The following is a 222,570-nucleotide window of genomic DNA, read 5'->3' as shown; positions in this document are numbered from 1 at the left end:
TGTAGTGCATGGCGCTGGTGCGCGCCGCGTGCAGCTCGCCCTCCTTGCGCCTGCGCGGCCTGAGCGACGGCTTGCGGCGCACCAGGTGCATCAGCGACTGCACGGCCACGAAGGCGTCGTCGGTGGCGTCGCGCACCGCGGCAAGGGCCAGCTCCAGGTCGATGTCCCGCTGCAGCATCGCCTGCTCGACGAGGCCCGGCTTGTGCTTGCTGTTGTGGTTGTTCTTGGCTGCAACGCGCGTGCCTGCTGCGGGCGGCATTTTTTCTTTGAACATCAAGGCGCTGGCTCCTGACCCCATCCGTTTCACCGCCGGGCAGGTTAAGCCGAAAGACAACGTCGAAACTGAGCGTTTCTGAGCGCCCTGTCGCGTGCGGGCCTGCGGGGCGCGCTCTCAGGGACGGATCAGCGCCCTGGCGTGAAAGCAGTAGCCGGCATTGCGCGCGGTGTTCAGCGGCAGCGTGAGCCCGGTGGCCTCGCTGACCTTGCGCCGCAGCCGGCGTATCTGCGTGTCGAGGCGGCGCTGGTCGTAGCTGAGAAAGTGCTCGCCCAGCGCCGTCACGATCTGCTGGCGGCTGGCGATGTCGCCAGCATCGCGCATCAGCTCGTGCAGCACCGTGAGGTCTTGCTGCGACAGCGCGATGGGCGAGAAGCCCGGCGCCGACAGCCGGCGCGCGCCCAGCTCCAGCACCCAGGTGCCGGCCGGCACTGCGGCGGCCGTGTCGCCGAACTCCCCGGGCTCGCCGAGCCGGCGCGACAGCGCGGCCAGCGTGGCCGCGAGCTCGTCGAGGTCGGCGGTCTTGGGCAGGTAGTAGTCGGCGCCGATGTCCAGCCCCGCGACGCGGTCGCGCGCGCCGCCGCGCGCGGTGAGCACCACGATGCCCAGGCGCTCGCCGCGTTCGCGCAGCTCGCGGATCAGCACCAGCCCGTCGCCGTCGGGCAGGCCCAGGTCGACCAGCGCGATGCCGTGGCGGCGCGGGTCGTAGCGGCGCCTGAAGCCCTCGAGCGAGCCCTCGGCGTCCACACGGTAGCCGTTGCCCGCGAGGAACTCGCTCAACTCTTCGCGAAGCACGGCTTCGTCCTCCAGCAGGATCACATCACGCATGGGTGCAGGGTAGGGACAGGTGGCAATGTGAATCTGAGAATTTCTGAGCGCGCGGATTCTAGGCGGGCCACACCGATAATCCGCGCCGATGAAATGGCTCGCCTGGTGTCTTCGCGTGTGCGGCTTGATGGCCGCGGTGGCTCTCCATGCGGCGCACGCCGCGCCCCTGCAACTGGACCCGCGCGCCAGTGTCGACAGCCGCGGCCACCTGCGTGTGCTGCGCGATCCCGAGGGCCGCCTCGATGCCGACGAGGCCGCCGCCGCCACAGGCTGGCAGGCGATGTCCGGCGCGGTGAACGCGGGCTTCACCACCGACACGCTGTGGGTCCGGCTGGAGGTGCAGCGCCCCGCCGACGCGCCGGACCGGTGGCTGCTGCAGTTCAACAACGCGCTGCTCGACGACGTGCGGCTGTACCGCCGGGAGCCCGCTGGCGCACCCGGACATTGGCAGTTGATGCAGCGCGCGGGCGAAGACGCCGGCCGCGCCAGCTGGCCCGTGGACGCGCGCAACGTGCAGCTGCCCTTGCTGCTGGAGAACGCGGAGCCGACGGCGTTGCTGGTGCGCCTGCAGACCAAGAACGCCATGTCGACCACCATCGGCTTCGCGACGCCCGAGGTCTATGGGCGCGCGGCGCGGCACGAGTACTTCTGGTACGGGCTGGGGTTCGGCTTCGGCTTTCTGCTGATCGCGTTCCACTCGCTGTTCTGGCAGATGACGCGCGACCGGCTCAGCGGCTGGTACCTGCTGTACGTGAGCATCGCGCTGATGGTCGAGCTGCTCACCGCCGGCATCGCGCAGCAGATGCTCGCGATGCCGGTGTGGCTGTCGGACACGGCGCTGGGCCTGTGCATCTGCTGCGCGGTGGCGATCGGCATTCGCTTCTCCGCCATGCAGCTCGGCGCGGACGTGCGCTGGCCTGTCGCCACCCGCCGCGTGCAGCACGCGGTGACGATGCTGTGCGTGGTGGCCGCAGCCCTGGTGCTGAGCGGCCACAACGGCCCGGCCATGTTCGCGGTGCAGTCGACCGCCATGCTGAGCATCGTGTGCCTCCTGGCCGCGGCGCTGTGGCTGCTGCGCCGCGACCAAGGGCAGGCGCGCGCGTTCCTGCTGATCTTCGGCATCTACTACGCGGGCGTGCTGGTGAGCTTCCTGCGCAACATGGGCTGGCTGCCGGCCAACGCGTGGACCAACAGCGCCGCCGCCCTGGGCACCCTGCTCCACATGCTGCTGATGAGCACGCGCCTGAGCCGGCGCTACGACCAGCTGCGCCGCGACAAGGAGGCCGCGCAGGCGCGCGTGATGCAGATGGTCGGCAGGCACAACGACCAGCTCGAGGAAGAAGTGCGCCGGCGCACGGTCGACCTGCGCGAGGAGATCGCGCGGCGTGAAAGGCTCGAGGTCGACCTGCGCGCCGCGCTGGAAACCGAGCGTCGCGCCAAGCAGTCGCAGCTCGACTTCGTGGCGATGGTGTCGCACGAATTCCGCACGCCGCTGGCCATCATCAGCACCACCGCGCAGCAGATTGCCCGCAACCTCGACGCCGCGCGCGAGAAGACGCTGGCGCGCTGCATGAACCTGCGCGGCGCGGTGCAGCGCATGTCGGCGCTGGTGGAGGAATACCTCACGGCCGACCGCATGGACGCGGGGCACGCGCACTTTCAGCCGCGCCACTGCGAGCGCGACGAGTTGATGGAGCTGTTCGAAGACCTCGCCGCCGACTGGCCCGACGGGCGCATCGCGCTGCGCACGCACGCGCTCCCGGCGCGGCTGATGTGCGACCCCGGCTTGCTGCGGGTGGCATTGCGCAACCTGCTGGTGAATGCGGACCGGCATACGCCCGAGGGCGGCGTGATCGGGCTGGACGTGGTGGCGGATTTTGCAGGGCATGTGTCGGGGGACGCGTCGAAGGATGTGGGCGGCACCTTGCGCATCGGCGTGCACAACCCGGGCGACGCGATTCCCGCGGACGAGGTGACGCGGGTGTTCGAAAAGTACTTTCGCGGCCGCAAGGCGGCGCAGTCGCCCGGTGCCGGACTGGGGCTGTACCTGGTGCACCGGATCGCGCAACTGCATGGCGGCGATGTGCGGCTGGACAGCGCGGGGGAAGACGGACGGGTTCGTTTCAGCGTGGCATTGCCGGCGGGGCGGGACTGATTCGGGGCGACGTGCTTCTTTGATGGGGCACGACATTCGTGCCCTTCGATGGCTGGCGCTGGACCACCTTCGTAAATACACTAACGGGAGGCGCTGGCGCTATTGCAAGACAAACCCGTGGCCGATTTCTGCCATCTAGAATCCAGAACGCAGGCCGTTAGTGTATTTTCCGATATGGACACCCTCCCCCTCTTCGCCCGGCACACCGACGAAACCCATCGACTCGCGTTCGATCGCTGGCTTGCGGACCAGCGGTCCGCCGGTTCGCTACGGCAAACGGGCTCGATCGCGGTATACCGCGACATGTGGGGCAGCTTTGTCGCCTGGTGCCTGGGCCAGTCGCCGGCCGTCGACCTCGACACGCTGGACATGCGCGACCTCGAGGCCTTCCAGGCCGCGCGCTACGGCATGAAGGCCGCCGACCAGTCGCTGTCGCCGCGCCATGCATTGCGGCTGCTGCGGCTCATCGACCGGGTGCTGCGCCACCACGCGGCGGAGACCGGCGAGCCGCCGAACACCGCGGCGGCCGACTGGATCGCGGCGCACCCGGACATCCGCTACGCCGAATCGGCCCAGTCCGACCCGCTGCCCGACTTTCTGTCGGTGACCGAGGCGCGTCGGCTCATCAGTTTTCTTTCCGAAGCGCGGCCGCGGCCCGGCCTGTCGGGCCCACGGCGCGACGCGCACCGCGCCTTCAGCTGGCAACAACTGCGCAACCGCACGGCCGTGGCGCTGCAACTCGGCGGCGGGCTGGCACCCGGCGACGTGCGCGCACTGACCCTGTTCGCGCCGGTGTCGGCGGGCGGCCGGGTGCGCGACCGGCCCTGGAAGCTCTCGGTGCCGGGCAACGGCAACCTGCCGCCGCGCGAAACGCCCATTGCGCCCTGGGCCGGCGAGCTGCTGCAGCACTGGCTGCAGGTGCGCGCCGAGGCCCGCATCGCCGGCGACCACCTGCTGCCCTCGACCCTCAGCGGCAAGCCCTGGAGCAAGGAGGCGCACTACAAGGCGGCGCGCGCGGTGCTCGAGGAGGCCGGGGTGGAAGCCGCCGACGGCGGCTCGTTCCGGCTGCGCCACACCTTCGCGCTGCGCCAGCTGCGCCGCGGCACGCCGACGGAGCAAGTGGCGCGCTGGTTGGGCATCGACCCGGAGGCGATGAACAAGTACAGCCGCGTGGTGGTCGGGCCGGCCGATGTGATCTGAAGCGCGGGAAGCGTGGGAAGGGCAAGGAGGAAAAATCGAAGCGGCTCAGTGCATTCAGCGGCGCGGGCGACGGCCCTTTGAGTGCTCCTCCTACGGCTTCGGCCGCGGGCGCCGGTAGGGTTGAATGCTTCGAAACCGCAAGCTTGCCAACGGCACAGACCCATGAAATTTTCCGCTTCCAGCTCCCTCGTTTCCCGCACCTTGTTGCTCGCCGGCGTTGTCGCACTCGGTGCATGCGCCAGCAATGCACCCACCGCGAGCACCGCATCGGGGATCGACAACCAGCCCGACCCGACCATCCTGCTGGTGCCCGTGCGCATCCAGGACCCGGCGCTCGCCTCGGGTTGCTGGGCGCAGTTCTATTCCAAGCGCGACTTCCAGGGCGACTTCGTCACGCTGGTCGGCCCCGCCCAGGTGCAGAGCATGGACAAGGGAACCGCCAAGCAGCTCAAGCGCGACATCGACAGCGTGAGCGTCGGCCCGCGCGCCACCCTGGAGGTGTACGAGCACGCGATGTTCAAGGACCGCACCGTGAGCTTCGCCCCCAACAGCCGCGAAGGCGGCCTGGTGCGCAAGCTGGGCTTCGGCGGCCGCATCGAGGCGATGAAGCTGTCCTGCAGCTGACCGCGCAGGTCGCAGGCCAAACTGGAAAAGCTGGCATGAAGATCGCAATGCCTTCTTCATGCTTACATCCATCCAGAAAGCCAGCATCCTGCGAAAGAACGGCTTCGCGGTGCCGGATGCTCCCGCTGAACCAGAGCCGCTCGTGACGCCGGCGCCCGCCGTTTCGGAACCGGGCCCTGCCATGCAGGCTTGGCACCGGGTGATCGAGGCGCTGTTCGCGAGCTACGCGGCGGCACGCGCCGCGAAGAGCCTGCGCGACGCGCAGGAGAAAAGCCAGCTCGAGTGGTTGCGCCAGATGGCCAACGGCGGCGCGCCCCGGCTTCGAACCCATCGCGCCTGATCGAGCGCCTGTTCAAGCGATCAAGGCTTGCCGCGCCGCCAGGTGCGGGGTTCAACTCTTTTTCAGCGCCCCAACTCCATGGCCGCCTGCACCACTGGTCGCGCCCAGCCCGGCGTCGCGGCCAGCGCCGCCACATCGTCCGGCATCGGGAAAATCACCTTTCCCGCTTGCATCTCCAGCACCAGCACCGGATCGTCGATGTCGCCGCCGGGCGGGGCCTCCGCGCTGTTGTCGAACACCTGCAGCTGCGCCAGCTTCGGCAGCAGCTGGATCAGGTTGGCCCGCGACGCCACCCAGCGCTCGCGGATCTTGGTCTCCGGAATGTCATGGCCGCCGCGTGCCACCCTGGCGCGCACGCGGGCGATGTGCTGCTCGGGCGAAGACAGCCCGCAGAAGATCATCAGCACGTCGTGCGTGGCCGACGCACCGGCGAGCAGCGCGGGAATGGTGTTGGCGCCCAGCGTGGTCTCGAAGGCGTAGTTGGTGCCTTGCGCAATGGCCGCCTCCAGCCGTTCGCGGCCCAGGTTCCATGCGCGGGCGTTCGCGTCTTCGGGCGTGAGGCCGAGCTGCGCGATGAGTTCGCGGGCAAACGTGTCGGGGTTGAACCAGCTCAGGCCGTGGTCGGCGAGCAAGGCGCCGCCGACCGAGCTCTTGCCCGCCCCGTTGACGCCGGCCAGCACGAGGATGAAGGGACGGGGCTTGGGCGCCGTGCGACTGGCGCGAGGTGCTCGATCAGTGCGCGAGGTGCGCGGGGTGCGCGCGACACGTGCCGGGGCCGTCGCCATCAGAAGCTGTCACCCGCCTTGGGACGGCGCCCCAGCTTGCCCTTGGCCGCGAACAGGTTGCCCACCTGCTGCGCCGCGGCCGGTTCCTGGAGCGCGCCCAACCGCGCGTCGAAGCGGCGGCCGAGCTCGTCGAGCACCGACTGTTCGCGCGCCTTCACCGCCTGCGCGTCTTCCACCAGCTGGTTGTAGGTGGCCGCGGTGAGCAGCACCATTTCGACCGTCGAATGGTTGGTGACCGCCACGCTGCCGGATTCCTGCACCTGGCGCACAACCTCGCCCCAGCGGTTCTTCACGTGGGAGGCGTTCTGACGCGGCAGTTCTTCAAGGTTGCGCAAGATGGCTGACATGGGGTGCTCCTTTTGAAGCCATTATGGCAAAAATAGCCAGAATGGACAATTTGGGGCGCAGCACCCGATTCCACCCGGTTCCAAGACGGCGGCACGGCTGTTCGCGCGGCCCGATCTCCCACGCCACGTCGCGGCCTCGGCGCACGCCAGCAGCACCCGCCTGGCGCCAAGGTTTTCCCAGAACCAGAGAGGGCTACATGCGAGCGAAATGCCTATCGAATACCTGCTGGAAATCGAGAATGCGCCATTTCCCTTTCGCGTCGACGAACCGGCCGCGATCAGGTACATCGCAGTGTTGAAGGCGGTCGGGCTTGTGGAGGCCGAGATCTATCCGCCGCTCGACCTGTGCGCGCGTTTCGGCGACTACAAGCTGGCCGTGGTCTCGGGCATCACCGCGCAAGGGCGGGAAGAGCTGGGCCGGGAATGGGCGATGGCCTGACGCGCAACGGTCCCCGGTTCAGCTCAACCGGTCGGAGCGCAAGCGCTGGCGCTCGTCGGTCATCGAGCGCGCCGCCATGTACACCGCGCCCGCAGCCGCCAGCCCACCCGCGCCAGTCAGCAAGAACAGCAACAGGATCTGGTACTTGGCCGCCTCGATCGGGTCCATGCCCGCCAGCAGCTGCCCGGTCATGATGCCCGGCAGCGTGATGATGCCGGCGGCCGACATCTGGTTGACGAAGGGGATCATCCCGCGGCGAATCGACGAGCGCACCAGCTCCGCCAGCGCCTGGTGAATGGTTGCGCCGAGCGACAGTTGCGCCTCGATGCGCGCACGCCCCGTGGTCACGCCGTCGAAGAAGCTGTCCAGGCCCAGGCTGGCCGAGTTCAGCACGCTGCCCAGCACGATGCCCATCAGGGGAATGGCATAGCGCGGATCGAACCAGGGGTGCGGCTGGATGGCCGTCATCAGCGCCAGCACCACCGTCGCCACGCTCGACACCCCCACAGCCGCCGCGCCGATCGCAAAGTTACGCCCGCCCTTCAGCCGGTGCGAAGGCCGCACCGCCACCTCGCGCGCCGCAGCCAAGATCATCAGCACCACGATGGTTAGCGTCGCGGCCGGCGAGGCCGCGGCGAACACGAAGCGCAGCACCAGGCCCACCAGCAGCAGCTGCACCACCATGCGCGCCGCCGCCCACAGCACCTGGCGGTGCAAGCCCAGGTGCAGCACCAGCGAGGCGCCTGCGTTCAGCAGCACCAGCAAGGTGGCGAGCACCAGGTCGGTGGCGTCGAGGTGAATGGTGTTCATGCGGCGTTCACCTGTGGGTTCGGTTGAAGTTGCTGTACCAGCCGGCCCTCGACCATGTCGAACCGGCGGTGCCCGATGCGCTGCGCCTGTTCCACCGAGTGCGTGACCATCAGCACCGCCAACCCTGCCGCAAGCTGGCGCCCCAGGAGCGCCTCGACCGCCAGCGTGGTGGCCTGGTCGAGCGAGGCGGTGGGCTCGTCGAGCAGCAGCACGGCGGGCTTGCGCGCGAGCGACCGCAACAGCGCCAGCCGCTGGCGCTCGCCGGTCGAAAGGCGCGCGATGTCCGCTTGCAGGATGTCGCCAGTCAGCCCCACGTCGACCAGCCAGCCCGCGAGCACGTCGCGCATGTCGTCGGGGAAATGCCCGGCGACGGTGGGGCCCCACCACGCGGGCTCGGCCGCCTGGTAGATCACCCGCCGGCGCCATGCGGGGCCGGAACCGGCGTTGCGGTCGATGCCGTCGAGCAGCACGGTGCCCTCGCCGGGGTCGAGGTCGGCCACCAGCCGCAACAGCACGCTCTTGCCCGACCCCGATTTGCCGAGGATGCAGATGCACTCGCCGCGTTGCGCCTGCAGGTCGATGGCCGGGCGGCCCCGCGTGCTGAGCTGGCGAACCTCGAGAAAGGGTGCCGAGGCAGCGGGCGATCGGTCGAGCGATCGGTCAGGAGCTCCGTCGGGCAAGGGAACGGATGAAGCAAGGGGCCGCGGTTCGGTCATCGAGAGGAGCGCCTGGCGGCTGCGGCGGGATGGGCTGCGGATGCTACCCGCCCCGGCCCGGCCCAGTGGGGCACTCCAGTACCTTCGCGACTAGTACACGTCCCGGCGGTAGCGCCCCTCGGCGATCAGGTCGTCGAGCGCCGCGCGACCCAGCATGTGCGCGAGCGCGGCATCGACGCCGCCGGCCATGCCGCCCAGGCTGCCGCACACGAAGACCACGGCCCCATCGCCGATCCAGCGGCCCACGTCGTCCGACGCGGCGCGCAGCAGGTCTTGCACGTAGATGCGTTCGGGCTGGTCGCGCGAGAACGCGAGGTCCGCGCGCTCGATGCGCCCTTCGGCCTGCCAGTGCGCCACCTCGTCCATGAAGAACGCATCGTGCGCGCGCTGGCGCTCGCCGAAGAACAGCCAGTTGCGGCGGTGCCCCCGCTCCACGCGCGCGCGCAGGTGCCCGCGCAGGCCGGCATAGCCCGAGCCGTTGCCGATGAAGATGCAGGGCCGGTCGTCCGTCACCAGCTCGAAGCCGGGGTTGGCCAGCAGCCGCAGGTCGACTTGCGCCCCCAACGGCGCCTGCGCGGTGAGCCAGCCAGAAGCCACGCCGAGCCCGCCCGCATGGCGCGCCTGCCGCACCAGCAGCCGCAGATGCCCCTCGGTGCGCACCGATGCGACCGAGTAACGCCGCGGCGCCACGCCGGGCGCGGTGCGCACCTCGACCAGCGCACCGGGTTGCCAGTTCGGCATGCCGTCAGCCGTGGCCTTCAGTTCGATCTCGTAGAGCGGATGGCCCAGGCTGCCCGCGTTGAGCAGGCGGCGCGACGAGAGCGTCCATGCCGCGAACGGTTCGGCCTCGGGCGCGTCGCCGAACGCGAGGCCATCGGCATCGCCCAAACCCTCATGCGCACCGGCATATGCACCGGCATGCGATCCGTCATGCGCACTGGCCCGCGCGCCGCGCAACGCGCCCAGTTGCCGCCGCCACAAGGCCAGCGCACCGGCATCGCCGTTGTCCACCTCGACCATCTGGAACAGCGACTGCGCGCCGGCCGCGACCAGCGCATGGTCGAGCGTGTGGCCGAAGCCGCAGAAGCGCTCGTAGTGCCGGTCGCCCAGCGCCAGCAGGCCGTAGCGCAGGTGCGCCAGCGTCTGGTTGCCGGCCTGCGCGAGCCGCTGCGCAAAGCGCCGCGCCGCGTCGGGCGGGCCACCCTCGCCGAAGCTGCTGGCCACGATCAGCAGGCGCTGGTGGCTGCGCAGCTGCTCCGGGTCCAGCCGAGCCATCGATGCCACGGTGACCGGCAGCCCGGCCGATTCGAGCGCGGCGGCGCTGCGCATCGCGATGCCCTCGGCGGTGCCCGACTGGCTGGCGAAGGCGATGAGCACGCGCTCGGGGCCCGCGCCAGCTCCCGCTCCCGCGCTTGTGTCTGCGTCCGGCCGCGTGGTCAGCGCCAGCGCCGCCCGCTCGGCGCGCACCGTGCGCTTCTTGCGCCGGCGGCCCAGGTACAGCAGCCAGCCGGTCACCGAGAACACCGGCAGCATCAAGGCGGCCAGCGTCATCACGATGCGCCCCGGCAGGCCGAAGTAGGTGCCCATGTGCAGCGGGTAGATGGCGGCCAGGAAGCGCCCGCCGGCCGACTTGGCGTCGTGCCGTTCGTCTTGCGCCACCTCGCCGCCCGGCAGCTTCACCGTCATGCGGTTGCGCGCGCGCTCGTGCGCGGGCGCCATGTCGAGCCAGGTGAACAGCACCGACGGCGCCGCGCCCGAGGGCACGCGCAGGATGACCTCGCTCCAGCCGCCCGTCTGGCGTGTGCGCTGCTCGAAGGCGGCCCAGGCGGGCGCGACGTCCACCGCCGCGGCGTCATCGCGCGCCGTGTTCCTCGACATGTCGCGCGCCGCGTTGCGCACGCCGGGCGCCGGGCGTGCCTGCTGCGCGGCCACGCGCGGGTAGCCCGCCCATGCATCCACGCGGTCGCGCAGCCCGTCGAAGGCCCAGTACAAGCCGCTGGTGGTGAACACCACGTACATCAGCAGCGCGACGGTGCCCATCACCGAATGCAGGCCCCACAGGAACGAGCGCCCCTTCAGCGCGGGGTCGAAGGTGAGCCAGGCGCGCCAGTCGCCCACGCGGCGCGGCCAGCGCAGATACAACCCCGACAGCGACAACAGCAGCAACCCGCTGGCCAGCACGCCGGCGGCCACGCGCCCAGGTTCGCGCGGCAGCAGCAGCCAGCGGTGCAGCGACTCGACCCATTCGAAGAACGCCGCGCCCGCCAGCGGCGGCAGCGCCGCGCCCGTGTACGGGTCGACATACACCGCCTCGCCGCGCCGCTCGCCCTTGGGCGGCGCGAAGATCACGCGCGCCGCCGCGCCGGGCTCGGCGAACAGCGCGAGCGTGCCGACCTGCCGCTCGGGCCAGGCCTGCCGCACGGCGGCGAGCAGCTGCGGCGGCGCCAGCACCTGCCGTGCCTCCTGCACCGCCACATGGCGCCCGTGGGGGTTGAGCGCGTCGATGATTTCCTCGCGAAACGACAGCACCGCGCCGCTCAGGCCGATGACGATCAGCACCGTGCCGGCCGTGATGCCGATGAACCAGTGCAGTTGGAACCAGAGCTGGCGCAGCGAGGGAAATTTCATCTGATTGTTTTCAGCGGATGCCGACGGCCCAGTCGACCGCCGCGTCGAACAGCAGCCGGCCCGCGGGCGAAAGGTTGGTGAAGGTCTCGTTGCCGAGGAAGAACATCACGCGCCGCGCGGGCGCGAGCGACTCGTAGTCCATGGTGGCGCCCTTCTCGTAGCCGAAGATCGCCGCCTTGTCCGGCTGGCCGTACAGCGTGGCGATGGTGGTGGCCCCGAGGCCGGGCTTGCCCCAGCTCATGCCGGCCTGCTTGGTGTACACGTTGGTCACGCTGGCGGGCAGCCCCGCGGCCATCGGGTGCGGCGCGTTGACGAGCCACACGTAGCGCTCTTTCGCGGCCTCGCCGAAGTCGGTGTCGTGGCGCTTGCCGGTCATGGCAAGGTCGTCGAGCAGGTCGTTTTCCCAGGTGAGCAAGGGCACCGGGAGCTGCCGCCACGCCGGGCTCACGTCTTTCGCGGCGACGGTGGACGAAATGACGACCAGGTCGGCGTCGCTCGCCACCGCCGGCGCGGCCGCCTGGTCCTGCAACGCGACGGCGAAGCCGCGCGACTCGAGGTGGGCCTTGACCTTCTCGTCGACCGGCAGGTTCGGGCCGTCGCGCTGCACGAGCAGCACGACCTTACGGCTCTGGTTCGCGGGCTCGGCCGCGTGCGCAGTGCCGAGGCCGGGCTCAAGCGCAGCCACGAGGCCGCTCGCGGCCAGCAGGACCGCGGCGCGCCGGGTGAAAAGGAGCGCGCTGATGGAGCGGATGCGTCGCGTCATCTCAGAACTCGAAGGTCGTCAGCAACGACACCTGACGCGCATCGCCCATCGAGATGAAGTACGTGTTGGCCGCCGACGGGTAGTAGGTCTTGTCGAACAGGTTCTTCACGTTCAGCTGGAACTTCACCTTCTTGCCGTACAGCCGCGTGTCGTAGGTGGCGAAGGCATCGACCGTGGTGTACCCGGGCAGCTCGAAGCTGTTGGCCGAATCGCCCGCGCGCTTGCCCACGTGGTGCGCGCCCGCGCCCACGCGCAGCCGCCCTTCGCTGCCGAGCACCTGCCCGAAGTCGTACACCGCCGAGACCGACGCCGTCTGCCGCGCCACGTTCCACAGCCGGTTGCCGGCGTACAGCGGGTCTTCGGTGGTCTTGGCGTCGATGTAGGCGTAGCTGGCGATGGCGCTCCAGTTCTTGCCCAGCTGGCCCGCCACGTCCACTTCCAGGCCGCGCGAGCGGGCGGCGCCCGAGGTGCGCCAGTCGGTCAGCTTGGTCACGTCGTTGAACTGCGAGACCAGCACGTTGCGCTTGCGAATGTCGAACAGCGCCACCGTTCCGGTCAGCCCGCCGGGCATGTCGATCTTGGCGCCCATCTCCCACGACTTGGCCTCCTCGGGCTTCACCGAGGCGTCGAGCACATAGCCGCTGGAGAGCGGCGCGATGGTCGAGGCCGGCTTCAGCGACTGCGTGTAGCTGCCGTACAGCGACACCGTGTCGCTCCACTTGTAGATCAGCCCCACGCGCGGCAGCACCTTGGAGCCGTCGGTGTCGGTGTTCACCTTGAATGGGCGCCCGCGCCCCGCCAGCTGGCTCCAGGCCTGGTAGCGCAGCGCGGCCACGGCGATCCAGCGGTCGCTCAGGTGAATCGAGTCCTGCAGGAACAGCGACTGGTTGTGCAGCCGGTCGGTCTGGTCGCTGTCGCTGGCGGACACGGTGCTCGACGGCGCCTCCAGCCCGTACACCGGAAAGATGTAGTTGAAGGTGCGCGTGGTGGCCTGGCGCAGCAGGTCGGCGCGGTAGATGCGGCGGTACTCGGCGTCCCAGCCGAACTGCAGGTCGTGGCGCATGCCGCCCAGCTCGACCGTGCCGTCGACGTAGGCGGTGGCGTAGCTGTCGGTGCTGAGCGCGCCGTGCGTGGCGTCGTTGCTGCGCGCCAGCGTGCCGCGCGTGGTGTTGATGCCGTTCACGCGCAGCTGGTTGGCGTCGTACGCCTCGCGGTTGTAGCTGAGGTTCACGTGCCCGGCCCAGCCGCCGCCGAACTGGTGGTCGACCGACAGCTGCGCCAGGTGCGTCTCGCCGGTCATCTCGTTGAAGGGCTCGTCCAGCCGCTGGGTCTTGGGCAGCGCGAGCGGGCGCTGGGTGCGCGGGTCGAGCGCGGTGCCGCGGTCGAACGGGGTCACGTACTTGCGGTACTCGTACCAGAACACGGCCTGCGTGTCGTCGCCGTACCAGGCCAGCGAAGGCGCCACCAGCGTCTCGCGGTGCTTGCCGAAGTTGCGCCAGTAGTCTTCGTCCACGTGGTCGACCACGAGCCGGTACGCCAACCCGTTCTCGCCGATGGGGCCGGTGGTGTCCAGCGTGGCGCCGCTGCCGTCGCGCCCGCCCGCGTAGCCCGAGCCCAGCAGCGACAGCGCGGTGCGCTGGCGCAGTTGCGGCTTCTTGCTGACCACGTTGACAACGCCGCCCGGGTCCATCAGCCCGTACAGCAGCGACGACGGGCCCTTGAGCACCTCGACGCTCTCGGCCGCCGCGTTCATGCCGCGGCCCTGCACCAGCGGCATGCCGTTGTGCATGATGGAACCGTCGCGGTTGCCGCCGAAGCCGCGCTTCATGATCGTGTCCTGCGTGCTGGCCAGGGTGTTGCCCTGGTTGATGCCGCTCACGTTGGCCAGCGCGTCGTCGATGTTGCGCGGGCGCTGGTCGCGAATGACCTGCGCGGGCACCACGTTGACCACCTGCGGAATCTCCAGCACCGGCGCGGTGGTGCGCAGGGTCGATGCATCGGGCGTGGGCTGGTAGCGGTCGTCGGCGTCGGTGGGCACCGGCGCCGCGCGCGCCACCACGCGCACGGCGGGCAACGTGCCGTCGGCGTCTTCGCTGTCGGGGGCCGCGGCGGTGCCGACGAGCGGCACGGGCATGGCCTTGCGCAGCGTGAACTCGCTGGCGCCGCCCTCCACCGCCTCGAGCCCGGAGCCCGACAGCAGCGCGGCGAAACCGGCGCGCACCGTGTAGCTGCCCTGCAGGCCGCCGGACTTCAGGTCCCGCGTGCTGGTCGGGTCGAACGACAGCGCCACGCCCGAGGCGGCGGCGAAGCGGCCGAGCACCGAGGCCAGCGGGCCGGCGTCGATGCGGTAGGCCCTGGCGGCGGCAGCACCCACGGCGGCGCCCGTGGCTCCGGTGGCACCGGTGGCCGGCTCCGCGGCGTGCGCCGCGAGCGGCACCGCCAGCGCGGCCGCCAGCAGGCACAGCGCCTTTCGTACAGGGGTGGGAGACAGGTTCAGCTTCGGCACGGGCATTCGGGTTTCCTTCGGCAGGGAGGGCGGGCCCATGGCGCACGCGCCATGGTTCTGAGAGGTAGGCCGAACGAAACCGGAAAAGATGAAAGGTGCTGGAGAAAAAATTCGCAAATCAATCGAAACGGTGGCGCGATCAGGCCGGCACCAGCGACACCCAGTAGCGCGTGACGCTGCTCGCGCGCACCGGAAACGCGCGCGTGAGCACGGCCAGCGCCTTGTCGGTGTCGTCCAGCGGAAAGGCGCCCGACACCTTGATGTCGGCCACCGCCGGGTCGCACACCAGGCGACCGCGCCGGTAGCGCGACAGCTCGGCCACCACGTCTTCCAGCCGCCAGTCGTTGACCACCAGGCTGCCCTGCGTCCAGTCGGCGGCCGCGGCATCGGCGGCGCGCGGCGCGTCGATGCCGCTCGCGCCGAAGCTGGCTTGCTCGCCGGCGCGCAGCGTCACGACCTGACCCGGCCGCTGCACGGCGCGCAGTTCCACCGCGTCTTCCAGCACCGTGACCGTCGTGCGCTCGCCCTGCGTGCGCACCGTGAAGCGCGTGCCCAGCGCCAGGATGCGGCCCTGCGCGGTTTCCACCATGAAGGGGCGCGCGTCCTTGCTTGCGCGGGCGCGGGGTTTCGCGGTCTCGACGAGGATCTCGCCATCGCGCAGCGTCACGAGCCGGCGCGATGCGTCCATGGCCACGTCGGCGGCCGAGCGCGTGTTAAGCATCAGCCGCGAGCCGTCGGCCAGCAGCACCGAACGCTGCTCGCCGGTGCCGGTGTGGTAGTCGGCGAGCCACGCGCGCCAGCCGCCTTGCATGCCCTGCACACCCACGGTGTCGGCCACCTGCCAAGACAGGTACGCCAGCGACCCGCCCGAGGCCAGCACCGCCAGCCCACGCAGCACGCGGCGCCGGTCGATGCGCTCCGGCCGCACGGCGCGCATCGTTGGCGCGGCGATGTGCGCAGGCACGCGCTGCAGCGTCGTCTGCATCGCCGTGAAGCGCTGCCACGCGCGCTGGTGGTCGGGGTGCGCGCGATGCCAGCGCTGCCAGGCCTCGCGGTCGGCCTCGGTCGCCTCGCCGGAGCACAGGCGCGCGTACCAGGCGATCGCCTGCCGGCGGACCTCGGCATCGGCATCGGCATCAACGTCGGCCAGCGGGCGCAGGGCGATGTCGCCGTGGATGCCGCCATCGATGCCGCCGTGTTCGAAGGAGGCCTTCACGGCGCCAGCAGGTAGCAATGCTCCAGCGCCTTGAGCATGTAGTTGTTCACCGTGCGCACCGTCACGTTCAGCCGCCCGGCGATCTCGCGGTAGGTCAGCCCGTCGAGCTGCGACAGGATGAAGGCCTGGCGAATCGGCGGCTTCATGCCGTCGAGCATCGCGTCGATGGCGGTCAGCGCTTCCAGCACCAGGGCGCGCTCTTCGGGTGACGGCGCCTGCGGTTCGGGCAGCGCGGCCAGGGTCTGCAGGTAGGCGCGTTCGAGCGCGCGGCGGCGGTGAAAGTCGACCACCAGGCCGTGCGCGATGGTCGCGAGGTAGGCGCGCGGTTCGGTCGCGGCCACGGGCTCGGCCTTGCTCAGCACGCGAACGAAGGTGTCGTGCGCCAGGTCGGCCGCGTTGTGCGAGCAGCCGAGTTTCTTGCGCAGCCAGCCATGCAGCCACCCGTGGTGGTTGCTGTAAAGCGATTGCACTTCGTGCTGCAACACGAACTCGGCGGCCGGCATGGGTTCTGCACGCAGCGGGCACTGCGCCTTAATAAGAATGGTTCTCATTGTAGCGAACCGGAGCGCCGAGCCGTCGGCTTTGCCTCACACCCGCATTTGCCCATTTCACGGGCGCCGGATGTAGCTTCATGTAATTTCTTCGCACGCGCGCACGACCGTTGCGCCTACAAGAACGCCCGTGCCTCCGTGGAAAACTCGCGCCCATGCCGGAGACACACAACCTGGACCAGAACGGCCTCGCAGCCTTGGCCGCCGAATGGCGCCGACGCGCGCTGCGGGGCGATCACACCGCCCGCGGCATCGCGCATGCGCTGGAGGTCGAAGTGCGGCGCCTCACCGGGTCGCGTGCCGCACCCGCACACGACCTCGACACGCGCCACCTGGAGTTGCGCCAGGCGCGCGGCCCATGGTGGAAGCGCTGGTAAGCGTCGCCCTCCCCCCAATCCCCGCCAAAGAATTTCAGTCGTCGACGCCTTCTAGCGCACGTGCGTAGGAGGCTGCTTCGGCCGGCGTCATCGCGTCTTCGAGTGCCGCGAGTTCGAGCCGCTCGAAGTCGTGCGCGATCCACTCGAACATGTGCGAGCGCGGCATGTGCTCCAGGTCTTCCCCATCGCACCAGGGCTGCAACCGAGACGGCGCGCTGCTCAGCAGAAAGCGCAGGTACAACGCACGCGCGATGCGAACCGCAGCCGCCCGATCAGGGTCTTGCAGCGCATGCCGGCAAGCGGCCAGCTGCTGCTCGCAAGCCGCCAGTCGCGCCTGTGCCTGCGCGCACCCATGCGTGCCCACGTCGAGCGCGCGACATCGCGTGTCCTGCATGCGATGAAATTCGCACAGCACGCGCGCGTAGGCATGCTGTTGAAGGAGAAGAAGCGTGCGGTCCAGAAAACTCTCTTGCATGGTCAAAAGATATGAAGGTTTGCCGGCCGCCGCAGGCGTAGGACTTGGCGCAAAAAAAGCGCGCGACGATCCCCACGGCGCAAGGTCCGAGGGCAAACTCGCGACACGACCGCCCTCTTCCTAGCCTTCCTTGCCACTCCAGAAGCCCTCGATGCGCATCCGCGAACTCGCCACCGGCCTGCAATTTCCCGAAGGCCCGATCGCCATGGACGACGGCTCCGTGCTGCTCGTCGAAATCGCGCGTGGCACCCTCACGCGCGTGCGCGCCGACGGGCTGGTGCAGGTGGTGGCCGACCTGGGCGGCGGCCCCAACGGCGCGGCCATCGGCCCCGACGGTGCCGTCTACGTGTGCAACAACGGCGGCTTTCGCTGGCACACCGAGGCCGACGGCTGCCTGCGCCCGGTCGGCCAGGCCGACGACTACTCGGGCGGCCGCATCGAGCGCGTCGACCTTTCCACCGGCCATGCCGAGCGGCTGTACGACACGGTCGAAGGCGGCGCCCTCTGCGGGCCCAACGACATCGTGTTCGACGCGCATGGCGGCTTCTACTTCACCGACCTGGGCAAGACACGCGAGCGCGACATGGACCGCGGCAGCCTGTTCTACGGCCATGCCGGCGGCGGGGCCGCCCACGCCATCGCGCGGCCGGTGATGACGCCCAACGGCATCGCCCTATCACCCGACGGCCAGACGCTGTACTACGCCGAGACCGAAGGCGCGCGCCTCTGGGCCTTCGACATCACCGCGCCCGGCCGCGTGCGCAAGGACGGCTGGCCGTCGCCGCACGGCGGCCGCATGCTGTGCGCCTCGCCGGGCGGGCACTACCAGCGCTTCGATTCGATGGCGGTCGACGCCCTGGGCAACCTGTGCGTGGCCACGCTGCTGCACGGCGGCATCAGCATCGTGTCGCCCGACGGCGGCAGCGTCGAGCACGTGCCGCTGCCCGACCGCTACACCACCAACATCTGCTTCGGCGGGCGCGACCGGCGCACGGCCTACGTCACGCTGTCGGGCGGCGGCAGGCTCATCGCCATCGACGACTGGCCGACGCCGGGGCTGGCGCTGAACTTTGCGACCTGAGTGCGTCGGCCCGCACTGCACGCTCAGCCCGCGTCCACCCCTTTGCCACCCAGGTAGTGCTTGGGCGTCTTGCCCATCACGCGGCGGAACATCGCGGTGAAAGCGCTCGGGCTCTCGTAGCCCAGGTCCATCGCCACCGTGGTCACGGGCCTGCCCATGGCAAGCCAGCGCAGCGCCTCCATCAGCTGCAGCTGCTGGCGCCACAGCGTGAAGGTGATGCCGGTCTCGTCGCGAAAGAGCCGCGTCAGCGTGCGCCGGCCGAGCGCGCCGTAGCGGGCCCAGTACGCCAGGTCGCCCTCGCTGCCGGGCTCTTCGAGCAGCTTGCGGCAGATGCGCAGCAGCCGCACGTCGCGCGGCATCGGCACGTGCAGCGGCGCGCGCGGGGCGGCACAGATTTCATCGAGGATGAGCCGCATCACGCGCCCGTCGCGCCCCGCCTCGTCGTAGAGCAGCGGAATCTCGGTGGCGTCGATCACCAGCTGCCGCAGCAGCGGCGACACCTCGATCACGCAGCACTCGCCCGGCAGGTCGGGCGAGGCGTCGGGCTGGATGTACAGCGACCGGTTCGACACCGGCTGCCCGCGCGCATGCATCTCGTGCTCCACCCCGCCGGGCACCCACACCGCGCGGTTCGGCGGCACCAGCCAGGCCCCGGTGGCCGTGTGCAGCGTGAAGGTGCCCCTGACCGCGTACGCCAGCTGCGCGCGCGGGTGCGAATGCAGGGGCACGATCAGCGAAGGCTCCGGCTCGTGCTCGATCACGATCATCGACACCGGCCGCGGAATGGACTGGTACGCGTGGAAGGTGTTGGTGCGCATCATGTTGTTCGGCCTTTGCATCGTGGAAACCTGAACCAGAGCATCAACGCACCGCCGCCAGGGAAGGCGTTCAGGCCGTGGCCTTGCCGCGCAGCGCTCCGAGCAGCGCCACCGCGCGGTCGGTGCGTACGTCGTGCTCGGCCGCGAGTTGCTTGGCCACTGCATCGATCTCGTCGCCCGTGGCGCCCGCCACCAGCGCGATGTTGCGGGCGTGCAGCGCCATGTGGCCACGCTGGATGCCTTCGGTGGCCAGCGCGCGCAGCGCGCCCAGGTTCTGCGCCAGCCCGACGGCCACGGCGACTTCACCCAGCTCCTGCGCCGTCTTCACGCCGAGGATCTTCAACGACAGCTGCGCGAGCGGGTGCGTCTTGGTCGCGCCGCCGACCAGGCCCACGGGCATCGGCATCTCGATGGTGCCGACCAGTGCGCCGGTCTTGTCCTTCTCCCACGTGGTGAGCGACGTATAGCGCCCGCTGCGGCAGGCATACGCATGCGCGCCGGCTTCCACCGCGCGCCAGTCGTTGCCGGTCGCGACGATCACCGGGTCGATGCCGTTCATGATTCCCTTGTTGTGCGTCGCCGCGCGGTAGGGGTCCACGGCCGCGAAGGTGTAGGCGTCGAGCACGCCCTCGACGATTTCCTCGCCGCTGCGCTCCTTGGTCTTCAGCACCTCGGGCGTCAGCCGCACGCGGGCGCGTGCCAGCCGCAGGTCCGCCAGGTTCGACAGGATGCGCAGGCGCACCGTGCCGCCGGTGAGTTTTTCAACGAGCGGGGAAACAGCCTCCGCCATGGTGTTGACGGTGTTGGCGCCCATGGCGTCGCGCACGTCGACGATCAGGTGCATCACCACCATCGCGCCGCGCGGGGTATCGGGGAACACGTGCACCTCGATGTCGCGGCAACCGCCGCCCAGGCCGATCAGCACCTTGTCGCGGCTGTTCGCCACTTCCAGGATCTGGTCGCGTGCGCGCAGCAGCGCCTGCCGCGCACCGTAGGGGTCGCCCACGCCGAGTACCTGAACCTGCGCCCGCATGATCGGCCCGGTGCTCGAGGCCTCGAAGCCGCCGCCTTCGCGCGCCAGCTTGGCCATGAACGAAGCGGCGGCTACCACCGAGGGCTCCTCGACCACCATCGGCACGAGGTAGTCGCGCCCATTGACCTGGAAGTTGCCGCCGATGCCGAACGGCAGCTCGAAGGTGCCGATGACGTTTTCGATCATGCCGTCCGCGCGCGACAGCGCCAGCGCGCCGGGCGTCTTCAGCAGCGTGATGTCGTCGGCGGTGAGGCTAGCCGCGGTCGCCAGATGGTCGAGGCGCTGCGCCGGCGTGAGGGCGCGAAAGTTGGGAAGGCGGGAGTCTTGAACCATGTGATGTCCTGAATCAACGGGTGGATGAAGGGGTATCCGGAGACGAACCTGAATGAGCAGCTGCCGCGGAGCGGTCGCGCGACATGAAGCGGCGCAGCCCGTCGCGCGCTTCCTCGCTGGTGAAGGCGCGCTGGCCGAGCACGGCCTCGCGGCGGAAGGCTTCGTCGAACGGCAGGTGGCCGAGCGTGAGCGCCGCCTCCTTGATGACCGACACGGCCACCCGCCCCTTCTTCGCGATGCCGCGCGCATACGCGAGCGCCACCGCCTCCAGCTCGCCGGGCGGCACCACGCGGTTCAGCAGGCCCATCTCGGCCAGCCGGCGCGCGGGAAAGCGCTCGGCCGTCAGCATCAGCTCCATGGCCAGCGCGTACGGAATCTGCCGCACCAGCCGCACCAGCGTGCCGCCGGCCGGGGTGAAGCCCATCGAGGCCTCGGGCAGCGCGAACACCGCGGTTTCGGACGCCACGCGAATGTCGGCGGCCAGCATGATCTCGAAGCCGCCGCCCATGCACAGCCCGTTGATGGCGGCCACCACCGGCTTGTGGAAGCCCGCCTGCTTGATGTGCGCGCCGTCCCATTCCGAAATGTCGAAGCGGCCCTCGGCCAGCGCGGGAATCGATTCGCCCAGGTCGGCGCCCACGCAGAAGGCGCGCTCCCCGTTGCCGCCGAGCAGCACCACGCGCACCCGCGGGTCGTCGTTGGCGCGCACGAAGGCCTGCGCCAGCGCGTCGTACATGGCGAGCGTGAGCGCATTGAGTTTGTCGGGCCGGTCGAAGCGCACGTGCGCGATGCCTTCGTCGTCCACCGCGTAGGTGATGCCCATCAGATGACCCCCTCGGCCACATAGCGGTCGTAGTCGGCTTCTGCAACCTGCAGCCAGCCCTTCAGCACGACCTCGTTGTGCTCGCCGAAACCCGGCGCGCTGCCGACCGCGCGCGCCGGCGTGGCCGACAGCTTCATCGGGCTGCCGAAGGCCTGCACCTGCGCGCCGTCGACCTGCGTGGGCACGAACATCTCGCGCGCCTTCAGGTGCGGGTCGGCCACCACCTCGGCGATGGTCTTGATGGGGGTCACCGGAATGGTGTCGCCCGCCATGGCCTCCAGCTCGGCCTTGGTGTGGCGCGCGCACCAGCCCTGCACGATGGGTTGCACGCGGCGCGCGTAGGTGTGCGCGTCGAAGCGCTTTTCCATGCTGTCGATCTCGGGGTCGTCCAGCAGCGCGGGCTCGCCGAAGATGCGGCACGCCTCGCGCCAGAACTTGTCGGTGTAGGCACCGAAGAACACGAAGCCGTCCTTGCACGCGTACTGGCCGTAGGGCCGCACGAACGGGTGGTCGTTGCCCAGCGGCTCGCCGACCACGCCGTCGACCGTGTAGTTGACGACGGCGTGCTCGGTCAGCGTGACCACCGCGTCCTGCTGGGCCACGTCGACCCACTGCCCTTCGCCCGTGCTGCGCGCGTGGATCACCGCCGACAGCGCGGCAATGGCCGCATAGAACGAGGCCGACAGGTCGCCGATGATGGTGCCCACCCGCAACGGCGCCTTGCCCTTCTCGCCGTTGATCGACCACAGCCCGCCGGTGGCCTGCGCGCTGTTGTCGTAGGCCGGGCGGCGCGAGTTGGGCCCGGTCTGCCCGAAGCCGCTGATCGACACGTACACCAGCCGCGGGTTGACGGGCTTAAGCGCCTCGTAGCCCAGCCCCATGCGCTCCATGGTGCCGGGGCGGAAGTTTTCCACCAGCAGGTCGGCCTTGGCCACCAGCTCGCGCAGCAGCGCGCGGCCCTGCTCCGACTTCAGGTCCAGGCTCACGCCCAGCTTGTGGCGGTTGTATTGCGCGAAGAAGGCGCTGGCCTTGCCGCTGTCGCCCTGCACGAAGGGCGGAAAGGTGCGCACGTAGTCGGGCTCGGCGGGGTTCTCGACCTTGATCACCGTGGCGCCCAGGTCGGCCAGCATCATGGTGCAGTAGGGCCCGGCCACCACGCGGGTCACGTCGATCACCACCAGGCCGCGCAACGGCCCCTCGCCGAGCGGCAGCGCCATCGTTTCAGTACTCACTTGTGTGTTCTCCATGGGATGCGGGTGCGGTCTCTCGGTGATGTGCGGCGTGGGCGGCATGGGTCTCAGCTTCGGATACCGCGCCGCGCTCGATGTACAGCGTGCGGCTTTGCACCGCGTCGAGCAGCGACGCGTTCGACTCGGTCACCACCACGCACAGCCGCGGGTGCGATGCGCGCAGGGCGCGCAGGGCGTCGCCGTACTGGCGCGCCAGCGCGGGCGCCAGCCCCTGGAAGGGCTCGTCCAGCAGCACGAAGCGCTCGCCCACCATCAGGGCGCGCGCCAGCGCGACGATCTTTCCCTGGCCGCCGGACAGCGCCGCGCCCGAGCGCGCGAGCATGGGCTCCAGCTGCGGCACGCTGGCCAGCACGGCGTCGATGCGCTTGCGAATCTCGGCACTCGGCAGCCGCAGCACCTCGCACGGCAGGCAGATGTTCTGCTGCACGCTCAGCGTCGGCAGAATGACGCGGTCTTCCGGCGCGTAGCCGAAGCCGGCCGCGGCGCGCCGCGACGCGGGGCTGCGCGTGATGTCTTCTCCGTCGAGCAGCAGCCGGCCCGAGCGTGGCGCCACCAGGCCCATCACTGCGCGCAGCAGCGTGGTCTTGCCCGCGCCGTTGCGCCCCACCACGGCCACCGTCTGGCCGGGCGCGAGTTCGAGCTGCACCCCGCGCAGCACCGCGTGGCCCGCCAGGTCGATGTTCATGGATTCGATGCGCAGCATCAGCGCTCTCCCAGTACTTCGCGACGCACCAGCGCGTCGGCGAACACCTGCGCGGGCGGCCCGTCGGCCGCGATGCGCCCGTCGATCCACGCGGCCACGCGCGTGGCGTAGCGGCGCACGATGTCCACGTCGTGCTCCACGAACCAGCTGGTCACCTGGCGCTGCTGCAGTGCATGCATCAGCGTGCGCATGACGCCGTGCTTGTCTTCGGAAGACACGCCGCTGGTGGGCTCGTCCATGATGACCAGCTTGGGCTCCAGCATCAGCGCGATGCCCACGTCGAGCAGCTTGCGCCGGCCCTCGGGCAGCACCAGGGTCGGGTCGTCCGCATGGTCCGCGAGCTCGACCAGCTCCAGCATCTCCGACACGGCGCGCTGGTCGGCCGCGCGCGACAGCGAGGTCCAGCGTGACAGCCGCCCCTGCCGGCTGACCGACGCCAGCTCCAGGCACTGGCGCACCGTGTGGTCGAGGAACAGCTGCGGCAGCTGGAACGAGCGGCCCACGCCCAGCCGCGCGATCTGCCGTGGCCCCTTGCGCGTGATGTCCTGCCCCTCGAACAGCACCCGGCCGCTGCTGGGCTTGATGTAGCCGGTGCAGATGTTGATGAAGGTGGTCTTGCCGGCACCGTTCGCGCCGATCACGGCCAGGTGCTCGCCGCGCGCCAGTGAAAAGTCGATGCCGTCGGCCGCGGCGATGCCGCCGAAGCGCAGCGTGAGCGCCTCGGTGCGCAACAGCTCGGGGGTGTGCGTGGCGCTCATCGGGCCTCCTTCATCGTTGTCCGGGTCAAGGCCGATGTCGACGAAGCTGTCTTGTGCGCGGACGACGTCGGCGTCGCGGCCTTGCGGCCCCGCCGGCGCCAGCCGACGATGCCCTGCGGCGCGAAGAAGATCACGGCGATCAGCGTCACGCCCAGCAGGCTCTGCCACGCGTCGGTGAACCAGGCCGCGGCGGCCAGCTTGATAAGCTCGAACACCGCCGCGCCCAGGAAGGCGCCCACCGCATGGCCCGAGCCGCCCAGGATGGCGATGAACACGTACTCGCCCGAGCGTATCCAGTAGCCGCTCTCGGGCGTGACCAGGCTCTGCACCAGCGCCAGCAGCGCGCCGGCCAGGCCGACCAGCCCGGCGGACAGCACATAGCCCTGCGCGAGCACCGAGCGCGCCGACAGGCCGATGTATTCGAGCCGCGTCTCGTTGGTGCGCATGGCCACCATCACCTGGCCCGCGCAGGAGTCGAAGTAGCGCTGCACCAGCCACGCGACGCCGACCGCCAGCACCAGTGCCAGCACCAGCATCGCCAGCTCGAACTGGCCGCGCTCCAGGGCCATGCCCAGCAGCGCGGGCCGCTCGAAGCGCAGGCCGTCGGTGCCGCCGGTCCATGCGTAGAGCTTGCCGGCCAGCGAGAACAGCACCATCGACAGCCCGAGGTTCAGCATGCCGAAGAAGATGCCGCGGTAGCGCGACACAAAGGCCGCCACCAGCGCCCCGACCACCACGCTGGCAAGCACGCCCGCCGCCACCGCGAGCAGCCCGTCGACGCCCGGAAAGGCGCGCACGGTAAAGGCCGCCGCATAGCCGCCGATGGCCGCGTACATGGCATGCCCGAAAGACACCTGGCCCGCGCGCATGAGCACCGTGAGCCCGAGCGCCGCCAGGCCGAAGCACAGGAAAGTGATGATCGGCATGCGCGACCAGGGCCACGCCCAGCCGGCGCCGAGCAGCAGCAGCACGGCGAGCGCCACGCCCGCCACGGCGGTGAAGGAGGATGAAGCGCGCATCAGATCCTCCGCGCCACGGTGGCCGAGAACAGCCCGTGCGGGCGCACCAGCAGCACCGCCACCATCATCAGGTAGGACATCACCACTTCCAGCTCGGGCAGCGTGTACACCGCGAGCGAACGCGCCATGCCGATGAGCACGGCGGCCACCAGCGCACCGGTGATCTGACCCAGCCCGGCGGTCGCGATGACGGCGAACGAGGTCACGATCATCTCGGCCCCCAGCCCCGGCACGAACGAGGTCATGGGCAGCGACAGCGCACCGCCCAGCGCGCCGAGCACGCCCGCCAGCGCGAAGGTCAGCGTGCCCACGCGCGCCGCGTTGATGCCCAGCGCCGTCGCCACTTCGCGGTGGTGGATGACCGCCACGATCTGCCGGCCCGCCACCGAATGCTTCAGCAGGAACTGCAGCCCCGCGTAGGCGAGAAGCGCCACGCCGGGAATGAACAGCAGCTGGTAGTTCATGAAGGTCACGCCCAGCAGCTCGGTGGTGCCCAGGCGCGTCGCCAGGTCGCCCGCGTTGACGGGCGTGGCGCCCCACAGCATGCGCTGCACGTCCTCCAGCACCATGAAGGCCGCGAAGGTCACGAGCAGTTGCAGCACCGGGTCGCGGTCCTGAAAGTGGCGCAGCAGGCCGCGCTCCAGCAACGCGCCCAGGCACCCGCCCACCACGGCGGCGGCGACGAACAGCGCGGCCACCAGCACGAAGGTCGACGCCGTGTGCGGCAGCAGCCAGCCCAGCAGGCTGGCCGCGCTGTAGCCGCCGAAGGCATAGAGGCTGCCGTGCGCCACGTTGATGACGCCGAAGACGCCGCATATCAGGGTCAGGCCCAGCGAGATGAGAAACAGCAGGCCCGCGTACGACAGGCCGTCGACGGTGGCGAGCAGGAAAAGAGTCGGGTCCATGAACGGTCGGCGTCTCGTGTGCCCGGGCTCAGTCGCCCACGCGCCGGATCTGGCTGTGGTTGATCAGCGCGGGCTTCAGCGTCTTCACCCATTCGGCGGACTTCTGCCCCACCGGCGGCGCCACGATGTCGGCCGGGTAGAAGGTCAGTTGCTTGGCCACCGGGAAGGGCTGCGACGCGTCCTTGGCCGTCACGCCGTACAGCTGGCCCTGCAGCGCCTGCCCGTCCTCGCGCAGGCGGATGGGGCGCGAGAGCCCGCGGTATTCCAGCTTGCGCAGCGTGGCCGCGAGCTGGTCGGTGCCGGGCCACTGGCCCTTGTTGTCGGCCAGCGCCCGCTTGTAGGCGCCGGTGGCGGCCTTCAGCGCCTGCACCATGTGGTACACGGCGAAGTTGGGGTAGGCACCCGTGCGCTGCTTGAACTTCTGCACGAAGGCGCGCGCCTCGGGGTCGTTCATGAACTCGGGGTCGGCGAAGTAGCCGTCGCCCACGAAGCCGACGATCACGCCCGGGGGCACCGCGTCGCCCAGCCGCTCGAGCGACGAATCGGCCAGCGGCAGCACGAACTGCGAGCTCTTCAGCAGGCCGCGCTGCGAGGCCTGGCGCAGGAACGTGTCCAGGTCGCCGCCCCAGGCGGTGGACAGCACCACGTCGGGCCGCAGCGCCTGCAGGCGCGTGACCTCGGTGGAAAAGTCGGACGCGCCGAACTTGGGGAACAGCTCGGCCACGATCTTCACGTCGGGCTTGAGCGCCAGCAGCGTGTTGCGAAAGATTTCCCACGAGTCGCGGCCCCAGGCGTAGTCCTGGTTCACCACGGCCAGGGTCTTGAAGTCGGGCCTGGTCTTCAGCAGGTGCAGCACCGCCGCCACCATTTCCATGGTGCCGTTCGGGCCGGTGCGAAACACGTACTTGTAGCGGCGCTCTTCCAGCACCTTCTCGGTGGAGCATTCCCACAGGATGTTGATGACCTTCAGGTCTTCGGCCACCGGTGCCAGCGCATTGCAGTAGCCGCTGGAAATGGCGGAGAGCATCAGCTTTTCGCCCGGCTCCTGGGCCAGGCGGCGGTATTCGGAAAGGAACTTGTCGGCGCCCTGCCCTTCGTCGATCCAGGTCGGGCTGAGCCTGGTGCCGTTGATGCCGCCGGCGGCGTTGAACTCTTCGATCCACATGTCGGCCGCGGCCTTGGCGGGCGCGCCCAGCACCGAGGCCGGGCCGGTCATGAAGGTGCTCATGCCGAGCTTGATCTCGGCCGGGCGCTGCGGCGCGGGCTGGGCGGTGGCCGTCGTAGCCGTGACAGGCAAGGTGGCGAGGGCGAGCAAGGCTGTCCCCCACGCAATGAGTGTGGCAAGCGATTTCACTGGGTTGTCTCCTGTGGTCTCCCACTGTTAATGTGCGAGTGCATGAATCATGTCGGTCGCGTTGCCGATCGCCTATGGCGCATCCACACACTTGTTTCACTGCCTTATGGGCAGTTCGCACATCACCGGTGCAGCCCGGCTTTCAGCGTCAGGGTTTGCACCGAGCTTTGGTGCCCACGGGGCACATCGGGAGAAGTCTTTGAACACATCGGAACCTGTCGCGCACCTGGGGCGCGACCTTGCGCCGGGCGAGCTCCAGTCGGAGCTGCTCGCCATGCTCCAGCGCAACGCCAGCGCGCGCGAGTTCGACGAGATGCTCGAGCGAGTCGAGGCCACGGTGAGCGACCCCGCGCAGCGTTCGCTGCTGGCCGGCAGCATCCGCGCGGCCGTGGCCGTGTTCGAGCAGCAGGCGCTGCAGCAGCGCCGCGAGCGCGGGCTGCTGGTGGTGCTCGAAAGCGCGCACGACCTCACGGCCATTCGCGACCTGGAGCTGGTGCTGCAGGCCATCGTGCGGCGCGCGCGGCAGATTTTTTCGGCCGACATCGGCTACCTCACCAACTTCGACCGCGTGCGCAACGACTTCTACATTCGCGCGACCGAGGGCGCGATTTCAGAGCGCTTCAAGAACGTGCGCGTGCCGCCCGAGCACGGCATCTGCGGCCATGTGCTCAAGCACAAGACGCCGTACCACAGCAGCGACTACCTCACCGACCACGGCTTCGCGCACGAACAGGGCATCGACCTGGCCATCAAGGACGAAGGCGTGCAGTCGCTGCTCGGCGCGCCGCTGATGGTGGGCAACCACTGCATCGGCGTGCTGTGCATCTGCGACCGCCAGCCGCGACGCCATGCGCCGTGGGAGGTCGCGATGCTGTCGACGCTGGCCGCGCAGGCCGCCGTGGCCATCGAGAACGCCCGCCTGTTCCAGGAGGCCCAGGTGGCGCTGCAGCGCGCCAGCGACGCCAACGCCTCGCTGCACCGCCAGGCCGAAGAGATACAGACCGCCGCCGAGGCACACGAGCAGATGACGCGGCTGGTGGCACGCGGCTGCAGCGTGGTCGACATCCTGAACATGGCCGCGTCGATGCTCGGCGTGCACATCGAACTGCTCGACGAGGCCGAGCGGCCCACGCACCGCGCCAGCGTGGCGCCCGCCCACCTGGCCAGCGGGCTGGTCGCGCTGCTGGAGCGCACGCAGGTGCAGGACGCGGTGCACGGCACGCTGACCGAGGGGCGGCGCAGCGGGCGTTCGCACGAGATCGAAGGGGCTGACAGCATCGACGACGGCGCCGAGCGCCATCTGCGCGTGGCCGCGCTGATGGGGGCCGACCGGCTGCTGGGCGCGATGCTGATGCTGTCAGACCGCGCCATGAGCGCCACCGAAATCCGCACCTTCGAGCGCGCCGCGCTGGTCGCGGGCGTGGTGCTGCTGTCGCAGGAGCGCAGCGAGCGGGTGGTGAGCGGCGAATCGGCCGCGGCCATCCGCGCGCTGGTGAGCTGGCAGCAGGAGTCGCTGGCCGCGCTGCAGCTGCGCACGCAACCGCTGGGGCTGGACCTGGGGCTGCCGCTGCGCATGGTGGTGCTGGGCGTGGAAGACCGGCACATCGAGTACGCGCTGCGCCGCATGCGACCGGGCGTGGCGCGCGGCACGCTGCTGGAAGAGTGCGAAGGCTTCATCGTCGCCATCTGCCCCGAGACCGCCTACGAGGCGCTGCGCGCGGCGCTCCAGGCCACGCTGCTGGCCGACGCGCGGCTGGACGCGGTGGGCGTCGGCTCGGCCACGCTGTCGCAGGTCGACGGGCTGCCCGACTGCTTTCGCGCGCTCAAGCGCGGCATCGACATCCTGCGGGCGCTGGGGCGCTCGCACGAGCTGGTGCCGGAGGCGACGCTGTCGATGTATTCACTGCTGTTCGAGCACCGCCGCGCGGCGGATGTCGCGGGCTTCATCGAGGCCACCGTCGGCGACCTGGTGCAGCACGACCAGCGCCGCGGCACCGACCTGGCCGGCACCCTGCTCGCCTACCTGGAGCACGCGCAGAACGCCAAGGCCACGGCCGACTCGCTGCAGATCCATGTGAACACCTTGCGCCAGCGGCTGGAGTCCATCGACAACCTGCTGAGCGACTGGCGCCAGGGCGGGCGCTTTCTGGAGCTGCACGTGGCGCTGCGCATGCACATGCTGCGCCGGACGGTGCATTCGCCGGCGCGGCCGGCGAGCGTGGGCGCGGACCACTGAGGGCGCCCGCGGCAAGCCGCTGGTGCCCTGGCGGGCGCAGCGCACTGAACAGGCGCCGCCCGTTCAGCCCGTGTGCAGCACCCGCGACGTATGCCGGGCGATCACGGCTTCTTCATCGGTGCGCAGCACCCACGCGCTCACCGGGCTTTCGGCGGTGGTGAGCCGCAGGGCGCCGCCGGTGCTGTGCTTGCTGTTCGCCGCCGCATCGACGTTCACGCCCAGCCACTCGCAGTCTTCGAGCACGCGCTCGCGCAAGGCCGCGTCGTTCTCGCCGATGCCGCCGGTGAACACGATGGCGTCCACGCCGCGCAGCGCGCCGGCCAGCAGGCCCATGTGCTGCACCACCTGCTCCGCGAAATGCGCGATGGCCTCGGCCGCGGCGGGTTCGGCCGAGGCCTGCAGCGCGCGCATGTCGCTGGACACGCCCGACAGGCCGAGCAGGCCAGACTCGCGGAACAGCAGCTTCTCGACCGCGTCGGCCGACAGGCCGCGCGCGCGCAGCAGGTACAGCACCACGGCCGCGTCGATGCTGCCGCATCGCGTGCCCATGGTCAGCCCGTCGAGTGGCGAGAACGTCATCGTCGTCGCGACCGAGCGGCCGTGCGCCATGCCGCACATCGACGCCCCGTTGCCCAGGTGCGCGACGATCACGCGCTTGTCGGCCAGCGCGGGCGCAAGGCTGGCGAACTGCGCCACGATCGATTCGTAGGAAAGGCCATGAAAGCCGTAGCGCCGCACGCCCGCGTCGTGCAGCTCGCGGGGCAATGCGAAGCGGCGGTTGACCTCGGGCTGCACCGCATGAAATGCCGTGTCGAAGCAGGCCACCTGCGGCACGCCGCCGAAGGCCTTCATCGCCGCGCGCACGCCGGCCAGGTTGTGCGGCTGGTGCAGCGGCGCGAGCGGCTCCAGCTTGGCGAGCGCGTCGAGCAGCGGCCCGTCGATGCGCACCGGCGCCACGAAGTCGGTGCCGCCGTGCACGATGCGGTGCCCCACCGCTGCGATGCGTTCGCTGGCCGCCTCGTGCGCATGCCATTCGAGCAACGCAGCCAGCGCGCCCTGGTGCGAGGCCTGCGCACCGGCCAGCGGCTCGTCGAGCAGCGATTGCCCTTGCGCGTCGTGCACGCGCAAGCGCGCCTGCAGCCCCGCGCCCAGTCCGTCGGCCTGGCCCGACCAGCGCGCCGAGGGCAATGCGCCGTCGTCACCGGGGTGGGCCGCATCGAACAAGGCGACCTTGATGGACGAGGAGCCCGCGTTGAGCGTCAGCAGCGAATCGGTCATGGGTTCAGGCGTAGTGCGTGTCGAGGCATCGTAGCGGCTCGAAAGCCCGTGGCGATGACGGCGCCCGCTTCATTCCCGCGCCCGCTTCATCCCGGGCTCGCCTCGCACACCAGCTGCGCCAGCAGCCGCGCCGCCGGGCCCATGCTGCGGTTGCCGCGGTGCACCAGCCCGACCTCGCGGTGGAAGGTGTGCGGCCCCAGGTCGATGGCGCGCACCCCCGCCGGCCAGCGGCGGTGGGTCGCGGTCTGCGGCACCAGCGCCACGCCCAGGCCCCGGGCGACCAGGCCCACGATGGCCTCCAGCTCGTCGACCTCGCACACGTCGCGCACGCTGAGGTGCGACGCCCGCAGGAAGCGATCGACCTGCCGCCCGCCGAAAGACACGCGGTCGTAGCGCACGAAGGGCTGGCTCGACAAGATCTCCGCCCAGTCGTCGCCCGCCACATGCCGCGGCACCAGCAGCCTGAACGGCTCGCGCAGCAGCGTGGTCCAGCGCAGGTCGCCGTGCATGGAAAACGGCGGCCTGATGATCAGCGCCATGTCGAGCTCTCCCGCATCGACCTGGTCGGCCAGCCCCATCGACACGCCCGGCACCACGCGCGTGCGCGCGCCCTCGCACTGCTTGTGGAAACGCGCCAGCACGTCGGGCAGCATCGAGCGCTGCACCGACGCGATGGCGCCGATGCCGATGACGCGCGCATCGGGCGCATGCGCCGCCGCGTCCGCGCCCAGGTTGCCATACAACCGCACCAGCTCCTCGGCCTGCGCCAGCGTGTGGCGGCCCGCGTCGTTCAGCTGCGCGGAACGACCGGTGCGGTCGAACAGCGCAAAGCCCAGCTCGGCCTCCAGCCGCTGCATCTGCGCGCTGACCGCCGCCTGCGTGAGGCCGATCTTGTCGCCCGCGGCGGAGAAGGTGCCCTCGCGCGCCACGGCGATCAGGGTCTTGAGCTCCCGAATCATTCATCAACCCTTTCGATGCTCGAGACAAATATATATTGATTTTGTTTTTGCTCTGGGGCTCCTACGATCCGGGCCGAGCCAGTCGTTTCACCTGGTTCTTCCGATTCATCCACAAGAAAGCCCACGCCCATGAAGGCCCCCGCCTCGAACCCCGACATGCTGTCCCCCTTCCATCTCGCGTTCCCGGTGCACGACCTGGCGCTGGCGCGCAAGTTCTACGGCGAGACGCTGGGCTGCCCCGAAGGCCGCAGCTCGCCCGAGTGGATCGACTTCAACTTCTACGGCCACCAGATCGTGGCGCACCTCGCGCCCGAGGCCGCGGGCACGGCGCAGCTCAACGCGGTGGACGGCCACGGCGTGCCGGTGCGGCACTTCGGCATCGTGCTGCCGATGGCCGAGTGGGAGGCCGCCGCCGCGCGGCTGGAGGCCCACGGCACCGAGTTCGTCATCGCGCCCTACATCCGCTTCAAGGGCGAGCCGGGCGAGCAGGCGACCATGTTCTTTCTCGATCCGTCGGGCAATGCGCTGGAGCTGAAGGCGTTCTCGGACATCGGAAGGCTGTTCGCGAAGTAGCAGCTCCGTGGAGCGGAGGCCACGGGTCGGCCAAGCGGGCCGGACCGGCCAGGCGGGCGCGCGGGAGGGGGGTGCCGGGGGCGACGACAATCTGTCGCTCCTACCCACCACTCGCTGCACATCCGGATGATGTTCCGCCTCCCCCGCCACGCGGGCCTTGCGCTCGCATGGCGCCTGTTCCAGGCACCTGCATTTGCTGCATTTGCATGGGCACTTGCCTTTGCACTGACCCTGGCCCTGTCGCTGTTCCTGCCGACCCAGGCCTCCGCCCAGCCGGCCGGCGCATCCGGTGCGCAGGCCACACCCACACCTACCCCCACGCTGCAAGCCCCGCTGGAACCGCTGCGCGTCTCGCGCCAGCCCCAGGGCCTGCCGGCCGTGCGGCACCTGCAGTTCTTCGAGGACACCACCCGCGCCCTCGGCATCGAGCAGGTGCGCACCCCGCCGCAAGAGGCGCGCTTCACGCTGCCCGACGATCCGCTGCGGGGCAAGGAGTCGGACCGGGTGCTGTGGTTCAAGCTGCAGATGCAGCTGGCCGACCCCGGCGACGCCGCCGACGCGCAGCGCGACTGGCTGATGCTGGTGCCCACCGTGTCCACCCACGACCTGCGCTTCTACGGCCCCTTCGACGCCGACGGCCATGCGCTGGCCGAGCCCGTGGTCACCGGCATGCGCCACCCGTGGGCGACCCGGCCTGCGGCCTCCGAGCAGATGGCGTGGCGCTTTCGCCTGCCAGGGCCGGGCACGTACACGGCCTACTTCCGGGTGGAATCGACCTTCGCGCGCATCTACGACGTCAGCATCTGGGAGCCGGCCGACTACCTGCAGTCGACGCAAGACAAGCGCATGTTCGACGGCGTGAGCTACGGCCTGCTCATCGGCCTGATGGTGTACGGGCTGGTGCTGTTCCTGGTGTTCGGCGAAGGGCTGTACGCCTACTACATGCTGTCTTGCGCCTGCGGCCTGCTGGCGCTGGGCAGCATCAACGGCCACGCCCTGCGCTACCCCTTCGCGCACTGGCCCGAGGCCGCCGGCATCGCCTACACCGCGGGGCCGGCGCTGTGGGCCATCTGCAAGCTGCAGTTCGGCCGGCGCCTGCTGCGGCTGCGCCACTTCGCGCCGCCGCTGGACCGGCTGGTGCAGGCCTTCACGCTGACGCTGGCGCTCGCCATTCCGTACGCGCACTGGGGTTCCCACCCGCTGCTGACCTTCAGGCTGGTGCAGCTGTCGGTGGTGGCCTCCACGGTGGTGATGGTGGTGGGCGCGCTGGCCGCGATGCGGCGGCGCTACTGGCCGGCGGTGCTCTACTTCTTCGGCGTGGCGCTGCTGCTGGCCGGCGTGGGCACCATCGTGCTGCCGAGCTGGGGCTGGACCACCTGGGCGCCCAACCAGATGAACGTGTCGCAGGGCGCGCTGGTGGCCGAGCTGGTGGTGTTCGCGGTGGCCATGGCCTCGCGCCTGCGGCTGGTGCTGCGCTCCGAACAGGCGCTGACCGCGCGCACGCAGCAGCTGGTGGAAGCGCTGGGCACCGACGCGCTCACCGGCGCCACCAGCCGCACCGGCCTGGAGAGCCGCGGCGAGGAATGGCTGCGCGAAGGCCGGCCGTTCGCGCTGATGCTGCTCGACCTGGACGGTTTCAAGGGCGTGAACGACGCGCACGGCCACGCGGCCGGCGACGCCGTGCTGCTGGCCACCGCGCAGCGGCTGCGCCAGCAGCTGCGCGCGGACGACGTGGTGGCGCGCCTGGGCGGCGACGAGTTCGCGGTGCTGGTGCTGGGCAGCCCGTCGCGCGACACCCTGGCGGCGATGGCCCAGCGCATGGTCGATGCCTGCGCGATGCCGGTGGACTTCGAAGGGCGCCCGGTGTCGGTCGGCATGAGCCTGGGCATCGCCCGCCAGCCGGAAGACCGCGCCGGCCAGGACGGCACGCCGGGCGACACCCTGGCCGCCCTGCTGCGCGCGGCCGACCGAGCGATGTACCACACCAAGCAGCAGCGCACAGGCCCGGCCTTCACTTTCGCGGCCGACCTGGCCAACCTTGCCGGCACGCAGGCGCAGCGGCCGGTGCAAGAATCGCTTCATGAGCGACACGCCACGCAGTGACCCGGCCGGCCCGACGCAACGCCCCCCGCGCCCGTACAGGCCCGGCTGGCTCCCCGACGTGGCCACCGCGCGCTGCACGGGCTGCGGCTGGTGCGTGGCCGCCTGCGACCTTCATCTGCTGAGCCTGGAGGTCACGCAAGGGCGCAAGGCCTCGGTGCTGCACGATGCCGAGCGGTGCACCGGCTGCAGCGACTGCGCCGTGACCTGCCCGTTCCACGTGATCACGATGCGCAAGAGCCACGCGGCCTGAAGCGAGCCCGCGGGCTCGGGTTCACCGTGAGGCTCAGGCCCCGATGGCCTTGGCGTCGTAGGCCTCGCTGTATGCCTTCCAGTCCTTCTCGACCTCGGCGGCGCATTGGTGGGCCGCCGCCAGCAGGTCGCCGCGCCACGACGCGGCCGAGCCCCCGAAGTCGATCAGCGCATCCGCGATGGCCGAGCCTTGCCGGCCCGCGCTGCGCAACTGCGCCCACGCCATGAGCTGCCCCATCTGGCCGATGACGCCGCCGATCTGCGCCAGGCTGCTGCGGCGCACGTCGAGGTTCACGCGGTCTTCGCTGGGCTGCAGGCCGCGCAGCACGTAAGACGCATCGCCCTTGACTCCCACGTCGGCCGCCACGACCGGTTGCAGAAACGCCATCGACACCGCCTGCATCCGCCGCTGCAAGGCCACCACCCGGTGCGCCTGCGACGGCCATGCCGGCTGCTTCAGCGCAAGGTGCGGCGCAAGCGACGACGGCAGCGCCTGCTTCAGGTCGAGCAGGTAGTTGGCGTCGGGCGAGCCCTTGCCTTCCACCAGCACGATGTAGCGCTCCACCCCCAGGCTGCCGGTGCCCGCGATGCGCCGCGCCACGTCGAGCACCTTGAAGAAGCCCGACTTGTCCTGTGCGGCGGCGAAGCTGTCGACGAGCTTCACGACCTTGGCGCGCGCCTCGTCGCTCGCGGCCAGCGCGTGCTTGCCGTCGCAGCGAATGACGCGACCGTGCGCCTTCTTGTCGGTGCGCTTGTCCAGGAAGGCCGGGCGGCTGCGCGCCTTCAGCGTGTCGAGCAGGTCGCGCACCAGGCCGTCCGCCGTGTCGCGCTCCACCCAGCGCGCCTTGCCGAGCACCAGCGCGGCCGCGTAGGCATCGAGAAAGGTGCCGCACAGCGCCTGCGCGTCGGCGGGCGTGGCGCGCAGGGCGTCGCCCGCCACAAGAATGCTCGACAAGAAGCGCACCAGCTCCCACGTGACCGGCGCGAGCGCGGCTTCGTCGAAGTCGTTCAGGTCGAAGTACACCAGCCGGTTGTCGCCCTTGTAGCTGCCGAAGTTCTCCAGGTGCGCGTCGCCGCACAGCCAGCCCGCGGGCGCCTTGGAAAACAGCGCGTCCGGCGGCAGGCGGTCGTAGAACAGGTGGCAGGTGCCGCGCAGGAAGACGAAGGCGTTGCTGCGCAGGTTGGCGTACTTCATCGCCAGGCGCTCGGGGTCCCGGCCGGCGTTGAAGTTGCGGATGGTGTCGACGACGTTGGGCATGGGGGGCTCTCGCTTCGGGCACGCGCGGCGCGCGGTGCATGTCGCGTCGATTCTGCGGCAGGACCGGCGGCTGGAGTACGGCGCATCCGGCGCGCGATGGCGGTGCAGACCTACAAACGGCCGGGGGGCGAGGCCCGATAACTCTGGTCGCCCCCACCCCTTCTATCCTGACCGTTCAGACACACCATGCCCGAAGAACGCGACCCTGCCCTCGCCGCCTGGATGGCCGCCGAAAGCGCCGCCTACACCGCCATCCACGCGCTCTACCAGCGAACGCAGGGAGGCCGCTTCAGCGCCCCCGACGCCCGCATCGAGCAGATTGCCCGGCTGCGCAAGGAGGCGGACGTGCGCTTCGCCAGCTTGTGGGGCGCGCTCGGCACCGCGGCCCAGCCGCGCGTCGCTGTCGCCGTTGCCGGTGCTGTTGCCGTCTCGCCCGAGCCGGTGCGCGCGGTGGCGATGGGCCAGCTCATCGAACTGCGCTCGCGCGCAGCCGCGGAGCCGGTGGAAAAGCGCCGAAGCCTGGGCTGAAGCCCGCGGTCGCTCAGAACGGCCAGACGGGGTTCGGGCTGGTCATGTCGATGCGCACGACCGTGCCGTGGTCGTTGGTGACGCGGTTGGCATAGAAGCGCGGCGTTTCCTTCGCGAACCCGTAGCTGTCGACCTGGGCCGCCGCCGCGGCGGTATAGCGAACACCCCACAGGTCGAACATCGCGCGCTGGTCTCTCTGGGTGATGAACGACAGCGTGATCAGCAGGTTGTCGTTGCCGTCGACCGAAGGGCGGTCGGCATAAGTGCTGTAGCCCAGGCGGTTCTTGTAGGTGGCCCAGTCGCTTTTCTCGAACTGGCGCTGGTGCAGATACAGCAGCGTGAAAAGCTCCCACCCGCGCGCGGGGTCGCCGGTGCGTTCTTCCCAGTAATGCACCCACTGCACGTAGAAGGCCATGCGCTCCCCGTTCTGCACGGCATAGGCGTCCGAGCCCCAGATTCGCTGGTAGGCGCCGTCGACCTTGTCGCTCTCGGCGCTCGCGGCCTTGATCATGTCGAAGGCCGAGCGGTAGTTGACCCGGGCGTCCTCGTCGTTCCCGCCCAGCTCCCTGTAGATGCGCCACTTCTTGTGCAGCGGGAACATGTTGTTCGACACCTCGCCACTGCGCCCGGCGTACACGTTCAGCATGCCTTTCTGCAGGTTGTGCCCCAGCTCGTGGCTCTCGCCCCAGCCGCGCGGCCCCACGCCCCAGCTCTGGTCGTAGGGGTTGCCCGAGCAGCCGGCGCCGCAGGCCGCATACGCATCGGCGTTGATGTGCTGCACGCCCGGGCCCTTGTGCCAGGCGTCGCTGGTGCAGTCCCACTGCTGGCCGGTGCAGAAGGCCTGCACCGCGGCGGGCAGGCTCTTGCCCGCGAGGCGGAAGCCCGCGAGCGCGTAGGCGTCTTCGAAAAACAGGGTGCGCAGCTCCGAGATGTAGCGGACCAGGTCGCTGCTGTAGCCGCCGGCCTTCAGCGCCTCTTTCATCTTGTCGACCCGCGTGTGGATCTCCACGCCGGCCAGCTTGATCTCGGCCCAGTCGAACGCCCCCTGGTTCAACGCGGCGACGAACGCCTGCGTATCGGCGCTGCGCGTCAGGTCCAGGAACGGGTGCTGCGCCACGCCCCGCAGGCGCAGGCGCACCACCGCGCCGGCCTGCGCACCGCTGTACGACAGCTGCAGCGTGCCGCCGTACGGGCTGGTCACCTGCAGCGGCCGGTTCACGGTGAGCGCCATGGCCGGGCTCGCCAGAAAGCGCGGGCGGTCGTACGAAGTCCACATGCGCGTGGAACCGCCGCGCTGGGTGTTCAGGCGCAAGGCGACGCGGGCCCCGCCGGCGTCCAGCACCTCGGCGGTGAGTGCCTTGCCCGGCACGGCGAAGCGGCCGACGGCGGTGAAGCCGCTTTCCGCCGGCAGGGTCAGCTCGACGACCTCGTCGGCCGATGACACCGCGAGCCCGGCCGACCCGCTGCCCATGAAGCTGCCCAGGTCCGGCTGCGCCGTGCCCGCGGGGCGCGCGTACGCGACCAGGCTGTCGGCCACCGCCGCCTGCTGGAACGCCTGCGGCTGGCGGGCCCTGTCGAGCGGGTACTTGATCTGCTGCCGAACGACGTCGGCCCACAGCGCGGCGAGGCGCAGCACCAGCGTGTTCGGCGTGGCGAACAGGCTGCGGCCGTTGCCGCTCAGCGTGTCGAGCTGCGAGCGCAGGCTGTTCGCCGGGTCCAGCAGTTCGGCGTTCAGGCCGGGCACACCGTTGCAGTCATCGCCCGCGCATGCGCTCCAGTCGTAGTCGGTGCGCCATGTGTTCGCGGCCATCTTGCCGAGCAGCGGCAGCACGGCGTCGAACGGGTCCAGCAGCTTCTGGTTCACCGAGGCGCCGCGGCCCGCGGCCACCGAGTCTTCCGAAAAGTAGTTGCCCGAATAGCCGTCCGACCTCAGGCCCATGCCGGCCAGCATCTGCTGCCCCGACTCGCTCACGGCCCATCCGTTGGTGTGAAGGTAGAGCACGGGCTTGCCGGCCGCGAGCATGGCGCCGACGCGCGCTTCGAGATCGGGCGCCGGCGCCACGCCGGAGCCGACGATGAGCAACTGCGCGCCCTGCACGCACCCCGGCGTGGCCATGAAGTCGCAGGCCGCGCTGCTGGCGCGCACGCCCGCCTTGGCGAGGCCCGCGGCCGCGCGGCGCGTGTCGATGCCGGCCAGCCCGACCACCAGCGGCTCGGGCAGCGCGGCATCGGCGTCTCCTAGCACCAGCCAGCTCAGCAGGCGCTTGAACACGGGCGCATGGGCCAGGTTGCTGCCGCCGTCGAACTGCGCCAGCACATCGGTGCCGTAGCCCGCCGCGCGCCCCGCGGCTGGCGTGGCCAGACTGGCGAGCATCTGCCCCTTGTCTCCGACCACCAGCGGCTGCGCCGCCTCGCCCGAGATCGGCATGACGAGCTGGCTGCTGCGGCCGACCTGGTATTCGCTGCTCGCGTTGCCGTAGATGCTGGCGGCCCGATCGCGCTGCGCGTCGGCGATTTGCCGGGCGGTCTTGCGGGCGCAGAGCGCCAGCGGCGCGGGATCGGTCAAGCCCGTGGCATCGCCCGTCTGCACGGCCTTGTCGATCTCGGGCGCGCAGAAAGAAGGAACGATCACCGGGGCCACCACCGCGTCATCGGGCGGGAGCGGAACGGGGTCCGCCACGTGGGCAGCGTCCGGCGGCGCGTCGGTGCCGGCGGCCGTGCCCGGCGGAACGAAAGCGACCCCGCCCTGCCCGCCCCCACCGCCTCCTCCTCCGCCACCTCCTCCACCGCCACATCCCGCCGCAAGAAAAGCACACAGCGCCAGCGCGCTCCAATACCGAAGACCGAGTCTCATCGTTCGAAAATTCCAGTGGGCGAACGAGGCAGGCGTGGCAGTGCCAGGCGGGCGAAAACGCCGCTGGGCACCACCGATGGATTTCCTCCAGTCCCTCGCTCTTCAAGACCTGGCACCGGTGCCTGTCGCGTCTCCGCCCGGTGCTTTTTTGTTGGCTCTGCGCGGCTTTGCGCCATCGAATGGCGGTCGGCGTTTTTGTGCAGATTTGTGAAGATATGTCAAAAATTGCAGATGGCCAACGGCATTTGCTTCGGCGTCGCCGATGCCCCGCGCCGATGGAAATGAAAGTACGCAGCAGCGCGCAGTGGCTGTTGCGAAATTGCCGACGGAGCGACCCTACGCGCTGAACACGCGCGCCAGTTCGTACGGCGGCGCCACCTCGAGCTGTGCGTAGGTGCATTCGGCGGGCGGCTTGTCCGCGCGCCAGCGCAGGAAAGTCGTGCCGTGGCGAAAGCGCCGCCCCTGCAGGTGGTCGTACTTCACCTCGCACACGCGCTCCGTGCGCAGCGGCACCCACGACAGGTCCTTGCCCGAACTCCAGCGGCTTTGCGCTCCGGGCATGCGGTGCGCATCGTCGTTGGCATCGCTCGCCCAGCCTGCCCACGGATGGCCTGGCAGCGCGCGCTTGCGCAGCGGCGCCAGTTCCTTCGCCAGGTCCTGGCGCGCCTGCATGCCGAACGACGACGTCATGCCCACGTGCTGCAGCACGCCCGCGTCGTCGTACAGCCCCAGCAGCAGCGAGCCGACCGCCTCGGGCCCGCCCTCGACCGTGCTCTTGTGCCAGCGCAGCCCCGCCACCACGCAGTCCGCCGCGCGCACATGCTTGACCTTGAACATCGCCCGCTTGCCCGGCTGGTACGTCGCATCGGCGGGCTTGACCATCACGCCGTCGAGCCCGGCGCCCTCGAAGTGCCGCAGCCAGCGCGCGGCGAGCGCGCGGTCGGTGGTCATGGGCGTGAGCCGCAAGGGCGGCCGCGCCTCGGCCAGCAGGGCCTCCAGCAGCATCCGGCGCTCGGCCTGCGGCCGCGCCATGCAGTCGACGCCATCGAGCCGCAGCAGGTCGAAGGCCACGAAGGCGGCCGGCGTCTCGGCGGCCAGCCGCGCGACGCGCGATGCGGCGGGATGCACGCGCTGCTGCAGCGCGTCGAAGTCCAGGCCCCGCGGCGTGGCGACGACGATCTCGCCGTCGAGCACGCAACCGGCCGGCAGCCATTCGGCCAACACCGCGTGCAGGTCCGGAAAGTAGCGGTCCAGCGGCTTGGCATCGCGGCTCTGGATGCGCACGCCGCCCGCGTCGTGGAACACGATGGCCCTGAAGCCGTCCCACTTCGGCTCAAACAGGAAGTCGCCGCTGTCGGGCAGCCGCTCGGCCACCTTGGCCAGCATCGGCAGGATCGTCCGGGGGGTTTTCATCGGCCAAGAAGATGCGTTGTCCGACGCGCGGCGGGAAGGCGAAGGCCGGAAGATGGCGACATCCTTTTTCCACTGCTGCCGGCCCAGGCCTAGCTTCCGGTTCCGGTCCCTGCATTGCGCATGTGATGAAGATCGCCACCTTCAACATCAACGGCATCAACAGCCGGCTGGAGCGCCTGCTCGAATGGCTCGCCGAGTCGAAGCCCGACGTCGCCTGCCTGCAGGAGCTGAAGTCGCCGAACGACAAGCTCCCCATCGACGCGATCCACTCGGCCGGCTACGGCATCGTCGCGCACGGGCAGCGGTCGTGGAACGGCGTCGCCATCCTGGCGCGCGGGCGCGAGCCCATAGAAACCGGCCGCGGCCTGCCCGGCATGGAAGCCGACCCGCAGAGCCGCTACCTCGAGGCGACGGTCGGCGGCGTGCTGGTCGGCTGCCTCTACCTGCCCAACGGCAACCCGCAGCCGGGCCCCAAGTTCGACTACAAGCTGCAGTGGTTCGAGGCCTTCAACAAGCATGCGAAGAAGCTCTTCGCCTGCGGCCTGCCCGTGGTGCTGGCCGGCGACTACAACGTGGTGCCCACCGACGCCGACATCTACAACCCTGCGTCGTGGCGCGACGACGCGCTGCTGCAACCCGAGAGCCGCGCGGCCTTCGCGCAACTGTCGAAACAGGGCTGGACCGACGCCGTGCGCGCCTGCCACCCCGGCCGCGTGCCCTTCACCTTCTGGACCTACTGGCGCAACCGCTTTCCGCGCGACGCCGGGCTGCGCATCGACCACCTGATGCTGAACGCCGAGCTCGCGCCCATGCTGCGCAATGCCGGCGTGGACCGCGACGTGCGCGGGCGTACCGGTGCGAGCGACCACGCGCCGACGTGGGTGGAACTGGACGTGCCGACGGCCTGAAGCTTGAAGGGAAAGCTCGAGTGGAAAGTCGCTGCCGGCGCTGCGCGCCAACACGCGGTCAGCGAAAAGTTTTCACCCTTTTCACCCTTCGCACGCTTGTATATTCGCCCGGCCGACAAGGCACGAGGGCGCCGTCTTCCGCGTGAAAACCGTGGCAGTCCGCGGCGCCGCATCCAGAAAAATCCAGGGCGAATCCCATGCATCCCATCCAGAAAAAAGCCGGCAGCCTCGCTGCCTTCCTTCCCGCGTTTCCGCTGCTGGTCGCAGCCGCCTTTTGGCACGCCGGCGCACAGGCCGACGAGGCCGCGCCGGTGCAGAGCTACAACGCGATCGTCGCGGCCTACAAGGCCGACCCGCAGCAGGCCGCGAGCACGTACACGCAAAAGCGCCTGGCGTTCAGCGGCCGCGTGATGCGCATGGGCAGCGACGCGGGCACCACCTATTTCGGCGCGATGACCGACGACGGCGCGCAGTTCGACACCCACTTCGCGGTGAGCGACCAGGAGGCCTTGAAACCGAAGTTCACCGGCCAGAAGATGACGCCGTTCCAGCTCTCGTCGAGCCTGGTGTTCGATTGCCTGAACGAAGGCTTCCAGGCCAGCGCGCTGGTGCCCTCGCCCAAGCTCGTGCAGTGCCGGCTGGTGAAGTGAAGCGGGGTCACGGTGAAGCGGGCGCGGGGCCGAGCGCGCGCACCTGCCGCACCACGGACAACACGGCATCGACCACCGCATCGGGCTCGTCGAACTGAATGTCGTGGCCCGCGTTCGGCAGCAGCCGGTGCGTGCCGCGCGTCGACCATGTGGCGATGTCGTCGTGCATCTGCTTCCACAGGGCCTGCACCTCCTTGCCCTGCGCCGGCGTGATCTTCATGCCGTGCAGTTCGCTCTCGGTGTAGGGCGCCATCGCGGTGAGCACCACCAGCGGGCGGTCGCCCAGTTCTCGAAATGCGCCGGCTTCGGCCAGCGTGCGTTCGGTGGCGTCGCTTTCGGCCAGCTCCGCGCGAAACGACAGCGGCGCGAAGGCGCGGATGGCGGCCACCTCCTGCTCGGACTGGTGCGGCATCCGCGGCAGTAGCCGGGGCGCAGCCACCCGCAGCAGGCCCGTCCAGCCCAGCCGCAGGAACAGGCGCGACAGCGGCGATCGCTTTTCCACCATGTACTGCGCCACGCGCGCCGCCTGGTCGGGATGCGAAGGGTCGACCAGCACCAGCCCCGCCACCTGCGCACCGTAGTAGCGCGTGAAGCTCACCACGTACGGCCCGCCGATGGACTGGCCCACCATCACGAAAGGCCCGCGCTCGCCGGCGGCGGTCAACGCGGCGTGAAGGTCTTGCGCCACCTGCTTGGCGCTGGAGGGTTCGCTCGACGCGTCGCTCCACATCAGGCCCGCGCGGCTGTAGGCGCAGGCCCGCGTGTGCGCCGCCACCTTCGGCTGCACGGCCGCCCAGTCGAGCGCGCCGGCCACGCTCTGCCCCGCTTCGAACACCACGGTGGGCGAGCCGCTGCCGCGGCAGTCGAGCTGGGTGCGGCGCCCGCCGATGTCGACCATGCGCCCCGGCGGTGGAAAGTCGCGCGCGGCGCGAAAGCGCCCGACCTGTTCATAGACCACACCCACCAAGCCCGCGAGCACAGCCAGCCCGACGATCACCGCTGCGCCCGGGCCGATGCGCATGGCCACCGCCGCGTCAGACGGGCGGAAACTGGAAGATCAGCTCCTGCAGCATCGAATGCACCACCGGCGGCGACCAGAACGGGTCGAGCGTCTTGTCGCCCAGCGCGGGAATGCCGTTGCGCCAGCAGCGCCAGGTGGCGTGCACCTCGCCGGTCTCGATGTTGCCGGTGAACACCACCTCGTTGAGCCGCCCGCCCTGCGCGCCCCATCTAAAACCCACGTGGGGCGGCGCGTCGCGGTTCAGGCCGCCCAGGCCCTCCTCGCGGTCGACGTAGCACTCGGCCGCGTCGCCCAGCTTGGCGTCGATGTACGCGGCGAACTCGCAGAACACCGGGTAGGCCAGTTCGTTGAGCCGCTGCGCCATGCGCCGCGCCCGCCGGGTGCGGTCGGCCACGTCGGTGTCTTGCCGGGGCTCCAGCAGCCTTGCGTCGAAGTAGCTGTCGAGCAACTGGAATTTCGAACCGTTCATCGCTTCCCTTTCGGCAGTGCAGGTATGCAGGTCATTGCTTATAGGCAGAACAGCTGAATGCAGCCTGTCTCCAACGGCAGGCGCAGCGCTTTACATGGCCGGAACCATGAAATATTTCACAAAGCAATAACTATGCAAAACAAATGCAAGCCGTTGGCTACTTGAGCCGATAACTGAGCTTTCGGTTCCCGCCCACCGTCGAGTCCAGCCCCAGCCATTCGCCCTGCGCGGAATACCAGACGTCGATGGGCTGGGCGTCGGTGGCAATGCGCCAGCGCGTGGCGGCCACCGGCTGGCCGCGCACCTCGACGGTGCCGCTGCCCGCGCGGCTGACCTGCACCGCCTCGAACTTGCCGCTCTGCGCGTTGAGCAGCTTGTCTTGCGTGCGGATGGCGGGGTTCCAGTACGCGAAGCTCATCACGCAGCCTTCGAGCGACTGCGTGCCCTTGGGCGTGGTGACGGCCAATGCGTTGTCGCCGGCGGCCTCGGCGTTCACCTTCTCGGGCGTGCCGTCGTCGTCGGTCTTGGAGCTCAGGCGCTTCAGGCAGTCGCCGCGCCAGGTCTCGGTGGCGTTGTGCTGGTAGCGGTAAACCGTCACGCCCAGCAGCTTGACCGCGAAGCGCGCCTCGCTCGTGAGCTTGCGCTCGTCGCCCGCGGTGGCCAGCGCGAAGCGGTGCTCGCCGATGGGCGAATCGTCGAGCAGCACCCGGAAATTCCATTCGCCGCCGGCCGGTCCGGCGGCCGAGGCGGTGGCCGCGCCGTTCGAGAGCGCGGCCAGCGCCGCCAATGCCAGCGCCGATGCCAGCCGCCGGTGCTTGTTCGTTCTCATGACGTCTTGCGGTTGCTGCGCACCGGTCCTGGCAGAAAGGCGTTGGTGCGCGCGATGTAGTCCCGGTACGCCGGGCGCCGCTCGCCGATGTCGCCTTCGAGCATGTGCACGCCCGACACCTTCAGCAGCAGCCAGGTCATGAGCAGCGGCGACACCACGCTCCACGCCCCACCCCACCCCGCGCCGCCGACGGCGACGAGCCACAGCCCCCACCACACGCAGCATTCGCCGAAGTAGTTGGGGTGCCGCGTGTAGCGCCACAGGCCGCGGTCCATCACCCGGCCCTTGCTCGACGGATCGGCCTTGAAGCGCGCCATTTGCGCGTCGCCCACCGCCTCGAAGAAGGTGCCGAACAGTGCCAGCGCGATGCCCAGCGCGTCGAGCACGCCCAGCGGCCGCAGGGCCGCCATGCCCGGCAGGAACGGCGCCGACACCACCCAGGCCAGCACCGCCTGCAGCGCGAACACCAGGTACAGGCTCTTAAACCCGAAATTCGGCTGGTTGCGCGCGCGAATCGCCTGGTAGCGCCGGTCTTCGCCGTGGCCCCAGTTGCGCCAGGTGATGTACAGGCACAGCCGCACCGCCCAGGCCGCGCCGATCACCGCCATGCACAGGCCGCGCACCGTCTGCACCGGCAAGAGCGCGAAATAGACGATGCCCGCGCCCACGATGCACACCGGCCACATGCGGTCGATGAGGCTCGCATCGTTCCTCACCAGGCTGGCCACCCAGGTCAGCAGCGCCAGCGACGCGGTCAGGGCCAGGCCTGCAAGTGCGACCCCCGTCATGCCGCGCGGCGCTCGAACAGGTAGTGGCTCACCCACCAGCGCTGGCCCTGGTCGAACCCGAACAGCTCCGCCACCGACATGAAGAACAGCCGCCAGCGCGTCCACCAGATGTTGGCCTCCGCCCCGTAGGTGGCTTGGAACAGCGGGCGCAGCGTGTCGCGGCGCTCGTCCATGTTGCGCAGCCAGGCCTCGGCCGTGCGCTGGTAGTGGCTGCCTTCCCAGCGCCAGCGGCGCAGCAGCCGCAGGTCGTCCTGGCAGTGCAGGGCCAAGTCGTCGCTGGGCATCATGCCGCCGGAGAAGAAGTACTTGCTCATCCAGTCGCTGGGGTCGCGCACCTCGAAGGGGTACGGCGCCTCCTTGTGCGCGAACACGTGCATGAAGAACCTGCCGCCCGGCTTCAGCCAGCGCGCCACGTTGGCGAAGGCCTGCGGCCAGTTGCGCAGGTGCTCGAACATCTCGACCGACACCACGCGGTCGAAGCGCTCGTCGGTGTCGAACACGTTGATGTCGCGCGTCAGCACGCGCACGTTGCGCAGGCCCCGCAGCGCCGCCTGCGCCTCGATGTATTCGCGCTGCGAATTGGAGTTGGACAGCGCCGTGATCCGGCTGCGGGGGTAGTGCGCGGCCATCCACAGCGTGAGCGAGCCCCAGCCGCAGCCCAGCTCCATCACGTCCTGCCCGTCGAGCAGACCGGCGCGCTCGCAGGTCGCGGCCAGCGCGGCGGACTCGGCCTCTTCCAGCGTCTTGGTGCCTTCGGGCCAGTAGCAGCTGCTGTATTTGCGGTGGTTGCCCAGCACTTCGCCGAAGAAGGCGGCCGGCACCTCGTAATGCTGCTCGTTGGCCTTCTCGGGGAGCGGCGCCAGGTTGGCCTTGCCCATGCGGGCGACGAAATCCTGCGTCAGGTCGGCCACGGCCAGCGCGTTGCCGGCCTGCAGCTCGTGGAGGCGGTCTTTCAGCAGGCGTCGGATGCCGCTGCGCACGACCGTGTCGGGCACCAGGCCTTTCTCGACCCAGCGAATGGCAAAAGAAATGTCTTGCGGCATGTCGGTTTTCCTCGTTGGGGCACGTCGATGCGCGTGCCACAGGCACCTGTACGCGGCGGGATGGGTTTTGGATGAGCCCGGGCCATTGTGGACGCCCGGCCCCGGTTGCGGAATGCCCCGTTCCGGCCGAATTCAGGGGTTTGTCAGGGCTTTGGCGCCCGCTTCGCGCCCCCGGCGGCGCTCTGCGCCTATGCTGACGTCCCGCAATTTCACTCATGCCCGCTCATGCGCAATCTGGTGGTGGTGCTGGGCGACCAGCTGAGCCTTGCCAGCGTCGCCTTCGAAGGCTTCGACGCCGCGCAAGACTGCGTGTGGATGGCCGAGGTGCCGCAGGAATCCACGCACGTGCCCAGCACCAAGATGCGCACGGCCCTGTTCCTCTCGGCGATGCGCCACTTTGCCGAGGCGCTCACCGCGCGCGGCATGCCCCTGGACTACCTGAAGCTGGGCACCCACGGCTTCGACTCGCTCGCGGACGCCCTGACCGACGCACTGCAGCGCCATCGCCCCCGAGCGGTCGTGATGGTCGAGGCCGGCGATTGGCGCCTGGAGCAGGCCATCGCCCAAGCCTGCCAGGCATGCACCGCCGCCGGCGTGCGGCTCGCCGTGCGGGACGACCTGCACTTCATGGCCTCCCGCGCCGAATTCGCCGAGCACGCGCAGGGCAAGCGCCGCCTGGTCATGGAGGCTTTCTACCGGCAGATGCGCGTGAAGCACCGCGTGCTGCTGGACGACGGCGGCCAGCCCGAAGGCGGGCAGTGGAACTTCGACCACGACAACCGCGGCGCCTTCGGCCGCGAGGGGCCGGGCATGCTGCCTGCGCCGCCCTCGTTCCCGCCCGACGCCCTCACGCGCGAGGTGCTGGCCGACGTGGAGGCGCACTTCGGCGAGCACTACGGCAGCGCCGCCGCGTTCGACTGGCCGGTGACGCGCGAGCAGGCGCTGGTCGCGCTGAACGACTTCGTCGCCTTCCGGCTGCAGGACTTCGGCCGCTTCCAGGACGCCATGTGGACCGACGAGCCCTTCCTGTACCACGGGCTGCTGTCGTCGTCGCTGAACCTCAAGCTGCTCGACCCGCGCGAGGTGATCGACGCGGCCGTGGCGCAGTGGCGCGCCGGCGCCGTGCCGATCGAATCGGTGGAAGGCTTTGTGCGGCAGATTGTCGGGTGGCGCGAGTTCATGCGCGGCGTGTACTGGTGGCGCATGCCGAAGCTGCTCGAAGCCAACGCACTGAAGCACCACGAGAAGCTGCCCGACTGGTACTGGACCGGCCAGGTCGGCATGAACTGCATGCGCCAGGCCATCGGCCAGACCTTGCGAACGGGCTACGCGCACCACATCCAGCGGCTGATGGTCACCGGCAACTTCGCGCTCACCTTCGGCGTTGCGCCGGCGCAGGTGCATGCGTGGTACCTGTCGGTGTATGTCGACGCGGTGGAATGGGTCGAGCTGCCGAACACCGTGGGCATGTCGCTGTACGCGGACGGCGCTCGCTTCGTGACCAAGCCTTATGCCGCGGGCGGCGCCTACATACGGCGCATGAGCAACTACTGCGACGGCTGCCGGTACAAGCCCGGCACGCGCAGCGGCGAAGGCGCTTGCCCGATGACGGTGATGTACTGGGACTTCGTGGCGCGGCACGAAGCCATGCTGGAGAACAACCCGCGCACGGTGATGATGACGCGGAACCTGCGGCGGTTCGGCGCGGACGAACTGGCGGCGATCAAGGGCACCGCGGCTGCGATGCGCGAGCGGCCGGAATTGCTCTAGGGGGCTGTCGATGAGCGCTGACGTGCCTGTGCCTGTGCCCGTGACGGATGAAGAAATCGAGCGGATGGTTTTTGGCTTGCTGGGCCAGCGGGACGCGGACTCTTCCGTTTGCCCCTCGGTGGTTGCGCGCGCGCTGGCCGGTGATGAGCACGCCTGGCGCAAGCTGATGCCCGAAGTGCGCCGCGTGGCCGCGGCGTTGGCGGCCAAGGGCGCGTTGCGGGTGACGCGGGGTGCGGAAGAAGTCGACGCGACTTCTCGAGGTGGGCCGGTTCGTCTGCGTCGGGCGAAGTAGCGTGTGGTTCACGGCGCTCTTTTGCGGATCAGGCACCGAGTTGCCGGATGGATGGACCGCCACATCGTTCCAAAGTTACTCACCTGAGCGCAGATAGATCGGTGGCGCGAACCACTGTCTCACTCAAGCCGGAATTCGTTCGTTTCCGTCTGGTCCGCTTGGAAAGTAAACAGCTAAAGTGCGGCACCCCGAGCCGAGACCGGCGTCAGCTGATGGCCAGGCGATAACCAAGGGCAGCAACCCGCCATGAGCGGACCCCGTGACAACGTGAAGGACGACGACGAATGGCGGCGAAGCAAGCCTTCTTGATGGCATTTGGCTGTGCAGTGGCCGTGCTCGCACTGCTTGCAGTGCTGGCGATCGTTGGGTCGCTGTTGGTCGCCGCGATTCTTCCAAGGGGACATCCGTTGGGAGACCAATTGAGAACGTTTGCCTCCCAGGTCCCGAGCCTGGCTGCTCATGGCGCCATGTGGGTCCGAATGCTCATTGTTGTAGGCGGGATAGGTCTGCTGGTGGTATCGGTTCTGCTGACCGATCCGGCTTTTCACTTCTAGGGAGGCGTTCTTGCGGGCGAGTGCGGGCGAGTGCGGGCGTGTTGGCAAGCAGGCACAGCCCAGTTCCCCGCAAGCGCGGCGTTCACCCCTTGGCGCCTTGCGCTATCGCGGCGGCAGGTTCGCGCGCCAGTTCGATGAAAGCCCGCACGTAGTCGATGGCGGTGTCCGTTTCGCGCGCCCCAAGAAAGATCTGCTTCGCGATGCCGCGCATGCCCAGCCGCACAGGCACCACGTCCATCCTGGCCGCGTACTCTTCGACCAGCCAGCGCGGCAGGGCCGCCACGCCGCGTCCGCTGGCCACCATCTGCAACATGATGTCGGTGGTCTCGATGGCTTTGTGGCGCTTGGGCGTGACACCGGCCGGCAACAGGAACTGGTTGTAGATGTCCAGGCGCTCGACGTCCACGGGGTAGCTGATGAGCACTTCCTGGGTCAGCTGCTGCGGCTTCACGTACGCCGCCGCAGCCAGCGGATGGCCCTTGGCCACCACCAGCACCTGCTCGTAGTCGAACACCGGCTCGAACTTCAGGCCCGGCTTGTAGAGCGGATCGGGCGTGACCAGCAGGTCGATCTCGTAGCCGAAGAGCGCGCCGATGCCGCCGAACTGAAATTTCTGCTTCACGTCCACATCCACGTCGGGCCACGCGGCCAGGTAGGGTGAAACCACCTTGAGCAGCCACTGGTAGCACGGGTGGCATTCCATGCCGATGCGCAGCGCGCCGCGCTCGCCCTGCGCGAACTGGCCCAGGCGCTCTTCGGCCAGGTCCAGCTGCGGCAGCACGCGGTTCGCCACCGCCAGCAGGTACTGGCCGGCCTGCGCCAGGCGCAGGCTTCGGCCTTCGCGCAGCCAGATGTCGGTGCCCAGCTGCAGCTCCAGCTTCTTCATGCTGTGGCTCAGGGCCGACTGGGTCAGGTTCAGCACGCCCGCGGCGGCCGTCAGCGACCCTTGCTTCTCGACCTGCTGGACGATGCTGAGGTGGATGCGCTCAAGCATTCGAATGAATTCCGCTCATGGATTAGTGAAATAAGACCATTTTACTTCATCGACCCCCATCCATACCATCCGTCTCCATTGGTCGTTTGCCTTCCCGGGAGCGACCCTGGAACAGATGAAAGAAAAAATGACACGTCCCCTCCGTCTCGTCGCAGTTTCCGGCGGGCTGCAACGCCCTTCCAGGTCAGCAGCCCTGGCTGAACACCTGATGGACCTGATCGCCGACGAAGTGCCGTGCGAACAGCGCCTGGTCGAACTGGGCCAGCTCGCGCCGCGGCTTGCCGATGCGGTCTGGCGCAGCCAACTGCCCGACGCGGTGGAACGCGAACTTGCGGCGGTCGAGCAAGCCGACGTCTTGGTGGTGGCAACGCCGGTTTTCCGCGGCTCCTACACGGGGCTGTTCAAGCACTTCTTCGACTTCATCCATCAGGACGCCCTGATCGACAAGCCCGTGCTGCTGGCTGCCACCGGTGGCAGCGAGCGCCATGCCCTGGTCATCGACCACCAGCTGCGGCCGCTGTTCAGCTTCTTCCAGGCACGCACGTTGCCGCTGGGCGTCTACGCGACCGACACGGATTTCGTCGACCACCGCCTGCAGAACCAGGCCCTTACCGCGCGGGCCCGACTGGCGGTGCAACGGGCACTGCCGTTGATCGAACTGGCGCGCCACGCCAGGCCCGCCTTGGCCGCGGAAGTGGTCGAGAAAGCGGTCAAGGACGTGGTCGAGGCCTGAAACAACAACCGCCTTCTCTCTTAAAAAAATCAGGTCACCAGATCGCAATGAACAAAGAACTCAGCTTCAACCTCAAGAGCATTCTTTTCGATGAGAACTACCAACCATCGGACAGCACGCGCATCACCACCAACTTCGCGAACCTGGCCCGGGGACAGAGCCGGCAACAGAACCTGCGCAACACGTTGAAGATGATCGACAACCGCTTCAATGACCTGGCGTATTGGGACAACCCGGCGGGAGACCGCTATGCCGTCGAGCTCGAAATCATCTCCGTCGAGATGAGCATCGATGCCGAGAACAGCAATGCGAAAACCAGCAACACCGCGTTCCCGCTGATCGAGATACTGAAAACCTGCATCCTCGACAAGAAGACGAACAAGCGCATCGACGGCATTGCGGGGAACAATTTCTCGTCTTACGTGCGCGACTACGACTTCAGCGTGCTGCTCCCGGAATACAACGCCCATCGCGCGGAATTCAGCACCCCGGACGACTTCGGCGACCTGCATGGAAAGCTCTTCCAGCAATTCGCCAATTCGAGCGTCTACAAGGAGCGTTTCGGCAAGCCGCCGGTCATCTGCATCAGCGCCTCGACCAGCAAGACCTATCAGCGAACCGGAAACCGGCACCCGGTCCTGGGTGTCGAGTACCAGCAGAACGAACTGTCCTCGACCGACCAGTACTTCGCGAAGATGGGCATGCAGGTGCGGTTCTTCATGCCTCCGAACGGCGTTGCGCCATTGGCCTTCTACTTTCGCGGCGACCTGCTGGGCGACTACACCAACCTGGAGTTGATCGGCACCATCAGCACGATGGAAACCTTTCAGCGCATTTACCGCCCCGAGATCTACAACGCCAATTCAGCGGCGGGAAACCTCTATCGACCGAACCTGAAGAATCAGGACTACTCGCTGACGCAGATCGTCTATGACCGGGAAGAGCGCGGCCAGCTGGCCGTGAAGCAAGGCAAGTTCGCGGAGGAGCACTTCATCAAGCCCTACAAGAACGTTCTTGAACGGTGGGTTGCCGATTTCGCGATCTGAGCTTTCCTCCGAATACTTCTCTGCAACGGCGCGTCAGGCAGTGGCTGATCGCCATACCGATTTTTTTATCTTCGATTGAACAGGAAACTCCAGATGTTTGAAACCTCCATTGCCGGCAGCCTGCCGAAGCCCGCCTGGCTGGCTGAAACCAACAAGCTCTGGCCTCAGTGGATGGCCGAAGGCGATGCCCTTCGCCAGGCCAAGGCCGACGCGACCCTGCTGTGGATCAAGGCCCAGGAAGACGCGGGCCTGGACATCGTGTGCGACGGCGAACAGTCGCGCCAGCACTTCGTGCACGGCTTTCTCGAGCAGGTCGAGGGCATCGACTTCGAGCACAAGGTGAAGATGGGCATCCGCGACAACCGCTACGACGCGATGGTGCCGCAGGTGGTGTCGGCCTTGCGCCTGAAAGGCCGCGTGCATGCCTTCGAAGCACAGCTGGCGCGCGCGCACACGAAGAAGAAGCTGAAGTTCACCCTGCCCGGCCCCATGACCATCGTCGACACCGTGGCGGACCGCTTCTACGGCAGCGATGCCGAAGGCAGGGTGAAGATGGCCTTCGCCTTCGCCGAGCTGCTCAACCAGGAAGCGCTGGCGCTCCAGGCCGATGGCGTGGACATCATCCAGTTCGACGAGCCCGCCTTCAATGTCTACATGAAGGATGCCGCCGACTGGGGCGTGCGCGCGCTGGAGCGCGCGGCGCAGGGCTTGACCTGCACGACAGCGGTGCACATCTGCTACGGCTACGGCATCAAGGCCAACACCGACTGGAAGAGCACCCTGGGCGACGAATGGCGCCAGTACGAGGCGGTGTTCCCCGCGCTTGCCCGCAGCAGCATCGACCAGGTGAGCCTGGAATGCATCCACTCCCATGTGCCGCCCGACCTCATGAAGCTGCTGGCCGGCAAGGACGTCATGGTCGGCGTGATCGACGTGGCCAGCGACGTGATCGAGACGCCCGAGGAAGTGGCCGACACCATCGGCCGGGCGCTGGAGTTCGTGCCGAAGGAGCGGCTTTTCCCCTGCACGAATTGCGGCCTGGCGCCGATGGCGCGCGACGTGGCGTGGCGCAAGCTGAAGGCGCTGGCGGAAGGCACGAAGCTGGCGAAGGAGCGGCTCGCTGCGGCTTGACGCCCACGCGGTCGCCGCGCCCGGTCAATCGCCTCGCAAGGCGATGGCCGCATGCCTACCGCCCCCCGGCGTGCTTGGCGATAGCGCTTTAGCGGCATGTCCTTTGGCACAGGCGCAAGGGAAAATTCCTGTCAGAGTAGGTCTCACAAGGAGCTGCGATGACCACCCGTGTCCTGATCGTCGAGGACGAGCCCGAGTTCTTGCGGCGGTTTTCGGACGCGGTGCTGCGCGACCCTGCGCTGCAGCTCGTGGCCGCGGTTTCCACCGGCATGGACGGCAAGGCAATGCTCGACCTGCACGCGCCCAACGTGCTGCTGGTCGACCTGGGGCTGCCCGACATCGGCGGCGTCGAGGTGATCCGCCACGCCGCCGCGCACCAGCCGGACTGCGACGTGCTGGTGGTCACCATGTTCGGCGACGACGCCCATGTGGTCGAGTCGATCGAGGCGGGTGCCACCGGCTACCTGCTGAAAGACGCATCGCCCGAGCGCGTGGCCACCAGCATCCACGAGATCCGGGCCGGCGGCGCGCCCATCAGCCCGGGCATTGCCCGGCGCATCCTCACCCGGTTCAGGCTCACGGTACGGCTCGAGCCGGCGCCGGCCGCACCGCTGCAGCAAGCGCCCCCAGAGCCGCTGCCGGACGCGCGGGCATCCCCGCTGACGCCGCGTGAAACCGAACTGCTGCGCCTGACCGCCAAGGGGCTGACATTCGATTCGATTGGCGAGCTGCTCGAAATTTCGCCGCACACCGTGGTCTCTCACGTCAAGAAAATCTACCGCAAGCTGGCCGTGCACTCGCGCAGCGAGGCGGTCTACGAAGCCAGCCAGCTGGGCCTGCTGTGAAGTCTGAAGGGGCCGCCAGCGCATGGGCGAACACGCGGTTTGGCCGCCCCTGGATGCTGCAGCTCGCCATGCTGCTGGTCGCGGCCCTGCTCATGGCACCCGGGCCGCCGGCACTGGCGCTCGACCTGGCACGCATGCAGGCCCTGGCCTCCAGCGAGGCGAGCCCGCCCGCACCCGACAGCGCCTGGACCGAAGTCGCGCTGCCCGGACCCGTGGCCCCTGCGCCCGGCCTTTCGCGCGGCGGCGCCGTCTGGTATCGCGCCACCTTTGAGGCGCCCGCGCTCGGCGAGCGCGACGGCAGCTGGGCGGTGTACCTGCCCTACCTCTACGAAGGCGGCCAGGTCTGGCTCAACGGCACGCAGGTCGGCGAGGTCGAGGAAGACAGCAGCACCGTGCATGTGCGCTGGGAGCGGCCCCACCTGATCTCGCTGCCGCGCCAGGTGCTCCGCGCGGGCGACAACGTGCTCGCGATTCGCGCGGCCGCCGCGACCGCCTCCGGGTCGCAGCGCTTTCCGGTCGTTTCGGTGGCGCCGCGTGCCGAACTGCTGCCGGTGCACGACCGGCGGCTCTTCTGGGTGCGCACGCTGCCCGAGATCACGGTGGTGGTCTGCCTGCTGATGGCGGTCATCGTGCTGTGCATCTGGTGGCGCCGGCGCAGCGAGGTGCTGTACGGGCTCTTCGGGCTTGCGTCAGCGCTGTGGGGCGTGCGCACCCTGACCTTCGTGATCGAACGCATGCCGTCGCACTACTGGCACCTGTGGCGCACCGTGTACCTCGGCGCCACGGGCGGCTTCGTGGTGGTGCTGGCGCTGTTCTCGATGCGGCTCGCCGGCATCGAGCGCCCCTGGCTGCGCCGCGTGCTGCTCGGCTACTGGTTGCTCGGGCCGGTCTGGCTGCTGCTGGCCGGGCCGCGGGGCGAGCCGCTGGTCAACCGGTGGTGGAGCGCGGGGTTGATTCCCATCGGGCTGGCGATTCTCGCGGTGTCTATCCGCACGGTGGCCAGGCAGCGCACGCTGGCCGCCGCGCTGATGCCGATGGCGCTGATGATCGCCGTGCTCGCGGGTGTGCACGACTACCTGATCGCCTGGGACGACGGCGCACTCGCCCAACTGCTGCCGCACTGGGTCGGCAAGCGCATCTTCCTGCTGCACCACGCGGCCAACCTGCTGCTGCTTTGCATGGGCGGGCTGCTGACCGCCCGCTTCATCCACACGATGGACTCGCTCGAGGAGCTCAACCGCACGCTCGAAAGCCGCGTGGCCGACCGCGAAAGGCACCTGGCCGAGAGCTTCGCGCGCGTGGCGCAACTGCAGCGCCAGCATGCCGTGTCGCAGGAGCGCCAATCGATCATGCGGGAGATCCACGATGGGCTCGGCTCGCGCCTGTTCACCTCGCTGTCGCGGGTCGAGCGCGGCGACATGAGCGAGCGGCAGATTGCCGACGTGCTGCGCGACTGCATCGCCGACATGCGCATCGCGCTCGATGCGCTGGCGCCCGATGCGGGCGACTTCCGCACCGCGCTGGGCAACTTCCTGTTTCGGTGGCAGGCGCAGCTGGAAGAGGCGCGCGTCCAGCCTTCGTGGACCATCGATGTGCCCGACAGCGCCGCGGAGCTGTCCGCGCAGGCGTCCCTGCAGCTCTTGCGCATCGCGCAGGAGGCGCTGACCAACGTGCTGAAGCACGCGCGCGCTCATCGCGTGCGCGTGCAGCTGCGCCAACATGGCGAGCTGCTCGAACTCGAGATCGTCGACGACGGCGAGCCGGCCCGTACCGCGACCGATCCCGCGCCCGATGCCGGCGGTCGCGGCATCGCCAACATGCATGCCCGCGCGCGGCAGCTCGGGGCTTCGCTCGAGGTGGTCCACGGCGCGACGGGCACCCGCGTGCTGCTGCGGGTGCCGTACGCAGCCCATCGGGCATGAAAACCAAGGTGGGCAACGCCGCGCCTACGGCATAGGTCGTAGGGCGTTCGGCGTAGCGCCGACACGGCATTCCCGGCACGCCACGCCTTGCCTAGAGTCGGCGCACGCGTTCAGCAGGCGCGCAACACTCCAGGGACCGCAGTCGATGCAATTTCACGCTTTCGCCACCGCCGACGGGCAATTGCTGGCCTTGATCGGCTGGCTCTACCTGTTGACCAACGCGGCCCGCGTGCTGACCTACATTCCGCAGATCGTGGTGGTCTGGCGCTGCACCGACGGCGCCGTCTCGGTCTCGCTGCTGACCTGGGGTTCGTGGGTGCTGTCGAACGTGACGGCGACGATCTACGCGGTGCTGGTGGTGCGCGATGCGTTCTTCGTGGCGATTTCCCTGGTCAACCTGCTCGGCTGCGCAGCGGTGGCGGTGATTGCCGCGCGCCGCCGGGCGCAGTGGCGCGCCGTCAGGCGATGAGCGGTTCGCGCTGCCCCACAGCTGCTCGCAGCGACTGCACCGCCGCATCGGCCGTTTCAATGCGCCGGTGCAGTTCGTCGTTGACCAACCCGAACAGCGCGCTGAGTTCGCTGCGGCTCGGGCTGAGGTCTTCGCTGTCGTTCACGCGTTGCGGGTCGATGAGTTTTTCGAGGCACGCGTAGGCGCGCTGCACCACGTGCAGGCTGTCGACGTCGTCGCAGGCCTGCAGTGCGAGCGCCTCGGCGCGGGCGGTTGCCGAAGAAGATTCGGGGGTCGGGGGAACATGAGCCATGAATGGCCTCCGAGGGTTTCGGTTTGCTGAAACCGTCGCACCCGAGTCCAAACGGAGGCGGCGGCTCGACGAGTTGGACTACCGGGAAACCACTTGCGTGAAACCGGCCGAGCTTGCGCCCGCCCATCGAGCCGCCAAAACTGGAGGCACGAACGACGAAGCCGCAGACCTTGCGGGTGACTGCGGCTTGCGTCGCAGTGATTTCAACGGGAGTCCAATCCCGGTCGCGCCTTTTTTTGACACGACGGCGGCAGTATAGCCACGCACCCCCGCCGCTTCGCGCGCCGAAAACCACCCATTCCCCGACTAAAGACCCCAGCGCCGGAAGCTGGAACAATCCGCCCACTTATGGACGGCCTCGACCTCATCAAAACCTTCCGCGAAGTCGCGTTCCGGCGCAGCTTCTCCCGCGCGGCGATCTCGCTGGGCATGTCGAAAGCCACGGTCAGCCGCTACGTGGCCGAGCTTGAAACGCGCAGCGGCGTGCGCCTGCTGAACCGCTCCACCCGCTCCCTGAGCCTCACCGACGCCGGCCAGGTGCTGCTGGAGCGCAGCACCGAGCTGGTGGCCATGGCCGAAAGCACGCTGAACGACCTGCAGGCCCACGGCTCGCACCCGCAAGGCCGCCTGCGCATGAGCGCGCCGCACGGGCTCATCGCGGGCTGGCTGTCGGACGTGATCGCCGAGTTCATCAAGCGCTACCCCGAGGTGTACGTGAGCCTGGTGTTCACCAACGACAACCTCGACCTGATCGAGGAAGGCATCGACATCCACCTGACGGGCGGGCGCATCGACGACATGAACCTCATCGTGCGCCGGCTGGTGCAGTTCGACATGGTGGTATGCGCGTCGCCCGCGTACTGGGCGCAGCGCGGCATGCCGCAGGTGCCCGAGGACATGGGCAAGCACGAGGTGCTGAGCTACTCGTCGATGCCCACCACGCACCTGCCCTTCGAGACGGACGGCAAGCCGCACGACGTGGCGGTGCACAGCCGCATGGAGGCCAACGACGCGGTGGCGCTCATCGAGCTGGCGCTGCGCGGCGTGGGCGTGGCCTATGTGCCGGAGCCGCTGGCGCAGTCGCACCTGGAGCGCGGCGCGCTGGTGCCGGTGCTGCGCGACCACATGCCGCACGAACACTGGCTGTACGCGGCTTACTCGCAGCGCCGCCACAACAGCGCGGCCATGCGCGCGATGCTCGACTTTCTGGAGCAGTCGATGGGGCCCGACGGCGACAACCCGGTGCTGCCGCCGCTGCCGGCATCCACGCGCGTGCAGCCGCCTGCGTGCGCGCTTTCAAAAGTGCAAGACGTCGCGAAGGCCACTGCGGCGGCGGCACGAACGGGCACACGCTGAGGCACGCGCATGACGACTTCCACCCTCTCGATTCGCCCTCCCGTGCCGGCCGACCTTGCGGCATGGAAACCGCTATGGGCCGGCTACAACGCCTTCTACGGCCGCGAAGGCGCCACCGCGCTGCCGGATGAAATCACACAGGTCACCTGGCAGCGCTTCTTCGATGCCTACGAGCCGGTGCATGCGCTGGTCGCCGAGCGCGACGGCCAGCTGGTCGGGCTCACGCACTACCTGTTCCACCGCAGTACCACGCGCATCGAGCCGACGTGCTACCTGCAGGACCTGTTCACGCTGCCGTCGGAGCGCGGGCGCGGCGTGGGGCGCCAGTTGATCGAGGGTGTGTACGCGCACGTGAAGCGCGCGGGCGGGCACCGCGTGTACTGGCAAACGCACGAGAGCAACACGGCCGGGCGCACGCTGTACGACAAGATGGCCACGCACGACGGGTTCATCGTGTACGGCACGCTGGTCTGAACGACCAGCTAGATCAGGCCGTTCAGCTCGATCAGTACTTGATGGTGACCCCGGCCTTCACGCCGTTGTTGGCCTTGCCGTCGGACGACACACCGCCCGTGAGCGACACGTTGCCGCCTGTGCTAGCACCCAGCGAATACGTGGGCCGCGGCGTGGAGGTGTCGGTGCCGATGTAGGTGCCGCTGCCGTCTGGGCGCTGCACGCCGACGGTCGCGCCGTTGACGGTGGCAGCCTGCTCGGTGGGGTTCACGTTGGGCGCCACGTACACGGTGCCCTTGTCGTCGCTGTCGACCGGAAGCTTGATCGGCTCGGCCTGCACGAATGCGCTGGCCGCAGTCAAACCCAGCGAAGTCACAAGAATCAATTTACGCATCGCTCGATGCTTTCGCAGGGGCCGCGCGAACCGCGTAGGACGCAAGGAGATTCGGGCGGGGAACTGCAACTGCAAATGTCAAAGACTATGCTTTGAAAAATTGCAAAGGATGCCGCTGATGGACACGCCTTCTCCCGACATTGTTCCCACTCCCCCTGCCCCGCCGCCCGGTCCCTCGCCCGAAGCCCTCGAACGCATGCTCGCCGCCGGCCGCGACGGCGCCCTGCTTCGCATGAGCCTCGCGCTCGCGTACCACCGCCGCGAAGACCCGCGCACCGCGCTGCTGCATCTGGAAAAAGCACTGGCCTTCGACGCCGACTTCACCGCCGCGCACCGCTTGCAAGGCCTGGTCGCGCTGGAACTCGGCGACTCGGCGCTGTCCGAGGCGGCTTTCACCAAAGGGCTGGAAGTGGCGCAGCGGCGCGGCGAGATGCAGTTGGTCAAGGAGCTGACCGTGCGTTTGCGTCGTGTTGCCAAAAGGCTTAACGCCTCAGATAATTGAGAGCAATTCTTATTTAGACAGCCGAGCCATCGCCCGGCCCTGCGCGGATCGTGAACCCCCCGTCCCTTGCGTCTTCCCTTCCAGCCGAGTACCCGGTCGAGTCCCTGTATGCCGAGCACCATGGCTGGCTGCAGGGCTGGTTGCGCCGCAAGCTGGGCAACACTTTCGACGCGGCCGACCTGGCGCACGACACCTTCGTTCGCGTGCTGGGCAAGAACGCCGGCGAGCACATTCGCGAGCCCCGCGCCTATCTCACGACGATTGCCGGCGGGCTGCTCGCCACGCACTGGCGCCGCCATGCGCTCGAGCAGGCCTGGCTGGCCACGCTCGCCGCGCGCCCGATGGCGATGGCGCCCTCGCCCGAAGAGCGCTTGCTGATCCTGGAAACGCTCGAGGAAATCGCCCGCCTGCTCGACGGCCTGCCCGCCCAGGTGCGCGAGGCCTTCCTGCTCTCGCAGCTCGACGGGCTGAGCTATGCGCAGATCGCCGAGCGGCTGGGCATCACCGTCAACGTGGTGCAGAAGGCCATGACGCGCGCGCTGGCCCATTGCTACAAGGCGATGTACCTGCCGGCAGCGAGCTGACGCGCATCAAGCGGAATTGCTTCGGATGAGCGCACGATTTCCCTCGCCGGCCAATGGCGGCAACGCGGCCAACACAGCCAACACGAGCGATACCTTGCCAGACGCCATCGTCGAGCAGGCCATCGGCTGGTACGTGCGCCTGGCCTCGGGCCTGCGCGATCCGCAGGAGCAGTCCGCCTTCGCGCGCTGGCACGACCAGCACCCCGACCATGCGCGCGCCTGGCAGCGGCTGCAGTCCATGGGCCAGCAGTTGCGCGGCACCTCGGGCACCGTCGAGCCGGCGGTCACGCGCGCCACGCTGGGCCATGCGGCTTCGTTGTCGGCGCGCCGGCGCACCTTGAAAACGCTGATGTGGATCGGCGCCGGCGGCACCGCCATCTACCTCGTGCAAGACCAGCTCCCCTGGCGCAGCCAGCTCGCAGGCGCATGGGCCGACGTGCGCACCGCCACCGGCGAGCGCCGCAGCATGGTGCTGGCCGACGGCAGCACGCTGCTGATGAACACCGGCACCGCGCTCGATGTGCGCTTCGACGCGGGCGAGCGCCGGCTGGTGCTGTACCGCGGAGAAATCATGGTCGCGACCGCGCACGACGCGGCCCGCCGCCCTTTCGTGGTCGCCACACGCGACGGCACGCTCACGCCGGTGGGCACGCGCTTCACCGTGCGACGCGACGAGCCCGCGGACGCGGCCGCCGGCTTCACGGCACTGGGCGTAAGCGAAGGCGCGGTCGAGGTCCGCACCGCCAACAGCACCGGCTCGGGTTCCGCCGCGACCCTGGTGCGCGCCGGGCAGCAGGCCCGCTTCACCCGCGAGCGCGTCGACGCACCCGAGGCACTGCGGGAGGCCAGCCAGTCCTGGACCGACGGCACGCTCACCGCCGAAGGGATGCCGCTGGCCGAGTTCATTGCCGAACTCGACCGCTACCGCCCCGGCCGCCTGCGCTGCGACCCCGAGGTGGCCGGCCTGCGCATCACCGGCGCCTGGCCGCTGGACGGCAACGACCCGACCGAGCGCATTCTCGAATCGCTGGCGCGGCGGCTGCCGGTGAAGGTGACGCGGCTCACGCGCTACTGGGTCACGGTGTCGGCGCGCTGAAGCGCGGATGCGCTGAAACGTCTTTACAAATAAACCGGCAGATAGACCGGCAGATTTTTCGGTCTCGTGCGGCTTTGCATGCAGAAGCCAGGCGGGACGACTCTTTTTGCGTGCTTGCCAAGCCACTGTCCAACACAAGCACCAGCAAAAGGAATCTGCAACATGGCGGTCGTTCGCAACCGGTTTTTCTCCCCCCTAATGGCCACCCGCGGGCGGCACCGGCTGTCGCCCGTGGCGCTGGCTCTGCTGTGCGCCACGCTGGGCACCGCAGCCGGCCTGGCCAGCGCACCTGCCTTCGCGCAGGGCGCGGCCGGTGAGGCGCGCCGCAGCTTCGACATTCCGGCCGGCACGCTCGACCAGGCGCTGAGCCGCTTCGGCCGGCAGGCCGGCGCGCAGATCGCCGTCAACGCCGAGTTGACGAGCGGGCTGCGCAGCCCCGGCGCGAGCGGCACGCTGAGCGTGAACGACGCGCTGCGCTCGCTGCTGGCCGGCACCGGCCTGGAAGCGGTGCGCGACGCGAGCGGCGAGTACACCCTGCGCAAGAACACCGCCACGCCGGCCCCATCCGCAAGCAGCACAGGCAATGCCGGCGACGCCGCGCTGCCGCCCGTCACGGTCACCGCGAACTCGGCCGTGCCCGGCGACCTGCCGCAGCCCTATGCCGGCGGGCAGGTCGCGCGCGGCGGCCGCGTGGGCCTGCTGGGCGACCGCGACTTCATGGACACGCCGTTCAACCTCATCACCTACACGGCGCAGGTCATGCAAGACCAGCAGACGCGCACGGTGGCCGACATTGCGGACAACAACCCGTCGTTTCGCGCGATCTACCCGGGCAACGACGCCATGACCGACTTCGTGGTGCGAGGCAACAAGGTGAAGGCGCTCGACGCGGCCTATGGCGGGCTCTACGGGCTCATGTCGCCCGGCGTGGAGTCGCTGGAGCGCATCGAGCTGCTGTCGGGCGCCAACGCGCTGCTCAACGGGCTGGGGCCCATCGGCGGCGTGGGTGGCAGCATCAACTAGGTGCCCAAGCGCGCGGGAGACGCGCCGCTCACGCGGCTGACCACGGGCTACGTGTCCGACGCGCAGTTCGGCGTGCAGGCCGACGTGGGGCGCCGCTTTGGCCAGGACAACCGCTGGGGCGTTCGCTTCAACGGCGTGTACAGCGACGGCGACACCGCGACCGACCGCCAGAAAAAGAAGGTGGCCATGGGCGCGCTGGCGCTCGACTACCGCAGCGACCGGCTGCGCCTGTCGGCCGACCTGGGCGCGCGGCGCAACGACAGCGACTCGCCCTCGCGCACCACCTTCCTGGCGGCCGGCTTCGTGCTGCCCGCGCCGCCGCGCTCGGGGCGCAACTGGCAGCAGCCCTGGTCCTACGACAACACCAACTCGCGCAACGTGGCGCTGCGCGGCGAGTTCGACATCACGCCCGACCTCACCGCGTTCGCCGCGGCCGGCGGCTCGCGCTTCGAGGAGTCGCAGTTGTTCTCCAACTCGCAGCTGCAGTCTTCGGCCGGCAGGCTGCTGCAGAACCAGGTGTACTGGCCGCTCTACCGCGACAGCTCGACGGCCGAGGCCGGCATGCGCGGGCGCTTCGACACGGGCCCGGTGCAGCACCGCTGGACGCTCACCGCCTCCACGCTGCGCGTGCGCAACGGCATCCTGCTGAACACGCTGGCGCAGACCAGCACCAACATCTACACGCCGGTGTTCATCGGCCAGCCGAGCATCGCGGGCCTGCGCGGGCCCGACGCGGTGCCGCAAACGGGCTCGGCAGACATCTCCGGCGTGGCCGTGGCCGACACGCTGTCGATGCTCGACGACCGCGTGCAGCTCACGCTGGGCGTGCGCCAGCAGAAGGTCAAGTCGGCCAACTTCAGCGCCACCACCGGCGCCACGTCGTCGAGCTACGACAAGTCGGCAACCACGCCCGGCGTGGGCCTGGTCCTGAAGGCGAGCCGCAACGTGTCGGTGTACGCCAACTACATCGAGGGGCTGCAACAGGGGCCCACGGCCACGGCGGGCTCCATCAACGTGGGGCAGATCTTTGCGCCCTACGTTTCCAAGCAGTACGAGGCGGGCGTGAAGCTCGACTTCGGCGGCATCGCCACCACGCTGGGCGTGTACCAGCTGAAAACGCCCAACGGCCTGACCAATGCGAGTACCCGCATCTACTCGGTGGACGGCGAGCAGCGCACGCGCGGCGTGGAGCTGAACACCTTCGGCGAGGTCGTGCCCGGCGTGCGGCTGCTGGGCGGCCTGGCGCTGGTCGATGCCAAGCAGACCCGCACGGCGGGCGGCACCAACGACGGCCGGCAGGTCACGGGCGCGCCCAAGGTGCAGCTGAACCTTGGCGCCGAGTGGGACGTGCCTTCGGTCGCCGGGCTCACGCTGTCGGGCCGCGCGATTCACACCGCATCGCAGTACGCCGATACCCTCAACGCGCAGTCCATTCCGCGCTGGACGCGCTACGACGTCGGCGCGCGCTACCGCACGACCTGGGCCGGCACGCCGACCACGCTGCGGCTGAACATCCAGAACCTGCGGAACAAGAGCTACTGGGCCTCGGCCATCGACGGCTACCTGGTGCAGAGCACGCCGCGCAGCATCCAGCTGTCCGCCGCCTTCGACTTCTGAGCGGGCGCGCCATGTCCGCCCTGCGCCTTCGGCGCTGGCAGTGGGTGCACCGGTGGAGCAGCCTGGCCTGCACGGTGTTCCTGCTGGTGCTGTGCCTGACCGGGCTGCCGCTGGTGTTCCGCGACGAGCTGGCCGACTGGGCTCGCGGCGACACGGCGGCGGCCGCGGAGGCGCGGAGTTCGGTCGGTCCGGTCGGCTCGGCCATTGCAGACCTGGACGCGATGGTCGACACCGCACGCGGGCCCGCGGGTCTCTTCCCCGGCCACACAGTGCGCTGGATCAGCCTGGAAGACGACCGGCCCGAAGTGTGGATCGCGCTCGCGCCCTCCTACGCCGCGGACCGCAAGCTCAACCGGGTGCTGAAGTTCGATGCGCGCACGGGACGCGTGCTGCTGCCTGCGGCGCAGAGCGCGCCCGGGCGCATCACGCTCACCGGCGTGCTGCTGCGGCTGCACAAGGATCTGCTGCTCGGCCTGCCGGGCGAACTGTTCCTCGGTGCCATGGCCTTGCTGGTGCTGGCGGCCACTGTGTCGGGCGCGGTGCTGTACGCCCCGTACATGCGCAGCCTGGCCTTCGGTACGGTGCGAAGGCAGCGCGGCGCGCGCATCCGCTGGCTCGACGTGCACAACCTGCTCGGGGTATCGACGCTGGCGTGGGTGGTGGTGGTCGGCGCCACGGGGGCGATGAACGAGCTTGCCGATCCGCTGTACGACCGGTGGCGCGAGCACGCGCTGGCCGATGCGCTGCGGCCCTACAAGGGGCAAGAGATGCCCACGCAGCTCGCCTCCGTGCAGGCGGCGGTGAACGCGGTGTCGCAGGCCATGCCGAACACGCGCATCCGCAGCGTGCGATACCCCGACGAAGCGCTGGGCAGCCCGCACCACTACCTGGTGTGGGCCATCGGCCAGACGCCTGTCACCTCGCGGCTGTTCACGCCCGCGCTGGTCGACGCGCGCACCGGCGCGCTGGTGCTGCTGCCGCCCGCGCCCTGGTACCTGACGGCGCTGCAGCTGTCGCGCCCGCTGCATTTCGGCGACTACGGCGGACTGCCGCTGAAGATCATCTGGGCGCTGCTGGACGTGGTCGCCATCGTGGTGCTGGGCAGCGGGGTGTACCTGTGGTGGGCGCGGCGGCGGCAGCGGAGCCGCACCGCACCGCACCGCACAACCTCATCGGGATGTGACCTGACCTGACCCGGCGTGGAAGCTCAGGCAGCCACCGTCGCCATGTCGATCACGAACCGGTACTTCACGTCGCTCTTGAGCATGCGCTCGTAGGCGTCGTTGATCTGCGGCATCGCGATGGTCTCGATGTCCGACACGATGCCGTGCGCGGCGCAGAAGTCGAGCATTTCCTGTGTCTCGGCAATGCCGCCGATCATCGAGCCCGCGATGCGGCGGCGCTTCGTGATGAGGCCGAACACGCCCGGGGACGGGTGCGGCGTGCTGGGCGCGCCCACCAGCACCAGCGTGCCGTCGAGCTTGAGCAGCTGCACGAAGGGGTCGAGGCTGTGCGAGACGGCCACGGTGTTGATGATGAGGTCGAAGCTGTTGAGGTGCGCGGCCATTTCGCTTTCGTTGCGCGACACCACGACCTCCTTGGCGCCCAGGCGCCTGGCGTCTTCGGTCTTGCCGGGCGAGGTGGTGAACAGCACCACGTGCGCGCCCATGGCCGCGGCAATCTTCACGCCCATGTGGCCCAGCCCGCCGAGCCCCACCACGCCCACCTTGGAGCCAGGGCCCGCCTTCCACTGCCGCAGCGGCGAATAGGTGGTGATGCCCGCGCACAGCAGCGGCGCCACGGCGGCCAGCGACTTCTCGTCGTGCGAGATCTTGAGCACGAACTTCTCGAACACCACGATGTGGTCCGAGTAGCCGCCCAGCGTGTTGGCGCGCGACACCTGCTCCTGGCTGTCGTAGGTGCCGGTCATGCCGTTGTCGCAGTACTGCTCCAGCCCGTCGTTGCAGGGCTGGCAATGCTGGCAGCTGTCGACCATGCAGCCGACGCCGACGAGGTCGCCGACCTTGAACTTCGACACGTCGGCACCGACGGCGCGCACGCGCCCGACGATTTCGTGCCCCGGCACGCAGGGATAGGCGGCGGGGCCCCACTCGCTGCGCACCGTGTGCAGGTCGGAGTGGCACACGCCGCAGTAAAGGATGTCGATGGCCACGTTGCGCGCGGCGGGCGCGCGGCGCTCGAAGGTGAATGGCGCCAGTGGCGTGGTGGCGGACTGGGCCGCGTAGGCATGGGCAAGCGTCATGGGGGTGCTCTCTTCAGAAGGGAAATGAACGGTGAATGAACCAGTGAGCCAGAGGGACGAGAGCCTGAGGCGGCCCGTGGATGCGGTGTCCCTGCATGGTTCATTCTGACGACACGCGACGCCCCTGACCAGCTGGCCGGATGCGCATTCGCTGACAAGACGTGCGCATGAATGCGCGCGGGCGCCCGACAGGGCGCCCGCACGATGGATTCCGCCCTCAGACTTCCGTCACGAACTGGTCACGCGGACGGCGCACCTTGGTGAGGTTCACCAGCCAGTCTTCGTCGGCCACGCGGTAGCCCACGGGCAGGATGGCAACGCTGCGCAGGCCGCGCGCGCGCAGGCCCAGGATGTCGTCGAGCGCGGCGGGGTCGAAGCCTTCCATCGGGGTGCTATCGACTTCTTCATGCGCGGCGGCGATCAGCGCCGCGGCCCGGCCGATGTACGCCTGGCGCGCCGCATGCGCGAAGTTGACCTCGCTGCCGCGTTGCGGATAGCTGCCCAGCAGCATGGCGCGGTAGTTTTCCCAGCCTTCGTTCTTGATGCCGCGCACGGTGTTCGTCAGGTCGAACATGTGGTTGATGCGCTCGGCCGTGTAGTCGTCCCACGCCGCGAAGACGAGCAGGTGCGAGCAGTCGACGACCTGGCCCTGGTTCCACGCGATCGGCTTGATGCGTTCGCGAACCGCCGGGTCGGTCACCACGAAGATCTCGAAGGGCTGGAGGCCGCTGGAGGTGGGCGCCAGGCGCGCGGCCTCGAGGATGCGCTCGATCTTTTCCTTCGGAACCTTGCGCGTGGCATCCATTTTCTTGGTCGCGTAGCGCCACTGCAGGGTGTCGAGCAGCTTGGCTGCGCTGGGTTCGTCGATGCCGGGGTTGGTAGAAGTGTTGGACATGGATCGTTCAGTGTTTGAGTGGAAGGTCGGGCGCGCAATGCGCCCGCCCCGGATTCTCAAAGCCTTTGAACGGGGCGATGGGGCCTCCGCGGCGTTACTGGGTTTCCGCGGTGGAAACAATCGGGGGTGCAACCCGCGGCGCCTGCAGCCGCAAGCGCCGGTGCCCGCTCAGTCCATCTTCACCTTCGCCTCCTTGATCACCTTGCCCCACATGGCCCGGTCGGCATTGATGAACGCGGTGAACTCGGCCGGCGTGTTGCAGCGCAGCTCGCCGCCGTAGTCGCGCCACTTCTTCGCCAGTTCGGGCGATTGGCAGGCCTTGTGCATGGCGGCGCTGAGCTTTTCGAGCACCGGCTTGGGCGTGCCCGCGGGCGCGAGCACGCCCTGCCAGGCGATGGGCGCGTAGTCGGGCAGGCCCACTTCGGCGAAGGTGGGCACGTCGGGAAAGCTGGGCGCGCGCTCCTTGCCGGTGATGGCCAGCAGCTTGAGCTTGCCCGTGTGGATGTTGCCCGCCGCGGCCGGCAGGCCATCGAACATGAGCTGCACCTGCCCCGCGATCAGGTCGGTGTAGGGGCTGCTGCTGTTGTAGGGGACGAGGTTGGTCTTCACGCCCGCGGCGTTGTTGAACCACACGCCCGACAGGTGCGAGTAGCTGCCGATGCCCGCGGTGGCCACCGCCATCGAGTCGGGCTTGGCCTTGAGCGCGGCGATGAGCGCGCGCGCGTCTTTTGCCTCCACGCCCGGCGTGGCGATGAGGCCGGTGTTCAGCACGCCCAGCAGGCTGACCGGGGCGAAGTCTTTCTCGGCGTTGAACGGGAGCTTGGAGTACAGGTGCGGCACCACCGACAGCGAACTGGTCGTGCCGATGTACAGCGAATAGCCGTCGGCCGGCGCCTTGGCGGCGACCTCGGTGCCGATGATGTTCGACGCCCCCGGGCGGTTCTCCACATAGAAAGTCTGGCCCAGGATCTTCGTGAGCTCGGCGGCGATTTCTCGCGCGTTCGCGTCGGGGCCGCTGCCCGCGGGGAACGGCGCAATGATGCGCACGGCCTTGCTGGGGTAGTCGGCCTGCGCCGCCGCGCTGGTCGCCACGGCGCCTGCCGCCGCCAGCACACCCAGGGCCCGCCAGCGGCGGGCCGGCATCTTCTTCAGAACGTTCATCGGTTTGTCTCCTGTTGATCTTGCGTGCCGTTTGCACGAGCCCGAATGATAGTTAAACGCGCCGTATTGTCAAAATACGATAATCTGAATATCATTTCTTCAATGCGAGGCCGATGGACGGCACGCTTTATCGCCAGGAGACATTCAAATGACCGACAGCAGCCCGTCGAACCTGCAGTTCAGCCACATCGGCCTGTACGTGACCGACCTGCCGCGCATGGCGCGCTTCTACAAGCAGGCGCTGCGCTTCACGCAGACCGACGCGGGCGACCTGGGCACGGTGCAGCTGGTGTTCCTGAGCCGCGATCCGCGCGAGCACCACCAACTGGTGCTGGCCACCGGCAGGCCGGCGGACCTGGGCTTCAACGTGGTCAACCAGGTGTCGTTCCGGGTGCCCGACATCGCCACGCTGCGCGGCTTTCACGACCGGCTGCTGGCCGAGGGCGCGAGCGACATGCACGCGGTGACGCACGGCAACGCGGTGTCGGTGTATTGCCGCGACCCCGAGGGCAACCGGCTGGAGCTGTTCATGGACACGCCCTGGTACTGCGAGCAGCCGCTGCGCGAGCCGGTGGACCTGTCGCAGCCCGACGAGGTGATCCTTGCGCGCGCCGAAGCCATCGCCAAGCGCTTTCCAAGATTCATGAGCCGCGCGCAGTGGCAGGCCGAGGTGGCGCGCCGCATGCAGGAGGACCAGCGTGGCTGAGCCGCGGCGCATGGACGGCATGTACGGCACGGACGGCATTCACGGCATGCACGACGTGGCGATCGTCGGGCTGGGCCCCACGGGCGCCACGCTGGCCAACCTGCTGGGCGCGGCGGGCCTGTCGGTGGTGGTGCTCGAGAAGGAAGGCGCCGTGTTCCCGCTGCCGCGCGCCATTCATTTCGACGGCGAGGTGCTGCGCATCTTGCAGGCGGCGGGGCTGCGCGAGCAGGCGCTGGCCATCGCGCGCCCCGGCGAGCAGGGCATGCACTTCGTGAACGGCGCGGGCGAGACCATGCTCATTCGCGGCGGCAGCGCGGCGCTGGGCCCGCACGGCGGCGCAAACAACTACTACTTTCACCAGCCCGAACTCGAGGCGGTGCTGCGCGAAGGCCTGGCGCGCTTCGCCAACGTGGACGTGCGGCTGCGCAGCGAAGTGACCGCCGTGGCGCAGGACGCGGACGGCGCCACGCTCGAAGTGCGCGACACCGGCCACAACCTTGCATCGACCGTGCGCGCCCGCTACGTCGTCGGCTGCGACGGCGCCCGCTCGCCGGTGCGCCAGCACATGGGCAGCCCGATGATCGACCTGGGCCTGCGCCAGCCATGGCTGGTGTTCGACGTGGTGCTGCAAGAGCCGGTCGACCTGCCCACGCACACGGTTCAGCACTGCGACCCGGCGCGGCCCATGACGTACTGCAACGTGGTCGGCGACCGGCGGCGCTGGGAAATCATGGTGCTGCCCGGCGACGACCGCGAGGCGCTGGTGCAGCCCGAATCGCTCTGGCGGCTGGTCGCGCCGTGGGTGCGGCCCGAGCAGGCGCGGCTGGAGCGCGCGGCCATCTACACCTTTCACTCCGTCATCGCGAGCGGCTGGCGCCAGGGCCGGCTGCTGCTGGCGGGCGACGCCTGCCACCAGACACCACCGTTTCTCGGCCAGGGCATGTGCGCGGGCATTCGCGACGCGGCCAACCTCGCCTGGAAGCTCGAAGCCGTGCTCGCGCGCCAGGCCCCCGACGCGCTGCTGGACACCTACGAGTCGGAGCGCGCGCCGCACGTGCGCGCGCTGGTCGAGCTGGCGGTGCGGCTGGGCAACATCATCCAGACCACCGACCCCGCGCTGGCGGCCGAACGCGACGCGAAGTTCCGCGCGGGCCGGCCCGAGATATTCGAGCTGCCGCCGCAGGTGCTGGGCGCGGGCGCGTTCGATGCGTGGGGCGCCTCCGACGCGCCTGGCACGCAACCCGGCTCGCCGGCCGGCCGCCCCTTTCCGCAACCGCGCCTGCGCGACGGGCGCTTGCTCGACGAACTGTTGGGCCGCCGCAGCGCGGTCATCGGGCGCCCCGACACGCTGGCGGCAGCGGCACCCGCGACCATGGCGCGCTGGCACCGCGCCGGCGCGCTGGTCATCGACCGGCCCGAAGAAGCGCTGGGCGACTGGCTCGGGGAGTGGCTCGACGCGCACGCGGCGCAAGCGGTGATACTGCGGCCCGACCGATATATCGTCGGCGTCGCGCGCACGGGGCACGATCTGGATCGCATCTCGCAACACCTCCCCGTCGCGCCATGACATCCTGGAGGAATTGGCGTGCCGGAAAAATCAATGTCCAGCCTGGGCCGCATGCTGGGCGTTCTCGACCTGTTCGACGACACGCACCTGACACGCACGGCGGACGACATCTCGGCCGCGCTCGAGGTCTCGCTGCCTACCGGCTACCGCTATGTGCGCCTGCTGCTGGAGGCGGGCCTGCTGCAGCGGGTGGAAGACTCGCACTACGCGCTGGGGCCGCGCATCATCCTGCTCGACCACTACATCCGCAAGGCCGACCCGGTACTGCGCGAAGGCATTCCGGTGATGCGCGAGCTGGTGGCCGCCACCGGCTTCGACTGCGTGGCCTCGGGCCTCTTCGGCATGCAGGTGCTGGACACGCACCGCGAGATGGGCGGCGCGCCGGCGGCGCTGGCCTACGGGCGCGGCCGGCCGCGCCCGCTGTTCGAGGGCGGCGCGCCCAAGGTGCTGCTGGCCACCTTCGCGCCGGCGCAGCTGCGCAAGGTTTTCGATGCCCGCCACGACGAGCTCGTGCGCTGCGGGCTGCCCGCCGAATGGAGCGAGTTCCGCCGCCACTACGCGGCGATCCGCAAGGCGGGCCACTACGTGTCGATCGGCGAGCTGGAACCGCAGCTCGCGGCGGTTGCCGCCCCCATCCTGAAGGCCGACGGGGGCGCATGGGGCGCCGTCTCGCTGGTCTTCGACACCGCGCGCCTGTCCATCGTCGATCTCGACAAGATGGTTCAGCTGATCACCGAGGGCGCCTCGCGCATTGGGGGTCGGCTGGCGTAGATTTTTCTCGACCACCCTTCTCCTCCATTTCCTCCTCCCTCTCTTCCTTCACGGACACCAGGCACAGACCATGAAACTCATCAGCTACCAACACAACGGCACCGACAGCTACGGCGCGCTCATCGGCGACCGCATCGTCGACCTGCGCGCGGTCTTCGGCACGCGCGCGGTCGACCTGAAGGCGCTCATCGCCGCGGGCCTGTTGGGCGAAGCGGCCGCCGCGGTGCAGAAGGCCGACGCAACTGCCACGGCCTCCACGCTCGCGCTGGGCGACGTGCAGCTGCTGCCCGTGATTCCCAACCCCGGCAAGATCGTGTGCGTGGGCCTGAACTACGGCGAGCACGTGCGCGAGACCGGCCGCGAGATCACCGAGCAGCCCACGCTCTTCCTGCGCGTGGCCGAGTCGCAGGTGGCGCACGGCGAGCCCATCGTCCTGCCGCCCGAATCGAGCAAGCTCGACTACGAGGGCGAGATCGCCATCGTCATCGGCCAGGGCGGCCGGCGCATCGCCGAGGCCGACGCGTGGAAGCACATTGCCGGCTACGCCTGCTACAACGACGCCACCTTGCGCGACTGGCAAAGCGCCACCCCGCAATGGACCGCGGGCAAGAACTTCTGGCGCACCGGCGGCTTCGGCCCGTGGCTGGTCACGCGCGACGAGATCGCCGACGGCCAGGTCATGACGCTGGTCACGCGCCTGAACGGCCAGGAAATGCAGCGCACCACCACCGACAAGCTGATCCACAGCATTCCGCGGCAGATCGCGCACATCTCGGCCTTCATGCCGTTGGCCCCAGGCGACGTGATCGTCACCGGCACGCCCGGCGGCGTGGGCGCCAAGCGCACGCCGCCCGTGTGGATGAAGGCGGGCGATGTGGTGGAGATCGAGGTCGATGCCATCGGGATCCTGCGCAACGGCATCCGCGCGGAATAGGGATTCGCGCTGCGCGGAGGGAAACGGCCCCTCTTTTCGACTGAGAACTTGCGTACTCCCCGCGTCGCTTCGGTGGCACGTTCGCGTGCCTCGCCCTACGATGCAGCATCGGCGCGCCCTTTTCTGGCGCGCCACGCCCACGCAATCAGGTCAGGAGAAGAGCCCATGTCCCCCATCGAAGTCGTCATGCCGGAACAGCTGCTGCGCGCCATCGAAGCCCAGAGCCGCATGCCGATCGCCCGCATCGGGGAGGCGCTGACCTCCCTGGGCATGGTCAGCCAGGAACAGCTGCGCGCCGGGCTCGCGCAGCAGCAACGCCAACCCAATGTGCCGCTGGGCGAGACGCTGGTGCGCATGGGCATCGTCACCCAGGGCCAGCTGCAGACCGCGCTGGTGCGCAAGATGGGCTATCCGCTGGTGAACCTGCAGGCGTTTCCCGCGGGCGCCGAGGCGCTGCGCAAGGTGAGCCACAGCGTGGCGCGGCGCCTGCAGGTGATGCCGCTCATGCTGCACGAAGGCCGCCTCATCGTGGCCATCGACGACCCCATCAGCCGGCATTCGGCGCTCGACGAGGTGGAGTTCATCGCGCAGGCGAAGGTCATTCCCGTCATCGGCCAGTGCCTGGACCTGGACAGCGTGCTGCACGCGGCCTACGAAAAAATCGGCGATGCCGCCGGCGGCGCGGGCGGCGTGTTTGCCGCCAACCTCGACCCGAGCCGCCCCATCGAGTTCGACATGGCCGGCACCACCGAGCTGCTGCAGACGCTGGAACGCGAAGGCCCCGCCGCCCCCACGGCCGAAGCGCCCATCGAGCAGTCGGACAACTCGCTGGTGCGCATGATCAACAGCATGATCATCGAGGCCCACCGCGAGGGCGCCTCCGACATCCACATCGAGAGCTACCCCGGCCAGGAAAAGACGCGCATCCGCTTTCGGCGCGACGGCCTGCTCTACACCTACCTGGAGCTGCCGCCCAGCTACCGCAACGCCATCGTCGCGCGCGTGAAGATCATGTGCGACCTGGACATCAGCGAAAAGCGCATGCCGCAGGACGGCAAGATCAACTTCGCCAAGTACTCGCCGCAGCACCGCATCGAACTGCGCGTGGCCACCATTCCGACCGCCAACGGGCTCGAAGACGTGGTGATGCGCATACTGGCCTCGGCCAAGCCCATTCCCATGGCGCAGCTGGGCCTGTCGCCGAACAACCTCGCGCAGCTGACGAAGGCGGTCGAGCGGCCCTACGGCATGGTGCTGTGCGTGGGCCCCACGGGCTCGGGCAAGACGACCACCTTGCACTCGGCGCTGATGCAGATCAACACGCCCGAGCGAAAGATCTGGACCGCCGAAGACCCGGTCGAAATCACCCAGACCGGCCTGCGCCAGGTGCAGATCAACCCGCGCATCGACTGGACCTTTGCCAAGGCGCTGCGCGCCTTCGTGCGCGCCGATCCCGACGTGATCATGGTGGGCGAAATTCGCGACGAGGAAACCGCCAAGACCGCCATCGAGGCCTCGCTGACGGGCCACCTGGTGCTGTCGACCCTGCACACCAACAGCGCCCCCGAAACCGTGACCCGCCTGCTGGACATGGGCATGGACCCGTTCAACTTCGCGGACTCGCTGCTCGCCGTGCTGGCCCAGCGGCTGGTGCGCCGCCTGTGCACCCGCTGCACCACGCCCAGCCCCGCGAGCGCGGAAACGGTGGAGGTGCTGCTGGACGACTACATGCACGCCTTTGCCGCCGAAGAAAAAACGCCGGCCCACCGCCACGCCGTGCACGCCGACTGGCTGCGCCGCTACGGCCACGACGGCAAGCTGCACAGCCACGCCAGCACCGGCTGCAAGCACTGCGGCAACACCGGCTTCAAGGGCCGCGTGGGCGTGCACGAGCTGATGGTCATGTCGAAGACGCTGCGCCGCCTGGTGCAGACCGGCGCCCGCGCCGAAGAGCTGCAGCAGGCCGCCTTGCAGGAAGGCATGCGCACCCTGCGCCAGGACGGCATCGAGAAGGTGCTGGCCGGGCACACCAGCATCGAGGAAGTGCGCGCGACCAGCAACGTCTAGCGGCAACTTCCAGCCATCAGGAACTTGCCGGGCGCGCGCCGAGCGGCTTGCCGCCGGCGCCGGCCCTGAAGGTCAGCGGCGCCGCCGTCTCGGCCTGCCCCACCCCCGGCTTGCTCCAGTCGCACACACCCTGCGGGAACGCGGCCTGCAGGCGCGACCACTGGCCGGGCGAGAAGGTCACGGGCGCATAGTCGGCGGCGGCCAGTGGCTTGGCCTGGCACTTCAGGATGTCTTCCGCGAGCGGCCCGCCAGCCACCTGGCGCGGCGAGCCGTGCGGCAGCAGCACCGGGTCGGCGTCGCAGGTTGCGGTGTTCACCACCTTGGTGGAGAACGTGGTGTCGGCCGACAGGTAGCAAAGGTCCGACGCGACAACCGGCTTGGCGGCGGCCACTTGCTGCTGCGTGCGCTCCGCGTTCGTCCAGTCCTTCGGGCTCGACGCCACGAGGCCGGTGAGCCAGGCGTCCATCGCAAGGAACGACTCGACCGCGATGGTGGGCGGCACGCCCGCCGGGCCGAAGCGCCACAGCGCATGGTTCGCGTGCCCGCCCGTCGCCGCATCGATGCGCGCGCGGTGCGAGTAGCTGCGCCAGTACTGGTGAATGCCGAGCTGGCCGATCGGCAGGTTGTAGGTCTCGTCGTAGGCACGCAGGTCGATGGTCGCGACCTTCGCCAGGTTGCCGCCCGGCGACACCAGCCCCGCGCGATACGCGATGGCCAGCGAGTCGGCATCGGCCACGGCGCGCGCGGTGGAGAAGTTGCCGTCGGTGTCGGCGCTGCCGATCTTCTCGTTGAGCGTGACGAACTCCTCGGTCGAGATCGCGCCCGACTTCAGCGCCTTCAGCCCGTACTGGATGCCCACGTTGTCCAGGTTGTTCAGTGCGCGCATGCCGCTGGGCGCCAGGGCGTTGGTGGTGGTGCCGTAGACGCTGGCCGCGCCGTCCGCGATGCCGCAGCGCGGCCCGGTGGGGTTGCTCACGGGGTCGTACACCACCGAGGCCGGCAGCTGGCAGTTGTTGGTCGGCGCGCCGCTCGGCACGATGGCGCCGGTGGCGTTGTCCGCGACCGCGGTCGGCGTGTAGTTGCCGGCTTTCAGCAGGCCGCCGAAGAAGGTCAGCCAGCCGTGGCAGGCGGTGTGGTCGAGGTGCCCGTTGATCGCCGTCTTCTTCGCGTTGACCTGCGCCGGGGTCGCGCCCGCCTGCAAGGCCGTCCATGCCGGCGACTGGTAGAAGTTGACCAGCTGCACGCAGTCCATCACCTCCATGGCGGTCGACTCGGAGTCGGCGAAGTCCACGCCGAGCTGGGTGCCGTCGATCACGCCCGGCAGCAGCGAGGCCACGCTGTTCTGGTTGATGGCGCCGCCCGACTCGCCGTTGCCCATCATGTAGACCACCTCGCCGTAGCTGTCGATGATGTGCTCCTTCATCATCAGCGTGGTCTCGGCGACCAGGTAGCGGTTGCCGTTGAGCGCGGAATCGGTCAGGCTGTTGTCCACCACCATGAAGCCGCGCGACAGCGCCGCGTCGTTGGCCCAGTTCTGGGCCGAGCGGAACTGGCGCCGCGGAAACCCGGTGCCGCTGCCGAACGAATACACGACCTTGCGGTTCCACTGCGGCTGCGGCGCGGTCGCGCTCCAGGCGCCGGCCGTCGGGTCGAACAGCACCGCGATGTCGTAGATGCCGCGGTTGACCGTGCCGCGCTCCACCCGAACGATGTAGGGCACGCTCAGCCCGGTCGACGTGGTGGCGCCCGCGACCGCCGAGGCGGCCGTCTTGCCGGGCAGGTACGGCTGCAGGCACGAGTTGGCCGGCGTGGTCGCCACCGCGCCCGCGGCGGCGGGGCTCGGGTCGGGCAGCACGAACGAGCAGCCGCCGTCGCCCGCCGACACGGTCACCGGCGTGAGCGTGCGATAGAACAGCTTGAACTCGGTCGCGATGTTGCATTGCGCGTCGGTGGCCGCGGTCGAGAGGCCGCTGGCATTCGACGAAGGCGTTGCCCCGGTGCCCACCGTGGACTCGGGCGTGGCGCAGACGAACGGCAGGGCCTGCGTGCTCGACAGCACCGGCCCGCCCTTGGGCGCGTTGACCACCATGAGCGTGGCTTCGCGGCTGAGCCTGGTGCTGGCCTTGAGGGTGTTCGACCCGACGACCAAGCCTGTCGCAAGCCCGGTGATGCGGCCGTCGGCGCGCTTGGCGAAGGCGCCGGTGATGTCGGCGCCGTTCAGCGTCACTTTCAGGCCGGTGGCGTCACCGCCCTCGGGCACCAGTTCGACCAGCACATCGCCGCCGCTGACCAGGTCGGCGCGGGTCGACAGGGTGCGCACGGCCATGCCGCCGTTGGGAGTCGCGGCGCCGTCGCCACCGACACCTCCACCTCCGCCGCCAAGGCCCCCGATGAACCCGCCACCGCCGCCGCCCCCGCCGCAAGCGAGAAGCAACAGGGACAGGCCTGCCGTGGTGCCGGCAAGCAGCGTCTGCCGGGGAATGCGTGCCTTGGGCATGCGCGTCGATGTGTTCATGTGTTGTCTCCAGTCTCTATGGACGAAGACATTCTTGGACTGCGGGGTGCGCGCGGTCCTATCTCGGCAGCGCCATTCGCATGACTTTTCAGACGCGCGAGGGTTTGCCCTCGGGTCGTGGGTCTTTGGTCCTGGGTCCTGGATCTGTCCGGCTCAGGAATTGGGCAACGCCGGAAAGTCGGTGCCCAGCCACTTCTGGTAAAGCTTGTTCAGCTCCCCATTGGCCTTGTTGCGCACGACGAAGTCGTCCACCGCCTTCTTCAGTTCCGCCTGGCCCGGCCGCAGCACGATGCCCATGACCTGCTGGCGCAGCACCATCTTCTGTTCGTAGGTGTCCGCCGGTGCGCGCTTGGCGATCTGGGCGGCCACCGTGGTGGAGCAGCCGATGGCATCGACCTGACCGGAAAGCAGCGCCTGCATGGCGGAGGCGTCGTCGTCGAAACGGCGAATTTCCGTGCCCTCGGCGGCCAGGGCCGTCAGCGCGACGTCCTGCGTGCTGGCGCGTGCCACGCCCAGGCGCTTGCCCTTGAAGTCGGCGGCGGTCTTGATGTCGGCCTTTTTCGCGCCGTAGAGCACCACCGAGGCGGCCGCGTACGGGATCGAGAAATCGACCTGCTTCGCCCGCTCGGGCGTGATGGCCAGCGAGGCCACCAGCACATCGACCTTGTTGGTCAGCAGGAAGGGAATGCGGTTCGGGCCGGTGACGGGCACGATGTTGGCCTTGACGCCCCAGTCCTTGGCCAGCAGCCTGGCCACGTCGGCGTCGTAGCCGTCGGGCTGGTTCCTGGCGTCGGTGGTGCCGTAGGGCGGGAAGTCGACCAGCATGCCGATGGTGATCTCGCCCTTCTTCTTGATGTCGGCCACGGACTGCGCCGAGGCGAAGGGGGCGAACACGGTCAGGGCGGCGCCGAGACCCAAGGTTGCGAGGGCTGCGATTGCGGTGCGGCGGGTGGTGATACGGGTCATTGGATGTGTCTCCTGATTCAAGAAAGAAGCTGACAAGAAAAGAAACGATGCCAGCCGTGGCTGCGGGGTGCGGGGTCGTTGGCCGGTTCGGGCTCAATGGCTCTCACGCGGCACCGCGTGGCCGCGGCACCCCACGAGAAAGTCGAGGTCGGCGCCCTTGTCGGCCTGCAGCGTTCGCTCCACGTGGAGCGACTGGTAGCCGCCCTTCATGGCGGGCTCGGGCGCAGTCCATGCGCTCCTGCGCCGCGCGAGCACCTCGTCGGACACATGCAGGTGCAGCCGACGCGCCGGCACGTCGAGCTCGATCTCGTCGCCGTCCTCCACCAGTGCCAGGGCGCCGCCCACGGCGGCTTCAGGCGCCACGTGCAGCACCACCGTGCCGAAAGCGGTGCCGGACATGCGCGCGTCGGACAGCCGCACCATGTCGCGCACGCCGCGCGCCAGCAGCTTGCGCGGCAGCGCCATGTTGCCCACCTCCGCCATGCCGGGGTAGCCCTTGGGACCGCAGTTGCGCAAGACCATGACGCGGTGTTCGTCGATGTCGAGCGCGGGGTCGTCGACGCGGCGCTTGTAGTCCTCGATGGTGTCGAACACCACGGCACGGCCCCGGTGGCGCATCAGCTCCGGCGAGGCGGCCGACGGCTTGATGATCGCGCCGTCGGGCGCAAGGTTGCCGCGCAGCACGGCAATGCCGCCGTGGGGCGTCAGCGGGTTGCCGACGGGCCGGATCACCTCGCGGTCGAAATTCTCCGCGGGCTCGATGTTCTGGCCAACGGTGTGACCGGTCACGGTGAGCGCGCCAAGGTCCAGCAGGTGCGCCATCTCCTTCATCAGCGCCGGCAGTCCGCCCGCGTAGCAGAAGTCTTCCATCAGGAAGCGGCCGGAGGGCATCAGGTCGAGCAGGGTCGGCATGCCCTGCCCCCAGCGGTCCCAGTCTTCCAGCGTGAGCGGCGTGCCGATGCGCCCGGCAATCGCCAGCAGGTGCACGACCGCGTTGGTCGAGCCGCCGATCGCGCCGTTGACGCGCACCGCGTTGGCGAAGGCCTCGCGCGTCAGGATGCGCGACAACGCCAGGTCTTCATGGACCATCTCGACGATGCGCCTGCCCGTCATGCGGGCCAGGCGCGATCGGCGCGCATCGACCGCCGGATAGGCCGCGTTGCCGGGCAATGCCACGCCCAGTGCCTCGACCATGGAGGCCATGGTCGAGGCGGTGCCCATCGTCATGCAGTGGCCGGGCGAGCGCGACATTGCGCTTTCTGCGGCCATGAAGTCCGCGCGGCTCATCACGCCCGCGCGCACGTCTTCGGAAAAGCGCCAGACGTCGGTGCCCGAGCCGATGTCCCGGCCGCGAAACTTGCCGTTGAGCATGGGCCCGCCGGAGATCACGATGCTGGGCAGGTCGCAGCTCGACGCCCCCATGAGCAGCGAGGGCGTCGTCTTGTCGCAGCCGGCCATCAGCACCACGCCGTCCATGGGGTTGCCGCGGATGGCCTCCTCCACGTCCATGGACGCGAGGTTGCGAAAGAGCATGGCCGTCGGCCGCAGGTTCGACTCGCCGCAGGAGAAGACCGGGAACTCCAGCGGCACGCCCCCTGCGTCGAGCACACCGCGCTTGACATGCTCCACCAGCTCGCGGAAGTGCGCGTTGCACGGCGTGAAGTCCGAAAAGGTGTTGCAGATGCCGATGACCGGGCGACCGTCGAAGGCGTCATCGGGCAGCCCGCTGTTTTTCATCCAGCTGCGGTGGATGAAGGCGTCCTTGTCGTCCCCGGCGAACCAGGCCGAGGAGCGCAGTACTTTCTTCATGGTGGCGCCGGCTTGGCCGTTCTTGTCCTCTTTGTCTTCGTTCACATCACTCCGAACGTCTTGAAAGCCTCGACCGTGCTCATGCCGTTCTGGATGGCCTTGCGCACGCTGCTTTCCGTGGCGGCCTTTTCCAGCGCGAGGCTGATCGCCTCTTTTTCGGCCTCCCGTGGAATGACCAGCACGCCGTCCTGGTCGCCGAAGACGATGTCTCCCGGGCGAACCCGGACCCCCTGGATTTCCACCGGCACGCGGTAGTCGACCACCTTGCCGCGCGGCCCCTGGTCCTGCGAGTAGCCGCCGAGCGAGAACACGGGCAGGCCGAGCTCGAGCACTTCCGTCGTGTCGCGGGAATAGCCGTCAAGCACCGCGCCGGCCGCCTTCAGGTGCATGGCACGCGTGGTCATCAACCCGCCCCACAGCGCGAACTGCGGGGCCGAGCCCGTCGCGACGTACACCTCGTTCGGCGCAAGGTCGTCCAGTGCCTGGAACAACAGGCCGAAGGCCTGCTGGCTCAGCGGGGACTTGCCCTGCGGCTCGGCGCGGGCGAAGCAGTTGGTTTCCAGCACGGGCATGGCGCGGCCCGCCACCACCATCGAGCGTTCGACGGGCTTGATGGCCGCCGGCAGGAACTGGTGCAGGTAGCCCATCGTGTCAAGGATGTCGCCCACCACCGCGGGGAACAGACGCTTGCGCATCAGGCCGAACAGCTCGTCGTCGTCTTTCCACATGGCTTCTTGTCTCCTGCAAAAACCGCGAATTGAACGCGTCGAACAGCGAGCCCGCAACCTGTCCGCCTGTACGATAGGTCTGGGAGACACCACATGACCGCACACCCTTTTGTTCCGGGCCGGCTGGAGCGCAGCTCCCTGGCCGAGCAGGCCGTTCAGAGCCTTCTGCAGTACATACAGGACGCCAAGCCCGGCCCCGGCTCCGCCCTGCCGTCGGAGGCGCGCCTGGGCGAGCTGCTGGGCGTGAGCCGCACCGTCGTGCGCGAGGCGCTGAGGACGCTCAAGGGCATGGGCGTCGTCGAAATCGCCAACGGCAAGAGCCCGACCATTCGCCGGGACCTGGACGCGTCGGCGCTCGGCATCTATTTTTCGCGCGCGCTGCAGGTGCTCGACAACTCGACGGAAGACCTGATGGACGTGCGCGCGAGCCTCGAAGGTCGCGCCACGGCATTGGCCGCGCTCAGGCGCACGCCGGCGCAACTGGCGCGCATGTCCGACCTGGTCGTGCAGATGCAGGCGCAGCTGCGCCATCCGTCGGTCTATGCGTCGCTCGATACCGAGCTGCATGTGGAAATCGCGCGCGCCAGCGGCAACCTGCTGCTGTTCCAGATGATCGGGTCGATCCGGGCGTCGCTCGAATCGCAGTCACGCCAGGGCATGGAACGGCGAAAGACGGACGAGAGCCTGCAGCAGGTCCAGGACGCCCACATGGAACTGGTCGAGCTGATCGGCAACCGCGACGCGGACGGCGCGTCCCGGTGCATGCGCCTGCACATGGAAAGCGCGCTCGAAGTGCTTCAGGCGGGCTGAGCCCCTGATGCAATGACGCACTGACGCACTGACGCGCCGGGCTCGACGCGGCCCGCCGCTACAACTCGTCCACCGGAATGAACGGCGCCATCAGCCGCAGCCTCAGGCGCTGCCACGCGGTGGTCTCCGGCGGTACGTCGTAGGCGGTTTCCTTGCCGTCGTTGTCCTGCTCGACCCATTCGACGCCCTTGCCGCTGGCGTCCAGCCGCAGGCGGTAGGAGCTGCCCGCGTCGGCGAAGCCCTGCAGCTGCTGCGCCATCTCGGGGCTGTCGATGATCAAACCCAGCTCGGTGTTCAGCCGCGCCGAGCGCGGGTCGAGGTTCATCGAGCCGAGGAACACCTGCTTCTGGTCGACGATGCCGTTCTTCATGTGCAGCGCGCCGGTGCGGTGGCCGAAGATGCCGAGCTTGCCGCGCTTCACGCTCAGCGTCGGGCTCAGTTCGTAGATGCCCACGCCGGCCTTCAGCAGCTCGTGGATGTGCGGCCAGTAGCCCACGTACACCCACGGCTCGTCGGTGGAGGCCAGCGAGTTGGTGAGCAGCGTGACGCTCACGCCCTCGGCCTGCGCGCCGGCCAGGCTGGCCACCGATGCGTCGGACGGCACGAAGTACGGCGACACCATCTTGATGCTGCTGCGCGCCGTGCGAAACCAGCGGATCACGCCTTCGGTGACGGTGCCCTTCAGCGAGTTCTCGCGCTCGTTGAGCCCCTCGGTCTTGCTGAGCGGGTCGAACAGCACGCGCGCGTTCGCCCACAGCAGCGGGCTCAGGTCGCGCTCCGCCAGCTCGAAGGGCAGGTTCATCATGGGCACCAGGTCCAGCGGCAGCGAGACGGGTTCGTCGGGCTGCGGGTCGTGGATTTTTCCGTCGGCCGGAATGCGCGGCGCCTGCGGCGGCCTGGCGTCGGCCACCAGGGTGTCGAACTTCTGCAGCAGCTGCGCGGGGGTGAGCGCGGTAGAGGCGATGCGCGCCACGGGGTAGACGACCTCGCTGTTCCAGTAGTGGTCGAACTCGTCCGACAGGTCGCGCACCACGGGGCCGGCCGCGAACACGTCCATGTCGACGAAGTTGCTGCCCGCGGCATTCATCACGTACTCGTCGGCCATGTTGCGCCCGCCGGCCACGGCGGCGGCGTTGTCGGCCACGAAGAGCTTGTTGTGCATGCGCCGGTTGATGCGCGCGAAGTCGAAGCCCGAGCTGACGAAGCGCGTCAGGTCGCTGCCGCGCCCGGCCGGAAACGGGTTGAACAGGCGCACCTGCACGTTCGGGTAGCTGGCAAGGGCCAGCAGCAGGTCGTCCTCACCGGTGGTGTAGAGGTCGTCCACCAGCAGCCGCACGCGCACGCCGCGCTCGGCGGCGTCGCGCAGCGCGCCCATCAGCGCGCGGCCGGTGTTGTCGCCGGCCAGCAGGTAGTACTGCACGTCGAGGCTGCGCGTGGCGAGCCGGGCCAGTTGAATGCGGGTGTCGAAGGAGGTCGGGCCGTAGGGCAGCAGGCGAAAGCCCGAGCGCCCGTCCGGCGGCAGCACCTTCTGCGTGAGCTCGCCCAGCGGGGTGGCCGCGTGGTCGGCGACGGCCTGCGTGGGCAGCTCGGGCACGGGGGGCGGCAGGCTGGCGCAGGCGCTCATCAGCGCGCACAGCACCAGCGCCAGCACGGCCGGCAGCGAGCGGAACAGAGCAGAAAAAGGGAATGAGCCTTGCCCAGGGAAACCGGGCGCGCCTGGCATGCATGCAGTCGTCATTTCTCACTCCCGAATCGGTTGCCGGGCCATCCCGCAGCGGGAGAGTCCGGGCGAGAGTATGGCGCCCTCGACTTCAGGTGAAAATCGACCGCCGCCTCGAAGCATCTCGCCCGAAGGCCCGCGCCATGGCAAGCCCGCCGGCGCAGCGGACCGAAGAGCGCCTTTTTTCGTGAACCGACCCATGCCGACTTCAAATACGCCCGCCGTCCACCCTCCCGAGCGCAGGCTCGACGAAATCGCGGACGAGGTGCTGTCGCTCATCCAGCAGCAGGCGTTCGCGCAGGCGCTGCGCGAGCTCAACGCCAGCGTGCCGCACCGCTACACCGCCATCTTCAAGGTCGTCGGCGACCGGGTGCGCAACGTGCTGCTGTTCGACAAGCGCGGCGAGCCGCTGCCGGCGCCTTTGTCCGACTTTCCCCTTGCGGACAGCTTCTGCCAGTTCGTGCTGCGCGACTCGTTCCTGCACGTGGACGATTCGCTCCAGGAGCCGATGCTGGCGGGCAGCCCCTACCACGGCGTCATCCGCGCGTACCACGCGGTGGCGCTGACCCTGCTGGGCGCCGAAGTGGTGGGCACGCTCGCCCACTTCGACCCCGAGCCCCAAACGCTGGACCCGGCACACTTCGGCCTGCTGGTGCTCGCGTCGCGCACGCTGCCCGAGCTGCTGGTGGCCTCCGAGGCCTGGCAATGAGCGACATCGACGCGACCTCGACCTCGACCTCGCGCGAACTCGTCGATGCCTGCACGCAGGCCTCGCTGGCGCTGCTCGAAGCCAACCTCACGCCGCACGGCATCCTGGCCGCCAGCCGCACCGAGGCAGCCGTGGCGCGGCGCTACACGCGCATCTTCGGGCGCGACGCCGCCATCTGCGTGATGGCCATGTGCGGCAGCGGCGTGCCCGCGCTGGAGCAGGGCGCGGTGGCCAGCCTCGACGCGCTCGCGGCGCAGCAGGCGGCCAACGGTCAGATCCCCAAGTACGTGGACCCTGAAGGCCAGGACGCCGATTTCTGGTACCTGGGCTGCATCGACGCCACGCTGTGGTGGCTGATTGCGGTGGACCACGTGCGCCGCCACGGCAAGGTCGGTGCCACGCACTGGCGCGAAGAGGTTGCGCGCGCCATTCAATGGCTGCTGGCGCAGGAGCACCAGCACTTCAGGCTGCTGCAGCAGAACGAGGCCAGCGACTGGGCCGACATCATGCCGCGCTCGGGCTACGTGCTGTACACCAACGCGCTGTGGTACGACGTGAAGCGGCGCTTTGCGCTCGACCACGCCGAGGCCACGCAGCACCACTTCAACCACCTGTTCAACCCCTTCCAGCGCGACCTGCCCGAGTACCACCGCGCGCGCCTGCTGCGGCACTACGCGCGCCGTGGCCGGCGCGACCCGGGGCTGTACCTGAGCTTTGTCAACCTCGCGGTCGTGGGCGACGAGGGCGACGTGTTCGGCAACGTGCTGGCCGTGCAGGCCGGCCTGGCCGACACCGAGATGGCCCACCGCATCGTGCAGACCGTGGACGCCGCGCGCGCCAGCGAGCCCTACCCCGTGCGCGTGGTGCTGCACCCGCTGTCGCAGCAGCACGAGCTGTGGCGGGCGTACATGGGCAGGCACCAGCAGAACATCGTGCACCAGTACCACAACGGCGGCATCTGGCCGTTCGTCGGCGGGTTCTGGGTGATGGCGCTGGCCAAGCTGGGGCTGCACGCGCAGGCCTGGCCGGAGCTGGTGCGGCTGGCGCAGGCGAACGCGCTGGACGACTGGCGCTTCACCGAGTGGTTCCACGGCCGCACGCTGGCGCCGATGGGCATGGCGGGGCAGAGCTGGAACGCGGCGACGTTCCTGCTGGCGAGGCGGGCGTTGGAGGGGCGGGAGGCGGGGTGGTAACTGACTGGTGACCGGTGACCGGTCGCCGAGCTGTTTGCCGAGCGACGCTCTTGCAACCGGCCCGCGCTACGCCAGCGCCTTCGCGGTCACGCTGGCCGCCTTCGCCACCATCTCGCGCAGCCAGGCGTGCCCCGCGTCATGCGCATGGCGGCTGTGCCAGATCGCCTGCAGGGTCGACGTCCGGGGCTGGTAGGGCAGCGCCCGCCGGACCAGGTCTTCGTTCTTGGCGAGCGCCACCGCCAGCGACGCGGGCACGATCGACAGCATCGAGGTGTCGCGAAGCAGCGCCGGAATGGCGAGCGCGTGCGGCACCGTGAGCCGCGTGCGCGGCGCCTGCGCCACCGCGGCGAGCGCCGCTTCGAGCGCCTGCCGGTCGAACATTTCCGACTGCCGCGCCAGGCCCCGCTCGACGATGAAGCCTTCCACCGCGCCCTCCTCCTGCCCGCCGACGGACAGGGTGACCAGCGGGTACCGGGCCAGGTCGTTCAGCGTGAGCTTGCGGCGGGCAGCGGGGTGGCCCTTTCGCATCAACGCCGCCTCGCCCTGCGAGAACAGGGTCTGCGCGTCGAGCCGGGGCGGCACCTGCGCAAAAATGCCGATGGCGAGGTCGATGCGGCCCAGGTCGATCTGCTCGGCCAGGTCCAGCCGCGTGGACGGACGAACGACCAGGTCGACATGCGGCGCCACCTGCTGCAGCGCGCGCGACAACGGCACGACGATGACCTCGGTCACATGGTCGTTCGCTGCGATGACGAAGCGGCGCGTCGACGTGTCCGCGGAAAACGCCTCCGCGCCAAGAAGCGCCTCGATCTGCCGCAGTGAATCGCGCAGGCCCGGCGCCATCGCGTTGGCCCGGCCGGTCGGCACCATGCCCTTGCCCGTGCGCATGAAGAGCTCGTCGCCCACCAGCTCGCGCAACCTGCGCAGCGCATGGCTCACCGCCGACGGCGTGAGGTTGAGCCGCTTGCCCACCAGCAGCAGGTTGCGGTCCTCGTAGACGGCCTCGAACACCTTCAACAGGTTGAGGTCGATGCGAACGATGCCCATGGCGTCACCTTTTTGCAAACTGAATGCCGTGCATTGTGCGGCTGAAAAACCATCGTTTCCATTCAGTTCGGGTTGCGACCATCATCACGTTCAACCACCCGAAGCAGAACGAGACCATGACGAACCAGACCCTCATTCGAGACATTCGAGACAAGGAAGCGCTCATCGAGCGCTGCATTCCCTTCCTGCAGGAAGTGAAGGACATGACCGCCGGCGCCGCCGTCGAACACTGGTTGAACCAGACGTACGGGCCCGGCAGCGCCCTCTACCAGGCCCTGGCGCGCCTGGCGGTGAAAGGCGTGGAAGACGGCTGGGCGGCGAACGTCGAAGTCGACGGACCGGCGTACCGCCGCAGCCGCATCGCGGAGCCTTCCGAGCGCACGCTGCACTTCAGCATCACCGCCGTCTACATGAACAGCACGGCCAACCGGCAGGGCCACCCCGACCACCGCTTCCGGGGCCAGTACCACGGCCATCCCTATGGCGAATTCAACATGGTGATTCCGCTGGACGCCGGTGCCGCCCTGAACGGACCGAACGGCTGGTGCGCCGGCGGCTGGACCGCCCCACCCCCGGGCAGCCACCACTATCCCGAGGCCAGGGGCGGCGCGGTGATCGCGCTGTTCTTCCTGCCGTCGGGCCGCATCTCGTACGACCACGCGCCGCAGGAGTAGCCATGGCCCCCACGACAAGCGACTGGTCCCCGCAGGACATTGCCAGGTGCGTTTCGTCCGTCATGCGCGCGCGGCGGTCGGTTCGCGCGTTCAAGCCGCAGCCCTTGCCGCGTGAACTCGTGCAAGAAATTCTGGAAGACGCGGCCTGCGCCCCGAGCGGCGCCAACATCCAGCCCTGGCGGGTGCATGTGGTCAACGGCGCGGTGAAAGACGAGCTGGCCAGCGCGCTCGTCGATGCATTCCGTGCCGGAAAGGCGACCGCGCCCACGCACTTCCCTGCGCCGTTGCCGGCGCTGTTCCACACGAGACTGCTCGACTTCGGCGCGCGGTACTACGGGTCGCTGGGCATCGATCGCGACGACGCCACGGCGCGCGCGCGCCAGACCGAGCGGAACTTTTCATTCTTCGGCGCGCCGGTCGGGCTAATCTTCAGCATCGACCGCAGGCTGAAGCCGCACAGCTGGATCGACCTCGGGCTCTTCGCGCAGAGCGTGATGATCGCCGCGAAAGCGCGCGGCCTGGACACCTGCCCGCAGGTGGCCTTCGCGCAGTTGCACGACACGATCGCGGGCCGCCTGCAGATGCCGCCCGAGGAGATCACCGCCTTCGGCATGTCGATGGGCCACGGAGACTCGGCGGCGCCCGTGAACCAGGCCGGCATGCCGCGCGAACGCGCCGACGGCTTCGCGCGGTTTCTCGGCTTTGCACACTGACAAGGAGACCACCATGACGCTCGACCACATCGCAGGCGTGCGCATTCCGGACAGCCGACTCGCGCGCGAAATGACACAGCTCATTCGCGACACCGAGAGCGACCTGCTCTTCCACCATTCGGTGCGGGTCTATTGCTGGGCTGCGTTGACGGGAACGCGAACGGGATTGAAGTTCGACGCGGAACTGCTCTACGCCGCGTCGATGTTCCATGACATCGGCCTCAGCGCGCGCTACGAGAACAGCCAGCTGCGCTTCGAGGTCGACGGCGCGAACGCTGCGCGCGATTTCCTCAAGCGCCACGGCATCGGCGACGCCGACATCGAGACAGTCTGGAACGCGGTGGCGCTGCACACCACGCCCGGCATTCCGCAGTTCATGCGCCCCGAGATCGCGCTGGTGCAGGCGGGCGCCGGCATGGACGTCGCCGGGCGCGGCTACGACCAGTTCACCGATGCGCAGCGCGAGGCGGTCGTCGCGGCCTTTCCGCGGGAATCGGACTTCCAGCACGGGATCATCGACGCCTTCTACCAGGGCATGAAGCACCGCCCGGACAGCACCTTCGGCACGTTCAACGACGACGTTCTGGCGTTCAAGGACCCGCAGTTTCGGCGGGTCGATATCTGCAGCGTCATTCTTGGGTCGAGCTGGAACCGGAGGATCGAGCCGGCAGGCAGCTCGCCTGCCCATGTTCACTCGGCGGGCTGCGGTCACGGTGTCGTGGCCAGCCCTGGCAAGTCCGCGGACGAACAGCCGTAGGCGTGGTCGTCAGGCCGCGGCCCGCACATCGCCCTCAGCCGCCGCGTCTTCCTCCCACACCACCACCCGGTTGCGCCCCTGCCGCTTGGCCTGGTACAGCGCCTGGTCGGCGCGCATGTACAGCAGCTCGGGCGACAGGCTTGCCGCCGTCGCGGTCTTCGCCGCCTGCCGCCCATGGCGCTCCGGCGCCAGCATGGCCACGCCGAGCGACACGGTCAGCTCGAAGACCTCGTTGTCGGCGAGCCGCACCGGCGTGCCGGCCACCGAACGGCACAGGTAGTCGGCCACGCTGAGGGCGCCGGCCAGGTCGGTGTCGGGCAGCAGCACCGCGAACTCCTCGCCGCCGAGTCGGGCGAACACGTCGGCCGAGCGCAGCCGCGCCTGCACGCGCCGGGCGAAGCCCTGCAGCACCAGGTCGCCGCTGCGGTGGCCGTGCAGGTCGTTCACGCGCTTGAAGTGGTCCAGGTCGAGCAGCAGCAGCGCCAGCGGCTCGCCGCTGCGGTGGCTGCGCGCGACCTCGTGCGTGCACAGCGGGTCGAAGCTGCGGCGGTTCAGGCAGCCGGTCAGCGCGTCGTGGCTGGCCAGGAACTCCATGCTCTTGGCGGTGCGCTCCAGGCACGCCAGCACAAACCCCATGCCGCTGCCCAGCAATGCAAGAAAGGCCAGCAGCACGACGATGCCCTGCCCCACGCTCGACTGGAAAAAGCTTTGGTACTGGTCGGGCATCAGCCCGGCCTGCACCGAGCGACCGGCGTGCGCCACGCTCAGCAGCAGCATGGTCCAGCCCACGGCGCGCATGGTGCTCTCGGCATGCCACGCATGGCGAAACACGTGCAGCGCGATGGCGCCCGACAGCAGCATCATCACGCCCGAATAGACCATCGAGCGCGTGCTCACGGGCCACGCCAGCAGCACCGGCGCCGCCACGATGGCCGCGACCACCAGCCCGGTGACCCATTTCGGCGTGGGCTGCTTGCCCACGAACAGGTAGATCGCCTGGTTGAAATACAGCATGCCGCACAGCACCAGCGGGTTGCCGACCAGCGCGGCCACCCACTCGGGCAGCACCAGCCGAGACAACAGGGCCACCATGCCGGCCAGCAAGAAGACGCAGCCCTTGGCCCAGAGCGCCAGCGCGCGGTCGGACTTCAGGCGCCGGCGCACGAGCACCAGCTGCCATGCGAACAACAGATAGCCCAGCCCCAGCGTAAGCATGAGCGTGGGAACGTCGAGTTGCATGGGCGGGTGGCGAGCGGGGGGACTCGCATTTTAGGCAAGCCGTGTGACGCCTCCCGGCGGGCTGCGGCTTGCGACGGTGTGGGCGCGCGCCGTAACATCGCCCGCCGAATCCGCACGGCGGTTTCTGCGGAGCCCAGAAAGACGAGACCATGACGAAGCCCCCCGCGAGCGACGCCCAGCCGGCATCGACGCTCATCACCCAGAAGATCGCCGACCTGGCGGACTGGCGCGGCGCCACGCTCGCGCGCATGCGCAAGCTCATCCAGCAGGCCGACCCCGACGTGGTCGAGGAATGGAAGTGGATGGGCACGCCGGTGTGGTCACACGACGGCATCCTGTGCACCGGCGAAACCTACAAGAGCGTCGTGAAGCTGACCTTTGCCAAGGGCGCGTCGCTGAAAGACCCGGCGGGCCTCTTCAACGCGAGCCTCGAGGGCAACATGCGCCGCGCGATCGACATCGCGGAAGGCGTGGAAATCGACGCGACGGCCTTCAAGGCGCTGATACGCGAGGCCATCGCGCACAACAGCGCGGGCAAGTCAGCCGCTGCGAAAAAGAAGGCGAAGCCGAAGGCTTGAAGACGCCCTGCCCCCGCGGCAGGTTCAAAGGCCGGCCCACACCTGCACCAGCCCCACCAGGTGCACCACGCCGAACCCGAGGCAGTTCAGCGAGCTCCATACCCAGAAGGCGCTCAGCCGCTCGCGGGCAAAGAAGAAGAGCGCCAACGCCGCCAGCCCCCGCACCAGGTACACGCCGGTGATCGCGGGCAGCACGATGCTCAGCAGCGGCAAGGGCTGCAGCACGCCGGCGCCCGAGAGCGCGTAAGCCGCCCAGACGCCGAGCACGCTCGCAATCAGCAGCGTGACGATGGGCGGATACAGGTGCCCGGCCGCGGCGCCCGAGGCCATGCGCTCCCCCGCGCCGAAGAAGCGGTACCACGCGGGCCCGCCGAACACGATGCAGACGTGCAGCAGCGCCGCGATGGCGCTGAGCGCGGCGCCGACGATCAAGGGAAGGTTCCAGTTCACGAAGTCTTTCATCGACTCGGCGACAGGCCGAGGGGTTGCAGCGCGCGCACCGTGTCGCGCGTCGGGCCGAAGGCACCGTAACGCACCGGCAGGCCGCTGAGCGCTTCGACGCGCTCGATCCATTCCCGCGGTGTCGCGATGGTGCCGGGTTCGTACAGCGGTTGTGCGGCGTGCAACTGCTGCGTCAACGCGTGTTGATGCGCAAGATCGGGCGCAGGGCAAAGCGGCAAGGAGTCGATGCGCGAACCGTCTGCACCGTGATAGCCAGCGCACCACCGAAAGCCCCCGCCTTCGACGGCGTCCAGGTGGCTGGCGACCAGCCCGTCGAGCGGGCCCACGGCTTCGAGCGCGTAGCGCAGCAGCACCGCATCGGGGTGCCCGCGCCGGAACACGCCCTGCCAGCCTTCGTCCGCGTTGTGCGGCTCGGGCAAGCGGGCATCGAGCGCGCGGTCGTGCGTGGGCAAGGGGCCCGCGCCATGCCGCGTGAGGTAGCTGCGCAGCACGCCCAGGTGACGCACGCCGGCACCGTTGCCGACGTCGATGTCGATGCCCACGTCGCGCAACCCGGCCTCGACCGCGGCGGTCGAAATGGTGCTCCAGGTGGTGTGCGGATGAAAGCCGCGCCACTCGTCGAGCAGCACGCCCTGCGCGCCCTCGAACACCACGGTGCCGGGGCGCGCAAGGCGCTCGGCGATGCGGTCCGGGCTGGCGGGCGGCGACTGCGACAGGCACGGCGCCACGGCGGCTAGCCAGCGCCGGGCGAGCGAGTCGTCCTGCAGCATGGCGCGTTCCTGCGCGGCATCGGCATGCGAAGGCGCCGTGGCCGCGAACTCGCGCAAGAGCGTGGTGCGCTGCGCCTCCAGCTTGTCGAGCGCGCGGGCGGGGAGTGTCAAGTCGCCGTAGTGCAGCGCCTCGTCGGGCGCAGCGAGCGCATGCCGCACGGTCTCGCCCACGCCCACGCCGCAGCTGCCATGCGCGCCCTGACCGCGCGCCCATTCGCGCAGCCGGCCAGCGGCCTGATGGAACGGCGTGGTCACGCGGCAGCGTGCGTCGATCAGCAAACGAGAGAAGGCATCGCGCACGCCGGCCTGGCGCAGCGCCGCTTCTTCGACGCGCAGCGCGGTGGGGTGCACCACCACCGGGCTCGCCAGCACGGTGCCCACGCCCGCGTGGAAGCTGCCGGCGCCGAACTGCGAGAACGTGTGGTGCCGCCGACCGGGTCCACCTGCTCGATCGTCCACCACCACGTTGTGCCCCGCCTGCGCGCCGCCGTTGAAGCGCACCACGGTGTGGGCTTGCAGCGCGCCGCACAGGTGGTCGGTGAACAGCCCCTTGCCGCAGTCCCCGAAGCCCAGCCCCAGCAGCGAGACGTAGCGCGTGGCGGGTGCGGCGGCGCTCACCGGGTCATCAGCCGAACAGCCGCTTCCACCACGACGAGCGCGGGTTGGCGGCGGCCGTGGCCACGGCCGGCGGCGCGCGGCGCGATGCGCCCGGGTCGAGCAGCGCGGCGTACGCGTCCAGCGCGTGCAGCACACCGCCCACGCGCTCCTTGGCCATGCCGGTGCCGCTCATCACGCCGGCCAGCGCCTCGAGGCTGGGCACGGCCTTTTCAGTGAGAGCGACGATGCCGGCCGCCACGGCGCAGGCGTCGTCGGGCGAGTCCATGCAGATCACGTGGTCGCCCAGCAGCTCGCGCCAGCGGCCTTCGCAGCGGCGGCGGCGTTGCGCGTCGGGAATCAGGAAGAAAAGGTTCGTGGTCTCGGCCGCGGCGGCGATCACCTCTTCGATGGGAATGTCCTCGTCGAGCTTCTCGCCGATGAGGCCTTCGATCTGGTGGCGCGACACGGCGGGGTACGGCAGCTCGTCGCCGGTGACGAACAGGTAGCCGCGCTTCTTGCGCTTGACCCAGCAGTCCATGTCGGTGTGCTGCGCCATGACGTAGAAGGCCAGCTCGTAGCTTTCTTCGCCGCTGCCACCACCGCCGCCTTCGAGGTAGCTCCAGGTGAGCCACTGGTCCATGAGGTTGGCGGTCGACTCGAACTGGCCCACCTGCAGCGGCGCGCTGTCGGAGGTGGCGTCGCCGATGGCCATGAACATGAGCTGCGGGTCGGGCACGCCGCAGTCGGTCAGCAGCTTCATGAAGTTGGGCAGCTCGCGGCGCGCCAGGGTCTGCGGAATGTCGCCCATGGAGCCGGTGACGTCGAGCGCGAACACGATGCCCAGCGAGTTCGGGTGGTCGGCGTTGTCGCGCGACTCGCGCACCTTGAGCCCCTGCGGGTTCATCAGCGCATGCGTGTTGCGCTGGGTGAAGACCTCGGAACCGGGCTTGGCGGCGCGGTCGGCAATCAGCGCCGTGTGAGCGGCGTGCGAATAGTTTCCGTATCCCATGAAAGACCTCCTTTGGTGGCTCTGCTGTAGCTCTGTTGTTCAGGCGCCGGCGCGCGGCGCGGGATCGAAGGGCACGAACCTCGACGGCCCGAAGGCCTCGGTCGACGCGGCGGAAAGCGCCTGCTCGATGCCCTGCGCGCCCAGGCGCTGGCATGCGGCGGCGTCTTCGCTGCACTGGCGCAGCAAGGCGGCCAATGGCGCGGGCGTGCGGCTGCCCACCCCGGGCTCACCGGCCCCGCCGCCGTCGAGCACGGCGCGCACGGTCCATGCGGCCTGCATCAGGTCGCGCACCACGGCGCCCGTGTGCGCAGCGCCGGTGGCGTGCTGCGCGCGCGACCAGCCGATGAGTAGCACGCCGTGGTCGCGCGGGTGCACCAGCGCATGCGCGGGCGACAGGTCGCGGTGCGTCCAGCCGGCGCCATGCACAAAGGCCAGCACCTCGAGCATGCGGCGCCACAGCCACACGGCGTGGCGCGGGTCGATGCCCTGCGGGTTGGCTTGCTGCACGTCTTGCAGGCTGCCCCAGAAGCCGGTCGGGTGGCGCAGCACCAAGGCCTGGCGGGCACCGTCGCCCAAGCCCTCGGCCACGCCCGTACCCACACCAGTACCAATAGGTTGCGGCAGCCGCCGCGTGAAATAGGCGGCGCCCGCCACCGAAAGCTCTTGCAGCGACTTCAGCACGGCGGCTTCGCGCAGCAGCACCTTGTCGGCGGCGGTGTCGCGCGCCAGCTTCAGCGTGACGCGTTCGGGCAAGGCGCCCAGCCGTTCGGCCAGCAGCACCTCGCTGTGCTCGCCGGTGGCCAGCGGCGCCAGCACGCGGTAGCGGGCACCGCGCCAGGTCAGGATGCGCCCACCCGGCACGTCCGCATTGGCGCGGCGCAGCGCGGCGCGAAAGCTCTCGCGCTCCACGGTTTGCGTGCCGCGCACGATGGTGGCGCCGCAGTAGCTGCAGTTGACGGTGCGCCAGCGGGCGGCACGCGGCAACGGCGCGGAGCATTGGGGGCAGTTGAGTGCGAGCAGCGACAGCATCGGCCCGCGCCCTAGTCTTCGCGGGCCAGCGAGGCCGGGTCGGGTGAGGCCAGCACGCGGTCGATGCGGCGGCCTTCGAGCTCGACGATCTCGAAGCTCCAGCCGGCGCAGTCGATCTGCTCGCCCACTTCGGGCAGGTGGCCCGACACCGACATCAGCAGGCCGGCCACGGTGTTGTAGCGCCCGCGCTCTTCCTCGGGCAGCTCGCGAATGCCCAGGCGCGCGCGCAGCTCCGACACGGGCATGAGCCCGTCGAGCTCCCACACGCCGTCGGGCCGCTCGCGGGCCCAGGCGTCGGTCTGCATGCCGGGCTGCAGCTCGCCGGTGATGGCCTCGAGCAGGTCGCGCGGGGTCATCAGGCCCTGCACCACGCCGTACTCGTCGACCACGAACACCAGGCGGCCCGCGCGCTCGCGGAACTGCTCGAGCAGCTCCATGCCGGTAAGGGTCTCGGGTACGAACACGGCGGGCGTCGCCTCCCTGCCGAGCGCGCCGGCGTGGGCGGAGCCCAGGCGCAGCAGGTGGGCCACGCTGATCACGCCGACCACGTCGTCCAGCGAGTTGCGGCACACCGGGTACCACGAATGCACCAGGTTGAGCGCGGCCGCGTCGGCCACCTTCTGCAGCGCCTGCTGCACGGTGAAGGAGGCGTCGAGCCACTCGATGTCGGCGCGCGGGATCATCAGCGACGACAGGCGCCTGTCATCAAGGTGAAACACATTGCGCACCATCTGGTGCTCGTGGTGCTCGATGACGCCGGCGTCCACGCCTTCTTCGAGGCTGGCCGAGATTTCTTCCTCGGTCACGTGGCGCGCCGCGTTGGCGTCGATGCGCAGCAGCTTCAGCATGGTGGCCGTGGCGCCCGCCAGCAGCCACACGAAGGGCTTGGCGCCCTTGGCCAGCCCGCGCATGGGGCGCGACACCCAGCGCGCCACCGGCTCGGGGTAGAGCTGGCCGATGCGCTTGGGCACCAGCTCGCCGAAGATGATGGTGAAAAAGGTGATGCAGGTCACCACGCAGGCGGTGGACACGATGCTGGCCGTGCCCGCGCCCATGCCCACGGATTCCATCCACACGGCCAGCGGCGCCGCGAAGGCCGCCTCGCCGACGATGCCGCTGAGCATGCCGATGGAGGTGATGCCGATCTGCACCGTCGAAAGAAACTGCGTGGGCGACTCCATCAGCTTCAGCGCGGCCACCGCGCCGAGGTCTCCCGTTTCGGCCAAAGCCGCGAGACGTGCGCGCCGGCTGGTGGAAAGGGCCATTTCGGACATTGCGAACAACGCGTTGAGCGTGGTCAGCAAGGCCAGGAGGAAGACATCCATGAACTGAGGGAGAGAATGAGGGAATGGCACTTTACTTGATTGGCGACCTGCAAGGCTGCGACGCCCCCCTCGGCCGGCTGCTGCAAAAGATCGATTTCTCCCCCAGCCGCGACACCATCGTGCTGCTCGGCGACCTGGTGAACCGGGGCCCCGATTCGCTCGCGGTGCTGCGCCGCGTGCAGGGCTACGGCGCCGCCGCGCAGAGCCTGCTGGGCAACCACGACCTGCACCTGCTGGGCGTGGCGCACGGCGCGCGCAAGCCCGGCCGCAAGGACACGCTGGCCGAACTGCTGGCCGCGCCCGACAGCGAGGCGCTGCTCGACTGGGTGCGCCAGCAGCACATGGCGCTGCACATGCGCATCGGCACCGGCGACCTGCTGATGGTGCATGCGGGCGTGCTGCCGCAGTGGAGCGTGGGCGACACGCTGGTGCTGGCGTCGGAGGTCGAATCGGTACTGCGCGGGCCGGCGCTGGGCGAGTTCCTGATGACGATGTACGGCAACGAGCCCGCGCAGTGGAGCGACGCGCTCACCGGCAGCGCGCGGCTGCGCGCCATCGTCAACGCACTGACGCGGCTGCGCTTCTGCTCGGCCGAGGGCGTGATGGAGTTCGAGGCCAAAGACAGCGCCGCCACCGCGCCCGAAGGCTTCATGCCCTGGTTCGACGTGCCCGGCCGCAAGACGGCCAAGGCCACGGTCGCCTTCGGCCACTGGTCGACACTGGGCTGGCTCTCGCGGCCCGACCTGCTCTCCACCGACACCGGCTGCGTGTGGGGCGGCTGCCTGAGCGCGGTGCGCATCGGCGCGACGCTGGAGGAGCGGGAGCTGATCCAGGTCGAGTGCGAGCAGTCGCAGAAGCCGGGCAAGGCTGGCTGAAGCGGGACGCCGGGCGCGGCCGGCTGAGCCCGGGCCAGCGCAGCCTTAAAACGGCTGCGTCACCAACCCGTACACCGTGCGCACGCCGCTCACGTAGTTGCCCATGCGCAGGTTCTCGTTGGCTGCGTGCTGGTTGTTGTCGGCGTTCACCAGCGGAATGATCGCGAAAGGCACGGGCAGCACGCGCACGATCTCCGCCGTGGGCACGGTGCCGCCCATCATGCGGATGCGCACCGGCTCGGGCTGCGTGCCGAAGGTGCCGGTGAGCGCCTTGTAGGCCCACTGCCCCACGGGCGAATCGATCTGCGAGCCCGCCGCGTCGCCGCCCTCGCTCTGGTAGGAGAAGCTGGCGAGCTTGTCGTAGCGCGCGCGGTCTTCGTCGCTGGGCTCGCCCTTGACCAGGTGGTAGCCCTGGCGCTCGATGTGCGTCTGGATGAGCTGGCCCAGGTAGGCCGGGTCGGAGTCGGGCGTGGTGCGCAGGTCGAGCTCGGCCACGGCCTTGTCGGGCACGATGTTGGCCACCTTGTCGCCCACCGACGCCGCGGCCATGCCGCGCACGTTCAGCGAGGGGTACTGCATGGCCTCCTGGTAGTTGGCGCCGACCTTGTCGGTCTTCGCGATGCCCAGTCGGCGCTTGAGCGCGGCCTCGTCGTCGGGCACGGCGGCCATGATCTTGCGGTCGGCCTCGGCGATCTTCACGCGGTCGTAGTAGCCGGCCACGGTCACCCGGCCCTCGTCGTTCTTCATCGAGGCCAGCAGGTTGGCCAGGCGCTGGGCCGGGTTGGGCGCGTAGTTGCCGTAGTGCCCGCTGTGCAGCGGCACCTTGGCGCCGTACACCGTGAGCGCGGCCTTGGCCGCGCCGCGGTTGCCGAACACCAGCGTGGGCCGGTTGGTGGCGTGCATGGGGCCGTCGTGGATCACGATGGCGTCGCTGCGCAGCAGCTCGCGGTGCGCCTGCATCACCTTGCTGATCGAGGGCGAGCCCTTTTCTTCCTCGCTGTCCAGAATGACCTTCACATTCACCGCCGGCTGCGCGCCGCCGGCCTTCAGCGCGTCGATGGCGGCCAACATCATCATGATCGGCCCCTTGTCGTCGGCCGACGCCCGGCCGAACACGCGCCACTCGGGGTCCAGCGGGCCGCTGAAAAGCGGCGCCGAGTCGATTTCTTCCCACCCGCCGTTGGCCGCCTTGCGCTTGAGCACGGGCGTCCACGGACTCTTCTGCGCCCACTGCGCGGGCACGACCGGCTGGCCGTCGAGGTGCATGTAGAAAAGCACCGTCTTGCGCGACGGATCGGCCCCCTGGTACTCGGCGTAGAGCATCGGCTTGCCGTCATTGGGCAGTTGCTGCGTGGTGAAGCCGCGCTTGCGAAAGGCCTGCTCCAGCCAATCGACGTTCTTGCGGACGTCTTCCGGCGCGATGGCATCGTTGGGCAGGGACAGCAGCTCGAAGTACTCGCGGTAGGTGGCCTGCGCGTGGCGCTCGGCATCGGCGGCGGACAGGTCGGCGGCGCTGGCCACGGTGGCCATGCACGCGGCCGCGACGAAAGCCAGGGGGAGCAGCGAGAAGGGGCTGCGCGAGAAGGGGCTGCGCGAGGTTCTGGGCTGGAGTGGCATGGGTGTGGGTCCGCTTGTGCGATGGATCGGCGACAGTTTGGTGACAGTTCGGAGGCAGTCTAGGCAAAGCCGTGCCTTTGAACAATTGCCGATTTTTCGGGATATCTTTGCGTTTTATGCAACGCAGCCCGCCTGCGCCCGCCGCCATGACGTCCCATCGCCTGCAGGAAACCTCGCTGCGCTACTTTCTCGAGGTGGTGCGCAGCGGCTCGCTGACCGAGGCGGCCACGCGCCTGAACGTCGGCGCCTCGGCCATCAGCCGGCAGGTGGCCATGCTCGAGGAGCTGCTGGGCGTGCCGCTGTTCGAGCGCCGCCCGCGCGGCATGGTGCCCAGCGCCGCCGGCGAGCTGCTGGCCGCGCATGCGCGGCGCGGTGCGCTGGAGGCCGAGCGCGTGGTGTCCGACATCCAGGGGCTGCAGGGCCTGCAGCGCGGGCATGTGCGCATCGCGTGCTCGTCGGGCTTTGCCAACGAGTTCCTGCCGCAGGCCATCGTCGCCTTTCGCGCGCTGCACCCCGGCATCCAGTTCGAGCTGAGGGCCTGCGACCCCGCCGAGGTCACCGAGGCCGTGCTGCTCGGCAACGCCGACATCGGCCTCACCTACAGCCGCGCCGCGGTGCAGGGCGTTCGCGTGGCGCACCGCCAGACGGCCTCGGTGTTCGCGCTGATGCGCCCCGACCATGCGCTGGCCAGGCACCGCAGCGTGACGCTGGCGCAGATGCTGCCGTTTCCCATCGCGCTGTCGGGGCCCGACACCACCGTGCGCCAGTTGTTCGACGTGGCCTGCGGCAACCGCGGCGTGGTGTTCGAGCCCGCGCTGGTGACCAACCGCTTCGAGGCGCTCGCCAACTTCGTGCTGCACGGCGGCGGCCTCGCGATTGCCGGCGAGATCACCGTGCGCGAACGCGTGCGGCGCGGCGAGCTGCATGCCGCGGAAATTCGCGAGCGCGGCATGCGCGACCGCTCGGTCGAGCTGCAGACCCTGGCCGGGCGCACCTTGCCCGAGGTGGTACGCGCCTTTCTCGACTTTCTGTGCGAGGCGCTCCCCGCGCCCGCTGCGAAATAACCCGGGGAGCCCAAGCTCAGGACGGCAGGCGGAACTTGTCCAGCGACATGCGCTGGCGGCCCTGCGCATCGAAGTTCTCGGGCGACAGCCAGCGCTCGAAGGCGGTGCGCAAGGCCGGCCATTCGCGGTCGGTGATCGAGAACCACGCCGTGTCCCGGCTTCGCCCCTTGTAGACCACGGCCTGGCGAAAGATGCCTTCGAACTGAAAGCCCAGCCGCAGCGCCGCGCGCTTGGAGGGCTCGTTGAAGTTGTCGCACTTCCACTCGTAGCGGCGATAGCCCAGCGTGTCGAAGGCGAGCTTCATCAGCACGTACTGGGCTTCGGTCGACATCGGCGTCTGCTTGAGCAGCGGCGAAAAGGTGACGCTGCCCACCTCGATGGCGCCGTGCGTGGGGTCGATGCGCATCAGCGCCAAGGTGCCTACGGCCCGACCGCTCTGGCCGTCGACCACGGCGAAGTGCATGGGGTCCGCGCTTTGGGACGCACGCTCCACATAGGCGCGGGTGCTCTGCAGGTCGGCCGGTCGTTCGACGAACAGGTAAGTCCAGTCGCGTCCATCCGGCGCCTGCGCGTAGGCGGCATGGAGGTCGTCGGCATGCGTGGCCGCATCGAGCGGCACCAGCGTGCAGAAGCGCCCTTCCACCGGTTGGCGCGGCGGCAATGCGCGCGGCGCCCAACCGGGGACCTCGGGGCCGACGGACTGGCCGAATTCGTTGTGGCGCTCTGGCATGCGGGTGTCTTTCGAAGCAGCTGGAGAAACGGTGCGGGAGCACGTAAAGTAGCCGAGCCGTGGCTCCATGGAAAGCGCCACGCATTCTTCATTTCATGGTGCCACGAATTCCCCGCTCCCACACCGCCCCCGCCGCCCACACCGCCGCCGCCGCGCCGCTCGAATCCCCGCTCGTGAAGGACCGCGACGCGGGCTCCATGCAGCGCCAGCTGTACGACCGGCTCAAGCGCGCCATTCTCGACGGCGGCCTGGCCCCCGGCAGCCGCCTGCCGGGCTCGCGCGCACTGGCCGAGTCGCTCGCCATCTCGCGCAACACCGTCACCGCCACCTACGAGCACCTGGCCGCCGAGGGCTATGTGCAGCCCGACCGCCAGGGCACGCGCGTGACCGAACTGTCGGCGCCGACGCCGGCACCGACGCCTCGCTCCCGCACAGGCACCGCGCCTGTTGCTGCTGCGCCCGTCACGGCCAAGCGCCTCGCGTCGATCAGGCCCAGCGCCTCCCGCGCCGACGCGGACGCGGCGCTGCGCCCCGGCGTGCCCGCGCTGTCGCACTTTCCGTTTGCCGCATGGCGCGGCGCGCTCGACCGCGCGATCCGCGGCGCGGGCGCCGCCGCGCTGGGCTACGGCGACCCGCTGGGCGAACCGCCGTTGCGCGCGGCCATTGCACGGCACCTGTCGGTGGCGCGCGGCGTGCGCTGCGAGCCGCGGCAGGTCGTCATCGCCGAGGGCGCGCAGGAGGCCATCACGCTGTGCGTGCGGCTGCTGTCGAACCCCGGCGACACCGGCTGGGTCGAAGACCCGGGCTACCGCGGCGTCAAGGCCGCGATGCATGCGGGCGACCTGCGCGTGGTGCCGCTGCGCGTCGACGCCGAGGGCCTGTGCGCGAGCGCGCAAGACTGGCGCAGGCACCCGCCCCGGCTGGTCTACACCACGCCCTCGCACCAGTATCCGACCGGCGCGGTGCTGGGCATCGCGCGCCGGCTGGAGCTGATCGCGCGGGCGCGCGAGCACGGCGCCTGGATCATCGAGGACGACTACGACAGCGAGTTCCGCCACACCGGCGAGCCCATCGGCGCGATGCAGGGGCTGGTCGACGACGCGCCCGTGCTCTACGTGGGCACCTTCAGCAAGACCATGTTCCCGTCGCTGCGGCTGGGTTTTGTGGTGCTGCCCGCGCACCTGGTGGCGAGCGTGCAGTCGCCGCTCGAAGAAATGCTGCGCGGCGGCCACCGCTACGAGCAACTGGCCATGGCCGACTTCATCGAGAGCGGCCAGTTCAGCCGCCACCTGGGCCGCATGCGCCGGCTGTACCGCGACCGGCAGCTGGCGCTGCGGCTGGCGCTGCACAAGCACCTGAAGGTGCCGCACGAGATCGAAGGCGGCTACTGCGGCCTGCACCTGACGGTGCGGCTGCCGGAGCGCTTCGACGACCGCAAGATCGCCGCCGAGGCGCTGCGCCATCGCATCGCGCCGTCCGCGCTGTCGGGGTTCGCGATGCAGCCGCTGCCCACGGACAACGGGCTGGTGCTGGGCTACGGCAACACATCGGCGGAGCTGTTCGAGCCGCTGGTGAAGCGGCTGTCGCAACTGGCGCGGGCCTGCGAACGCAGCTAGCCGTGCGCGCCGTCAAGCGTCGCTTCGAACCCGGTCAGCCGCGCGTGCCCACCACGTGCTCGCGCCGGAAGTTGCGCGGCGTGGTCCCCACCCACTGCCTGAACCGCCGGTTGAAGTAGGCCTCGTCGGTGAAGCCGCATTGGTGCGCAATCTCCCGCACCAGCAGCGAGGTGGACGACAGCAGCTCCTTCGCGCGCTCGATGCGCCGCTCGGTCACCAGGTCGGTGAAGGTGCGGTCGGTTTCCTTGCGCAGCAGGTTGGCCAGGTAGTTGGGCGAGAGGAACGCGGCGGCGGCTGCGTCGGTGAGCGACAGCGGCTTGTCGAGGTTGTCGCGCACGTAGCGCACCACGCGCTGCAGGGCGTCGCGCTGCGAGGTCTTGCCGTTGTGCTGGAGCGAGAGCCGCATCAGCGCCTGCTCCTGGCGCATGCACGCCAGCCCGATGACCTGCTGCACGATGCCGCGCATCGCGATCTTCGCGCCGAAGTTGCGGCCGGTGTTCAGCGCGTGCAACTCGTCGAGCCAGCCGCGGATGCGCGCGAAGTCGGCCTCGTCGAAGGCGAAGTCGACGTACTCCTGGAACAGGAAGGGCGCGAGGTCGGGGTGCCGCGCGAGCGACACGTCGTCCAGGTCGAGCGCATCGACCTCGAGCTCGGGCCAGAGAAAGCGCTGGTCGAAGTTGACGATGCAGTACAGCGCCTCGGGCGGATGCGGAATGACGTGCACCCGGTACGGCAGCACGAAGCTCAGGTGGCGCGGGCCGAAGGGCCGCACCTCGCCGCCGATGGCCTGCTGCGAGCTGCCTTCGATGCCGACCTGGATCTGGAAGTACGCATGCCGGTGCGGCAGCGTGAGCTCGTTGCGCGCGCCCTGGAAGCGGATGTCGAAGTCGAGGTGGTCGGCACGCTCGTGCATGCCGTAGGTGCGCACGGACGTGGCGGCGGAAGATGAAGAAGGAGAAGAAGAACGCATCGGGGCTGGCGTGGCTGCGGGCTGCTGCCCGCGAGCGTACGCCAACTCGCCGGCGGCCCGGCGCGGGAGGGTCAGACGACCACGACTTCCAGCACGCCCACGCCCGCCACGGCGCCACGCATGCGGTCGCCGCGCTGCACGGCCGCCACGCCGGCGGGCGTGCCGGTGAAGATCAGGTCGCCGGGCTGCAGCGTGAACAGGGTCGAGAGGTAGGCGATGGTGTCGGGCACGTTCCAGATCATGTCGGCCAGGTCGCCGACCTGGCGCTGGGCGCCGTTCACGTCGAGGCGGATCTCGCCCTTTGCGGGGTGGCCGGCCTTGGCCACGGGCACCAGTTCGCCGCAGGGCGCGGAGCCGTCGAAGGCCTTGCCGGTGTCCCACGGGCGGCCCATTTTCTTGGCCTCGCCTTGCAGGTCGCGGCGGGTCATGTCCAGGCCCACGGCGTAGCCGTAGACATGTTCGAGCGCGGCGGAGGCCGCGATGTTCGACCCACCGGTCTTCAGCGCCACCACCAGTTCGATTTCATGGTGCACATCATTCGACAACGATGGGTAGGCAAACTCGCCGCCGTCGGCCACGATGGCATTGGCCGGCTTCATGAAGAAGAACGGCGGTTCGCGGTCAGGGTTGTGCCCCATCTCGCGTGCATGTTCGGAGTAGTTGCGGCCCACGCAGAAGATGCGGTTGACCGGAAAGCGCGCACGCTCGCCCTGGATGGGCAGCGAATGGACGGCTGCGGGGGGAATGGCGTAGGAGGTGTCGGTGGCTGAAGTCATGCAATGACTCTATGCACTGGCTCCTGCTTCTCAGCGGACGCATCTATGCGTGTCTTGGACTCAGCTACGGTTTTGTGGTTGTGCGCTGTTTGCCGTTGCTGTTCGGGACGGGTGAACAGGCCGCCCTGAAACGCAACGCGCGGCCCTAACCAGCCACGCCAAACCCGGCATCGAAGGTCCCCTTGACATCCAGCGACTGCTTGATGAGCCCGACCTGCCGGTAGAAGTCCGCCGTGCCCTGCTGGTCCGCGATCACCTGCGCATCGATGGCCACCCACTTCTGTTGGCGACGTTCGAACTGCAGCTTCGCGGCCTCGGGCGGAATGCCGATGATGCGGGCCAGCGCGGCCGAGTAGGCGTCGACGTTGCGGTACGACCAGAGCTGCGCCTTCACCACGCGCTGCAGAAAGTCTTGCAGCACCGGGCGCTTGGCTGCGATGGCGCTGTCGGTGGCTGCCAGGTAGCTCAGGCCCGGCAACAGGCCGCGGCCGCTGACCAGCACGCGCGCATGGTTGCTGACCTCGGCCAGCGCCGTGTACGGCTCCCATGTCGCCCAGGCGTCGACCGAGCCTTGGGTGAGCGCGAGCTTGGCGTCGGCGGGGGCCAGGAAGCGGATGTTGACGTCTTCCGGCTTGAGCCCCGCCGCCGTGATGGCCTTCAGCGTGACGTAGTGGCCGATGGAGCCGCGGTTGGTCGCGATGCTCTTCCCCCGCAGGTCGGCAGCGGCCTTCAGCGTGGAGTCGGGGCGCACGAGCACCGCCGTGCCGTAGGAGTCGGAGCGGTTCGCACCGATGGCCTTCACGCGCGTGCCGGCGGCCAGCGCGAAGATCAACGGCGCGTCGCCGATGGGGCCGGAGTCGACCGCGGCGGCATTCAGTGCTTCAGCCAACGGCGCGGCGGCCGGAAACTCCGACCACTGGATGTCGTAGCCGAGCCCCTCGAGGCCGCCCGCCGCCTCGAGCAGCGCGCGCAGGCCGCCCTTCTGGTCGCCGGCCTTGAGCACAGGGCGGCCCTGCGCGGCGGCCCAGCCGGGCAATGCCACCGCGGCGGCGACCGATGTGCCCTGGACGAGAAAGTGTCGGCGTGAACTGAAGGTCATGGATGTTTCGCTGCTCATGCAAGGGGATCGAAAGACACGTGTTCCGCGAAGCGGACCGGGTCGGTGCTTTTCTTGAGCACGCCCACGCCACGGAAATCGCGCGCGTAGAACTCCACCTCGTCGCGCAGGTTGCGGCCCAGCGGATGGTGGTTGTGCGTGAGCGTGCCGAGCAACGCGCGCAGGTCTTCCACCGCCACGTTGGGCGAGTACTTGGCGAAGAGCTTGGCCGATTCGTTCGGGTTCTCGGCCACGTAGTCGGAGGCCTGCGCAATGGCGCGCACCAGCGATGCGACAGTGGCCTTGTCCTTGCGCACCAGCTCGCCGCGTGCGCCGACGATGCAGCAGACCTTGTCCTTGTATTCGCCCGTGAGGTTGCTTGCCACCTCCACGTACGCGCCCTTGTTGCGCTTCTCGATCAGGTAGATGTTGGGGTCGCCGTCGGCAATGGCCTGGATCTCGCCCTTCTTCACCGCGATGTCGAGCAGGTCGGCCGGGTACTGGCGCCAGGTGACGTCGCGGTCGGCGTCGATGCCGTGCTTGGTCAGCAGGATCGAGAAGAAGTTCTTGCCTGGGCTGGTGATGTCCGACACGCCGATGCTCTTGCCCTTCAGGCTGGCGATGTCGGTCACGCCCGCGCTCTTCGCGCCCATCAGCCGCACGCAGCCGCCATGCGAGCTGCCGACGATCTTCACGTCGAAGCCCGACTCCAGCGGCTTGAGCCAGCGGTGGATCATGCCCACGGCCGCGTCGGCCTTGGCGGTGGCCAGCGACTCGAGCAGCTGGTCGGTGGAGCCGGTGTAGTTGATGAGGTCGACCTGCAGGCCGTTGCGCTCGAAGTAGCCGCGCTCCTGCGCCACCACCACGGGTGACAGGCAGAACGCGGCGGCGTTCCAGGCGAAGGTGAGCTTGCGCGCCTGCTGCGAGAAAGCCTGCGAGGCGATCAGCCCGCCGGAGGCGACCACGGCGGCGGCACCGCCTGCGCGCAACACGCCGCGCCGTGAAACGAGCGGGGTGCGTGCGTTCACAGCAGCAGCTCCGGCTCGGCCTCGACCAGGCCTTGGTACAGGCTGTCGAAGGAATGGATGGCGCCTTCGGCCCCGCCGATCTGGCTGTGCGTGTGGCGCGCGGTGGCTTCGTCGATGGGCTGCGGCTTGCCGGCGGCTTCGGCCAGCAGTTGCGTGTGGCAGGCGTTGTCCAGCGCGATGTACCACCAGGCGGCGGCCTCCACCGTGGGGCCCGCGGTAAGGATGCCGTGGTTCTTCAGGATGGCGCCCTTCTTGTCGCCCAGCGCCTGCGCGATGCGGTCGCCCTCGCTGGTGTCGACGACCATGCCGGTGAAGTCGTCGAACATCGCCACGTCGTCGTGGAACACGCAAGCGTCCTGCGTGAGGGTGTCGAGCTTGCGGCCCAGCGTGGACCAGGCCTTGCCGTAGGTCGAGTGCGTGTGGGCCGCGGCAACGATCTTCGGGTTGTGCTCGTGGATGGCCGCGTGGATGGCGAAGGCGGCCTTGTTGAGCGGCCGGTCGCCGATGACGGTCTCGCCCTTCGAGTTGACGAGCAACAGGTCGGACACCTTGATGCGCGAGAAGTGAATGCCCAGCGGGTTGACCCAGAAGTGGTCGGTGAGCTCGGGGTCGCGCGCGGTGATGTGCCCGGCCAGGCCCTGCGCGAAGCCGAAGCGCGCGAACAGCCGGAAGGCACCGGCCAGGCGCTCCTGGCGGTGGCGGCGTTCGGCCTGCACGGTGGGGCGCGGGGGAACGGGGTCGAACCAGTATTTCTGCTGGGGGTTCGGGTTGAGCTTGAGGGGTGCGACCGCTTGGCGGTCGATGGAGAGAACGGCACTCATGGGAATTCCTCGTGTTCGGTTTTCTGTGTTCGGTCTTGGGTTTCGCTCCTTCCCCCTCTGGGGGAAGGCCGGGATGGGGGCACGACGGCATCGAATGCCATGACGGTGCTAAAGGCCGCTTGCCCCCACCCCTGCCCTCCCCCAGAGGGGGAGGGAGAAAGACCAGGATCAGGCTGCCTTGCGCACCGAAGCCGCGCGCTGCGCCACCAGCTCCCGCGTGCGCGGAATCAACTCCCGCCCGTAGTCCAGCGCATCCTCCAGCGGATCGAACCCGCGAATCAGGAAGGTCGTCACGCCCAGGTCGTAGTAGTCGAGCAGCGCATCTGCCACCTGCTCCGGCGTGCCCACCAGCGCGGTGCTGTTCGAGCGCCCGCCGATCTCCTGCGCCACCGCGGTCCACAGCCGCTTGTCCACGCGCGGGCCCTTGTCGGCCGCGGCCAGCAGGCGTTTGGCGCCTTCGCTTTGCTGCGGACCGCCGCGGTTGTAGCCCTGCACCACGCGCAGGCGCTTGGTCTCCGCCAAGATGCCTTCGGCGCGCGCCCATGCGGCCGCCTCGGTCTCGGCCAGGATCGGGCGGAACGACACCGAGAAGCGCACGCTGCGCCCATGCTTCGCCGCCTCGGCCCGCACGCGCGTGGTCAGCTCGCGCGCCTGGTCCAGCGACTCGCCCCACAGCGCGTACACGTCGGCATACTTGCCCGCCACCGGAATCGCGGCCTCCGAGGCACCGCCGAAATACACCGGCACATGCGGCCTGCCGTTGCGCGTCTGCAGCGGTTTCACTTCCGAGAACGCGTTCTGGTAACGGTAGTGCGCGCCTTCGTGGTCGAAGGGCTTGTCGGCCGTCCACACCTTGTGCAGCACCTCGAGGTACTCGTCGGTGCGGGCGTAGCGCTGGTCGTGGCCTAGCCAGTCGCCGTCGCGGCGCTGCTCCTCGTCGGAGCCGCCGGAAATGTAGTGCACCGCGAGCCGGCCGCCGCTGAACTGGTCGAGCGAGGCGAACTGCCGCGCGGCCAGCGTGGGCGCCACGAAGCCGGGGCGGTGCGCGAGCATGAACTGCACGCGCTCGGTCACCGAGGCCGCGTAGGCCACGGTGAGCGTGGCGTCGGGGCCGGTCGAGTGGTGCGGCACCAGCACGCGGTCGAAGCCGGCGCTCTCGTGGGCCTGCGCAAAGGCCCGCACATAGTCGCGGTCGATGGCCGGGCCCTGCGCGGCGTGCACCTCCGAGACCTTCTGGCCCTGGATCATGCCGATGAATTCGACGCCGCCGTCTTGCTGTGCTTGGCTCATGGAGTTTTCCTTTTTTCGGGTGGAACGGGGAAGGTGGGGAGGTGAAAGCTGAAGCCGGCCGAATCGGCCGAATCAGGCGGCCGGCACCCGCAGCAGGCTCTCGAAGCTGCGGTCCCACAGCGGCTTCACGTCGGCTGGCCCGTCGAGCACGCCGATCTTCAGGAAGGTGTCGGCCACGTCCTGGTGGCTGCGCACCACGGCCTCGCTCACGGGGCCCAGGCTGTAGTCGCCGCTGCGGCCGTTGAACAGCTCCACGATGTCGCCGACGGGCACGCGCGTCTCGGCCGACTGCGCACGCGCATAGGCCAGGAAGTTGCCATTGATCCACGCGAAGGCGCGCTGCAGTCGCTGCAGCAGGTCGCCCAGCGCCGCGCGGCGCAGCGCGTCATCGAGCGCGCGCGGGTTGGCGTAGATGGGGAAGTTGCCCGACAGGTAGCCCACGCCGGTCTTGATGGTGCGCGCACCGTACTGCGTGCGCGCCAGCTGGCCGTTGTAGCCGTAGATGGCCCAGGCATCGAGGTCGCCGCGCGCAAAGGCCGACAGGCCGTCCGACGGCGTGAGGCTCACGGCCTGGATGTCGCTGAACGACAGGCCCGCCTCGGCCAGCTGCTTGGCCAGGTAGTAGTGCGAGGTGGTGGCGCGCACGTAGCCCACGCGCTTGCCCTTGAAGTCGGCAATGGTGCGAATCGGCGCGTCCTTGCGCGCCAGCGTGGCCTGGTTGTTGAGGTCTTCGTGCGTGACGGCCACCAGCTTCACGCTGGACTTCTGCCGCGCCGCGAACACCGGCGGAATCTCGCTGCCCGAGCCCAGGTCGAGCGCGTCGCCGTTGATGGCCTCGATGTGCAGCACGCCGTTGTTCAGCTCGCGCCAGTCGATCTTGTAGGGGGTGTTCGCCTGCCCCGAGGCGGTGAGCAGCGGCCGCCAGAGGCCCTTGTAGGTGCCCACGCGCAGCGTGACACCTGAAAGGTCCCGCGAGGGCGCTTCGGCCTGTGCCCAACCGGCAATACCTGCGGTGCCGATGGCGGCCAGCGCGGCAGCCGCATGCAGCACGCGCCGGCGGTCGAAGCGAAGGTCTGGGGCATCCGGCGCATCTGGAACATCTGGCTTCATGGAGGCGAACCGTAACGAGGCCGGCGCCCGGCGCGAACTCAGAAAAACGAGTTTGGTTATGCGGGATGCGTCGTTTTCCGGCGCCGGGCGCGCCGCTACCGTGCGGGAACCATGAGTGCACTCCCCTTGCGCCGCGCGTCGGCCCCGCCAGAAAACACCCCCACGGTCGACGCGGCCGTGCTGGCGCGCCTGACGGCCCAGTTCGCCGCCACCGCGGCCGACCACGACCGCAGCGGCGCCTTTCCGCGCGAGAACTTCGCCACGCTGCAGGCGCACGGCCTCGTCGGCCTGGTGGCGCCCGCCGAATACGGCGGCGGCGGTGCCACGCTGGCGACCGCGCGGCGCGTGATTGCGGCAGTGGCGCGCGGCGAACCCGCCACGGCGCTGATCCTCACCATGACCTACCTGCAGCACCACGCATTGACGCGCGCCGACAGCCGCTGGCCGGCCGCGCTGCGCGAACGCGTGACGCGCGACGCCGTGGCGCAGGGCGCGCTCATCAGCGCGCTGCGCGTGGAGCCCGCGCTGGGCTCGCCCGCGCGCGGCGGCCTGCCGGCGACGGTGGCCCGCCGCCTTAGCGCAGGCAAAGGTGAAGGCGACGGCTGGACGATCGACGGCCACAAGCTCTACACCACCGGCATCGAGGGCCTGAGCTGGCTGTCGGTGTGGGCCCGCACCGACGAGGCGGTGCCGCGCACCGGCGTGTTCCTGGTGCCGCGCCATGCGCCCGGCGTGCGCGTGATCGCCAGCTGGGACCACCTGGGCCTGCGCGCCTCGGGCAGCCACGAGGTGGTGTTCGAGAACGTCGCCATCGACCTTGCCCACGCGGTCGACCTGCGCGCGCCGGCCGACTGGGCACCCGACGCGGGCAGCCAGACCGACATCGACGCGCACGCCACGCAGCAGGCCTGGATGACGGTGCTGCTCGGCAGCCTGTACGACGCCGTGGCCACTGCCGCGCGCGACTGGCTGCTGGGTTTCCTGACCACGCGCGCGCCCGGCAGCCTGGGTGCGCCGTTGTCCACGCTGCCGCGCGTGCAGGAGCATGTGGGCGAGATCGAGGCGCTGCTGCGCACCAACCGCGTGCTGCTCGACGACGCCACCGCGGCGGTCGACAGCGGCCATGCGCAGCCCGGCGCGGACAGCGGCCTGCTCAAGTACACGGTGACGGGCAACGCCGTTCGCGCGGTCGAGCTGGCGCTGCAGCTCACCGGCAACCATGGCCTGACGCGCCAGAACCCGCTGGAGCGGCACTACCGCGACGTGCTGTGCAGCCGCATCCACACGCCGCAGAACGACGCGGTGCTGGTGGCGGCGGGCAGGCGCGCGCTGCTGTCGACGGGAGCCGTGGCATGAGCGCGTTGCTGTTCTCCAAAGCCTCGCGCCGCGGCTGGCTCAAGCAAGGCGCGGCGCTGTCGCTGGCCGCGGCCGGCCCGCTGCGCGCCTTCTCGCAAACACAAGCCCAGACCACGCTCGTGCTCGGCGACCAGGCCGGCGGCCTGCGCTCGCTGTTCGAAGCCTCCAAGGCGCTCGAGGGCGCCCCCTTCGCCTTTCGCTGGGCCAACTTCCAGGGCGCTGCGCCGCTCTTCGAGGCGCAGCGCAGCGCCGCCGTCGACACGGCCATGGCGGGCGACCTGCCAGTGCTGGCCGCGGCCGTCGGCAAGACGCCGCTGAAGATCGTCGCCACGCGCGTCGGCAAGGCCGATTCGCTGGGCATCGTGGTGCAGCCCGACTCCAGGCTGCGCAGCGTGGCCGACCTGCGCGGGCAGACCGTGATCGTCTCGTCGGCGCGCGGCAGCATCTCGCAATACCAGCTCTACGGCGCGCTCGAGGAAGCCGGCGTCAAGCGCGAAGAGGTCACGGTGAAGTTCGTGCTGCCGACCGACGCGGCCGCGGCCTTCGCCTCGAAGCAGATCGACGCCTGGGCGGTGTTCGACCCCTACTACACCATCGCGCGGCAGCAGGGAGGCCGCGTGCTGCGCGACGGGCGCGGCATCAACACGGCGCTGGGCTTCATCACGGCCACCGAGTCGTCGCTGGCCGACCCGGCCAAGCGCGCGGCCATCGTGCAGTTCCTGGACCGGCTCGCGCGCGCGGGCGACTGGGCACTGGCCAACCCCGAGGCCTATGCGCAGGCGTACAGCCAGCTCACGCGGCTGCCGATCGAGTCGTCGCGCCTCATCACCGCGCGCGCGTCGGTGGCGGGCCGGCCGGTGAGCGAGGCCGACATCGCGGCGCTGCAGACGGTGGCCGACCGCTCGGCGCGCGACGGCATCCTGCCGGTGCGTGTCGACGTGCGCGCGATCACCGACACGAGCGTGTGGAAGCGCCCGGCGTGAGCGGCATCGACACGCCCTCCTCGATTGCGCCGCTGCGCGAGTTCGTGGTCGCCTTCGGCCGGCTGCTCGACGGCGCGCCCGACGAGCCGCGCATCCTGCGCGAAGGCGGCGCACTGTTGCGCACGCTGGTGGCGCGCGACGACTGGCTGCCCGATGCCTTCGCCCAGCCCGACCCCACGCGCTACCAGCAGTTCTTGCTGCATGCGGACAGCACCGAGCGCTTCTCGGTCGTGAGCTTCGTGTGGGGGCCGGGCCAGGCCACGCCGGTGCACGACCACACGGTGTGGGGGCTGATCGGCATGCTGCGCGGCGCCGAGTACAGCCAGGGCTTCGCGCCCGACGGCACCGGCCGCGTGCAGGCGCATGGCGACGCGGTGCGGCTGGACGCGGGCGACGTGGAAGCCGTGTCGCCCACCGTGGGCGACCTGCACCGCGTGCACAACGCGCACGCCGACCGCGTGTCGATCAGCATCCACGTGTACGGCGCCAACATCGGCGCGGTGCGGCGGCATACTTACCCGACCGACCCGGCGCAGGACGTGCGCAAGCCCTTCGTCTCCGGCTACTCCAACGCGCTGCTGCCCAACCTGTGGGACCGCAGCGCTGAACTCAGGTCTTCCTCGACACCCGCATGACGACTGCCTCTTCTTCTGCTTCATTCCCCGTTCTTTCTTTCGCCGCCGTGCGCGAGCGGCTCATCGCCCGCGAAGAAACCGCCTTGCTCGATGTGCGCGAGGAAGACCCGTTCGCGCAGGAGCATCCGCTGTGGGCCGCGAACCTGCCGCTGTCGCGCATCGAGATCGAGGCCTGGCGGCGCATTCCGCGGCGCGACACGCTGGTGGTGCTGTACGGCGAGCACGGCGGCACGGACCTCGCGCCGCTCGCGGCACGGACGCTGGCCGCGCTCGGCTACACCCACGTGCACCTACTCGAAGGCGGGCTCGAAGGCTGGCGCCGGGCCGGCGGCGAGCTGTTCCGCGACGTGAACGTGCCGAGCAAGTCCTTCGGTGAACTGGTCGAGCATGAACGGCACACGCCTTCGCTTTCCGCGCCGGAGGTGAAGGCGATGGTCGAAAGCAAGGCGAACGTCGTGGTGCTCGATGCGCGCCGCTTCGACGAATACCAGACCATGAGCATTCCCTCGGCCACCAGCGTGCCGGGCGCGGAGCTGGTGCTGCGGGTGCGCGAACTGGCACCCGACCCGGCCACGCAGGTGATCGTCAATTGCGCGGGGCGCACGCGCAGCATCATCGGCACGCAGTCGCTGGTGAACGCGGGCATTCCCAACCCGGTGGCGGCATTGCGCAACGGCACCATCGGCTGGAAGCTGGCCGGCCAGGTGCTGGACCACGGCGCCGCCCGGCAAGCCCCCGCCGCCGTGTCGGACGCGCACCGCGCGCAGGCCCAGGCCGACGCGCGGCGCGTGGCCGATGCGGCCGGCGTGCGCCGCATCGCGCTCGACGCCGTGCAGACGCTGGAAGCGCCCGGACGCACCGTGTACCGCTTCGACGTGCGCACGCCCGAGGAATACGCGGCCGGCCACCTGTCCGGCTTCGCCAGCGCGCCTGGTGGCCAACTGGTGCAGGAGACCGACCACCAGGTGCCGGTGCGCGGCGCGCGCATCGTGCTGGCGGACGACGACGGCGTGCGCGCGTCGATGAGCGCGTCGTGGTTAGCGCAGATGGGGTGGGAGGTCTATGTGTCGGACGCCGTGCCGAGCGTGGCCGATTTCACCGAGACGGCGGCGCCGGCGCCCGCCTATCCGCCGGTCGACCCGGTGGTGCCGGAAATTTCACCGGCCGAACTGACCGCGCTGCTGGAGCAAGGCGACACCGCGCTCATCGACGTGACCACCAGCGCCAACTACGTGAAACGGCACATTCCGGGCGCCTGGTACGCGATTCGCGCGCAGCTGGCGAACGCGATCGATGCGGTGGTGCCGGCCTCGCCGCACTATGTGCTCACCTGCGGCAGCAGCCTGCTCGCGCGCTATGCGGCGGCCGATTTGCGCACGCTGCTCGATGCGCGCGGCAAGAAAGATGTCGAGGTGCTGGTGCTCGCAGGCGGCAACACAGCGTGGTTCGCGGCGGGCCTGCAGGCCGAGACGGGCGAGACCCGCCTGGCCACGCCCCGCACCGACCGCTACCGCCGCCCCTACGAAGGCACGGACGCGCCCGCGGAAGCGATGCAGGCCTACCTGGACTGGGAGTTCGGCCTGGTCGCGCAACTGGGGCGCGACGGCACGCATCACTTTCATGTGATCTGAGGCTGGCGTTCAGCGGCGAAAGCGCGTTGAAAGGATGACAACAGAACGGTCACACTGTTGCGCCCGGGTAAAGGCGCACCGAGTGGCGCGCCGCAGGTCATCCGGCGAAGTGGCGAGGCGTTGGTTGTGAACACCGACAACAACTCCCCAGGAGCTTCGCCATGAGATTCACCACCAGATCCACAGCGCTCGCCTTGTCTGCCGCGGCGCTGGCAGCCACCCTCACCGGCTGCGTGGTTGCGCCGGCCCAACCCGTCTATGCAGCGCCGCCGGGCGTGGCCTATGTGCAGCCGACCTACGTGTCGCCCGGCGTGGGCTTTGTGTGGGCCTATCACCCGCGCTACGGCTGGGGCTGGCACCACCCGCAGTACGGCTGGCATCGCGGCTGGCGCTGAAATGAAAAAAGCGGCGCATTGCGCCGCTTTTTTTTCAACATCTCAGGTTGGCTGGGGTCAGCTCGGCTCGGCGCTCTTGAAGAGTGCCGCAACCTTGCGCTTGCTCTTGATGTTGCTCGACACGCCGCGTGCGGGCGCTGCCTTGGCGGCGGCTTCCCACGCGGGCGTGGCGTCGGCCGCGCCGGGTTCGTAGGGCTTGTCGAAGAACGGGTCGCGCGAGGCGGAAGGCGCGCGGTGCGGGCGTCCGCCACCACCGCTGCCACTGCGACGGGAATCGCCGCCGCCCAGGCTGCTGCTGCGTTCACGCGGCTGGTCGAGCACATCGCGTGCGTCGCCGGCTTCGCCTTCTTCGCGCCAGTGGCGGCGTCCATCGTTGATGCGGCCGCGCGGGCGGTCTTCGTCCCACTCGACGGGCTCGAGCTCGATCTTCTTCTTGATCAGCTTCTCGATGTCTGCCACCAGCCGCGCGTCGTTTCCGCCGCTGGCAAAGCTCACGGCCAGGCCCGAGGCGCCGGCACGGCCGGTGCGGCCGATGCGGTGCACGTAGTCTTCCGCGTTGAACGGAATGTCGAAGTTGAAGACGGCGGGCACGTCCTTGATGTCGAGGCCGCGGGCCGCGACGTCGGTGCACACCAGCAGGTCGACTTCGCCGGCCTTGAACGCGGCGAGCGCCTTCAGGCGTTCGTCCTGGCTCTTGTCGCCGTGCAGCGCGGTGGTGCGGTGGCCGTCGCGTTCGAGCGAACGTGCCAGGCGGGCGCAACCGAGCTTGCTGTTGACGAAGACAAAGGCCTGCGTGATGCCGCGCTGGCGAACGATCTGCGTGAGGGCGCGGCGCTTGTCGTCGTCGCTCACGCTGAAGAAGCGCTGTTCGACGGTGGAGGCCGTTTCGTTCGGGCGCGCCACCTCGATGGTGACCGGGTTCTGCAGGTAGCTGCCGGCCAGACGCTTGATTTCGGGCGAGAAGGTGGCCGAGAACAGCAGCGTGGTGCGCTGCTTGGGCAGGTAGCTGAGGATGCGCTGCAGGTCGGGCAGGAAGCCGATGTCCAGCATGCGGTCGGCCTCGTCGAGCACCACGTACTCGACCTGGTTGAGCACCGCGTTCTTGGCCTCGATGTGGTCCAGCAGCCGGCCCGGCGTGGCGACCAGCACTTCGACGCCCTTCTTCAGTTCCAGCGTCTGGGGCTTCATGTCGATGCCGCCGAAGACGACCGTGCTGCGCAGGTTGGTGTACTTGGCGTACAGCTTGACCTGTTGCGCGACCTGGTCGGCGAGTTCGCGCGTGGGCAGGAGCACCAGGGCCCGGACCGGGTGCCGCGCGGGCGAGGTCGAGGCGTTTTCGTGCTTGAGCATGCGCTGGAGCAACGGGAGCGAGAACGCCGCCGTCTTGCCGGTACCGGTCTGGGCGGCGCCCATCACATCCTGGCCCGAAAGCACGACCGGAATGGCCTGCTCCTGGATGGGTGTCATGGTCTCGTAGCCCATTTCGGCCACGGCGCGCGCCAGCGGTTCCGCCAGCATTAGATTGGAGAAGGAGCTTGTCATTAAGCCTTCTATTGTCGCATTGCCGCAAAAAACGGCAGTGACGGCCGCATGACAACGCCCGCGTCGGCGGAATTGCTATTTATTCAATAGCAACCAAGTCAGCAATCACGCGCCCTGCGAGCGCTTCGAACTCAAAGACTGCGCGCGTTGAACGTGTCGCAGGCCTTGATTTCGCCGCTCTGGTACCCCGCGCCGAACCACCGTTGGCGCTGCGCGCTCGAGCCGTGGGTGAAGCTGTCGGGCACCACCGCGCGGCCCGCGGAACGCTGCAGCGCGTCGTCGCCGATCTTCTGCGCGGCGTTCATCGCGGCCTCGATGTCGCCCGGGTCGAGCCACTTCTTCGACTCCTGCGAGTGATGCGCCCACACGCCCGCAAAACAGTCGGCCTGCAACTCGACGCGCACGCTCATGGCGTTGTTCTGCGTCTGGCTCAGGCGGTTGCGCATGCCGTCGACCTTGGCGGTGATGCCGAGCTCGTCCTGCACATGGTGGCCGACCTCGTGCGCGATGACGTAGGCCTGCGCGAACTCGCCCGGCGCGCCGAGCTGGTTCTTCAGCGTGTCGTAGAAACCCAGGTCGATGTAGACCTTCTGGTCGCCCGGGCAGTAGAACGGCCCCATGGCCGATTGCCCCGTGCCGCAGGCCGTGGGCGTGGCGTTGCGGAACAGCACGAGCCGGGGCGCGTGGTACGTGCCGCCGTTCTGCTTGAAGATGTCGGTCCAGACCACCTCGGTGTTCTTGAGCACCGTGGAAACGAAGGCCGCCTCGCGGTCGCCGGAGGGCGGCTTGGGCGCCGGCCCCTGTTGTTGCTGCTGCACCTGCGCCTGGCCACCGCCGCCGCTCAGCAGGCTGAGCACGGTGAGCGGGTTGATGCCGAAGACCCAGCCCGCGATCAGCGCCACCGCGATGGTGCCGATGCCGATGCCGCGCCCGCCGATGAAACCGCCACCACCGCCCCCGCCGCCACCTTCACCGCGGCGGTCCTCGACGTTGTCCGATTGTTCGTTGCCTTCCCATCTCATCGCGCTCTCCTTGCCGGCTTGGTGCTGGCGTATTTGCCGGGGTTCGCAGGATGGTACTTGCCGCCGCGCCGCGCGGGGTAACCGGGCGTCAGCGCCCGGCCCGGCAAGGCGTCAGGTTTTAGGCAGAGTGACGCCGCGCTGGCCCTGGTACTTGCCGCCGCGGTCCTTGTAGCTGGTTTCGCAGACCTCGTCGCTCTCGAAGAACAGCACCTGCGCGCAGCCTTCGCCGGCGTAGATCTTGGCGGGCAGCGGCGTGGTGTTGCTGAACTCCAGCGTCACGTAGCCTTCCCATTCGGGCTCGAACGGCGTCACGTTGACGATGATGCCGCAGCGCGCATACGTGCTCTTGCCCAGGCAGATGGTCAGCACGTTGCGCGGAATGCGGAAGTACTCCACCGTGCGCGCCAGCGCGAAGCTGTTCGGCGGAATGATGCAGTAGTCGCCGTGCATGTCGACGAAGCTCTTCTCGTCGAAGTTCTTCGGGTCGACCACGGTGCTGTGGATGTTGGTGAAGACCTTGAATTCAGGCGCGCACCGGATGTCGTAGCCGTAGCTCGAGGTGCCGTAGCTGATGATCTTGTGGCCTGCGGCCTCGCGCACCTGGCCCGGTTCGAAGGGCTCGATCATGCCGGTCTGCTCGGCCATGCGCCGGATCCATTTGTCGCTCTTGATGCTCATATGCGCTCGCTGCTGCTGCGGGGGGGAATCGGGGCCGAATTGTGGCATGGGCGCCCTTGCCAATGGCCCACCCGCGGCCTGCCCTCCCCCCGGCGCGGGGGATCGGCCCGCTTCCTAGTCCGCCCGCTCAGCCCGCCTGCGAGATCACCGTCCGCTCGACCAGCCTGTCGTCGCCCAGCACGATCATGGCGAACAGCATTTCCTCCAGCGTGTTCGCCAGCTTCGTCTTGCGCGCCAGCAGCGGCGTGGCCGCCGGGTCGAGCACCAGGAAGTCGGCCTCGCAGCCCGGCTGCAGGTTGCCGACCACGCCGTCGAGCCCCAGCGCGCGCGCCGCGCCGCCGGTGTGGCGCCACCAGAGCTCCGAGGGCGCGATGCTCAGGCCGGTCTTGGTCTGGCCTTCCCGGCCCACGTAGTACGCGGCCATCATGGTGTGGAACGGGCTGAAGCTGGTGCCGCCGCCCACGTCGCTGGCCAGGCCGTAGGGGTAGCCCACGCGGTCGGCCGCGCCGAAGTCGAAGAAGCCGCTGCCCAGGAACAGGTTGCTGGTCGGGCTCACGGCGGCGGCCGTCTTCTTGTCGCGCAGCAGCGCGCGGTCGGTGTCGTCCAGGTAGATGCAGTGCGCGTACACGGCGCGTTCGCGCATCAGGCCGAAGCCGGCGTACACGTCCAGGTAGGAGCGCGACTGCGGATACAGCTCGCGCACCCAGGCCACCTCGTCGCGGTTTTCGGCCACGTGCGACTGGATCCAGGTGTCGGCGTACTTCGCGGCCAGCTCGCCCGCGCCGCGCATCTGCGCGTCGGTGCTCGCGGGCGCGAAGCGCGGGGTGATGGCGTAGCCCAGCCGGTCGACGTTGTGCCACTTGCGGATCAGCGCCTCGGAGTCGATCAGGCTCTGCTCGGCCTCGTCGCGCACGCCGTCGGGCGAGTTGCGGTCCTGCAGCACCTTGCCCGTGATCATGCGCAGCCCGCGGCGCTGCGCGCCCTCGAAGAAGGCATCGACCGAGGCCACGTGCGAGGTCGCGAAGGTCAGCGAGGTGGTCACGCCGTTGCGCAGCAGCTCGTCGAAGAACACGTCGGCCACTTCGTTCGAATGCGCGGGGTCGGCGAACTTGCTCTCGGCCGGAAAGGTGTAGTTCTCGAGCCAGGGCAGCAGCCCCGGCGAGGGCGAACCGATGATGTCGGTCTGCGGAAAGTGGATGTGCATGTCCACGAAGCCCGGCGCGAGGATGCGCCCTGGCAGGTGGGTGAGCTCGGCGTCGGCATGGCGCGGCGCAAGCGCGGCGTGGCTGCCGGCATCGACCACGCGCTGGCGGCCGGTGCTGTCGGGGGCGACCACCAGCAGGCCGTCTTCATCGAAAACGGGCTGGCCGGCGGCATCGAATCGCAGGAGGGAGGCGCGGTAGGCTTTTTTCATCGTGGATGCGGAGGGTAATGCAGCCTCGGCGCACCGCAATTTCCATGCGCATATGAGTGCTATATGGGCTTGGCACTCGTCCGCGGCACCTGCGCGAAGCGCTCAGCGCGATCGGTCAACGCGCTGGCGTACGCCGCGTTCGCCGCGGCCGAGCCCCGCCGCTGCCGCTGCCGCTGCCGCCAGCGTCATACCCACGCAACTGCGCGATCCGTTCCGCGGCGTCCGCAAAGTACTCGCGCACGATGGCGAACGCGCGCTCGGCCGCGGGCGCCAGCGTGCGGCCCGCATGCCGCACGATGCCCAGTGTGATTTCCAGGTCCAGCCTGGGCTCCACGTCCAGCGCCACGACCGTTCCCTGGCCCAGGGCAGAGAGCAAGGAGATGTCGGTGGCCGGCGCGATGACGTCGCCCGTGGTCACCAGCTCGTGGATGGTGTTGACGTCGTCCGTGTTCAGCGCGAAGTGCCCCTCCAGCGGCAACGAAAGCCCGTAGATTTCCGCCATGCGGCGCATGACCGTCGGGTCGGAGTAGCCCGCCAGCACCAGCGGATAGGCGCGCAGCGCCTCCATGCCGATGCGCTTGCGCGACGCCAGCGGATGCCCTGCGCGCGCAAACCAGCCGAAGGTGCTCGGGTAGACGGGCTCCACGGCCATGTCGGGTTCGTGCGCCGCCATGCGCACGTCGCCGATGAAGAAGTCGAGCCGCTCCTTCAGCAGCGCGTCGAACAGCACGTCGGAGCTCTGCACCATTGCGCTGAGCCTCAGACCCGGCGACTCCGTGGACAGCCGCCGCATCATGGGCCCAAGCAGCGAGCGAGCGATGGACGAGCCCATGCCGAACGACAGCGCCCCCAGCTCGCCCGCCCGCATGAGCGCCAGCGACCGGGCGCCTTCCTTCTCGTTGAACACGATGCGCCGGGCGCGCTCCACGTAGGCCGTGGCATAGGGCGTGGGATGCAGGCGCCGGCCCTGCCGGTCGAACAGCGGCACGCCCAGCGCGGTTTCCAGCGCGCTCACGCTGCGCGAGAGCGCGGGCAGGCTCAGGTGCACGCTCTGGGCGGCGGCGCTGAGCGAGCCAAGGTCCATCACGGCGAGAAAGTGCTTCAGCTGCCGTGTGTTCATCGTCGTTTCACTTGTGCTTGTTGCAACTATTTCTTGAATATATTGCAATTTACTTAAGCTGAAGCGATTTCTAAACTGCGATCCCACTCCAGTTCGCAGCGATGAAATCCGCCTCTTCCCGGTCTTCCCTGTCTTCTTCCTCGACGCGCCCCGTGGTGGCCATCGCGTCCGACTGCATCGAGCGCCACGGCCATGTGGCGCATGCCGCATGGCACGGCTATGTGCGCGCCGTGAGCGAGGTGTCGAAGGCCCTGCCGCTGGTGCTGCCCTGCGCGGGTGACGCGATCGACGCCGCGAGCCTCGCCGACGCCATCGACGGCATCGTGCTCACCGGCAGCCCCTCCAACGTGCACCCCGCGCGCTATGGGGCCGAGCCCGACGCCGACATGCAGGTCGACCTGGCACGCGACGCCACGGTCTTCGCGCTGCTGCCCGCGCTCATCGCCGCCGGCGTGCCGGTGCTGGCGGTCTGCCGCGGCTTCCAGGAGCTCAACGTGCTGCACGGCGGCACGCTGGAGCCCGCCGTGCACCTGCAGCCCGGCCGGCTCGACCACCGCGAAGGCGACCACGCGCGCCCCGTGCAGCGCTGGTATGACGACAGCCATGCCCTGCATATCGCCGAAGGCGGGCTGCTGGAGCGGCTCGCGGGCGGAGCGCGCGTGGCCGTCAACTCGCTTCACCACCAGGGCATCGCGCGGCTCGGCCACGGCCTGCGCGTGGAGGCGACGGCGCCTGACGGGTTGGTCGAGTCGTTCTCCATCGCGTCCGCGCCGCAGTTCACGCTGGCCGTGCAGTGGCACCCCGAAATGCGCATCGACGACAGCGCCTTCGCACGCGCCCTGTTCTCGGCATTCGGCGATGCCTGCCGCGAGCGTCGCCGCCAGCGCACCAGCGAACGGCTCCCCTCGGCCGCCTGACCCCTACCAATCTCCAGAGACATCCAGAGACATCCAGCACGCACCATGAACGACCAGCAGATCCTCGCGCTCTTCAGCGCCACCTACGCAGACGCGCGCGCCAAGTTCCTGCAAGCCGCCGCGCGCCGCGGCCTCGCCGTGCAGTCGCACGTGCTCGGCCTTGCGGGCGCCCAGGGCGAGGTGCTCGCCACCGACGTGGTGCTCGACGGACCGGCCGACGCATCGAAGATGCTCGTCACGATCAGCGGCGTGCACGGCGTCGAGGGCTTCTGCGGTTCGGCGATACAGGCGGGCATGCTCGCACTGGGCGACGATGGCAATGGTGTCGATATTGGCGATGGCGAACGTCCATCGCAGGACGTCGCCGTGCTGCACGTGCACGCCGTCAATCCCTACGGCTTTTCGCACCTGCGCCGGGCCACGCAGGAGAACATCGACCTGAACCGCAACTTCGTGGATTTCTCGAAGCCGCTGCCCCTGAACGCCGGCTACGGCGAAATCCACGACCTGCTGCTGCCCGGCGAATGGCCGCCGCAGCCCGCCACCGAAGCGTTGCTGCACGCCTACCGCGAACGCCACGGCGCCCGCGGCCTGCAGCGCGCCATCTCGCTCGGCCAGCATGCCTTTGCCGACGGCCTGCACTACGGCGGCGTGGCACCTGCCTGGAGCAACCTCGTCTTTCGCGACATCCTCCGAAGCCATGCAGGCCAGGTGCGCGAACTGGCGTCGATCGACATCCACACCGGCCTCGGCCCCTACGGCATCGGCGAGCGCATCTTCGCGAGCTTCGACGAAGACCCCGCCGTGCTGGCGATCGGCACCCGCTGGTGGGGCCCACTCACCTCGGTCACCGCGGGAACATCGACCAGCATCCCGCTGACCGGGCCGATCCAGACCGCACTGACCGAAGAATGCGCGCAGGCCCGGCACGTGGGCATCTGCCTCGAATACGGCACCCGGCCCGCCGAGCAGGTCACCGCCGCGCTGCGCGCCGAGCACTGGCTGCACCGCCACGGCGCCACGAACCCGGCCGATGCGGCCAGGGCCGCCGGCATTCGCGCGCAGCTCAAGGACGCCTTCTACCCGGAGGCCGACGACTGGAAGCTCGCCGTCTGGGCGCAAGGCGCGCAAGCCTGCCTGCAGGCCTTGCGCGGGCTTGCCGAAGGCACTGCCCGGGCCCCAGCCCCGGCGATGGCCGCCTGACCCGGCTTGGCTTTCACGCCCGCAGAACACTGGAGACAACCATGAGCGCCACCACCCTGGACCCGAACCACCCCCATGCCGACCCGCGCGCACAGGCTTTGCACGCGGGCACCGACGCCACAGCGCCCGCAAGCGGCACGCCCATCAGCCGCAAGGCCATCGCCGCCGCGGTCGCAGGCAACGCCCTCGAGTTCTACGACTTCGTCATCTACGCGTACTTCGCGGTGTACATCGGGCGCACCTTCTTCCCCATCGGCGGGGAGTTCGGCAGCCTGCTGGCCGCGGTGGCGACCTTCGGCGTGGGTTTTTTCACCCGGCCGCTGGGCGCGGTGCTGATCGGCGCCTTCGCCGACAAGGCCGGCCGCAAACCCGCGATGATCCTCACGGTCACGCTCATCACCGTGGGCACGCTGGGGCTGGCGGCCACGCCCAGCTACGCCAGCATCGGCATCGCCGCGCCCATCGTCGTGGTGCTGTGCCGCCTGCTGCAGGGGCTGGCGCTGGGCGGAGAGGTCGGGCCCGCGACCGCGCTGCTCATCGAAGCGGCGCCAGCGAACAGGCGCGGCTTCTATTCCAGCTGGCAGATCGCCAGCCAGGGCCTGGCGGTGACCGTAGGCGGCGTGTTCGGCGTGACGCTGTCGCTGCTGCTCACGGCCGAGCAGCTCGCCTCCTGGGGCTGGCGCGTGCCGTTCCTGTTCAGCCTGGTGCTCATCCCCATCGCGATCTACATCCGCCGCAGCCTGCCGGAAACGCACGAGGGCACGCAGGACCGCAGCGGCACGCAAATCGTCGGGTCGGTGTTCAGGGAGCACCGGCGCATCCTGCTGCTGGGCATCATGGTGACGGCGTCGACGGCGGTGGCATCGCAGGTCGGCAACTACATGGTCACCTACGCGGTGCAGGTGCTCAAGCTGGGGCCCGCGCTGGCCCAGGGCTCGGTGCTCATCGGCGGCGCCGTGACCTTCGTGTTCGCGCTGGTGGGCGGCCTGCTGTGCGACCGCTACGGCCGCAAGGCCGTCAACATGCTGCCGCGCATCGCGCTCATGGTGCTGATCGTGCCGATGTTCCTGTGGCTCTCCGGCGCGCCGACCGCGTTCGCGCTGCTGGGCGTGAGCGCGAGCCTGGCCGCGCTCACGGCCATCTTCGGCGCGGCGGGCCTGCTGACCGTGCCGGAGCTGATGCCCATCGCCATCCGCAGCACCGGCCTGTCGCTGGTGTATGCCATCAGCACCTCGGTGTTCGGCGGTACCACGCAGTTCGTCATCACCTGGCTGCTGGCCGTGACGCACGACCCGCTCTCGCCCGCCTACTACGTGGTGGCCGTGGGCGCGCTGAGCGTGTGGGCGATGTGGCGGCTGCCCGAGTCGCGCAACGTCGACGTCACGCGCTGACTTTCATCACGGGGCAACGTCCCATCACCCGGTGACCCGGATCACTCCGCGCGCGACGCGCCGTGCAGCCGCGCAATCTCATGCATCACGCCCGGCAGCTCCGCCACGCTGTCGATCACGAAATGCGCCCCCGCGTCGCGCAGCCGGCGGTCCGCCACCTGCCGGCGCTCGGCCACTTCCGCCGGCGCGAGCCGGCCGAGCTCGTCTTCGGTCAGGCCGACCTCGTTGCCCGACAGCGTGAGCCCCACGCACCACATGCCCGCGTTGCGGCCTTCCTCGATGCCCGGGGTGGTGTCGTCGACCTTCACGCAGGCGCGCACGTCGCCCACCTTCAACGCCAGCACGTTGGCCAGCGCCATGTACGGCCCCGGGCGGCCGCCGGCCGCCAGCTCGTCGCCGGCCACCACGTGGTCGGGCACGATGCCGGCCTGCGCGGCCAGCGGCAGCAGCACGTCGAGCACCTGGCGCGGGTAGCCCGAGCACGAGCCGATCTTCAGCCCCTGCGCGCGAAGCCACGCCAGCGTGTCGATGGCGCCGGGAATGGGCTTCGAATAAGCGCCCACCTTCTCGATCTGCATCGGCATGAAGCGCTCGTACAGCGCATCGATGTCGCTCGCGCCGGGCAGCGCGCCGAAGCGCTCCTGCCATTGCGCGCTGATGGCGGGCTCTTCGAGCAAGGTGCGGATGTGGTCGCGCTTGGACAGGCCCATGGGCCCGCGCGCCTGCGCCAGGCTGATGTGAATGCCGAAGCTGGCGAACGACTCCACGAAGATCTGCGTGGGCGCGAGCGAGCCGAAGTCCACCAGCGTGCCGGCCCAGTCGAAAATGACGGCCTGCAGGCTGTGCGGTGGCAAGGGAGCGTGGGTGGAAAGGGTGTTCATGGCGTTGGTGTCGATGAAGAAAGTTCGAAAGTCGAATGGGTGAAATGTGTGGAATGGGTGGAACGGGTGCTCAGGCCGCGGCCACGAAGTTGCGTCCGCGCGCGCCGGCCAGCGCCTGCGCGATGCGGTCGCTCCAGTCGGCCTCGGCAATGCCGTAGCTCACCGGGTCCACGCTGACGCCCAGGTGCTCTAGAAAACCCGAGAGCGAAGCGACCGCCTCGTCGATGTCGCAAGCGTCGAAGACGGACAGCAGCAGCGCATCCAGCGCCGGGTCGCGCCCGGCCGCCAACCGCATGATTCGCGGCAGGCTGAACGAGCACGCGATGCCGTGCGGCGTGCCGTGCCGCAGCGTGATGTCGTACGACAGCGAATGCGCCAGCGCCGTGCGCGTGTTCGAAAAGGCCAGCCCGGCCTGCAGCGCGGCCGTGGCAAGGCGCTCGCGCAGCTCGGGCCGGCCGGGCTCGGCCAGCAAGCGAGGCAAGGTCGAGACGATGCTGCGCGCCGCGCTCACCGCCAGGCTGGCCGACACCGGGTTGCGGTGCACGTTCCACAGCGACTCGAGCGCGTGCGACAGCGCATCGAGCCCGCTGGCCAGCGTGGCTTCATGCGGCAGGCTCAGCATCAGCTCGGCGTCGACGATGGCGGCCTGCGGCCAGGTCCAGGGCAGCTGCAGCGACAGCTTGCGCGCGCGCGCCTGGTCCCACACCGTGGCCCAGGGCGTCACCTCGCTGCCGGTGCCGGCCGTGGTCGGCACGGCGATCAGCCGGCGGTGGCTGCGCCCGGCCGCGGGCACCGCGTCCGCGCCTTCGAGCAGCGCCATCAGCTCATCGAAGCCACCGTGCGCGGGGCGCGTGAGCATGACCTTCGCGCAGTCGATCACGCTGCCGCCGCCGAGCGCGATGACGCAGTCGACGTCCGCATGGTCGCGCCACAGGCGCTCGTACATCGGGGCCAGCCACGCGACGTCGGGGTTGGGGAGCACGCCGGTTTCCATGGCCGCCAGGCGCTCGCCCAGCAGGCCGCGAATGCGCTCGACCAGGCCGAGGCCGGTCGCCTCGGGAAACGCAATGAGAATGGCGCGCCGCGCGCCCAGCAGGCGCGGCAGCGCCTCCAGCGAGCCGCAGCCTGCGTGCACGTCGACGGGGTTGTAGTAGGTCCACATGGTCAGTGACGGCCGTTGCGCTGGATGCGATGGCGCAGCTGGCTGGAGAGCGTGTCCGCGACGATCACCATCACCGTGATCACGATGATGCAGGTGGCGGTCTCGGTGTAGCGGAACAGCTTCAGGCTGCTCACCAGCTCGAAGCCCAGCCCGCCCGCCCCCACCATGCCCAGCACCGTGGCTGAGCGCAGGTTCACCTCGAAGCGGTACAGCACCACCGCGATCCACGCCGTGACCACCTGCGGCAGCACGCCGAACACGATCACCTGCAGCGGCCGCGCACCGGTGGCGCGCAAGGCCTCGAGCGGGCCCTGGTCGATCTCCTCGATGGCGTCGGCGAAGAACTTGCCCAGCATGCCCGCGCCATGCAGCGCGAGCGCCAGCACGCCGGGGAACGGCCCCAGCCCCACGGCAGAGACGAACACCAGCGCCAGGATCAGCTCGTTGATGCTGCGCACCACGTTCAGCGCCTGCCGCGTGCCCTGGTACACCCAGCGCCTGCTCTGCAGGTTGCGCGCGGCCAGGAACGACAGCGGAATGGCCGGCAGCACCGCCAGCAGCGTGCCCCACACGGCGATCTGCACCGTCTCCAGCGCGGGGGCCAGCAGCCGGCCCAGGATGTGGGTGTCGGGCGGCAGCGTGCGCCCCAGGAAGTCGACGATCTGCGGCAGCCCGGCCGCCAGCTCCGACCAGCTGAGCTGCGCGCCGTCGGCGCTCCACTGCAGCGCCCAGGCCACGACGCACAGCCCGACGAGCAGGTTGAACCAGCCGCGGCGGCCTTCGGGCAGCGGGCCGGTCCAGGCGTAGGAAGTCGAAGGGTGGGTAGATGAATTCTTCATGGTCAATGTTGTTCAGCGGTGCGCGCCCGCCACCAGCGGCGCGAGCCGCGCGGCCGGGCCGGCCGCGTCCTTGCGGTCGGCCGCGGGCTGCGGCGTGTAGATGCGGTCGATGTCCTCGGGCCCCATGGCCCGCGGCGCGCCGTCGAACACCACGCGGCCCTGCGCGAGGCCGACGATGCGGTCCGCGAACTCGCGCGCATAGTCGACCTGGTGCAGGTTGCACAGCACGGTGATGCCCAGCTCGCGCGACGCGTCGTGTAGGTACTGCAGCACCTTGCGCGAGGTTTGCGGGTCGAGGCTCGCCACCGGCTCGTCCGCCAGGATGAGGCGCGGCTTCTGCGCCAGCGCGCGCGCGATGCCCACGCGCTGCATCTGGCCGCCCGACAGCGAGTCGGTGCGCTCGTGCGCCTTGTGCGCCAGGCCCACGCGGGCCAGGCACTCGTGCGCCAGCGCGATGTCTTCGCGGCTGAAGAAGTGCAGCACCGACGCCAGCGTCGACACCGCGCCCAGGCGCCCGGTCAGCACGTTCTTCAGCGCGCTCAGCCGCGGCACCACGTTGTGGTGCTGGAAGATCATGGCCACGCGCTGTCGCAGCGCGCGGGTGTCGGCGCAGTGCACGGCGTCCATGCCGTCGACGTTCAGCTCGCCGCCGTCGGCCACGGCCAGGCGGTTCACGCAGCGCAGCAGGGTCGACTTGCCGGCCCCCGATTCGCCCAGCACCACCACGAACTCGCCGGGGGCCGCGTCGAAGTCCACGCCGCGCAGCACGGCGTTGTCGCCATAGCGCTTGGTGAGCTGCCGGATGCGGATCACTTCATGCTCCGCAGGTCGAGCTTGAGCGCCTTGGCCGTGTCGCGCACCACGTTGTAGGCCGCGTCGTTGGTGGGCTGGAAGCCGTTCAGCACGCCCTGGTCGCCCCATGGCAGGTCTTTCACGTTGGCCAGGGCCTGGGCGATCTTCGCCTTCAATGCCGGGTCGAGGTCCTTGCGCCACACCATCGGCGATTCGGGAATGGGGTTGGACGACCAGACGATTTCCAGCTCGTCGGCCTTCACCTGGCCCTTGGCGATGGCGCTCGCCAGGATGCGGTCGGCCACGGCGGCGGCATCGACCTTCTTGTTGGCCACGGCCAGGATGCTGGCGTCGTGCGAGCCCGAGAAGATCACGCGGCCGAAGAAGGTCTCGGGGTCGTAGCCGGCCTGCAGCAGGCCCGCCTTCGGAAACAGGTGGCCCGAGGCCGAGGTCGGGTCGACGAAGGCGAAGGTGTGGCCCTTCAGGTCGGCGGCCTTGGCGATGCCGCTCTCCTTGCGGGCGATGATCACGCTCTTGTACGAGCTCTGGCCGGTCTTCTTGGTGACGGCCACGGCGAAGGCCTCGACATCGGCGACCTGGTTGGCCAGCACGTACGAGAACGGGCCCAGGTAGGCCACGTCGAGCTTCTTGGAGCGCAGCGCCTCGATCACGCCGTTGTAGTCGGTCGCCACGAAGGGCTTCACCGGCATGCCCAGCTGCTGCTGCAGGCTGTCGAGCACCAGGCGGCTGCTTTCGATCATGGCCTGCGAGTCTTCAGCGGGAATCAGGCCGATGGTCAAGGGCTTGCCGGCCTTGGCGGGCTCGGCGGCCATGGCCGGCAAGGCGGTGGCGGCTGCCACGGATGCAAGGGTCAGGGCCATCAGGCCGCGGCGGAGTTGAAAGAGGGAAGCCATGGCGGTGTGTGTGTGAGGGGTTTTGAGTGAGTGGGCTGGGCGAATACCGCAAGGCTAAGAACCGCATGTGACAGCCACATATCAAAACGATCACGGATTTGTCACACATCCATTCAAACAATCTATGGATGTCAGCCGCCAAACTCCGCGCCTTCCTTTCCGTTGCCGAGCACGGCAGCTTCAGCGCCGCCGCGCGCGCCGTGGGGCTGAGCCAGCCCACGCTCACCACCCAGGTCCAGGCGCTGGAGCGACAGCACAACGTGGTGCTGTTCCACCGCCAGGGGCACCGCATCGAGCTCACCAGCGTGGGCGAGCGGCTGCTGCCCATCGCGCGGCAGATCGCGGCGCTGGAGCTGGACTCGTACAACCTGTTGCACGACAGCGGCGACCTGCAGTCGGGCGAGCTCAGGCTGGGTGCCGTGGGGCCCTTCCACGTGATCGAGATGGTCGACGCCTACCGCAAGCGCTACCCGCGGCTGGACGTGTCCATCCGCATGGGCAATTCATCGTCCGTGTTCAAGGACCTGGAGACCTATGCGGTCGACATCGGCGTGCTGGCGCGCTTCCACGAGGCGCCCGGCTTCAGCGCCACGCCGTATGCGCGGCACGCGCTCATCCTCTTCGTGCACCGCGACCACCCGTTCGCCACGCGCGGAGAGATCCGGCTCGAGGAGCTGCACGGCCAGCCCATGCTGCAGCGAGAGAGCGGCTCCAGCACGCGGCGCGCGCTCGACGAGGCCTTTGCGCGTGCCGGCGTGCGCCCCCGGCTCGCGATGGAAATCGGCAGCCGCGAGGCGATCCGCGAGGCCGCCGCGCGGGGTATCGGCATCGGCGCCGTGTCGGAGGCCGAGTTCATTCCCGACGAGCGCCTGCGCACCGTGCGCATCGAGGGCGACCCTGCGGTGACGCAGACCTATCTGTACTGCCTGCAGATACGGCGGGAAAGCCGGGTGCTGGCTTCGTTTTTCGATGTGGCGCTGAAGCTGCGCAAGGGGGTGGGGGATGCGGGGGATTGAGCAAACGTCGCCCCCGTATCCAACATCCGGTTTGATGCATTTTCTATGTACTTATTGACAAACAACTAGCCATTGCAACAAACTGGGGGATGCCCCAGCAAGCCCCTTCGACGCATGACAAGGCCGTTCTCGCACTCGCGAAGCGTCAACCGCTGCTGCGCGCACGCGACTTGGCGGCCCATTCGCTGCCCACGGCGGTGCTCGGCAGGCTGGTCGCCGCCGGCAAGCTCGAACGTGCCGCCCGCGGCATCTACACGCTGCCGGGCCGCGCGCTCAGCGAGCACCGGTCACTGGCCGAGGTGTCCCTGCGGGTGCCACGCGGGGTGGTGTGCCTGCTGTCGGCGCTGCGCGTCCACGGCATCGGCACCCAGGCGCCGTTTGAGGCGTGGATGGCGATTCCCCCCAACTCGCCGACCCCTCGCCTGGACCAACCGGCGCTGCGCGTCGTGCGCATGTCCGGCGCGGCCCTGACGGAAGGCATCGAGCCCTTCCTCATCGACGGTGTTCAGGTCCCCGTGTTCAATGCGACCAAGACGGTGGCCGATTGCTTCAAGTACCGCAACAAGATCGGCCTCGACGTGGCGCTCGAGGCGCTGCGCGACGGCTGGGCGCAGCGCAAGCTGTCGATGGACGCGCTGTGGCACTACGCCGCGGTCGATCGCGTGTCCAACGTCATGAGGCCTTATCTGGAAAGCGTGACCGCATGAGCCGCAACCTGGCGGCCTCCATCCGCGCTCGCCTGAAACAGCATGCCGACGAAAGAAAGCAGGACTTCAACCTCACGCTCACGCAGTACGGGCTCGAGCGGCTCCTGTACCGGCTGTCGGTCTCACGCCATGCCTCCAACTACCTGCTCAAGGGCGCCTTGCAGTTCTCGCTGTGGTACGACCAGCCGCACCGCCCGACGCGCGATGCGGACCTGCTCGGATTCGGCCCGGACGACGTCGATACCGCTGTCTCGGCTTTCGAGGAAATCTGCCAGATCGCGGTGGAAGACGGCATCGCCTTCGACCTGGCCTCGCTCAAGGGTTCCGTGATTCGCAAGGAGGCAGGCTACGGCGGCGTGCGCATCGACCTCCAGGCGAAGCTGGAAAGCGCGCGCATCGCGCTGCAGGTGGACATCGGCTTTCGCGACGCCGTGACGCCTGCGCCTGAATCGGTGAGCTACCCCGTCATGCTCGCGGAACTGCCCGCGCCCCGGTTGCGCAGCTATCCGAAGTACACGGTGGTGGCCGAGAAGTTTCATGCGATCTGCCTGCTCGGCATGGCGAACACCCGCATGAAGGACTACTTCGACCTGTTGATCCTGCTGAGCGAAGACGACCTGGACGCTACGCAACTGCATCGCGCAGTCGGGGCCACGTTCGAACGGCGCCGAATGGCCATGCCGGCATCTTTGCCCTCGGGCTTGAGCGATGCATTCGCACAAGACGCGGCCAAGCAAAGACAGTGGATCGCGTTCCTGAAAAAGAACCGGCTCGACGCACTGGACCTGGCCGAAGTCGTCTCGCTGCTGCGCACGCAGTTCGAGAACCTTCAACCGCAAGCTGCCGATGCGCTCACGCCGCGGCTGGCTCTTTCCGCCGACTGATCCTGCGCGCGTCCTGAGGATTCGAGTCGGGCCCCGGCGCCGCGGCAACCCGGCCGCATCGGCCCCTCACCCCTCGTCCTCCTCCGCCTTCCCCCGCGCCATCCCCAGGCTCCACAACCGCAGCGCCACATGAATCTCCAGCGCCCGGCTCGCGCTGCCCCAATGGCCCAGCAGCTCCTCGGTGCTTGCCAGGCGCTGCCTCACCGTGTTGACGTGAATGCCCAGGCGGGCCGCCGTGGTCTTCGCGTTCTGGTTGCAGTCGAAGTAGGCCAGCAGGGTCGAGGTCAGTTCCGCGCCGCGTTTGCGGTCGTGCGACATGACGGCGCCGATGGTCGCGTGCAGGAAGGTGTGGAGGCTGGCCTCGTCGTGCGTCTCGAACAGCACCGAGTACAGCGCCATCTCGTTCTGCCCCACGATGCTGCCGCGCATGCCCAGGCGCCCCAGTACCGGCAGCGCGCGCCGCAGCGCGGCGTACAGCGCCGGCATTTCCGCGGCCGACTGCACCGGCCGCGACAGCACGCCGCGGTACGCATCGCCGAGCTCGCGCCGCGCGAAGGCGGAGAAAGCCTCCAGCACGTCCTGCGCCTTCGTCGCGCCGCACACGATGGCCAGCACGCCATCGATCTCGTCCATCACGTGTTCCATCGCGCCCAGGCCTGCGCCCGCGCTCGCATCGGCGCGCAGGCGCCGCGACCAGAAGCCCGGCTTGGGTTGCGTCATTTCCACCACCAGCAACGAGATGGGCTGCGACAGGTCGAGGCCGAAGCGCTCCGCGCGGTCGCGCGTCAGCGCGGGCTCGTCCTGGCGCGGCGAGACCAGCGTGCGCAGCAGCGCCGACACCTCGCGGCTCTTGCCCGCCTCCACACGCTCCTGCGACAGCAGCACGATGCCGATGACGCTGGAGCTGCGCTCGAAGGTGCGCAGCGACACCTCGCGCAACTCTTCATGCCGAAAAAGCAGCACGGCGCCCAGCACGTCGTTGCCGCCGAGCACGGCAATCACCCGGCACAGCTCGCCGCCCGCTGAATACGCCGCCACCGAGCGGCCGGCCTGCCGGCTTTCGTGCAGGGCGCGCGCCAGCGCGGCGCTGTGCGCGTCGTTGGGCGCGTAGGCGTCCGCGGCGGTGCCCGCGTAGCCGGCGGCGCACCCGCGGCCGATGACCTGGCAGGCCTCGTCGAGCACCAGCACGCTGCCGTTGAGCAACTGCGCCACCGACTGGCACAGCGCACCCAGCGAAGCACCCTTCGCCAGCAACGAAGTGAGCTGCTCGTGCGCCTCCGCGGCGCCCTGCACGTCGCGCACATGCCGCTCGAGTTCGTCGCGCGCCATGTCGGCGTTCTGCAGCGCCGCGCGCGCTTCCGCGAACGCGTTGGCGTTGTTGATGGCAACCGCCGCATGGGTGGCGAGCGTGCACAGAATCGACACGTTGATGGCGGTGTGCGTGCGGTGGTAGCGGTCGGCCACGAACAGCAGGCCGATCACCTTGTCGTCGCACATCAGCGGCGCACCGACCAGCGCGGCGACGCCTTCGTCGCGGAAGGTGTCGTCCAGCGCCGCGTCGTGCACGAAGCGGTTGTCGTGCAGGTAGTCGGGCGTGAAGAACGGCAGCCGGGTCGACATCACGATGCCCGCCACGCCCAGGTTGCGCCCGGCGGTCATCTTGCCGGTGCGGTCCGAGATGGCGCCGTCGGCCACCACCACCTGGAACTCGCCGCTGGCGGCGTCGTAGATGGTCAGCCAGCACAGGTGCGAGCCCATCAGGTTGCGCGCGCGCCTGACGATCGCCTTCAGCAGGCCGGTGAGGTCGAGGCGGCTCGACAGGTCTTGCGCGGACTCGATCACGGCGAGCATGCCGCGCTCTCGCTGCTCGTGCACCTCGAGCCGGTTGCGCAGCGCCATGGCCATGCGCACCAGCTCCACCAGGCTCGACTTGCGCTGCATTGCGTCGGGCAGGGCCTCGACGCTGGCGAGCCGCGCCGCGAATTCCTCGGCGGGGGCGTTGCGGTGCAGCAGGCCCACCAGGTCGACGGCGATCTCGTCGGCGTTGCCGCTTGCAGCGGAAGCAGGGCCCGTGGCGCGTTGTCGTTCGGGAGACAGTAAGGACATAGGGCCGCGAAGGCTAGCAGAACGTCGCCGCGATGCCCATGGGTTGCAGCCCTGCCCCTATGGGATGCAGGGCACGCTGGCATGCCGGCCGCGCCACGCGATCACATCGCCGCGGCCCCGCCAGTGTGCGCAGCACACATAGTTTCGCGCGGCGCGATTCCGGACACTGCATCCGGCAGGCGGGCCACCCCGCGAGACACAAGACAGGAACCCATGAGCATCATCGATTCATTGCGCCCCACGCCCGGGCTGCGCGTGCTGGTCAGCGCGGGGGCGGCGGGCATCGGCGCGGCCGTGGCGCTCGCCTTTCGCGAAACGGGCGCGCGCGTGCATGTGTGCGACATCGACCGCTCCGCGCTAGAGCGTCTTTCGCGCGAGGCGCCCGACATCACCTGCAGCATGGCCGACGCATCGGTACCCGAGGACGTGGACCGCGTGTTCGACGACGTGCAGGGTGCCCTCGGCGGGCTCGACGTGCTGGTCAACAACGTGGGCATCGCAGGCCCCACGGGCGCCATCCAGGACCTCAAGCGCGGCGACTGGGAGCGCACGGTGGCGGTCAACCTGAACAGCCAGTTCTACTTTGCCCAGCGCGCGGTGCCCTTGCTCAAGCGCTCGACGATGAGCCCGAGCCTCATTGCGATGAGCTCGGTCGCGGGCCGCCTCGGCTATGCATTCCGCACGCCCTACGCCTCGACCAAGTGGGCCATCGTCGGGCTCATGAAGTCGCTGGCCATCGAGCTCGGGCCGCATGGGGTGCGCGTCAACGCGATCCTTCCGGGCACCGTCGAGGGCGACCGCATGAACAGCGTGATCGGCGCGCGCGCCGCCACCGCCGGCGTGTCGGTGGAGGCCATGCGCGCGGAGTACCTCAGCAAGATTTCGCTGCGCCGCATGGTCACGCTCGACGACGTCGCGGCGATGGCGCTGTTCCTGTGCTCGCCGGCCGCACGCAACCTCACGGGCCAGGCCATCAGCGTCGACGGGAACATGGAATACCTCTGAAGACCGGCGCCGCAGGCGCAGCGCCCCCCGTTCAGCGCACCTCGATTCATCAATAAGCATGGAGACATCAATGCACAAACTCACCGCCCTCCCCTTCACCCTCCCTTTCACACTCACCTCCGCCGTGGCCTGCACGCTGGCATTTGCCGGCTTCAGCGCCTCGGCGGCTCCCGTGAAGATCGGCGTGCTCGAAACGCTGTCGGGCCCGCAGGCCTCCTCGGGCCAGGCCTATCGCACCGCCGTGCGCTTTGCCATCGACCAGATCAACGCCGCCGGCGGCTGGAACGGCGAGCCGGTGCAACTGCTGGAGTACGACAACCAGGGCGGCCCCGCGGGCGCCGCCGACAAGCTCAAGGCGGCCGCGGCCGACGGCGTGCAGCTGATCGTGCAGGGCGCCTCCTCGGCCATCGGCGGGCAGATTACCGAAGACGTGCGCAAGCACAACCTGCGCAACCCGGGCAAGGAAATCATCTACATCAACGTGGGTGCCGAGGCGCTGGAGCTCACCGGCGAGAAGTGCAACTTTCACCACTTCCGCTTCAGCGGCGACGCGCAGATCCGCACCAAGGCGCTGGTCAGCGCCATGAAGCAGGCGAACGCACTGGGCACCCGGGTGTATTCGATCAACCAGAACTACTCGTGGGGCCAGGACATGGAGCGGGCCATTTCCGACAACGCCGCCGCGGGCGGCTACCAGGTGGTCGAGAAGACGCTGCACGACGTCAACAAGGTGCAGGACTTCGCGCCCTACGTCGCGAAGATCAGCGCCTCGAAGGCCGACTCGGTGCTCACCGGCAACTGGTCCAACGACCTGCTGCTGCTGATGAAGGCATCGAAGTCGGCGGGGCTGAAGGTGCGCTTCGGCACCGTGTTCCTCGACCAGCCGGGCAACCTCGCGAACGCGGGCGAGCTGGCCGTGGGCCACTTCGTGGCGCACACCTTCAACGCGGAGGCCGGCGGCGCCGAGGGCGAGCGCTTCGTGAACGACTACAAGGCCAAGACCGGGCACGCCCCCGCCTTCATCGAACCGCAGACCGTGTTCGGCATGGCCATGGTGGCCGACGCGCTGAAGCGCACCAGGCCCGAGGGCGGCGCGCTGAACGTGAACGCGCTGGCCAAGGCCATCGAGACCGCGAAGATCAAGACGCCCATGGGCGAGATGAGCATGCGCGCGGCCGACCACCAGGTGCAGATGCCCATCGTGGTGTCGACCGTGGCCAAGGACGCGCGCTACAAGGCGGACGACACCGACATGGGGTTCAAGCCCGTGAAGCGCTTCTCGGCCGAGGAAGCCTCGACGCCCGCGCAGTCGAGCTGCGCGATGAAGCGCCCGGGCTGAGCACGGCCTCCCGCTCTTTCTTGCATCCAACCGACCGGCAGGACCTTGTCGTCCTGCCGGCGCAGCTTCGGCTGCCACCAGGAGAAAAACCATGGACCAGCTCATCGTCTCGCTCATGAACGGCATCGTCTACGGACTGCTGCTGTTCATGGTGTCCGCAGGCCTGACGCTCATCTTCGGAATGATGGGCGTGCTCAATTTCGCGCATGCCTCGTTCTACATGCTCGGCGCCTACTTCGCCTACTCGCTGCAGGGCGTGATCGGCTTCTGGCCCGCGGTGATCGCATCCCCCCTGCTGGTCGGCGTGATCGGCGTGGTGGTCGAGCGCTTCTTCCTGCGCCGCGTGCATCACCACGGCCACGCGCACGAGCTGCTGCTGACCTTCGGGCTGTCTTTCATCATCGCGGAGTCGATCAAGCTGTTCTTCGGCAACTTTCCGGTCGACTACCGCATTCCGGCCGCGCTCGACGTGCCGGCCTTCACGCTCGGCGGCGCGCAGTACCCCGTGTACCGGCTGCTGATGGGCGGCATCGCCATCGCGATGTTCGCGGCCATCTACCTGCTGCTCACGCGCACGCGGGTGGGCATCGTGGTGCGCTCGGCCATCTACAAGCCGCGCATGGCGGAGGCGCTGGGGCACAACGTGCCGCTGGTCTTCATGGGGGTGTTCGGCGTGGGCGCGGGGCTTGCGGGCCTGGCGGGCGCGGTGGCCGGCGCGTTCTACACCACCAACCCCAACATGGCGCTCGAGCTCGGGGTGATGGTGTTCGTGGTGGTCGTGGTCGGCGGGCTGGGCTCGCTCGGCGGGGCCATGCTGGCGTCGCTGCTGATCGGGGTCATCACCTCGCTGGCGGTGGGCATCGACCGCAGCCTGGCCGACCTGCTCGCGCTGGTCGGCGCGGGCGACTGGGCGCGCGGCGTGGGCGGTCTGCTGACGCTGAAGGTGTCCAGCCTCTCGGCCACCATCCCGTTCGCGCTGATGCTGCTGATTCTTCTGGTACGCCCGAGCGGGCTCATGGGCGAGAAGGGCTGAACCGATGAAAGCCGCACTCGCACTCGTTGCAACCGGCGTCGCGCTGCTGGCCGCGCTGCCCTTCCTGCTGTCTCAGGGCCTGCTGAACGCGGCCATCCAGATGCTCATTGCCGCGCTGTTCGCCAGCGCCTACAACCTGCTGTGCGGGCAGGCGGGCATGCTGTCGTTCGGCCATGCCGCCTACTTCGGCGTGGGCGCCTTCGGCACCGTGCACGCCATGAACGCGCTGGGCGGCGCGGGGCTGCTTCCCACGCCGCTGCTGCCGCTGGCCGGCGCGGTCTGCGGGCTGGTGTTCGGCGGCATCGCCGGCTGGTTCGCCACGCAGCGCAGCGGCACCTACTTCGCGATGATCACGCTGGCCATCGCGGAGCTGGTGCATTCGCTCGCGCCGCACCTGAAGGGCCTGTTCGGCGGCGAGGCGGGGGTGTCGACCATGCGCATGCCCGCGTGGGGCTTCGACTTCGGCTCGACCACGCAGGTGTACTACCTCACGCTGGCGTGGGTGCTGGTGTCGGTGGCGCTGCTGTACCTGTACACGCGCACGCCGCTGGGCCGGCTCACCTTCGGCCTGCGCGAGAACAGCCACCGGCTGCGCTTCCTGGGCTACAACGTGCACGGGCTCGGCATGCTGGTGTTCGCGCTGTCGGCCATGTTCGCGGGCATTGCCGGCGGCCTGCAGGTGGTGTCCAACGAGTCCGCGAACTACGTGGTGTTCGACCCCGGGCTTTCCGCGGCCGTGGTGCTCAACACCTACATCGGCGGCGTGAAGGTGTTCCTGGGCCCGGCCTTCGGCGCGGCGCTGATGACCTTCTTCGGCTACGCCGTGTCCGACCTCACGCAGTCGTGGCTTCTGTACCAGGGCATCCTGTTCGTGCTGGTGATGATGTTCATGCCCTCGGGCTTGACCGGGCTCATCGGCACCACCAGCCGGCTGCGCCAGCGCCTGGGCCTCGCGCGGTTGGCGCCGCTGGTGCTGTTGTCGGTGGGCGCGGCCCTGCTGCTGAGCCTGGGCGGCGCATTCGCCGTCGAGATGCTGCAGCGCGCGTTCTCGCAGGACTACCGCGCCATGGCCAACCTGCAGCCGGGCGGGCCGTGGCCGCCCATTCAGTTCCTGGGCCGCGCGTGGGCGCCCGCGGCGTTCGCGACCTGGGCCCTGCCCGTGGGGCTGCTCGCGGCGGGTGCGTGGCTGGTGCGCCTTGTGCGGCAACGGCTGCGCTCGCTGGAACAGGGCGAACCCGCCCCAATGCCTGTACAGGGCAAGACATCGCACGCGCCTTCGGCCGGGCGCACGGAAGGCATCGCATGACCGAATCGATCCTCAGCATTCGCGGGCTGCGCAAGTCGTTCGGCCCCACGGAAATCATGCGCGGCGTGGACCTGGAGCTGCGCGGCGCCGAGCGGCATGCGCTCATCGGGCCCAACGGCGCGGGCAAGTCCACGCTGTTCCACCTGGTCTCGGGCCACCTGGCGCCCACGGCCGGCGAGATCCGCTTCGACGGCCAGCAGATCGGCGGGCGCACGCCGCAGGCCATCAACCGGCTGGGGCTGGCGCGTTCGTTCCAGATCACCAACATCTTCCCGAAGCTCACCGTGTTCGAGAACATCCGCCTGGCCGTGATGCGGCTGCACGGCCTGCAATACACCTTCTGGAAGTTCATCGACCGCGACCGCGGCATTCAAGCGGAAACCGAGCGCCTGCTGGAGCTGGTGCGCCTGCAGGCGCGCGCCACCACCGTCGCGGGGGAAATGGCGTACTCGGAGCAGCGCTCGCTGGAGATCGCGATGACGCTGGCCTCCGACCCGAAGGTGATCCTGCTGGACGAGCCCATGGCGGGCATGTCCACCGAGGAAACGCACTACACCGCCGAGCTGATTCGCGAGGTGACGCGGGGCCGCGCGCTGATGATCGTGGAGCACGACATGGACGTGGTGTTCTCGCTGAGCGACCGCATCAGCGTGCTGGTGTACGGCCAGGTGATCGCCACCGGCACCCCCGAGGAGATACGCGGCAACGCCAGCGTCAAGGAAGCCTACCTGGGCGAGGAGGTGACGCCATGAGCGCCGCGACCCCCATGCAACGCGACGACGCGCTGCTGCGCGTGAGCGACCTGCACGTGCACTACGGCAAGAGCCACGTGCTGCACGGCGTCGACCTGCGGGTGGCCCGCAATGAGGTGATCAGCCTGCTGGGGCGCAACGGCTCCGGCCGCTCCACCACCATGAAGGCCATCATGGGGCTGGTGGCGCCTTCGTCGGGAAGCATCCGGCTCGGCGAGCGCGAGCTGGCGGGCGCGCGGCCCTACGCGGTCTGCCGTGCCGGCATCGGCTTCGTGCCCGAGGAGCGCGAGGTGTTCGCCAACCTCACGGTGGACGAGAACCTGCGCATGGGCGAGCAGCCCGCGGCCGGCGGCGCGCATCGCTGGACCATCGAGCAGATGTTCGACTACTTTCCCCGCCTCAAGGAACGGCGCAACACCAAGGCCGGCAGCATGTCGGGCGGCGAACAGCAGATGCTCACGATGTGCCGCTCGCTGCTCGGCAACCCGCAGGTGATGCTCATCGACGAGCCCACCGAGGGGCTGGCGCCGAAGATCGTGGCGCAGGTGGGCGAATGCATCGTCGACATGCACCGCAAGGGCCTGTCGGTGGTGCTGGTGGAGCAGAAGCTCGCCATTGCGCTGAAGGTGTCCACGCGCGTGTGCGTGATGGGCCACGGCCGCATCGTGTTCGAAGGCTCGCCGCAGGCGCTGATGTCCGACCAGAAGCTGGTTTCGGAATGGCTGGCGGTCTGACGCCCGCGCCCTCCTTTTTTCTTCTTTGCGTCTCCTCTTTCTTCTTCTCCTTCCCTCCTCCGACGGAACTCTGTATGGCAAGCACCCAAGACAAAGTCATCATTTCGTGCGCGGTCACTGGCTCGGTACACACGCCGACCATGTCCGAGCACCTGGCGCTCACGCCCGACCAAATTGCCGAGCAATCGATCGAGGCGGCCGAAGCCGGCGCCGCCATCCTGCACCTGCATGCGCGCGACCCGAAGGACGGCCGCCCGAGCGCCGACCCCGCGGTGTTCGACCAGTTCGTGCCGCGCATCAGGGCCGCGACCGACGCGGTGATCAACATCACCACCGGCGGCAGCACGCGCATGTCGCTCGAAGAGCGGCTGGCCTACCCGCTGCGCGCCAAGCCGGAGATGTGCTCGCTGAACATGGGCTCGATGAATTTCTCGATCCACCCCGCCGCGCGGCGCGTGGCCGAGTGGAAGCACGACTGGGAAAAGCCCTACGTCGAAGGCATGGAAGACCTGATCTTTCGCAACACCTTCCGCGACATCAAGCACATCCTGAAGGTGCTGGGCGACGACTGCGGCACGCGCTTCGAGTTCGAGTGCTACGACGTGGGCCACCTGTACAACCTGGCGCACTTCGTCGACGAAGGCCTGGTGAAGGGGCCGCTGTTCATCCAGAGCATCTACGGCATCCTGGGCGGCCTGGGGCCCGACCCCGAAAACCTGGTGACCATGCGCACCACCGCCGACCGGCTGTTCGGCCGCGACGGCTACCGCTTCTCCATCCTGGGGGCGGGCCGCCACCAGATGCCGCTGCTCACCATGGGCGCGGTGATGGGCGGCAACGTGCGCGTCGGCCTGGAAGACAGCCTCTACATCGCCAAGGGCCAGCTCGCGAAGTCGTGCGCCGAGCAGGTGCGAAAGATCCGCCGCATTCTCGAAGAGCTGTCGCTGGAAATCGCCACGCCGGACGAGGCGCGCGCCATGCTGGGCCTGAAGGGCAAGGACGCCGTGGCGTTCTGAGTGGCCGCGCCCCACCACGGCCCGAACCCAGGCCCGAACCCCGAATTTCAATCCTCCAAGGAGTTTCAATGCAGAAGTTGCTGGAAGGCCGCGTGGCCATCGTTACAGGAGCAGGCAGCGGCCTGGGCAAGGCCCACGCGCTGGAGCTGGCGCGGCACGGCGCGCGCGTGGTCGTCAACGACGTGGCGGGCTGCCATGCCGGCTCGCCCGGTGCCCTCGTGGTCGAGGAAATCGCGCGCGCAGGCGGGATGGCGATCGCCGACGGCGGCGACGTGACCCAGTTCGCGCAGATGGAAGCCATGGTGGCGCGCGCGCTCGGCGAGTGGGGCCGCATCGACATCCTGGTGAACAACGCGGGCGTGCTGCGGGACAAGAGCTTCGCGAAGATGTCGCTCGACGACTTTCGGCGCGTGATGGACGTCCACCTGATGGGCGCCGTGCACTGCGTGAAGGCCGTGTGGGAGCACATGCGCGCGCAGGGCTACGGCCGCATCGTGATGACCACGTCGTCGTCGGGCCTGTACGGCAACTTCGGCCAGGCCAACTACAGCGCGGCCAAGATGGCGCTGGTCGGGCTCATGCAGACGCTGGCGCTCGAAGGCATGCGCCAGAACATCCGCGTGAACTGCCTGGCGCCCACCGCGGCGACGGCCATGACCGCGGGCGTGCTGCCGCCCGACGCGCTCGCCCGGCTGCAGCCGGACTATGTGAGCCCCGGCCTGATCGCCCTGTTGAGCGAAGACGCACCGACGCGCGCCATTCTGCTGGCGGGCGCGGGCAGCTTCGAAAGCGCGCACATCACCATGACGCAGGGCGTGTTCATCGACGGCTCCGGCGACACGGCTGCGCAGGTGTGCGCGCGCATGAATGAAATTACCGACCGGCACGGCGAGCGCGTGCCCTCGACCGGCTTCGAGCAGTACCAGCTGGAGCTGTCCAAGGCAGGGTTCGAGGTGCCGCTGCCTCACTGAGCAAGCCACGGAAGGTCACCGAGGGTTTGCACGGCGTCCTGCCCGCACACAGGATGCGCCGATCGGGTGTCGGTCCCGCACATTGGTTTCGACTCGCCGGCGCGCGAGACTTTGTTCGGCCCCGAGCGGGCCGGCATGACCGCCGCAACGGCGGCATGCGTTCCACACGAACGACATCGGAGACCTATGACATCCAGCAATCGAGACTTCGTCCTGGGCGTGGCCGCCTGCCTTGCGGCGGGCGCTACCCTGGTCGGCTGCGGCGGGGGAGGCGGCGGCAGCGGCTTTCCGCTGCTCGTGCCGCCTGCCGCCGGGCAGCCGGCCGCCCCGCCAGCACCCCCACCTCCGGTCCCGCCGGCGCCGCCTCCCGCGCCCTCCGCGGGGCTGGCCTGCGAGCAGCTTCAGGGCCTGGCCATTCCCGCCTCGGCCATCGGCCTGCCGACCTCGGGCGCGAGCGTGACCAGCGCCAAGACCGTGGCGCCCGCAGGCACGGGCGCCGCCGCGCTGCCCGAGTACTGCGAGGTCGCGGGCAAGATCGCGCCGGTCGACGGCACCGCGCCGGACATCCGGTTCGCCGTGGCCCTGCCCACCGCCTGGAACCAGAAGGTGGTCATGCTCGGCGGCGGCGGCTTCAACGGCACCGTGCCCAACGTGAAGGGCAACGTGCCCAACGGCCCCGTCGACAAGCTCACGCCGCTGGGCCGCGGCTACGCGACCTTCGCGAGCGACTCGGGCCACCAGGCCAACGCGCTCGGCTCGCAGGACGGCCTGTTCGGGCTCAACGACGAAGCGGTTCGCAACTTTGGCGGCGACGCACTCAAGAAAACGCACGACGCGGCGCTGGCGGTGATCGGCGCGCGCTACGCGGCGAGCCCCGCCAAGTCTTACTTCGCGGGCGGCTCCACCGGCGGGCGCGAGGCGCTGACCGCCATCCAGCGCTGGCCCGCGGACTGGGACGGCGCCATTGCGTGGTACCCCGCCTGGAACGACGCGGCCGCACTGCTGGGCGGCCACCGCATGAGCCGCGCGCTCGCGCAGCTCGGCGCGTACCTCAACACCGCGAAGCGCGAGGTCTTGTACGACGCCGCGATGGAAGCGTGCGACGCACTCGACGGCGCGACCGACGGGCTCATCAGCAACCAGACGCTGTGCAACGCGCGCTTCGATCCCTCGACCGCCACGCTGCGCGGCGTGGCGCTGCGCTGCCCCGGCGGCGCCGACACGGGCAACACCTGCCTGTCGGACGCGCAGATCGCGGCCATGAAGACCATCGACACCGCCACAACCTTCCGCTTTGCGCTGGCCAGCGGCGAAACGCAGTACCCCGGCTACAACATCTGGGGCGCCGACCCCGGCATTGCCAGCCGCACCTCGCCGCTGGAGCCGGTGGTGACCTTCCTGGCGTTCGGCACCTCGCAGCCCGCGCGCCCCATGCCGGCGACCGCGCCCTACGTGAGCGTGCTGACCGACCAGTGGATCAAGTATTCGGTGACGCGCGACGCCGGGTTCGACTCGCTCTCGCTCGACCCCGAAGACCCGGGCCCGTGGGCGAGCCGCATCAGCGCGCTGAGCACCCAGCTGGACGCGAGCACCGACATTTCCGCGTTCAAGGCCCGCGGCGGCAAGCTGCTGCTGGCGCACGGGCTGGCAGACGTGCTGGTCAGCACGCGCGCCACCGAGCAGTACTACCAGCGGCTGCAGTCGAGGATGGGCCCGTCGGAGGTGGACTCGTTCGCCCGCTACTACGAAGTCGCGGGGCTGGGCCATGCCGTCAGCAGCACCTTCAACGCCACGTGGGATTCACTGACCGCGCTGGAAGCCTGGGCCGAAAAAGGCACCGCGCCGACCGGCCAGGTGACGACGGACACGGCCGGGGTGCCGGGGCGCACGCGGCCGTTGTGCAACTACCCGAAGTGGCCGCAGTACCGTGGGAGCGGCGATGTGAACGCGGCAGCGTCGTTCCAGTGCGTGAACTGAGGCGCCCGCTTCGGTGAAGGGCTTGCTGGCCGACCGCCGCGGCGGTCGGTCAGCGGCCTCGGCGCCTTTGATCTTCGGCGCCTCGATCTCCAGAGGCTATTGCACCGAGATCGTCTTCGCCGTTTGCGTCGCGTTGAACAGCAGCGTGGCCGGCCATTGCGACCACGTCACGCCCAGGGCCGCGTCGTTCGGGTCGCCTCTCAGCGCGAAGGCGCCGATGCTGCGCATCATCGCGTCCGACAGCGCCAGCCGGCCCGGCTTGTTGGCGCTGCTGTTCACGAAATTGGCGTACAGCGACGGCCCGAAATTGCCGAACACGAACGGCAGGTCGAAGGCATGGGCGGCGCCGAACACCTCGTTGAACGGCGCCGGCTCCTGGTCCCAGTCGAAGCGGTAGTTCCACACCTTCTGCCCCGCATTGGCCTGCAACGCGGCCGCCAGGCTGTCGCGGTTGGGAATGAACCAGTGCTGGTTGATGTAGTCCGTGGTGGCGGTGAACCCCGGGTACGGCGCGGTCGTCGGCAGGAACTGCGGGGGAATCCAGTCGGCCACCGTCATCGCGGGCGCCGCGTCGGGGTCGTAGCTGAACGCCTTGGCGAACACCACCGGGTCGGTCAGCGTCGCCAGGCGGCCCGGCGCCAGGCCCAGCCACGGAAACGTCGAGACGGGAAACAGCTTGATCTCGTCACGCGCGTTGCCGATCAGCACCGGCACCTTGAGGTAGCGCCCCGCCCTGATTTCCGTGGTCGGGTTGAGCGGCAGCACGACGCCGTCCGGTATCGGGTTGGCGCCGCCCTGGCCGGCGGGCGCCAGCTTGGTCAGCACCGTGTCGAGCACCTGGTCGGCGCTCTTGCTGCGCAGGTAGTCGGCGATCTGCGCGGCGCTGCGGGTGGCAATGTAGGCCGTGGCCGCCGTGGTGTTGGGCGCTGTTCCGTCGGACACCAGCAGGTTGGTGAGCAGCGCATTCGCCCGCGTGGCCCACACCGACTTGTCTTCCAGCGACGGCACGAACCAGTTCTGCCCGCCCGTTTGCGCGGCGAGCGCGGGCGGCACATCGACGTCGCGCGCGATGCCGCCGCTGATGGGCACCAGGCGGTGCACCAGCGCCGGGTTGGCGTTGACGACCAGCGGCATGGTCATGACCGCCAGCACGTTCACCGCGCCCGCCGACTGGCCCATCAGCGTCACGTTGCCGGCGTCGCCGCCGAAGCTGGCGATGTTGCGGTTGACGAACTGCAGCGACTTGTAGATGTCGAGCAACGCAAAGTTTCCGGAATCGCTTTGCACGTCGCCGGCATCGCCGGTCTTCAGCTGCGCCAGGTTCAGGAAGCCCAGCACGCCCAGCCGGTAGTTGACGGTGACCACCACCGCATTGGCGGCCTTGGCCAGGGCCGCGCCGTCGTACACGGGGTCCGCGGTGTAGCCCGTGATGTTGCTGCCGCCGTGCACGAAGACGATGACCGGCAGGTTTTCGGTCGTGGTGGCGGGGCGCCACACGTTGAGGTACAGGCAGTCTTCGGCGCCCACCGTGCTGTTGTAGCTGGTGCCGATGGTGGCGTCGTACCGGTTGTTGAGGCCGGGGCCGTACAGGCGCCCCGACGATGCGCAGGCGTTGCCGAACTGCTGCGTGGTCTTCGGGCTCGACCAGGCATCGGCGTCGACGGGGGCCTTCCAGCGCAGCGCGCCCACGGGGGCCTTGGCATAGGGAATGCCTTTCCAGGCGTAGGTGCCGCTGGTGGCCGATTGGTCGCTCCCGATCACCACGCCCAGCGTGGTGACGCGCTCGGTGGGCGGTGCTGAAGCCGAGGGTGGCGGTGCCGCTGCCGGCGCCGCCGGCGCGGGAGGCGGCGCCGCGGGCAGGATGCCGCCCGCGGCCACCGTTCCTGCCCCGTCCCCTCCCCCGCAGGCCGTCAGGCTGAGGGCGGCCAGCAGGGTGCATGCGGTGGCCAATGAATTGCGTCGAAACATGGTGTCTCCGTTGTTGTCGTTGATGACAGCGGAGTCTTTGCGCGATGCCTCGCGGGATCAATGTCAGGCGCGCATACCGGCGGGGTGAGCGCGGTGTCCTCGCCGTCCACCGCGTAAACCCTGAGCAGTTCTTGCCCCGCGCGCAAAGAAATCCGAGCGCCGCGCAAAGGATTTTTTCCAGCCCCTTCCCTAGACTGGCACCCATGCCTCTTGCCGACACGCCCGCCTCCGCCGACAGCGCGCCACGCCCGCTGGCTCCATATTTCTCATCCGCCCGCCGCGAGGGCGACTGGGTGTTCGTCAGCGGCCAGATGGCGTTCGACGACCACCTGCGCATCGCGGGCGACACCGTCGGCGAGCAGACACGGCGTTGCCTGGCGCGCATCGACGGCATCCTGCAGGCCGAAGGACTGGCCCTGGCGGACGTCGTCAAGACCACGGTGTGGCTCGGCCAGGTCGCCGACTTTCCCGAATTCAACGAGAGCTACGCCGCGGTCTTCGCCGCCACGCAAGCCCCGGCCCCGGCGCGCTCCACGGTGCGCGCCGACCTGATGATGCCGGGCGCGCTGGTCGAGATCGAAGCCATCGCCCGCAATGTCGGCGCCCCCAAGGACTGATGCCATGACCACCTCCGCCGCACTCCCCGACCTCGACCTCGACGCCATCCGCGACACCGCGCGCGCGAACGCCGACGCGCTGCTGCGCACGCCCGTCGCGCCGCTGCATGGCGCCACGGTCGAGCGCCTCATCGGCCGTGCCGATGTCGTCATGAAGCTGGAGCTGTTCCAGCGCACCGGCACCTTCAAGGCGCGCGGCGCGCTGAACTCGGTGCGTCGCCTCACGCCCGCGCAGAAGGCGCTCGGCATCACGGCCGTGAGCGCCGGCAACCACGCGGTGGCCGCCGCCTTCGCGGCGCGCGAAGCGGGCGTGAACGCGAAGATCGTGATCCAGGCGTCGGCCAATCCGGCGCGTGCGGCGCTGGCGCGCTCGTACGGCGCCGAGCTGCTGGTCGCGCCCGACGGCGCCACCGGCTTCGCCATGGCCGAGGCGCTGGTGCGCGACGAGCAGCGCAGCTTCATCCATCCCTTTGAGGGCGAATCTGTGTCGCTGGGCACCGCCACGCTGGGCCTCGAGTTCGCCGAGCAGGCACCGGCGCTCGACGTGGTGCTGGTCGCGGTGGGCGGCGGCGGGCTGGCCAGCGGGGTGGCCACGGCCATTCGCAAGATGCTGCCGTCGTGCCGCGTGATCGGTGTCGAGCCCGAGGGCGCCGACGTGATGCGCCGCAGCTTCGAGGCCGGCTCGCCGCAGCGCATGGACAAGCTGTCGACCATCGCCGACAGCCTGGCGCCGCCCATGACGCTGCCCATGGCCTACGGCCTGTGCCGTCGCCACATGGAGCGCATCGTGACGGTGAGCGACGACGAGATCTGCCGCGCGATGGCGGTCATGTTCCGCGACGCCAAGCTGGCCGTCGAGCCCGCGGGCGCCACCGCGCTGGCCGCGCTGCTGGGGCCACTGCGCGAAGAACTGCGCGGCGCGCGCACCGGGCTCATCGTGTGCGGCGCCAACATCGACGCGGACACCTTCGCGCAGCAACTGGCGCGCGGCGAACGCTTGCTCGCGGCCTGAGCACGCGCAGACCGCGAGCAAGCGTGCGCCGCGCAAGCGCCCGCCTCCCTTTTGTTTTTCCCCTTGGAGCTACCCCGATGAAGCGACGCGCCCTCCTGTCCCTGTTGCCCGCCGGTGCGCTCGCCGGTGCCCTGCTGCCGCGCCTTGCCGGCGCGCAGGCCGCCGCGCCGGAACTGCCGCGCACGATACGGCTCGTGGTCGGCTACCCGGCCGGCGGCACGGCCGACGCGGTGGCGCGCATCTACGCCGAGGGCCTGCAGAAGCGCCTGGGCATCAACGTCATCGTGGACAACAAGCCCGGGGCGGGCGGCCAGCTCGCGGCCGACCAGTTTCGCGCGCTGCGCCCCGACGGCAGCGCGCTGCTGCTGGGCAACAGCCACATGTTCTCGACCCTGCCGCTGACCTCGCGCACGGTGCGCTACGACCCGGTGAAAGACTTCGCGCCGGTGGCGCGGCTCGCCACCTTCGAAGTGGCGCTGGCCGTGAGCGCCGAGCAGCCGGCGCGCAGCGTGAAGGAATACATCGCGCTGGCGAAGGCGCATCCGCAGGCGCGCAGCTTCGGCATTCCGGCCGCGGGCAGCTCGCCGCATTTCGTGGGCTACGTGGTCGGCAAGCAGGAAGGCGTCGAGCTGCTGCCGGTGCCGTACAAGGGCGGCGCGCCGCTGCTGGCCGACCTGATCGGCAACCAGGTGCCGGCCGGCATCGACGCGCTGGGCGGCTTCGTCACGTCGCACAAGACGGGCAAGATCCGCATCCTTGCCGTGACCGGGCCGCGGCGCAGCGCCTCCGTGCCCGAGGTGCCGACCTTCGGCGAGCTCGGCTACAAGTCGCTGGGCAGCTCGAGCTGGGTCGGCCTGTTCGCGCCGCCGGGCACGCCGCAGGCCTTCATCGATCGCATCAACGCGGCCGTCATCGAGGTGGCCGCCCTGCCGGCCACGACGGCCAACCTGACCACCGCCGGCTTCGACACCGCGCCCAGCACGCCGCAACAGCTGCATGACGCGGTGCGCAGCGAACTGGCGCTGTGGCAGCCGATCATTCGCGAGTCCGGCTTTCAGATCGACTGACGACGATGCACCCCGACACCCTGTTCAGCGCCGACTTCGCCACGGCGCGCGCCAAGTTCCTGGCCGCCTGCACGCTGCGCGGGCTGGCCCCGCAAACCCACGTGCATCCGCTGGCCGGCGCGCACGGCGAAACGCTGGCGACCGACGTGGTGCGCATCGGCCCGGACGACGCCGAGCGCCTGCTGGTGCTGACCTCGGGTGTGCACGGCGTGGAGCTGTTCGCCGGCGCGGGCTGCCAGCTCGACTGGCTGCTGACGCACGCCGCCGACGCGCTGCCGCGCGACACCGCCGTGGTGCTGGTGCACGCCATCAACCCGTGGGGCGCGTCGTGGCTGCGGCGCTATACGGAAGACAACGTCGACCTGTGCCGCAACTTCATCGACCATTCGGTGCTGCCGCCCTCGCCGGCCTACGCGGCGCTGCATGCGGCCCTCGACCTCGATCCCGACGATGCCGACGCCGCTGCGCGTGGCGACGCGATGCTGGCGGACTTCGCGCACGCACGCGGCAACGACGCGCTCTACAACGCGTTGATGGCCGGCCAGTACACGGTGCCGCACGGCATGGGTTTCGGCGGACAGGCGCCGACGTGGTCGCGCAAGACCATCGAGGCGGTGCTGCGCAAGCACGCGGCCGGGGCCAGCGAGGTGTGCCTGGTCGATTACCACACCGGCCTGGGCCCCTACAGCTACGGCTCGATCGTCGCGCTGCAGCAGGGCGCGGACCTGGCGCGCATGCGCGAGGCGTTCGGCCCCTGGGTGGTGGCCGTGCACGAAAGCGACGCGCCCGAAGACTTCGCGCCCGTCACCGGCCACACCACGCCGGGCTACGAGCGCACGCTGGCACATGCGCGGGTGACAGCCGCGGTGCTGGAGTTCGGCACCGGCCGGCCGCAGCGCATGCTGGAGCTGCTGGTGCGCGACCAGCGCGAATGGGCCGCGGGCGCGGGCCGCGCGCGGTTGTCCGCGGTGCGGCGCGAACTGCTCGAATTCTTCTATCCGGCCGATACGGCCTGGCAGCAAAGCCTTGTCGACCAGTCGCGCCAGGTCATCGAACGGGCGCTGCGTTTTCTCTCGCGCAGGCCGCACACGACCTGAAGTGCGGGCGTATGCTTGCGACCCTCGTCAACCAGGACCGAGGACTCCGCACATGGACATGCCGTTCAGCCTGCCTTCCGCCTACGCGCTCGAATCGGCGCGCAGCTGGGGGCGCACGCAGGGCCTCACGGTCACGCCCACGGGGCGGGCGGCGCAGGGACGGCGCGAGTTCCTTTCGTTTCGTCCGGGCTTCTACCTTGCCATCGGCCACGTAAGGCATGTGGAACACAGCCGCGAGGTCTACCGCAGCGGCGACTTCATCAAGCTGCACTTCAGGCTCGAAGGCGAGAGCCAGGTCGGCCAGCCCGACGCCCGCGCCACGCAGACGGTGCACGCCATGAGCGTCAGCACGCTGCTGCAGCCGCCCGGCTCAACCAAGGAAGAAGTGTTTGCCAGCGAAGTGCACGAGCGCTCGGTCACGCTGTGCTGCTCGCGCAGCTTCCTGGTCGAAGAGCTGGGGCTGGCCGCGCAGCAGCATTTGCACGGACCGTTCGGCGCCTTCGTACAGTCGACGCCTGCGCACTTCGAGCTGCTGCGCTTTCCGCTGGCGCCGGCCCAGCACGACATTGCCGCCGCCCTGCTCGACGACGCGCGCGACGACGCGTTTCGCGGCATGTACGCGGAGGGCAAGGCCTTCGAGCTGCTGCACGGCTTTCTGACGAGCCGGCTGGAGGACCGTGACGCGCCTTGCGGGTCCTACGCACCCGACATGCAGACGCTTCAGGCGCAGCAAGCGATCCATGCACGGGAAGGGCTGGCGCCGGTCAAGCACTACATCGACGCGAACCTCGACCAAGCCTTCGACATGCAAGCGCTGGCGCGGCGCTTCGGCCTCAGCGAGAGCCGCCTGGCACGACGCTTTCGCCAGGCCTTCGGGGTCGCGCTGTTCGCGTACGTCGCCCAGGCCCGGCTGGCGCGGGCGCGCTCGCTGCTGGAGGCCGGGCGCATGAGCATCACCGAGGTGGCGCTGGAAGTCGGCTATGGCCACGCGGCCAACTTCAGCACCGCGTTCAAGCGGCACTTCGGCATCACGCCGCAAGGCCTGCGCAAGGCGGCGCGCGAGGGGCGCGTTCCGGTCATGTGAGGTATCGGACGGGCGAGCGAACAGTGCATTCGGTGCAGGTGCACCCGATCAAGCAGGCCGCGGCCTGTTCGGCGCCAGGAAAGGCGCCAGTAAAAACATCAGCGTGCCCGCGGCCACCAGCGCCCAGACGGCCACATGAAAGCTCCCCGTCAGGTCGCGCAGCAGCCCGAGCGTGAGCGGCCCCAACGCGCCCAGCAGGTAACCGATGAACAGCACGAACGACGTCCACGAATTGGCTTCGTCGGCGCTCGACGTGTGGTCCAGCGGCAGGGTCATGCCCAGGGCGAAGGAGCCACCGATGCCGCCTGCGATCAGGGGAATGGTGACCAGCGGCACAAGGTTGGGCGCAACGGCCATCGCGCACAGCCCCGCCAGTGCGATGCCCGCGAACAGGCCGACCACCCCTCTGCGGTCGTCTGTCTTGCCGAGCAGCGCAGGCAGCGGATTGGCCAGCATGAAGGTCGTCGTGAAACTCGCGAGCGCCAGCACCGTGGTGGTGTGCGTGGCGCCGAACTCCCGGTACATCGGCGCGAGCCAGGAGAGCAACCCGAAGAACAGGAAGTTGTTGGTCGCGAAGTAGAAGGCCACCCGCCACGCCTTCGATGAACGCGCCGGATGCGCATGGACGGCATCTGCAAGCGCAACGGGTTGCGCAGGCAGCCGGCGTTCCGAGCGGGCCACGTACAGCCACGCGGCAATGGCGGTCAGGCCCGGCAATGCCCAGAACCCGGTGCCCAGGCGCCAGCCGCCGCCATGCGCCGCCAGCGGACCGGTGATGGCCGCGGCAAGGGTGCTGCCCAGCCCGAGCGACATGGCGTACAGGCCCATCAGCAGGGACACGTGCCGTGGGAACCGGGCCTTCACGAAACCCGAGATCAACGCGCCGGCGATGGCGATGCCCGCGCCCACGCCGGCCGTGGTGACGAGCAGCAGGGCCGTCGTTCCCACGAAGGCCCTGAGCAGCGTGGCAACGCCCAGCACCGCCAGCGCGGCCAGGATCACGCGGTCGCGGCCGAAACGGCGCGCCAGCCACGGGGTAGGCAATGCCAGCAGCCCCATGAGCACGTTCGGAATCACGGTCAGCAAGGAGGCCTGCGTGTTCGAGATTCCGAACTCGCCGCGGATCTGCTCCAGCATCGGGCCGATGGAAACGATGCCGGGGCGCAAGTCCATGGCCACCAGCACGATGCACGCGATGGCGGCCGCGAGCGTCATGGCCGAAGGGGTTGGCGTTGCGGTCGCGGCGCTCGCCGTTCGGTTGGGCGCCGTGCGCCAGCCGAACGGTGTCGGCGCGATGGTGTGGGTCGTGCTGGAAGACATGGCGTCGAGCTCGCTCGTTGGACTGGGGTTGGCTTCAGTCGATGGCTCGCGGGATCAGCGCCGAGGCGCCGACGCCGATCTCCGCCGCCCTCTGCCGAGCTGTCACTTCGCGCTGGCGTTGACCGCCGCGATGATCACGGCCGCGACCTCCTTGGGGCGCGACTGTTGCGGCACATGGCTGGTCGGCAATGTCGTCGTGGTCGCACCGATCTTCCTGGCCATGGCGCGCTCCAGGTCGGGCGAGATGATGCGGTCGTTGGCGCTCACGATGAACCACGAGGGGCGCGTCTTCCACGCGGCCACGGTCGTCTTGTCTTCGAGGGCCTTGGCCTGCAGCGGACCTTGCGTCACGGCCATGACCGCGGCCTGCGCGCGCGGCACGTCCGGCGCGAAGTCTTCGGCGACGGCCTGGGGCGGCAGCGTGAGCCAGCCCTTGGCGTCGGGCACCAGCCGCTTGGCGCCCGGCGACGGCGGGTAGTCCTTGCCCAGTTCGGCGGACGACTGGCCCGCGTCCGGCGCGAAGGCCGCCACGTAGACCAGCCCGGCCACCTTGTCGTTGTCGCCCGCCTCGGTGATCACGGTGCCGCCCCACGAGTGGCCGACCAGCACCACCTTGCCCTTCTGGTTGTCGATGGCGCGGCGCGTGGCCGCGACGTCGCCGGCGAGCGACTCGAGGCCGTTCTGCACGGCGGTCACGTGGATGCCCTTGGCCTGCAGCAGCGGAATCACCTTGGCCCAGTCGGAGCCGTCGGCGAAGGCGCCGTGCACGAGAACGACCGAAGGAAGGTCGGCTGCGACCGCGTTGCCGCCGAGCAAGGCTGCGGTGGCGAGTGCGACGGATGAAAGCGCGTTGCGAATGTTCATGGGAAAGCTCCGGTGGATGTCGGTGAGGGTTGAAGTCGGGAAGTCAGGAAAAGTGCGAAGGAGCGCGGGTCTCAGCCCGCGACTTTGCTCAGCAGCAGCTGGGCAGCCTCGGCCGAGGAGCCGGGGTTCTGTCCGGTGATGAGCAGGCCGTCCGCCACGACATACGAGGACCAATCGGCGCCCTTCGAGTACAGCCCGCCCTTCGCCTTGAGTTCGTCTTCGACCAGGAAGGGCACGACCTTCGTCAGGCCCACAGCCTCTTCCTCGGTGTTGGTGAACCCGGTCACGTTCTTGCCTTCGACGAGCGGCTTGCCGTCGGCGCGCTTCACATGGCGCAGCACACCCGGCGCATGGCACACGAGGGCCACGTACTTGCCGGCAGCGATGAACGATTCGATCAGCGCGATGGAGTGCTTGTCTTCCGCCAGGTCCCACAGCGGGCCATGGCCGCCCGGATAGAAAACGGTGTCGAAGTCGGCCTGCGAAACGCTGTCCAGGCGCACGGTGCTGGCGAGTTGCGCGGTAGCTTCTGCGTCGGCTTCGAAGCGCCGCGTCAGGTCGGTCTGGAACGAAGGCTCGTTGCTCTTGGGGTCCAAGGGCGGCTGGCCGCCGTTGGGCGAAGCCAGCACGATTTCAGCGCCTGCCACCTTGAAGGCGTAGTAAGGGGCGGCAAGCTCTTCGAGCCAGAAACCGGTCTTGCGGCCGGTGTTGCCGAGTTCGTCGTGCGAGGTCAGGACCATCAGAATCTTCATGTCGTTTCTCCAGAAAAAAGTTGATAAGTAAAAACATTAGACCGGTCTACTAGTGATCCGGCCTGAAAAAAGCACCTCGGTTCGAAGTGCATCCAGACCTGCCCCGTTCAGTGGGTCAGGTGAAGAATTTGGCGCGTGGTTTTCAAGGCCGCTTCGAAGGGCTCCCGGTCCCGCACGATCTTGACCATCACGCTGGCGCCCAGCCACAGCTGGTAAAGGCTTTGCGCGGTTTCTTCGGGCGAGCCGTGGATGGAGAGCGACTTTTCCGCGATGCCGGCTTCGAGCGCCTTGGCCAACCGGCTGGTGATGCCGGCGGTGCCCTTCTTCAGCGCGAGGCGCATGGCTTCGGACAGGTCCGCGACCTCCGCGCCCAGTTTCACGGCCAGGCATTTGCCTTGGCAATCCATGAACGACTGCGTGTCGCGCCAGTCGGCGAAGTAGTTCATCACGCGCTGTGCCATTGTCTGGCCGGGCTTGGCGAGCGTCCGGTCGATTTCGGCCAGGTACTCGTCGAAATAGCTGTCCAGCAAGGCTTCGCCGTAGGCTTCCTTCGAGCTGAAGTAGTGATAGAACGAGCCTTTCGGAACGCCCGAAGACGCCAGGATTTCATTCAGGCCGACGGCCGTGAACCCTTTGGCCGCCATCATTCGCTGGCCCGCCGCAAGGATGTTGTCGCGGGCGCTGGTGGATTCGGGAGTGATCGTCTTAACCATGGCGCAATTCTAGTGATGAAATAGACCGGTCGTCTAGTGCCCGTGCAAACTTTTTTTGCGCGGGTCGAAGACCGGCCAGCCAAGCGCCATCCCGGAAAGGCCTGGACCACCGTGAACCCCTCCGTTCCCGCGCGCGTGCTCCCGGTGATCGTGTTCTCGCAGTTCGCCGGCACCTCGCTGTGGTTCGCCACCAATGCCGTCATGCCCGACCTGCAGGCGGCCTGGGGGCTGGCGCCGTCCGCGGTCGGCACGCTCACGTCGGCGGTGCAGCTCGGCTTCGTCATGGGCACGCTGGTGTTCGCGCTGCTCACCATCGCCGACCGCTACAGCACGACGCGCCTGTTCCTCGCGTGCGCCGTGGCCGCTTCCGTGGCGAATGCGGCGGCGGCCTTTCTCCCCACCGGCGCCTGGGTGGCCTTGCTCGCCTCGCGCTTCGCGGTGGGCTTCCTGCTGGCGGGCGTCTACCCGGTCGGCATGCGCATCGCGGCGAGCTGGTACCGCGAAGGCCTGGGTGCGGCACTGGGCCTGCTGGTCGGCGCGCTCGTGCTCGGCACGGCGCTGCCCTACGGCCTGCGCGCGGCCGGCTGGGGCGAAGGCGCGCCTTCGCTGTTGTCGTGGCAAGGCGTGCTGCTCGGCGTGTCGCTGCTGGCCATTGCCGGCGGGCTGGCGACCGCGCTGCTGCTCCCCGACGCGCCCCGCGGCGTTGTCGCGCGGCAAAAGATCAGCGCCCGCGGGCTGGTCGCCATCTGGAGCGACCGCTGCTTGCGCGCCTCGGTTTTCGGCTACTTCGGCCACATGTGGGAGCTCTACACCTTCTACGTGCTGGTCCCGTTCATCCTCGCCACCCGCGTGGCGGCACCGGCGGTGAGCGCGACGGCGTTCTGGATCATCGCGAGCGGGGTGCTCGGCTGCGTCGGCGGCGGCCTGCTGGCGCGGCGCATGGGCAGCGCACGCGTCGCCGGCACGCAGCTGGCCATGAGCGGCGCCTGCGCGCTGGCGGCACCCTGGCTGCTGCATGCGCCGTTGCCCGTGTTCACGGCGTGGCTGCTGCTGTGGGGCATCACGGTGGCCGGCGATTCGCCGCAGTTCTCCGCCCTCAGCGCGCGCAATGCGCCGCCCCAGCTGGTGGGCAGCGTGCTGACTTTCGCCAACTGCATCGGCTTCGGCATCACGGTGCTGAGCATCGAGCTGTTCGTGCGCGGCACGCGGGTGATGCCGCTGGACGTCTTGTTGCCGGGCCTGGCGCTGGGACCGGCGGTCGGGCTGTGGATGCTGCGGCCGCTGCTCGCGGGGGAACCCGCGCGCTCCCCATAGAGCCGGGCCCACGCTGTGCACCGGCGCAGGTCTTCGGCCGCCTATGCCTACCCCTCTGCCGACTCGACCCGCCCACTGATCTTCTTCGCATCCTCCGGCGTCGCCGGGTTGTAGACCACCATGCTCAGGTCCGTGCGCCCGTCCACCGCGAACGCCGAGTACTCGAAGGCCAGCGGCCCGAGGGTCGGATGCGTGATGTGCTTGACCGCCTCCCCATGCGCGCCGCGGATCTCGTTGTCGGCCCACATGGCCTTGAACTCGGGGCTGAGGTGGCTCAGCTCGTCGACCAGCGGCTGCACCGCCGCCGCCGCGCCGGCGCGCGCCGCGTCCACCCTGAACGCGCCGAGCACGAAGCGCGCGACGCTCTCCCAGTCGAGCTGCTCGGCGCGCGGCCTCGGGTCGAGAAAGATGTAGCGCAGGATGTTGCGGCGCTCCGGCGGCAGCGAGCCGTAGTCCAGCAGCATCACGGTGGCCGCGCGGTTCCACGCGACCACGTCCCAGCAGGCGGTGCGGATGATGGCCGGGCTCGGGTCCAGCGCGTCGAGCACGCGCTGCAGCCGCGGCGTGACGCCTTCGCGCTGCTGGTAGCGCACGTCGGGCGGGCGGCCCAGGCCCAGCAAAAAGAGGTGCTCGCGCTCGAAGTCCGTGAGCATCAGCGCGTGCGCGATGCGCCCGAGCACTTCCGCCGAAGGCGCGCCGCCGCGTCCCTGCTCCAGCCACGTGTACCAGGTGGGGCTGATGTGGGCGCGCTGCGCCACTTCTTCGCGCCGCAGGCCGGGCGTGCGGCGGCGCTGCACCGAGAAACCCAGCGCCGCCGGGTCCAGCTTGGTTCGCCTGTCTTTCAGGTACGCGCCGAGCGCGCTCTCGGGCGGGGGCACCACGCGCTTGTCCATCCTGTTAGCTTTCATACCATGATGAGCTCACTACTTTACCGGGATGAGCGCAGCGCGGACAGTGCTTCCTTCGACGTTTTTGGAGACTGTTCCATGCAGGTATTTGTCACAGGCGCCACCGGCTTCATCGGCTCGGCGGTGGTGAAGGAATTGATTGCGGCGGGGCACGGCGTGCTCGGTCTCTGCCGCTCGCAGGAGAAGGCCGCCGACCTGGCCGCCGCCGGGGCCGAGGTGCTGCTCGGATCGATCGAGGACGCGGACATCCTCACGCAGGGCGCGGCCCGTTCGGACGGCGTCATCCACCTCGCGTTCAACCACGACTTCTCGAAGTTCGCGGCGAACTGCGAGGACGACCGCCGCGTGATCGCCACGCTGGGCGCGGCGCTCGCGGGCTCGAAGCGCCCCTTGCTCGTCACCTCCGGCACGGCCATCGCCAACACCGCGCCGGGCCAGCCGGCGACCGAAGACGGCGCGACCGTCGGCTCGCAAACGAACCCGCGCGCGGCATCCGAAGAAGCGGCCGCGGCACTGGCGGCGGACGGCATCAACGTGTCCGTCGTGCGCCTGCCGCAGGTGCACGACACGCGCCGCCAGGGCCTGATCACCTACGTGATCGATGTCTACCGCGACAAGGGCGCGTGCACGTACATCGGAGACGGCAGCGTCAGCTGGCCCGCCGCGCACATCTCGGACGTGGCCCGCCTGTACAGGCTCGCGCTGGAGCGGGCCGAGCCGGGCGCGAAGTACCACGCGGTGGCGGAAACGGGCGTCTCGTTTCGCGAAATCGCCGAAACGCTGGGCCGCCGGCTCAACCTGCCGACGCGCTCCATCGCCGCCGAAGACGCAGCCGCCACCTTCGGCTGGCTCGCGATGTTCGCGGCCCACGACATGACGGCATCGAGCACGCAGACGCGCAAGCAACTCGGCTGGGAACCGGGCGGCCCGCGCATGCTGGACGACCTGAAGCAGCTGCAGCTCGACGTGCACTGACCGTCGACGAGCCCGCCCTCAGTCCCTCTCAATAGGGGCTGGCGGTAGGCCGCACGATCACCTCGCTCACGTCCACATCGTCCGGCTGGTCGATCGCGTACGCCACGGCGCGCGCAATCGCCTCCGGCGGGATCGCGATGCGCCGGAACGCCTTCATCGCGTCGCGCGCGCTGTCGTCGGTGATGGAGTCCGCCAGCTCCGACTCGACCACGCCCGGGCTGATGACCGTGACGCGGATGCGGTCCGTTTCCTGGCGCAGCCCGTCGGAGATGGCGCGCACCGCGTACTTGGTGGCGCAGTACACCGCCGCGGTCGGCGAGACCGCGTGGCCGCCGATGGAAGAGACATTGACGACCTGGCCCTTTCCGCGCGCCTCCATGCCCGGCAGCACGGCCGCGATGCCATGCAGCACGCCGCGCACGTTCACGTCGAGCATGCGGTTCCACTCGTCGACCTTGAGCGCGTTCAGCGGCGACAGCGGCATGACCCCCGCGTTGTTGACGATCACGTCGACCGGCCCGTACGTGGCCTCCGCGAAGGCGACGAACTGCTGCATGTCTTCGAGGCGCGTGACGTCCAGCGCGCGGGCGCTCACGCGCAGGCCCTGCTCGCGCAGCTCGAGCGTCAATGCCTGCAGGCGCTCGGTGCGCCGCGCGCCGATCACCACGCGGTGCCCCGCCGCGGCCAGCGCGCGCGTCACGGCTTCGCCGATGCCGCTGCTCGCGCCGGTGACGAGAACGACCTTGCCTTGATTCGTGTTGCTCATTGCGTCTCTCCAGAATGTGAAGACGCAAATGCTATTTGCCGGGGCCTTGTGCGCGAAGACCTGAGAGTCCGCGTTTGTTGCACGATCCTCCACGACATGCCGCGCGCGCTCCTGACGAAAAAACCGACAGGAGCATCGAAATACTCATGGGCTTTCGTCGCTGGCACGTCACCCCGCTCTTCTGTAATTCGACCACCCCCACATCAGAGGCAGTCGAAACATGTCAGTCGCGCGATCTCCCTTCACGTCCTTTCGAGACACCGGCCGGCAGGCGCGTGCCTTCGCCATCACCGCCGTGCTCGTGGCCACGGCCGTCACGTTGAGCGCCTGCGGCGGTGGCAGCTCGGGCAGCGCGGGCGTGGCCTTGCCGCCGCCTGCGGCCACCGCACCCGAAACGCCTGACACACCGACCATCCCGGGCACCCCGGGCACCCCGCGCGCGCTGGTCATCGACCTCGACGGCGCCACCTACAGCGCGGTGCAGGCCGGCATCGCCGCGGGCACCCTGCCCCACCTCGCGAAGCTCGACCTGCGGCTGGCCTACAGCGGCGGCATGGCCGGCACGCCGAGCCAGCAACCCACGCTGGACACGCCCGGCTGGGCCACGCTGCTGACCGGCAGCTGGGCCAGCCGCCACCAGGTGATGTCCGAGGCACCGAAGCAGGCGGTGCGCACCGCCACCGTGTTCCAGATCGGCACGGCGAAGAACCTCGGGGCCAACGGCGCAGCCGTGGCCTCCGCCGGCCTGGCGCAGCTGCTGTCCTCCGACCACGACAGCGGCTCGCTGGCCACGCTCACCGACTGCTCCGCCGATGCCGCCGCCACCGACTGCGTGACCACGCAGGCCACGCAACTGATCGGCGGCGGCTACGCCACGGTGCTCGCGCAGTACCGCGCGAGCAAGGACGCCGCGCGCGACTTCGGCCTCGGCTCCGCGCAGTACGCAGGCACGCTGGCAAAGCTCGACAAGGCCGTCGGCACGCTGGTCGACGCCACCTCGAAGCGCGCGAGCGAACGCTGGCTGGTGGTGGTGACCGGCAACCACGGGCTCAGCGCCAACAGCCAGGACGATGGCCTGCCGCTGGTGCCCGAGTCGAGCACCTTCATCGGCCTGAACCAGCCCGCCAACATCGGCGCGCAGGGCGTGGGCGCGAGCGTGCCGGCCACGCTGGCCGAGCTCTATGCGAACGCCAGCCTCGCCGACGTGGCACCCACCGTGCTCGCCCACCTGGGCGCGTTGCCGGAGGCGAAGAACTACGCGATGGACGGCGCCCGGCTGCTCGGCGCGCAACCCGTGTCGCAGCTGGGCGCGTCGGTGGCTGACAACAACTCCGCCAGCGCCAGCGTCGTGCTGACGTGGACGGCGCCCGCCACGGGCACCGTGACCGTGCTGCGCGACGGGCAGGTCATCGCGTCGAAGCTCCCGGCGGGCACCGCCACCTACACCGACAACCAGCTCTCGCAGGTGCTGAACGCCAAGGGCACCTACCAGTTCAGCTACGCGGTGCAGGCAGGCGAAGAAGCAGGTGAAGAAGCGAATGAAGGCGCGGGTGCCGCATCGCGGGCCGTGCTCTCGCCCCTGGTGTCCTACGTGCCGCCGGTGCCGCTGGCCGCGTCGCTGCTGAACGGCCTGGTGTCTTACTACCCGTTCAGCGCCACGCTGCCGCCGGTGGACGCCATGGCGCACAGCACGATGGGCCCCGCCGCAAGCGACCTCCCGGCGGCGGCCGGCCTCGTCGTGCCCGGTCCCTTCGCGGGCAGCAGCGGCCTGCTGGTCGACACCAACTTCGTCACCACCGCGGGCGTCGAGGGCTACCGGCTCACGCCGGCCGCGGGCTTCGACATCTCGAAGGGCACGGCGCCGCAGTTCACCATCGGCCTGTGGTTCAAGACGCCGTCGTGCGTGGCGACCAACAACGTCACCATCGTCTCCAACAAGAGCTATGTGAGCGGCGGTAACGCGGGCGTGGCCATCGGCCTGTTCGCCAGCGCGGGCAACCAGTGCGGCGTGGCCTTCAACATCGGCTCGGGCGGCGGGGTGCGCGCCGACGGGCCGACCAGCCCCTACACGCAGATCACCGTCAACCGCTGGGTGTACATCGCCTTCTCGGTCGACGGCGTGGCCAAGACGATGAACATGACCGTGTTCGACCCGGTGACGAGCACCACCAACCGTGTGGCCGTGGGCAAGTCGACCGGCAGCGTGGACCTGTCGAAGCTCTCGCCGTACCCGCAGTGGGGCATCGGCGACGACGGCACCGGCACCTTCCTGATGAACAAGTGCAACGGCTCGGTCACGCCGCCCTACTTCGCGGGCAAGTGCGCCACCGCGCCCACGTACCAACACCACTTCGGCGACCTGGCGATGTGGAACCGCGTGCTGAGCGATGCGGAGCTGCAGTCGATCTTCCTGTCGAACAAGCCGCTGTCGACGCTGTCGGCCCACTGAGGGGAAGCACGATGACGTCCAGCTTTCTTCCTGGGCTGCGCGCCCTGGCCGCCGCGGGCACGGCCTGCGTGTTCGTCGCCGCGTGCGGCGGCGGTGGTGGTGGAGGTGGCGGCGCCCAGCTGCCAGCGATGCTCCCCACGGCTGCCGCGCCGGCCACCACCGGCGACGGCGCGGCTCCCGAACAAGCCCCCCTAGGGCCCGCGCCCTGCGCCAGCTGCGCCGCCGGCGGCACCGACGTGCCCCCTGCGCAGCAGCACGCCAGGCTCGACTGCGCGCCCTGAAGACCCACGCGCACCGCTCCATCAAACAACGGCCACACACCCACCATGACCTCATTGAATCGCCGCGCGCTGCTTCGCGCCGTCGCGGCCGGCGCCGCCCTCGGCCCCTTTCCGCCCGCCATCCAGCGCGCGCTGGCCATTCCGGCGAACAACGCCACGGGCACCATCAACGACGTGGAGCACGTCATCATCCTGATGCAGGAGAACCGCTCCTTCGACCACTACTACGGCACCATGCCCGGCGTGCGCGGCTTCAGCGACCGCTTCACCATTCCGATGGCCTCGGGCCAGCCGGTGTGGCTGCAGCAGGGCGCGGCCGACGCGGTGCAGCCCTTCTACCTCGACGCCACCAAGGGCAATGCCCTGCGCGTGGGCGGCGCGCACGACTGGGGCGACCAGCAATCCGCATGGGACGGCGGGCGCATGGCCGCATGGCCCAAGGCCAAGGGCACCAAGATCTCGATGGGCTACCTGCAGCAGCCGGACCTGCCGTTCCACTGGGCGCTGGCCAACGCCTTCACGATCTGCGACGCGTACCACACGTCGATCCACACCGGCACCTTCACCAACCGCATGTTCATGTGGAGCGGCACCAACGGCGCCAACGTGGCCGGCCAGGCCTGCGTGACCAACGCCAACTGGGGCGGCCTGGGCCCCTCGGCCGACGGCCTGCCCTGGACCACCTACCCCGAGCGCCTGCAGGCCGCGGGCGTGCGCTGGAAGGTCTACAACCGACCGGGCAACAACAGCAACAACAACCAGCTCGTCGCCTTCGCCTCGTACCGCGCGGTGGACGAGCAACTGCGCGCGCAGGGCTCGCCGAACACCGCCTACAGCCCCGCGATGGAAGCGCAGTCGCCGCTGTACAAGGGCTTCGGCAACACCATGCCCGACGGCGGCTACCTGCAGGCCGTGGCCGACGACATTGCCGCGGGCACGCTGCCGCAGGTGAGCTGGATCGTCGCGCCCGGGCCCTACAGCGAGCACCCGAGCATGTCCGTGCCGGGCCAGGGCGCGTGGTACATGCAGACCCTGCTAGACATGCTCACCGCCAACCCCGAGGTGTGGAGCAAGACGGTGCTCATCGTCAACTTCGACGAGAACGACTGCTTCTTCGACCACATGCCCCCGCCCGCCCCGCCATGGCGCAACGCCGACGGCAGCTACGAAGGCAAATCGACGGCCGACATCGCCAACGAGTACTACACGATGCCCGCGCCCGCCGGCGACACGAAGAAGGTGACGCCCGACGGCCGGCCCTTCGGCGCCGGCGTGCGCCTGCCGATGCTGGTGATTTCGCCCTGGAGCGTGGGCGGCTGGGTCAACTCGCAGGTGTTCGACCACACCTCGACCTTGCGCTTCCTGGAGCAGCGCTTCGGCGTGCGCGAAAGCAACATCAGCCCGTGGCGGCGCGCCGTGTTCGGCGACCTGATGTCGTGCTTCGACTTTCGCAACCCGAACAGCGCCAAGCCCGCGCTGGCGACCGCGCCGACCCGGGCGCAGGCCGATGCCACGCTCACGCAGCAGGTGGCCGCGCCCGGCGTGCCCGTGCCGGCGGCGGGCTCGGTGCCGCTGCCTTCCCAGGCGCTGGCCCTTCGGCCTTCACGCGCGCTGCCCTACCGGCTGCACACCAGCGCCAACGTCGACCTGGCCAACGGGCAGGTGTGGCTCACGTTCAGCAACACGGGCACGCAGGGCGCTGTGTTCCATGTGTACGACGAGCTCGACCTGTCGCGCTACCCGCGCCGCTTCACCGTGGAACCCGGCAAGATGATTTCGGACGCATGGAAGGCCGGGGCGGGCAACGCAGGCAACGGGGGCAATGCGGGCAGATACAGCCTGTGGGTGCTGGGCGCGAACGGCTTCCACCGGCACTTCAAGGGCGACCTCGCCGCGCTGGCCGCCGGAGCGAACCCCGAGGTGCGCGTGTGCTACGACCCCGCGGGCAATTCGGTGTACCTCACCGTCATGAACATGGGCAACGCACCAGCGACGGTGACCGTCACCGCCAACGCCTACCGAAGCGACGGCCCGTGGACCTACACCGTGGCGCCCGGCATGCAGGTGGAACCGACGTGGAGCCTGGCGGACACGCGCAGCTGGTATGACTTCACACTGGCCATGCCTGGCGGCTTCGAGCGGCGCTTCGCGGGCCGACTGGAAACGGGGCAGGACGGCGTGAGCGACCCGGCCATGGGCATCGCGCCCGCATAACCCGCATAACCCGCATAACCCGCATAACCCGCACAGCCCGCATAGCCCGCAACGGCGGGTAGCCCTGGCGACGCTGAAGAGCATTGCGGCTTGCCCCGCTTACACACGGGCATCACGATCCGTCGGCATCATGTCCGCCATTCAAACCCCACAGAGGCCGGGAGACCCTTGCAGTGACGCTCAACCAGATTCGCGCCTTCATCGCGGTCGCGCACGACGGCGGCTTCACCGCCGCCGCGCGCACGCTGGGCATGAGCCACAGCACGCTCAACTCGCAGATCCAGATGATGGAGCGCGAGTACGGCGCCGAGCTGTTCCACCGCCGCGGCCGGCGCGTGGAGCTCTCCGCGCTGGGGCTGGAAATGCTGCCGCTGGCGCGCCGCATGATCGCGCTCGAGGGCGACATGAGCTCGCTGCTGGACGACAGCGGCCAGCTGCGCCGCGGCTCGTTGAAGGTGGGCGCCGTGGGGCCCTTCCATGTCACCGAGATGATCGAGGCCTACCACGCGGTGCATCCGCGCATCAAGATCTCGGTCACGCTGGGCAACTCCGAGGTGGTGCTCGACGCGCTCGACAAGTACGTGAGCGACGTCGGCGTCGTGGCCAGCCGCTTCCCCGATGCGCGCTACCACATGCAGCTGTACGCGCGCTACCCGGTGATTGCCTTCGTGCACGTGTCGCACCCGTTCGCGAAACGCGAATCCATCGCGCTGAAGGAGCTGGCGGGCCAGCCGCTGCTGATGCGCGAGCCCGGCTCCACCACGCGCAAGGCGCTGGAAGACGCGCTGCTCGAGCGCGGCGTGAGCGTGCAGGTCGCGATGGAAATCGGCAGCCGCGAGGCGCTGCGCGAAGCGGTGGCGCGCGGGCTGGGCATCGGCACGGTCTCGCAGTCGGAGTACGTGCCCGATCCGCGGCTGCGGCCGGTGCGCATCGAGGGCGACGTGGTGTCCACGCACATCCACGTGTGCTGCCTGCGAGAGCGGCGCGAGAGCCGGCTGATTTCGTCGTTCTTCGACGCCATCGCGGCCCGCGCGAACTGACGCGCTGGCCCGGGTTCGCCGCGTTCGCTCAGGCCTTGTCCGCCTTTCCCGCCGCGTTCGCGAATTTGCTCAGCAGCCGGTCGACCATCCAAGGCCGCGTGTCGCGGTCTTCCGCCGCTTCCTTGCGGCGGATGGCGTCGCGCACGACGATCGAGCCGATGTAGCGGATCGGTTCCGGCGGAAACAAACCCAGCGGCCCCTGCAGCAGCGGGCTGCGCGTCCATGCGTTGTCCTCGTCCAGCAGCAGCGACGACAGGATCTGCCCGCCCATATACGTCGGCCCCACGCCGTTGCCCGAATAGCCGAAGCCGTAGTAGATGTGCGGCACGCCGTCGAGCTTGCCGAAGAACGGAAAGCCGGTCACCGAGCGGTCCGAGGGGCCGTTCCAGCTGGCGGTCACGGGCACGTGGCGCAGCGAGGGAAAAAAGTCGTCCAGCGCGCGCTTCAGGTCGGCCTCGTACGGCGAGCGCTGGTCGAACACGGGCGCGATGCGCCCGCCCCAGGCGAAGGTGTTGCCGCCCTTGCCGAGCATCAGCCGGCCGTCGACCGTGGTGCGGTAGTAGTACACGAAGGTGCGCGAGTCGAGCACCGACACGCCGTCGGTCAGGCCCGTGGCGCGCAGCAGTTCGGGGCACTTCTCGGTGATGACCATGTCGCTGGACACGATGGCGATGCTGCGCTCGAACTGCGGCAGCGCGCCGGCCATCCACGCGTTCATCGCCAGCACCAGCTTCGGTGCCTCCAGCGAGCCGCCCGGCGTGCGCACCACGGTCGGGTGGCCCGCGCTGAAGTCGGTCATCGGGCTGCGCTCGTAGATGCGCACGCCCATGCGCAGCGCCACGCGCCGCAGGCCGCGCACCAGCTTGCCCGGGTGCACGGTCGCGGCAATGGGCGAGTACACGCCCGCCAGGTTGCGCGCGGAGCCCGAGCGGCGCGCCACCTCGTCGGGCGGCAGGGTGCGGTACGAATGAATGCCGCAGTCTTCCAGCCCCTTCATCACCGGGTCCAGCGTGCCGACCTGCGCTTGCGAGGTGGCGGTGTAGAGCGTGCCGTCCTGCCGCAGTTCGGCGTCAATGCCGTGCGTGCGGCAGAAGTCGGCGATGTGCTGCACGGCGGCCTCCGAGGCCTTCACGAGGCGAATGGCCTCGGCCTCGCCGAACAGCCGGCGCAGCGTGAAGAACTTGGCCGACCAGGTCAGCAGGCAGCCGCCGTTGCGGCCGCTCGCGCCCGAGCCGCACAGGTCGCTTTCGAGAATGGCGATGTCGAGCGCCGGGTTGCGCTGCTTCGCCTGGATGGCGGTCCACAGCCCGGTGAAGCCGCCGCCCACGATGCACACGTCGGCACGCTGCGCGCCCTGCAGCGCGGGTGCGAGGTCGCCGTCGTTGAAGAGAGCCTGTTCGATCCAGAAGGGGCGCATGTCGCGTGCTCTCCAGCGTTGTCAGGGCTTGCGCCGCATCTCGTAAGAAAAACCGTTCTCGCGCTCGATGAAGAACCCGAGGCGTTCGTAGAGCGCCCTGGCCGGGTTCGCCTTCAACACGCTGAGCGTGAGGTCGGCGCCGGCGCGGGTGGCCTGCCCGACCACCTCGGCCAGCAGCGCCGCGCCGATGCCGCGGCCCTGCCACGCGGGCACCAGCTGGATCTGGATGACCACCCATTCCAGCGCGTCGCGCGACACCTTGAGCAGGCCGACCGGCGCGCCCTGGTGCAGCAGCACTTCGGCGCACTCGAAGCGGTGCATCAGCCGCGCCATGTGGTGCGCGTCGTCGATCTCCGCGCCGGAGGCGACCAGGTGGCCGTTCATGGTTCGCTGCCGCAAGGCGAGCAGGAAGGGAATGTCGTGCGGCGTGGCCGGGCGGCGCGACAACGGCACATCCATGCCAAGGCCGCTCACGCGCGCTCCATGGCCGCCTGCTGCGACGCCGCCACCATGTGCCGCGCGTAGTGCGCCAGGTCGGGCGTCTTCGCGTCGGCGCATTTGGCGCTGTCGTCCCAGCGGCGCAGGCGCACGGCGTCCAGCGCATGCGGCAGGGCTTCGAAGCGCAGCGCCTGCGCGTCGTCGAACACGCCGCCCTGCAGCACCAGGCTGCGCTGCGAGTCCGCGGACAGCGCCTGCAGGTAGCCCGGCTCGCGGGCGCACAGGTAGCGCTTGGCGTCCACGTGCAGGCGAATCGGGTCCAGCGTGGCCGGGCCGAACAGGTGCTTCAGCACGGCGCGGCTGCGGTACTGGTGCAGGTCGTCGGTGCCCTGCTGCGTGGGCGTGCCGCCCATGTCGTGCAGCAGGTGCCCCAGGTCGTGCAGCAGGCTGGCGGCGATGAGCGCGCTGCTCGCGCCGGCCTGCTCCGCCAGGTGCGCGGACTGCAGCGCGTGTTCCAGCTGCGTGACGGGCTCGCCGTCGTACTGCGCGTGGCCCTTGGCCTCGAACAGGGCGACGATGCCCGGGATGTCCAGCGGTGCGGAAAGCGGTGCGTCGGTTACCACGGCAGCGAATAGGTCTTGGTGTTGGTGAAGCTCTTCATCGCCTCGAGCACGCCTTCCTTGTAGCCCAGGCCCGAGTCCTTGATGCCGCCGAAGGGCGTGAGCTCCAGCCTGTAGCCCGGCACTTCGCGCACGTTGACGCTGCCCACGTTCAGCTCGCGAATGAAGCGCGTGATGTCGTCGAGCCGGTTGGTGCAGATCGACGACGACAGGCCGTAGGCCGTGCCGTTCGAGATGCGAATGGCGTCCTCGATGGTCTTGAAGCGGATCACCGGCGACACGGGCCCGAAGGTCTCGTGTTTGGCCACCGTCATCTCGGGGCTGACGCGGTCGAGCACCGTGGGCGAATACGAGGCGCCGTCGCGCACGTTGCCGTGCAGCAGGCGCGCACCGGCCGAAATGGCCTCGTTGACCACGGCCTCGAAATGGCGGGCGGCCGCCTCGTCGATGACGGTGCCCACGTCGGTGGCCGGGTCCATCGGGTCGCCGTGCTTCAGCGCGCGGGTCTTCTCCACCAGCAGTTCCACGAAGCGGTCGGCCACCGACTCCTGCACCAGCATGCGCTTGATGGCGGTGCAGCGCTGGCCCGAGTTCTTGTAGGAACCGCTGGCCGCGAGCGTGGCGGCCTCCTCGATGTCGGCGTCGTCCATCACGATGATCGGATCGTTGCCGCCCAGCTCCAGGATCTGGCGCTTGTACACCGCCTTGCCCGCGATGTACTTGCCGATGGCCACGCCGCCGGTGAAGGTAACGAGGTCGACGTCGGCGTGCGTGAGCATTTCGTCGGCAATCTCGCGCGGGTCGCCCGTGACGACCGACAGCATGGGCGGCGGCAGGCCCGCTTCATAGAGGATGTCGGCCAGCAGGAAGGCCGCCAGCGGCGTCTTCTCGCTCGGCTTGAGCACCATGCGGTTGTTGGTGGCAACAGAGGGGGCCACCTTGTGGATCACCTGGTTCAACGGGTGGTTGAACGGCGTGATGGCGGTGATGACGCCCTGCAGCGGCTCACGCAGCGTATACACCTTGCGGCTCTTGCCGTGGTGCGTGAGGTCGCAGGAAAACACCTGCCCGTCGTCGACCAGCGCCTGGTTGGCCGCGAACAGCAGCACGTCCGACGCGCGGCCCACTTCGTACAGCGAGTCCTTGCGCGACAGGCCCGACTCCATCGTGATGACGCGCGAGATCTCGTCCAGCCGCGACGCGATGATCTCGCCCGCGCGCATCAGGATCTTGTAGCGCTCGTAGCGCGTGAGCGTGGGCTTGTAGTCGCGTGCGATGCGGTACGCCAGGCGCACGTCTTCCAGCGTGGCCTTGGGCACCGTGGCGATCACTTCGCCGGTGTAGGGGTAGGTGACTTCGATGGTGCGGTCGCGATGGATCTTTTCTCCGGCGATGCGCAGCGCTTCCTTGTGGACGGTGCCTGGCTTCAACATGGCTTGGCTCATGGGGTGCTCCGGGGTGCGTCAGCTGCGCGTCATTGCGCGTGGTTCAGGGCGAGGTCGAGGGCGTCGAAGTTGCGCAGCCGGCGGCCGGGCGCAATGCCGGCGACGGGCCGGTTGCAGATCAGCGGCACGCGCTGCTCCGACACGCCGCCGTGCGAGCGCAGCGGCACCTCGAGCGCCGACAGGTCGTGCCGGCTGGCCGAGGTGCCGATGACGGTGCTTTGCTCGCTGACCACCACGATGTCGCCGATGCGGTCCGGCGGCAGCTCGAAGCGCTCGGCGGCCTCCTTGCGCGAGAGCACCAGCTCCATGCCGGGGATGCCCTTGATGCGGTCGATCCAGCCGGGCACGCGCGCCTCGTCGGGCGCGTACACGGTGGCGAAGGAACCGAGCGCGCCGTGGTGCACCACGTAGGGGTCGGTGATGGGCAGGATGACCCGCGCCTCGTCCTTGCCGTACCAGCCGTCGAGCACGTCCTGCAGGTAGATGACCTTGGGCGCGCCCTGCGCGTCGTGCTTGTCGTTCATGCCGTGGTCGGCCGTGAGCACGATGGTGGCGCCCATGGCGTCGAGCTGCGACAGGTAGCCGTCCATCATGGCGTAGAAGGCGTTGGCGGCCGGGCTGCCGGGCGCGGCCTTGTGCTGCACGTAGTCGGTGGTCGACAGGTACATCAGGTCGGGGCGGCGCGACGCCATCAGCTTCACGCCGGCGGCGAAGACGAACTCCGACAGCTCCGCGCTGTACACCGAAGGCACCGGCATGCCGACCATCTCGACCACGCCGTCGATGCCGTTCTCCTCGATGGTGGCCTGGTCTGCCTTCTCCGAGGAAAAGCAGATGCCCTTCATGCGATGGCCCAGCAGCTTGCGCAGCTTGTCCTTCGCGGTGACGACCGCGAGCTTGGCGCCCGCGTCGGCGAAGGCGGCCAGCACGGTGCCCGCGCGCAGGTACTTCGGGTCGTTCATCATCACTTCCTGGCCCAGCTCGCGGTCGAAGAAGTAGTTGCCGCAGATGCCGTGCACCGCGGGCGGCGCGCCCGTCACGATCGACAGGTTGTTCGGGTTGGTGAACGAAGGCACCACGCAGTCGGCCAGCAGGTCGGCGCCGGTCTTGCGCATGCGTTCGATGTACGGCGCCACGCCGGCCGCGATGGCCGCGTCCAGGTAGGCGGGCTCGCAGCCGTCGACGCACACGACCACGACGGGTCGGCTCATCCAGCGATAGCTCCGGGCGTTGACTTCCAGCGTTTTCACGGTCATCTCGGGTCTCCTTGCGGGTCAGGTTGTTCTGCGGGGGGGATGTGAGGTCTGGGGGGCGTGCGGCGAGCCGGGCGCCGGCGTGGTCGCAGTGGACGCAGTCGACGCAGTGGACGCAGTGGCTGCCGCGCCATCGGTGCGGCCCATGGCCTTGTGCATGCGCGCGCGGCTGCCGGCAACGTGCCGGCGCAGCACGTGGCCGGCCGCCTCGGGGTCGCGGCTGGCGATGGCGTCGACGATCTCGCGGTGCTCGTCGGCCGACACGCGCAGGCCGCCGCCGGTGTCGAGCGCGCGCATGCGAAACAGGTGCAGCTCCTTCACCAGGCGCTTGTAGGTCTCGGTGAGCTTGCGGCTGCCGGCGGTGTCCAGCAGGATGTCGTGGAACTGCAGGTTGAGCTGGGCGTACTGCTCCAGGTTCTGCGCCAGCGCGGCTTCGCGCATCGGCTCGATCATGGCGCCCAGGCGCTCCAGCGCGTCGGGCTGCATGCTGGCGGCCACGCGCCGGCCGATGATTTCCTCGAGCGCCTCGCGCAGTTCGTAGATCTCGTCGGCCTCTTCGAACGAGATCTCGCGCACGAACACGCCCCGGTTCTTCTCGTTGCGCACCAAGCCCGCTTCTTCCAGCGCGCGCAGTGCCTCGCGAATGGGCCCGCGGCTGGTGTTGAAGCGCTGCGACAGCTCGCTCTCGTTGATGCGGCTGCCCACCGCGAGCTCGCCGTTCATGATGAGTCGCTCGATTTCTTCCTGCATGAGCATCGGCAGCGAGCTCGATTGGAGGAAGGCCAGGGCGGAGGTGGAGTTGTGCGTTGCCATGGCCGCTATTTTGGCCGCGAATTGAAAACTGTCAACAATCTTTTATTGACAGTCCTCAGTTCACAATCTACATTGACCTCAACCCGAAACCTGGAATGCGATTTCGGGCGCCCGCCAACAGTCCCCTCGCGGGGATCCAACAGCCAGCCGACCAGGAGTGAGAGATGACGATCCATTCAAGCGCACGCCGCCTGACACGAGCCCTGCGCAGTTCCCTCTGCATCGCTGCCACGGGCCTTGCCGCCGTGGGCATTGCCGCCTTGAGCTCGGCGCCGGCCTGGGCCCAGCGCACGCCGCTGCTGGTCTACACGGCGCTGGAAACCGACGCCATGAAGCTCTACAAGGACGGCTTCGAAAAGGCCAACCCCGACATCGAGGTGAAGTGGGTGCGCGACTCCACCGGCATCGTCACCGCCAAGCTGCTGGCCGAAAAAGCCAACCCGCAGGCCGACGTGGTGGCCGGCCTGGCCGCCAGCAGCCTGGCGCTGCTGGCCCAGGAAGGCATGCTGCAGGCGTACGAGCCCAAGGGCTTCGGTGCGCTCAACCCCGCGTACTCCGACAGCGCCCGCCCGCCCTCGTGGGTCGGCATGGACGTGTGGGCCGCCACCATCTGCTTCAACCGCGTGGAGGCCAAGAAGCTGGGCCTGCCCAAGCCCGAGAGCTGGCAGGACCTGGCCAAGCCCGTCTACAAGGGCACCATCACCATGCCCCACCCCGCCTCCAGCGGCACCGGCTACCTCGACGTGTCCTACTGGCTGCAGAACATGGGCGAGGCCGAGGGCTGGAAGTACATGGACGCGCTGCACCAGAACGTGGCCCAGTACGTGCACTCGGGCTCCAAGCCCTGCAAGCAGGCGGGCGCGGGCGAGTTCCCCATCGGCATCTCCTTCGAGTTCCGCGCGCACCAGGTGAAGAAGTCGGGCGCGCCCGTGGACCTGGTCTTTCCGAAGGAAGGCCTGGGCTGGGACATCGAGGCCACCAGCATCATGAAGACCAGCAAGAAGATGGAGCAGGCCAGGCGCTTCGCCGACTGGATGGCCAGCAAGGAGGCCAACCAGATCACGGCGAACTGGTGGGCGGTGGTGGCGTACCCGGGCGTGACGTCGAAGCTCGAAGGCATTCCGGACAACTACGAAAAGATGCTGGCCAAGAACGACCTGAATTGGGCCGCCAAGAACCGCGAACGCATCCTCGCGGAATGGAGCAAGCGCTACGAGGGCAAGGCCGAACCCAAGTGAGCTGAGCGGCGATCCGGTTTTTCAAACCCTGCGACGCCGCGCCGCGCGGCGTTCGCCTCACCGAGTGCGAACCATGGACATGACCGCTGGAAAATTCATCGCCGAAGAGGCGCGCGCCGCCGCGCTGGAGATCGTGGGCGTGCGCAAGGACTTCGAGACCTTCAGCGCGCTGCGCGACATCCACCTGCGCGTGAACGCGGGAGAAATGCTGTGCTTTCTCGGCCCCTCGGGCTGCGGCAAGACCACGCTGCTGCGCATCATCGCGGGGCTGGAGACGCAGACCGCCGGGCAGATCCTGCAGAACGGCAAGGACGTCTCGTGGCTGCCGCCCGACCGGCGCGACTACGGCATCGTGTTCCAGTCGTACGCGCTGTTCCCCAACCTCAGCATTGCCGACAACGTGGGCTACGGGCTGGTCAACTCGCGCGCGCGCAGGGCCGAGATCAAGGCGCGCGTGGACGAGCTGCTGAAGCTGGTGGGCCTGCCGACCTCGGGCCACAAGTACCCCAGCCAGCTCTCCGGCGGCCAGCAGCAGCGCGTGGCGCTGGCGCGCGCGCTGGCCACCCGCCCCGGCCTGCTGCTGCTGGACGAGCCGCTGTCCGCGCTCGACGCGCTGGAGCGCATCCGCCTGCGCGGCGAGATCCGCCGGCTGCAGAAGCAGGTGGGCATCACCACCATCATGGTCACGCACGACCAGGAAGAGGCGCTGTCGATGGCCGACCGCATCGTGGTCATGAACCACGGCGTGATCGAGCAGGTCGGCACGCCGCTGGACATCTACGAGCAGCCGGCCACGCCCTTCGTGGCCGACTTCGTGGGCAAGGTCAACGTGCTGCGCGCGGTGGCGCTGGGCCGCCAGCGCTTCAAGGTCGGCGACCTGGAGCTGCAGTGCGACGCCTGCGACGGCGCCTTCACGCCGGGCGACGCGGTCAACCTCTACCTGCGGCCCGAAGACCGCATGGCCGAGAACCTGCGCGAGGACACCGCCAACCGCATGAACGTGCTGGTGAGCAAGGTCGAGTTCCTGGGCGGCCTGTGCATCGCCGAAGTCACGGCGCAGGCGCTGCACGGCCAGACGCTGGGCCTGCACTTTTCGCTCAACCAGTTGCACGACCTCGACATCCGCGAGGGCAACACCATCGAGATCGCGCTGCGGGCCAACCGCATTCGCGCGTTTGCGGCGCCGGCCGCCCAGGCGGTCGCATGAACACGCTGGCGCATACCCCCCACGGAGCCGGCGCGTCCGCCATGGCCCCGCCGGCAGCCTCGCGCCGCACCGGCATGCGCTGGAGCCGCGACGAGATCATCGCGCGCGCGGTGCTGCTCGCGGTGATGGCCATGCTGTTCGTGTTCCTGGTCGCCCCGCTGGTGACCATCCTGGCGCATGCGGTGCAGGACAAGGACGGCCGCTTCGTCGGCCTGGCCCACTTCATCACCTACTTCCAGACGCCCAGCCTGCTGCGCGCGGCCTGGAACTCGGTGTGGGTCTCGGCGGCGGTGGTGGCCATCGCGGTGCCCACGGCCTTCGTGTTCGCCTATGCGCTCACGCGCAGCTGCATGCCCGTGTGGCTGAAGGCCACGTTCAGGCTGGTTGCGCTCATTCCGCTGCTGGCGCCCTCGCTGCTGTCGGCCATCTCGTTCGTGCAGTGGTTCGGCAACCAGGGCTCGCTCAAGTTCCTGCTGGGCGGCATGTCGATCTACGGCGCGCCGGGCATCATCCTGGCCGAGGTCTACAACACCTTTCCGCACGCGCTGATGATCCTGGTCACCGCGCTGTCGCTGGCCGACGGCCGGCTGTACGAGGCCGCCACCGCGCTGCGCACCCGGCCGCTGCGCCAGTTCATGACCATCACGCTGCCGTCGTGCAAGTACGGGCTCATCAGCGCATCGACCGTGGTCTTCACCTACGTGGTGAGCGACTTCGGCGCGCCCAAGGTCATCGGCGGCAACTTCAACGTGCTGTCGGTCGACGTGTTCAAGCAGGTGGTGGGGCAGCACAACTTTTCCATCGGCGCGGTGGTCGGCATGCTGCTGCTGCTGCCCTCGGTGATTTCCTTCGCCATCGACTACGTGGTTCGCCGCAAGCTCAAGGCGCAACTCACCGCGCGCTCGGTGCCCTACAGGCCCAAGCCGCGCAAGGTGGCCGACGCGCTGCTGCTGGCGTTCTGCGCCGGGGTGTGCGCGCTGCTGCTGGCCACCATCGGCATGGCCGTGTACACCTCGGTGATCACGCTGTGGCCGTACGACCTGTCGCTCACGCTCAAGCACTACCACTTCGTGCTGCTCGAAAGCGACATGGCCGCGGCCTACTTCAACAGCCTCACGGTGGCGGCCATCACGGCCGTGGCCGGCTCGTTCATCGTGTTCGTGGGCGCCTACCTGATCGAGAAGACGCGCAACCTCGGCATGATGCGCCGCACCATGCACATGATGGCGGTGCTGTCGATGGCCGTGCCCGGCCTGGTGCTCGGCCTGGGCTACGTGATGTTCTTCAACCACCCGGCCAACCCGCTGGGTTTCCTGTACCAGACGATGGCCATCCTGGTCGTCTCGATGGTGGTGCACTACTACACCTCCAGCCACCTCACGGCGGTGACGGCGCTCAAGCAGATCGACAACGAGTTCGAGGCCGTCTCGGCCTCGCTGAAGGTGCCCTTCGTCAAGACCTTCTTCCGCGTGACGGTGCCGGTGTGCCTGCCCGCCATCCTGGACATCGGGCGCTACTTCTTCGTGGTGTCCATGGCCAGCCTGTCGTGCGCCATCTTCCTGTACACGCCCGACACCATCCTGGCGTCGGTGGCGATCATGCACATGGACGACGCCGGCGACATCGGCCCGGCCGCAGCGCTCGCGAGCCTGATCGTCGTCACCTCCACCGTCGTGTGCATCGTGTATTCGCTGCTCACGCGCGTGCTGCTGGCGCGCACGCAGGCCTGGCGCCTGTCGGGGCGCACCTGAGGCCGGATTGCCCCTCGCCCTTCCAACCCTTCCCGCTCTTTCGCTCTTTACCTGTACGGAGACATCACGATGAGTTCGACCACCAGCCCCATCCTCCTCACGCCGGGCCCGCTCACCACCTCGCAGCGCACGCGCCAGGCCATGCTGCGCGACTGGGGCTCCTGGGACGGCGACTTCAACAAGATCACCGCGCGCATCCGCGAGCGCGTGCTCGACATCGTGCACGGCCAGGGCACGCACGAATGCGTGCCCATGCAAGGCAGCGGCACCTTCTCGGTGGAAGCCGCCATCGGCACGCTGGTGCCACGCAACGGCCACGTGCTGGTGCCCAGCAACGGCGCCTACTGCCAGCGCCTGGCGAAGATCTGCCGGGTGCTCGGTCGCAAGGTGACCACCATCGACTACACCGAAGACCAGCAGGTGCAGCCCGCCGACGTGGAGCGCGCCCTGGCCGCCGACCCCGGCATCACGCACGTGGCGGTGGTGCACTGCGAAACCGGCGCCGGCGTGCTCAACCCGCTGCACGACATCGCGCAGGTCGTGGCCCACCACGGGCGCGGCCTGATCGTCGACGCCATGAGCTCCTTCGGCGCGCTGGAGATCGACGCGCGCAAGACGCCGTTCGACGCCGTCATCGCCGCCTCCGGCAAGTGCCTGGAAGGCGTGCCGGGCATGGGCTTCGTGGTGGCGCGCCGCGCCGTGCTGGCGCAGTGCGAAGGCAACTGCCACTCGCTGAGCATGGACCTGTACGAGCAGTGGGTGTACATGGAGAAGACCACGCAGTGGCGCTTCACGCCGCCCACGCACGTGGTGGCCGCGCTGGACGAAGCCATCGCGCAGTACCTCGAGGAAGGCGGGCTCGCGGCGCGCGGCGGCCGCTATGCGCGCAACTGCAAGGCGCTGGTCGACGGCCTGGCTGCGCTCGGCCTGCGCAGCTTTCTGCCGCCCGGGATCCAGGCGCCGATCATCGTCACCTTCCACGCGCCCGACGACGCCAACTACGACTTCAAGACCTTCTACCAGGAGGTGAAGAAGCGCGGCTACATCCTCTACCCCGGCAAGCTGACCCAGGTCGAGACCTTCCGTGTCGGGTGCATGGGGCACTTCGGCGAGGCGGGCATTCCGGGTGCGGTGGAAGCCATTGCGCAGACGCTGAAGGCCATGGGCATCCGGCAAGGCGCGGCGGCAGTGGCGGCCTGACAGGGTTCGCGAGGCACGAAGAAAGGGGCGCATCGCGTCCCTTTTTTTGTTCACCATCGACATCGACATCGCCATCGCCTGTGTCGGTGCCGGTGCCGGTGAAGCGCTTCAGCGGCGAATGAACACCGCGATGCCGGCGCTGATGAGGCAGCTCGCCGCCACGATGGGAAACACCATCGACGTGTTGCCCGAGTGGTCCAGCATGCGGCCGATCAGCGGCTCGCCGAGGCCCGCGAGCAGGTACGAGAAGAAGTTCATGACGCCGGTGGCCGTGCCCGAGCGCTTGGCGCCGACCAGGTCGGGGCACAGTGCCCAGAACGAAGAAGCCGGCCCGTAGACGAAGAAGCCCGCGAGAAAGAGCAGCGCCAGCCCGCCGATGCTGGTGGGCAACAGGTACATGCCCACGGAGGCCAGCGCCCCCAGCAGCATGTACAGCACGATGGCCTTGTAGCGCTTCGAGCCGAACACGCGGTCGGAGATCCATCCGTTGGTGAGCGCGCCGAAGGCCATGCCCACAGGCAGCGCGACCGAGATCCAGGCCGGGTCGATCATGCCGTCGGCCATCTTGCTCCAGTCCTTGCCCAGGAAGTGCACCGGCACCCAGACGATCAGCCCGTAGCGCGCCGCGTTCTGGAAGCCGATGGACAGCGCCGCGATCAGCAGCCTGGGGTTGGAGATCACGGCCTTGTAGCGCGACCAGGAGCTTTCTTCGGCGGTCTCCTGGGTGGATGCACCAGTTGACGCATTCACCGCGTTTGCTGCCTTCGCGTCTTCCGCATTGGCGATGCCCGTGTCCGGCGACTTGAAGCCCAGGTCTTCAGGTCGCTCCCGGGCAATCAGGTAGAACGCGATGCCGCCCACGAGCATCAGCAGCACCGGCAGCCTGAAGATCCAGCGCCAGTCCAGGTGCAGCACGTTGACCACGATGATCGACGTGACGAAGGACAACACCGACGCGCAGCCCGCGGCGAAGGTGTAGCAGCCGAAGACCTTGCCGCGCTCCCCCGCGCCCCACCAGTTCGACAGCAGCCGGCTGCCCGGCGCCCAGCCGAGCGCCTGGAAGTAGCCGTTTATGCCCCAGGGGATCGCCAGGCTCTTGAAGCCGACCGCGAAGCTCACCACCCAGTTGGCCGCGCAGGACAGGATGGCGCCGGCCGTCATCACGCGGCGCCCGCCGAACTTGTCGGCCAGGTTGCCGTTGATGGCCTGCCCGATGGCGTAGCACCACAGCAGGCTGGCCGAGGCCCAGCCCAGCACCTCCTTCGACAGGCCGAACTCCTTCTGCAGCCCCGGAATGGCGAAGCCGAAGGTCTGCCGGCCCGTGTAGAAAAAGAAGTAGCAGAACATGGCGGCCAGCAGCATTCGCCACTGCGCGCGCCGGAATGATTGCGCCAGCGGCGGCGCGTACGTGCCGGCCCGAAGGCCCTGGTTTGCCAATTGCATGGTTTGTCTCCTGTCTTCCTGGCGGACGTGGGTCCGCGGAACCGGCTCGCAGGCCGGCATTGTTGTGGAACGCTCTGCAGATTCAACTAGGCGGAGACCGCCCCGATGAAATTCTTTCCGCGCGCGCCCTCCATGGCGCGCGCGATCATGGCGGCGGCTTCGCCGTCCGCCACGCCGTAGTCCGCGAACTCGGTCTTCACGCCGAGCCCTTGCAGAAACGCGCGCAGCCGCGCGGCGCCCGCGGCCAGGTCCGTGCCGAACAGGCGCTGCAGCGTGCGGTCACGGTCGGGCGAGCGGGCCCAGGCCTTTTCCAGCACCAGCGGCAGCGTGAACGAGCAGGCGATGCCATGCGGCAGGCCGTGGCGCAGCGTCATCTCGTACGAAATCGAATGCGCCAGTGCGGTCTTGGTGTTGGAGAACGCCAGGCCGGCCTTCAGCGCGGCCAGCGCCATGCGCTCGCGCAGGTCGATGCTGCCGAGGTCGGCCCGCAGCGCCGGCAGGCACTCGAAGATGTCCTGCACCGCCGAGATCGCGAAGGTGTCGGAGATCGGGTTCGCGTTGACGTTCCATACCGACTCCAGCGCATGCGAGAGCGCATCGAGCCCCGTGGACACCGTGGTGCCCGCGGGCACCGAGAGCATCAGCTCGGGGTCGACGATGGCCGCCTCGGGCCAGGTGGCGTCCAGGTGCAGCGAGTACTTCTTCTGGTTGGCCGCGTCCCACAGGGTGGCCCACGGCGTCACCTCGCTGCCGGTGCCCGCGGTGGTGGGCACGGCAATCAGCGGCTTCACGCCGGCGGGCACGAAAGGCTTGCCGGTGGCCAGCAGGCCGACCAGTTCGTCGAACCGTCCGCTGGCCGTGCCCACCATCAGCGCCTTGGCGGTGTCGATGGCGCTGCCGCCGCCCACCGCCACGATGGCGTCGCAGCCGTCGGCCGATCGCCAGAAGCGGTTGTACAGCGCAGCCAGGTGCGACACGTCGGGGTTCGGCCGCACGTCGTCGATCACGCCGAGCAGCGCGTCTTTCAGCAGCGCGCGCAGGCGCGCGACCAGGCCGAGTTCGCGGGCCTCGGGAAAGGTGACGACGACGACGCGGCGGCCGGCAAGAACGGCGGGCAGCCGCGCGAGGCTGCCGCGGCCGCAGTGAATGGCAACGGGGTTGTGGAACGCGTGGGGCATCGGGCTTGTCTCCGGTATCGGGTGTTGTTGCTGCGTGGTGTCGGCGTGCGCATGTGGGCGGCTGCAGGGCAGTGTCGAAGCCGCGCGCCATCGCGTCCAATCGCATTTGCGATGCCCGCGTGGTCGAAAACCGATGGATCGGCGCCGGCGCGAATCGTCACGCGGGAAAGCGCGCATGCACACACCCGCGCGCATGTGAGAGCCTTGCCCGACCCCAAGACCGCGCCCCGCGAGGACCAGCGCCGCGCCCATGTTTCACCAGTACTACAAATCGATCCGTTGCTTTCACGCCGTGGCGAAGACGGGCGGCTTCACCTCGGCGGCGCAGTACCTGCACATCGGCCAGCCCACGGTGACCGACCAGGTCAAGGCGCTGGAGACGCGCTTCAGCGTGGAGCTGCTGCTTCGCACCGGCCGCAGCGTGCGCCTCACCTCGGCGGGCGAGCGGCTCTACGCCATCACGCAGGGCCTGTTCGGCCAGGAGGAAGAAGCCATCCAGTTCCTGCAGAGCGCGCACAAGCTGAAGGTGGGCCTGGTGCGCGTGGGTGCCGTGTCGCCGCCCATGGCGCTGGAGCTGGCGCGCAACTTCAGGCAGGCGCACGCGTCGCTGGAGCTCACGGTGTCCATCGGCTCCGAGGCATCGACCCTGCGCGGCCTGCAGGACTTCGACATCGACGTGGGCATCGTGGCCGAGCCCGCGGAAGTCGAGGGCCTGCACGTGGTGCCCTACCGCAACGAACGCATCGTGGCCGTGGTGCCCGAAGACCACCCCTGGACGAAGCGCGCCGCCATCTCCACCGCCGACATCGGCGGCGAGATGGTCATCCTGCGCGAACCGGGCTCCAAGACCCGCCATCGCGTCGAGCGTGCGTGCCGCCAAAGCAATGTGCGGCTGAACTGCGTCATGGAGATCAACAGCCGCGAGGCCATCCTGCATGCGGTGGCCAACGGCATGGGCATCGGCTTTGTGACGCAGGTCGAGTTCATTCCGCTGCCGGGCCTGGCGGCCGTGATGATCGACGACGACGCGCTGTCGATCGGCTATTCGCTGTGCTGCCTGTCGGTGCGGCAGGAACGGCCGCTGATTCGGGCGTTGTTCGGCGTGGCGTTGGGCTGAGGCGGGTGGCTAGTGCCGTTGGCGGCCCCGCTAATTGCAGGCAGGCCACGAAAATATAACTCATTCTGGACAAATTGCCGAATTTGTCTAATATTAGATACAAATGCCAGCCACCGCCCCTCAACGGACTTCCACCGCAGGCCGCCGCCTCTCGGCGCTAGGCCAGCGCATCCATGCCCGCCGCAAGGCATTGAAGGTCAGCGCCGGCACCACGGCGGAAGCCGCCGGAATGTCCCGCATGACGCTGTACCGAATCGAACGCGGAGAGCCCTCCGTCACCATGGGCGCGTACATGAACGCGCTGGATGCGTTGGGGCTCGATGTCGAAGTGACCACGGCCGTGCAAGCACGCACACCGGCAACGCTGCCGCAGGGAATCAAGGTCGCCAGCTATCCACAGCTGCGTCGAATTGCGTGGCAGTTGTCTCCAGGCGCCGAACTCACGTCCGAAGAAGCTTGGGGAACCTACGAGCGGAACTGGCGGCACGTCGATGTCGCCGCGCTCGACGCGAACGAGCGCCGGTTGCTGGCCGATCTGGCCCTCGCACTCGGCAGGAAGCCGTTGCATGTTTGAACGGCCACACCATCAGCGAATCGCCTACGTGCTAGGGGCGCTCGACGCGGAACTGCTCATCAGCAATCGCTGTCTCTTCGGCGGCGGTACCGCCATCGCGCTTCGCTACGGCGAGTACCGCGAGTCGGTGGACATCGACTTTCTCGTCTCCGACATCGCGGGCTATCGCCAGCTGCGCCAGTTGCTGACGAGCGAGCGCGGCCTTGGCGCGCTCGCCCGCGCAGGCCGTGACATTCAGCAGGCCCGAGAACTTCGCGCCGATCAATACGGCATTCGGTCCGCAGTGCGTGTGGGTGAAGTCGACATCAAGTTCGAAGTTGTTCTTGAAGCACGTATCCAGCTCGATCCACCCGGCGCCGAGGACCGGATCGAGGGCGTCGCAACGCTCACGCCGCTGGACATGGCAACCGGCAAGCTGCTCGCAAACTCTGACCGCTGGGCCGACGACAGCGTCTTCAATCGCGACCTCATCGACCTGGCGATGATGAAGCCGGGCACTGCGATGTTGCGTCGGGCCGCGAGCAAAGCCCGAGGCGCCTACGGCGACAGCATCGACACCGACCTGGTCAAGGCGGCCCGCACCTTGTTGGCGCGCCAAGGCCGGCTGGACAGGTGCATGGACATGCTGCAGATGACGCCGGCTGTGACGCCGGCGTTGCTTCGACAGCGAATCAAGGCGTTGCTGCCGCGGGCCTGACGAGCCGCAGGCAGCAGTTGGCATCCCGTCGAGCAGGGGCATACGACCAGGCTTGAGATTGCGCCCACCGTCCCGAACTGGTCATTTCCTGCCCCGTTGCGCCGCTCCGGCGCTGGCAGTAGCCTTTGGCTCCAAGTGCCCCTGCATTCCTTCCACCCCGCCGTCGCCCAGTGGTTCCTTCGAACCTTTCCCGGCCCCACTTCCGCGCAGACCGCGGCGTGGCCGGCGATACGCGCCGGGCGCGACACGCTGGTGGCCGCGCCGACCGGCTCGGGCAAGACGCTCACGGCCTTTCTCGCGGCGCTGGACGATTTGGTGCGCCGGGGCCTTTGCACCGACCTGCCCGGCGGCCTGCCGGACGAGACGGCGGTGGTCTACGTGTCGCCGCTGAAGGCGCTGTCGAACGACATCCGCCTGAACCTCGAGGCGCCGCTCGCGGGCATTCGCGCCGAGCTGGCGGCGCTGGGCCTGCCCGATGTCGACATCCGCACCGCGGTGCGCACCGGCGACACGCCGCAGCGCGAGCGCCAGCAGAGCCTGCGCCGGCCGCCGCACATCCTGGTGACCACGCCGGAGTCGCTCTACGTGCTGCTGGGCTCGGCCTCGGGCCGCAAGATGCTCTCGACGGTGCGCAGCGTGATCGTCGACGAGATCCATGCCATCGCCGCGAGCAAGCGCGGCAGCCACCTGGCGCTGTCGCTGGAGCGGCTGCAGGCGCTGTGCGAGGCGCACGCTGACGCACGAGGTGACAAAGGATCGCGGCCGGTGCGCATCGGCCTCTCGGCCACGCAGAAGCCCATCGACGAGGTCGCGCGCTTCCTGGTCGGTGCCGGCGCGCTGCGCGCCGACGGCACGGCCGACTGCGCCATCGTCGACATCGGCTATGCCAAGCAACGCGATTTGGCGCTCGAACTGCCGCCCACGCCGCTGGAGGCCGTGATGTCGGGCGACCAGTGGACCCAGGTGTACGCGCGCGTGGCCGAACTGGTGTGGCTGCACAAGACCACGCTGGTGTTCGTCAACACGCGCCGCATGGCCGAGCGCGCGGCGCGGCACCTGGGCGACATCCTGGGCAAGGAGGCGGTGGCGGCGCACCACGGCAGCCTGTCGAAGGAAACGCGGCTGTCCGCCGAGCAGCGCCTGAAGCGCGGCGAGCTGAAGGTGCTGGTGGCCACCGCGTCGCTGGAGCTGGGGCTGGACATCGGCGACGTCGACCTGGTCTGCCAGATCGGCTCACCCCGCGCCATCGCCACCTTCCTGCAACGCGCGGGGCGCTCGGGCCATGCGGTGGGCGGGGTGCCGAAGGCGCGGCTTTTTCCGCAGTCGCGCGACGAGCTGGTCGAATGCGCCGCGCTGCTCGACTGCATCCGCCGCGGCGAACTCGACGCGCTGCGCGTGCTGCCCGCGCCGCTCGATGTGCTGGCCCAGCAGATCGTTGCCGAAACGGCCTGCCGCGAATGGAACGAAGACGAACTCTTCGCGCTCGTGCGCCGCGCCTGGCCCTATGCGAGCCTCACGCACGCGCGCTTCATGGAAGTGGTGCGCATGGTGTCCGAAGGCTTCACCACGCGGCAGGGCCAGCGCGCCGGCTACGTGCACCGCGACGCGGTGAACCACCTGCTGCGCGAGCGCAAGGGCGCGCGCATGACGGCGCTGACCTCGGGCGGCACCATTCCCGAGACCGGCGACTACACCGTCATGCTGGAGCCGCAGGCCGACAAGATCGGCACGGTGAACGAAGACTTCGCGGTCGAGAGCCTGGCGGGCGACGTGTTCCAGCTGGGCAACACCAGCTACCGCATCCTGAAGATAGAACCGGGCCGCGTGCGGGTCGAAGACGCGCAAGGCGCCGCGCCCAACATTCCGTTCTGGCTCGGCGAGGCGCCGGGGCGCAGCGACGAGCTGTCGTTCGGCGTGTCGCGGCTGCGCGAAGAGGTGGCGCAGGCGCTGGAAGCGGATGGCCCCGAAAATCGAAGCAAGGGCAAGGGCGCCATGGTGCTCCTTACGCAGGCCCTGGGGCTCGGCGACGAAGCCGCTCGCCAGATCGTCGATCACCTCGCCCACGCGCTGGCCGTGCTGGGCGCGTTGCCCACGCAGCGCACGCTGGTCATGGAACGCTTCTTCGACGCATCGGGCGGCATGCAGCTGGTAATTCATTCGCCCTTCGGCAGCCGCCTCAACCGCGCGTGGGGCCTGGCGCTGCGCAAGCGCTTTTGCCGCACCTTCAACTTCGAGCTGCAGGCGGCGGCGACCGAAGACGCGATCGTGCTGTCGCTGTCGACCAGCCACAGCTTCGCGCTCGACGAGGTGGCGCGCTACCTGCACTCGGCCTCGGCCCTGCACGTGCTGGTGCAGGCGCTGCTCGACGCACCGCTTTTCGGCGTGCGCTGGCGCTGGAACGCGACCACCGCGCTGGCGCTGCCGCGCTTCAGCGGTGGGCGCAAGGTGGCGCCGCAGCTGCAGCGCATGCGCTCCGAAGACTTGCTGGCGGCCGTGTTCCCCGACCAGGTGGCGTGCGCGGAAAACATCGTCGGCGAGCGCGAGGTGCCGGAGCACCCGCTGGTCGCGCAGACGCTGGACGACTGCCTGCACGACGCCATGGACGCCGAAGGCTGGCTCGCGCTGCTGCGCCGCATGGAGGCCGGCGAGGTGCGCGTGCTGGCGCGCGACCTGCCCGCGCCCTCCCCGCTCGCGATGGAAGCGCTGAATGCGCGGCCCTATGCGTTCCTGGACGACGCGCCGCTCGAAGAGCGCCGCACGCAGGCCGTGCAGAACCGCCGCTACACCGACCCCGAGAGCGCCGACGACGTGGGCCAGCTCGATGCGGATGCCATCGCCAGCGTGCGCGACGAAGCCTGGCCGCAGCCGCGCAACGCCGACGAGATGCATGAGGCGCTGGGCATGCTCGGCGCGCTGGGCGACGACGAAGTCGTTCGGCAGGCGGACTGGAAGAAGTGGCTCGCCGCGCTCGCCAAGGCGGGCCGCGCGACGCGCCTGCTGGTCGAAGGCACGGGCCGCACGGCGCGCGGCCTGTGGGTGACGGCCGAGCGCCTGCCCCTGCTGCAGGCCATCGCGCCCGAAGCGACGATGCAGCCCGCCATCGAGGCGCCCGCCGATGCCGAGCAGCCTGCCGACCGCGACACGGCACTGCGCGAGCTGCTGCGCTCCCGCCTCGGCGGGCTCGGCCCTGTCACCGTGGCGCAGCTGGCCGCGCCGCTGTGGCTGGCCGCTACCGAGGTCGAAGCCGCCCTGCTCGCGCTGCAGGCCGAAGGCAGCGTGCTGCAGGGCCGCTTCACGCCCGGCACCGCGCACGTCGAGTGGTGCGAGCGGCATCTGCTGGCGCGCATCCACCGGTACACGCTGAAGCGGCTGCGCCGCGAGATCGAACCCGTGGAGCCGCGCGACTTCGTGCGCTTTCTGTTCGCGTGGCAGCGCATTGGCGCGGCCTCGCGCGTGAGCGGGCCGGAGGCGCTGTCGGGCATCCTGTCGCAGCTCGAAGGCTACGAGGCGCCCGCGCCGCTGTGGGAGGCCGAGCTGCTGCCCGCGCGCGTGAGCGACTACGCGGGCGCGTGGCTCGACGACCTGTGCACCGCCGGGCGCGTGCTGTGGACGCGGCTGCGGCCGAACGCCACCGAAACCGGTGATGGACGTGACGGACGTGACGGACGTGAAGCACGCAAGGGCACGGGCAGCCTCTCGTTGCGCGCCACGCCGGTGGTGCTGCTGCCGCGCCGCAGCGCCGCGCTGTGGGCCAGCCTGGCCCCGGCCCCGGTGGACGACGACACGCTGGGCTCGCGCGCGACGCGCGTGGCCGCGCATCTGGCGCAGCACGGCGCCTGCTTCTTCGACGAGATCGCGGCGGGCACGCGGCTGCTTCCGGTCGAGATCGAAGAGGCGCTGACCGAGCTGGTCGCCAAGGGCCGCGCGCGCTGCGACAGCTACGCCGGGCTGCGCGCCTTGCTGGTGCCCGCATCGAAGCGGGCCTCGGCCGACACGCGCCGTCGTCGCCGCACGCCGCTCTTCGGCATCGAGGATGCGGGCCGCTGGACGCTGGTGCGCCCCCCGGCCGCCGCCGAGGCCGTGGCCGCCACGTCGGCAGAAGCCATCGAGCAGGTGGTGCATGTGCTGCTGCGCCGCTACGGCGTGATCTGCTGGCGCCTGCTCGAGCGCGAGGCCGCATGGCTGCCGCCGTGGCGCGACCTGGTGCGCGTGAGCCGGCGGCTGGAGGCGCGCGGCGAGATCCGTGGGGGCCGCTTCATCGCTGGCGTGTCCGGCGAGCAGTTCGCGCTGCCCGAAGCGGTCGCTTCGATGCGCCAGGTGCGCAGGGAGCCGGGCGACGGCGCGCTCATCGCGCTGGCGGCCAGCGACCCGGCCAACCTGCTGGGCACGCTCGTCAACGGGCCCAAGGTGCCGCGCGTCGCGGGATCGCGCGTGCTTTACCAGGACGGCGTGCCGATCGCGACCAGCGTGGCGGGCGAGTTCGCCGCGCTGGTCACGCTCGATGCACAGCAGACGCAGGCCGCCCGGCGCGCGCTGGCGCTGGACGCGCCGCTGCGGCTTTTCGAGCTGGCCATGCAGCAGGCCGGCTAAGCGGAGATTGAGAGGAGATTGAGCGGAGGTTGAACGTGCGGCTGAGCGAAATCCAGCGCGCTCAGTTGACCTCGGCGCTGTGCCCGCCACCACGCGCCATCACCTCCACCGAGCGCACGCCCGGCAGCTTCTGCAGGCGCTGCACGAAACCGTTGATGTCGTCCGAAGACACGCGCACCAGCTGCACCGTGATGTCGTCGAGTTGCCCGCCCGGCTGCACCGCCACGAGAAAGCGGCGCAGCCGCGCAGGCTGGATGCCCAGGCCGGCCTCCAGCGTTTCGGGGCTCACCGCGCCGTGCTCGGCGACCACGCCCAGGCGGCAGCTCTGGCTGCGCGCGCGGTAGGCCTCTTCCAGCGGCTTGATGCCCGCGAGGATCACCAAAATGATCACCGTCGAAGCCGCCGCCGGAAAGTACAGCCCGCCACCCACCGCGAGCCCGATGGCGGCCACAGTCCAGATACTGGCCGCCGTGGTGAGCCCGCGCACGATTTCGCCGCGCGCCAGGATCGCGCCCGCGCCGAGAAAGCCGATGCCCGACACCACCTGCGCGGCGGCGCGCGAGGGGTCGAGCACCACATGCTCGCCGCGCAGGCTGTCGGCAAAGCCGTAGGCCGACACCAGCATGAAAAGGCAGGCGCCCACGCTGACCAGCATGTGCGTGCGAATGCCGGCGGCCCAGAGCAATCGCTCGCGCTCCAGGCCGACCAGGCTGCCGAGCGCAGCCGCGACCAGCAGACGGATGAGGGTTTCGCCGTGGGAGAGAAGGATGGAGCTTTGCATCGCATCCAATCTAGCGGCGGCTCGCGGGCGCGTCAGCGGTGGTGAACGCCCATGCGCCGTAAGAACACGCCGACTTTGTAAACCTGGCTAGGGTGCTCGGCACGCGCCTTGTGCACCCAAGCCTTTCATGCCTGCCAGAGCCCGAGGCCCCGGCAAAGCAACTCGGCATCAGATCAGGCAGTGACCGGCGACGCAGCCACCAGGTGTTCCGTCAGGAACCACACCTGCAGCTCGTTGGTGCGCAGCACGTTGCTCACGAACACGTCGTTGCTGCCGTCGTCACCCGACTCGTCCACCGCCTTGGCGGCCTTGCGCGCGCCGATGATGATGAGCTCGTGCGCCTCGGCAAGCCGGCGGATCTGCACGGCGGCCGGCTCGCGGCCGCGCGGCGGGCGCTTGATCTTGGTGGTCTCCGCAATGTCGGCCGCCATCGCCAGCGCGATGCCGCCCAGCAGCTGAATGCGCTCGGCCAGGATGTCGACGAGCAGCACCTGCGCCTCGAAGTGCTGGTCGTACATCAGGTGCAGTTGGTTGAAGGTGGGGCCCACTACTTGCCAGTGGTGCTTCTTGTACATGTCGCGCAAGGTGATGGTGTCGGCCAGACACTGGTTGAGCAGGGCCACGCTGTCCTTGCAGACCTTCTCGGAGAGGCCGTTGGGCATCTTGATGATTTCGCCGAACTTCTGCGTCTCGTGGCTCGGTTGGTCGAGGTCGGGCGCGACTTCACTCGCCTTGCCGCGGGCAGGGGTGGGGGCGAGGTTGGGCTTCTTGGTACGGGAAGGTGCTGCCATCTTGGACTCCAGTGTTAGATGAATGGGTTGTAGCGGTTGCGCAGTGGCTTGTGCGTAGGGCAGCAGGCCGCGTTGGGGCTGCTGCTGGCGCGAACGTGTCACGGCCGGCGCCTCTTTGAAGGCCTGCACGGGCCTCAAGGAGACCGGTCGAGGAAGTCGTCGCGCGGATGGCGCGTGTCGCCGAGTTCGGGCACCAGGTATTCGGAGATCAGGCCTGCGATGTCGGTGCTGCGCACCATCAGCCCCACGACCATGCTCAGCGAGAGCAGGCGCCAGGGCTTCACGAGCACCACCAGCGAGCCCGTGCCCGCCGCATAGGCCATGAGCCGGGCCGGATGCCGCTCGGCGTAGTGCTGCAGGAAGGGCGTGGCCAGCTCGGTGGCGGTGCTCAGGTGGCTGCGGCGCCACCAGCGGCCGACGACGCTCTGGCTCACGCCCTGCTGGACGCGCTGCGACAGCGAACCGGGTGAACCGGGTGAATCGGATTCGTCACCCGGCTGCGCAGCCTGAAGCGCGGGCCGTGCAGATCGAGCGGGCGCGCGTGGATGCGCGGGCGCCATCACTGCGACAAGCGCCGCACGGGAAGCGGCGAGCCGCACTTTCGCCTGGGCAAGGGTCTTGACGTCTTCGGCCATGGTCGTGTCGGAAGAGAAGAAGCAACGGCGTTGCGAAGCTGCTATTGCCGTTCAGGCATGCGAGAAGCCCCGTCGGTGCGGGGACTCAAGATGCGTAGGCAAAGGCCCAGACCCACACGCCCCGAAAGCAAAGCGCATGGGGCTTCGGCTCTACCGCGCCGTCTGCCCGCTTATCAGACAAAGGCCGCACGCAGGCGCTCACCCGCGAAGGCCTGCGCCTCGCGCGCCTTCTCGAGCACGGCGGCAGCGCCGAAGAATTCGTGCGCCACGCCCTCGTATTCACGCCGCTCGACCGGCACGCCCGCATCGCGCAGCGCGTCTTCCAGCTTGGCACCGTCGCTGCGCAGCGGATCGAGGCGCGCGTTGATGAGGGTCACGGGCGACAGCCCCGCCAGGTCGGCCTCGATCAGTTGCAGCCGCGTGTCCTTCAGGTCGGCCTTGTCGCGCACCAGGTGCTCGACGAACCATTGCACCATCGCGCGGTTCAGCGGCTTGGCGATCGCGTTCTCGATGTACGACTCGGTGTTCAGGCTGGTCTGCGCGACCGGGTACACCGACACCACATGCCGCGGTGCCGGCAGGCCCGCGTCGCGCGCCGCGATGGCGGTGGCCACGGCCAGGTTACCGCCCGCGCTCTCGCCGGCAATGGCAAGGCGCGCCGGGTCGCCGCCCAGCGAGGCGGCGTTGGCGATCAGCCAGCGGTAGGCGGCCAGCGCGTCGTCCCACGCGGCCGGAAACTTGTGTTCGGGCGCCTGGCGGTAGTCCACAGACACCACGATGGCCTGGGCCGCATGGGCCAGGCCGCGCGCGCCGCCGTCGTACACGTTCTTGTCGGCAATCACCCAGCCGCCGCCGTGGAAGTACAGCACCACCGGAAACGGCCCCGTGCCGACCGGCGTGTACACGTTGGCGGGCAACGGGCCCGCCGCGCCGTCGACCGAAGCGGTGGTCATGGCAATGCCCGGCACCAGGTCTTCGGGCCGTGTCGACTTGCCCTGCTTCTGCAGCAGCGCCTTCACCGCGTCGGCCGCGGTCGGCTGCTGGCGCGCCTCGGGCACCGAGAGCTTTTCGATGGCCTTGGGGCCGAGTTCTTCGTGGGCCTTGGCCAGTTCGAGCTGGTCGTCGTCGGCGCGCAAGGCGGCCACGGCGTTCGACAGCGCGTTGATGACGGGGTTGGGTTTGCCATCGTCGCTGCGGCGGCTGGAATCGGCTTGGCTCATTGGTGGGTGTCCTTGGGGGTGTTGAAAGGGAAAGAGGAAAGAGGGAAGAGGAAGGGCGTTCAAGACGGGTTGAAGCTCGGCCGTTCACCTGCGCGGCCACGTCGGACGGCACCTCCTGATCTCGCGCATGGGCTTCCTACCCAACATCAGCGGAGGCATGGGCGCCCCGCGCTCGGGCACCTCGCCTACCCCGCTTCGCGTGGGCGGACGACTGAAGCGAAAACGCCGTGGACAAAAAGTTACCGCTCCACAACAAGGAGCAGCCATGGCTCAATACGGCGTCAATACACCGGTCAGCGTCACAGAAGGGGCCCTCAGCCAGAGCGGCGTGTCATGGGGCGCGATCTTCGCGGGGGCGGCGGGTGCCGCGTCGCTGTCGCTGATCCTGCTGCTGCTGGGCACCGGGCTGGGCATGTCGTCGGTCAGCCCCTGGGCCAACCAGGGCGCGAGCGCCACGGCCGTCGGCGTGGCCACCATCCTGTGGCTCACGTTCACGCAGATCGCGGCCTCGGGCATGGGCGGCTACCTGGCCGGGCGGCTGCGCACCAAGTGGGCCGGCGTGCACACCGACGAGGTGTACTTTCGCGACACGGCGCACGGCTTTCTCGCATGGTCGGTGGCCACGCTGTTGACGGCCGCGCTGCTGAGCTCGGTGGTGGGCTCCATCGTCGGTGCCGGCGCGCAAGCGGGTGCCACGGTGGCCGGTGGCGCGGCGACTGCAGCCACCGCTGCGGGCGCGGGTGCCGCGGCTTCGCAGTCCGGTTCGGACAGCAGTTCCGGCCCGACCAGCTACTTCATCGACTCGCTGTTCCGCCGTGATGCCACCGCAGCCGCGACACCCGCCGCGGCCGATGGCAGCACCGCGCCTGCCATGGCGCCGGCCATGCCTGAGCGCAGCCCCTCCTCGACCAATGCCGAAGTCAGCCGCATCTTCCTGAACAGCATCCGCACCGGCGCGCTGCCGCCCGAAGACGCGAAGTACGTGGGCCAGGTGGTCGCGCAGCGCACCGGCCTTAGCCAGCAAGACGCCGAGAAGCGCGTCAACGACACCTACGCCAAGGCCCAGGCCGCCCTGAAGGACGCGCAGGCCAAGGCCAAGGAAGCGGCCGACGCGGCCCGCAAGGCCTCGGCCTATGCCTCGCTGTGGCTGGTGGTGTCGATGCTCATCGGTGCCTTCGTCGCGAGCTTTGCCGCCACCTACGGTGGCCGCCGCCGCGACCTTTGAGCTGTAGCGGCCTGTTCAACGACATCCACAAACACACCAAAGGAGATTTCCATGCGCTCACTTCTGCTGCTTTTTCTTGGCGTGCCGATTCCGGTCATCATCCTGATCGCGTTGTTCTTCCACTGATCGACGGACTGATCGACGCCCCCTCGACACCGCCTCCCGGCGCCCACCCATGACCGCGGCGACCTGGGACCTGATGATCGGCGCGCTGCTGATCCTGATGGCGCTGTCGGGCACGCTGCTCAAGACATTGCCCATCAGCGCCGCGGCGCTCTACATGGCCCTGGGCTTCGCGCTGGGGCCGGGTGGTTTCAACCTGGTGCGCATCGGCATCAAGGCCGATGCCGCGCTGGTAGAAACCATCAGCGAAGTGGCGGTGCTGGTGTCGCTCTTCGCGGTCGGGCTTCGCCTGCGCATCCGCATGCAGGTGTCGAGCTGGCGGCAGCCCGTGTTGCTCGCCACGCTGGGCATGGTCATCACCATCGCGCTGATGACGCTCGCGGGCCTGGCCCTTCATCTTTCACTGGCCGCCGCGCTGTTGCTCGCGGCCATCCTCGCGCCCACCGACCCCGTGCTGGCCTCCGACGTGCAGGTGCGCCACGAGAACGACCAGGACGACCTGCGCTTCGGGCTCACGGCCGAAGGTGGATTGAACGACGGCGCGGCGTTTCCGTTCGTGATGCTCGCGCTGGGCCTGGCCGGCGCCCACCATCTGGGGCCCTGGGGCCTGCGCTGGCTGGGGCTGGACGTGGCGTGGCCCATCGTGGGCGGGCTGGCGCTGGGCTGGACGTGCGGCGCCGCCTTCACGCGGCTGGTGCTCTTCCTGCAGACCGAGAAGAAGCAGGCGCTTGGCATGGAAAGCTTCCTGGCGCTGGGCCTCATCGCGCTGACCTACGGCATTGCGCTGCATGCGTCGGTGTACGGCTTCCTCGCCGTCTTCGTGGCAGGGCTGAGCATGCGCAACGTGGAGCGCGCGGTCGAAGACGAGGCCGACGAGGTGCGCTCGGCCGCGAAGCCGCCGCAGGCCAAGGAGGCCGCCGCCGCACACGCGGAGACCGCGGGCGCGATGACGCGCGACGTGCTGGAGTTCGCCCGCGAGCTGGAGAAGTTCGTGGAGCTGGCGGCCATGCTGGTCATCGGCTGCCTGCTGCGCACGGAAATGCTGACGCTCAGAAACCTGCTGATCGCCGTGCTGCTCATTGCCGTGGCGCGGCCGGTGGCCGTCTACATCTCCACCCTGCGCAGCGACTGGACCGCGCCGCAGCGCCGGCTGGGCGCATGGTTCGGCATACGGGGCGTGGGCTCGATGTACTACCTGGCGTACGCGACCACGCACGGCGCCTCGTCGTCGGAAATCGGCAGCATCGGCGGCGCGGTGCTGGTCACCGTGGCGGTGTCGGTGATCGTGCATGGCATCTCCGCCACGCCGCTGATGAACATCTACCAGGCGGCGACGCAGCGCCGGCGCTGAGCAAGGGCGATTCCTTCAGCTCTTCCTTCAGCCCTTCCTTCAACCATTACTTCAACCCTTCCTTCAACCACTACTTCGAATGTTTCGGACCACGCGCGAGAGGAACCGCGCGCAGCGAACGCTTGTGCGCCCTGTGCTCGCTGTGGGCCTTGCGCGCCATCCGCGAGACGACCGTGCTCGCTACCGTGACCACCACCAGCCCCACCAGTTGCTGCGTCAGCGTGGCCACGGCCTTGCGCGTGCGCTTCTCGACCAGGCGCTGCGCGTCTTCGATGTGCGAGGTGCCCTTGCCAGGGGCAGCCACCACCGTGCCATCGGTGCCCGCCTTCGCCTGCTCAGCCGCGGTATCGGTGGCCGCCTGCGCCTTGGCCGCCGCCACCGAGCCGTGCGCGTTGGCGTACACCTTGGTGAACTCCGCGCCCAGCAGGAAGATCTGCGCGGCGTAGTACACCCACGCCAGCAACACCACCAGCGAGCCGGCCGCGGCAAACGATTCGTTCATGCCGCTCTTGCCGAGGTACAGGCCGATCAGCACCTTGCCGATCTCGAACAGCACGGCGGTGACGAGCGCGCCGATCCACACGTCGCGCCACGCGATGGGCGCGCTGGGCATGAACTTGAAGATCATCGCGAACAGCAGCGTCAGGATGCCCAGCGACACCAGCACGTTGGCGCCCTGGAGCAGCAGCTCCCAGCCGGGGAACAGCCCCGTGCTCCAGCTGCCGAGCGCCGCCAGCGCGGCACTGACCACCAGCGACACCATCAGCAGGAACGCGAGCCCCAGGATGAGCCCGAACGACAGCACGCGCGCGCGCAGCACGCCCCACACCCCCGTGGGCTTGACGCGCTCAGGCACGTGCCAGATGCGGTCGAGCGCGCTCTGCAGTTCGGCGAACACCGTGGTCGCGCCCACCACCAGCACCACGATGCTGATGCCGCCGGCAATGAGGCCGCGCGACGGCGCGCTCGCGCTCTTCACCAGCCCCTGCACCGCCAGCGCGCCGTCCTGCCCGATGAGGCCCGACAGCTGCGCCGCGATCTGCCCCTGCACCGCCTCGGCGCCGAACAGCGCGCCAGCCACGGCGATGACGATGACCAGCAGCGGTGCCAGCGAGAACATCGTGTAGTAGGAAATCGCCGCGCCCATGCTCGGGGCGAAGTCGTCGATCCAGGCCATGACGGCGTCCCTGCACAGGTGGTAGAGCTGCACGGTCTTGCTGGTGGACTGCAAGCTGGACTGCGGCTTGGGCTGCGGCGGGAGGATTGCGGTGTTCAAGGCGGGCTCCGGAATACGGGTCACTGTGCCGCCTGGCCGGCGCGCTGCCATCCGCCAGAAGCGAACGCGCGGGTAGGCGAAGGGCTCACCGACGTTTGTTGGCGCTACTGAACTCTCCGAGCGGGCCACGCTTGCCTGATGGCAGCGCGACCAGCGGGCGTCCTACAGGCCGGCCAGAGGCGGCGGCAGAAAGTCGTCATCTCCTTCCTCCTGACGACTGCAACGTTTCCAACCCATGAGCGCCCTTCCCAAGTTCAAGCCCTACACCCACGCGGCCGGCGGCTGGGGGTCGATGAAGGCCGTCACCACCTCGCTGCTGCGCGAGCACATCGCCATCAACGGCACGCGCGCGCTGCTGCACCAGAACAAGCCCGACGGCTTCGCCTGCGTGAGCTGTGCGTGGGCCAAGCCCGAGCACCCGCACCCGGCGGAGTTCTGCGAGGCCGGCGCCAAGGCCACGGCGTGGGAGCTGACCAGCAAGCGGCTGCCGGCCGAGTTCTTCGCGCAGCACACCGTGGCCGAGCTCGCGCAGTGGAGCGACCTCGACCTGGAAAGCGGCGGGCGCCTGACGGTGCCGCTGCGCTGGAACCGCGAGACCGACCACTACGAGCAGGTGAGCTGGCAGGACGCCTTCGACGGCATCGGCGCCGAGCTGCGGCAGCTGCGCGCGCAAGACCCGGAGTCGGTGGTGTTCTATGCCTCGGGCCGGGCGTCGCTGGAGACCAGCTACATGTACCAGCTGCTGGCGCGCCTGTACGGCAACAACAACCTGCCCGACAGCTCCAACATGTGCCACGAGAGCACCTCGGTGGCGCTGCCGCAGACCATCGGCGTGCCGGTGGGCACGGTGACGCTCGACGACTTCGAGCACACCGACGCGATCTTCATCTTCGGCCAGAACACGGCCGTGAGCAGCCCGCGCATGCTCCACCAGCTGCAGGACGCACGCCAGCGCGGCGTGCCCATCGTCACCTTCAACCCGCTGCGCGAGCGCGGGCTCGAGGCCTTCGTCAACCCCCAGTCTCCGCTGGAAATGCTCACGCCCGCGCAGACGACCATCAGCACGCAGTACCTGCAGCTGAAGACGGGCGGGGACATTGCCGCCATCACCGGCCTGTGCAAGGCGCTGGTGGCCATGGACGACGAGGCGCTGCGCAACGGCGGGGCGCGCGTGCTGGCGGCCGACTTCATCGCCTTGCACACGCACGGCTTCGAGGCTTTCGCGTCGTCGGTGCGCGCCGCGCCCTGGCCCGACATCGAGGCCGAATCGGGCCTGGCGCGGCGCGAGCTGGAAGCGGCCGCGCATGTGTTCGCGGGCGCCAAGGCCGTCATCGGCATCTACGGCATGGGCCTCACGCAGCATCGCAAGGGCGTGCAGAACGTGCAGATGGTGAGCAACCTGTTGCTGCTGGGCGGCCACATCGGCCAGCGCGGCGCGGGCATCTGCCCGGTGCGCGGCCACTCGAACGTGCAGGGCCAGCGCACGGTCGGCATCAGCGAGAAGCCCGAGCTGGTGCCGCTGGACAAGTTGGGCGAGCTCTACGGCTTCGAGCCGCCGCGCAAGAAGGGGCTCAACACCGTGGAGGTGTGCGAAGACCTGCTGAAAAGCGATGGCAAGGTGCGCGCGTTCATCGGGCTGGGCGGCAACTTCGTGCGGGCCGTGCCCGAGACGGCGCTGGTGGAAGCCGCCTGGCCGCGCATGCGGCTGACGGTGCAGATCGCCACCAAGCTCAACCGCAGCCACATCGTGCACGGCGAGGTGTCTTACCTGCTGCCCTGCCTGGGCCGCATCGAGATCGACCGGCAGCGCAGCGGCGAGCAGACCGTGTCGGTAGAGGACTCGACCGGCTGCATGCACGCCTCCAAGGGTTTGGCAGAGCCCGCGGCGGACACGCTGCTGTCCGAGGCCGCGATCGTCGCGGGCATTGCCAAGGCCACGCTGGAGCCGAACGCGAAAGTGCCGTGGGACGACTGGGTGGGCGACTACGCGCTGGTGCGCGACGCCATCGAGGCCACGTGGCCCGAGGTGTTCCGCGACTTCAACGGGCGCTTTCGCACGCCGGGCGGCTTCCACCGCCCGATTCCGGCACGTCACCGCGTGTGGAAGACCCCCACCGGCAAGGCCAACTTCATGAGCTTCGACAGCCTCGTGGCCGACCCCGACACGCCGCAGACCGGGCCCGACGTGCTGCGGCTGATGACGCTGCGCAGCGACGACCAGTTCAACACCACCGTCTACAGCCTGGACGACCGTTTTCGCGGCGTGTACGGCACGCGCAAGGTCTTGCTGATGCACCGCGACGACATCGCGCGGCTCGGCCTGGCGGAAGGCGTGCTCGTGACCGCATCGACCGCGGTGGACGACGGCAAGCTGCGCGAGGTGGCGGGGCTGCGCGTGACGCCGTACGACATTCCGCTCGGCTGCGTGGGCGGCTACTACCCGGAGTGCAACCCGCTGGTGCCGCTGGCGCACCACGCGGAGCAGAGCAAGGTGCCGGCGGCCAAGTCGGTTCCCGTTCGGTTGCGCGCGGAGGCTTGAGCGGGGCAGTCGGGCTGATGTGACGGGGGCGCTTTCAAGCCGATTGGAAATCGTCCGACACCGTGTGCGAATGGTGTCGCGAACATGGCCTGCTTCATCGTTCACTAACCAAGAGCCCACCATGATCCGCAAGCTGGCGTCCGGCGAATACCGCCTCTACTCGCGCAAGACCGACCCCAAGACCGGCAAGCGCCGCAACCTCGGCACCTTCGATTCGCGCGAGAAGGCCGAGCAGCATGAGCGCGAAGTGCAGTACTTCAAGCGGCACTGACGGCGCCGCACCCTTGAATGGAAAAGGCCCGAGGCGTTGTGCTCGGGCCGATGCTTCAGGAAGCTCAGGTCTTGTTGGCGCGCTGTCGGTCGACCTCGGCTTCGGCGTCCAGCCAGTCCTGCCGCTCGTCTCCGCCCTGCCCGCCCCTGCGCTCGTAGGCCTCGTAGGCGGCGCGGCGGATGGCTTCTTCGCGCGACTGGGGGTCTTCGCCTTGCGGCTCTTCGCTTTGTGCTTGCGGCTGCGCTTGTTCCGCAGGCTCGCGGTTGGGCACCGGTGTCAGGTCTTCCGTGAGGCCGAGCGCGGCCGAGTCGTCGCGCTTGTTCGACTGCGCGCTCTTGCGCTTGGCCTGCATGCGCTCCTGCGGCGCGGGGCCCGACACGTCTTCGCCGGCCGCGTTCTTGGTGGACGAGAACTTCTCGCCGCCGCCAATGTTGTCCACGCCCCCGCTGGTGGTGGGGCGGCTGCCGTCGCCGGAACCGGCGACTGTCGGGTTGCTCATTTCAGTGCTCCTTCGAATGGTTTGAACGTGTTGGGGAACGTGTTGGGACCGCGGCGGATTCGTCCTCGATGGACTTGAGGTTTTGCGTTTCGCGCGAAGTGGCGCGCGGGATGCGCTCGCGAGTGCAAGTCGGACAAGCACTCGCGCCGGTGCGAACGCCGGCACCGTCAACGGGAGGCGAAGCGGTCCTACGAACGCGACAGGGCTGGCTCGCAATCTTCGCCTTCCCCACTTTCTAAATTCCAGGAGTTCTCCATGACCACCACCAAGCGCGCCACGCCCGACGCATGCTCCCTGCTCGACACCGACCACAAGAACGTGAAGAAGATGTTCACGGCCTATGAAGAACTCGCGCACTCCAAGGCCGCGAGCGCGCCGGACAAGAAGCGCGAGCTGGCCCAGCAGATCTGCGCGGAGCTGACCGTGCACACGCAGATCGAGGAAGAAATCTTCTACCCCGCCGTGCGCGAAGCCATCAAGGACACCGACCTGCTGGACGAGGCGGAGGTCGAGCACGCAAGCGCCAAGGACCTGATTGCCCAGCTGCAGGACGCCACGGACATCGACGAGAAGTTCGACGCCAAGGTGAAGGTGCTGGGCGAATACATCGACCACCACGTGAAGGAAGAGCGCAACGAGCTGTTTCCGAAGGCGCGCGCGGCGCACGGGCTCGACCTGGTCGGCATGCGCGAGCAGCTCGCACAGCGCAAGGAAGAACTGATGGCGGAAATGACTGTCGTGGCCTGATGCCGGCCAGGCGCTCGCGGCCGGGTGCCGGGTGCCGGGAGCGCCTTCAGCCTTCAGCCCGCGACGACAGCAGCGCCAGCGTGGCGCCGTCGCGCTCGCCGCCAAAGCCTTGCTGCAACAGCAGGCCGAAGCCCGGCTCATCGGGCGCGGCAACTTCGAACAGGGTCATGCACGAACAGAGCTTCAGGTCGTCGGGGGAGCCGAAGATCTGATGGATGGTGCGGCCCTGCACGCCAAGCACCAGTTGCGTGCAATGGCGCAGGCGCTCCCGCAGCACGGGGTGCGCCCCGTACGCAACCGCTTCGTCCAGCCCTTCGATGCCGAAGAACTTCGCGGTCGAGCTGCGCCCCAGCGCGCGCAGTTGCGGAAACACGAACCACATCCAGTGGCTGGCCTTGCGGCCCGCCGCGAGCTCTTCGCACACCGTGGCGTACACCGGCTGCTGCGCAGTCATGAAACGTTCAAGGTCGAAGGGCATGGGTCGGGCTCCTGCGGGTGGGCGCGGTGGGCGCGGTGGACGTGATGGGGCCGGCTAGTCCAGCACCACGTCCAGCAGGCGAATGTACTGCTGGCCGCCGTGCATGTCGCGCTCCAGCGCGCCGCCTTGCGGGCGTCGGCGCGGGTACGAGATTTTCACGACCGAGAGATCGGCGATCTGGAAGCACTTGACCTGCGAACCATCGACATCGAACAGCGCGCCGATGGCGGCGGGCTGCAACGCCTGCGCGCCGGCGTAGCGCTCGAAGCTCTCGCGGTCGGGGAACGACAGGTCGACGGTGATCCAGAACGGTCCCGCGTTTTTCGAGCGCACGTGGCGGCAGACTTCACTGACCTTGGGCATGTTGCAACTCCGTGGTGTCGACGAACTCGGTGCGTACCAGCTCGAGGCCGTGGCCCACGTGGACCACGTGGTTGAGCATGAACTCGTACACCGCGCCCCGCTCGATCTCGGCGGGCGAGAACGGAAAGGCGTAGCTGGGCAGGGGCATGTCGCGTTCGAGCGGCATGTGGAAGAACATGGGGTTGCAGGTCTTGGCGATCTGCGTGGCGAGTTCCTGCGTGGCGGCGGTCGCGACGAAGAGCAGGCCGATTTCGCGCGGCAGCGCGGCGCCCGCCTCCACCGGCAGGCCCGACACGGCATTCCAGCCGTAGGGCCGAAGCGAAATGTCGAACACACCGGCGCGCGCGCCCATGGTGTCGTTCACGCGCTGGCACAGCACCTGGTGCATCTGCGCGATGAAGCGCTCGATGTGCGCGAGCACCGCGCGGTCCTGGATGCCGACCAGCATCAGCGTCTGGAAGGCGCCGGTGGAAGCACCTTCGAGCTTCATGGTGTAGGGCCGGGGCAGGAAGCGCGAGCCGCTCACGCGCACCACGCGGTCATCGACGGCCTCGTACCTCGCATCGGTCACGTCGAGCACGCCGCCCGGCTCGTGCAGCAGGAAAGGGTCGCTGTTCTCGTAGAGCATGTGGGCGGACACGGTGCGCGGCGTGCAGAGGTTGCTCGCGTTCAGCGGCTCGACCTCGAAAGCGTCGCGTCCCACGCGGATCATCACGCCGCCATCGCGCGAGTTGACGGTGCACAGGCCGCCGCACTCGGCGATCTTTCCCGCGTGCCAGGCGGGGCCGGCGCCGGCGCCGCGCAGCAGCGGCAAGGCGGCCAGCACGGCGGTGTCGGTGGTGCGCCCGCCCAGCACGATGTCGGCGCCCGCCTCCAGCGCGGCCATGTAGGGCTCGGGCCCCATCAGCGCGACGATGTGCTCGCAGGCGTCGAACAGCGCGGCGCCGTCGCCCGTCATCGGCGCCAGCGGCGTGACCTGGCCCGCGCCGGCCTTGGTCTTCAGCAGCGCGGGCTGTTGCTCCGAATACAGCAGCGCGATGCGCGGGAGCAGGCCGTGCTCGCGGGCGATGTCCAGCGCGATGTCGCGCATCCAGTCGAGCGCCATGTCGCAGCCCGAGGTGCCGCAGGAGCCGATGAGCAGCGGCAGGCCCGAGCGCGCCTGCGCACGCATCAATATCGCCAGGTCGGACTTGACGGCGTCGCGCGAGTACTTCGACCTGCCCGTGGCAAGGTAGGCCGGGCCGCTGTCGGTGGAGCCCGCATCGCAGGCGATGGCATGCGCGCCGGCCGCGAGCCCGGCCTCGACATCGGACTCGCGCACGCCGGCGCCCAGCGCGCCGGTGGGGACCAGCACGTTGACGGTGTCCTTCAGGCGCTCGGAAGGGTCTGGCAGCCCGGTCATGGGGCGACCCCGGTTGCGTGCGGCACGTTGCCCATGCCTGTGCCCGGCGGGAAGAAATAGCTGTCTGCGTCTGCCATGAATGTCTCCTTGCAACGATGTCGAACGACGAAATGTCTGGCGCAGGGCCAAGCCGACGAGGCACCTGGCAGCACCTCGTCGTGACGGAAAAGAAAAAGAAGAAAGTCCCGCGCGGACCGCGTGCTTACTGGCCGCCGAGACGCGCCAGGATCATCAGCCGCACCTGGTCGACGTGGTGGTGCATGGCCTTCTGCGCGCGCTCCGCGTCGCCGACCATCAGCGCGTCGATGATTTCCAGATGCTCCTCGCACACGGTCTTGCGGCGCTGCGGCAGCCGGCCGAACCTGAACATGGCGGTGCGCATGCGCAGGTCGCCGATGACCTGCTGCAGCACCGGGTTGCCGCAGGCCGCGGCAATGAGCGCATGCAGGTCGCGGTCGCTGGCGGCGAATTCGGGCGTGACGACGTCTTCGGGCAGCTGCAGCGCCTCGCCGATGCGGCTTTTCAGCAGCTCGAGTTCGGCCACGGCGACGCGGCCGGCGGCCAGCCGCGCGGCCTCGCCCTCGACCAGGCGGCGCACGTTGAGGATGTGCATGTATTCCTCGATGGGCAGCGCCCGCACCACCAGCGCGCCGTTGCGCTGGCGCTCCAGCAGGCGCTCGCCTTCCAGGCGTCGCACGGCCTCGCGCAACGGGGTGCGCGAGATGCCGAGCTGCAACGCGATCTGGCGTTCGGTCACCACTTCGTTGGGGGCCAGCTCGCCGCTCAGCAGCATGCCCATCATGGCCTTGTGGGCCACCTCGGACAGTGCCAGCGAGGGCTCGAGGGCCGCGTCTGGCGCCGAATCGACATCCGGTTCGGCAAGGGAAGGTTTCGCGTTCATGGGCCGGAGTATAGAAAAAAATTCCTGTTGCGTCCACTTGGTATACCACTTGCACAACACAGGTGCTTCACTGATACTCCGCTTCCATCCGGCTGCGCGAAAGCGCCCGGCGAGGGGCGATGCGGCCGCGTCGATCCTCACCCGATGCACCCGAACACATCCACTGCACAAGACAGGAGACATGCACATGACCCATCACCCCAGACGCTTTCTTGGCCTAGCGACCAGCCTCGGGACCAGCCTCGCCACCGGCCTCGCCCTGCTCGCCGCGCTCAGCGCCGCCCCGCCCGCGCACGCCCAGGCGGACTACCCCGCCAAGTCGGTCCGCATCATCATCGGCACGCCGCCGGGCGACTCGGCCGATGCCAATGCGCGCTCGCTCGCCACCCAGCTCGCGCGCCAGACCGGCCAGCCCTTCTTCGTGGACAACAAGCCGGGCGCGCACGGCATCATTGCGGCCGAGTCGGCAAAGAACGCCGCGCCCGACGGCTACACGCTGCTGCTCTCCACGGGCGGGCCGATGGCCATCAACCCCTCGCTCTACAAGAAGCTGCCCTACGCGCCGCTGAAGTCCTTCGAGCCCGTGGTGCCGCTGTCGACCGGGCCGCTGTACCTGGTCGTGAACAACGAACTGCCGGTGAAGAACCTGAAGGAGCTGGTGGCCTATGCCAATGCGCGCCCCGGCAAGATGAGCTACGGCTCCGGCGGCAGCGGCACCACGCAGCACCTGGCCATGGAAACGCTGAAGAAGTCGATGGGGCTGGACATCCTCCACGTGCCCTACAAAGGCTCGCCCGCGGTGCTGCAGGACTTGATCGGCGGGCAGATCCAGCTGGCCTTCGACGCGGGCGCGTCGATCCTTCCGCAGATCCGCAACGGCAAGGTGCGGCTGATCGGCGTGGCCTCCGATGCGCGTTCGCCGCTCACGCCCGACATGCCGACCCTGACCGAGCAAGGCGTGCCGGCCTTCCGCGCCGTGGTGTGGTCGGGCCTGTTCGTGCCCGCCGGCACGCCGGCCCCGGTGGTCGCCAGGCTGAACGCGCTCGTCAACCAGGCGCTGCGCGACCCGGCATTCGCCGCGCAGATGCGTGCGCAAGGCGGCGAGCCCGCGGGTGGCGGCAGCGCCGAGTTCAGGACCTTTCTCGAAGCCGAGATCGGCCGCTGGGCCAAGGCCGTCGCCGACTCAGGCGCAACGATCGATTGAGGGCGCGATGCAGAAGACATTGCTGGCGGCGGCCGGTGCCGCACTGGCCGCACTGGGCGCGGTGCTTTGCGGCTGCGCCTCTACAGCGCCAACGGGCGCGCCGGATTCCCGCGAGGTGTTCTTCGTGGGCGGCGCCTACGTCGGCGAAGGCGCCCACCAGGTGATGCGCGGCGCGATGTATGTCGAGCACCTGCGCCCTTCACGGCCCACGCGCAAATACCCGCTGGTGCTCATCTCCGGCACGGCGCAGACGGCGGTCAACTGGATGACCACGCCCGACGGCCGCAAGGGCTGGGCGCAGTACTTCGTCGAGCAGGGCTACGAGGTGTACATGGTCGACCAGCCCGCGCGCGGCCGCTCCGCCTGGAACCCCGGCGTCGACGGCGAGCTCCGCAGCTTCTCGGTCGCCACGGCCGAGGCGCTGTTCACCCGCTCCGACGGCGATTGGCCGCAGGCCAGGCTGCACACCCAGTGGCCCGGCACTGGAAAAAAAGGCGACCCGGTGTTCGACCAGTTCTACGCCAGCCAGGTCGCCTACCTGGGCTCCAACGTCGACACGCAGACCGCCATGCAGGCAGCCGGCGCCGCGCTGCTCGACCGCATCGGCCCCGCGGTGCTGGTCACGCATTCGCAGGCCGGGCCCTTCGGCTGGCTGATCGCGGATGCGCGGCCGCGGCAGGTGAAGGGCATCGTGGCCATCGAGCCGCAGGGGCCGCCCATTCGCTCGGGCAGCCGCAACACCGCGGCCTGGGGCGCGGCCGACATCGCGCTGGCCTACACGCCCGCCGCGGCGCAGCCCGCCGACCTGCAGGTCGAGCAGCAGGCCGCGCCCGACGGCCCTCAGTTGCAGGCGTGCTGGGTGCAGAAGGAGCCCGCGCGGCAGTTGCCCAGCCTGAAGGCGATGCCGATCACCGTCATTTCCACGGAGGCCAGCTACCACGCGCCCTTCGACCACTGCACGGTGCGCTGGCTGCGACAGGCCGGCGCCACCGTCGAGTTCACGCGGCTCGCCGACGTCGGCATCCACGGCAACGGCCACATGGTGATGCTCGAGAAGAACAACCTCGACGTGGCGGGCGTCGTCAGCGGTTGGGTGGCCCGCGCCGTGCACTGACGAGCCAGCGCCCTCCGACCTCGCACCACGGCCACTTGCGTTCGCTCCCTACACCGGGGCGCGCCTGGAGGCGTCAGAAAGGAACGTTCTTTCAACGACCTCCAGAGAAAGCAACACGCCTTGAACTACGTCGTCTCCCACCCCTGGTTCCAGACCTGGGTCGCCGCGCTGATCGCAGTGCTGGTGGCCACCCTCATTCACCGTGCCGCGCAGATGGTGCTCATGCGCGCCACGCGTTCGTCGATGACCGTGCAGGCCGTGATACAGGCCGTGCGCACGCCGGCCGGCATCGCGCTGCCGCTCATGGCGCTGCAGGCCGTGTGGCAGGGCGCGCCGGACGACCTGCGCTACATCGACAAGGTGCGCCACCTGAACGGCCTGCTGCTCATCGCCGCCATCACCTGGGTGCTGGTGCGCGTGGTGCAGGGCTTTGCCAACGGGCTCATCGCCTCGCATCCGGTGGATGTGGAAGACAACGCCAACGCGCGCCGCATCCTGACGCAGACGCGCGTCATCTCGCGCAGCGCCATGACGGTGCTGGTGGTCATCGGCGCGGCGATGATGCTGCTGACCTTTCCGGGCGCCAAGCAGCTCGGTGCCAGCCTGCTGGCCTCGGCCGGGCTGATCGGCATCGTGGGCGGCCTGGCGGCGAAGCCGGTGTTCAGCAATTTCATCTCGGGGCTGCAGATTGCGCTGGCGCAGCCGATTCGCATCGACGACGTGCTCATCGTCGAAGGCGAATGGGGTCGGGTGGAAGAAATTACCGGCAGCTACGTGGTGCTGCGCATCTGGGACGACCGGCGGTTGATCATTCCGTTGTCTTACTTCATCGAGAAGCCGTTCCAGAACTGGACGCGCAGCAGCGCGCAACTGCTGGGCTCGGTGTTCTTCTATGTCGATTTCGGCATGCCCATCGCGCCGCTGCGCGCGGAGGTGGAACGCATCGTGCGCGCGGCGCCGCAGTGGGACCAGCGCTTTTTCAACCTGCAGGTCACCGACACCACAGAGCGCACGATGCAGGTGCGCGTGCTGTGCACGGCCGCCTCGTCGGGCCAGGCCTTCGACCTGCGCTGCCTGGTGCGCGAGGAGCTGCTCGCGTTCATGCAGCGCGAGTACCCGCAGTACCTGCCGCTGCACCGCCTGCACACCGAGGAGCGCGCGGGCCGCGTCGACGGCAACAACCTGGACGCGGCCACGGTGCGCAACGACGCGCTGGCCGCGGGCCCGTCACCCGCCGCCTGATGCTTGAACGGGCTCGCCGGGCGCCTGCGGTTCGACGCGCGGCGCCGTGAGCGTGGCGCTGGCCATGTCGAGCGCGAAACGCAGCTGCTTGCCGTCCGACACCAGCTGCAGCTTGAGGCTTGCGGCGAGCTGATCGCACCGCAGTTGCCCGCGTGCGAATTTCGCGATGGCGTTGCGGGCCGACAGCGATGCCACTTCCGCCGTCACGCCCTGGCCCACGGCCTTGGCATGCAGGGCGATGGCATTGCGGCCCTCGGCCCGGCCCTGCAGCTCTGCCTGCAACCCCGGCGCCGCCAGCAGCCCATCGCCGAGCTGCACCTCGCCCGACAGCGCCGTGCGGCCCAGCAGCACGCGCGCCTGCTCCGTGAGCCCCTGGCCCTGCGCGGCCACGCCTTGGCGCAGCATCGATTCGGCGAAGGCCTGCAGCTGCAGCTTGCCGCGCTCGGACACCCACGGGCTCAGCAAGGCCCCGCGCTGCTCGAACTCCACGCCCGCGAGCGGCGCCGACGCGAACTGGTACAGGTAGCTGCGCCCGTCCGGCGCATCGACATACAGGCCCAGCCGGCTCACGCCCATGCGCGAGTCGGGCCCCACGTGCTCGACGGTCGCGTCGTTGAAGTCGATTTGCCCGTGCCGAACGGGCACCGTCACGTCGGCGTCGAACAGCAGCATCGCGTCGGTGATCTTCGCGCGGATGGTTCCGGCGGCCGTGCCGAGCGGGTCGAGGCGCCAGGCGTCGGCCGCCGGCGGGGCTGCGGCGGCTGCTGAAGACGGCGCGGTCACCGGGCCTTGCAGCTTCACGGCGATGAGCTCCACGCTGGCCGCGTCCACCGACACAAGCTGCGGCACGCCCGCTTCGGTGTGCAGTTGCGCGACCAGCTCGTGCACGACGACGCCGCCGAGCTCCAGCACCAGCGAGCCCATGGCAAGGCGAAGCGCCGCGGCCTCGAGCTTGCGGACCCGCAACTCGGTGGCGCCGTTGTCACCCGGCGTCCAGCTGACGCCTTCGACCGCGCAGCGATTGCCGGCGGCGCCGGCCGAAGCGTCGAGCTTCAGACCGAGTGCGAGACCGAGGAGGGAGGAAGCGAGTGGCGTCGTCATGGCCCCTTTTTAATCCGGTTCCGCCCCTTTCGGTCAGATCGCGGGGCCGAGCAGCGCCTCTCGAATCTCTTCCCACGAGGCGCGGTCGGGTGCGCAGAGCAGGCCGCCCGAGGTGTGCGCGGGCTTGTACGCGCTCGCATCGAAATGCGCGCTGTAGCCGCCCGCCTCCTGGTGCAGCAACCAGCTCGCAGCGTGGTCCCACGGCATCAGCCTGTAATAGAGCAGCAGGTGGCAGTGGCCGGCCGCCACCATCCGGTACTCGTGGGCGGCGCAACGCAGCCAGAAATTGAGCGCGATGCGCGAGAGGTTCTGCGTCACCGTGGCGCGCAGGGGCTGCGGAAGAAAGTTGGTTCCGGCCACGCCCTGCATGTCGCGCACCGGAACGGCGGGGGCCACCTTCAGGTCCGTGGTGGCCCGGCCCGTGCCCTGCCGCCAGGCGCCCTCGCCGCGAATGGCCAGCGAGGTGTCCTGGCACACGGGGTCGTGAATGGCGCCGAACACCACCTCGCCCCGCACCGTGGCCGCGACCATCATCCCGAAGAGCGGAACGCCGCTGGAGAAATTCTTGGTGCCGTCGATGGGGTCGATGACGAAGGCCAGGTCGGCGCTCGCAATCTGCCCCATCGGGTCCGGGTCGCGCCCGGCGGCTTCTTCGCCGACGAGTGCGGCGCCCGGAAACGCCTGGCGCAGCCGCGCCGAGATTTCGCGCTCGGCGGCCTCGTCGGCGTCGGTGACGACGTCAAAAGCCGATGTCTTCTCGCGCGCCGCGTTGGCGATGGTTCCGTTGAAGCGCGGCATGACTTCGGAGCGCGCGACGTCCGCGAGGATCTCGTGCGCGAGGAGCGCGTCGCGGTGGGTGAACAGCTTCATCTGGGCCTTCCTGGGCAAGGCGCGCGCGGGTGGCGTGCCACCGCGGATTTGAGCAGGATTCGGCCGCTGCGGCGGCAGGCCGCCTAGTCGTCCTCGAGGTTGCCGCGCTCCCGGTCGTGCCTGAAGGCAGCCAGCATGGCCATGAGCAGGACGCCCGTGACGACACCGAGCAGGTACAGCACCACCAGGTGAAAAACGCTGAAATTATTCATTGCGAAACATGCAGTCCAGTGTCGCAACGCCGCGGCTGTCGCATCTTTTCTCCTTCCCTCGATAACCTCGACGCCGGGGTGCAACGACCCGAAGTTTCCCTGTTCAGCGCTCCCACGGGAAGATAGGCGGGCGAGCTTGCGGGAGGCTGACCTTGCTTCCCCCGAAAAGCGCACACCGCTCGAAGCAACAACCGCAGCAAAGCCCGTGCCATAGCGCGCGCCCTCCATCGATGCCGCCTATATGTAACGCAAGTTGCATCGATAGGACAGTTGAACGCCCGCTCCTAAAGTTCGCCCAGACCCGCATTCCCTCGTATTCCCCCCACAGAACAAAGCCAGCGCCGCACGGGGCGCCAGCCGGAGACAAGCAGCATGGAGCGATCTTTCGCCGAAGAAGTCAAACGCCTTTCGCTGGGCGCCGACGAGGTATTCCATGGCGAGGGCATCCTCGCCGTCACCAAGGCGCTGCTGCAGTCGGGCGTGAGCTACATCGGCGGCTACCAGGGCGCGCCGGTGTCCCACCTGATCGACGTGCTGGGCGACGCGCGCGGCCTGCTCGACGAGCTGGGCATCTACTTCGAGAACAGCGCCTCGGAAGCCGGCGCGGCCGCGATGCTCGGCGCCTCCATCAACTACCCGGTGCGCGGCGCGGTGACGTGGAAGTCGACCGTGGGCACCAACGTGGCCTCCGACGCGCTCTCCAACCTCGCCTCCGCCGGCGTGAAGGGCGGCGCGCTGGTCATCCTGGGCGAAGACTACGGCGAGGGCTCCAGCATCATCCAGGAGCGCACGCACGCCTTCGCGATGAAGTCGCAGATGTGGCTGATGGACCCGCGCCCCAACCTCGCCTCCATCGTCGATGCGGTGGAGCGCAGCTTCGAGCTGTCGGAAGCCAGCCAGACGCCGGTGATGCTGCAGCTGCGCATCCGCGCCTGCCACGTGCACGGCAGCTTCGTGTGCAAGGACAACCGCGCGCCCGCGATCTCCACGCGCGAGCTGATCGACACGCCGCAGTTCGACTTCGCCAACATCAACCTGCCACCCTCGATCTACGCGCAGGAGCGCATGAAGATCGATTCGCGCTGGCCCGCCGCGCTGGACTTCATTCGCCGGGAAAAGCTCAACGAGCGCTTCGACGGCGACTGCACCGACATCGGCCTCATCGTGCCCGGCGGCCTGTACAACGGCACCATCCGCGCGCTGCAGCAGCTCGGCCTGGCCGACGCCTTCGGCCACAGCCGCATTCCGCTGCAGGTGCTCAACGTGGTCTACCCCATGGTGCCCGACGAGCTGGTCGACTTCTGCGCCGGCAAGCGCGCGGTGCTGATGGTGGAAGAAGGCCAGCCCAACTACATGGAAGACGCGCTGCACGCCATCCTGCGCAAGGCCGGCTGCGACACGCGCCTGCACGGCAAGGACATCTTCCCGATGGCCGGCGAGTACACCGGCGAGGTGCTGGTGCGCTGCATTTCAGACTTCATCCGCCAGGCGCAGCCGCAGGCGCTGGGGGGCGACGGCGCGCTGCAGGTGGCCGATGCCGCCGCGCCGCTGGCCACGCTCAAGCCGCAGGCCGTGGCCGCCCTGGGCGTGCCGGTGCCCAACCGGCCACCGGGCTTCTGCATCGGCTGCCCCGAGCGCCCGGTGTTCGCCGCCATCAAGCTGATGCAGAAGAAGCTGGGCGCGGTGCACGTGAGCGCGGACATCGGCTGCCACACCTTCGGCACGCTGCCGCCCTTCAACACGGGAAGCACGGTGCTGGGCTACGGGCTGGGGCTGGCAAGCTCGTCGGGCATCGGCCCGCTCATGGGCAACCGGGTCGTCAGCATCATGGGCGACGGCGGTTTCTGGCACAACGGCTTCACCAGCGGCGTGGTGAACGCGGTCTACAACGGGCAAGACTCGGTGCTCGTCATCCTGAAGAACGGCTACACCTCGGCCACGGGCACGCAGGCCATTCCGTCGTCGCCCACGCAGCCGTCGGCCCGCCCGCTCACGCTGGACATCGAGGCGGCGCTGAAGGGCGTGGGCGTGGCCTGGGTGCGCAAGGTGACCAGCTACAACGTCGCGGAAATGCGCGACACGCTGCAGGAGGCCATGACCACCGAGCAAGGCGGGCTGAAGGTCATCATTGCGGACGGCGAATGCCAGCTGGAGCGGCAGCGCCGCATCAAGCCGGTGAACGCGGCCAAGCTGAAGCGCGGCGAGCGCGTGGTGCGCACGCGCTTCGGCATCGACGACGACGTGTGCACCGGCGACCACTCGTGCATTCGGCTGTCGGGCTGCCCGTCGCTCACGGTCAAGCCCAACCCGAGCGCGCTGCGCACCGACCCGGTGGCCACGGTGAACCAGGGCTGCGTGGGCTGCGGCCTGTGCGGCGAGAACGCGCATGCGGCCATTTTGTGTCCGTCGTTCTACAAGGCCGAGATCGTGCAGAACGCCGGCACCTGGGAGCGGCTGCTGCACCGCCTGCGCGGCGGGGTGATCGGCCTGATGGCCGGCAAGGCGCGCACGCCGATGGGTTCTTCCCTCGGCACGGCGAAGGCGGTTGCGGCATGAACGAACTGAAGACATCTGCCGCGCCGGCTGCGTCTGCATCGGCATCCACGCCACGCATCGTCACGGTGCTGGTGGCCGCCATGGGCGGCGAAGGCGGCGGCGTGCTGGCCGACTGGCTCATCTCCGCCGCCGAGGCGCACGACTTTCCGGTGCAGAGCACTTCGGTGCCCGGCGTGGCGCAGCGCACGGGCGCGACCAACTACTACATCGAGATCTACCCCGTGCCCAGCGCGCAGCTGAACGGCGCGCGGCCGGTGTTCTCTCTCACGCCGAACCCGGGCGACGTCGACATCGTCGCCGCGTCCGAACTGGTGGAGGCCGGGCGCGTGCTGCAGGGCGGCTTCGTGCACCCGCGGCGCACCACGCTCGTGGCCTCGCTGCACCGCGAGTACGCGGTGTCCGAAAAGTCCGCCATGGGCGACGGCCGCTACGACGGCCAGCGCGTGACCGAGGCGGCCGAGCGCCTGGCGCAACGCACCTTCCTCTTCGACATGCGCGCGCTGGCGTGGCGCAACGGCACCGTCATCAACACGGTGATGTTCGGCGCCATGGCGGGCAGCGGCGCCATTCCGTTCTCCCGCGAGGCCTGCGAGCAGGCCATTCGCGCATCGGGCAAGGCGGTGGAGGCCAGCCTGAAGGGCTTCGCTGCGGGGTACGACCATGTGACCAGCCGCGCGACGGGTGCCGCCGCCGCGGTCACCGAGGCGCCCGCCGCGCCCACGCTCCCGCTGCATCAGCGCGCAAGGGCCTTGCCCGAGCCGCTGCGCGAACTGGCCAACCACGGCTTGCAACAGGTGGCCGACTACCAGGACACGCGCTACGCCGACCTCTACATGGACCGCGTCGACGCCGTCTGGAAGGCCGAGCAGTCCTGGGCCGGCGACTTTCCGGTGACGCGCGAAACCGCACGCTACCTCGCGCTGTGGATGAGCTACGAAGACGTGATTCGCGTGGCCGACCTGAAGACGCGCGGCGACCGGCTGCAGCGCGTGCGCGACGAGGTGGGCGCACGCCAGGGCGAACCGCTGCGCCTGACCGAATACCTCAAGCCCGGCCTCGACGAGGTCTGCTCGCTGCTGCCCACGCGCGCCGCCGACTGGCTGCGCAAGCGCCTCGCGCACAAGGCCCACAAGCTGAGCGTGGGGCTGCACATGCGCACGGACACCGTGCGCGGCTTTGCCATGCTGTGCGCGCTGCGCTCGCTGCGGCCGCTGCGCCGGCGCACGTCGCGCTACGCCTTCGAGCAGGCCATGATCGAACGCTGGCTCGACGCCGTGCGCCGCACGCTCGCGCTCAGCCCGCGGCTGGCCTTCGAGCTGGCGCTGTGCGGCAACCTGGTGAAGGGCTACGGCGAAACCAGCGAGCGCGGCCACCGCAACCTTGGCGCGGTGCTCGACGACATGCACGGCCTGCTGAACACCAGCACCCACGACAGCGCCTCGCTCGAAGCAGCCGCCGCGCGCGTGCGCGCCGCCCGCGAGGCCGCGCTGGCCGACCCCGAAGGCCGCACGCTGGCACGCGCGCTCGGCCTGCCGCCCCCGCAGGTGCGCAGCCACCCGATACACATCGTGCGGAGAAAGCCCGCGCGCTGAAGAACAACAAGATTCCCCTGCAAAGAAGCCAAGAAGCCAAGAAACCGAGAACCATCCGGAGACAACAAATGAAGACAGACAAGCCCCACGCCCGACCTTCCTCCCCGCGCTTCGGCCGCCGCGCCGTCAACGCCCTGCTCGCGGCCGCCGCGCTGCTGCCGCTGGCCTCGGTGGTGCACGCGGCCGACGCCATCAAGATCGGTGCCGTGGTGTCCGCCACCGGTCCCGCCTCCTTCCTGGGCGACCCGCAGCAGAAGACGCTGGAGATGTACGTGCAGAAGATCAACGCGGCCGGCGGCGTGCTCGGCCGCAAGCTGGAGCTGGTGCTGTACGACGACGCCAGCGACGCCAACAAGGCCAACGCCTTCACGCGCCGGCTCATCATGCAGGACGAGGTCGACGTGATCCTGGGCGCCTCCACCACCGGCTCCACCATGGCCATGGTGCCGCAGGCCGAGGCGGCAAAGGTGCCGATGATTTCGTTGGCGGCCGCATCGGTCATCGTCGAGCCGGTGAAGTCCTGGGTGTTCAAGATGCCGCACTCCGACCGCATGGCCGCGGAGAAGGTGCTGGGCGAAATGAAGCAGCGCGGCTTCACGCAGTTCGCGCTGCTGTCGGACACGGGCGGCTTCGGCAAGTCGGGCCGCACCGAGACGCTCAAGCTCGCCGGCACGCTGGGCCTGAAGGTGGCCGAAGACCAGACCTATGGCGAGAAAGACACCGACATCACGCCGCAGCTCACGCGCATCAAGTCGTCGCCGGCGCAGGCCATCCTGGTGTTCGGCACGGGGCAGGCGCCGGCCATCATCGCGCGCAACTACCAGCAGCTGGCCATGAAGCAGCCGCTGTACACCACACACGGGCAGGCCTCGACCGAGTTCATCCGCATCGCGGGCAAGTCGTCCGAAGGCATCCGCATGCCCTCGCCCGCGCTGCTCATCGCGCAGGCGCTGCCCGACAGCGACACGCAGAAGAAGGTCAGCGTGAGCTACGCGAAAGACTACGAGTCGCAGGCGAAGATGGACGTGTCGACCTTCGGCGGCTACGCGCACGACGCGCTGTTCCTGCTGGTCGACGCCATCAAGCGCGCCGGCGGCACCGACAAGCAGAAGGTGCGCGACGCCATCGAGGCCACCAGCGGCTTCGTCGGCGTGAGCGGCATCTACAAGATGTCGGCCACCGACCACATGGGGCTGGACGTGTCGGCCTTCCGCATGGTCGAGGTGAAGGAAGGCGTGTTCAAGGAAGTGCGCTGAGGCCCGCGCGCCGCGAAAGACGCGCATGAAGCTCAATGCGAACGACCACCGCCGGCATGCACGCCGGCGGCTGCCCCGCTTCGTCTTCGACTACGTCGACGGCGGTGCGGACAACGAAGACTGCCTTCGCCGCAACACCGCCGACCTGGCCGGCCTGCACCTGCTGCCCACCGCCCTGCGTGACACCCGCCATGCCGACACCGGCATCACGGTGTTCGGGCGGCGCTGGTCGGTGCCCGCGGGTGTGGCGCCGGTCGGCTTCTCGGGGCTGGTGCGGCCGCACGGCGACACGCTGCTGGCCTGCGCCGCCGCATCGGCCGGCGTTCCGCACGTGCTGTCGACACCGTCGAACGACCGGCTCGAGGCCGTGCGCGAGGCCGCGCTGGCACGCAACCCCGAAGCCGTTCAGTGGATGCAGCTGTACGTGATGGGCGACCGCGCCATCGCCGAGCAACTGGTGCGCCGCGCGCGCCACGCCGGCTACGGCGCGCTGGTGCTCACGGTGGACGCGCCCGTGAGCGGCCTGCGCGAGCGCGACGTGCGCAACGGCTTCAAGCTGCCGTTTCGCTTCACGCCCTCGACGCTGCTCGACCTGGCGCTGCACCCGGCATGGTCGCTCGGCATGGCGATGCAGGGGCGCTCGCCTTCGTTCGTGAACCTGAGCGAATCGAACGATGGGGCCACTTCGCCGCAGGTGCAGGCCGCCCTGCTCTCCCGCACCATGGACCGCACGCTGGTGTGGGAGCACCTGGCCTGGCTGCGCCGCCTGTGGGACGGGCCGCTGGTCATCAAGGGCCTGCTGCACCCCGACGACGCACGGCGTGCCGTGTCGCACGGGGCAGACGCCATCGTGGTGTCCAACCACGGCGGGCGGCAGCTGGACGCGGCGCCCTCCACCATCTCGGTGCTGCCGCGCATGGTGGACGCCGTGGCCCGGCGCATTCCGGTGTTCGTGGACGGCGGCTTCCGGCGCGGCAGCGACGTGGTGAAGGCGCTGGCCACCGGCGCCACCGCGGCCTTCGTCGGCCGCCCCGCGGTGTGGGGCATGGCCACGGGCGCAGAAGCCGGCGCGCGCGGCGTGCTGGCGGCGCTGTCCGACGAAATCGCCCGCACCATGATCCTGATCGGCGCCGACCGCGTGGCCGACATCTCGCCGGAGCACCTGCTCGCCAACGCACGAGACCCAAAAGCCTTTCAAGCCGGAGACACCCATGGCTGACTTCATGCAATTCGTTTTTTCGGGGCTCACCACCGGCGCGATCTACGCGCTGGCCGCGCTGGGCTTCTCGCTGATCTACAACGCCAGCGGCGTCATCAACTTCGCGCAGGGCGATTTCCTGATGCTGGGCGCCATGGTCACCGCCGCCCTGCTGGGCGCGCACCTGCCCTACGGCGTGGCCATGGTGGGCGGGGTGCTGGCCACGGTGGCGGCGGGCCTGCTGCTGTACCGCCTGGCCATCAAGCCGGCGGGCGAGGCCAGCGTGGTGTCGCTCATCATCATCACCATCGGCGCGTCGATCTTCATCCAGGGCGTGGTGCAGATCGTGCTCGGCAAGAACCAGCAGACGCTGCCCGCGTTCAGCGGCGATGCCTCGCTGTCCATCCTCGGCGCCTACGTGCTGCCGCAGAGCCTGTGGGTGCTGGGCACGGCGGCCGTGCTGGTGGCGCTGTGCTTCGCCTTCTTCCGCTTCACGATGGTCGGCAAGGCGATGCTGGCGGTGGCGGCCAACGCGCTGGCGGCGCGCGCGGTGGGCATTCCGACCTCGCGCATCCTGCAGCTGTCGTTCGGCCTGTCGGCGCTGCTGGGCGCCGTGGCCGGCGTGGTGGCCGCGCCCATCACCACCACGGTGTACGACATCGGCCTGATGCTGGGCATGAAGGGCTTCGTCGCGGCCACGCTGGGCGGGCTGGGCAGCGCGGGCGGCGCGGTGGTGGGCGGGCTCATCGTCGGGCTGCTGGAGGCGCTGATGGCCGGCTACGTGTCGTCGGCCTACAAGGACGCGGTGCCGTTCGTGATGATCGTCTTCATCCTGCTGGTGATGCCGCACGGGCTGTTCGGCGCCAAGACTTCGGACCGCGTATGAACATCGCCAAGAGCGCTTTCCTGCGTCCCTCGCTGCTGGTGCTGGCCCTGGTGCTGGCGCTGCTGCCGCTGACCATGCCGAACAACTACGTGGCCGACGTTGCCGTGCGCATCGCGCTGGCGGCCATCGCGGCCATCGGGCTGAACCTGCTGATGGGCTTTGCCGGGCAGATCAGCATCGGCCACGCGGCCTTCGTCGCCATCGGCGCCTACGGCAGCGGCATCGTCACGGTGCGCTTCGGCTGGCCGCCGCTCGCGGCCATCGGCGGTGCGGCGGTCGGTGCGGCCGTGGTGGCCTGGCTCATCGCCAAGCCGATCCTGCGGCTCAAGGGCCATTCGCTCACCATGGCCACGCTGGGGCTGGGCGTGATCGTCAACATCGTGCTCATCAACGAGGTCGACTGGACCGGCGGGCCCGACGGCATGCCGGTACCGCCGCTGGTGGTGGCCGGCTTCGCGTTCGCGAAGGTGATGCACTGGTATGCGCTGGCCGCGGTGCTGCTGTGGCTGTCGGTGCTGCTGTCGCTCAACCTGTACGAGTCGCCCGCGGGCCGGGCGCTGCGCGGGCTCAACGGCTCGGAAGTGGCGGCGCGCGTGATGGGGGTGGACGTGGCGCGCTTCAAGGTGCGCGCCTTCGTGGTCTCGGCCGTGTTCGCGGCGGTGTCGGGCAGCCTCACGGCGCACTACCTGGGCTTCATCAGCCCTTCTCTCGCGGCATTCACCCATTCGGTGGAACTCGCGACCATGGTGGTGCTGGGCGGCATGGCCTCCACCTTCGGCGCGGTGCTGGGCGCCGCGCTGCTCACGGCGCTGCCGCAGTTGCTGGGGGGCTTGCACGGCTACGAAATGGTGTTCTTCGGCCTGGTGCTGATGCTCACCATGATGTTCCTGCCCAAGGGCCTGGTGCCCTCCATCGCGCAGCGGCTGCGCAGGAAGGCCTGACATGCTCGAAGTGAAGAACCTCAGCAAGTCCTTCGGCGGCGTGCACGCCATGCAGGACGTGAGCTTCAGCGTGCGCGGCGGCTCGGTGCATTCGGTGATCGGGCCCAACGGCGCGGGCAAGACCACGCTGTTCAACCTGATCAGCGGCGTGTACGAGCCCACGCGCGGCGAGATTTTGCTGAACGGCGAGAACGTGGCGGGCCTGGCGCCCGACCAGCTGGCGCGCCGCGGCATGAGCCGCACCTTTCAGAACCTGCAGATCTGCATGAATATGACGGCCTGCGAAAACGTGATGCTCGGTGCCCATCTGCACACGCGCAGCTCGCTGCTGGGCGGCATGACGGGCGCCACGCGCCGCGCCGACGCCGCGCTGCGCGAAGAGGCATTGCGCCTCATCGACTACGTGGGCGTGGGCCACCATGCCCACGCGCATGCCACGCAGCTGTCTTTCGGGCTGCTGAAGCGCCTGGAAATCGCGCGCGCGCTGGCCAGCAAGCCGCGCATCCTGCTGCTCGACGAACCCGCCGCCGGCCTGAACGACACCGAGACGCACGAGATCACCGAGCTCATCCGAAGCATCGCCGCCTCGGGCGTGACGGTGCTGCTGGTGGAACACGACATGAAGCTGGTCATGAACATCTCCGACCACCTGCTGGTGCTCGACTACGGCCGCAAGCTGGCAGAAGGCACGGCCGCCGAGGTGCGCGCCAACCCGCAGGTGATCGCCGCCTACCTGGGCACGGAAGCGGAGGCCGCATGAGCGATACGGCACTGGAGGTACGCGGGCTCTTCGCGGGCTACGGCCGCATCGAAGCGCTGCACGGCATCGACCTGCGCGTGGGGCAAGGCGAACTGGTGGCGCTGGTGGGCGCCAACGGCGCGGGCAAGACGACGCTGCTGCGCGCGGTGTCGGGGCTCATCAAGGCCAGCGCCGGCAGCGTGACGCTGTTCGGCCGCGAGATCGGGCGCGACAGCGCGGACGCGCGCGTGCGCGCGGGCCTGTCGCAGGTGCTCGAGGGGCGGCAGGTGTTCGGGCCGATGTCGGTGCAAGACAACCTGCTGCTCGGCGGCTACACCCGCCCCGACGGCCGGCAGCAGCGCCTGGCCGAGATGTACGCGCTGTTCCCGGTGCTCGAAGAAAAGCGCCTGCTCGCCGCCGGCACGCTCTCGGGCGGCCAGCAGCAGATGCTGGCCATTGCACGCGCGCTGATGAGCGAGCCCAAGGTGCTGCTGCTCGACGAGCCGTCGATGGGGCTGGCGCCGCTGCTGGTGAAGGAGATCTTCGGCGTGATCGCCAGGCTGAAGGCGCGCGGCATCCCGATCTTGCTGGTGGAGCAGAACGCGCACGCCGCGCTGTCGGTCGCGGACGTCGGCTACGTGCTGGAAACCGGCGCCATCGCGCTCGGTGGCCCCGCGGCGCAGTTGCTGCGCGACGAGCGCGTGAAGGCCGCCTACCTGGGACTGTGACATTCAAGCCATGAACATTTCCCTAGACAGCAGCCTGCTCGTCACCGATGTGCAGGCGCGCGCGGTCAACGTGCCGCTGGAGCACCCGGTGCGCACCAGCGTCGGCGTGGTGGCGACGGCGCCGCTGGTGCTGATCGACCTGTACACCAACCAGGGCGTGGTCGGCCACGCCTATGTGTTCACCTACACGCCGCTGGCGCTGCGGGCCACGCGGCGCATGCTGCTGACGCTGGGCGGCGTGCTGAAGGGCCAGCCGCTGGCGCCTGTGGATCTCGACCATTTGCTGGCGCAGCGCCTGCGGCTGCTGGGGCGCACAGGCATTGCGCTCATGGCCAGCGCGGGGCTGGACATGGCCGCGTGGGACGCATTGGCCAAGGCCCGCGGCGTGCCGCTGGTCGAACTGCTGGGTGGCAGCCGCCGCGCCATCGAGGCCTACGACAGCCACAGCATGGACGGGCGCGAGCTGGGCATGGCGCGCGCCGAAGGCGCCATGCGACAGGGCTTCCGGGCCATCAAGACGAAGATCGGCTACGCCACGCTGGCGGAGGACCTGGCCATCGTTCGCGCGCTGCGCGGCGTGGTCGGCAACGACATGCAACTGCTGGTCGACTACAACCAGGGGCTTTCGGCGCCCGAGGCGGTGCGCCGCATTCGCGCGCTGGAAGACGAAGGCATCGGCTGGGTCGAGGAGCCCACGCTGCAGGAAGACTATGCGGGCCATGCGCGCATCCGGGAGAAGGTGCGCCTTCCCATCCAGATGGGCGAGAACTGGTGCGGCCCCGACGAAATGGCCAAGGCGCTGCAGGCCGGCGCCTGCGACCTGGCGATGCCCGATGCCATGAAGATCGGCGGCGTCACGGGCTGGCTGCGCGCGGCGGCTTTGGCGCAGGCGCATGGGGTGCCGATGTCGAGCCACATCTTCCAGGAGGTCAGCGTGCACCTGCTGGCCGTGACGCCCACGCGCCACCTGCTGGAGCGCATGGACCTGGCGGCGCCTGTGCTGGCGCAGCCGCTGGCGTTCGAGAACGGCACGGCAACTGCGCCGGCCGAGCCGGGCACGGGCATCGGCTGGAACGAGGAAGCGGTTCGCCAGTACCTCGTCTAGGCATCGATTACCCACTTGACGGGTATTTATTTGAATACCCATTTCATGGGTATTTTGACAAATACCCATCACATCGATAAGCTGGTGGTTACCCACTCCATCGGTAACCACCATGCAGCAAGTTCTATCGGTCCCCTCGCAGCTCGGCGTGCTGCTCAAGGCCGCCCGCAAGGAGGCGGGCATCTCCCAGGTGAAGCTGGCCGAACGCCTCGGCATCAGCCAGAGCCGCATGTCCCACATGGAGCTCAACCCCGGCTCGGTGAGCCTGGAGCAGCTGCTGGCCCTGTTCGGCGTGCTGGGCCTCGAAATGCTGGTCGGCTCGAAGAACCCGGGCAGGCTCTCGGCCTACGCGACAGGCGCCGACCCGGCCGGCCCACGGCATGTCGCCAACGAGCCGCCTGCATCGGAATGGTGAGCATGGCGCGCACACCGAACATGCCGGCGCTTTCCATCTGGGCCAACGGCGAGCGCGTCGGCACCTGGCGCATTCCCGCGCGGGGCGCCGACGAGCTGAGCTACGACGACGCCTGGGTCGGCTCTGCCACGGGGCGCCCGCTCTCGCTGTCGCTTCCGCTGGTGGGCGGCTTCACCCACAAGGGCCCGGTCGTCCAGAACTACTTCGACAACCTGCTGCCCGACAGCCAGCCGATTCGCGAGCGCATCGCCAGCCGCTTCCGAACGCGCACGACCCAGCCCTTCGACCTGCTGCAGGCCATCGGCCGCGATTGCGTGGGCGCCATCCAGTTGCTGGGCGAAGACGACGGCCCGGCGAGCGTCGACCGCATCGAGGGCGACCCGATGAGCGAGGCCGATGTCGAAAAGCTGCTGCAGCAAACCGTCGACCCGGGCAGGTTCGCGGCGCAAACGGCGCCAGAAGACGAGCTGCGCATATCCCTGGCCGGTGCCCAGGAAAAGACGGCGCTGCTGTGGCACCAAGGCCAGTGGGTGCGCCCGCATGGCTCCACGCCCACCACGCACATCCTGAAGCTGCCGCTGGGGCTGGTCGGCCATCGCAAGGCCGACTTCACCACGTCGGTGGAAAACGAATGGCTTTGCCTGAACATCCTGCAGGAGTACGGCGTTTCCGTTCCCCGCACCGCCATCCTGCGCTTCGGCGCGCAGAAGGTGCTGGCCGTCGAGCGCTTCGACCGCCGGCTGCATTCGTCCGGCAACTGGTGGCTGCGCCTGCCGCAGGAAGACTTCTGCCAGGCCCTGGGCAAGCCGTCGCATCTGAAGTACGAGGCCGACGGCGGCCCCGGCATGATCGACCTGGCGGGCGTGCTGCGAAGCTCGCTCGATGCCCAGCAAGACCTGGGCACGCTCATTACCGTGCAACTGCTTTTCTGGATGCTGGGCGCGCCCGACGGGCACGCGAAGAACTTCAGCATCGCGTGGCTGCCGATGGGCCGCTACCGGCTGACGCCGGTGTACGACGTGATGTCGATCTGGCCGGTGGAGGGCAAGGGCCACAACCAGTTTTCCAGGCACGAGGCCAAGCTGGCCATGGCGCTGGTAGGCAAGAGCAAGCACTACCAGTTCAAGGCCATCCAGCGGCGGCACTTCAACGCCATGGCGCAGAAGTGCCACTACGGGCCCGATGCCGAAGACCTCATCCAGCGCGTGCTCGCGGCAACGCCGGGTGTCATCGAGCGGGTCGGGGCGCGCCTGCCGGCGCAGTTTCCGGCCGAGGTGTCGGGCCCGATCTTCGAAGGGCTCGCGCGCTCGGCCCGAACGCTGGACAAGATGTCGGCCTTCTAGCAAGCCGTCAGCGGTGATGGCCAGCGGCCCGCTCCCTCAAAGCTTGCCGAGCGTCTGCACGATCTCTTCCACCAGCCAACGGTGCGCGGCGCTGTATTCGTGCCGCGCATGCCAGTGCGCCTGCACCTGAAAGTCGGGCAGCGGCACGGGCAGCGCCAGCGCCTTCAGCCCACCCTGCCTCACGTACAGCTCCGCCACCCGCGAAGGCAGCAGCACCAGCAGGTCGCTTTGCGACAGCAGCTGCGGCAGCACGGTGAACTGGGGCACGCGCGCCACGATGTTGCGGTTGATGCCGCGCTCGGCCAGCGCCTCCTCGATCAGGAAGTGGCCCGAGCGCGGCGACGACACCATCACGTGCCGCGCCGAAGAAAACTCCTGCAGGCTCATGCGCTCGCCGATGGTCGGGTGGTTGGCCGACATCAGGCACACGTAGTGTTCGCGAAACAGCAGCGCGCTGCGCATGTGCGAGGCCAGCGCCGGGATGTTGCCGATGGCCATGTCCAGCCGCCCGGCCGACAGGTCTTCGCCCAGCGCATCGGCCATCTGCACGATGTCGATCTCGATGCGCGGCGCCGACTCCTGGAACTTGCGCAGCAACGGCGGCACGAAATACAGCACGCCGATGTCCGACATGGCCAGGCGAAAGCGCCGTGTCGAGCGCTTGGGGTCGAAGGCGGTGTGCAGCTCCAGCGTGCCTTCCACCGAGGTCAGCGCCTCGCGGTAGCGCTGGAACAGCTGGTCGGCCAGCGTGGTCGGCACCAGGCCGCCGGTGCCGCGCGTGAAGAGCCGGTCTGCATACACCTTGCGCAGCTTTGCCAAGCCGTAGCTGATGGTCGGCTGCGTCACGTCCAGCCGTTCGGCCGCCTGCGTGACGCTGCGCGTTTCATGGATCGCGACGAACACGCGAACGAGGTTGAGGTCGAGGTGGCTCATGGGTCTTGGCGGAGGCTGGAATGTGCCACAGACCGCACGGGCTCGCGCGGGGTCAGACCACCAGGTGCCGCTCCAGCGTCTCGCGCGGCAGGTCGGCCGCGGCGCCCGCGAGCGAGCATTCGCCATGGTCGATGGCCAGGATGTCGTCGGCCACCGCCAGGAGGAACTCCAGGTTCTGCTCGACGATGACAAAGGCCGCGCCCTGCGCCTTTCGCGCGCGCACCAGCGTGGCCATGCGCTCGATGTTCTCGGGCTGCACGCCCTCGGTCGGCTCGTCGAGGATGGAGAGCGGCGCGCGCAGCCCCAGGGTGCGCGTGAACGACAGCAGCTTGCGCTCGCCGCCGCTGAGCGAGCCCGCGCGCTGGCCCATGCGCTCGGCCAGCCGCGGGAACGCGGCCAGCCCGTCGGCATAGCGCGTGGCGTCGCGACCGCGCAGGTGCAGCCACAGGTTCTCGGCCACGCTGAGGTCGCCGAAGACCACGTCTTCCTGCGGCGCGTAGGCCATGCCGGCGGCCAGGCGCTGCTGCGGCGGCACGTGCGCCAGGTCGCGCCCGCCGAGCGTCACGCGGCCCTGCTTCAGCGGCAGGAAGCCGGTGAGCGCGCGCATCAGCGTGGTCTTGCCCACGCCGTTGCGGCCCAGCACGCCGAGCACCCGGCCCGGGCCGACCCCACCCGCCAGGCCGCGCAGCACCATGGTGTCGCCGTAGCCGCAGACCACGTCCGCAAAGTCGAGCAACGCCTCGCTCATTTGCGTGCTCCCGCGTACACCGCGCGCACGGCCGGGTCGGCCTGTATCTGCGCCAGCGGGCCGCGCGCCAGCAGCTTGCCCTGGTGCAGCACGTAGACCTCGCCGCCGATGGAGGCCACCGCGCTGATGTCGTGCTCGATGACCAGCGCGGCCGCGCCGAGGCGGCCGGTCGCGGTCTTGATGGCCTCGATCATGTGGTGCGTCTCGCCCGGCGAAAGCCCCGCGCAGGGTTCGTCGAGCAGCACCAGGCGCGGCTGCGGCAGCATGGTCATCACGAACTCCAGCGCCTGGCGCTCACCCTGCGACAGGCTGCCCGCCGGTGACTGCAACTGCCTGGCGAGCGAGGGGAACAGGCCCAGCAGCTCGCCGCGCAAGGCGCTGTCCCATGCGAGCGGCGCGCGCTGCAACGACGCGGCCGGGCGCATGCGCCCGGCCCACAGCGCGACGTCGAGGTTCTGGCTCACGCTCAAGCCCGGGAACACCGATGGAATCTGCAGCTTGCGCCCCACGCCCTGTCGCGCCACGCGCCAGGCGGTGGCGCCCGAAATATCGACGCCGTCGAGCAGGATGCGCCCGGTGCGCAGCGGCAGCCGGCCGGTCATCACGTTGAAGGCCGATGTCTTGCCCGCGCCGTTCGGGCCGATCACGCAGCGCAGGCCGGGGCCCTGCAGGTCGAAGGCAAGGCCGTCGAGGATGCGCACGCCGCCCTGCGCGCAGGCGACCTGCTCGAATACGAGGCGCACGTTGGCCGAATGCGCGGGCACCGGCGGTGCCAGGGTTCGCGGGAGCGATGCGGCTTCGTCGGGCGCGCTGAAGGGCTTGAAGCGCCGCCCCATGCCGGCCAGCCCCGCCAATCCGTCCGGCAGAAAGCGCACGACCACGATGAAGATCGCGCCCACGGCCACCTCCCAGTAGGCGAAGTGATCGCGCAGCTCCGACGACGCATAGCCCACGAACACCGCGCCCAGCAACGCGCCCAAGGGGCTGGCCTTGCCGCCGACCGCCGCCCAGATGACGAACTCCGTCGACAGCACGAAGCCCATGGTCAGCGGCGTGACGATGCCCTGGTGCATCGCGAACAGCACGCCGGCCAGCGCCGCGAGCATCGCCGAGAAAGCGAAGGCCACCGCCTTGATGCGGTCGGTGGCATAGCCGAAGAGCTGCAGCCGCTCTTCGTTCTGCGCCAGCGCGCTCCACAGCAGGCCCAGCGGGCGGCGCAGCACGCCGCCCAGCAGCAGCGTGGTGCCCAGCGCGCATGCGGCCACCACCCAGTAGAAGCTGCTGTAGCGCTCGGTGCCGGGCAGTTCCGGAATGTCGGCCATGCCGTTGAAGCCGCCCGTGACCGCGCTCCATTGCTGCGCCGCGAGAAAGCCGAGCATGGTCATCGCCAGCGTGATGAGCGAGAAGAACGGCCCGCTGCGGTGGCTGCGCGCGAACACCGGCCGCGCCGTCAGGTAGGCCAGTGCCGCGGGCAGCAGCAGCGCCAGTGGCAAGGCGGCGTACCACGCCGGCTGCTGCTGCGCGGCCTTCAGCGTGCCGCCGGCCAGGTAGGCCCCCAGCCCGAAGAACAGCGCATGGCCCAGCGGCAGAAAGCCCAGCCGGCCCCAGCACAGCGCCACGCCCTGCGTCGCGATGCCGTAGATGAGGAACAGCGCGATCTGGTAGGCGATGAAGTCGTTCGACACGAAAGGCAGCGCCACCAGCGCCAGGCCGAGCAGCCAGGGGCCCGCGACGGGCATGCGCCAGCGCGATGCGCCGGACCGAACGGGTCGCGCCGACAGCGTGGAATCAACGGCGTCCAAAGAGTCCATTCGGTTTCAACCAGAGAAAGAGGATCGACAACACCAGCACCACCGCATAGCCGCTGGTCTGGCCCGCGATGCTGCTGACGACCGACTGCGTGCCGCCGATGACGCCCACGCCGCCACCGAAGCCGCCCAGCGTGCCCAGGCCGCCGACCACCAGCACGAAGAAGGAGTCGAGCAGGTAGTCGACACCGATGCCGGGCTCTATGCGCACCAGCGGCGCCAGCAGCACACCCGCCGCGCCGGCCAGCACCACGCCGATGACGAAGGTTTGCGAGGCAAGCCGGCGCGTGTCGATGCCCAGCGCCTGCGCGAGCACGGGGTTGCCCGTCATGGCGCGCACGCGCAGGCCCATGGTGCTGCGCCGGTACCACAGCGCCAGCGCCACCATCAGCACCACGGCCAGCGCAATCAATGCCAGCCGATAGCCCGGGTACTGCACGCCGCCCAGCGACACCGGCGCACCCAGCGTGCTTTCGATGTTGCGGTAGCCGCGCCCGTACACCGCCTCCACCGTCTTGCGCATGACCATGGCCAGGCCCCAGGTGGCCAGCAGGGTGTCGAACGGGCGCGCGTACAGCGGGCGAATCAGCCAGCGCTCCACCGCGTAGCCCAGCACGCCGCACACCCCCATCGCCAGCGGCATGGCCGTGGCGATGGGCCAGCCCCACGACTGCACGGTGACGACGGCGTAGGCGCCCAGCATCACGAACTCGCCGTGCGCCATGTTCATCACGCCGAGCAGGCCGAACACCACCGCCAGCCCGAGCGTGGTGAGGCCCAGCGTGGCCAGCGCGTAGGCCAGGTTCAGCGCGTGCAGCAGCCAGCTGGTGTCCATGGCCGCGTCACACCTTGCAGGTCTGGCCGGAGGCGATGTGCGCGAAGGTCTTCACCACGCGGAAGCCCTTGTCACCGACATCGGCCAGGTAGATGTCCTGGTCCACGTGCCGCGCATGCATGGTCACCGCGCCGCGCGGGCCGCTGTAGCTCGCGCCTTCGCTGGCCGGCTCCATCTTCGCCACGTCGAGCGACTTGGCGCGCGTGGCAATGGCCTCCAGCATCAGGAAGCCTTCGTACACCGATTCGGCCAGCCCGTTGAGCGCTGGCGCCTGCGCGCCGAAGCGCTTGAAGTACGCCTCCGAGAAGGCCTTGGCCGCGGGCGTCTCGATGTTGGCGAAGTAGCCCGCGCTGGAGTACAGGTTGCGCGCGTTAGCCAGGCCGATGCCGGCCAGCGTGTTCTCCTCGAGCAGCGAGCCCAGGCGGATGGCCTTGTCGGCCAGCCCGAAGCTCGCGAAGGCCTTGTTGAAGGTGACCGAGGCACCGCCCATCAGCGACACCAGCACCGCGTCCGCCCCGCTGTCGCGGATGCGCGCGAGGCTGGAGTCGAAGTTGTCGGCGGTGAAGGGCAGGTATTCGTCGCCCACCACCTGCGCGCCGGTCTGCGCGATGTAGCCCTTGGCCGCGGCGTTGGTGTTGCGGCCCCAGATGTAGTCGTTGCCGATCAGGTACCACTTCTTCGGCTTGCGCTCGGCCGCGAGCCAGGGAATGACGGGCGCGAGCTGCTGCGCGGGCGTTTCGCCGTTCACGTAGGTGCCGCGCGCGCACTCGCCGCCTTCGTACACCGGCGTGTAGAAGTACGGCACCTGGCCCTTGAACAGCCCCACCAGCGCGCCGCGCACGGCGCTGTCGTGCATGCCGATGACCGCCTGCGCGCCCTGCCCCTTCCAGAGCTTGAGCGCGGTCTGCGAGGCCTCGGCCGGCGGCAGGCCCGCGTCGCCGAACAGCGGGTTGATGGTGCGGCCCAGCACGCCGCCGCGTGCGTTGATCGTCTGCACGGCCAGTTCGGCGCAGGCCTTGGCCGACGGGCCGAAGAGCCCGGCGGGCCCGCTCATGGGCAGAATCACGGCCACGTTGAGCGGCGACGCCGCGCGCACGCCCGCCGCGCTGGCGGCCGCGGCGGCTGCAAGGCCGTGGAGGAAGGTACGACGGTCCATGGGAACTCCTGGTTGGAATGAAAAAGGACGAAGCAGCGCAGGCGCGCTCAGCGCAGCCAGGGCGCGGACGGCAACGGCGGCAGCACCGCCTCCACCGCGGCGGCCAGCGCCAGCAGGCCGCGGTCGCTGCCGGCCGGCCCGTCGAGCCCCAGGCCCACGGGCAGGCCGCCCGCCAGCCCGGCGGGCAGGGTCACGCCCGGAATGCCGGCGTTGCTGCCCGGGTCGGTGTTGCGGATGAAGGCGGAGAAGGTGGGCAGCGCTTGGCCGTTCAACTGCACAGTGACGTCGTGCCCCACCGGCGCGGCCGTGAGCGGCGTGGTGGGGAACAGCAGCGCCCGCACGCCGTGCGCCGCGAAGGCCTCGGCGTACGCGGCCTGCAGCCCGCGCCGCGCCTGCAGCGCATGCGCGTAGATGGCCTCGGGCACCGCGCCCTCGCCCATCAGCGGCTGCACGATGGCGGCCACGTCGGGGCTGCCGATGGCGTCGACCAGCCGCCGCAGGCTCACGCCGCGCTGCGCGTAGCGAAGGTAGTCGCCCATGTCCCGGATGAACTCGTACAGCGCGATCGGAAAACCCGCCGCCTCGTTGAAGCCCGCGAGCGCCGGCAGCGGCACCTCGACCAACTGCGCGCCGGCGCTGCGCAGGCGCTCGATGGCCTCCTGCGCCACGCCGTGCACGCCCGGCTCCAGCCCTTCCCAGAAGCCCGGGCCAGGAAGGCCCAGCCGCACGCCCTGCAAAGACACGGGCACCAGCGGCTGCGCGCTGCCGCTGAGCACGCCGTCGAGCAGCGCGCAGTCTTCCACGCTGCGCGCAATGGGCCCCGCCGTGTCGCGCGTCAGCGAGATGGGCGCGATGCCCCGGCCCGGCACGCGCCCGGTCGTCGGGCGCAGGCCGACCACGCCGCACAGCGCGGCAGGCACGCGCACCGAGCCGCCGGTGTCGGTGCCGATGGCCGCGGGCACCAGCCCGGCGGCCACCACCACGCCCGAGCCTCCGCTGCTGCCGCCCGGAATGCGCGAGGGCTCCCACGGGTTGCGCGCGGCGCCGGTCACGCTGTTGTTGGTGGTGATGCCCATCGCCAGCTCGTGCATGTTCGCCTTGCCGGCAATCAACGCACCGGCCTTGCGCAGGCGCTGCACCACTTCGGCGTCGTGCTGCGGCTGCATGCCGGCCAGCGCCCGCGTGCCCGCCGCGCTGGGCAGGCCCACGGCGTCGATGTTGTCCTTGAGCGCCACCGGCACGCCCAGCAGCGCCAGGTCTTCGCCCGCCGCGATGCGCGCGTCGGCTTGCCTGGCCTGGGCGCGCAGCGCCTCGGCGTCGAAGGCGACGTAGCCGTTCAGCGCGGCGTGCGCCTCGGTGCGCGCGATGAGCGCGTCGGCCAGGTCCACGCTGCGCAGCGTGCCGTGGGGGGGGGGCGGGGGGGGCGGGCGGGGCGCCGGCGGGGGGGGGGGGGCCGGGGGTGTGGGGGGGGGGGGGGGGGTGGTTTGGGTGGG

207 protein-coding genes (1 of these 207 only partly in view) are annotated in these 222,570 nt (G+C 69.4%); 104 read left to right on the top strand and 103 right to left on the bottom strand.

The genetic code is table 11. The features are described from left to right. Positions 1 to 274, bottom strand: partial view of a hypothetical protein gene (locus QTI51_RS20530; RefSeq protein WP_132749050.1) — the 5' portion only. 104 nt of this gene lie to the left of the window's left edge; the window shows 274 of its 378 coding nt (coding positions 1-274); it begins with the start codon at positions 272 to 274; its stop codon lies off the left edge, out of view. Between the two features lie 117 nt (positions 275 to 391). Next, positions 392 to 1,102, bottom strand: coding sequence for a response regulator transcription factor (locus tag QTI51_RS20525; protein ID WP_286515419.1), 711 nt, complete (start codon positions 1,100 to 1,102; stop codon positions 392 to 394). 88 nt (positions 1,103 to 1,190) lie between these two features. Here QTI51_RS20525 and QTI51_RS20520 point away from each other — a divergent pair, with 88 nt between their 5' ends. The 4 genes from QTI51_RS20520 to QTI51_RS20505 all read left to right on the top strand — a co-directional run bounded on the left by QTI51_RS20520 (position 1,191) and on the right by QTI51_RS20505 (position 5,421). Further along, entirely contained in the window at positions 1,191 to 3,257 is a 2,067-nt protein-coding gene (locus QTI51_RS20520; RefSeq protein ID WP_286515417.1) for a sensor histidine kinase, read from the top strand. 303 nt (positions 3,258 to 3,560) lie between these two features. Continuing rightward, positions 3,561 to 4,457: a tyrosine-type recombinase/integrase gene (locus QTI51_RS20515; RefSeq protein ID WP_286515416.1), complete on the top strand. Its 897-nt coding sequence runs from the start codon at positions 3,561 to 3,563 to the stop codon at positions 4,455 to 4,457. Between the two features lie 162 nt (positions 4,458 to 4,619). Further along, positions 4,620 to 5,081 carry a beta/gamma crystallin domain-containing protein gene (locus QTI51_RS20510; protein WP_286515414.1) on the top strand — a complete coding sequence of 154 codons (462 nt, stop codon included), beginning with the start codon at positions 4,620 to 4,622 and terminating at the stop codon, positions 5,079 to 5,081. A 181-nt stretch (positions 5,082 to 5,262) separates the two neighbouring features. After that, positions 5,263 to 5,421, top strand: a complete 159-nt coding sequence (locus tag QTI51_RS20505; protein ID WP_286547640.1) for a hypothetical protein — start codon at positions 5,263 to 5,265, stop codon at positions 5,419 to 5,421. 62 nt (positions 5,422 to 5,483) lie between these two features. Here the strand turns inward: QTI51_RS20505 and QTI51_RS20500 are convergent, their stop codons facing one another. Continuing rightward, on the bottom strand, positions 5,484 to 6,206 hold the full coding sequence (locus QTI51_RS20500; RefSeq protein ID WP_286515412.1) for an ATPase: 723 nt from the start codon (positions 6,204 to 6,206) through the stop codon (positions 5,484 to 5,486). Continuing rightward, positions 6,206 to 6,553, bottom strand: a complete 348-nt coding sequence (locus tag QTI51_RS20495) for a type II toxin-antitoxin system prevent-host-death family antitoxin (RefSeq protein ID WP_286515410.1) — start codon at positions 6,551 to 6,553, stop codon at positions 6,206 to 6,208. The genes QTI51_RS20500 and QTI51_RS20495 overlap by 1 nt, the downstream gene beginning before the upstream one ends. A 208-nt stretch (positions 6,554 to 6,761) precedes the next feature. Between QTI51_RS20495 and QTI51_RS20490 the strand changes: the two genes are divergently transcribed. Then, positions 6,762 to 6,992, top strand: a complete 231-nt coding sequence (locus QTI51_RS20490; RefSeq protein WP_116913199.1) for a hypothetical protein — start codon at positions 6,762 to 6,764, stop codon at positions 6,990 to 6,992. Positions 6,993 to 7,010: 18 nt separating this feature from the next. Here the strand turns inward: QTI51_RS20490 and QTI51_RS20485 are convergent, their stop codons facing one another. The 7 genes from QTI51_RS20485 to QTI51_RS20455 form a co-directional block, all read right to left on the bottom strand. Further along, positions 7,011 to 7,802, bottom strand: coding sequence for an ABC transporter permease (locus QTI51_RS20485; RefSeq protein ID WP_286515409.1), 792 nt, complete (start codon positions 7,800 to 7,802; stop codon positions 7,011 to 7,013). Then, positions 7,799 to 8,518, bottom strand: coding sequence for an ABC transporter ATP-binding protein (locus QTI51_RS20480; protein WP_286515407.1), 720 nt, complete (start codon positions 8,516 to 8,518; stop codon positions 7,799 to 7,801). The genes QTI51_RS20485 and QTI51_RS20480 overlap by 4 nt, the downstream gene beginning before the upstream one ends. Positions 8,519 to 8,608: 90 nt before the next feature. Beyond that, positions 8,609 to 11,146 carry a PepSY domain-containing protein gene (locus tag QTI51_RS20475; protein WP_286515405.1) on the bottom strand — a complete coding sequence of 846 codons (2,538 nt, stop codon included), beginning with the start codon at positions 11,144 to 11,146 and terminating at the stop codon, positions 8,609 to 8,611. Between the two features lie 10 nt (positions 11,147 to 11,156). Then, positions 11,157 to 11,909 (bottom strand): hypothetical protein, encoded by a 753-nt coding sequence (locus QTI51_RS20470; RefSeq protein WP_286515403.1) that lies wholly within the window; start codon positions 11,907 to 11,909, stop codon positions 11,157 to 11,159. A 1-nt stretch (position 11,910) separates the two neighbouring features. Further along, positions 11,911 to 14,421: a TonB-dependent siderophore receptor gene (locus QTI51_RS20465; RefSeq protein ID WP_286515401.1), complete on the bottom strand. Its 2,511-nt coding sequence runs from the start codon at positions 14,419 to 14,421 to the stop codon at positions 11,911 to 11,913. Positions 14,422 to 14,554: 133 nt separating this feature from the next. Further along, a complete protein-coding gene (locus QTI51_RS20460) occupies positions 14,555 to 15,631 on the bottom strand; it encodes a FecR domain-containing protein (protein WP_286515400.1) in 1,077 nt (358 codons plus the stop codon). Further along, positions 15,628 to 16,134, bottom strand: a complete 507-nt coding sequence (locus QTI51_RS20455; protein WP_286515399.1) for a sigma-70 family RNA polymerase sigma factor — start codon at positions 16,132 to 16,134, stop codon at positions 15,628 to 15,630. The genes QTI51_RS20460 and QTI51_RS20455 overlap by 4 nt, the downstream gene beginning before the upstream one ends. A 203-nt stretch (positions 16,135 to 16,337) precedes the next feature. Between QTI51_RS20455 and QTI51_RS20450 the strand changes: the two genes are divergently transcribed. Next, complete coding sequence (locus QTI51_RS20450) at positions 16,338 to 16,559, top strand: hypothetical protein (RefSeq protein WP_116913206.1); 222 nt, start codon at positions 16,338 to 16,340, stop codon at positions 16,557 to 16,559. 34 nt (positions 16,560 to 16,593) lie between these two features. On the opposite strand, the gene QTI51_RS20445 is transcribed toward QTI51_RS20450, so the two are convergent. After that, positions 16,594 to 17,034 carry a hypothetical protein gene (locus tag QTI51_RS20445; protein WP_286515398.1) on the bottom strand — a complete coding sequence of 147 codons (441 nt, stop codon included), beginning with the start codon at positions 17,032 to 17,034 and terminating at the stop codon, positions 16,594 to 16,596. Between the two features lie 151 nt (positions 17,035 to 17,185). Here QTI51_RS20445 and QTI51_RS20440 point away from each other — a divergent pair, with 151 nt between their 5' ends. Then, positions 17,186 to 18,115: an SMP-30/gluconolactonase/LRE family protein gene (locus tag QTI51_RS20440; protein ID WP_286515738.1), complete on the top strand. Its 930-nt coding sequence runs from the start codon at positions 17,186 to 17,188 to the stop codon at positions 18,113 to 18,115. A gap of 23 nt (positions 18,116 to 18,138) precedes the next feature. On the opposite strand, the gene QTI51_RS20435 is transcribed toward QTI51_RS20440, so the two are convergent. Genes QTI51_RS20435 through QTI51_RS20395 form a run of 9 tightly spaced genes read right to left on the bottom strand, consistent with a single transcriptional unit; the run spans position 18,139 to position 27,111 of the window. Further along, positions 18,139 to 18,954 carry an AraC family transcriptional regulator gene (locus tag QTI51_RS20435; protein WP_286515397.1) on the bottom strand — a complete coding sequence of 272 codons (816 nt, stop codon included), beginning with the start codon at positions 18,952 to 18,954 and terminating at the stop codon, positions 18,139 to 18,141. A 49-nt stretch (positions 18,955 to 19,003) separates the two neighbouring features. Next, positions 19,004 to 20,299, bottom strand: a complete 1,296-nt coding sequence (locus tag QTI51_RS20430; RefSeq protein WP_286515395.1) for a hydroxymethylglutaryl-CoA reductase, degradative — start codon at positions 20,297 to 20,299, stop codon at positions 19,004 to 19,006. A 13-nt stretch (positions 20,300 to 20,312) separates the two neighbouring features. Continuing rightward, a complete protein-coding gene (locus QTI51_RS20425; RefSeq protein ID WP_286515393.1) occupies positions 20,313 to 21,122 on the bottom strand; it encodes an enoyl-CoA hydratase/isomerase family protein in 810 nt (269 codons plus the stop codon). Next, positions 21,122 to 22,354 carry a CaiB/BaiF CoA transferase family protein gene (locus QTI51_RS20420; protein WP_286515392.1) on the bottom strand — a complete coding sequence of 411 codons (1,233 nt, stop codon included), beginning with the start codon at positions 22,352 to 22,354 and terminating at the stop codon, positions 21,122 to 21,124. Before QTI51_RS20420 ends, QTI51_RS20425 begins: the two co-directional genes overlap by 1 nt. Beyond that, positions 22,344 to 23,075 carry an ABC transporter ATP-binding protein gene (locus QTI51_RS20415; protein WP_286515390.1) on the bottom strand — a complete coding sequence of 244 codons (732 nt, stop codon included), beginning with the start codon at positions 23,073 to 23,075 and terminating at the stop codon, positions 22,344 to 22,346. The genes QTI51_RS20420 and QTI51_RS20415 overlap by 11 nt, the downstream gene beginning before the upstream one ends. Next, on the bottom strand, positions 23,075 to 23,833 hold the full coding sequence (locus tag QTI51_RS20410; RefSeq protein ID WP_116913213.1) for an ABC transporter ATP-binding protein: 759 nt from the start codon (positions 23,831 to 23,833) through the stop codon (positions 23,075 to 23,077). The genes QTI51_RS20415 and QTI51_RS20410 overlap by 1 nt, the downstream gene beginning before the upstream one ends. Then, positions 23,830 to 24,852: a branched-chain amino acid ABC transporter permease gene (locus QTI51_RS20405; RefSeq protein WP_286515389.1), complete on the bottom strand. Its 1,023-nt coding sequence runs from the start codon at positions 24,850 to 24,852 to the stop codon at positions 23,830 to 23,832. The genes QTI51_RS20410 and QTI51_RS20405 overlap by 4 nt, the downstream gene beginning before the upstream one ends. After that, the gene (locus tag QTI51_RS20400; RefSeq protein WP_286515388.1) at positions 24,852 to 25,757 is read right to left on the bottom strand and encodes a branched-chain amino acid ABC transporter permease; all 906 of its coding nucleotides are present in this window, start codon (positions 25,755 to 25,757) and stop codon (positions 24,852 to 24,854) included. Before QTI51_RS20400 ends, QTI51_RS20405 begins: the two co-directional genes overlap by 1 nt. Positions 25,758 to 25,785: 28 nt before the next feature. Further along, the gene (locus tag QTI51_RS20395; protein ID WP_116913216.1) at positions 25,786 to 27,111 is read right to left on the bottom strand and encodes an ABC transporter substrate-binding protein; all 1,326 of its coding nucleotides are present in this window, start codon (positions 27,109 to 27,111) and stop codon (positions 25,786 to 25,788) included. A 199-nt stretch (positions 27,112 to 27,310) separates the two neighbouring features. On the opposite strand from QTI51_RS20395, the gene QTI51_RS20390 reads away from it, so the two are divergent. Beyond that, on the top strand, positions 27,311 to 29,347 hold the full coding sequence (locus QTI51_RS20390; protein ID WP_286515386.1) for a helix-turn-helix domain-containing protein: 2,037 nt from the start codon (positions 27,311 to 27,313) through the stop codon (positions 29,345 to 29,347). A gap of 63 nt (positions 29,348 to 29,410) precedes the next feature. Here the strand turns inward: QTI51_RS20390 and QTI51_RS20385 are convergent, their stop codons facing one another. Both QTI51_RS20385 and QTI51_RS20380 read right to left on the bottom strand, forming a co-directional pair. After that, the gene (locus QTI51_RS20385) at positions 29,411 to 30,625 is read right to left on the bottom strand and encodes an acetate/propionate family kinase (RefSeq protein ID WP_286515384.1); all 1,215 of its coding nucleotides are present in this window, start codon (positions 30,623 to 30,625) and stop codon (positions 29,411 to 29,413) included. Positions 30,626 to 30,711: 86 nt separating this feature from the next. Then, on the bottom strand, positions 30,712 to 31,584 hold the full coding sequence (locus QTI51_RS20380) for a LysR family transcriptional regulator (RefSeq protein ID WP_286515382.1): 873 nt from the start codon (positions 31,582 to 31,584) through the stop codon (positions 30,712 to 30,714). A 129-nt stretch (positions 31,585 to 31,713) separates the two neighbouring features. Here QTI51_RS20380 and QTI51_RS20375 point away from each other — a divergent pair, with 129 nt between their 5' ends. The 3 genes from QTI51_RS20375 to QTI51_RS20365 all read left to right on the top strand — a co-directional run bounded on the left by QTI51_RS20375 (position 31,714) and on the right by QTI51_RS20365 (position 34,510). After that, on the top strand, positions 31,714 to 32,157 hold the full coding sequence (locus tag QTI51_RS20375) for a VOC family protein (protein WP_116911139.1): 444 nt from the start codon (positions 31,714 to 31,716) through the stop codon (positions 32,155 to 32,157). Positions 32,158 to 32,286: 129 nt separating this feature from the next. Next, on the top strand, positions 32,287 to 34,260 hold the full coding sequence (locus QTI51_RS20370) for a diguanylate cyclase (protein WP_286515379.1): 1,974 nt from the start codon (positions 32,287 to 32,289) through the stop codon (positions 34,258 to 34,260). After that, positions 34,238 to 34,510: a 4Fe-4S dicluster domain-containing protein gene (locus QTI51_RS20365; RefSeq protein WP_286515377.1), complete on the top strand. Its 273-nt coding sequence runs from the start codon at positions 34,238 to 34,240 to the stop codon at positions 34,508 to 34,510. The genes QTI51_RS20370 and QTI51_RS20365 overlap by 23 nt, the downstream gene beginning before the upstream one ends. Before the next feature lie 33 nt (positions 34,511 to 34,543). On the opposite strand, the gene QTI51_RS20360 is transcribed toward QTI51_RS20365, so the two are convergent. Next, complete coding sequence (locus tag QTI51_RS20360; RefSeq protein WP_286515376.1) at positions 34,544 to 35,767, bottom strand: DUF2252 domain-containing protein; 1,224 nt, start codon at positions 35,765 to 35,767, stop codon at positions 34,544 to 34,546. Positions 35,768 to 35,953: 186 nt separating this feature from the next. Between QTI51_RS20360 and QTI51_RS20355 the strand changes: the two genes are divergently transcribed. Continuing rightward, positions 35,954 to 36,295, top strand: coding sequence for a hypothetical protein (locus QTI51_RS20355; protein ID WP_286515375.1), 342 nt, complete (start codon positions 35,954 to 35,956; stop codon positions 36,293 to 36,295). A gap of 13 nt (positions 36,296 to 36,308) precedes the next feature. On the opposite strand, the gene QTI51_RS20350 is transcribed toward QTI51_RS20355, so the two are convergent. Next, positions 36,309 to 38,975, bottom strand: a complete 2,667-nt coding sequence (locus QTI51_RS20350) for an ImpA family metalloprotease (protein ID WP_286515374.1) — start codon at positions 38,973 to 38,975, stop codon at positions 36,309 to 36,311. A 510-nt stretch (positions 38,976 to 39,485) separates the two neighbouring features. Further along, entirely contained in the window at positions 39,486 to 40,562 is a 1,077-nt protein-coding gene (locus QTI51_RS20345) for an ATP-dependent DNA ligase (RefSeq protein WP_286515372.1), read from the bottom strand. A 125-nt stretch (positions 40,563 to 40,687) separates the two neighbouring features. Here QTI51_RS20345 and QTI51_RS20340 point away from each other — a divergent pair, with 125 nt between their 5' ends. Further along, positions 40,688 to 41,470: an exodeoxyribonuclease III gene (locus QTI51_RS20340; RefSeq protein ID WP_286515368.1), complete on the top strand. Its 783-nt coding sequence runs from the start codon at positions 40,688 to 40,690 to the stop codon at positions 41,468 to 41,470. A gap of 197 nt (positions 41,471 to 41,667) precedes the next feature. Next, entirely contained in the window at positions 41,668 to 42,120 is a 453-nt protein-coding gene (locus tag QTI51_RS20335) for a hypothetical protein (RefSeq protein WP_286515367.1), read from the top strand. 7 nt (positions 42,121 to 42,127) lie between these two features. On the opposite strand, the gene QTI51_RS20330 is transcribed toward QTI51_RS20335, so the two are convergent. The 5 genes from QTI51_RS20330 to QTI51_RS20310 all read right to left on the bottom strand — a co-directional run bounded on the left by QTI51_RS20330 (position 42,128) and on the right by QTI51_RS20310 (position 46,270). Then, a complete protein-coding gene (locus tag QTI51_RS20330) occupies positions 42,128 to 43,141 on the bottom strand; it encodes an alpha/beta fold hydrolase (protein WP_286515364.1) in 1,014 nt (337 codons plus the stop codon). A 13-nt stretch (positions 43,142 to 43,154) separates the two neighbouring features. After that, positions 43,155 to 43,610, bottom strand: a complete 456-nt coding sequence (locus QTI51_RS20325; RefSeq protein ID WP_286515362.1) for a hypothetical protein — start codon at positions 43,608 to 43,610, stop codon at positions 43,155 to 43,157. Positions 43,611 to 43,767: 157 nt separating this feature from the next. Then, positions 43,768 to 44,439 (bottom strand): DUF6134 family protein, encoded by a 672-nt coding sequence (locus QTI51_RS20320; RefSeq protein WP_286515361.1) that lies wholly within the window; start codon positions 44,437 to 44,439, stop codon positions 43,768 to 43,770. Further along, the gene (locus QTI51_RS20315) at positions 44,436 to 45,227 is read right to left on the bottom strand and encodes a DUF1295 domain-containing protein (protein ID WP_286515360.1); all 792 of its coding nucleotides are present in this window, start codon (positions 45,225 to 45,227) and stop codon (positions 44,436 to 44,438) included. The genes QTI51_RS20320 and QTI51_RS20315 overlap by 4 nt, the downstream gene beginning before the upstream one ends. Next, positions 45,224 to 46,270, bottom strand: a complete 1,047-nt coding sequence (locus QTI51_RS20310) for an SAM-dependent methyltransferase (RefSeq protein ID WP_286515359.1) — start codon at positions 46,268 to 46,270, stop codon at positions 45,224 to 45,226. Before QTI51_RS20310 ends, QTI51_RS20315 begins: the two co-directional genes overlap by 4 nt. 225 nt (positions 46,271 to 46,495) lie before the next feature. Here QTI51_RS20310 and QTI51_RS20305 point away from each other — a divergent pair, with 225 nt between their 5' ends. The 3 genes from QTI51_RS20305 to QTI51_RS20295 all read left to right on the top strand — a co-directional run bounded on the left by QTI51_RS20305 (position 46,496) and on the right by QTI51_RS20295 (position 48,886). Then, the gene (locus tag QTI51_RS20305) at positions 46,496 to 48,040 is read left to right on the top strand and encodes a cryptochrome/photolyase family protein (protein ID WP_286515357.1); all 1,545 of its coding nucleotides are present in this window, start codon (positions 46,496 to 46,498) and stop codon (positions 48,038 to 48,040) included. A 10-nt stretch (positions 48,041 to 48,050) separates the two neighbouring features. Next, positions 48,051 to 48,332, top strand: a complete 282-nt coding sequence (locus tag QTI51_RS20300; RefSeq protein WP_286515356.1) for a DUF3253 domain-containing protein — start codon at positions 48,051 to 48,053, stop codon at positions 48,330 to 48,332. 284 nt (positions 48,333 to 48,616) lie between these two features. Next, complete coding sequence (locus QTI51_RS20295; protein WP_286515354.1) at positions 48,617 to 48,886, top strand: hypothetical protein; 270 nt, start codon at positions 48,617 to 48,619, stop codon at positions 48,884 to 48,886. A gap of 82 nt (positions 48,887 to 48,968) precedes the next feature. Here the strand turns inward: QTI51_RS20295 and QTI51_RS20290 are convergent, their stop codons facing one another. Then, positions 48,969 to 49,880 (bottom strand): LysR family transcriptional regulator, encoded by a 912-nt coding sequence (locus QTI51_RS20290; RefSeq protein ID WP_286515352.1) that lies wholly within the window; start codon positions 49,878 to 49,880, stop codon positions 48,969 to 48,971. Positions 49,881 to 50,007: 127 nt separating this feature from the next. Between QTI51_RS20290 and msuE the strand changes: the two genes are divergently transcribed. From msuE to QTI51_RS20260, 6 genes are all read left to right on the top strand, one after another. Then, entirely contained in the window at positions 50,008 to 50,613 is a 606-nt protein-coding gene (gene msuE, locus QTI51_RS20285) for an FMN reductase (RefSeq protein ID WP_286515351.1), read from the top strand. 47 nt (positions 50,614 to 50,660) lie between these two features. Further along, positions 50,661 to 51,659, top strand: coding sequence for a DUF1852 domain-containing protein (locus QTI51_RS20280; protein WP_286515350.1), 999 nt, complete (start codon positions 50,661 to 50,663; stop codon positions 51,657 to 51,659). A gap of 93 nt (positions 51,660 to 51,752) precedes the next feature. Further along, positions 51,753 to 52,790 carry a methionine synthase gene (locus QTI51_RS20275; protein WP_286515349.1) on the top strand — a complete coding sequence of 346 codons (1,038 nt, stop codon included), beginning with the start codon at positions 51,753 to 51,755 and terminating at the stop codon, positions 52,788 to 52,790. Between the two features lie 158 nt (positions 52,791 to 52,948). Beyond that, positions 52,949 to 53,635 carry a response regulator gene (locus QTI51_RS20270; protein WP_286515347.1) on the top strand — a complete coding sequence of 229 codons (687 nt, stop codon included), beginning with the start codon at positions 52,949 to 52,951 and terminating at the stop codon, positions 53,633 to 53,635. A gap of 53 nt (positions 53,636 to 53,688) precedes the next feature. Next, positions 53,689 to 55,557: a sensor histidine kinase gene (locus tag QTI51_RS20265; protein ID WP_286515346.1), complete on the top strand. Its 1,869-nt coding sequence runs from the start codon at positions 53,689 to 53,691 to the stop codon at positions 55,555 to 55,557. A 145-nt stretch (positions 55,558 to 55,702) separates the two neighbouring features. Beyond that, positions 55,703 to 56,026 (top strand): hypothetical protein, encoded by a 324-nt coding sequence (locus QTI51_RS20260; protein WP_286515344.1) that lies wholly within the window; start codon positions 55,703 to 55,705, stop codon positions 56,024 to 56,026. On the opposite strand, the gene QTI51_RS20255 is transcribed toward QTI51_RS20260, so the two are convergent. After that, entirely contained in the window at positions 56,016 to 56,318 is a 303-nt protein-coding gene (locus QTI51_RS20255) for a hypothetical protein (protein ID WP_165840396.1), read from the bottom strand. The two genes, QTI51_RS20260 and QTI51_RS20255, sit on opposite strands and share 11 nt — an antisense overlap. Positions 56,319 to 56,666: 348 nt before the next feature. On the opposite strand from QTI51_RS20255, the gene QTI51_RS20250 reads away from it, so the two are divergent. Both QTI51_RS20250 and QTI51_RS20245 read left to right on the top strand, forming a co-directional pair. Continuing rightward, a complete protein-coding gene (locus QTI51_RS20250; protein ID WP_286515343.1) occupies positions 56,667 to 57,674 on the top strand; it encodes a LysR family transcriptional regulator in 1,008 nt (335 codons plus the stop codon). A gap of 9 nt (positions 57,675 to 57,683) precedes the next feature. After that, positions 57,684 to 58,148 (top strand): GNAT family N-acetyltransferase, encoded by a 465-nt coding sequence (locus QTI51_RS20245; protein ID WP_286515342.1) that lies wholly within the window; start codon positions 57,684 to 57,686, stop codon positions 58,146 to 58,148. Positions 58,149 to 58,179: 31 nt separating this feature from the next. Here QTI51_RS20245 and QTI51_RS20240 read toward each other — a convergent pair whose 3' ends face one another. Continuing rightward, positions 58,180 to 58,521 (bottom strand): hypothetical protein, encoded by a 342-nt coding sequence (locus QTI51_RS20240; RefSeq protein WP_286515341.1) that lies wholly within the window; start codon positions 58,519 to 58,521, stop codon positions 58,180 to 58,182. A 118-nt stretch (positions 58,522 to 58,639) separates the two neighbouring features. Here QTI51_RS20240 and QTI51_RS20235 point away from each other — a divergent pair, with 118 nt between their 5' ends. The 6 genes from QTI51_RS20235 (at position 58,640) to QTI51_RS20210 (ending at position 64,536) form a co-directional block, all read left to right on the top strand. Then, a complete protein-coding gene (locus tag QTI51_RS20235; protein WP_286515340.1) occupies positions 58,640 to 59,023 on the top strand; it encodes a hypothetical protein in 384 nt (127 codons plus the stop codon). Positions 59,024 to 59,073: 50 nt separating this feature from the next. Next, positions 59,074 to 59,607 (top strand): sigma-70 family RNA polymerase sigma factor, encoded by a 534-nt coding sequence (locus tag QTI51_RS20230; protein WP_286515339.1) that lies wholly within the window; start codon positions 59,074 to 59,076, stop codon positions 59,605 to 59,607. A 25-nt stretch (positions 59,608 to 59,632) separates the two neighbouring features. Further along, positions 59,633 to 60,703 (top strand): FecR domain-containing protein, encoded by a 1,071-nt coding sequence (locus QTI51_RS20225; protein WP_286515337.1) that lies wholly within the window; start codon positions 59,633 to 59,635, stop codon positions 60,701 to 60,703. A gap of 162 nt (positions 60,704 to 60,865) precedes the next feature. Next, a complete protein-coding gene (locus QTI51_RS20220) occupies positions 60,866 to 61,726 on the top strand; it encodes a TonB-dependent receptor (protein WP_286515336.1) in 861 nt (286 codons plus the stop codon). Then, positions 61,727 to 63,343: a TonB-dependent receptor gene (locus QTI51_RS20215; protein WP_286515335.1), complete on the top strand. Its 1,617-nt coding sequence runs from the start codon at positions 61,727 to 61,729 to the stop codon at positions 63,341 to 63,343. 11 nt (positions 63,344 to 63,354) lie between these two features. Further along, positions 63,355 to 64,536, top strand: coding sequence for a PepSY-associated TM helix domain-containing protein (locus tag QTI51_RS20210; RefSeq protein ID WP_286515334.1), 1,182 nt, complete (start codon positions 63,355 to 63,357; stop codon positions 64,534 to 64,536). A 14-nt stretch (positions 64,537 to 64,550) separates the two neighbouring features. Here QTI51_RS20210 and QTI51_RS20205 read toward each other — a convergent pair whose 3' ends face one another. The 3 genes from QTI51_RS20205 to QTI51_RS20195 all read right to left on the bottom strand — a co-directional run bounded on the left by QTI51_RS20205 (position 64,551) and on the right by QTI51_RS20195 (position 67,662). Beyond that, positions 64,551 to 65,606, bottom strand: a complete 1,056-nt coding sequence (locus tag QTI51_RS20205) for an NAD(P)-dependent alcohol dehydrogenase (protein ID WP_286515333.1) — start codon at positions 65,604 to 65,606, stop codon at positions 64,551 to 64,553. Between the two features lie 217 nt (positions 65,607 to 65,823). Then, complete coding sequence (locus tag QTI51_RS20200; RefSeq protein ID WP_286515332.1) at positions 65,824 to 66,501, bottom strand: NAD(P)H-dependent oxidoreductase; 678 nt, start codon at positions 66,499 to 66,501, stop codon at positions 65,824 to 65,826. A gap of 168 nt (positions 66,502 to 66,669) precedes the next feature. After that, positions 66,670 to 67,662 (bottom strand): Bug family tripartite tricarboxylate transporter substrate binding protein, encoded by a 993-nt coding sequence (locus tag QTI51_RS20195; RefSeq protein WP_286515330.1) that lies wholly within the window; start codon positions 67,660 to 67,662, stop codon positions 66,670 to 66,672. 148 nt (positions 67,663 to 67,810) lie between these two features. On the opposite strand from QTI51_RS20195, the gene QTI51_RS20190 reads away from it, so the two are divergent. The 5 genes from QTI51_RS20190 to QTI51_RS20170 all read left to right on the top strand — a co-directional run bounded on the left by QTI51_RS20190 (position 67,811) and on the right by QTI51_RS20170 (position 73,707). Next, positions 67,811 to 68,368 carry a VOC family protein gene (locus QTI51_RS20190; protein WP_286515328.1) on the top strand — a complete coding sequence of 186 codons (558 nt, stop codon included), beginning with the start codon at positions 67,811 to 67,813 and terminating at the stop codon, positions 68,366 to 68,368. Continuing rightward, complete coding sequence (mhpA, locus tag QTI51_RS20185; protein ID WP_286515326.1) at positions 68,361 to 69,935, top strand: bifunctional 3-(3-hydroxy-phenyl)propionate/3-hydroxycinnamic acid hydroxylase MhpA; 1,575 nt, start codon at positions 68,361 to 68,363, stop codon at positions 69,933 to 69,935. Before QTI51_RS20190 ends, mhpA begins: the two co-directional genes overlap by 8 nt. Positions 69,936 to 69,953: 18 nt before the next feature. Beyond that, on the top strand, positions 69,954 to 70,706 hold the full coding sequence (locus tag QTI51_RS20180; RefSeq protein WP_286515325.1) for an IclR family transcriptional regulator: 753 nt from the start codon (positions 69,954 to 69,956) through the stop codon (positions 70,704 to 70,706). A 70-nt stretch (positions 70,707 to 70,776) separates the two neighbouring features. Next, positions 70,777 to 71,640 (top strand): fumarylacetoacetate hydrolase family protein, encoded by an 864-nt coding sequence (locus QTI51_RS20175; protein ID WP_286515324.1) that lies wholly within the window; start codon positions 70,777 to 70,779, stop codon positions 71,638 to 71,640. Positions 71,641 to 71,805: 165 nt separating this feature from the next. Next, positions 71,806 to 73,707, top strand: coding sequence for a GspE/PulE family protein (locus tag QTI51_RS20170; RefSeq protein ID WP_286515323.1), 1,902 nt, complete (start codon positions 71,806 to 71,808; stop codon positions 73,705 to 73,707). Positions 73,708 to 73,723: 16 nt separating this feature from the next. Here the strand turns inward: QTI51_RS20170 and QTI51_RS20165 are convergent, their stop codons facing one another. The 4 genes from QTI51_RS20165 to QTI51_RS20150 form a co-directional block, all read right to left on the bottom strand. After that, positions 73,724 to 76,222, bottom strand: a complete 2,499-nt coding sequence (locus tag QTI51_RS20165; protein WP_286515322.1) for a DUF6351 family protein — start codon at positions 76,220 to 76,222, stop codon at positions 73,724 to 73,726. 153 nt (positions 76,223 to 76,375) lie between these two features. Continuing rightward, positions 76,376 to 77,188 (bottom strand): transporter substrate-binding domain-containing protein, encoded by an 813-nt coding sequence (locus QTI51_RS20160; RefSeq protein ID WP_286515321.1) that lies wholly within the window; start codon positions 77,186 to 77,188, stop codon positions 76,376 to 76,378. A 93-nt stretch (positions 77,189 to 77,281) separates the two neighbouring features. Then, positions 77,282 to 78,997 (bottom strand): IlvD/Edd family dehydratase, encoded by a 1,716-nt coding sequence (locus tag QTI51_RS20155; RefSeq protein ID WP_286515320.1) that lies wholly within the window; start codon positions 78,995 to 78,997, stop codon positions 77,282 to 77,284. 41 nt (positions 78,998 to 79,038) lie between these two features. Next, positions 79,039 to 79,725: an RraA family protein gene (locus QTI51_RS20150; protein WP_116911175.1), complete on the bottom strand. Its 687-nt coding sequence runs from the start codon at positions 79,723 to 79,725 to the stop codon at positions 79,039 to 79,041. A gap of 93 nt (positions 79,726 to 79,818) precedes the next feature. On the opposite strand from QTI51_RS20150, the gene QTI51_RS20145 reads away from it, so the two are divergent. Next, positions 79,819 to 80,535, top strand: coding sequence for a FadR/GntR family transcriptional regulator (locus QTI51_RS20145; protein WP_286515317.1), 717 nt, complete (start codon positions 79,819 to 79,821; stop codon positions 80,533 to 80,535). A gap of 58 nt (positions 80,536 to 80,593) precedes the next feature. On the opposite strand, the gene QTI51_RS20140 is transcribed toward QTI51_RS20145, so the two are convergent. Next, positions 80,594 to 82,273, bottom strand: a complete 1,680-nt coding sequence (locus QTI51_RS20140; protein WP_286515316.1) for a phospholipase D family protein — start codon at positions 82,271 to 82,273, stop codon at positions 80,594 to 80,596. A 181-nt stretch (positions 82,274 to 82,454) separates the two neighbouring features. Between QTI51_RS20140 and QTI51_RS20135 the strand changes: the two genes are divergently transcribed. After that, complete coding sequence (locus tag QTI51_RS20135) at positions 82,455 to 82,964, top strand: guanylate cyclase (protein WP_286515315.1); 510 nt, start codon at positions 82,455 to 82,457, stop codon at positions 82,962 to 82,964. Further along, positions 82,961 to 84,157: an amylo-alpha-1,6-glucosidase gene (locus QTI51_RS20130; RefSeq protein WP_286515314.1), complete on the top strand. Its 1,197-nt coding sequence runs from the start codon at positions 82,961 to 82,963 to the stop codon at positions 84,155 to 84,157. The genes QTI51_RS20135 and QTI51_RS20130 overlap by 4 nt, the downstream gene beginning before the upstream one ends. Positions 84,158 to 84,223: 66 nt before the next feature. Here the strand turns inward: QTI51_RS20130 and QTI51_RS20125 are convergent, their stop codons facing one another. Beyond that, complete coding sequence (locus QTI51_RS20125; protein WP_286515312.1) at positions 84,224 to 85,204, bottom strand: LysR family transcriptional regulator; 981 nt, start codon at positions 85,202 to 85,204, stop codon at positions 84,224 to 84,226. 116 nt (positions 85,205 to 85,320) lie between these two features. Between QTI51_RS20125 and QTI51_RS20120 the strand changes: the two genes are divergently transcribed. The 3 genes from QTI51_RS20120 to QTI51_RS20110 are packed head-to-tail and all read left to right on the top strand — an operon-like array spanning position 85,321 to position 87,348. Next, a complete protein-coding gene (locus tag QTI51_RS20120) occupies positions 85,321 to 85,878 on the top strand; it encodes a 4-hydroxylaminobenzoate lyase (protein WP_286515311.1) in 558 nt (185 codons plus the stop codon). A 2-nt stretch (positions 85,879 to 85,880) separates the two neighbouring features. After that, positions 85,881 to 86,591, top strand: coding sequence for a nitroreductase (locus QTI51_RS20115; protein ID WP_286515310.1), 711 nt, complete (start codon positions 85,881 to 85,883; stop codon positions 86,589 to 86,591). A gap of 13 nt (positions 86,592 to 86,604) precedes the next feature. Continuing rightward, a complete protein-coding gene (locus QTI51_RS20110) occupies positions 86,605 to 87,348 on the top strand; it encodes an HD domain-containing protein (protein WP_286515309.1) in 744 nt (247 codons plus the stop codon). A gap of 9 nt (positions 87,349 to 87,357) precedes the next feature. Here the strand turns inward: QTI51_RS20110 and QTI51_RS20105 are convergent, their stop codons facing one another. Beyond that, positions 87,358 to 88,587, bottom strand: a complete 1,230-nt coding sequence (locus QTI51_RS20105) for a GGDEF domain-containing protein (RefSeq protein WP_286515308.1) — start codon at positions 88,585 to 88,587, stop codon at positions 87,358 to 87,360. Between the two features lie 149 nt (positions 88,588 to 88,736). Between QTI51_RS20105 and QTI51_RS20100 the strand changes: the two genes are divergently transcribed. After that, entirely contained in the window at positions 88,737 to 89,165 is a 429-nt protein-coding gene (locus tag QTI51_RS20100) for a DUF1801 domain-containing protein (protein ID WP_116911182.1), read from the top strand. Between the two features lie 24 nt (positions 89,166 to 89,189). Here QTI51_RS20100 and QTI51_RS20095 read toward each other — a convergent pair whose 3' ends face one another. Genes QTI51_RS20095 through QTI51_RS20075 form a run of 5 tightly spaced genes read right to left on the bottom strand, consistent with a single transcriptional unit; the run spans position 89,190 to position 94,357 of the window. Further along, on the bottom strand, positions 89,190 to 89,615 hold the full coding sequence (locus QTI51_RS20095; RefSeq protein WP_286515305.1) for a hypothetical protein: 426 nt from the start codon (positions 89,613 to 89,615) through the stop codon (positions 89,190 to 89,192). An 8-nt stretch (positions 89,616 to 89,623) separates the two neighbouring features. Then, positions 89,624 to 91,015 (bottom strand): adenylosuccinate synthetase, encoded by a 1,392-nt coding sequence (locus tag QTI51_RS20090; RefSeq protein WP_286515304.1) that lies wholly within the window; start codon positions 91,013 to 91,015, stop codon positions 89,624 to 89,626. Positions 91,016 to 91,022: 7 nt separating this feature from the next. Next, positions 91,023 to 92,003 carry a VWA domain-containing protein gene (locus tag QTI51_RS20085; RefSeq protein ID WP_116911185.1) on the bottom strand — a complete coding sequence of 327 codons (981 nt, stop codon included), beginning with the start codon at positions 92,001 to 92,003 and terminating at the stop codon, positions 91,023 to 91,025. Positions 92,004 to 92,042: 39 nt separating this feature from the next. Next, the gene (locus QTI51_RS20080; RefSeq protein WP_286515303.1) at positions 92,043 to 93,032 is read right to left on the bottom strand and encodes a lipopolysaccharide kinase InaA family protein; all 990 of its coding nucleotides are present in this window, start codon (positions 93,030 to 93,032) and stop codon (positions 92,043 to 92,045) included. Between the two features lie 11 nt (positions 93,033 to 93,043). Next, positions 93,044 to 94,357: a hemolysin family protein gene (locus QTI51_RS20075; RefSeq protein WP_286515302.1), complete on the bottom strand. Its 1,314-nt coding sequence runs from the start codon at positions 94,355 to 94,357 to the stop codon at positions 93,044 to 93,046. 23 nt (positions 94,358 to 94,380) lie between these two features. Between QTI51_RS20075 and QTI51_RS20070 the strand changes: the two genes are divergently transcribed. Then, positions 94,381 to 95,232 carry a symmetrical bis(5'-nucleosyl)-tetraphosphatase gene (locus QTI51_RS20070; RefSeq protein WP_286515300.1) on the top strand — a complete coding sequence of 284 codons (852 nt, stop codon included), beginning with the start codon at positions 94,381 to 94,383 and terminating at the stop codon, positions 95,230 to 95,232. A 45-nt stretch (positions 95,233 to 95,277) separates the two neighbouring features. Here the strand turns inward: QTI51_RS20070 and QTI51_RS20065 are convergent, their stop codons facing one another. Further along, positions 95,278 to 96,762 (bottom strand): M20/M25/M40 family metallo-hydrolase, encoded by a 1,485-nt coding sequence (locus QTI51_RS20065; RefSeq protein ID WP_286515736.1) that lies wholly within the window; start codon positions 96,760 to 96,762, stop codon positions 95,278 to 95,280. Positions 96,763 to 96,995: 233 nt separating this feature from the next. On the opposite strand from QTI51_RS20065, the gene QTI51_RS20060 reads away from it, so the two are divergent. After that, positions 96,996 to 97,913, top strand: a complete 918-nt coding sequence (locus QTI51_RS20060) for a LysR family transcriptional regulator (RefSeq protein WP_286515299.1) — start codon at positions 96,996 to 96,998, stop codon at positions 97,911 to 97,913. Between the two features lie 16 nt (positions 97,914 to 97,929). On the opposite strand, the gene QTI51_RS20055 is transcribed toward QTI51_RS20060, so the two are convergent. Continuing rightward, positions 97,930 to 98,643 carry a GNAT family N-acetyltransferase gene (locus QTI51_RS20055; RefSeq protein WP_286515297.1) on the bottom strand — a complete coding sequence of 238 codons (714 nt, stop codon included), beginning with the start codon at positions 98,641 to 98,643 and terminating at the stop codon, positions 97,930 to 97,932. A gap of 98 nt (positions 98,644 to 98,741) precedes the next feature. Here QTI51_RS20055 and pdxR point away from each other — a divergent pair, with 98 nt between their 5' ends. Then, on the top strand, positions 98,742 to 100,259 hold the full coding sequence (pdxR, locus tag QTI51_RS20050) for a MocR-like pyridoxine biosynthesis transcription factor PdxR (RefSeq protein ID WP_503011528.1): 1,518 nt from the start codon (positions 98,742 to 98,744) through the stop codon (positions 100,257 to 100,259). Positions 100,260 to 100,293: 34 nt separating this feature from the next. Here the strand turns inward: pdxR and QTI51_RS20045 are convergent, their stop codons facing one another. The 7 genes from QTI51_RS20045 to QTI51_RS20015 all read right to left on the bottom strand — a co-directional run bounded on the left by QTI51_RS20045 (position 100,294) and on the right by QTI51_RS20015 (position 107,350). After that, positions 100,294 to 101,229 carry a helix-turn-helix transcriptional regulator gene (locus QTI51_RS20045; RefSeq protein WP_116911192.1) on the bottom strand — a complete coding sequence of 312 codons (936 nt, stop codon included), beginning with the start codon at positions 101,227 to 101,229 and terminating at the stop codon, positions 100,294 to 100,296. A gap of 71 nt (positions 101,230 to 101,300) precedes the next feature. After that, positions 101,301 to 102,005, bottom strand: coding sequence for a fumarylacetoacetate hydrolase family protein (locus tag QTI51_RS20040; RefSeq protein WP_116911193.1), 705 nt, complete (start codon positions 102,003 to 102,005; stop codon positions 101,301 to 101,303). 145 nt (positions 102,006 to 102,150) lie between these two features. Beyond that, positions 102,151 to 103,104 carry an ABC transporter substrate-binding protein gene (locus tag QTI51_RS20035; protein WP_116911384.1) on the bottom strand — a complete coding sequence of 318 codons (954 nt, stop codon included), beginning with the start codon at positions 103,102 to 103,104 and terminating at the stop codon, positions 102,151 to 102,153. Positions 103,105 to 103,118: 14 nt separating this feature from the next. Further along, positions 103,119 to 104,129, bottom strand: a complete 1,011-nt coding sequence (locus QTI51_RS20030) for an ABC transporter substrate-binding protein (RefSeq protein WP_286515295.1) — start codon at positions 104,127 to 104,129, stop codon at positions 103,119 to 103,121. Continuing rightward, positions 104,126 to 104,950 carry a class II aldolase/adducin family protein gene (locus QTI51_RS20025; protein WP_286515294.1) on the bottom strand — a complete coding sequence of 275 codons (825 nt, stop codon included), beginning with the start codon at positions 104,948 to 104,950 and terminating at the stop codon, positions 104,126 to 104,128. Before QTI51_RS20025 ends, QTI51_RS20030 begins: the two co-directional genes overlap by 4 nt. A 168-nt stretch (positions 104,951 to 105,118) precedes the next feature. Beyond that, positions 105,119 to 106,240 (bottom strand): LLM class flavin-dependent oxidoreductase, encoded by a 1,122-nt coding sequence (locus QTI51_RS20020; protein ID WP_286515293.1) that lies wholly within the window; start codon positions 106,238 to 106,240, stop codon positions 105,119 to 105,121. Positions 106,241 to 106,312: 72 nt separating this feature from the next. Continuing rightward, positions 106,313 to 107,350, bottom strand: coding sequence for an ABC transporter substrate-binding protein (locus QTI51_RS20015; RefSeq protein ID WP_286515292.1), 1,038 nt, complete (start codon positions 107,348 to 107,350; stop codon positions 106,313 to 106,315). Positions 107,351 to 107,461: 111 nt separating this feature from the next. Between QTI51_RS20015 and QTI51_RS20010 the strand changes: the two genes are divergently transcribed. From QTI51_RS20010 to QTI51_RS19990, 5 genes are all read left to right on the top strand, one after another. Beyond that, a complete protein-coding gene (locus tag QTI51_RS20010) occupies positions 107,462 to 108,706 on the top strand; it encodes an acyl-CoA dehydrogenase family protein (protein ID WP_286515291.1) in 1,245 nt (414 codons plus the stop codon). Next, the gene (locus QTI51_RS20005) at positions 108,703 to 109,689 is read left to right on the top strand and encodes an ABC transporter substrate-binding protein (protein ID WP_286515289.1); all 987 of its coding nucleotides are present in this window, start codon (positions 108,703 to 108,705) and stop codon (positions 109,687 to 109,689) included. The genes QTI51_RS20010 and QTI51_RS20005 overlap by 4 nt, the downstream gene beginning before the upstream one ends. Then, positions 109,686 to 110,324, top strand: a complete 639-nt coding sequence (locus QTI51_RS20000; protein ID WP_286515287.1) for a cysteine dioxygenase family protein — start codon at positions 109,686 to 109,688, stop codon at positions 110,322 to 110,324. Before QTI51_RS20005 ends, QTI51_RS20000 begins: the two co-directional genes overlap by 4 nt. Further along, on the top strand, positions 110,321 to 111,955 hold the full coding sequence (locus QTI51_RS19995; RefSeq protein WP_286515285.1) for a rhodanese-related sulfurtransferase: 1,635 nt from the start codon (positions 110,321 to 110,323) through the stop codon (positions 111,953 to 111,955). Before QTI51_RS20000 ends, QTI51_RS19995 begins: the two co-directional genes overlap by 4 nt. Positions 111,956 to 112,116: 161 nt before the next feature. Beyond that, on the top strand, positions 112,117 to 112,350 hold the full coding sequence (locus tag QTI51_RS19990) for a hypothetical protein (protein WP_116911201.1): 234 nt from the start codon (positions 112,117 to 112,119) through the stop codon (positions 112,348 to 112,350). Positions 112,351 to 112,407: 57 nt separating this feature from the next. Here the strand turns inward: QTI51_RS19990 and QTI51_RS19985 are convergent, their stop codons facing one another. The 5 genes from QTI51_RS19985 to QTI51_RS19965 form a co-directional block, all read right to left on the bottom strand. Continuing rightward, complete coding sequence (locus tag QTI51_RS19985) at positions 112,408 to 113,892, bottom strand: DEAD/DEAH box helicase (RefSeq protein ID WP_286515283.1); 1,485 nt, start codon at positions 113,890 to 113,892, stop codon at positions 112,408 to 112,410. Between the two features lie 131 nt (positions 113,893 to 114,023). Beyond that, complete coding sequence (gene ypfJ, locus QTI51_RS19980) at positions 114,024 to 114,914, bottom strand: KPN_02809 family neutral zinc metallopeptidase (RefSeq protein ID WP_116911203.1); 891 nt, start codon at positions 114,912 to 114,914, stop codon at positions 114,024 to 114,026. Between the two features lie 111 nt (positions 114,915 to 115,025). Then, complete coding sequence (gene dcd, locus QTI51_RS19975; protein ID WP_018905384.1) at positions 115,026 to 115,592, bottom strand: dCTP deaminase; 567 nt, start codon at positions 115,590 to 115,592, stop codon at positions 115,026 to 115,028. A 127-nt stretch (positions 115,593 to 115,719) separates the two neighbouring features. Then, the gene (guaD, locus tag QTI51_RS19970) at positions 115,720 to 117,006 is read right to left on the bottom strand and encodes a guanine deaminase (protein ID WP_286515281.1); all 1,287 of its coding nucleotides are present in this window, start codon (positions 117,004 to 117,006) and stop codon (positions 115,720 to 115,722) included. A 115-nt stretch (positions 117,007 to 117,121) separates the two neighbouring features. Continuing rightward, a complete protein-coding gene (locus tag QTI51_RS19965; RefSeq protein WP_286515280.1) occupies positions 117,122 to 118,126 on the bottom strand; it encodes a LysR family transcriptional regulator in 1,005 nt (334 codons plus the stop codon). Between the two features lie 101 nt (positions 118,127 to 118,227). On the opposite strand from QTI51_RS19965, the gene QTI51_RS19960 reads away from it, so the two are divergent. Genes QTI51_RS19960 through QTI51_RS19950 form a run of 3 tightly spaced genes read left to right on the top strand, consistent with a single transcriptional unit; the run spans position 118,228 to position 121,637 of the window. Then, positions 118,228 to 119,043 carry a gamma-glutamyl-gamma-aminobutyrate hydrolase family protein gene (locus QTI51_RS19960; RefSeq protein ID WP_286515278.1) on the top strand — a complete coding sequence of 272 codons (816 nt, stop codon included), beginning with the start codon at positions 118,228 to 118,230 and terminating at the stop codon, positions 119,041 to 119,043. A gap of 45 nt (positions 119,044 to 119,088) precedes the next feature. After that, complete coding sequence (locus QTI51_RS19955; RefSeq protein ID WP_286515277.1) at positions 119,089 to 120,246, top strand: M14 family metallopeptidase; 1,158 nt, start codon at positions 119,089 to 119,091, stop codon at positions 120,244 to 120,246. Between the two features lie 41 nt (positions 120,247 to 120,287). After that, positions 120,288 to 121,637, top strand: coding sequence for an MFS transporter (locus tag QTI51_RS19950; protein ID WP_286515276.1), 1,350 nt, complete (start codon positions 120,288 to 120,290; stop codon positions 121,635 to 121,637). Between the two features lie 41 nt (positions 121,638 to 121,678). Here the strand turns inward: QTI51_RS19950 and phnX are convergent, their stop codons facing one another. The 5 genes from phnX to phnD all read right to left on the bottom strand — a co-directional run bounded on the left by phnX (position 121,679) and on the right by phnD (position 126,225). Continuing rightward, positions 121,679 to 122,518, bottom strand: coding sequence for a phosphonoacetaldehyde hydrolase (gene phnX, locus QTI51_RS19945; RefSeq protein ID WP_286515275.1), 840 nt, complete (start codon positions 122,516 to 122,518; stop codon positions 121,679 to 121,681). 70 nt (positions 122,519 to 122,588) lie between these two features. After that, entirely contained in the window at positions 122,589 to 123,680 is a 1,092-nt protein-coding gene (gene psrA, locus QTI51_RS19940) for an iron-containing alcohol dehydrogenase PsrA (RefSeq protein ID WP_286515273.1), read from the bottom strand. A gap of 2 nt (positions 123,681 to 123,682) precedes the next feature. Beyond that, positions 123,683 to 124,519, bottom strand: coding sequence for a phosphonate ABC transporter, permease protein PhnE (phnE, locus tag QTI51_RS19935; protein ID WP_286515271.1), 837 nt, complete (start codon positions 124,517 to 124,519; stop codon positions 123,683 to 123,685). Between the two features lie 12 nt (positions 124,520 to 124,531). Beyond that, positions 124,532 to 125,332, bottom strand: a complete 801-nt coding sequence (phnC, locus tag QTI51_RS19930) for a phosphonate ABC transporter ATP-binding protein (RefSeq protein WP_286515269.1) — start codon at positions 125,330 to 125,332, stop codon at positions 124,532 to 124,534. After that, positions 125,329 to 126,225 (bottom strand): phosphonate ABC transporter substrate-binding protein, encoded by an 897-nt coding sequence (gene phnD / locus QTI51_RS19925; protein ID WP_286515268.1) that lies wholly within the window; start codon positions 126,223 to 126,225, stop codon positions 125,329 to 125,331. The genes phnC and phnD overlap by 4 nt, the downstream gene beginning before the upstream one ends. 128 nt (positions 126,226 to 126,353) lie before the next feature. Between phnD and QTI51_RS19920 the strand changes: the two genes are divergently transcribed. The 3 genes from QTI51_RS19920 to QTI51_RS19910 all read left to right on the top strand — a co-directional run bounded on the left by QTI51_RS19920 (position 126,354) and on the right by QTI51_RS19910 (position 128,832). Next, positions 126,354 to 127,241 (top strand): LysR substrate-binding domain-containing protein, encoded by an 888-nt coding sequence (locus tag QTI51_RS19920; protein WP_116911210.1) that lies wholly within the window; start codon positions 126,354 to 126,356, stop codon positions 127,239 to 127,241. 89 nt (positions 127,242 to 127,330) lie between these two features. Beyond that, positions 127,331 to 127,948: a type IV toxin-antitoxin system AbiEi family antitoxin domain-containing protein gene (locus QTI51_RS19915; protein WP_286515267.1), complete on the top strand. Its 618-nt coding sequence runs from the start codon at positions 127,331 to 127,333 to the stop codon at positions 127,946 to 127,948. Further along, positions 127,945 to 128,832 carry a nucleotidyl transferase AbiEii/AbiGii toxin family protein gene (locus QTI51_RS19910; RefSeq protein WP_286515266.1) on the top strand — a complete coding sequence of 296 codons (888 nt, stop codon included), beginning with the start codon at positions 127,945 to 127,947 and terminating at the stop codon, positions 128,830 to 128,832. The genes QTI51_RS19915 and QTI51_RS19910 overlap by 4 nt, the downstream gene beginning before the upstream one ends. Positions 128,833 to 128,898: 66 nt before the next feature. Here QTI51_RS19910 and QTI51_RS19905 read toward each other — a convergent pair whose 3' ends face one another. Next, complete coding sequence (locus tag QTI51_RS19905; protein WP_286515265.1) at positions 128,899 to 130,938, bottom strand: helix-turn-helix domain-containing protein; 2,040 nt, start codon at positions 130,936 to 130,938, stop codon at positions 128,899 to 128,901. A 213-nt stretch (positions 130,939 to 131,151) separates the two neighbouring features. On the opposite strand from QTI51_RS19905, the gene QTI51_RS19900 reads away from it, so the two are divergent. The 9 genes from QTI51_RS19900 (at position 131,152) to QTI51_RS19860 (ending at position 141,071) form a co-directional block, all read left to right on the top strand. Continuing rightward, positions 131,152 to 131,943, top strand: a complete 792-nt coding sequence (locus tag QTI51_RS19900) for an SDR family oxidoreductase (RefSeq protein ID WP_116911214.1) — start codon at positions 131,152 to 131,154, stop codon at positions 131,941 to 131,943. 70 nt (positions 131,944 to 132,013) lie between these two features. Further along, positions 132,014 to 133,282: a branched-chain amino acid ABC transporter substrate-binding protein gene (locus QTI51_RS19895; protein ID WP_286515262.1), complete on the top strand. Its 1,269-nt coding sequence runs from the start codon at positions 132,014 to 132,016 to the stop codon at positions 133,280 to 133,282. 91 nt (positions 133,283 to 133,373) lie between these two features. Continuing rightward, a complete protein-coding gene (locus QTI51_RS19890) occupies positions 133,374 to 134,315 on the top strand; it encodes a branched-chain amino acid ABC transporter permease (protein ID WP_286515261.1) in 942 nt (313 codons plus the stop codon). A gap of 4 nt (positions 134,316 to 134,319) precedes the next feature. Further along, a complete protein-coding gene (locus QTI51_RS19885) occupies positions 134,320 to 135,621 on the top strand; it encodes a branched-chain amino acid ABC transporter permease (RefSeq protein WP_286515259.1) in 1,302 nt (433 codons plus the stop codon). Next, positions 135,618 to 136,373: an ABC transporter ATP-binding protein gene (locus QTI51_RS19880; RefSeq protein WP_286515258.1), complete on the top strand. Its 756-nt coding sequence runs from the start codon at positions 135,618 to 135,620 to the stop codon at positions 136,371 to 136,373. The genes QTI51_RS19885 and QTI51_RS19880 overlap by 4 nt, the downstream gene beginning before the upstream one ends. Positions 136,374 to 136,387: 14 nt before the next feature. Beyond that, on the top strand, positions 136,388 to 137,107 hold the full coding sequence (locus tag QTI51_RS19875; protein ID WP_503011532.1) for an ABC transporter ATP-binding protein: 720 nt from the start codon (positions 136,388 to 136,390) through the stop codon (positions 137,105 to 137,107). 74 nt (positions 137,108 to 137,181) lie between these two features. After that, complete coding sequence (gene kce, locus QTI51_RS19870) at positions 137,182 to 138,123, top strand: 3,5-dioxohexanoate:acetyl-CoA acetone transferase (RefSeq protein WP_286515256.1); 942 nt, start codon at positions 137,182 to 137,184, stop codon at positions 138,121 to 138,123. Positions 138,124 to 138,191: 68 nt separating this feature from the next. Further along, positions 138,192 to 139,094: an SDR family NAD(P)-dependent oxidoreductase gene (locus QTI51_RS19865; RefSeq protein ID WP_286515255.1), complete on the top strand. Its 903-nt coding sequence runs from the start codon at positions 138,192 to 138,194 to the stop codon at positions 139,092 to 139,094. A 186-nt stretch (positions 139,095 to 139,280) separates the two neighbouring features. Continuing rightward, positions 139,281 to 141,071 carry a tannase/feruloyl esterase family alpha/beta hydrolase gene (locus QTI51_RS19860; RefSeq protein WP_286515254.1) on the top strand — a complete coding sequence of 597 codons (1,791 nt, stop codon included), beginning with the start codon at positions 139,281 to 139,283 and terminating at the stop codon, positions 141,069 to 141,071. A gap of 96 nt (positions 141,072 to 141,167) precedes the next feature. Here the strand turns inward: QTI51_RS19860 and QTI51_RS19855 are convergent, their stop codons facing one another. Further along, positions 141,168 to 143,039 carry a carboxylesterase family protein gene (locus QTI51_RS19855; protein ID WP_286515253.1) on the bottom strand — a complete coding sequence of 624 codons (1,872 nt, stop codon included), beginning with the start codon at positions 143,037 to 143,039 and terminating at the stop codon, positions 141,168 to 141,170. Positions 143,040 to 143,242: 203 nt separating this feature from the next. Between QTI51_RS19855 and QTI51_RS19850 the strand changes: the two genes are divergently transcribed. The 5 genes from QTI51_RS19850 (at position 143,243) to QTI51_RS19830 (ending at position 147,916) form a co-directional block, all read left to right on the top strand. Next, positions 143,243 to 143,656 (top strand): RidA family protein, encoded by a 414-nt coding sequence (locus tag QTI51_RS19850; protein ID WP_286515252.1) that lies wholly within the window; start codon positions 143,243 to 143,245, stop codon positions 143,654 to 143,656. Between the two features lie 4 nt (positions 143,657 to 143,660). Further along, positions 143,661 to 144,668: a pyridoxal-phosphate dependent enzyme gene (locus QTI51_RS19845; RefSeq protein WP_286515251.1), complete on the top strand. Its 1,008-nt coding sequence runs from the start codon at positions 143,661 to 143,663 to the stop codon at positions 144,666 to 144,668. A gap of 77 nt (positions 144,669 to 144,745) precedes the next feature. Beyond that, on the top strand, positions 144,746 to 145,735 hold the full coding sequence (locus tag QTI51_RS19840) for a tripartite tricarboxylate transporter substrate-binding protein (RefSeq protein WP_286515250.1): 990 nt from the start codon (positions 144,746 to 144,748) through the stop codon (positions 145,733 to 145,735). 5 nt (positions 145,736 to 145,740) lie between these two features. Further along, positions 145,741 to 146,832, top strand: a complete 1,092-nt coding sequence (locus QTI51_RS19835) for a DUF2817 domain-containing protein (RefSeq protein ID WP_286515249.1) — start codon at positions 145,741 to 145,743, stop codon at positions 146,830 to 146,832. A gap of 52 nt (positions 146,833 to 146,884) precedes the next feature. Continuing rightward, a complete protein-coding gene (locus tag QTI51_RS19830; RefSeq protein ID WP_286515247.1) occupies positions 146,885 to 147,916 on the top strand; it encodes an AraC family transcriptional regulator in 1,032 nt (343 codons plus the stop codon). Between the two features lie 48 nt (positions 147,917 to 147,964). Here QTI51_RS19830 and QTI51_RS19825 read toward each other — a convergent pair whose 3' ends face one another. From QTI51_RS19825 to QTI51_RS19810, 4 genes are all read right to left on the bottom strand, one after another. After that, entirely contained in the window at positions 147,965 to 149,236 is a 1,272-nt protein-coding gene (locus tag QTI51_RS19825) for an MFS transporter (RefSeq protein ID WP_286515245.1), read from the bottom strand. A 102-nt stretch (positions 149,237 to 149,338) separates the two neighbouring features. Continuing rightward, positions 149,339 to 150,100, bottom strand: coding sequence for an alpha/beta fold hydrolase (locus QTI51_RS19820; protein ID WP_286515244.1), 762 nt, complete (start codon positions 150,098 to 150,100; stop codon positions 149,339 to 149,341). Between the two features lie 71 nt (positions 150,101 to 150,171). Then, on the bottom strand, positions 150,172 to 150,852 hold the full coding sequence (locus QTI51_RS19815; RefSeq protein WP_286515242.1) for a type 1 glutamine amidotransferase domain-containing protein: 681 nt from the start codon (positions 150,850 to 150,852) through the stop codon (positions 150,172 to 150,174). A 107-nt stretch (positions 150,853 to 150,959) separates the two neighbouring features. Then, on the bottom strand, positions 150,960 to 151,565 hold the full coding sequence (locus QTI51_RS19810; protein ID WP_286515241.1) for a TetR/AcrR family transcriptional regulator: 606 nt from the start codon (positions 151,563 to 151,565) through the stop codon (positions 150,960 to 150,962). A gap of 111 nt (positions 151,566 to 151,676) precedes the next feature. On the opposite strand from QTI51_RS19810, the gene QTI51_RS19805 reads away from it, so the two are divergent. Continuing rightward, positions 151,677 to 152,879: an MFS transporter gene (locus tag QTI51_RS19805; protein ID WP_286515240.1), complete on the top strand. Its 1,203-nt coding sequence runs from the start codon at positions 151,677 to 151,679 to the stop codon at positions 152,877 to 152,879. A gap of 47 nt (positions 152,880 to 152,926) precedes the next feature. Here the strand turns inward: QTI51_RS19805 and QTI51_RS19800 are convergent, their stop codons facing one another. Continuing rightward, entirely contained in the window at positions 152,927 to 153,787 is an 861-nt protein-coding gene (locus QTI51_RS19800) for a helix-turn-helix transcriptional regulator (protein ID WP_286515238.1), read from the bottom strand. A 78-nt stretch (positions 153,788 to 153,865) separates the two neighbouring features. Here QTI51_RS19800 and QTI51_RS19795 point away from each other — a divergent pair, with 78 nt between their 5' ends. Further along, positions 153,866 to 154,762 carry an SDR family oxidoreductase gene (locus QTI51_RS19795; protein ID WP_286515236.1) on the top strand — a complete coding sequence of 299 codons (897 nt, stop codon included), beginning with the start codon at positions 153,866 to 153,868 and terminating at the stop codon, positions 154,760 to 154,762. Positions 154,763 to 154,790: 28 nt separating this feature from the next. On the opposite strand, the gene QTI51_RS19790 is transcribed toward QTI51_RS19795, so the two are convergent. After that, positions 154,791 to 155,528 carry an SDR family oxidoreductase gene (locus QTI51_RS19790; protein ID WP_286515235.1) on the bottom strand — a complete coding sequence of 246 codons (738 nt, stop codon included), beginning with the start codon at positions 155,526 to 155,528 and terminating at the stop codon, positions 154,791 to 154,793. A 220-nt stretch (positions 155,529 to 155,748) separates the two neighbouring features. Here QTI51_RS19790 and QTI51_RS19785 point away from each other — a divergent pair, with 220 nt between their 5' ends. From QTI51_RS19785 to QTI51_RS19770, 4 genes are all read left to right on the top strand, one after another. Further along, on the top strand, positions 155,749 to 157,977 hold the full coding sequence (locus QTI51_RS19785; protein WP_286515233.1) for a hypothetical protein: 2,229 nt from the start codon (positions 155,749 to 155,751) through the stop codon (positions 157,975 to 157,977). A gap of 11 nt (positions 157,978 to 157,988) precedes the next feature. Continuing rightward, a complete protein-coding gene (locus tag QTI51_RS19780) occupies positions 157,989 to 158,258 on the top strand; it encodes a hypothetical protein (RefSeq protein ID WP_286515231.1) in 270 nt (89 codons plus the stop codon). Positions 158,259 to 158,303: 45 nt separating this feature from the next. Further along, complete coding sequence (locus QTI51_RS19775; RefSeq protein ID WP_286515229.1) at positions 158,304 to 160,472, top strand: phosphocholine-specific phospholipase C; 2,169 nt, start codon at positions 158,304 to 158,306, stop codon at positions 160,470 to 160,472. Between the two features lie 173 nt (positions 160,473 to 160,645). Beyond that, on the top strand, positions 160,646 to 161,512 hold the full coding sequence (locus QTI51_RS19770) for a LysR substrate-binding domain-containing protein (protein ID WP_116911237.1): 867 nt from the start codon (positions 160,646 to 160,648) through the stop codon (positions 161,510 to 161,512). A gap of 28 nt (positions 161,513 to 161,540) precedes the next feature. On the opposite strand, the gene QTI51_RS19765 is transcribed toward QTI51_RS19770, so the two are convergent. From QTI51_RS19765 to QTI51_RS19740, 6 genes are read right to left on the bottom strand one after another with little or no spacing between them, the layout of a single operon-like run. Next, positions 161,541 to 162,929 carry an FAD-dependent oxidoreductase gene (locus QTI51_RS19765; RefSeq protein WP_286515227.1) on the bottom strand — a complete coding sequence of 463 codons (1,389 nt, stop codon included), beginning with the start codon at positions 162,927 to 162,929 and terminating at the stop codon, positions 161,541 to 161,543. Positions 162,930 to 162,950: 21 nt separating this feature from the next. Next, positions 162,951 to 163,403, bottom strand: coding sequence for a GNAT family N-acetyltransferase (locus QTI51_RS19760; protein ID WP_286515226.1), 453 nt, complete (start codon positions 163,401 to 163,403; stop codon positions 162,951 to 162,953). Further along, on the bottom strand, positions 163,400 to 163,990 hold the full coding sequence (locus tag QTI51_RS19755; protein ID WP_503011527.1) for a phosphonate degradation HD-domain oxygenase: 591 nt from the start codon (positions 163,988 to 163,990) through the stop codon (positions 163,400 to 163,402). Before QTI51_RS19755 ends, QTI51_RS19760 begins: the two co-directional genes overlap by 4 nt. Next, on the bottom strand, positions 163,984 to 165,432 hold the full coding sequence (gene phnY / locus QTI51_RS19750; RefSeq protein ID WP_286515225.1) for a phosphonoacetaldehyde dehydrogenase: 1,449 nt from the start codon (positions 165,430 to 165,432) through the stop codon (positions 163,984 to 163,986). The genes QTI51_RS19755 and phnY overlap by 7 nt, the downstream gene beginning before the upstream one ends. A gap of 29 nt (positions 165,433 to 165,461) precedes the next feature. Beyond that, entirely contained in the window at positions 165,462 to 166,688 is a 1,227-nt protein-coding gene (phnA, locus tag QTI51_RS19745; protein WP_286515224.1) for a phosphonoacetate hydrolase, read from the bottom strand. A gap of 18 nt (positions 166,689 to 166,706) precedes the next feature. Next, positions 166,707 to 167,498: a phosphonate utilization associated transcriptional regulator gene (locus tag QTI51_RS19740; protein WP_286515223.1), complete on the bottom strand. Its 792-nt coding sequence runs from the start codon at positions 167,496 to 167,498 to the stop codon at positions 166,707 to 166,709. A gap of 164 nt (positions 167,499 to 167,662) precedes the next feature. On the opposite strand from QTI51_RS19740, the gene QTI51_RS19735 reads away from it, so the two are divergent. The 4 genes from QTI51_RS19735 (at position 167,663) to QTI51_RS19720 (ending at position 172,894) form a co-directional block, all read left to right on the top strand. Next, complete coding sequence (locus QTI51_RS19735; RefSeq protein WP_286515222.1) at positions 167,663 to 168,736, top strand: putative 2-aminoethylphosphonate ABC transporter substrate-binding protein; 1,074 nt, start codon at positions 167,663 to 167,665, stop codon at positions 168,734 to 168,736. Positions 168,737 to 168,809: 73 nt separating this feature from the next. Further along, positions 168,810 to 169,943, top strand: coding sequence for a putative 2-aminoethylphosphonate ABC transporter ATP-binding protein (locus QTI51_RS19730; protein ID WP_116911243.1), 1,134 nt, complete (start codon positions 168,810 to 168,812; stop codon positions 169,941 to 169,943). A 41-nt stretch (positions 169,944 to 169,984) separates the two neighbouring features. Continuing rightward, positions 169,985 to 171,694: a putative 2-aminoethylphosphonate ABC transporter permease subunit gene (locus tag QTI51_RS19725; RefSeq protein ID WP_286515221.1), complete on the top strand. Its 1,710-nt coding sequence runs from the start codon at positions 169,985 to 169,987 to the stop codon at positions 171,692 to 171,694. Positions 171,695 to 171,763: 69 nt separating this feature from the next. Then, positions 171,764 to 172,894 carry a 2-aminoethylphosphonate--pyruvate transaminase gene (locus QTI51_RS19720; RefSeq protein ID WP_286515220.1) on the top strand — a complete coding sequence of 377 codons (1,131 nt, stop codon included), beginning with the start codon at positions 171,764 to 171,766 and terminating at the stop codon, positions 172,892 to 172,894. Between the two features lie 108 nt (positions 172,895 to 173,002). Here the strand turns inward: QTI51_RS19720 and QTI51_RS19715 are convergent, their stop codons facing one another. Then, positions 173,003 to 174,337: an MFS transporter gene (locus QTI51_RS19715; protein WP_286515219.1), complete on the bottom strand. Its 1,335-nt coding sequence runs from the start codon at positions 174,335 to 174,337 to the stop codon at positions 173,003 to 173,005. A gap of 86 nt (positions 174,338 to 174,423) precedes the next feature. Continuing rightward, complete coding sequence (gene psrA / locus QTI51_RS19710; protein WP_286515218.1) at positions 174,424 to 175,515, bottom strand: iron-containing alcohol dehydrogenase PsrA; 1,092 nt, start codon at positions 175,513 to 175,515, stop codon at positions 174,424 to 174,426. A gap of 250 nt (positions 175,516 to 175,765) precedes the next feature. Between psrA (QTI51_RS19710) and QTI51_RS19705 the strand changes: the two genes are divergently transcribed. The 4 genes from QTI51_RS19705 (at position 175,766) to QTI51_RS19690 (ending at position 182,493) form a co-directional block, all read left to right on the top strand. Beyond that, on the top strand, positions 175,766 to 176,632 hold the full coding sequence (locus QTI51_RS19705; RefSeq protein WP_286515217.1) for a LysR substrate-binding domain-containing protein: 867 nt from the start codon (positions 175,766 to 175,768) through the stop codon (positions 176,630 to 176,632). Between the two features lie 103 nt (positions 176,633 to 176,735). Further along, positions 176,736 to 177,206: a helix-turn-helix domain-containing protein gene (locus QTI51_RS19700; protein ID WP_286515216.1), complete on the top strand. Its 471-nt coding sequence runs from the start codon at positions 176,736 to 176,738 to the stop codon at positions 177,204 to 177,206. After that, entirely contained in the window at positions 177,199 to 177,903 is a 705-nt protein-coding gene (locus QTI51_RS19695) for a nucleotidyl transferase AbiEii/AbiGii toxin family protein (protein ID WP_286515215.1), read from the top strand. Before QTI51_RS19700 ends, QTI51_RS19695 begins: the two co-directional genes overlap by 8 nt. A gap of 135 nt (positions 177,904 to 178,038) precedes the next feature. Beyond that, positions 178,039 to 182,493 (top strand): DEAD/DEAH box helicase, encoded by a 4,455-nt coding sequence (locus QTI51_RS19690; protein WP_353506540.1) that lies wholly within the window; start codon positions 178,039 to 178,041, stop codon positions 182,491 to 182,493. A gap of 61 nt (positions 182,494 to 182,554) precedes the next feature. Here QTI51_RS19690 and QTI51_RS19685 read toward each other — a convergent pair whose 3' ends face one another. The 4 genes from QTI51_RS19685 to QTI51_RS19670 all read right to left on the bottom strand — a co-directional run bounded on the left by QTI51_RS19685 (position 182,555) and on the right by QTI51_RS19670 (position 185,920). Next, a complete protein-coding gene (locus QTI51_RS19685) occupies positions 182,555 to 183,274 on the bottom strand; it encodes an MgtC/SapB family protein (protein WP_286515213.1) in 720 nt (239 codons plus the stop codon). 173 nt (positions 183,275 to 183,447) lie between these two features. Then, positions 183,448 to 184,065: a Dps family protein gene (locus tag QTI51_RS19680; RefSeq protein WP_286515211.1), complete on the bottom strand. Its 618-nt coding sequence runs from the start codon at positions 184,063 to 184,065 to the stop codon at positions 183,448 to 183,450. A 134-nt stretch (positions 184,066 to 184,199) separates the two neighbouring features. Beyond that, positions 184,200 to 184,700 (bottom strand): hypothetical protein, encoded by a 501-nt coding sequence (locus QTI51_RS19675; RefSeq protein WP_286515210.1) that lies wholly within the window; start codon positions 184,698 to 184,700, stop codon positions 184,200 to 184,202. Positions 184,701 to 184,873: 173 nt separating this feature from the next. Further along, positions 184,874 to 185,920 (bottom strand): alpha/beta hydrolase, encoded by a 1,047-nt coding sequence (locus QTI51_RS19670; RefSeq protein ID WP_286515208.1) that lies wholly within the window; start codon positions 185,918 to 185,920, stop codon positions 184,874 to 184,876. Between the two features lie 265 nt (positions 185,921 to 186,185). Here QTI51_RS19670 and QTI51_RS19665 point away from each other — a divergent pair, with 265 nt between their 5' ends. Then, complete coding sequence (locus tag QTI51_RS19665) at positions 186,186 to 187,145, top strand: hypothetical protein (RefSeq protein WP_286515206.1); 960 nt, start codon at positions 186,186 to 186,188, stop codon at positions 187,143 to 187,145. 175 nt (positions 187,146 to 187,320) lie between these two features. Next, positions 187,321 to 188,619: a cation:proton antiporter gene (locus tag QTI51_RS19660; protein WP_286515205.1), complete on the top strand. Its 1,299-nt coding sequence runs from the start codon at positions 187,321 to 187,323 to the stop codon at positions 188,617 to 188,619. Positions 188,620 to 188,689: 70 nt separating this feature from the next. Here the strand turns inward: QTI51_RS19660 and QTI51_RS19655 are convergent, their stop codons facing one another. Continuing rightward, complete coding sequence (locus QTI51_RS19655) at positions 188,690 to 189,895, bottom strand: YihY/virulence factor BrkB family protein (RefSeq protein ID WP_286515203.1); 1,206 nt, start codon at positions 189,893 to 189,895, stop codon at positions 188,690 to 188,692. Between the two features lie 235 nt (positions 189,896 to 190,130). Between QTI51_RS19655 and QTI51_RS19650 the strand changes: the two genes are divergently transcribed. Both QTI51_RS19650 and QTI51_RS19645 read left to right on the top strand, forming a co-directional pair. Beyond that, entirely contained in the window at positions 190,131 to 192,434 is a 2,304-nt protein-coding gene (locus tag QTI51_RS19650) for an FdhF/YdeP family oxidoreductase (RefSeq protein WP_286515201.1), read from the top strand. 121 nt (positions 192,435 to 192,555) lie between these two features. Continuing rightward, positions 192,556 to 192,705 (top strand): hypothetical protein, encoded by a 150-nt coding sequence (locus tag QTI51_RS19645; RefSeq protein ID WP_116911391.1) that lies wholly within the window; start codon positions 192,556 to 192,558, stop codon positions 192,703 to 192,705. A 64-nt stretch (positions 192,706 to 192,769) separates the two neighbouring features. On the opposite strand, the gene QTI51_RS19640 is transcribed toward QTI51_RS19645, so the two are convergent. Continuing rightward, entirely contained in the window at positions 192,770 to 193,204 is a 435-nt protein-coding gene (locus QTI51_RS19640) for a DUF2934 domain-containing protein (protein ID WP_286515197.1), read from the bottom strand. A gap of 255 nt (positions 193,205 to 193,459) precedes the next feature. On the opposite strand from QTI51_RS19640, the gene QTI51_RS19635 reads away from it, so the two are divergent. Further along, positions 193,460 to 193,951, top strand: a complete 492-nt coding sequence (locus QTI51_RS19635; protein ID WP_116911258.1) for a hemerythrin domain-containing protein — start codon at positions 193,460 to 193,462, stop codon at positions 193,949 to 193,951. Between the two features lie 46 nt (positions 193,952 to 193,997). On the opposite strand, the gene QTI51_RS19630 is transcribed toward QTI51_RS19635, so the two are convergent. The 4 genes from QTI51_RS19630 to QTI51_RS19615 form a co-directional block, all read right to left on the bottom strand. Next, the gene (locus tag QTI51_RS19630) at positions 193,998 to 194,429 is read right to left on the bottom strand and encodes a DUF1810 domain-containing protein (RefSeq protein ID WP_286515195.1); all 432 of its coding nucleotides are present in this window, start codon (positions 194,427 to 194,429) and stop codon (positions 193,998 to 194,000) included. A 54-nt stretch (positions 194,430 to 194,483) separates the two neighbouring features. After that, positions 194,484 to 194,792, bottom strand: coding sequence for a DUF4387 domain-containing protein (locus QTI51_RS19625; RefSeq protein WP_286515193.1), 309 nt, complete (start codon positions 194,790 to 194,792; stop codon positions 194,484 to 194,486). Next, complete coding sequence (locus QTI51_RS19620; protein WP_286515191.1) at positions 194,776 to 196,194, bottom strand: acyclic terpene utilization AtuA family protein; 1,419 nt, start codon at positions 196,192 to 196,194, stop codon at positions 194,776 to 194,778. The genes QTI51_RS19625 and QTI51_RS19620 overlap by 17 nt, the downstream gene beginning before the upstream one ends. 202 nt (positions 196,195 to 196,396) lie before the next feature. Further along, a complete protein-coding gene (locus tag QTI51_RS19615; protein ID WP_286515189.1) occupies positions 196,397 to 197,095 on the bottom strand; it encodes a GntR family transcriptional regulator in 699 nt (232 codons plus the stop codon). Between the two features lie 187 nt (positions 197,096 to 197,282). Between QTI51_RS19615 and QTI51_RS19610 the strand changes: the two genes are divergently transcribed. From QTI51_RS19610 to QTI51_RS19600, 3 genes are all read left to right on the top strand, one after another. Continuing rightward, a complete protein-coding gene (locus QTI51_RS19610) occupies positions 197,283 to 198,299 on the top strand; it encodes a Bug family tripartite tricarboxylate transporter substrate binding protein (protein WP_286515187.1) in 1,017 nt (338 codons plus the stop codon). Positions 198,300 to 198,306: 7 nt separating this feature from the next. Beyond that, positions 198,307 to 199,413: an alpha/beta hydrolase gene (locus QTI51_RS19605; RefSeq protein ID WP_286515186.1), complete on the top strand. Its 1,107-nt coding sequence runs from the start codon at positions 198,307 to 198,309 to the stop codon at positions 199,411 to 199,413. Between the two features lie 120 nt (positions 199,414 to 199,533). Beyond that, complete coding sequence (locus tag QTI51_RS19600; protein WP_286515184.1) at positions 199,534 to 200,655, top strand: mechanosensitive ion channel family protein; 1,122 nt, start codon at positions 199,534 to 199,536, stop codon at positions 200,653 to 200,655. On the opposite strand, the gene QTI51_RS19595 is transcribed toward QTI51_RS19600, so the two are convergent. The 3 genes from QTI51_RS19595 to QTI51_RS19585 form a co-directional block, all read right to left on the bottom strand. Then, positions 200,641 to 201,756 (bottom strand): hypothetical protein, encoded by a 1,116-nt coding sequence (locus QTI51_RS19595; protein WP_286515183.1) that lies wholly within the window; start codon positions 201,754 to 201,756, stop codon positions 200,641 to 200,643. The genes QTI51_RS19600 and QTI51_RS19595 overlap by 15 nt on opposite strands. 33 nt (positions 201,757 to 201,789) lie before the next feature. Then, the gene (locus QTI51_RS19590) at positions 201,790 to 202,626 is read right to left on the bottom strand and encodes an inositol monophosphatase family protein (protein ID WP_286515181.1); all 837 of its coding nucleotides are present in this window, start codon (positions 202,624 to 202,626) and stop codon (positions 201,790 to 201,792) included. An 83-nt stretch (positions 202,627 to 202,709) separates the two neighbouring features. Next, positions 202,710 to 202,838: a hypothetical protein gene (locus QTI51_RS19585; protein ID WP_286515180.1), complete on the bottom strand. Its 129-nt coding sequence runs from the start codon at positions 202,836 to 202,838 to the stop codon at positions 202,710 to 202,712. A 372-nt stretch (positions 202,839 to 203,210) separates the two neighbouring features. Between QTI51_RS19585 and QTI51_RS19580 the strand changes: the two genes are divergently transcribed. From QTI51_RS19580 to QTI51_RS19530, 11 genes are all read left to right on the top strand, one after another. Next, positions 203,211 to 205,394 (top strand): thiamine pyrophosphate-dependent enzyme, encoded by a 2,184-nt coding sequence (locus QTI51_RS19580; protein WP_286515179.1) that lies wholly within the window; start codon positions 203,211 to 203,213, stop codon positions 205,392 to 205,394. Continuing rightward, a complete protein-coding gene (locus tag QTI51_RS19575; protein ID WP_286515177.1) occupies positions 205,391 to 206,986 on the top strand; it encodes an indolepyruvate oxidoreductase subunit beta family protein in 1,596 nt (531 codons plus the stop codon). Before QTI51_RS19580 ends, QTI51_RS19575 begins: the two co-directional genes overlap by 4 nt. Before the next feature lie 68 nt (positions 206,987 to 207,054). Further along, a complete protein-coding gene (locus QTI51_RS19570) occupies positions 207,055 to 208,242 on the top strand; it encodes an ABC transporter substrate-binding protein (RefSeq protein ID WP_286515176.1) in 1,188 nt (395 codons plus the stop codon). Between the two features lie 25 nt (positions 208,243 to 208,267). Further along, positions 208,268 to 209,461, top strand: a complete 1,194-nt coding sequence (locus tag QTI51_RS19565) for an alpha-hydroxy acid oxidase (protein ID WP_286515175.1) — start codon at positions 208,268 to 208,270, stop codon at positions 209,459 to 209,461. Next, positions 209,454 to 210,326 (top strand): branched-chain amino acid ABC transporter permease, encoded by an 873-nt coding sequence (locus QTI51_RS19560; protein ID WP_353506539.1) that lies wholly within the window; start codon positions 209,454 to 209,456, stop codon positions 210,324 to 210,326. The genes QTI51_RS19565 and QTI51_RS19560 overlap by 8 nt, the downstream gene beginning before the upstream one ends. Beyond that, complete coding sequence (locus tag QTI51_RS19555; RefSeq protein ID WP_286515172.1) at positions 210,323 to 211,267, top strand: branched-chain amino acid ABC transporter permease; 945 nt, start codon at positions 210,323 to 210,325, stop codon at positions 211,265 to 211,267. The genes QTI51_RS19560 and QTI51_RS19555 overlap by 4 nt, the downstream gene beginning before the upstream one ends. A 1-nt stretch (position 211,268) precedes the next feature. Further along, positions 211,269 to 212,027 (top strand): ABC transporter ATP-binding protein, encoded by a 759-nt coding sequence (locus QTI51_RS19550; RefSeq protein WP_286515171.1) that lies wholly within the window; start codon positions 211,269 to 211,271, stop codon positions 212,025 to 212,027. Continuing rightward, complete coding sequence (locus tag QTI51_RS19545) at positions 212,024 to 212,734, top strand: ABC transporter ATP-binding protein (protein ID WP_116911271.1); 711 nt, start codon at positions 212,024 to 212,026, stop codon at positions 212,732 to 212,734. Before QTI51_RS19550 ends, QTI51_RS19545 begins: the two co-directional genes overlap by 4 nt. Positions 212,735 to 212,744: 10 nt before the next feature. Beyond that, positions 212,745 to 213,839, top strand: coding sequence for an enolase C-terminal domain-like protein (locus tag QTI51_RS19540; RefSeq protein ID WP_286515169.1), 1,095 nt, complete (start codon positions 212,745 to 212,747; stop codon positions 213,837 to 213,839). A 112-nt stretch (positions 213,840 to 213,951) separates the two neighbouring features. Beyond that, the gene (locus QTI51_RS19535; protein ID WP_286515168.1) at positions 213,952 to 214,254 is read left to right on the top strand and encodes a helix-turn-helix domain-containing protein; all 303 of its coding nucleotides are present in this window, start codon (positions 213,952 to 213,954) and stop codon (positions 214,252 to 214,254) included. A 2-nt stretch (positions 214,255 to 214,256) separates the two neighbouring features. Continuing rightward, entirely contained in the window at positions 214,257 to 215,597 is a 1,341-nt protein-coding gene (locus tag QTI51_RS19530) for a type II toxin-antitoxin system HipA family toxin (RefSeq protein WP_286515167.1), read from the top strand. A gap of 36 nt (positions 215,598 to 215,633) precedes the next feature. Here the strand turns inward: QTI51_RS19530 and QTI51_RS19525 are convergent, their stop codons facing one another. Genes QTI51_RS19525 through iaaH form a run of 6 tightly spaced genes read right to left on the bottom strand, consistent with a single transcriptional unit; the run spans position 215,634 to position 222,474 of the window. After that, positions 215,634 to 216,530, bottom strand: coding sequence for a LysR family transcriptional regulator (locus tag QTI51_RS19525; protein WP_165840401.1), 897 nt, complete (start codon positions 216,528 to 216,530; stop codon positions 215,634 to 215,636). Positions 216,531 to 216,582: 52 nt separating this feature from the next. Further along, positions 216,583 to 217,278, bottom strand: a complete 696-nt coding sequence (locus QTI51_RS19520) for an ABC transporter ATP-binding protein (protein ID WP_286515164.1) — start codon at positions 217,276 to 217,278, stop codon at positions 216,583 to 216,585. Next, the gene (locus tag QTI51_RS19515; protein WP_286515163.1) at positions 217,275 to 219,089 is read right to left on the bottom strand and encodes a branched-chain amino acid ABC transporter ATP-binding protein/permease; all 1,815 of its coding nucleotides are present in this window, start codon (positions 219,087 to 219,089) and stop codon (positions 217,275 to 217,277) included. The genes QTI51_RS19520 and QTI51_RS19515 overlap by 4 nt, the downstream gene beginning before the upstream one ends. Then, positions 219,067 to 219,921 carry a branched-chain amino acid ABC transporter permease gene (locus QTI51_RS19510; RefSeq protein WP_286515161.1) on the bottom strand — a complete coding sequence of 285 codons (855 nt, stop codon included), beginning with the start codon at positions 219,919 to 219,921 and terminating at the stop codon, positions 219,067 to 219,069. The genes QTI51_RS19515 and QTI51_RS19510 overlap by 23 nt, the downstream gene beginning before the upstream one ends. A gap of 7 nt (positions 219,922 to 219,928) precedes the next feature. Beyond that, a complete protein-coding gene (locus QTI51_RS19505; RefSeq protein ID WP_286515160.1) occupies positions 219,929 to 221,077 on the bottom strand; it encodes a substrate-binding domain-containing protein in 1,149 nt (382 codons plus the stop codon). A gap of 47 nt (positions 221,078 to 221,124) precedes the next feature. Then, positions 221,125 to 222,474: an indoleacetamide hydrolase gene (iaaH, locus tag QTI51_RS19500; RefSeq protein ID WP_286515732.1), complete on the bottom strand. Its 1,350-nt coding sequence runs from the start codon at positions 222,472 to 222,474 to the stop codon at positions 221,125 to 221,127. Between the last annotated feature and the right edge of the window lie 96 nt (positions 222,475 to 222,570).

The organism is Variovorax sp. J22G73 (genome assembly GCF_030317035.1).
In the GTDB taxonomy this organism is placed as follows: Bacteria; Pseudomonadota; Gammaproteobacteria; order Burkholderiales; family Burkholderiaceae_C; genus Variovorax.
This window is presented reverse-complemented; position numbering and strand designations above follow the sequence as displayed.

Excerpts from the sequence above, each read along its gene's own strand:
- phnD (WP_286515268.1), bottom strand. The coding sequence starts at position 126,225 with ATGGCTTCCCTCTTTCAACTCCGCCGCGGCCTGATGGCCCTGACCCTT.
- QTI51_RS20485 (WP_286515409.1), bottom strand. The coding sequence starts at position 7,802 with ATGAACACCATTCACCTCGACGCCACCGACCTGGTGCTCGCCACCTTG.
- QTI51_RS20520 (WP_286515417.1), top strand. The coding sequence starts at position 1,191 with ATGAAATGGCTCGCCTGGTGTCTTCGCGTGTGCGGCTTGATGGCCGCG.
- phnE (WP_286515271.1), bottom strand. The coding sequence starts at position 124,519 with ATGAAGAATTCATCTACCCACCCTTCGACTTCCTACGCCTGGACCGGC.
- QTI51_RS20375 (WP_116911139.1), top strand. The coding sequence starts at position 31,714 with ATGAAGGCCCCCGCCTCGAACCCCGACATGCTGTCCCCCTTCCATCTC.
- QTI51_RS20500 (WP_286515412.1), bottom strand. The coding sequence starts at position 6,206 with ATGGCGACGGCCCCGGCACGTGTCGCGCGCACCCCGCGCACCTCGCGC.
- QTI51_RS20070 (WP_286515300.1), top strand. The coding sequence starts at position 94,381 with ATGGCACTTTACTTGATTGGCGACCTGCAAGGCTGCGACGCCCCCCTC.
- QTI51_RS20025 (WP_286515294.1), bottom strand. The coding sequence starts at position 104,950 with ATGAGTGCCGTTCTCTCCATCGACCGCCAAGCGGTCGCACCCCTCAAG.
- QTI51_RS19530 (WP_286515167.1), top strand. The coding sequence starts at position 214,257 with ATGGCGCGCACACCGAACATGCCGGCGCTTTCCATCTGGGCCAACGGC.
- QTI51_RS20165 (WP_286515322.1), bottom strand. The coding sequence starts at position 76,222 with ATGAACACATCGACGCGCATGCCCAAGGCACGCATTCCCCGGCAGACG.
- QTI51_RS20365 (WP_286515377.1), top strand. The coding sequence starts at position 34,238 with ATGAGCGACACGCCACGCAGTGACCCGGCCGGCCCGACGCAACGCCCC.
- QTI51_RS20020 (WP_286515293.1), bottom strand. The coding sequence starts at position 106,240 with ATGAGCCAAGCACAGCAAGACGGCGGCGTCGAATTCATCGGCATGATC.
- QTI51_RS19800 (WP_286515238.1), bottom strand. The coding sequence starts at position 153,787 with ATGAAAGCTAACAGGATGGACAAGCGCGTGGTGCCCCCGCCCGAGAGC.
- QTI51_RS20220 (WP_286515336.1), top strand. The coding sequence starts at position 60,866 with ATGGCGGTCGTTCGCAACCGGTTTTTCTCCCCCCTAATGGCCACCCGC.
- QTI51_RS20015 (WP_286515292.1), bottom strand. The coding sequence starts at position 107,350 with ATGAAGCCAGATGTTCCAGATGCGCCGGATGCCCCAGACCTTCGCTTC.
- QTI51_RS19735 (WP_286515222.1), top strand. The coding sequence starts at position 167,663 with ATGACGATCCATTCAAGCGCACGCCGCCTGACACGAGCCCTGCGCAGT.
- QTI51_RS20210 (WP_286515334.1), top strand. The coding sequence starts at position 63,355 with ATGTCCGCCCTGCGCCTTCGGCGCTGGCAGTGGGTGCACCGGTGGAGC.
- QTI51_RS19630 (WP_286515195.1), bottom strand. The coding sequence starts at position 194,429 with ATGCCCTTCGACCTTGAACGTTTCATGACTGCGCAGCAGCCGGTGTAC.
- QTI51_RS20455 (WP_286515399.1), bottom strand. The coding sequence starts at position 16,134 with ATGCCGGCCGCCGAGTTCGTGTTGCAGCACGAAGTGCAATCGCTTTAC.
- kce (WP_286515256.1), top strand. The coding sequence starts at position 137,182 with ATGGCAAGCACCCAAGACAAAGTCATCATTTCGTGCGCGGTCACTGGC.
- QTI51_RS20515 (WP_286515416.1), top strand. The coding sequence starts at position 3,561 with ATGTGGGGCAGCTTTGTCGCCTGGTGCCTGGGCCAGTCGCCGGCCGTC.
- QTI51_RS20430 (WP_286515395.1), bottom strand. The coding sequence starts at position 20,299 with ATGGTTCAAGACTCCCGCCTTCCCAACTTTCGCGCCCTCACGCCGGCG.
- QTI51_RS19620 (WP_286515191.1), bottom strand. The coding sequence starts at position 196,194 with ATGACCGGGCTGCCAGACCCTTCCGAGCGCCTGAAGGACACCGTCAAC.
- QTI51_RS19550 (WP_286515171.1), top strand. The coding sequence starts at position 211,269 with ATGCTCGAAGTGAAGAACCTCAGCAAGTCCTTCGGCGGCGTGCACGCC.
- QTI51_RS20415 (WP_286515390.1), bottom strand. The coding sequence starts at position 23,075 with ATGCTGCGCATCGAATCCATGAACATCGACCTGGCGGGCCACGCGGTG.
- QTI51_RS20150 (WP_116911175.1), bottom strand. The coding sequence starts at position 79,725 with ATGTGGAAAGACGACGACGAGCTGTTCGGCCTGATGCGCAAGCGTCTG.
- QTI51_RS19700 (WP_286515216.1), top strand. The coding sequence starts at position 176,736 with ATGCCAGCCACCGCCCCTCAACGGACTTCCACCGCAGGCCGCCGCCTC.
- QTI51_RS20045 (WP_116911192.1), bottom strand. The coding sequence starts at position 101,229 with ATGCGTTCTTCTTCTCCTTCTTCATCTTCCGCCGCCACGTCCGTGCGC.
- QTI51_RS19890 (WP_286515261.1), top strand. The coding sequence starts at position 133,374 with ATGGACCAGCTCATCGTCTCGCTCATGAACGGCATCGTCTACGGACTG.
- QTI51_RS20255 (WP_165840396.1), bottom strand. The coding sequence starts at position 56,318 with ATGGCTCATGTTCCCCCGACCCCCGAATCTTCTTCGGCAACCGCCCGC.
- QTI51_RS19635 (WP_116911258.1), top strand. The coding sequence starts at position 193,460 with ATGACCACCACCAAGCGCGCCACGCCCGACGCATGCTCCCTGCTCGAC.
- QTI51_RS20250 (WP_286515343.1), top strand. The coding sequence starts at position 56,667 with ATGGACGGCCTCGACCTCATCAAAACCTTCCGCGAAGTCGCGTTCCGG.
- QTI51_RS19880 (WP_286515258.1), top strand. The coding sequence starts at position 135,618 with ATGACCGAATCGATCCTCAGCATTCGCGGGCTGCGCAAGTCGTTCGGC.
- dcd (WP_018905384.1), bottom strand. The coding sequence starts at position 115,592 with ATGAGCATCAAGAGCGACAAATGGATCCGGCGCATGGCCGAGCAGACC.
- QTI51_RS19565 (WP_286515175.1), top strand. The coding sequence starts at position 208,268 with ATGAAGCTCAATGCGAACGACCACCGCCGGCATGCACGCCGGCGGCTG.
- QTI51_RS20135 (WP_286515315.1), top strand. The coding sequence starts at position 82,455 with ATGCCGACTTCAAATACGCCCGCCGTCCACCCTCCCGAGCGCAGGCTC.
- QTI51_RS19675 (WP_286515210.1), bottom strand. The coding sequence starts at position 184,700 with ATGGCCGAAGACGTCAAGACCCTTGCCCAGGCGAAAGTGCGGCTCGCC.
- QTI51_RS20435 (WP_286515397.1), bottom strand. The coding sequence starts at position 18,954 with ATGCAAAGGCCGAACAACATGATGCGCACCAACACCTTCCACGCGTAC.
- QTI51_RS19905 (WP_286515265.1), bottom strand. The coding sequence starts at position 130,938 with ATGTCCTTACTGTCTCCCGAACGACAACGCGCCACGGGCCCTGCTTCC.
- QTI51_RS19815 (WP_286515242.1), bottom strand. The coding sequence starts at position 150,852 with ATGAAGATTCTGATGGTCCTGACCTCGCACGACGAACTCGGCAACACC.
- QTI51_RS19810 (WP_286515241.1), bottom strand. The coding sequence starts at position 151,565 with ATGGTTAAGACGATCACTCCCGAATCCACCAGCGCCCGCGACAACATC.
- QTI51_RS19915 (WP_286515267.1), top strand. The coding sequence starts at position 127,331 with ATGCCCCAGCAAGCCCCTTCGACGCATGACAAGGCCGTTCTCGCACTC.
- QTI51_RS19990 (WP_116911201.1), top strand. The coding sequence starts at position 112,117 with ATGAGATTCACCACCAGATCCACAGCGCTCGCCTTGTCTGCCGCGGCG.
- QTI51_RS19505 (WP_286515160.1), bottom strand. The coding sequence starts at position 221,077 with ATGGACCGTCGTACCTTCCTCCACGGCCTTGCAGCCGCCGCGGCCGCC.
- QTI51_RS19835 (WP_286515249.1), top strand. The coding sequence starts at position 145,741 with ATGCACCCCGACACCCTGTTCAGCGCCGACTTCGCCACGGCGCGCGCC.
- QTI51_RS19715 (WP_286515219.1), bottom strand. The coding sequence starts at position 174,337 with ATGCAATTGGCAAACCAGGGCCTTCGGGCCGGCACGTACGCGCCGCCG.
- QTI51_RS19730 (WP_116911243.1), top strand. The coding sequence starts at position 168,810 with ATGGACATGACCGCTGGAAAATTCATCGCCGAAGAGGCGCGCGCCGCC.
- QTI51_RS20275 (WP_286515349.1), top strand. The coding sequence starts at position 51,753 with ATGTTTGAAACCTCCATTGCCGGCAGCCTGCCGAAGCCCGCCTGGCTG.
- QTI51_RS19780 (WP_286515231.1), top strand. The coding sequence starts at position 157,989 with ATGACGTCCAGCTTTCTTCCTGGGCTGCGCGCCCTGGCCGCCGCGGGC.
- QTI51_RS20300 (WP_286515356.1), top strand. The coding sequence starts at position 48,051 with ATGAGCGCTGACGTGCCTGTGCCTGTGCCCGTGACGGATGAAGAAATC.
- QTI51_RS20465 (WP_286515401.1), bottom strand. The coding sequence starts at position 14,421 with ATGCCCGTGCCGAAGCTGAACCTGTCTCCCACCCCTGTACGAAAGGCG.
- QTI51_RS19525 (WP_165840401.1), bottom strand. The coding sequence starts at position 216,530 with ATGAGCCACCTCGACCTCAACCTCGTTCGCGTGTTCGTCGCGATCCAT.
- QTI51_RS19515 (WP_286515163.1), bottom strand. The coding sequence starts at position 219,089 with ATGGACTCTTTGGACGCCGTTGATTCCACGCTGTCGGCGCGACCCGTT.
- QTI51_RS19840 (WP_286515250.1), top strand. The coding sequence starts at position 144,746 with ATGAAGCGACGCGCCCTCCTGTCCCTGTTGCCCGCCGGTGCGCTCGCC.
- QTI51_RS20320 (WP_286515361.1), bottom strand. The coding sequence starts at position 44,439 with ATGAGAACGAACAAGCACCGGCGGCTGGCATCGGCGCTGGCATTGGCG.
- QTI51_RS20240 (WP_286515341.1), bottom strand. The coding sequence starts at position 58,521 with ATGCGTAAATTGATTCTTGTGACTTCGCTGGGTTTGACTGCGGCCAGC.
- QTI51_RS19875 (WP_503011532.1), top strand. The coding sequence starts at position 136,388 with ATGCAACGCGACGACGCGCTGCTGCGCGTGAGCGACCTGCACGTGCAC.
- QTI51_RS19845 (WP_286515251.1), top strand. The coding sequence starts at position 143,661 with ATGACCACCTCCGCCGCACTCCCCGACCTCGACCTCGACGCCATCCGC.
- QTI51_RS20380 (WP_286515382.1), bottom strand. The coding sequence starts at position 31,584 with ATGATTCGGGAGCTCAAGACCCTGATCGCCGTGGCGCGCGAGGGCACC.
- QTI51_RS19510 (WP_286515161.1), bottom strand. The coding sequence starts at position 219,921 with ATGGACACCAGCTGGCTGCTGCACGCGCTGAACCTGGCCTACGCGCTG.
- phnA (WP_286515224.1), bottom strand. The coding sequence starts at position 166,688 with ATGACCGTGAAAACGCTGGAAGTCAACGCCCGGAGCTATCGCTGGATG.
- QTI51_RS19555 (WP_286515172.1), top strand. The coding sequence starts at position 210,323 with ATGAACATCGCCAAGAGCGCTTTCCTGCGTCCCTCGCTGCTGGTGCTG.
- QTI51_RS19820 (WP_286515244.1), bottom strand. The coding sequence starts at position 150,100 with ATGAACATTCGCAACGCGCTTTCATCCGTCGCACTCGCCACCGCAGCC.
- QTI51_RS20440 (WP_286515738.1), top strand. The coding sequence starts at position 17,186 with ATGCGCATCCGCGAACTCGCCACCGGCCTGCAATTTCCCGAAGGCCCG.
- QTI51_RS20200 (WP_286515332.1), bottom strand. The coding sequence starts at position 66,501 with ATGTCCAACACTTCTACCAACCCCGGCATCGACGAACCCAGCGCAGCC.
- phnX (WP_286515275.1), bottom strand. The coding sequence starts at position 122,518 with ATGAACACCCTTTCCACCCACGCTCCCTTGCCACCGCACAGCCTGCAG.
- QTI51_RS20480 (WP_286515407.1), bottom strand. The coding sequence starts at position 8,518 with ATGACCGAACCGCGGCCCCTTGCTTCATCCGTTCCCTTGCCCGACGGA.
- QTI51_RS19900 (WP_116911214.1), top strand. The coding sequence starts at position 131,152 with ATGAGCATCATCGATTCATTGCGCCCCACGCCCGGGCTGCGCGTGCTG.
- QTI51_RS19670 (WP_286515208.1), bottom strand. The coding sequence starts at position 185,920 with ATGAGCCAAGCCGATTCCAGCCGCCGCAGCGACGATGGCAAACCCAAC.
- QTI51_RS20195 (WP_286515330.1), bottom strand. The coding sequence starts at position 67,662 with ATGAACGTTCTGAAGAAGATGCCGGCCCGCCGCTGGCGGGCCCTGGGT.
- QTI51_RS19610 (WP_286515187.1), top strand. The coding sequence starts at position 197,283 with ATGACCCATCACCCCAGACGCTTTCTTGGCCTAGCGACCAGCCTCGGG.
- QTI51_RS20355 (WP_286515375.1), top strand. The coding sequence starts at position 35,954 with ATGCCCGAAGAACGCGACCCTGCCCTCGCCGCCTGGATGGCCGCCGAA.
- QTI51_RS19895 (WP_286515262.1), top strand. The coding sequence starts at position 132,014 with ATGCACAAACTCACCGCCCTCCCCTTCACCCTCCCTTTCACACTCACC.
- QTI51_RS19765 (WP_286515227.1), bottom strand. The coding sequence starts at position 162,929 with ATGCGCCCCTTCTGGATCGAACAGGCTCTCTTCAACGACGGCGACCTC.
- QTI51_RS20225 (WP_286515337.1), top strand. The coding sequence starts at position 59,633 with ATGAGCGCACGATTTCCCTCGCCGGCCAATGGCGGCAACGCGGCCAAC.
- QTI51_RS19545 (WP_116911271.1), top strand. The coding sequence starts at position 212,024 with ATGAGCGATACGGCACTGGAGGTACGCGGGCTCTTCGCGGGCTACGGC.
- QTI51_RS20260 (WP_286515344.1), top strand. The coding sequence starts at position 55,703 with ATGCAATTTCACGCTTTCGCCACCGCCGACGGGCAATTGCTGGCCTTG.
- QTI51_RS19560 (WP_353506539.1), top strand. The coding sequence starts at position 209,454 with ATGGCTGACTTCATGCAATTCGTTTTTTCGGGGCTCACCACCGGCGCG.
- QTI51_RS20370 (WP_286515379.1), top strand. The coding sequence starts at position 32,287 with ATGTTCCGCCTCCCCCGCCACGCGGGCCTTGCGCTCGCATGGCGCCTG.
- QTI51_RS20310 (WP_286515359.1), bottom strand. The coding sequence starts at position 46,270 with ATGCCGCAAGACATTTCTTTTGCCATTCGCTGGGTCGAGAAAGGCCTG.
- QTI51_RS19660 (WP_286515205.1), top strand. The coding sequence starts at position 187,321 with ATGACCGCGGCGACCTGGGACCTGATGATCGGCGCGCTGCTGATCCTG.
- QTI51_RS20160 (WP_286515321.1), bottom strand. The coding sequence starts at position 77,188 with ATGACCCGTATCACCACCCGCCGCACCGCAATCGCAGCCCTCGCAACC.
- QTI51_RS19540 (WP_286515169.1), top strand. The coding sequence starts at position 212,745 with ATGAACATTTCCCTAGACAGCAGCCTGCTCGTCACCGATGTGCAGGCG.
- QTI51_RS20100 (WP_116911182.1), top strand. The coding sequence starts at position 88,737 with ATGACGAAGCCCCCCGCGAGCGACGCCCAGCCGGCATCGACGCTCATC.
- QTI51_RS20120 (WP_286515311.1), top strand. The coding sequence starts at position 85,321 with ATGACGAACCAGACCCTCATTCGAGACATTCGAGACAAGGAAGCGCTC.
- QTI51_RS20445 (WP_286515398.1), bottom strand. The coding sequence starts at position 17,034 with ATGCAAGAGAGTTTTCTGGACCGCACGCTTCTTCTCCTTCAACAGCAT.
- QTI51_RS20085 (WP_116911185.1), bottom strand. The coding sequence starts at position 92,003 with ATGGGATACGGAAACTATTCGCACGCCGCTCACACGGCGCTGATTGCC.
- QTI51_RS19575 (WP_286515177.1), top strand. The coding sequence starts at position 205,391 with ATGAACGAACTGAAGACATCTGCCGCGCCGGCTGCGTCTGCATCGGCA.
- QTI51_RS20205 (WP_286515333.1), bottom strand. The coding sequence starts at position 65,606 with ATGACGCTTGCCCATGCCTACGCGGCCCAGTCCGCCACCACGCCACTG.
- phnY (WP_286515225.1), bottom strand. The coding sequence starts at position 165,432 with ATGAGCCAAGCCATGTTGAAGCCAGGCACCGTCCACAAGGAAGCGCTG.
- QTI51_RS20325 (WP_286515362.1), bottom strand. The coding sequence starts at position 43,610 with ATGAACGGTTCGAAATTCCAGTTGCTCGACAGCTACTTCGACGCAAGG.
- psrA (WP_286515218.1), bottom strand. The coding sequence starts at position 175,515 with ATGCCCCACGCGTTCCACAACCCCGTTGCCATTCACTGCGGCCGCGGC.
- QTI51_RS20505 (WP_286547640.1), top strand. The coding sequence starts at position 5,263 with ATGCAGGCTTGGCACCGGGTGATCGAGGCGCTGTTCGCGAGCTACGCG.
- QTI51_RS20330 (WP_286515364.1), bottom strand. The coding sequence starts at position 43,141 with ATGCGCATCGGCCCGGGCGCAGCGGTGATCGTCGGGCTGGCTGTGCTC.
- QTI51_RS19850 (WP_286515252.1), top strand. The coding sequence starts at position 143,243 with ATGCCTCTTGCCGACACGCCCGCCTCCGCCGACAGCGCGCCACGCCCG.
- QTI51_RS19775 (WP_286515229.1), top strand. The coding sequence starts at position 158,304 with ATGACCTCATTGAATCGCCGCGCGCTGCTTCGCGCCGTCGCGGCCGGC.
- QTI51_RS19605 (WP_286515186.1), top strand. The coding sequence starts at position 198,307 with ATGCAGAAGACATTGCTGGCGGCGGCCGGTGCCGCACTGGCCGCACTG.
- QTI51_RS19585 (WP_286515180.1), bottom strand. The coding sequence starts at position 202,838 with ATGAATAATTTCAGCGTTTTTCACCTGGTGGTGCTGTACCTGCTCGGT.
- QTI51_RS19995 (WP_286515285.1), top strand. The coding sequence starts at position 110,321 with ATGACGACTGCCTCTTCTTCTGCTTCATTCCCCGTTCTTTCTTTCGCC.
- QTI51_RS19960 (WP_286515278.1), top strand. The coding sequence starts at position 118,228 with ATGAAATCCGCCTCTTCCCGGTCTTCCCTGTCTTCTTCCTCGACGCGC.
- QTI51_RS20410 (WP_116913213.1), bottom strand. The coding sequence starts at position 23,833 with ATGAGCGCCACGCACACCCCCGAGCTGTTGCGCACCGAGGCGCTCACG.
- QTI51_RS20055 (WP_286515297.1), bottom strand. The coding sequence starts at position 98,643 with ATGCCAGAGCGCCACAACGAATTCGGCCAGTCCGTCGGCCCCGAGGTC.
- QTI51_RS19910 (WP_286515266.1), top strand. The coding sequence starts at position 127,945 with ATGAGCCGCAACCTGGCGGCCTCCATCCGCGCTCGCCTGAAACAGCAT.
- QTI51_RS19580 (WP_286515179.1), top strand. The coding sequence starts at position 203,211 with ATGGAGCGATCTTTCGCCGAAGAAGTCAAACGCCTTTCGCTGGGCGCC.
- QTI51_RS19570 (WP_286515176.1), top strand. The coding sequence starts at position 207,055 with ATGAAGACAGACAAGCCCCACGCCCGACCTTCCTCCCCGCGCTTCGGC.
- QTI51_RS20235 (WP_286515340.1), top strand. The coding sequence starts at position 58,640 with ATGGACACGCCTTCTCCCGACATTGTTCCCACTCCCCCTGCCCCGCCG.
- QTI51_RS20040 (WP_116911193.1), bottom strand. The coding sequence starts at position 102,005 with ATGACTTCAGCCACCGACACCTCCTACGCCATTCCCCCCGCAGCCGTC.
- QTI51_RS20010 (WP_286515291.1), top strand. The coding sequence starts at position 107,462 with ATGAGTGCACTCCCCTTGCGCCGCGCGTCGGCCCCGCCAGAAAACACC.
- QTI51_RS20490 (WP_116913199.1), top strand. The coding sequence starts at position 6,762 with ATGCCTATCGAATACCTGCTGGAAATCGAGAATGCGCCATTTCCCTTT.
- QTI51_RS19920 (WP_116911210.1), top strand. The coding sequence starts at position 126,354 with ATGTCAGCCGCCAAACTCCGCGCCTTCCTTTCCGTTGCCGAGCACGGC.
- QTI51_RS20080 (WP_286515303.1), bottom strand. The coding sequence starts at position 93,032 with ATGCTGTCGCTGCTCGCACTCAACTGCCCCCAATGCTCCGCGCCGTTG.
- QTI51_RS20065 (WP_286515736.1), bottom strand. The coding sequence starts at position 96,762 with ATGGCCACCGTGGCCAGCGCCGCCGACCTGTCCGCCGCCGATGCCGAG.
- QTI51_RS19705 (WP_286515217.1), top strand. The coding sequence starts at position 175,766 with ATGTTTCACCAGTACTACAAATCGATCCGTTGCTTTCACGCCGTGGCG.
- QTI51_RS20510 (WP_286515414.1), top strand. The coding sequence starts at position 4,620 with ATGAAATTTTCCGCTTCCAGCTCCCTCGTTTCCCGCACCTTGTTGCTC.
- QTI51_RS19615 (WP_286515189.1), bottom strand. The coding sequence starts at position 197,095 with ATGAACGCGAAACCTTCCCTTGCCGAACCGGATGTCGATTCGGCGCCA.
- ypfJ (WP_116911203.1), bottom strand. The coding sequence starts at position 114,914 with ATGAGATGGGAAGGCAACGAACAATCGGACAACGTCGAGGACCGCCGC.
- QTI51_RS20295 (WP_286515354.1), top strand. The coding sequence starts at position 48,617 with ATGGCGGCGAAGCAAGCCTTCTTGATGGCATTTGGCTGTGCAGTGGCC.
- QTI51_RS19955 (WP_286515277.1), top strand. The coding sequence starts at position 119,089 with ATGAACGACCAGCAGATCCTCGCGCTCTTCAGCGCCACCTACGCAGAC.
- QTI51_RS20125 (WP_286515312.1), bottom strand. The coding sequence starts at position 85,204 with ATGGGCATCGTTCGCATCGACCTCAACCTGTTGAAGGTGTTCGAGGCC.
- QTI51_RS19640 (WP_286515197.1), bottom strand. The coding sequence starts at position 193,204 with ATGAGCAACCCGACAGTCGCCGGTTCCGGCGACGGCAGCCGCCCCACC.
- QTI51_RS19590 (WP_286515181.1), bottom strand. The coding sequence starts at position 202,626 with ATGAAGCTGTTCACCCACCGCGACGCGCTCCTCGCGCACGAGATCCTC.
- QTI51_RS19720 (WP_286515220.1), top strand. The coding sequence starts at position 171,764 with ATGAGTTCGACCACCAGCCCCATCCTCCTCACGCCGGGCCCGCTCACC.
- QTI51_RS19725 (WP_286515221.1), top strand. The coding sequence starts at position 169,985 with ATGGCCCCGCCGGCAGCCTCGCGCCGCACCGGCATGCGCTGGAGCCGC.
- QTI51_RS20305 (WP_286515357.1), top strand. The coding sequence starts at position 46,496 with ATGCGCAATCTGGTGGTGGTGCTGGGCGACCAGCTGAGCCTTGCCAGC.
- QTI51_RS20005 (WP_286515289.1), top strand. The coding sequence starts at position 108,703 with ATGAGCGCGTTGCTGTTCTCCAAAGCCTCGCGCCGCGGCTGGCTCAAG.
- QTI51_RS19535 (WP_286515168.1), top strand. The coding sequence starts at position 213,952 with ATGCAGCAAGTTCTATCGGTCCCCTCGCAGCTCGGCGTGCTGCTCAAG.
- QTI51_RS19860 (WP_286515254.1), top strand. The coding sequence starts at position 139,281 with ATGACATCCAGCAATCGAGACTTCGTCCTGGGCGTGGCCGCCTGCCTT.
- QTI51_RS19885 (WP_286515259.1), top strand. The coding sequence starts at position 134,320 with ATGAAAGCCGCACTCGCACTCGTTGCAACCGGCGTCGCGCTGCTGGCC.
- QTI51_RS19830 (WP_286515247.1), top strand. The coding sequence starts at position 146,885 with ATGGACATGCCGTTCAGCCTGCCTTCCGCCTACGCGCTCGAATCGGCG.
- QTI51_RS19520 (WP_286515164.1), bottom strand. The coding sequence starts at position 217,278 with ATGAGCGAGGCGTTGCTCGACTTTGCGGACGTGGTCTGCGGCTACGGC.
- QTI51_RS20155 (WP_286515320.1), bottom strand. The coding sequence starts at position 78,997 with ATGAAGAAAGTACTGCGCTCCTCGGCCTGGTTCGCCGGGGACGACAAG.
- QTI51_RS20190 (WP_286515328.1), top strand. The coding sequence starts at position 67,811 with ATGACCGACAGCAGCCCGTCGAACCTGCAGTTCAGCCACATCGGCCTG.
- QTI51_RS20425 (WP_286515393.1), bottom strand. The coding sequence starts at position 21,122 with ATGGGCATCACCTACGCGGTGGACGACGAAGGCATCGCGCACGTGCGC.
- QTI51_RS20245 (WP_286515342.1), top strand. The coding sequence starts at position 57,684 with ATGACGACTTCCACCCTCTCGATTCGCCCTCCCGTGCCGGCCGACCTT.
- QTI51_RS20450 (WP_116913206.1), top strand. The coding sequence starts at position 16,338 with ATGCCGGAGACACACAACCTGGACCAGAACGGCCTCGCAGCCTTGGCC.
- QTI51_RS20340 (WP_286515368.1), top strand. The coding sequence starts at position 40,688 with ATGAAGATCGCCACCTTCAACATCAACGGCATCAACAGCCGGCTGGAG.
- QTI51_RS19595 (WP_286515183.1), bottom strand. The coding sequence starts at position 201,756 with ATGACGACGCCACTCGCTTCCTCCCTCCTCGGTCTCGCACTCGGTCTG.
- QTI51_RS20145 (WP_286515317.1), top strand. The coding sequence starts at position 79,819 with ATGACCGCACACCCTTTTGTTCCGGGCCGGCTGGAGCGCAGCTCCCTG.
- QTI51_RS20075 (WP_286515302.1), bottom strand. The coding sequence starts at position 94,357 with ATGGATGTCTTCCTCCTGGCCTTGCTGACCACGCTCAACGCGTTGTTC.
- QTI51_RS19785 (WP_286515233.1), top strand. The coding sequence starts at position 155,749 with ATGTCAGTCGCGCGATCTCCCTTCACGTCCTTTCGAGACACCGGCCGG.
- QTI51_RS20170 (WP_286515323.1), top strand. The coding sequence starts at position 71,806 with ATGTCCCCCATCGAAGTCGTCATGCCGGAACAGCTGCTGCGCGCCATC.
- QTI51_RS20035 (WP_116911384.1), bottom strand. The coding sequence starts at position 103,104 with ATGACCTTCAGTTCACGCCGACACTTTCTCGTCCAGGGCACATCGGTC.
- QTI51_RS20345 (WP_286515372.1), bottom strand. The coding sequence starts at position 40,562 with ATGAAAACCCCCCGGACGATCCTGCCGATGCTGGCCAAGGTGGCCGAG.
- QTI51_RS19645 (WP_116911391.1), top strand. The coding sequence starts at position 192,556 with ATGATCCGCAAGCTGGCGTCCGGCGAATACCGCCTCTACTCGCGCAAG.
- QTI51_RS20385 (WP_286515384.1), bottom strand. The coding sequence starts at position 30,625 with ATGACCGATTCGCTGCTGACGCTCAACGCGGGCTCCTCGTCCATCAAG.
- QTI51_RS19740 (WP_286515223.1), bottom strand. The coding sequence starts at position 167,498 with ATGGCAACGCACAACTCCACCTCCGCCCTGGCCTTCCTCCAATCGAGC.
- QTI51_RS20140 (WP_286515316.1), bottom strand. The coding sequence starts at position 82,273 with ATGACGACTGCATGCATGCCAGGCGCGCCCGGTTTCCCTGGGCAAGGC.
- QTI51_RS19665 (WP_286515206.1), top strand. The coding sequence starts at position 186,186 with ATGGCTCAATACGGCGTCAATACACCGGTCAGCGTCACAGAAGGGGCC.
- QTI51_RS19650 (WP_286515201.1), top strand. The coding sequence starts at position 190,131 with ATGAGCGCCCTTCCCAAGTTCAAGCCCTACACCCACGCGGCCGGCGGC.
- QTI51_RS20105 (WP_286515308.1), bottom strand. The coding sequence starts at position 88,587 with ATGCAACTCGACGTTCCCACGCTCATGCTTACGCTGGGGCTGGGCTAT.
- QTI51_RS19685 (WP_286515213.1), bottom strand. The coding sequence starts at position 183,274 with ATGCAAAGCTCCATCCTTCTCTCCCACGGCGAAACCCTCATCCGTCTG.
- guaD (WP_286515281.1), bottom strand. The coding sequence starts at position 117,006 with ATGAAAAAAGCCTACCGCGCCTCCCTCCTGCGATTCGATGCCGCCGGC.
- QTI51_RS20270 (WP_286515347.1), top strand. The coding sequence starts at position 52,949 with ATGACCACCCGTGTCCTGATCGTCGAGGACGAGCCCGAGTTCTTGCGG.
- QTI51_RS20110 (WP_286515309.1), top strand. The coding sequence starts at position 86,605 with ATGACGCTCGACCACATCGCAGGCGTGCGCATTCCGGACAGCCGACTC.
- QTI51_RS20175 (WP_286515324.1), top strand. The coding sequence starts at position 70,777 with ATGAAACTCATCAGCTACCAACACAACGGCACCGACAGCTACGGCGCG.
- QTI51_RS19695 (WP_286515215.1), top strand. The coding sequence starts at position 177,199 with ATGTTTGAACGGCCACACCATCAGCGAATCGCCTACGTGCTAGGGGCG.
- QTI51_RS19795 (WP_286515236.1), top strand. The coding sequence starts at position 153,866 with ATGCAGGTATTTGTCACAGGCGCCACCGGCTTCATCGGCTCGGCGGTG.
- psrA (WP_286515273.1), bottom strand. The coding sequence starts at position 123,680 with ATGTGGACCTACTACAACCCCGTCGACGTGCACGCAGGCTGCGGCTCG.
- QTI51_RS20290 (WP_286515352.1), bottom strand. The coding sequence starts at position 49,880 with ATGCTTGAGCGCATCCACCTCAGCATCGTCCAGCAGGTCGAGAAGCAA.
- QTI51_RS19790 (WP_286515235.1), bottom strand. The coding sequence starts at position 155,528 with ATGAGCAACACGAATCAAGGCAAGGTCGTTCTCGTCACCGGCGCGAGC.
- QTI51_RS20405 (WP_286515389.1), bottom strand. The coding sequence starts at position 24,852 with ATGCGCGCTTCATCCTCCTTCACCGCCGTGGCGGGCGTGGCGCTCGCC.
- QTI51_RS20475 (WP_286515405.1), bottom strand. The coding sequence starts at position 11,146 with ATGAAATTTCCCTCGCTGCGCCAGCTCTGGTTCCAACTGCACTGGTTC.
- QTI51_RS20360 (WP_286515376.1), bottom strand. The coding sequence starts at position 35,767 with ATGCCCAACGTCGTCGACACCATCCGCAACTTCAACGCCGGCCGGGAC.
- msuE (WP_286515351.1), top strand. The coding sequence starts at position 50,008 with ATGACACGTCCCCTCCGTCTCGTCGCAGTTTCCGGCGGGCTGCAACGC.
- QTI51_RS20060 (WP_286515299.1), top strand. The coding sequence starts at position 96,996 with ATGACGTCCCATCGCCTGCAGGAAACCTCGCTGCGCTACTTTCTCGAG.
- QTI51_RS19625 (WP_286515193.1), bottom strand. The coding sequence starts at position 194,792 with ATGCCCAAGGTCAGTGAAGTCTGCCGCCACGTGCGCTCGAAAAACGCG.
- QTI51_RS19965 (WP_286515280.1), bottom strand. The coding sequence starts at position 118,126 with ATGAACACACGGCAGCTGAAGCACTTTCTCGCCGTGATGGACCTTGGC.
- QTI51_RS20280 (WP_286515350.1), top strand. The coding sequence starts at position 50,661 with ATGAACAAAGAACTCAGCTTCAACCTCAAGAGCATTCTTTTCGATGAG.
- QTI51_RS20335 (WP_286515367.1), top strand. The coding sequence starts at position 41,668 with ATGCATCCCATCCAGAAAAAAGCCGGCAGCCTCGCTGCCTTCCTTCCC.
- QTI51_RS20470 (WP_286515403.1), bottom strand. The coding sequence starts at position 11,909 with ATGACGCGACGCATCCGCTCCATCAGCGCGCTCCTTTTCACCCGGCGC.
- QTI51_RS19680 (WP_286515211.1), bottom strand. The coding sequence starts at position 184,065 with ATGGCAGCACCTTCCCGTACCAAGAAGCCCAACCTCGCCCCCACCCCT.
- QTI51_RS20130 (WP_286515314.1), top strand. The coding sequence starts at position 82,961 with ATGAGCGACATCGACGCGACCTCGACCTCGACCTCGCGCGAACTCGTC.
- QTI51_RS19855 (WP_286515253.1), bottom strand. The coding sequence starts at position 143,039 with ATGTTTCGACGCAATTCATTGGCCACCGCATGCACCCTGCTGGCCGCC.
- QTI51_RS20315 (WP_286515360.1), bottom strand. The coding sequence starts at position 45,227 with ATGACGGGGGTCGCACTTGCAGGCCTGGCCCTGACCGCGTCGCTGGCG.
- QTI51_RS19865 (WP_286515255.1), top strand. The coding sequence starts at position 138,192 with ATGCAGAAGTTGCTGGAAGGCCGCGTGGCCATCGTTACAGGAGCAGGC.
- QTI51_RS19950 (WP_286515276.1), top strand. The coding sequence starts at position 120,288 with ATGAGCGCCACCACCCTGGACCCGAACCACCCCCATGCCGACCCGCGC.
- QTI51_RS20115 (WP_286515310.1), top strand. The coding sequence starts at position 85,881 with ATGGCCCCCACGACAAGCGACTGGTCCCCGCAGGACATTGCCAGGTGC.
- QTI51_RS20265 (WP_286515346.1), top strand. The coding sequence starts at position 53,689 with ATGCTGCAGCTCGCCATGCTGCTGGTCGCGGCCCTGCTCATGGCACCC.
- QTI51_RS20400 (WP_286515388.1), bottom strand. The coding sequence starts at position 25,757 with ATGGACCCGACTCTTTTCCTGCTCGCCACCGTCGACGGCCTGTCGTAC.
- QTI51_RS19985 (WP_286515283.1), bottom strand. The coding sequence starts at position 113,892 with ATGACAAGCTCCTTCTCCAATCTAATGCTGGCGGAACCGCTGGCGCGC.
- QTI51_RS20525 (WP_286515419.1), bottom strand. The coding sequence starts at position 1,102 with ATGCGTGATGTGATCCTGCTGGAGGACGAAGCCGTGCTTCGCGAAGAG.
- QTI51_RS19825 (WP_286515245.1), bottom strand. The coding sequence starts at position 149,236 with ATGTCTTCCAGCACGACCCACACCATCGCGCCGACACCGTTCGGCTGG.
- QTI51_RS20495 (WP_286515410.1), bottom strand. The coding sequence starts at position 6,553 with ATGTCAGCCATCTTGCGCAACCTTGAAGAACTGCCGCGTCAGAACGCC.